Source organism: Kutzneria sp. CA-103260 (assembly GCF_018263855.1).
Lineage (GTDB): Bacteria > Actinomycetota > Actinomycetes > Mycobacteriales > Pseudonocardiaceae > Kutzneria.
This window is the reverse complement of the sequence record NZ_CP073318.1, coordinates 10,702,009-10,929,849: the sequence shown is the minus strand read 5'-3', so window position 1 is coordinate 10,929,849 and position 227,841 is coordinate 10,702,009. Positions and strand designations below refer to the sequence as shown.

Annotated in this window: 208 protein-coding genes and 2 pseudogenes (2 of these 210 cut by a window edge); 100 read left to right on the top strand and 110 right to left on the bottom strand. The window is 70.7% G+C overall.

From position 1 onward, the window contains the following. Together JJ691_RS49115 and JJ691_RS49110 are read right to left on the bottom strand one after the other, a co-directional pair. On the bottom strand, nt 1-840 hold the 5' portion of the coding sequence (locus JJ691_RS49115) for a S9 family peptidase (RefSeq protein WP_211766218.1). It extends 1,083 nt beyond the left edge of the window; only the first 840 of its 1,923 coding nucleotides appear in the window; it begins with the start codon at nt 838-840; the stop codon falls past the left edge of the window. Between the two features lie 46 nt (nt 841-886). After that, nucleotides 887-1,888, bottom strand: coding sequence for a TerC family protein (locus tag JJ691_RS49110; protein WP_211766217.1), 1,002 nt, complete (start codon nt 1,886-1,888; stop codon nt 887-889). 263 nt (nt 1,889-2,151) lie between these two features. Between JJ691_RS49110 and JJ691_RS49105 the strand changes: the two genes are divergently transcribed. The 3 genes from JJ691_RS49105 (at nt 2,152) to JJ691_RS49095 (ending at nt 6,150) form a co-directional block, all read left to right on the top strand. Beyond that, on the top strand, nt 2,152-2,460 hold the full coding sequence (locus JJ691_RS49105) for an antibiotic biosynthesis monooxygenase family protein (RefSeq protein WP_211766216.1): 309 nt from the start codon (nt 2,152-2,154) through the stop codon (nt 2,458-2,460). Nucleotides 2,461-2,522: 62 nt separating this feature from the next. Next, a complete protein-coding gene (locus JJ691_RS49100) occupies nt 2,523-5,213 on the top strand; it encodes an alpha/beta fold hydrolase (RefSeq protein ID WP_211772220.1) in 2,691 nt (896 codons plus the stop codon). A gap of 1 nt (nt 5,214) precedes the next feature. Then, nucleotides 5,215-6,150 carry an ABC transporter permease gene (locus tag JJ691_RS49095; RefSeq protein ID WP_211766215.1) on the top strand — a complete coding sequence of 312 codons (936 nt, stop codon included), beginning with the start codon at nt 5,215-5,217 and terminating at the stop codon, nt 6,148-6,150. Between the two features lie 8 nt (nt 6,151-6,158). Here JJ691_RS49095 and JJ691_RS49090 read toward each other — a convergent pair whose 3' ends face one another. After that, the gene (locus JJ691_RS49090) at nt 6,159-7,067 is read right to left on the bottom strand and encodes an EamA family transporter (RefSeq protein ID WP_211766214.1); all 909 of its coding nucleotides are present in this window, start codon (nt 7,065-7,067) and stop codon (nt 6,159-6,161) included. A 100-nt stretch (nt 7,068-7,167) separates the two neighbouring features. Here JJ691_RS49090 and JJ691_RS49085 point away from each other — a divergent pair, with 100 nt between their 5' ends. Beyond that, nucleotides 7,168-8,712, top strand: coding sequence for an alpha/beta hydrolase (locus JJ691_RS49085; protein WP_249227526.1), 1,545 nt, complete (start codon nt 7,168-7,170; stop codon nt 8,710-8,712). Nucleotides 8,713-9,011: 299 nt separating this feature from the next. Here JJ691_RS49085 and JJ691_RS49080 read toward each other — a convergent pair whose 3' ends face one another. The 4 genes from JJ691_RS49080 to JJ691_RS49065 form a co-directional block, all read right to left on the bottom strand. After that, the gene (locus JJ691_RS49080; RefSeq protein ID WP_211766213.1) at nt 9,012-9,698 is read right to left on the bottom strand and encodes a DUF6319 family protein; all 687 of its coding nucleotides are present in this window, start codon (nt 9,696-9,698) and stop codon (nt 9,012-9,014) included. A gap of 170 nt (nt 9,699-9,868) precedes the next feature. Further along, nucleotides 9,869-10,063, bottom strand: a complete 195-nt coding sequence (locus JJ691_RS49075; protein ID WP_211766212.1) for a hypothetical protein — start codon at nt 10,061-10,063, stop codon at nt 9,869-9,871. A gap of 214 nt (nt 10,064-10,277) precedes the next feature. Beyond that, nucleotides 10,278-11,273: a non-homologous end-joining DNA ligase gene (ligD, locus tag JJ691_RS49070; RefSeq protein WP_211766211.1), complete on the bottom strand. Its 996-nt coding sequence runs from the start codon at nt 11,271-11,273 to the stop codon at nt 10,278-10,280. Nucleotides 11,274-11,285: 12 nt separating this feature from the next. Further along, nucleotides 11,286-11,924: a TetR/AcrR family transcriptional regulator gene (locus JJ691_RS49065; protein WP_211766210.1), complete on the bottom strand. Its 639-nt coding sequence runs from the start codon at nt 11,922-11,924 to the stop codon at nt 11,286-11,288. Between the two features lie 58 nt (nt 11,925-11,982). On the opposite strand from JJ691_RS49065, the gene JJ691_RS49060 reads away from it, so the two are divergent. The 6 genes from JJ691_RS49060 (at nt 11,983) to JJ691_RS49035 (ending at nt 17,333) form a co-directional block, all read left to right on the top strand. Beyond that, the gene (locus JJ691_RS49060) at nt 11,983-13,152 is read left to right on the top strand and encodes an acyl-CoA dehydrogenase family protein (RefSeq protein WP_211766209.1); all 1,170 of its coding nucleotides are present in this window, start codon (nt 11,983-11,985) and stop codon (nt 13,150-13,152) included. After that, nucleotides 13,149-13,979 (top strand): MaoC family dehydratase, encoded by an 831-nt coding sequence (locus JJ691_RS49055; protein ID WP_211766208.1) that lies wholly within the window; start codon nt 13,149-13,151, stop codon nt 13,977-13,979. Before JJ691_RS49060 ends, JJ691_RS49055 begins: the two co-directional genes overlap by 4 nt. A gap of 219 nt (nt 13,980-14,198) precedes the next feature. Beyond that, on the top strand, nt 14,199-14,624 hold the full coding sequence (locus tag JJ691_RS49050; protein ID WP_211766207.1) for a hypothetical protein: 426 nt from the start codon (nt 14,199-14,201) through the stop codon (nt 14,622-14,624). A gap of 10 nt (nt 14,625-14,634) precedes the next feature. Next, nucleotides 14,635-15,273 carry a DUF3558 domain-containing protein gene (locus JJ691_RS49045; protein ID WP_211766206.1) on the top strand — a complete coding sequence of 213 codons (639 nt, stop codon included), beginning with the start codon at nt 14,635-14,637 and terminating at the stop codon, nt 15,271-15,273. A 140-nt stretch (nt 15,274-15,413) separates the two neighbouring features. Beyond that, complete coding sequence (locus JJ691_RS49040; protein WP_211766205.1) at nt 15,414-16,541, top strand: hypothetical protein; 1,128 nt, start codon at nt 15,414-15,416, stop codon at nt 16,539-16,541. 33 nt (nt 16,542-16,574) lie between these two features. After that, entirely contained in the window at nt 16,575-17,333 is a 759-nt protein-coding gene (locus JJ691_RS49035; protein WP_211766204.1) for an ESX secretion-associated protein EspG, read from the top strand. A 47-nt stretch (nt 17,334-17,380) separates the two neighbouring features. Here JJ691_RS49035 and JJ691_RS49030 read toward each other — a convergent pair whose 3' ends face one another. From JJ691_RS49030 to JJ691_RS49005, 6 genes are all read right to left on the bottom strand, one after another. Then, nucleotides 17,381-19,498 carry a hypothetical protein gene (locus JJ691_RS49030; protein WP_211766203.1) on the bottom strand — a complete coding sequence of 706 codons (2,118 nt, stop codon included), beginning with the start codon at nt 19,496-19,498 and terminating at the stop codon, nt 17,381-17,383. Between the two features lie 27 nt (nt 19,499-19,525). Continuing rightward, the gene (locus tag JJ691_RS49025; RefSeq protein ID WP_211766202.1) at nt 19,526-19,909 is read right to left on the bottom strand and encodes a hypothetical protein; all 384 of its coding nucleotides are present in this window, start codon (nt 19,907-19,909) and stop codon (nt 19,526-19,528) included. Then, nucleotides 19,906-20,721, bottom strand: a complete 816-nt coding sequence (locus JJ691_RS49020; protein ID WP_211766201.1) for a DUF692 domain-containing protein — start codon at nt 20,719-20,721, stop codon at nt 19,906-19,908. Before JJ691_RS49020 ends, JJ691_RS49025 begins: the two co-directional genes overlap by 4 nt. Continuing rightward, entirely contained in the window at nt 20,709-21,608 is a 900-nt protein-coding gene (locus tag JJ691_RS49015; protein WP_211766200.1) for a TIGR04222 domain-containing membrane protein, read from the bottom strand. The genes JJ691_RS49020 and JJ691_RS49015 overlap by 13 nt, the downstream gene beginning before the upstream one ends. 254 nt (nt 21,609-21,862) lie before the next feature. After that, the gene (gene msrB / locus JJ691_RS49010; RefSeq protein WP_211766199.1) at nt 21,863-22,294 is read right to left on the bottom strand and encodes a peptide-methionine (R)-S-oxide reductase MsrB; all 432 of its coding nucleotides are present in this window, start codon (nt 22,292-22,294) and stop codon (nt 21,863-21,865) included. 22 nt (nt 22,295-22,316) lie between these two features. Next, nucleotides 22,317-23,270: an asparaginase gene (locus JJ691_RS49005; protein ID WP_211766198.1), complete on the bottom strand. Its 954-nt coding sequence runs from the start codon at nt 23,268-23,270 to the stop codon at nt 22,317-22,319. 86 nt (nt 23,271-23,356) lie between these two features. On the opposite strand from JJ691_RS49005, the gene JJ691_RS49000 reads away from it, so the two are divergent. Then, the gene (locus JJ691_RS49000; RefSeq protein ID WP_211766197.1) at nt 23,357-24,001 is read left to right on the top strand and encodes a GntR family transcriptional regulator; all 645 of its coding nucleotides are present in this window, start codon (nt 23,357-23,359) and stop codon (nt 23,999-24,001) included. On the opposite strand, the gene JJ691_RS48995 is transcribed toward JJ691_RS49000, so the two are convergent. From JJ691_RS48995 to hemE, 6 genes are all read right to left on the bottom strand, one after another. After that, nucleotides 23,988-24,638, bottom strand: a complete 651-nt coding sequence (locus JJ691_RS48995; RefSeq protein WP_211766196.1) for a DUF3159 domain-containing protein — start codon at nt 24,636-24,638, stop codon at nt 23,988-23,990. The genes JJ691_RS49000 and JJ691_RS48995 overlap by 14 nt on opposite strands. Before the next feature lie 112 nt (nt 24,639-24,750). Beyond that, nucleotides 24,751-26,034: a CoA transferase gene (locus JJ691_RS48990; RefSeq protein WP_211766195.1), complete on the bottom strand. Its 1,284-nt coding sequence runs from the start codon at nt 26,032-26,034 to the stop codon at nt 24,751-24,753. After that, a complete protein-coding gene (locus JJ691_RS48985; RefSeq protein ID WP_211766194.1) occupies nt 26,034-27,734 on the bottom strand; it encodes a patatin-like phospholipase family protein in 1,701 nt (566 codons plus the stop codon). The genes JJ691_RS48990 and JJ691_RS48985 overlap by 1 nt, the downstream gene beginning before the upstream one ends. A 112-nt stretch (nt 27,735-27,846) precedes the next feature. Beyond that, nucleotides 27,847-28,542 carry a hydrogen peroxide-dependent heme synthase gene (gene hemQ / locus JJ691_RS48980; RefSeq protein ID WP_211766193.1) on the bottom strand — a complete coding sequence of 232 codons (696 nt, stop codon included), beginning with the start codon at nt 28,540-28,542 and terminating at the stop codon, nt 27,847-27,849. After that, nucleotides 28,530-29,972 (bottom strand): protoporphyrinogen oxidase, encoded by a 1,443-nt coding sequence (hemG, locus tag JJ691_RS48975; RefSeq protein WP_211766192.1) that lies wholly within the window; start codon nt 29,970-29,972, stop codon nt 28,530-28,532. Before hemG ends, hemQ begins: the two co-directional genes overlap by 13 nt. Next, nucleotides 29,969-31,042 carry a uroporphyrinogen decarboxylase gene (hemE, locus tag JJ691_RS48970; protein WP_211766191.1) on the bottom strand — a complete coding sequence of 358 codons (1,074 nt, stop codon included), beginning with the start codon at nt 31,040-31,042 and terminating at the stop codon, nt 29,969-29,971. The genes hemG and hemE overlap by 4 nt, the downstream gene beginning before the upstream one ends. A gap of 136 nt (nt 31,043-31,178) precedes the next feature. On the opposite strand from hemE, the gene JJ691_RS48965 reads away from it, so the two are divergent. Beyond that, nucleotides 31,179-31,736: a DUF3000 domain-containing protein gene (locus tag JJ691_RS48965; protein ID WP_442912576.1), complete on the top strand. Its 558-nt coding sequence runs from the start codon at nt 31,179-31,181 to the stop codon at nt 31,734-31,736. A gap of 141 nt (nt 31,737-31,877) precedes the next feature. Here JJ691_RS48965 and JJ691_RS48960 read toward each other — a convergent pair whose 3' ends face one another. Continuing rightward, entirely contained in the window at nt 31,878-33,062 is a 1,185-nt protein-coding gene (locus JJ691_RS48960; RefSeq protein ID WP_249227524.1) for a dipeptidase, read from the bottom strand. 255 nt (nt 33,063-33,317) lie between these two features. Between JJ691_RS48960 and JJ691_RS48955 the strand changes: the two genes are divergently transcribed. From JJ691_RS48955 to JJ691_RS48925, 6 genes and pseudogenes are all read left to right on the top strand, one after another. Next, complete coding sequence (locus JJ691_RS48955) at nt 33,318-34,034, top strand: response regulator (protein WP_035969312.1); 717 nt, start codon at nt 33,318-33,320, stop codon at nt 34,032-34,034. Between the two features lie 138 nt (nt 34,035-34,172). Beyond that, nucleotides 34,173-35,369: an HRDC domain-containing protein gene (locus JJ691_RS48950; RefSeq protein ID WP_249227523.1), complete on the top strand. Its 1,197-nt coding sequence runs from the start codon at nt 34,173-34,175 to the stop codon at nt 35,367-35,369. A gap of 143 nt (nt 35,370-35,512) precedes the next feature. Next, entirely contained in the window at nt 35,513-36,706 is a 1,194-nt protein-coding gene (locus JJ691_RS48945; protein ID WP_211772217.1) for a thiolase family protein, read from the top strand. Next, complete coding sequence (locus JJ691_RS48940; protein ID WP_211766188.1) at nt 36,703-38,808, top strand: 3-hydroxyacyl-CoA dehydrogenase NAD-binding domain-containing protein; 2,106 nt, start codon at nt 36,703-36,705, stop codon at nt 38,806-38,808. The genes JJ691_RS48945 and JJ691_RS48940 overlap by 4 nt, the downstream gene beginning before the upstream one ends. 144 nt (nt 38,809-38,952) lie before the next feature. Next, nucleotides 38,953-39,753 (top strand): DUF72 domain-containing protein, encoded by an 801-nt coding sequence (locus JJ691_RS48935; RefSeq protein ID WP_211772216.1) that lies wholly within the window; start codon nt 38,953-38,955, stop codon nt 39,751-39,753. Between the two features lie 40 nt (nt 39,754-39,793). Continuing rightward, nucleotides 39,794-40,696 (top strand): annotated as a pseudogene (locus JJ691_RS48925) (serine hydrolase domain-containing protein). Here JJ691_RS48925 and JJ691_RS48920 read toward each other — a convergent pair. Then, a complete protein-coding gene (locus JJ691_RS48920) occupies nt 40,686-41,378 on the bottom strand; it encodes a hypothetical protein (RefSeq protein WP_211766185.1) in 693 nt (230 codons plus the stop codon). The pseudogene JJ691_RS48925 and the gene JJ691_RS48920 overlap by 11 nt on opposite strands. A 170-nt stretch (nt 41,379-41,548) precedes the next feature. On the opposite strand from JJ691_RS48920, the gene JJ691_RS48915 reads away from it, so the two are divergent. The 8 genes and pseudogenes from JJ691_RS48915 to JJ691_RS48880 all read left to right on the top strand — a co-directional run. Next, nucleotides 41,549-42,070, top strand: a complete 522-nt coding sequence (locus JJ691_RS48915; RefSeq protein WP_249227522.1) for a peptidase inhibitor family I36 protein — start codon at nt 41,549-41,551, stop codon at nt 42,068-42,070. A gap of 19 nt (nt 42,071-42,089) precedes the next feature. Further along, entirely contained in the window at nt 42,090-43,031 is a 942-nt protein-coding gene (locus tag JJ691_RS48910) for an NAD(P)/FAD-dependent oxidoreductase (RefSeq protein ID WP_249227521.1), read from the top strand. 406 nt (nt 43,032-43,437) lie between these two features. Then, nucleotides 43,438-44,367 (top strand): hypothetical protein, encoded by a 930-nt coding sequence (locus tag JJ691_RS48905; protein WP_211766183.1) that lies wholly within the window; start codon nt 43,438-43,440, stop codon nt 44,365-44,367. A gap of 59 nt (nt 44,368-44,426) precedes the next feature. Then, entirely contained in the window at nt 44,427-45,074 is a 648-nt protein-coding gene (locus JJ691_RS48900) for an alpha/beta fold hydrolase (protein ID WP_211766182.1), read from the top strand. Further along, nucleotides 45,071-47,209, top strand: coding sequence for an isocitrate/isopropylmalate family dehydrogenase (locus JJ691_RS48895; protein ID WP_211766181.1), 2,139 nt, complete (start codon nt 45,071-45,073; stop codon nt 47,207-47,209). The genes JJ691_RS48900 and JJ691_RS48895 overlap by 4 nt, the downstream gene beginning before the upstream one ends. Beyond that, entirely contained in the window at nt 47,206-47,877 is a 672-nt protein-coding gene (locus JJ691_RS48890; protein WP_211766180.1) for an RraA family protein, read from the top strand. The genes JJ691_RS48895 and JJ691_RS48890 overlap by 4 nt, the downstream gene beginning before the upstream one ends. Further along, nucleotides 47,870-48,706 carry a DUF6282 family protein gene (locus JJ691_RS48885; protein ID WP_211766179.1) on the top strand — a complete coding sequence of 279 codons (837 nt, stop codon included), beginning with the start codon at nt 47,870-47,872 and terminating at the stop codon, nt 48,704-48,706. The genes JJ691_RS48890 and JJ691_RS48885 overlap by 8 nt, the downstream gene beginning before the upstream one ends. A gap of 22 nt (nt 48,707-48,728) precedes the next feature. Then, a pseudogene (locus JJ691_RS48880) lies at nt 48,729-48,929 on the top strand (tautomerase family protein); the annotation flags it as partial. Nucleotides 48,930-49,023: 94 nt separating this feature from the next. Here the strand turns inward: JJ691_RS48880 and JJ691_RS48875 are convergent. Then, nucleotides 49,024-49,914 carry a LysR family transcriptional regulator gene (locus JJ691_RS48875; protein ID WP_211766177.1) on the bottom strand — a complete coding sequence of 297 codons (891 nt, stop codon included), beginning with the start codon at nt 49,912-49,914 and terminating at the stop codon, nt 49,024-49,026. A gap of 141 nt (nt 49,915-50,055) precedes the next feature. Between JJ691_RS48875 and JJ691_RS48870 the strand changes: the two genes are divergently transcribed. The 4 genes from JJ691_RS48870 (at nt 50,056) to JJ691_RS48855 (ending at nt 53,270) form a co-directional block, all read left to right on the top strand. Then, the gene (locus JJ691_RS48870) at nt 50,056-51,288 is read left to right on the top strand and encodes an MFS transporter (protein ID WP_211766176.1); all 1,233 of its coding nucleotides are present in this window, start codon (nt 50,056-50,058) and stop codon (nt 51,286-51,288) included. 57 nt (nt 51,289-51,345) lie between these two features. Beyond that, on the top strand, nt 51,346-52,440 hold the full coding sequence (locus JJ691_RS48865; RefSeq protein ID WP_211766175.1) for a helix-turn-helix domain-containing protein: 1,095 nt from the start codon (nt 51,346-51,348) through the stop codon (nt 52,438-52,440). Between the two features lie 81 nt (nt 52,441-52,521). Next, entirely contained in the window at nt 52,522-52,914 is a 393-nt protein-coding gene (locus JJ691_RS48860) for a hypothetical protein (protein ID WP_211766174.1), read from the top strand. 104 nt (nt 52,915-53,018) lie between these two features. Beyond that, nucleotides 53,019-53,270, top strand: coding sequence for a hypothetical protein (locus JJ691_RS48855; RefSeq protein WP_211766173.1), 252 nt, complete (start codon nt 53,019-53,021; stop codon nt 53,268-53,270). 25 nt (nt 53,271-53,295) lie between these two features. Here JJ691_RS48855 and JJ691_RS48850 read toward each other — a convergent pair whose 3' ends face one another. The 6 genes from JJ691_RS48850 to JJ691_RS48825 all read right to left on the bottom strand — a co-directional run bounded on the left by JJ691_RS48850 (nt 53,296) and on the right by JJ691_RS48825 (nt 59,952). Continuing rightward, on the bottom strand, nt 53,296-54,129 hold the full coding sequence (locus JJ691_RS48850; RefSeq protein WP_211766172.1) for an aldo/keto reductase: 834 nt from the start codon (nt 54,127-54,129) through the stop codon (nt 53,296-53,298). Nucleotides 54,130-54,327: 198 nt separating this feature from the next. Then, nucleotides 54,328-55,491: a sensor histidine kinase gene (locus JJ691_RS48845; protein WP_211766171.1), complete on the bottom strand. Its 1,164-nt coding sequence runs from the start codon at nt 55,489-55,491 to the stop codon at nt 54,328-54,330. A 1-nt stretch (nt 55,492) separates the two neighbouring features. Next, nucleotides 55,493-56,212 carry a response regulator transcription factor gene (locus tag JJ691_RS48840; RefSeq protein ID WP_211766170.1) on the bottom strand — a complete coding sequence of 240 codons (720 nt, stop codon included), beginning with the start codon at nt 56,210-56,212 and terminating at the stop codon, nt 55,493-55,495. A 65-nt stretch (nt 56,213-56,277) separates the two neighbouring features. Continuing rightward, nucleotides 56,278-58,212 (bottom strand): 1-deoxy-D-xylulose-5-phosphate synthase, encoded by a 1,935-nt coding sequence (gene dxs, locus JJ691_RS48835; protein ID WP_211766169.1) that lies wholly within the window; start codon nt 58,210-58,212, stop codon nt 56,278-56,280. Between the two features lie 541 nt (nt 58,213-58,753). Then, nucleotides 58,754-59,557, bottom strand: a complete 804-nt coding sequence (locus tag JJ691_RS48830) for an NAD-dependent epimerase/dehydratase family protein (protein ID WP_211766168.1) — start codon at nt 59,555-59,557, stop codon at nt 58,754-58,756. Further along, the gene (locus JJ691_RS48825) at nt 59,557-59,952 is read right to left on the bottom strand and encodes a nuclear transport factor 2 family protein (RefSeq protein WP_211766167.1); all 396 of its coding nucleotides are present in this window, start codon (nt 59,950-59,952) and stop codon (nt 59,557-59,559) included. The genes JJ691_RS48830 and JJ691_RS48825 overlap by 1 nt, the downstream gene beginning before the upstream one ends. Before the next feature lie 87 nt (nt 59,953-60,039). Between JJ691_RS48825 and JJ691_RS48820 the strand changes: the two genes are divergently transcribed. Beyond that, nucleotides 60,040-60,825 carry a helix-turn-helix transcriptional regulator gene (locus JJ691_RS48820; protein WP_211766166.1) on the top strand — a complete coding sequence of 262 codons (786 nt, stop codon included), beginning with the start codon at nt 60,040-60,042 and terminating at the stop codon, nt 60,823-60,825. Here the strand turns inward: JJ691_RS48820 and JJ691_RS48815 are convergent. Next, nucleotides 60,815-62,002 carry a class I SAM-dependent RNA methyltransferase gene (locus JJ691_RS48815; RefSeq protein ID WP_211766165.1) on the bottom strand — a complete coding sequence of 396 codons (1,188 nt, stop codon included), beginning with the start codon at nt 62,000-62,002 and terminating at the stop codon, nt 60,815-60,817. The genes JJ691_RS48820 and JJ691_RS48815 overlap by 11 nt on opposite strands. Further along, the gene (locus JJ691_RS48810; RefSeq protein ID WP_211766164.1) at nt 61,999-64,014 is read right to left on the bottom strand and encodes an APC family permease; all 2,016 of its coding nucleotides are present in this window, start codon (nt 64,012-64,014) and stop codon (nt 61,999-62,001) included. The genes JJ691_RS48815 and JJ691_RS48810 overlap by 4 nt, the downstream gene beginning before the upstream one ends. A gap of 152 nt (nt 64,015-64,166) precedes the next feature. On the opposite strand from JJ691_RS48810, the gene JJ691_RS48805 reads away from it, so the two are divergent. Both JJ691_RS48805 and JJ691_RS48800 read left to right on the top strand, forming a co-directional pair. After that, the gene (locus JJ691_RS48805; protein WP_211766163.1) at nt 64,167-64,832 is read left to right on the top strand and encodes a potassium channel family protein; all 666 of its coding nucleotides are present in this window, start codon (nt 64,167-64,169) and stop codon (nt 64,830-64,832) included. Continuing rightward, the gene (locus JJ691_RS48800) at nt 64,832-65,494 is read left to right on the top strand and encodes a potassium channel family protein (RefSeq protein WP_211766162.1); all 663 of its coding nucleotides are present in this window, start codon (nt 64,832-64,834) and stop codon (nt 65,492-65,494) included. The genes JJ691_RS48805 and JJ691_RS48800 overlap by 1 nt, the downstream gene beginning before the upstream one ends. Before the next feature lie 79 nt (nt 65,495-65,573). On the opposite strand, the gene JJ691_RS48795 is transcribed toward JJ691_RS48800, so the two are convergent. Together JJ691_RS48795 and JJ691_RS48790 are read right to left on the bottom strand one after the other, a co-directional pair. Further along, entirely contained in the window at nt 65,574-66,293 is a 720-nt protein-coding gene (locus JJ691_RS48795) for a DUF3159 domain-containing protein (protein WP_211766161.1), read from the bottom strand. Next, entirely contained in the window at nt 66,290-66,667 is a 378-nt protein-coding gene (locus JJ691_RS48790) for an OB-fold nucleic acid binding domain-containing protein (protein WP_211766160.1), read from the bottom strand. The genes JJ691_RS48795 and JJ691_RS48790 overlap by 4 nt, the downstream gene beginning before the upstream one ends. 109 nt (nt 66,668-66,776) lie before the next feature. Here JJ691_RS48790 and JJ691_RS48785 point away from each other — a divergent pair, with 109 nt between their 5' ends. After that, complete coding sequence (locus JJ691_RS48785) at nt 66,777-67,481, top strand: alpha/beta hydrolase (RefSeq protein WP_211766159.1); 705 nt, start codon at nt 66,777-66,779, stop codon at nt 67,479-67,481. Here the strand turns inward: JJ691_RS48785 and JJ691_RS48780 are convergent. Genes JJ691_RS48780 through dut form a run of 4 tightly spaced genes read right to left on the bottom strand, consistent with a single transcriptional unit; the run spans nt 67,455 to nt 70,227 of the window. Further along, entirely contained in the window at nt 67,455-68,213 is a 759-nt protein-coding gene (locus JJ691_RS48780) for a hypothetical protein (protein ID WP_211766158.1), read from the bottom strand. The two genes, JJ691_RS48785 and JJ691_RS48780, sit on opposite strands and share 27 nt — an antisense overlap. Nucleotides 68,214-68,262: 49 nt before the next feature. Continuing rightward, entirely contained in the window at nt 68,263-69,105 is an 843-nt protein-coding gene (locus JJ691_RS48775) for an aminoglycoside phosphotransferase family protein (RefSeq protein WP_211766157.1), read from the bottom strand. 3 nt (nt 69,106-69,108) lie between these two features. Next, entirely contained in the window at nt 69,109-69,753 is a 645-nt protein-coding gene (locus JJ691_RS48770; protein ID WP_211766156.1) for a DUF3710 domain-containing protein, read from the bottom strand. Nucleotides 69,754-69,759: 6 nt separating this feature from the next. Continuing rightward, a complete protein-coding gene (gene dut, locus JJ691_RS48765; RefSeq protein WP_211766155.1) occupies nt 69,760-70,227 on the bottom strand; it encodes a dUTP diphosphatase in 468 nt (155 codons plus the stop codon). A gap of 24 nt (nt 70,228-70,251) precedes the next feature. Here dut and JJ691_RS48760 point away from each other — a divergent pair, with 24 nt between their 5' ends. Beyond that, nucleotides 70,252-70,725, top strand: coding sequence for a DUF3093 domain-containing protein (locus tag JJ691_RS48760; RefSeq protein ID WP_249227520.1), 474 nt, complete (start codon nt 70,252-70,254; stop codon nt 70,723-70,725). Nucleotides 70,726-70,794: 69 nt separating this feature from the next. Here JJ691_RS48760 and JJ691_RS48755 read toward each other — a convergent pair whose 3' ends face one another. Beyond that, nucleotides 70,795-71,094 carry a DUF4193 domain-containing protein gene (locus JJ691_RS48755; protein WP_116173883.1) on the bottom strand — a complete coding sequence of 100 codons (300 nt, stop codon included), beginning with the start codon at nt 71,092-71,094 and terminating at the stop codon, nt 70,795-70,797. Nucleotides 71,095-71,608: 514 nt separating this feature from the next. Between JJ691_RS48755 and cei the strand changes: the two genes are divergently transcribed. Further along, on the top strand, nt 71,609-72,319 hold the full coding sequence (cei, locus tag JJ691_RS48750; protein WP_211766154.1) for an envelope integrity protein Cei: 711 nt from the start codon (nt 71,609-71,611) through the stop codon (nt 72,317-72,319). 151 nt (nt 72,320-72,470) lie between these two features. Here the strand turns inward: cei and JJ691_RS48745 are convergent, their stop codons facing one another. After that, nucleotides 72,471-73,277 (bottom strand): inositol monophosphatase family protein, encoded by an 807-nt coding sequence (locus tag JJ691_RS48745; RefSeq protein ID WP_211766153.1) that lies wholly within the window; start codon nt 73,275-73,277, stop codon nt 72,471-72,473. Between the two features lie 104 nt (nt 73,278-73,381). On the opposite strand from JJ691_RS48745, the gene ppgK reads away from it, so the two are divergent. The 3 genes from ppgK to JJ691_RS48730 all read left to right on the top strand — a co-directional run bounded on the left by ppgK (nt 73,382) and on the right by JJ691_RS48730 (nt 76,519). After that, nucleotides 73,382-74,143, top strand: coding sequence for a polyphosphate--glucose phosphotransferase (ppgK, locus tag JJ691_RS48740; RefSeq protein WP_211766152.1), 762 nt, complete (start codon nt 73,382-73,384; stop codon nt 74,141-74,143). A gap of 115 nt (nt 74,144-74,258) precedes the next feature. Then, nucleotides 74,259-75,704, top strand: coding sequence for an RNA polymerase sigma factor (locus JJ691_RS48735; RefSeq protein ID WP_211766151.1), 1,446 nt, complete (start codon nt 74,259-74,261; stop codon nt 75,702-75,704). Between the two features lie 635 nt (nt 75,705-76,339). After that, nucleotides 76,340-76,519, top strand: a complete 180-nt coding sequence (locus tag JJ691_RS48730) for a DUF7455 domain-containing protein (protein WP_211766150.1) — start codon at nt 76,340-76,342, stop codon at nt 76,517-76,519. A 160-nt stretch (nt 76,520-76,679) separates the two neighbouring features. On the opposite strand, the gene JJ691_RS48725 is transcribed toward JJ691_RS48730, so the two are convergent. The 5 genes from JJ691_RS48725 to JJ691_RS48705 all read right to left on the bottom strand — a co-directional run bounded on the left by JJ691_RS48725 (nt 76,680) and on the right by JJ691_RS48705 (nt 83,484). Then, entirely contained in the window at nt 76,680-77,849 is a 1,170-nt protein-coding gene (locus JJ691_RS48725) for an ROK family transcriptional regulator (protein WP_211766149.1), read from the bottom strand. Between the two features lie 30 nt (nt 77,850-77,879). After that, nucleotides 77,880-79,328: a sugar ABC transporter permease gene (locus tag JJ691_RS48720; RefSeq protein WP_211766148.1), complete on the bottom strand. Its 1,449-nt coding sequence runs from the start codon at nt 79,326-79,328 to the stop codon at nt 77,880-77,882. A 21-nt stretch (nt 79,329-79,349) separates the two neighbouring features. Then, entirely contained in the window at nt 79,350-80,123 is a 774-nt protein-coding gene (locus JJ691_RS48715; RefSeq protein ID WP_211766147.1) for an ATP-binding cassette domain-containing protein, read from the bottom strand. 135 nt (nt 80,124-80,258) lie between these two features. Beyond that, entirely contained in the window at nt 80,259-81,383 is a 1,125-nt protein-coding gene (locus tag JJ691_RS48710; protein ID WP_211766146.1) for a sugar ABC transporter substrate-binding protein, read from the bottom strand. Nucleotides 81,384-81,759: 376 nt separating this feature from the next. Then, nucleotides 81,760-83,484 (bottom strand): DEAD/DEAH box helicase, encoded by a 1,725-nt coding sequence (locus tag JJ691_RS48705; protein WP_211766145.1) that lies wholly within the window; start codon nt 83,482-83,484, stop codon nt 81,760-81,762. 184 nt (nt 83,485-83,668) lie between these two features. Between JJ691_RS48705 and JJ691_RS48700 the strand changes: the two genes are divergently transcribed. Further along, nucleotides 83,669-84,817, top strand: coding sequence for a YihY/virulence factor BrkB family protein (locus JJ691_RS48700; protein ID WP_442912575.1), 1,149 nt, complete (start codon nt 83,669-83,671; stop codon nt 84,815-84,817). Between the two features lie 175 nt (nt 84,818-84,992). On the opposite strand, the gene JJ691_RS48695 is transcribed toward JJ691_RS48700, so the two are convergent. Beyond that, nucleotides 84,993-85,226, bottom strand: coding sequence for a DUF3039 domain-containing protein (locus tag JJ691_RS48695; RefSeq protein WP_211772213.1), 234 nt, complete (start codon nt 85,224-85,226; stop codon nt 84,993-84,995). Between the two features lie 54 nt (nt 85,227-85,280). On the opposite strand from JJ691_RS48695, the gene JJ691_RS48690 reads away from it, so the two are divergent. Beyond that, nucleotides 85,281-86,210: a pseudouridine-5'-phosphate glycosidase gene (locus JJ691_RS48690; RefSeq protein WP_211766143.1), complete on the top strand. Its 930-nt coding sequence runs from the start codon at nt 85,281-85,283 to the stop codon at nt 86,208-86,210. After that, nucleotides 86,207-87,085, top strand: a complete 879-nt coding sequence (locus JJ691_RS48685) for a carbohydrate kinase family protein (protein WP_211766142.1) — start codon at nt 86,207-86,209, stop codon at nt 87,083-87,085. Before JJ691_RS48690 ends, JJ691_RS48685 begins: the two co-directional genes overlap by 4 nt. A gap of 248 nt (nt 87,086-87,333) precedes the next feature. On the opposite strand, the gene JJ691_RS48680 is transcribed toward JJ691_RS48685, so the two are convergent. Next, nucleotides 87,334-87,750 carry a DUF3099 domain-containing protein gene (locus JJ691_RS48680; protein ID WP_442912574.1) on the bottom strand — a complete coding sequence of 139 codons (417 nt, stop codon included), beginning with the start codon at nt 87,748-87,750 and terminating at the stop codon, nt 87,334-87,336. A 7-nt stretch (nt 87,751-87,757) separates the two neighbouring features. On the opposite strand from JJ691_RS48680, the gene JJ691_RS48675 reads away from it, so the two are divergent. From JJ691_RS48675 to JJ691_RS48655, 5 genes are all read left to right on the top strand, one after another. After that, entirely contained in the window at nt 87,758-89,317 is a 1,560-nt protein-coding gene (locus tag JJ691_RS48675) for a DUF7782 domain-containing protein (RefSeq protein WP_442912573.1), read from the top strand. After that, nucleotides 89,314-89,739 (top strand): D-aminoacyl-tRNA deacylase, encoded by a 426-nt coding sequence (dtd, locus tag JJ691_RS48670; RefSeq protein WP_211766141.1) that lies wholly within the window; start codon nt 89,314-89,316, stop codon nt 89,737-89,739. Before JJ691_RS48675 ends, dtd begins: the two co-directional genes overlap by 4 nt. Before the next feature lie 345 nt (nt 89,740-90,084). Further along, the gene (locus JJ691_RS48665) at nt 90,085-91,056 is read left to right on the top strand and encodes a sigma-70 family RNA polymerase sigma factor (RefSeq protein WP_211766140.1); all 972 of its coding nucleotides are present in this window, start codon (nt 90,085-90,087) and stop codon (nt 91,054-91,056) included. 431 nt (nt 91,057-91,487) lie between these two features. Next, the gene (locus JJ691_RS48660) at nt 91,488-93,149 is read left to right on the top strand and encodes a fumarate hydratase (protein WP_249227518.1); all 1,662 of its coding nucleotides are present in this window, start codon (nt 91,488-91,490) and stop codon (nt 93,147-93,149) included. Nucleotides 93,150-93,156: 7 nt separating this feature from the next. Continuing rightward, on the top strand, nt 93,157-93,948 hold the full coding sequence (locus tag JJ691_RS48655; protein WP_211766139.1) for a hypothetical protein: 792 nt from the start codon (nt 93,157-93,159) through the stop codon (nt 93,946-93,948). Here JJ691_RS48655 and JJ691_RS48650 read toward each other — a convergent pair. The 3 genes from JJ691_RS48650 to JJ691_RS48640 all read right to left on the bottom strand — a co-directional run bounded on the left by JJ691_RS48650 (nt 93,844) and on the right by JJ691_RS48640 (nt 95,539). Then, nucleotides 93,844-94,416, bottom strand: a complete 573-nt coding sequence (locus JJ691_RS48650; protein ID WP_211766138.1) for a hypothetical protein — start codon at nt 94,414-94,416, stop codon at nt 93,844-93,846. The two genes, JJ691_RS48655 and JJ691_RS48650, sit on opposite strands and share 105 nt — an antisense overlap. Before the next feature lie 92 nt (nt 94,417-94,508). Further along, complete coding sequence (locus JJ691_RS48645; RefSeq protein WP_211766137.1) at nt 94,509-95,105, bottom strand: hypothetical protein; 597 nt, start codon at nt 95,103-95,105, stop codon at nt 94,509-94,511. Further along, nucleotides 95,102-95,539, bottom strand: a complete 438-nt coding sequence (locus JJ691_RS48640) for a hypothetical protein (RefSeq protein ID WP_211766136.1) — start codon at nt 95,537-95,539, stop codon at nt 95,102-95,104. The genes JJ691_RS48645 and JJ691_RS48640 overlap by 4 nt, the downstream gene beginning before the upstream one ends. A gap of 86 nt (nt 95,540-95,625) precedes the next feature. On the opposite strand from JJ691_RS48640, the gene JJ691_RS48635 reads away from it, so the two are divergent. Next, nucleotides 95,626-96,099, top strand: coding sequence for a DUF1453 family protein (locus JJ691_RS48635; RefSeq protein ID WP_211766135.1), 474 nt, complete (start codon nt 95,626-95,628; stop codon nt 96,097-96,099). Here JJ691_RS48635 and JJ691_RS48630 read toward each other — a convergent pair. The 4 genes from JJ691_RS48630 to JJ691_RS48615 all read right to left on the bottom strand — a co-directional run bounded on the left by JJ691_RS48630 (nt 96,096) and on the right by JJ691_RS48615 (nt 100,055). Continuing rightward, nucleotides 96,096-96,683, bottom strand: coding sequence for a Uma2 family endonuclease (locus JJ691_RS48630; RefSeq protein WP_211766134.1), 588 nt, complete (start codon nt 96,681-96,683; stop codon nt 96,096-96,098). The genes JJ691_RS48635 and JJ691_RS48630 overlap by 4 nt on opposite strands. 77 nt (nt 96,684-96,760) lie before the next feature. After that, nucleotides 96,761-97,897: a hypothetical protein gene (locus tag JJ691_RS48625; RefSeq protein ID WP_249227517.1), complete on the bottom strand. Its 1,137-nt coding sequence runs from the start codon at nt 97,895-97,897 to the stop codon at nt 96,761-96,763. Beyond that, nucleotides 97,894-99,153, bottom strand: a complete 1,260-nt coding sequence (locus JJ691_RS48620) for a glucarate dehydratase family protein (protein WP_211766132.1) — start codon at nt 99,151-99,153, stop codon at nt 97,894-97,896. The genes JJ691_RS48625 and JJ691_RS48620 overlap by 4 nt, the downstream gene beginning before the upstream one ends. Then, entirely contained in the window at nt 99,150-100,055 is a 906-nt protein-coding gene (locus JJ691_RS48615; RefSeq protein WP_211766131.1) for a 5-dehydro-4-deoxyglucarate dehydratase, read from the bottom strand. Before JJ691_RS48615 ends, JJ691_RS48620 begins: the two co-directional genes overlap by 4 nt. 401 nt (nt 100,056-100,456) lie before the next feature. Here JJ691_RS48615 and JJ691_RS48610 point away from each other — a divergent pair, with 401 nt between their 5' ends. The 3 genes from JJ691_RS48610 (at nt 100,457) to JJ691_RS48600 (ending at nt 103,598) form a co-directional block, all read left to right on the top strand. Beyond that, nucleotides 100,457-101,248, top strand: a complete 792-nt coding sequence (locus JJ691_RS48610) for an IclR family transcriptional regulator (RefSeq protein ID WP_211766130.1) — start codon at nt 100,457-100,459, stop codon at nt 101,246-101,248. A 101-nt stretch (nt 101,249-101,349) separates the two neighbouring features. Next, nucleotides 101,350-102,123: an NAD-dependent epimerase/dehydratase family protein gene (locus JJ691_RS48605; RefSeq protein ID WP_249228366.1), complete on the top strand. Its 774-nt coding sequence runs from the start codon at nt 101,350-101,352 to the stop codon at nt 102,121-102,123. Next, nucleotides 102,120-103,598 carry an aldehyde dehydrogenase (NADP(+)) gene (locus JJ691_RS48600; protein WP_211766128.1) on the top strand — a complete coding sequence of 493 codons (1,479 nt, stop codon included), beginning with the start codon at nt 102,120-102,122 and terminating at the stop codon, nt 103,596-103,598. The genes JJ691_RS48605 and JJ691_RS48600 overlap by 4 nt, the downstream gene beginning before the upstream one ends. 54 nt (nt 103,599-103,652) lie before the next feature. On the opposite strand, the gene JJ691_RS48595 is transcribed toward JJ691_RS48600, so the two are convergent. Next, the gene (locus tag JJ691_RS48595) at nt 103,653-104,951 is read right to left on the bottom strand and encodes an MFS transporter (RefSeq protein WP_211766127.1); all 1,299 of its coding nucleotides are present in this window, start codon (nt 104,949-104,951) and stop codon (nt 103,653-103,655) included. A 31-nt stretch (nt 104,952-104,982) separates the two neighbouring features. Next, a complete protein-coding gene (locus JJ691_RS48590; protein WP_211766126.1) occupies nt 104,983-105,861 on the bottom strand; it encodes an aminoglycoside phosphotransferase family protein in 879 nt (292 codons plus the stop codon). A gap of 64 nt (nt 105,862-105,925) precedes the next feature. Here JJ691_RS48590 and JJ691_RS48585 point away from each other — a divergent pair, with 64 nt between their 5' ends. Further along, nucleotides 105,926-107,104 (top strand): RtcB family protein, encoded by a 1,179-nt coding sequence (locus tag JJ691_RS48585; RefSeq protein ID WP_211766125.1) that lies wholly within the window; start codon nt 105,926-105,928, stop codon nt 107,102-107,104. On the opposite strand, the gene JJ691_RS48580 is transcribed toward JJ691_RS48585, so the two are convergent. Together JJ691_RS48580 and JJ691_RS48575 are read right to left on the bottom strand one after the other, a co-directional pair. After that, the gene (locus JJ691_RS48580) at nt 107,085-107,630 is read right to left on the bottom strand and encodes a histidine phosphatase family protein (protein ID WP_211766124.1); all 546 of its coding nucleotides are present in this window, start codon (nt 107,628-107,630) and stop codon (nt 107,085-107,087) included. The genes JJ691_RS48585 and JJ691_RS48580 overlap by 20 nt on opposite strands. 1 nt (nt 107,631) lies before the next feature. Continuing rightward, on the bottom strand, nt 107,632-110,058 hold the full coding sequence (locus JJ691_RS48575) for an alkaline phosphatase family protein (protein ID WP_211766123.1): 2,427 nt from the start codon (nt 110,056-110,058) through the stop codon (nt 107,632-107,634). A gap of 211 nt (nt 110,059-110,269) precedes the next feature. On the opposite strand from JJ691_RS48575, the gene JJ691_RS48570 reads away from it, so the two are divergent. Together JJ691_RS48570 and JJ691_RS48565 are read left to right on the top strand one after the other, a co-directional pair. Continuing rightward, a complete protein-coding gene (locus tag JJ691_RS48570; RefSeq protein WP_249227516.1) occupies nt 110,270-111,490 on the top strand; it encodes a glycosyl hydrolase family 8 in 1,221 nt (406 codons plus the stop codon). A gap of 74 nt (nt 111,491-111,564) precedes the next feature. Beyond that, nucleotides 111,565-112,446 carry a phosphotransferase family protein gene (locus JJ691_RS48565; protein ID WP_211766122.1) on the top strand — a complete coding sequence of 294 codons (882 nt, stop codon included), beginning with the start codon at nt 111,565-111,567 and terminating at the stop codon, nt 112,444-112,446. Here JJ691_RS48565 and JJ691_RS48560 read toward each other — a convergent pair. Beyond that, a complete protein-coding gene (locus JJ691_RS48560) occupies nt 112,435-113,223 on the bottom strand; it encodes a class I SAM-dependent methyltransferase (RefSeq protein WP_211766121.1) in 789 nt (262 codons plus the stop codon). The two genes, JJ691_RS48565 and JJ691_RS48560, sit on opposite strands and share 12 nt — an antisense overlap. 236 nt (nt 113,224-113,459) lie before the next feature. Here JJ691_RS48560 and JJ691_RS48555 point away from each other — a divergent pair, with 236 nt between their 5' ends. The 3 genes from JJ691_RS48555 (at nt 113,460) to JJ691_RS48545 (ending at nt 118,453) form a co-directional block, all read left to right on the top strand. Beyond that, complete coding sequence (locus JJ691_RS48555) at nt 113,460-114,794, top strand: glycoside hydrolase family 27 protein (protein WP_211766120.1); 1,335 nt, start codon at nt 113,460-113,462, stop codon at nt 114,792-114,794. A gap of 206 nt (nt 114,795-115,000) precedes the next feature. Beyond that, nucleotides 115,001-116,458, top strand: coding sequence for a chitinase (locus JJ691_RS48550; protein ID WP_211766119.1), 1,458 nt, complete (start codon nt 115,001-115,003; stop codon nt 116,456-116,458). An 84-nt stretch (nt 116,459-116,542) separates the two neighbouring features. Then, nucleotides 116,543-118,453, top strand: a complete 1,911-nt coding sequence (locus tag JJ691_RS48545) for a glycosyl hydrolase family 18 protein (protein WP_211766118.1) — start codon at nt 116,543-116,545, stop codon at nt 118,451-118,453. A 71-nt stretch (nt 118,454-118,524) separates the two neighbouring features. On the opposite strand, the gene JJ691_RS48540 is transcribed toward JJ691_RS48545, so the two are convergent. From JJ691_RS48540 to JJ691_RS48525, 4 genes are all read right to left on the bottom strand, one after another. Then, a complete protein-coding gene (locus JJ691_RS48540; protein ID WP_211766117.1) occupies nt 118,525-122,082 on the bottom strand; it encodes a S8 family serine peptidase in 3,558 nt (1,185 codons plus the stop codon). A gap of 274 nt (nt 122,083-122,356) precedes the next feature. After that, nucleotides 122,357-123,607, bottom strand: coding sequence for an MFS transporter (locus JJ691_RS48535; protein ID WP_249227515.1), 1,251 nt, complete (start codon nt 123,605-123,607; stop codon nt 122,357-122,359). Between the two features lie 117 nt (nt 123,608-123,724). Then, on the bottom strand, nt 123,725-124,480 hold the full coding sequence (locus JJ691_RS48530; protein WP_211766115.1) for an SGNH/GDSL hydrolase family protein: 756 nt from the start codon (nt 124,478-124,480) through the stop codon (nt 123,725-123,727). An 18-nt stretch (nt 124,481-124,498) separates the two neighbouring features. After that, a complete protein-coding gene (locus tag JJ691_RS48525; protein ID WP_211766114.1) occupies nt 124,499-124,975 on the bottom strand; it encodes a MarR family winged helix-turn-helix transcriptional regulator in 477 nt (158 codons plus the stop codon). Between the two features lie 79 nt (nt 124,976-125,054). Between JJ691_RS48525 and JJ691_RS48520 the strand changes: the two genes are divergently transcribed. Continuing rightward, entirely contained in the window at nt 125,055-125,927 is an 873-nt protein-coding gene (locus JJ691_RS48520; protein ID WP_211766113.1) for an NmrA/HSCARG family protein, read from the top strand. Here JJ691_RS48520 and JJ691_RS48515 read toward each other — a convergent pair. Together JJ691_RS48515 and JJ691_RS48510 are read right to left on the bottom strand one after the other, a co-directional pair. Next, nucleotides 125,887-126,897: a cytochrome P450 gene (locus JJ691_RS48515; RefSeq protein WP_211766112.1), complete on the bottom strand. Its 1,011-nt coding sequence runs from the start codon at nt 126,895-126,897 to the stop codon at nt 125,887-125,889. The two genes, JJ691_RS48520 and JJ691_RS48515, sit on opposite strands and share 41 nt — an antisense overlap. 100 nt (nt 126,898-126,997) lie before the next feature. Further along, on the bottom strand, nt 126,998-128,128 hold the full coding sequence (locus JJ691_RS48510; protein ID WP_211766111.1) for a nucleotide disphospho-sugar-binding domain-containing protein: 1,131 nt from the start codon (nt 128,126-128,128) through the stop codon (nt 126,998-127,000). Nucleotides 128,129-128,223: 95 nt separating this feature from the next. Here JJ691_RS48510 and JJ691_RS48505 point away from each other — a divergent pair, with 95 nt between their 5' ends. Beyond that, nucleotides 128,224-128,823, top strand: a complete 600-nt coding sequence (locus JJ691_RS48505) for a TetR/AcrR family transcriptional regulator (RefSeq protein ID WP_249227514.1) — start codon at nt 128,224-128,226, stop codon at nt 128,821-128,823. Between the two features lie 31 nt (nt 128,824-128,854). On the opposite strand, the gene JJ691_RS48500 is transcribed toward JJ691_RS48505, so the two are convergent. From JJ691_RS48500 to JJ691_RS48490, 3 genes are read right to left on the bottom strand one after another with little or no spacing between them, the layout of a single operon-like run. Next, complete coding sequence (locus tag JJ691_RS48500; RefSeq protein ID WP_211766110.1) at nt 128,855-129,565, bottom strand: MerR family transcriptional regulator; 711 nt, start codon at nt 129,563-129,565, stop codon at nt 128,855-128,857. Between the two features lie 21 nt (nt 129,566-129,586). Beyond that, nucleotides 129,587-130,009, bottom strand: a complete 423-nt coding sequence (locus tag JJ691_RS48495; protein ID WP_211766109.1) for an ester cyclase — start codon at nt 130,007-130,009, stop codon at nt 129,587-129,589. 9 nt (nt 130,010-130,018) lie between these two features. Further along, nucleotides 130,019-131,350 carry a carotenoid oxygenase family protein gene (locus JJ691_RS48490; protein WP_211766108.1) on the bottom strand — a complete coding sequence of 444 codons (1,332 nt, stop codon included), beginning with the start codon at nt 131,348-131,350 and terminating at the stop codon, nt 130,019-130,021. Nucleotides 131,351-131,460: 110 nt separating this feature from the next. On the opposite strand from JJ691_RS48490, the gene JJ691_RS48485 reads away from it, so the two are divergent. Then, the gene (locus tag JJ691_RS48485) at nt 131,461-131,802 is read left to right on the top strand and encodes a helix-turn-helix domain-containing protein (RefSeq protein WP_211766107.1); all 342 of its coding nucleotides are present in this window, start codon (nt 131,461-131,463) and stop codon (nt 131,800-131,802) included. A gap of 2 nt (nt 131,803-131,804) precedes the next feature. Here the strand turns inward: JJ691_RS48485 and JJ691_RS48480 are convergent, their stop codons facing one another. Genes JJ691_RS48480 through JJ691_RS48470 form a run of 3 tightly spaced genes read right to left on the bottom strand, consistent with a single transcriptional unit; the run spans nt 131,805 to nt 133,420 of the window. Then, entirely contained in the window at nt 131,805-132,392 is a 588-nt protein-coding gene (locus JJ691_RS48480; RefSeq protein ID WP_211766106.1) for a ClpP family protease, read from the bottom strand. Beyond that, nucleotides 132,389-133,003, bottom strand: a complete 615-nt coding sequence (locus tag JJ691_RS48475; RefSeq protein WP_211766105.1) for a ClpP family protease — start codon at nt 133,001-133,003, stop codon at nt 132,389-132,391. The genes JJ691_RS48480 and JJ691_RS48475 overlap by 4 nt, the downstream gene beginning before the upstream one ends. A gap of 57 nt (nt 133,004-133,060) precedes the next feature. Then, entirely contained in the window at nt 133,061-133,420 is a 360-nt protein-coding gene (locus JJ691_RS48470) for a DUF4406 domain-containing protein (RefSeq protein WP_249227513.1), read from the bottom strand. A 50-nt stretch (nt 133,421-133,470) separates the two neighbouring features. Here JJ691_RS48470 and JJ691_RS48465 point away from each other — a divergent pair, with 50 nt between their 5' ends. Then, on the top strand, nt 133,471-134,223 hold the full coding sequence (locus tag JJ691_RS48465; protein WP_211766104.1) for a DeoR/GlpR family DNA-binding transcription regulator: 753 nt from the start codon (nt 133,471-133,473) through the stop codon (nt 134,221-134,223). Here JJ691_RS48465 and JJ691_RS48460 read toward each other — a convergent pair. After that, nucleotides 134,220-134,666, bottom strand: a complete 447-nt coding sequence (locus tag JJ691_RS48460) for a hypothetical protein (RefSeq protein ID WP_211766103.1) — start codon at nt 134,664-134,666, stop codon at nt 134,220-134,222. The genes JJ691_RS48465 and JJ691_RS48460 overlap by 4 nt on opposite strands. 234 nt (nt 134,667-134,900) lie before the next feature. On the opposite strand from JJ691_RS48460, the gene JJ691_RS48455 reads away from it, so the two are divergent. Continuing rightward, nucleotides 134,901-135,692 carry an ABC transporter ATP-binding protein gene (locus tag JJ691_RS48455; RefSeq protein ID WP_249227512.1) on the top strand — a complete coding sequence of 264 codons (792 nt, stop codon included), beginning with the start codon at nt 134,901-134,903 and terminating at the stop codon, nt 135,690-135,692. Then, nucleotides 135,692-138,214 (top strand): ABC transporter permease, encoded by a 2,523-nt coding sequence (locus JJ691_RS48450; protein ID WP_211766102.1) that lies wholly within the window; start codon nt 135,692-135,694, stop codon nt 138,212-138,214. The genes JJ691_RS48455 and JJ691_RS48450 overlap by 1 nt, the downstream gene beginning before the upstream one ends. A gap of 92 nt (nt 138,215-138,306) precedes the next feature. Here JJ691_RS48450 and JJ691_RS48445 read toward each other — a convergent pair whose 3' ends face one another. Then, nucleotides 138,307-144,270, bottom strand: a complete 5,964-nt coding sequence (locus tag JJ691_RS48445; protein WP_211766101.1) for a LamG-like jellyroll fold domain-containing protein — start codon at nt 144,268-144,270, stop codon at nt 138,307-138,309. Between the two features lie 628 nt (nt 144,271-144,898). Here JJ691_RS48445 and JJ691_RS48440 point away from each other — a divergent pair. The 3 genes from JJ691_RS48440 to JJ691_RS48430 all read left to right on the top strand — a co-directional run bounded on the left by JJ691_RS48440 (nt 144,899) and on the right by JJ691_RS48430 (nt 153,695). Next, on the top strand, nt 144,899-146,095 hold the full coding sequence (locus JJ691_RS48440) for a hypothetical protein (protein ID WP_211766100.1): 1,197 nt from the start codon (nt 144,899-144,901) through the stop codon (nt 146,093-146,095). Between the two features lie 243 nt (nt 146,096-146,338). Continuing rightward, the gene (locus JJ691_RS48435; RefSeq protein ID WP_211766099.1) at nt 146,339-153,208 is read left to right on the top strand and encodes a polymorphic toxin-type HINT domain-containing protein; all 6,870 of its coding nucleotides are present in this window, start codon (nt 146,339-146,341) and stop codon (nt 153,206-153,208) included. A 25-nt stretch (nt 153,209-153,233) separates the two neighbouring features. Continuing rightward, on the top strand, nt 153,234-153,695 hold the full coding sequence (locus JJ691_RS48430) for an SUKH-3 domain-containing protein (protein ID WP_211766098.1): 462 nt from the start codon (nt 153,234-153,236) through the stop codon (nt 153,693-153,695). A gap of 7 nt (nt 153,696-153,702) precedes the next feature. Here JJ691_RS48430 and JJ691_RS48425 read toward each other — a convergent pair whose 3' ends face one another. Next, nucleotides 153,703-154,368: a phosphonatase-like hydrolase gene (locus JJ691_RS48425; RefSeq protein ID WP_256449334.1), complete on the bottom strand. Its 666-nt coding sequence runs from the start codon at nt 154,366-154,368 to the stop codon at nt 153,703-153,705. Next, nucleotides 154,365-155,483 (bottom strand): TIGR03364 family FAD-dependent oxidoreductase, encoded by a 1,119-nt coding sequence (locus tag JJ691_RS48420; protein ID WP_211766097.1) that lies wholly within the window; start codon nt 155,481-155,483, stop codon nt 154,365-154,367. Before JJ691_RS48420 ends, JJ691_RS48425 begins: the two co-directional genes overlap by 4 nt. Before the next feature lie 95 nt (nt 155,484-155,578). On the opposite strand from JJ691_RS48420, the gene JJ691_RS48415 reads away from it, so the two are divergent. Beyond that, complete coding sequence (locus tag JJ691_RS48415; protein ID WP_211772205.1) at nt 155,579-157,939, top strand: Tex family protein; 2,361 nt, start codon at nt 155,579-155,581, stop codon at nt 157,937-157,939. A gap of 24 nt (nt 157,940-157,963) precedes the next feature. Here JJ691_RS48415 and JJ691_RS48410 read toward each other — a convergent pair whose 3' ends face one another. The 8 genes from JJ691_RS48410 to JJ691_RS48375 form a co-directional block, all read right to left on the bottom strand. Next, the gene (locus JJ691_RS48410) at nt 157,964-158,344 is read right to left on the bottom strand and encodes a YybH family protein (RefSeq protein WP_211766096.1); all 381 of its coding nucleotides are present in this window, start codon (nt 158,342-158,344) and stop codon (nt 157,964-157,966) included. Next, nucleotides 158,341-158,760, bottom strand: coding sequence for an SRPBCC family protein (locus JJ691_RS48405; protein ID WP_211766095.1), 420 nt, complete (start codon nt 158,758-158,760; stop codon nt 158,341-158,343). The genes JJ691_RS48410 and JJ691_RS48405 overlap by 4 nt, the downstream gene beginning before the upstream one ends. Continuing rightward, nucleotides 158,757-159,083 (bottom strand): ArsR/SmtB family transcription factor, encoded by a 327-nt coding sequence (locus JJ691_RS48400; protein WP_249227511.1) that lies wholly within the window; start codon nt 159,081-159,083, stop codon nt 158,757-158,759. The genes JJ691_RS48405 and JJ691_RS48400 overlap by 4 nt, the downstream gene beginning before the upstream one ends. Nucleotides 159,084-159,232: 149 nt before the next feature. After that, the gene (locus JJ691_RS48395) at nt 159,233-160,675 is read right to left on the bottom strand and encodes a M4 family metallopeptidase (RefSeq protein WP_211766094.1); all 1,443 of its coding nucleotides are present in this window, start codon (nt 160,673-160,675) and stop codon (nt 159,233-159,235) included. Between the two features lie 135 nt (nt 160,676-160,810). Then, nucleotides 160,811-161,416 carry a DUF4328 domain-containing protein gene (locus JJ691_RS48390; RefSeq protein ID WP_211766093.1) on the bottom strand — a complete coding sequence of 202 codons (606 nt, stop codon included), beginning with the start codon at nt 161,414-161,416 and terminating at the stop codon, nt 160,811-160,813. Nucleotides 161,417-161,474: 58 nt separating this feature from the next. Beyond that, nucleotides 161,475-162,026 (bottom strand): DUF4328 domain-containing protein, encoded by a 552-nt coding sequence (locus JJ691_RS48385; protein WP_211766092.1) that lies wholly within the window; start codon nt 162,024-162,026, stop codon nt 161,475-161,477. A gap of 29 nt (nt 162,027-162,055) precedes the next feature. Beyond that, complete coding sequence (locus JJ691_RS48380; RefSeq protein ID WP_211766091.1) at nt 162,056-162,643, bottom strand: DUF4328 domain-containing protein; 588 nt, start codon at nt 162,641-162,643, stop codon at nt 162,056-162,058. A 43-nt stretch (nt 162,644-162,686) separates the two neighbouring features. After that, complete coding sequence (locus JJ691_RS48375; RefSeq protein WP_211766090.1) at nt 162,687-163,445, bottom strand: GntR family transcriptional regulator; 759 nt, start codon at nt 163,443-163,445, stop codon at nt 162,687-162,689. A 25-nt stretch (nt 163,446-163,470) separates the two neighbouring features. On the opposite strand from JJ691_RS48375, the gene JJ691_RS48370 reads away from it, so the two are divergent. Then, nucleotides 163,471-163,917, top strand: coding sequence for a pyridoxamine 5'-phosphate oxidase family protein (locus JJ691_RS48370; protein ID WP_306291344.1), 447 nt, complete (start codon nt 163,471-163,473; stop codon nt 163,915-163,917). A 97-nt stretch (nt 163,918-164,014) separates the two neighbouring features. Here JJ691_RS48370 and JJ691_RS48365 read toward each other — a convergent pair whose 3' ends face one another. Together JJ691_RS48365 and JJ691_RS48360 are read right to left on the bottom strand one after the other, a co-directional pair. Next, nucleotides 164,015-166,621: a bifunctional acetate--CoA ligase family protein/GNAT family N-acetyltransferase gene (locus JJ691_RS48365; RefSeq protein WP_211766089.1), complete on the bottom strand. Its 2,607-nt coding sequence runs from the start codon at nt 166,619-166,621 to the stop codon at nt 164,015-164,017. A 3-nt stretch (nt 166,622-166,624) separates the two neighbouring features. Continuing rightward, a complete protein-coding gene (locus tag JJ691_RS48360; RefSeq protein WP_211766088.1) occupies nt 166,625-167,773 on the bottom strand; it encodes an acetoin utilization protein AcuC in 1,149 nt (382 codons plus the stop codon). Nucleotides 167,774-167,839: 66 nt separating this feature from the next. Here JJ691_RS48360 and JJ691_RS48355 point away from each other — a divergent pair, with 66 nt between their 5' ends. Next, nucleotides 167,840-168,172, top strand: coding sequence for a hypothetical protein (locus JJ691_RS48355; protein ID WP_211766087.1), 333 nt, complete (start codon nt 167,840-167,842; stop codon nt 168,170-168,172). A 43-nt stretch (nt 168,173-168,215) separates the two neighbouring features. Here JJ691_RS48355 and srmL read toward each other — a convergent pair whose 3' ends face one another. Further along, nucleotides 168,216-169,250 (bottom strand): PheS-related mystery ligase SrmL, encoded by a 1,035-nt coding sequence (srmL, locus tag JJ691_RS48350; protein ID WP_249227510.1) that lies wholly within the window; start codon nt 169,248-169,250, stop codon nt 168,216-168,218. 139 nt (nt 169,251-169,389) lie between these two features. Further along, nucleotides 169,390-170,205, bottom strand: coding sequence for a sulfurtransferase (locus JJ691_RS48345; RefSeq protein WP_249227509.1), 816 nt, complete (start codon nt 170,203-170,205; stop codon nt 169,390-169,392). Nucleotides 170,206-170,612: 407 nt separating this feature from the next. Between JJ691_RS48345 and JJ691_RS48340 the strand changes: the two genes are divergently transcribed. The 6 genes from JJ691_RS48340 (at nt 170,613) to JJ691_RS48315 (ending at nt 177,620) form a co-directional block, all read left to right on the top strand. Next, nucleotides 170,613-171,311 (top strand): metal-dependent transcriptional regulator, encoded by a 699-nt coding sequence (locus JJ691_RS48340; RefSeq protein ID WP_211766085.1) that lies wholly within the window; start codon nt 170,613-170,615, stop codon nt 171,309-171,311. Further along, nucleotides 171,308-172,480, top strand: coding sequence for a galactokinase (gene galK / locus JJ691_RS48335; protein WP_211766084.1), 1,173 nt, complete (start codon nt 171,308-171,310; stop codon nt 172,478-172,480). The genes JJ691_RS48340 and galK overlap by 4 nt, the downstream gene beginning before the upstream one ends. Before the next feature lie 294 nt (nt 172,481-172,774). After that, nucleotides 172,775-173,752, top strand: coding sequence for a UDP-glucose 4-epimerase GalE (galE, locus tag JJ691_RS48330; protein WP_211766083.1), 978 nt, complete (start codon nt 172,775-172,777; stop codon nt 173,750-173,752). A 3-nt stretch (nt 173,753-173,755) separates the two neighbouring features. Next, a complete protein-coding gene (locus tag JJ691_RS53005) occupies nt 173,756-175,783 on the top strand; it encodes a S9 family peptidase (protein ID WP_211766082.1) in 2,028 nt (675 codons plus the stop codon). A gap of 332 nt (nt 175,784-176,115) precedes the next feature. Next, a complete protein-coding gene (locus tag JJ691_RS48320; RefSeq protein WP_249227508.1) occupies nt 176,116-176,601 on the top strand; it encodes a nuclear transport factor 2 family protein in 486 nt (161 codons plus the stop codon). Continuing rightward, nucleotides 176,598-177,620, top strand: coding sequence for an LLM class F420-dependent oxidoreductase (locus JJ691_RS48315; protein ID WP_211766081.1), 1,023 nt, complete (start codon nt 176,598-176,600; stop codon nt 177,618-177,620). Before JJ691_RS48320 ends, JJ691_RS48315 begins: the two co-directional genes overlap by 4 nt. A gap of 1,047 nt (nt 177,621-178,667) precedes the next feature. On the opposite strand, the gene JJ691_RS48310 is transcribed toward JJ691_RS48315, so the two are convergent. Then, on the bottom strand, nt 178,668-179,825 hold the full coding sequence (locus JJ691_RS48310) for a DUF4192 domain-containing protein (RefSeq protein ID WP_211766080.1): 1,158 nt from the start codon (nt 179,823-179,825) through the stop codon (nt 178,668-178,670). A gap of 115 nt (nt 179,826-179,940) precedes the next feature. Continuing rightward, the gene (locus JJ691_RS48305; RefSeq protein WP_211766079.1) at nt 179,941-180,390 is read right to left on the bottom strand and encodes an NUDIX domain-containing protein; all 450 of its coding nucleotides are present in this window, start codon (nt 180,388-180,390) and stop codon (nt 179,941-179,943) included. 139 nt (nt 180,391-180,529) lie between these two features. Between JJ691_RS48305 and JJ691_RS48300 the strand changes: the two genes are divergently transcribed. Genes JJ691_RS48300 through add form a run of 4 tightly spaced genes read left to right on the top strand, consistent with a single transcriptional unit; the run spans nt 180,530 to nt 183,878 of the window. After that, nucleotides 180,530-181,018, top strand: a complete 489-nt coding sequence (locus JJ691_RS48300) for a hypothetical protein (protein ID WP_211766078.1) — start codon at nt 180,530-180,532, stop codon at nt 181,016-181,018. Between the two features lie 11 nt (nt 181,019-181,029). Further along, nucleotides 181,030-182,211, top strand: a complete 1,182-nt coding sequence (locus JJ691_RS48295) for a sensor histidine kinase (protein ID WP_249227507.1) — start codon at nt 181,030-181,032, stop codon at nt 182,209-182,211. After that, nucleotides 182,208-182,861, top strand: a complete 654-nt coding sequence (locus JJ691_RS48290) for a response regulator (RefSeq protein WP_249227506.1) — start codon at nt 182,208-182,210, stop codon at nt 182,859-182,861. Before JJ691_RS48295 ends, JJ691_RS48290 begins: the two co-directional genes overlap by 4 nt. Continuing rightward, nucleotides 182,862-183,878, top strand: coding sequence for an adenosine deaminase (gene add, locus JJ691_RS48285; RefSeq protein ID WP_211766075.1), 1,017 nt, complete (start codon nt 182,862-182,864; stop codon nt 183,876-183,878). Here the strand turns inward: add and JJ691_RS48280 are convergent. Then, the gene (locus JJ691_RS48280) at nt 183,866-184,456 is read right to left on the bottom strand and encodes a DedA family protein (protein ID WP_211766074.1); all 591 of its coding nucleotides are present in this window, start codon (nt 184,454-184,456) and stop codon (nt 183,866-183,868) included. The genes add and JJ691_RS48280 overlap by 13 nt on opposite strands. Then, nucleotides 184,446-185,057, bottom strand: coding sequence for a class I SAM-dependent methyltransferase (locus JJ691_RS48275; protein WP_442912572.1), 612 nt, complete (start codon nt 185,055-185,057; stop codon nt 184,446-184,448). The genes JJ691_RS48280 and JJ691_RS48275 overlap by 11 nt, the downstream gene beginning before the upstream one ends. Nucleotides 185,058-185,192: 135 nt before the next feature. On the opposite strand from JJ691_RS48275, the gene JJ691_RS48270 reads away from it, so the two are divergent. Beyond that, entirely contained in the window at nt 185,193-185,948 is a 756-nt protein-coding gene (locus tag JJ691_RS48270) for an SDR family oxidoreductase (protein WP_211766072.1), read from the top strand. Here JJ691_RS48270 and JJ691_RS48265 read toward each other — a convergent pair. Next, on the bottom strand, nt 185,924-186,712 hold the full coding sequence (locus tag JJ691_RS48265; RefSeq protein ID WP_211766071.1) for an alpha/beta hydrolase family protein: 789 nt from the start codon (nt 186,710-186,712) through the stop codon (nt 185,924-185,926). The genes JJ691_RS48270 and JJ691_RS48265 overlap by 25 nt on opposite strands. Nucleotides 186,713-186,859: 147 nt before the next feature. On the opposite strand from JJ691_RS48265, the gene JJ691_RS48260 reads away from it, so the two are divergent. Continuing rightward, the gene (locus tag JJ691_RS48260; RefSeq protein WP_211766070.1) at nt 186,860-187,780 is read left to right on the top strand and encodes a serine hydrolase; all 921 of its coding nucleotides are present in this window, start codon (nt 186,860-186,862) and stop codon (nt 187,778-187,780) included. Here JJ691_RS48260 and JJ691_RS48255 read toward each other — a convergent pair. Genes JJ691_RS48255 through JJ691_RS48230 form a run of 6 tightly spaced genes read right to left on the bottom strand, consistent with a single transcriptional unit; the run spans nt 187,770 to nt 193,878 of the window. Further along, a complete protein-coding gene (locus JJ691_RS48255) occupies nt 187,770-188,582 on the bottom strand; it encodes an ATP-binding cassette domain-containing protein (RefSeq protein WP_211766069.1) in 813 nt (270 codons plus the stop codon). The two genes, JJ691_RS48260 and JJ691_RS48255, sit on opposite strands and share 11 nt — an antisense overlap. Next, entirely contained in the window at nt 188,579-189,535 is a 957-nt protein-coding gene (locus JJ691_RS48250; RefSeq protein ID WP_211766068.1) for an ABC transporter ATP-binding protein, read from the bottom strand. Before JJ691_RS48250 ends, JJ691_RS48255 begins: the two co-directional genes overlap by 4 nt. Further along, entirely contained in the window at nt 189,522-190,337 is an 816-nt protein-coding gene (locus tag JJ691_RS48245; RefSeq protein WP_211766067.1) for an ABC transporter permease, read from the bottom strand. Before JJ691_RS48245 ends, JJ691_RS48250 begins: the two co-directional genes overlap by 14 nt. Beyond that, on the bottom strand, nt 190,334-191,275 hold the full coding sequence (locus JJ691_RS48240; protein ID WP_211766066.1) for an ABC transporter permease: 942 nt from the start codon (nt 191,273-191,275) through the stop codon (nt 190,334-190,336). Before JJ691_RS48240 ends, JJ691_RS48245 begins: the two co-directional genes overlap by 4 nt. A 55-nt stretch (nt 191,276-191,330) precedes the next feature. Further along, a complete protein-coding gene (locus JJ691_RS48235; protein ID WP_211766065.1) occupies nt 191,331-192,857 on the bottom strand; it encodes an ABC transporter substrate-binding protein in 1,527 nt (508 codons plus the stop codon). A gap of 16 nt (nt 192,858-192,873) precedes the next feature. Beyond that, nucleotides 192,874-193,878 (bottom strand): LacI family DNA-binding transcriptional regulator, encoded by a 1,005-nt coding sequence (locus JJ691_RS48230; RefSeq protein ID WP_211766064.1) that lies wholly within the window; start codon nt 193,876-193,878, stop codon nt 192,874-192,876. A gap of 256 nt (nt 193,879-194,134) precedes the next feature. Between JJ691_RS48230 and JJ691_RS48225 the strand changes: the two genes are divergently transcribed. Genes JJ691_RS48225 through arfA form a run of 4 tightly spaced genes read left to right on the top strand, consistent with a single transcriptional unit; the run spans nt 194,135 to nt 198,480 of the window. Further along, nucleotides 194,135-195,340, top strand: coding sequence for an extracellular solute-binding protein (locus JJ691_RS48225; protein WP_211766063.1), 1,206 nt, complete (start codon nt 194,135-194,137; stop codon nt 195,338-195,340). Beyond that, entirely contained in the window at nt 195,337-196,191 is an 855-nt protein-coding gene (locus tag JJ691_RS48220) for a carbohydrate ABC transporter permease (protein ID WP_211766062.1), read from the top strand. Before JJ691_RS48225 ends, JJ691_RS48220 begins: the two co-directional genes overlap by 4 nt. After that, entirely contained in the window at nt 196,188-196,967 is a 780-nt protein-coding gene (locus JJ691_RS48215; RefSeq protein ID WP_211766061.1) for a carbohydrate ABC transporter permease, read from the top strand. The genes JJ691_RS48220 and JJ691_RS48215 overlap by 4 nt, the downstream gene beginning before the upstream one ends. 7 nt (nt 196,968-196,974) lie before the next feature. Next, the gene (arfA, locus tag JJ691_RS48210) at nt 196,975-198,480 is read left to right on the top strand and encodes an arabinosylfuranosidase ArfA (RefSeq protein WP_211766060.1); all 1,506 of its coding nucleotides are present in this window, start codon (nt 196,975-196,977) and stop codon (nt 198,478-198,480) included. Here arfA and JJ691_RS48205 read toward each other — a convergent pair. Next, nucleotides 198,455-199,291 carry an aminoglycoside phosphotransferase family protein gene (locus tag JJ691_RS48205; protein WP_211766059.1) on the bottom strand — a complete coding sequence of 279 codons (837 nt, stop codon included), beginning with the start codon at nt 199,289-199,291 and terminating at the stop codon, nt 198,455-198,457. The two genes, arfA and JJ691_RS48205, sit on opposite strands and share 26 nt — an antisense overlap. After that, entirely contained in the window at nt 199,288-200,211 is a 924-nt protein-coding gene (locus tag JJ691_RS48200; RefSeq protein ID WP_211766058.1) for an amidohydrolase family protein, read from the bottom strand. The genes JJ691_RS48205 and JJ691_RS48200 overlap by 4 nt, the downstream gene beginning before the upstream one ends. Before the next feature lie 48 nt (nt 200,212-200,259). On the opposite strand from JJ691_RS48200, the gene JJ691_RS48195 reads away from it, so the two are divergent. Genes JJ691_RS48195 through JJ691_RS48185 form a run of 3 tightly spaced genes read left to right on the top strand, consistent with a single transcriptional unit; the run spans nt 200,260 to nt 202,220 of the window. Then, complete coding sequence (locus JJ691_RS48195; RefSeq protein WP_211766057.1) at nt 200,260-200,709, top strand: MarR family winged helix-turn-helix transcriptional regulator; 450 nt, start codon at nt 200,260-200,262, stop codon at nt 200,707-200,709. A gap of 39 nt (nt 200,710-200,748) precedes the next feature. Continuing rightward, nucleotides 200,749-201,672, top strand: coding sequence for a nitrilase-related carbon-nitrogen hydrolase (locus JJ691_RS48190; protein WP_211766056.1), 924 nt, complete (start codon nt 200,749-200,751; stop codon nt 201,670-201,672). Then, nucleotides 201,660-202,220 (top strand): dihydrofolate reductase family protein, encoded by a 561-nt coding sequence (locus JJ691_RS48185; RefSeq protein WP_211766055.1) that lies wholly within the window; start codon nt 201,660-201,662, stop codon nt 202,218-202,220. Before JJ691_RS48190 ends, JJ691_RS48185 begins: the two co-directional genes overlap by 13 nt. A gap of 67 nt (nt 202,221-202,287) precedes the next feature. Here the strand turns inward: JJ691_RS48185 and JJ691_RS48180 are convergent, their stop codons facing one another. Continuing rightward, nucleotides 202,288-203,532, bottom strand: a complete 1,245-nt coding sequence (locus JJ691_RS48180; RefSeq protein WP_211766054.1) for an SAM-dependent methyltransferase — start codon at nt 203,530-203,532, stop codon at nt 202,288-202,290. Nucleotides 203,533-203,566: 34 nt separating this feature from the next. Next, nucleotides 203,567-204,952 (bottom strand): FAD-binding oxidoreductase, encoded by a 1,386-nt coding sequence (locus JJ691_RS48175; protein ID WP_211766053.1) that lies wholly within the window; start codon nt 204,950-204,952, stop codon nt 203,567-203,569. Nucleotides 204,953-205,080: 128 nt separating this feature from the next. Between JJ691_RS48175 and JJ691_RS48170 the strand changes: the two genes are divergently transcribed. The 5 genes from JJ691_RS48170 to JJ691_RS48150 all read left to right on the top strand — a co-directional run bounded on the left by JJ691_RS48170 (nt 205,081) and on the right by JJ691_RS48150 (nt 210,326). Then, on the top strand, nt 205,081-205,563 hold the full coding sequence (locus JJ691_RS48170) for a pyridoxamine 5'-phosphate oxidase family protein (protein ID WP_211766052.1): 483 nt from the start codon (nt 205,081-205,083) through the stop codon (nt 205,561-205,563). Next, nucleotides 205,560-206,024: a DUF3558 family protein gene (locus JJ691_RS48165; RefSeq protein WP_211766051.1), complete on the top strand. Its 465-nt coding sequence runs from the start codon at nt 205,560-205,562 to the stop codon at nt 206,022-206,024. The genes JJ691_RS48170 and JJ691_RS48165 overlap by 4 nt, the downstream gene beginning before the upstream one ends. 27 nt (nt 206,025-206,051) lie before the next feature. Next, nucleotides 206,052-206,765 carry a hypothetical protein gene (locus tag JJ691_RS48160; protein ID WP_211766050.1) on the top strand — a complete coding sequence of 238 codons (714 nt, stop codon included), beginning with the start codon at nt 206,052-206,054 and terminating at the stop codon, nt 206,763-206,765. Nucleotides 206,766-206,932: 167 nt separating this feature from the next. Beyond that, nucleotides 206,933-207,850 carry a thiopeptide-type bacteriocin biosynthesis protein gene (locus tag JJ691_RS48155; protein ID WP_211766049.1) on the top strand — a complete coding sequence of 306 codons (918 nt, stop codon included), beginning with the start codon at nt 206,933-206,935 and terminating at the stop codon, nt 207,848-207,850. Next, complete coding sequence (locus JJ691_RS48150; protein ID WP_211766048.1) at nt 207,840-210,326, top strand: lantibiotic dehydratase; 2,487 nt, start codon at nt 207,840-207,842, stop codon at nt 210,324-210,326. The genes JJ691_RS48155 and JJ691_RS48150 overlap by 11 nt, the downstream gene beginning before the upstream one ends. A 439-nt stretch (nt 210,327-210,765) precedes the next feature. Here the strand turns inward: JJ691_RS48150 and JJ691_RS48145 are convergent, their stop codons facing one another. Then, entirely contained in the window at nt 210,766-212,043 is a 1,278-nt protein-coding gene (locus JJ691_RS48145; protein WP_211766047.1) for a GGDEF domain-containing protein, read from the bottom strand. Between the two features lie 245 nt (nt 212,044-212,288). On the opposite strand from JJ691_RS48145, the gene JJ691_RS48140 reads away from it, so the two are divergent. Together JJ691_RS48140 and JJ691_RS48135 are read left to right on the top strand one after the other, a co-directional pair. Beyond that, entirely contained in the window at nt 212,289-212,726 is a 438-nt protein-coding gene (locus tag JJ691_RS48140) for a winged helix-turn-helix transcriptional regulator (protein ID WP_211766046.1), read from the top strand. 3 nt (nt 212,727-212,729) lie between these two features. Continuing rightward, nucleotides 212,730-213,632, top strand: coding sequence for an LLM class flavin-dependent oxidoreductase (locus tag JJ691_RS48135; RefSeq protein WP_211766045.1), 903 nt, complete (start codon nt 212,730-212,732; stop codon nt 213,630-213,632). Between the two features lie 84 nt (nt 213,633-213,716). On the opposite strand, the gene JJ691_RS48130 is transcribed toward JJ691_RS48135, so the two are convergent. Both JJ691_RS48130 and JJ691_RS48125 read right to left on the bottom strand, forming a co-directional pair. Further along, nucleotides 213,717-214,832 (bottom strand): CaiB/BaiF CoA transferase family protein, encoded by a 1,116-nt coding sequence (locus tag JJ691_RS48130; protein WP_211766044.1) that lies wholly within the window; start codon nt 214,830-214,832, stop codon nt 213,717-213,719. Beyond that, nucleotides 214,829-215,953 (bottom strand): acyl-CoA dehydrogenase family protein, encoded by a 1,125-nt coding sequence (locus JJ691_RS48125; protein ID WP_211772200.1) that lies wholly within the window; start codon nt 215,951-215,953, stop codon nt 214,829-214,831. The genes JJ691_RS48130 and JJ691_RS48125 overlap by 4 nt, the downstream gene beginning before the upstream one ends. Before the next feature lie 104 nt (nt 215,954-216,057). Here JJ691_RS48125 and JJ691_RS48120 point away from each other — a divergent pair, with 104 nt between their 5' ends. Further along, complete coding sequence (locus JJ691_RS48120; RefSeq protein ID WP_442912811.1) at nt 216,058-216,666, top strand: TetR/AcrR family transcriptional regulator; 609 nt, start codon at nt 216,058-216,060, stop codon at nt 216,664-216,666. Nucleotides 216,667-216,795: 129 nt separating this feature from the next. On the opposite strand, the gene JJ691_RS48115 is transcribed toward JJ691_RS48120, so the two are convergent. The 3 genes from JJ691_RS48115 to yczR form a co-directional block, all read right to left on the bottom strand. After that, the gene (locus JJ691_RS48115; RefSeq protein WP_211766042.1) at nt 216,796-218,043 is read right to left on the bottom strand and encodes a lipase/acyltransferase domain-containing protein; all 1,248 of its coding nucleotides are present in this window, start codon (nt 218,041-218,043) and stop codon (nt 216,796-216,798) included. A 39-nt stretch (nt 218,044-218,082) separates the two neighbouring features. Next, entirely contained in the window at nt 218,083-218,784 is a 702-nt protein-coding gene (locus JJ691_RS48110; protein WP_211766041.1) for a hypothetical protein, read from the bottom strand. Nucleotides 218,785-218,913: 129 nt separating this feature from the next. Beyond that, the gene (gene yczR / locus JJ691_RS48105) at nt 218,914-220,338 is read right to left on the bottom strand and encodes an aminotransferase-like domain-containing protein (protein ID WP_211766040.1); all 1,425 of its coding nucleotides are present in this window, start codon (nt 220,336-220,338) and stop codon (nt 218,914-218,916) included. A 128-nt stretch (nt 220,339-220,466) separates the two neighbouring features. On the opposite strand from yczR, the gene JJ691_RS48100 reads away from it, so the two are divergent. The 3 genes from JJ691_RS48100 (at nt 220,467) to JJ691_RS48090 (ending at nt 223,234) form a co-directional block, all read left to right on the top strand. Continuing rightward, complete coding sequence (locus JJ691_RS48100) at nt 220,467-221,048, top strand: bifunctional DNA primase/polymerase (RefSeq protein ID WP_211766039.1); 582 nt, start codon at nt 220,467-220,469, stop codon at nt 221,046-221,048. A gap of 254 nt (nt 221,049-221,302) precedes the next feature. Further along, nucleotides 221,303-222,568 (top strand): nitric oxide synthase oxygenase, encoded by a 1,266-nt coding sequence (locus JJ691_RS48095; protein WP_211766038.1) that lies wholly within the window; start codon nt 221,303-221,305, stop codon nt 222,566-222,568. Nucleotides 222,569-222,787: 219 nt separating this feature from the next. Next, complete coding sequence (locus JJ691_RS48090) at nt 222,788-223,234, top strand: ANTAR domain-containing protein (protein WP_211766037.1); 447 nt, start codon at nt 222,788-222,790, stop codon at nt 223,232-223,234. Nucleotides 223,235-223,300: 66 nt separating this feature from the next. Here the strand turns inward: JJ691_RS48090 and JJ691_RS48085 are convergent, their stop codons facing one another. The 4 genes from JJ691_RS48085 to JJ691_RS48070 all read right to left on the bottom strand — a co-directional run bounded on the left by JJ691_RS48085 (nt 223,301) and on the right by JJ691_RS48070 (nt 227,455). Then, nucleotides 223,301-224,113, bottom strand: a complete 813-nt coding sequence (locus JJ691_RS48085) for a S1 family peptidase (protein WP_211766036.1) — start codon at nt 224,111-224,113, stop codon at nt 223,301-223,303. Between the two features lie 54 nt (nt 224,114-224,167). After that, nucleotides 224,168-224,989 carry a serine hydrolase domain-containing protein gene (locus JJ691_RS48080; RefSeq protein ID WP_211766035.1) on the bottom strand — a complete coding sequence of 274 codons (822 nt, stop codon included), beginning with the start codon at nt 224,987-224,989 and terminating at the stop codon, nt 224,168-224,170. Between the two features lie 232 nt (nt 224,990-225,221). Next, a complete protein-coding gene (locus JJ691_RS48075; RefSeq protein ID WP_211766034.1) occupies nt 225,222-225,881 on the bottom strand; it encodes a response regulator transcription factor in 660 nt (219 codons plus the stop codon). Further along, on the bottom strand, nt 225,878-227,455 hold the full coding sequence (locus JJ691_RS48070; RefSeq protein WP_249227505.1) for a sensor histidine kinase: 1,578 nt from the start codon (nt 227,453-227,455) through the stop codon (nt 225,878-225,880). The genes JJ691_RS48075 and JJ691_RS48070 overlap by 4 nt, the downstream gene beginning before the upstream one ends. A 141-nt stretch (nt 227,456-227,596) precedes the next feature. Here JJ691_RS48070 and JJ691_RS48065 point away from each other — a divergent pair, with 141 nt between their 5' ends. Then, nucleotides 227,597-227,841 carry the beginning of an ABC transporter ATP-binding protein gene (locus tag JJ691_RS48065; protein WP_211766033.1) on the top strand. It continues 598 nt past the right edge of the window, so the window shows 245 of its 843 coding nt (coding positions 1-245); it begins with the start codon at nt 227,597-227,599; its stop codon lies off the right edge, out of view.

The following is a 227,841-nucleotide window of genomic DNA, read 5'->3' as shown; positions in this document are numbered from 1 at the left end:
CGGATCGGTCAGCCGCCGCGGCGGCTGGGGTGCGGTGCCCGGCTCCCAAGGCGCGACCCACACGCCGCTGGGGATCGGCCCCGAGGCCAGGCCGCCGAACTCGGTGCCGACCAGGAAGACCTGGTCACGGTAGGCGGCGACCGTCCAGATGTTGCCCTCGCCGTGGACGGCGACAACGGCGGGGCCGCCGTCGGCCGGCACCGCGTACACCGAGTCGTGCAGCACGCGCTCGCCGGCGTCCTGCCGCGGCGCGATGGCCAGCACGTGCCGGCCGTCGGGGCTCCACACCGGCACCTCGAAGTCGACCGGGTCGTCGGTCAGCTGGCTGGGCTTGCCGTCCTCGACGTCCACCACGAAGACCTGCTGGAACCGGTCGCGGAGGAAACCGACGCCGTCAATCCGGTACCGCAGGTCGGTGATCCGCCGCGGTGCCTCGGCCTCCGGCGCGCCGTCGGCGCCGTAGCGGCCGGGCTCGGGCACCCGGGCCACGAAGGCGACACGGCCGGAGTCCGGGGCCCACACCGGGGTGCTGACCCCGCCGGGGAGGTCGGTCAGCCGACGGGCCTCGCCGCCGTCGGCCGGGATCACGTGCAGCTGGCGGTCCCGCACGAAGACGACCCAGCGGCCGTCCGGCGAGATCCGCGGCGAGGTGTCCCGGTCGCCCCTGGTCCACGGCTTCGGCCCAAGGTCCGTCGACACAGCGTCCGTCGGCACCCGGACCAGGCCACCCCGGTAGCTGTCGGTCTCCAGGTCGGGGTGGGCCACGTCGGTCAGCAGCAGATCGCCGCGCAGGGTGACGGAGCCGGGCACGCGCAGCAGCGCGACGTCTTCAGGGCGCACGCCGCCGAACCTACCCTTCGGGCGCCGCCGCCCGCGTCGACCGCCCTTACGCCGCCTCGGTGTTGGGCTCCGGCTTCCGGCTGAAGTGGGTCTTGATCAGGCTGGCCACCGTGGTCACCGCCAACACGCCGCCGATCACCGCCAGCGAGGTGCCGGTGCCGATCTCCCACACCGGCAGGCCCTCGCCGCCGTTGAGGAACGGCAGCTCGTTGTCGTGCAGGGCCTCCAGGATCAGCTTCAGGCCGATGAAGCCGAGCAGCACCGACAGCCCGATCGGCAGGTACACCAGCCGGTCCAGCAGGCCGCCGATGAGGAAGTACAGCTGGCGCAGGCCCATCAGCGCGAAGGCGTTGGCGGTGAACACCAGGTAGGGCTCCTTGGTGAGCCCGAAGATGGCCGGGATGGAGTCCAGCGCGAACAGCAGGTCGGTGGTGCCGATGGCGATCATCACGATCAGCATCGGGGTGACCATCCGGCGGCCGTTGTGCCGGACGAAGGACTTGGCGCCGTGGTAGCTGTCGGTGACCGGCAGGACCTTGCGGGAGATCCTGATCATCAGGTTCTCCTTGTACTCGTCGTCCTCGTGGGACTGGCCCTGGGAGCGGGCCATCTGCACGGCGGTGTAGATGAGGAACGCGCCGAACAGGTAGAAGACCGCGCTGAACTGGCTGATCACCACCGCGCCGACGCCGATGAACAGGCCGCGCATCACCAGCGCCAGCACCACGCCGACCAGCAGCACCCGGTGCTGGTGGATCTTCGGCACGGCGAACGCGGTCATGATGATCACGAAGACGAACAGGTTGTCCACCGACAGCGAGTACTCGGTGAGATAGCCGGCGATGAACTCGCCGGCCGGGGCCGACCCGGCGAACCACCACAGCCCGGCCGCGAAGGCCAGCGCGCACAGCACGTAGAACACGACCCAGCGGGCCGCCTCGCCGACCTTCACCGCGTGCGGGTGGCTGTCCACGATGATCAGGTCGAGGGCGAGCAGGGCGGCCAGTCCGCCGAGGGTGGCGATCCACAACCACAGTGGGACGATCATCTCTTTACCTCCGGTCCAGGGCATGCGCCACCGACCGGAGGTCTCTTCCGCAGACACCGAGACCGATGTCCACCGGCGGAACCGGGTGCTCCTCGTCGAACACCGTGCTGACGACGCCGCCGCGGGGGAATACTCCCCTCCAACGTCACACATTGTCCCCTATGACCACTGTCCGAGGCCAGCCAGGGCGCGGAACATCACAGCCAGCCACCTGCGACACAACCCGTGACCACATGTCTGCGAGGGCATGACACGATTCCCCCGTGATCCTCACGATCGCGGAGATCCACGTGCGGGCGGGCTGCGGTGCTGCCTTCGTCGCCGCCTCGCGCGGCGCGATCGCGCACATCCTGGCCAGCCCGGGCTGCCGGTCGGCCAAGCTGACCCGCAGCGTCGAGGATCCGTGCCGCTACCTGGTGATCACCGAGTGGGACTCGCTCGAGGCCCACACTCAGCAGTTCTACTACTCCGAGCATCTCGCGAACTGGCGCAGCGCGGTCAGCGAGTACTTCGACGACCCGCCGATGGTGGAGCACGTCAGCGAGGTGCTGGACGCCCGAGGAGACTCTTGACCAGCCGCAAATGGCCCGCGGTGGGGCTGGTGGTCCTGCTGCTGCTCGCCGTCGCCGGCGTGATGTGGGTCAACCGGCCGGCCCCGACCCCGACGGTCACGTCCCGGGACGTGCTGATCGACGTGGTCGACGGCCCGGACGGCGCCAAGCAGCCGATCCAGCTGGACGCCACCTTCTCCGTGCCGGAGACCACGCCCGCCCCGGCGGTGATCGTGTCGCCCGGCTTCGGCCAGACCAAGGCCGACCTGGTCGACGACGCGACCGACCTGGCCCGGCGCGGGTTCGCGGTGCTGGCCTACTCGGCCCGCGGCTTCGGCCGCAGCACCGGCCAGATCGCCCTGAACTCCCCCGACTACGAGGTCGAGGACGCCGACCAGCTGGTGCTGTGGCTGTCCCGGCAGCCCGAGGTGCAGCAGGACAAGCAGGACGACCCGCGGGTCGGCATCACCGGCGGCTCCTACGGCGGCGCGCTGGCCCTGATGGCCGCCGGCCTGGACAAGCAGAAGAAGATCGACGCGATCGCCCCGCTGATCACGTACAACGACCTCTCGACCGCCCTGCTGCCCAACGCGGCCAGCACGGCCTCGATCGGCGCCTCGACGCCGGCCGCGGGCGTCGAGGGCGACGACGGCGTGTTCAAGAAGGTGTGGGCCGGCAACCTGTTCGGCTCGGCACTGTCCGGCGTCCGGCCGGGGCCGGCGACCAGCGCGTGCGGGCGGTTCACCCAGGAGGTGTGCGACGCCTACACCCGGGTCGCCACCACCGGCCGGGCCGACCAGGCGACCGTGGACCTGCTGCGGCGCGACTCGCCGGTCAGCGTGGCCGACCAGATCACCGCGCCGACGCTGCTGGTGCAGGGCGAGCAGGACACCCTGTTCGGGCTGGACCAGGCCGACGCCACCGCCCGGCAGCTGGCCCGCAACGGCGTGCCGGTCAAGGTGTCCTGGTATCCGGGCGGCCACGACGGCGGGCCGCCGACCGACGCCGTGCGGTCCGAGGTGGCCGACTGGTTCACGTACTACCTGATGGGCGGCAAGTCCCCCAACCCCGGCACCGGCTTCTCCTACGACGTGCAGGGCACGATCCGGGCCCGCGGCGCGCCGACGCTGCGCACGGTCGCCGCCCCGGCCTACCCGGGCCTGCACAACGACGCCACCACCCGGCAGAAGGTGGCCCTGGCCGGGCCCCAGCAGCAGGTGGTCACGCCGCCGGGCGGCAGCCCGGCGTCCATCAGCAGCCTGCCGGGGGTGGGCACAGCGCTGCTCGGCGGCTCGTCGACGGCCTCGAGCCTGGCCGGCAACCTGGCCATCGACCTGCCCGGGCAGTCGGCGGTGTTCACCAGCGAGCCGCTGGGATCGTCGCTGACCATCGCCGGCACCACCTTCACCACGCTGCGCATCACCGGCGTCGGCGGGGGCGACACGGTGCTGTTCGCCAAGCTCTACGACGTCGGCCCGGACGGTCGGCGGACGCTGCCAGGGGCGGCGGTCGCTCCGTTCCGCGTGCAGCTGCCGGCCGACGGCTCGTCGGTGGACGTGAACGTCAGCCTGGCCGGGGTGGTGCGGCCGGTGGCCGCCGGGCATCGGCTGCAGCTGGTCGTCACCGCGACCGACCAGGCGTACGCGAACGAGACCACGCCGTCGGTGCGGACGGTCGCGCTCGCCGGCCCGATGGGGCTGGAGGTGCCGGTCGTCACCGGCGCCACCGCTTCGAGCAGCGGCATCCCGGCCGGCCCGGTGATCGGCATCGCGATCATCCTGGGGCTGGCGGTGCTGGCCGCGATCGTCGCCGCGCTGCGCCGGCGCGGCGGTGACGACGCCGACCCGGAGCTGGCCGACGTGCCGCTGGTGATCACCGGCCTGACCAAGTCGTACCCGGGCCGGCTGACCGCCGTGCGGGAGCTGTCGTTCCGGGTGGAGCACGGGCAGGTCCTCGGCCTGCTCGGCCCCAACGGCGCTGGCAAGACCACCACCCTGCGCATGTTGATGGGCCTGGTCCGGCCCACCGACGGCGAGATCCGGGTGTTCGGGCACCGGGTGCGGGCCGGCGCGCCGGTGCTGTCCCGGATCGGGTCGTTCGTGGAGGGCGCGGGCTTCCTGCCGCACCTGTCCGGCGCGGCCAACCTGGAGCTGTACTGGGCGGCGACCGGCCGGCCGCCGGAAGAAGCCCACCTGGAGCAGGCGCTGGAGATCGCCGGCCTCGGCGACGCGGTCCGCCGCCGGGTCCGCACCTACAGCCAGGGCATGCGGCAGCGGCTGGCCATCGCCCAGGCCATGCTCGGCCTGCCGGACCTGCTGGTGCTCGACGAGCCGACCAACGGGCTGGACCCGCCCCAGATCCACCAGATGCGCGACGTGCTGCGGCGGTACGCGGCGACCGGGCGGACCGTGGTGGTGTCCAGCCACCTGCTGTCCGAGGTCGAGCAGTCGTGCAGCCACGTCGTGGTGATGCACAAGGGCCGGCTGGTCGCGGCGGGTGCCGTCAACGACATCGTGGCCGGCGGCGGCGAGGCGACGTTCCGGGTCGACCGGGTCACCGACGCCGCCCGGGTGCTGCGCGACCTGAACGGCACCACCGGGGTCACCTCGGACGGCCAGCTGGTGCACGCCGACCTGGGCTCGACGGCCCGGTCGGCGGCGGTGGACGCGCTGGTCCGGGCGGGCATCGCGGTCGAGCAGGCGGGGCCGCGGCGGCGGCTGGAGGACGTGTTCCTGCGGCTGGTGGAGACCGGCGACAGCAGCGGAGGAAGCTGACATGGCCGACGAGCATGGGGTGCACACCGATCCGGCGGCGATCGCCGACCTGGTCGCCGCGGCCGAGACCGAGCACGCCCAGGTCCGGGCCGACGGCTCGGTCGCCGGCTACCGGGGTTCCCGCACGCTGCGGCTCGGCGTCGAGCTGCGCCGCCAACTGCGGCGGCGGCGCACCCAGTTCGCGCTGGGCTTCCTCGCGGTGCTGCCGTTCCTGCTGCTCATCGCGTTCAAGGCGGCCCCCAGCCAGGGCACCTCGAGGTCGGCGTCGTCGGCGTTCGTGGACCTGGCCACCTCCAGCGGCCTGAACTTCGCCGTCTTCGCGCTGTTCGCGTCGGCCAGCTTCCTGCTGGTGGTGGTGATCGCCCTGTTCTTCGGCGACACCGTGGCCAGCGAGGCGTCCTGGTCGAGCCTGAAGTACCTGCTGGCCGTCCCGGTGCCGAGGGGCCGGCTGCTGCGGCAGAAGGCCGTGGTGTCCGGGATCCTGTCGGTGTCGGGGCTGGTCGTGCTGCCGGCGATGGCGCTGGTGGTCGGCCTGATCTGGTACGGCAGCGGCGACCTGATCAGCACCACCGGCGAGTCCCTGGCCTTCGGCACCGGGATCGCCCGGCTGGCCATCGCCGTCGCCTATCTGGCCGTGTACCTGATCTGGATCGCCGGGCTGGCGCTGCTGCTGTCGGTGTCCACCGACGCCCCGCTGGGAGCGGTCGGCGGGGCGGTGATGGTGTCGATCGTGTCGCAGATCCTCGACTCCATCACCGCCCTCGGCGACCTGCGCGACTACCTGCCCACCCACTACGCGACGGCGTGGTCCGACCTGCTCAGCTCGGACGTCGACTGGGGCGACATGGTCCGCGGCTCGTTCTCGTCGCTGGCCTACGGCGCGGTGTTCGCGGTGCTGGCCGCGCGGCGGTTCGCCCGCAAGGACATCACGTCCTGACGCCGGCGCTAGCGTTTGCGGGCCAGGTAGGTGGCGCCGGCTGAGGCGGTGACCACGCACATGATGGCCAGCCACTGGGCCGGCCGCAGGCTCTCGCCGAGCACGAGCACGCCGGCCAGCGCGGCCACCGCCGGCTCCACGCTCATCAGCACGCCGAACAGGCGCGGCGGGATCTTGCGCAGCGCCTCCAGCTCCAGCGAGTACGGGATCACCGAGGACAGCAGGGCCACTCCGAGGCCGATGAGCAGGATGGTCGGGTTGAGCACCGACGAGCCGGCCTCGGCCACCCCGAACGGGGCGATCACCAGCGCGCCGACGGCCATGCCGATGGCCAGGCCCGAGCCGCCGGCGGTGTGCTCGCCCAGCTTGGCCCCGAGCAGGATGTAGCCGGCCCAGCACAGGGCCGCGGCCAGCGCGAACAGGATGCCCGGCAGCGAGGCGCCGCCGCCGAGGTCGGCCAGCAGGGCCACGCCGGCGGCGGCCAGCAGCGCCCACAGCACGTCCAGCCACCGGCGGGAGCCGGCCAGCGCGATCGACAGCGGCCCCAGGAACTCGATGGTCACCGCGATGCCCAGGGGTAACCGCTGCAGCGCCTCGTAGAAGGCGAGGTTCATCAGCCCCAGCACGGCGCCGTAGCCGAGCACGACCAGCCACTGCCGCCGGGACAGCCGCAGGCTGGGCCGCCACACCGCCAGCAGCACCACGGCGGCGAAGGCCAGCCGCACCCCGGCCGCGCCGGCCGCCCCGACCACCGGGAACAGGCCTTTGGCCAGGGCCGCGCCGAACTGGACGCTGATGATGCCGCCCAGCAGCAGACCGGTGGGCGGCACCGAGCCGAGCAGGCGGCCGGCGATCTCCCCCAGGCCACGCCGTCGGGGCAGCCGACCAGGGGTTCCGTCCACATAGACCATGACCATGCCTACAAAATAGGTGTGGGGACTGACAGTCCCGCTCACCGGAGCCTCACCCGGCCCGTGCGAGGCTGGTTTCGACCGAGATGAGAGCGAGGAGCCGCTGTTGCCGCGCCATCCCCAGTCTGGCCGGTCGCTCGGCGTGCTGGTCCCCGTCCTGCTGTTGACGGTCAGCGCCTGCGCGGTCGGCCCGTCGGTGCGCCCGGTGATCGCGGTCAACGACGGCGGCCAGACCAGCACCGGCAGCGCGCCCGCCCCGGCCGGCCAGCTGCCGCAGCTCGACAAGCCGCAGAACCCGTCGATCGCCTGGTCGGACTGCACGTCGGCGACCAAGCAGCGGATGCCGGAGACGGCCACGCCGCTGTCGTTCCAGTGCGGGCGGATCACCACCCCGCTGGACTCCCCCGACCAGCCCGGCATCGGCGACGTCTCGATCGCCGTGCTCAAGGCCGGCACCGGCCCGATCCCGCTGGCCGTGGTCAACGACGCGACCGGCGTGCCGGGCACGCTGTACGCGGCCCAGCTGGCCGCGAAGCTGCCGGCCGCGCTGCTCCAGACGTTCTCCCTGGTCGGCATGGACCGTCGTGGCACCGGCGCCTCCGACCCGGCCCAGTGCGTGCCGGGCTCGGCGCGGGCCCAGATCGTCGGCTACGACCCGAACGACAGCCAGCTCGACGACCTGCTGGCCGCGGCCAAGCGGGCCAGCCAGGAATGCGTGCTGGAGCTGGACGACCGGCTGCAGGCGCTGGACAGCTGGCGCACCGCCGAGGACCTCGACCAGTTGCGCGGCGCGCTGGGCGTGGACCGGCTCAACGCGATCGGGCACGGCGAGGGGTCGCGGGTGCTGACGCTGTACGCCGACCGGTACGGCAGCCACACCGGCCGGTTCGTGCTGGACGGCTCGCCCGACCCGATCCTGGACGCGCCGAGCGCGGCGCAGGCCGGGGCGATGGGCGCGGAGGCGACGTTCGACGCGTTCGCGACGGCGTGCCGGACCCGCGGCTGCTCACTCGGCGCGGACCCCAAACGGGCGCTGCTCTCGCTGCTGGACAAGCTGCGGCAGCACCCGAAGACCAGCCAGCTGTCGGCCGGCGAGGCCCTGCACGCGGTGCTGATGGGGCTGGCCGACCGGAGCGCCTGGCCGGCGCTGGGCGACGCGATCACCGCGGCCCTGGCCGGCACCATGGACCCGCTGAGCCAGTTCGTGGCGCCGCTGTCGACCGTGGTGGACGGCAACCCGCCACTGCTGGACACGCAGCTGATCACCGGCTGCAACGACGTGCAGACGCGGCTGCCTCCGGAGCAGATCAGCAGCATGGTGTCGGACTGGTCGAAGAAGGCCCCGCTGTTCGGCGGCCTGTTCGCGCAGCAGCTGCTGCTGTGCACCTCGTGGCCGGTGCCGGCGCAGCAGCTGCCGACCCCGAGCGGGCACAACGCGCCGCCGATCCTGGTGCTGAGCACCGCCGACGACCCGGTCACGCCGGAGGACGGCACTCAGCGCACCGCGCGCCAGCTCGCCTCGGGCGTGCTGGTGAGCTGGGAGGGCGGCGGGCACGGCGCTCTGGTGCAGTCGCCGTGCGCCACCGCCGCTGCGCAGCACTTCCTGGTCGACGCCCAGATCCCGACGGACGGCACCGCCTGCCCGCCGTGAGCGCCGATCCCCTGTCAGCTACAGCTGGAGCAGCATCCGCAGCCGGGGCCCGTGCAGCTTCCGCAGCAGCTGCAGCCACCCAGCTCAGGCGTCTTGTCGTCCATGAGGACCTCCCCGTAAATCGAACGGACCAGCAGGGATGACGTTATTTCCGGGCGCGGGCCCGGGAACACCGCTACGCGAGCGACCCATGGCTCACTCGAACGCGTAGCGCGATCGATTCACGGATAGCGATACGTGACCGAAAAAGAGTGGGGACTCCCCGAAAGGAATCCCCACTCTGTGCTATGGCCGTGGAATCAGCCGGCCAGCTCCTCGAGAGCCTTCTGCGCCGCCTCCAGCTCGGCGCGCAGCTGCTCGACCTTGGCGGTCTGCTGCTCGCGGGCCTGTTCGAGGATCGACTCGATGGACTCGGCCACCTCGGGGTGCAGGGCCTTCGCGGCCTGCCCGACGACGGCCGGCGTGACCGGCAGCGCCCGCAGGGCCTTCTTCTTGGCCGCGACCACGTCCACGGTCCAGTCGCCGTCGATGCTGCCGCTGATGGTGATGACCACGTCGGCGACGCGGGTCTTCTTGGCGGTGCTCGCCGCCGGGCGCGGCTTCTTGACCGGCGCCTCCTCCACGGCGGCGGTGTCGCCCGCGGCGACCTCCTCGGGCGTCTCGGTGGTGGTGTTCTCGATCTCCGACATTCTCTGCTCCATGGAGGGACGGGATACCGCTGGTGGGCCTGCTGGCGAACGCTTGCGTCCGGGCCGTTCGAGCGTCAGCTCGCCCGGCGAGAAGGACAGCTCATCGTGCGAGCCGGCCGGTCGGACCTGGATGAAGTCGCCTTCGACCGGGTCGTTGAGCCCGACCACCCTGGCCGAGCGGCCCGCCTCGACCCCGACCGCGTCGGCGGTGAACCACACGGTGGGCTCGCGGCCCCGGACGAGCTCGTCACGAAGGTGCTCGACGTCCTCGTCGGACAGCGAGCCTGGTTGCGCCATCTCAATTCTCCTCGATGCGTGCAGGGCTGGGCACCGGGGTGGCACACACCGTGACGACACGCGGCCGGCATGCTGCCGCCCGGCAACCTAGCAGTAGGGGCGGGCACCCCTGGGTCGGCTCCGTCCGGAAGGCGAGGCCGACGTTAGCACACGTGTTCGAAGACCTGCGATTATGACTCGCGCAGCCGGTACTCCCAGCCGAACTGGTCGGAGTGGTGCAGGTCGTAGTGGTGCTCGATCTTGGGCCCGTCGTGCAGGTGCACGTGGGTGATCGTCGGCCGGGCCTCGTCGATCGGCCGGCTCCAGATCTCCTCGCGGCCGTCGAGCGGGCCGCCGACGAAGCGGGCCACATACGGAATCGTCACGGCCGGCCCTCCTCGCGGCTCGTCGGGTTTGTCCCCCGCTCCATGGTAAACGGCCGACACCGTGTTGGAGAGGGCGATCACACTGACGTCTCAACACAATTTCCCCGCAGGTCATCGCCTGGAACGACGATGTTCCCCACTGTCAAGGGACGAGACGGACATGATACGCCTTCGTCCGCGCTTATTGTCCACAAAGGAATTGCAAGGCGGTGATTCAGTCCGAGCGGGCCTTGCTCGGCTGCACCCGCTTCGGTTCTCCGGCCATCTTCGGGTAATCCGGCGGATAGGGCATCTCGCCCCGGTCGTCGGCCGCGTACCAGTCCAGCAGCGTCTCGAGGCCGTGTGCCGCGTCGTCGATGCCCGCCAGCGCGTCGCCGTGCTCGGCCAGCCAGCCCGGCGCGGTCAGCACGTCGAAGTCGTTCGGGTCGATGCTCGGCAGGTTCTCCCAGGTCAGCGGCATCGACACCGTCGCGCGCGGGGTGCCCCGCACCGACCAGGCCGAGGCGATCGTGCGATCCCGGGCCGCCTGGTTGTAGTCGAGGAACACCCGCTCGCCGCGCTCCTCCTTCCACCAGGCCGTCGTCGCCCGGTCGGGGATCCGCCGCTCCACCTCGCGGCCCAGCGCGATCACCGCGTGCCGGACGTCGATGAAGTCCCACTCCGGGCGGATCCGGGCCAGCACGTGGATGCCGCGCCCGCCCGAGGTCTTCGGAAAGGATCGGATGCCCAGCTCGTCGAGGACCTCCCTGAGGACCAGCGCCACCCGCACCGCGTCCGCGAAGTCCGTGCCCGGCTGCGGATCCAGGTCGATGCGCAACTCGTCCGGGTGGTCGACGTCCGGCCGCCGCACCGGCCACGGGTGGAAGTCGAAGGTGCCCAGATTCGCCGCCCAGGCCAGCACCGCCGGCTCCGTCGGACACACCTCGTCGGCCGTGCGCCCCGAGGGGAAGGTGATCTTCGCCGTCTGCACCCACTCCGGCGCGCCCTTGGGGATTCGCTTGGCGTAGAAGGCTTCCCCGGTCACACCGTCCACATAGCGCTTGAGCGTGGTCGGGCGCTCACCGATGGCCCGCAACAGCGGCTCCGCCACCGCCAGGTAGTACTCCACCACCTGTCGCTTGGTGATGCCGCGCTCCGGGAAGTACACCTTGCTCGGGCTCGACACCCGGACGGTGCGCTCGCCCACCTGCAACTCGATCGCCTCGGCCACCGCAGCACGATCTCACGGCTCAGGCGATTTCACGACCGCTCCGTGCTTCGCGTCCAGCGTCGCCAGCAGCGCCTCCAGGGCCAACTCGAAGCTGTCGTTGTCCACCGCCTCCGCGTGCTGCCGCAACAGGTGCGCCTGGTTCAGATGCGGGTACCGCTCCACGTACAGCTGGGCGTCGTCGGAAAAGCCGGCGGCGAAGGAACTCGTGGCGGCGCCGATGACGACGTACTTCACGGCCGCGCCGATCATCGTCGCCTCCCGGGGCGGCCAGCCGGCGCCGACCAGGCCGCCGTGGACGGCGTCGGCCATGCGCAGGGAGGCGTCACGGCGCTCGGGGCCGCGGGCGACGAACGGAACCATGTTGGGGTGCTCGGCCAGCACCGCCCGGTAGGAGCGGGCCCAGCGGACCAGGCCCTCGCGCCAGCCGTCGGTGAAGCCGCCGACGTCGACCCGGCTGATGATCTCGTTGGCCACGTCGTTGAGCAGGTCCTCCTTGGTGGCCACGTGGCTGTACAGGGACGCGGCCTGCACGCCGAGCCCGGCCGCCAGCTTGCGCATGGACAGCGCGTCCATGCCGTCGCGGTCGACCAGCGCCAGCGCCGCCGCGCGGATGCGCGCCGGGCTGAGGATCGGGGTGTGCGGTCTTGGCATCGGCACCTCCTGGGCGTACATTAAAACTAACAGTGTTCGGTTTAGACAGGGGACTGGCGTGGACTTCTCACTCAGCGACGAGCAGCGGGAGATCAGGGACTGGGTGCGCACCTTCGTGCGCAAGGAGGTCATGCCGCTGGAGCCCGAGGTGCTGCGGCGGGAACGCGCCGGGCAGCCGGGTCTGGACGCCGAGGAGCTCCGCGCACTGCAGCTCAAGGCCAAGGAAGCCGGATTCTGGGGTGTGCTGACGCCCGAGGAGTACGGCGGCATGGGCCTGGACGCCGTCACCGCCGCCCTGATCGAGGCCGAGCTGGGCCGCTCCTTCGTGCCGTTCTCGTTGGGCGGCAAGGCCGACAACATCCTCTTCCACGCCAACGCCGAGCAGCGGGAGCGCTACCTGCTGCCGACCATCGCCGGCGACCGCAAGTCGTGCTTCGCGATCACCGAGCCCGGCGCCGGCTCGGACGCCCGCAACATCCGCACCACGGCCCGCAAGGACGGCGCCGAGTGGGTGATCAACGGCGAGAAGACGTTCATCACCGGCGGCAACGAGGCCGACTTCGTGATGGTCTTCGCCGTCACGGACAAGGACAAAGGAGCCGACGGCGGCGTCACCTGCTTCCTGGCCGACCGGGACATGGGCTGGAAGTCCGAGTACATCGACACCATGGGCGAGTGGGGCCCGGCCGCACTGATCTTCGAAGACGTGCGGGTGCCCGAGGAGAACATCCTGGGCGAGGTCGGGCAGGGCTTCCGGCTGGCCATGCAGTGGATCGGGCAGGGCCGCTACCTGCTGCCGGCGCGGGCCATCGGCGCCACCGAGCGGCTGGTCGAGATGGCCATCGAGCAGGCCAAGACCCGGGTCACCTTCGGGCAGCCCATCGCCGAGCGGCAGGCCATCCAGTGGATGCTGGCCGACTCCGCCGTGGAGATCGAGGCCCTGCGCTGGCTGGTGCTGCACGCCGCGTGGCAGGTCGACCAGGGCGTGGACTCCCGGCAGGCCCAGTCCATGGCCAAGCTGTACGGCGGCGTCAAGGCCAACGAGATCGTCGACCGGGTGCTGCAGATCCACGGCGGCATGGGCTACACCCGTGAGCTGCCCGTCGAGCGGTGGTACCGGGAGCTGCGGCTGCTGCGCATCTACGAGGGCACCGACGAGATCCAGCGCCGGACCATCGCCCGCAACCTGCTCAAGGGGCACGCCAAGGTCGGCGGCTACCTCGGGTGATCGACTTCGGCATCCTGGGCCGCGTCGAAGGTCCGTGGCGCAAGTCGTGGACCTCCGACGACGCCCTGCGTTACGCCGTCGGCGTCGGCGCCTCGGAACTGGCCTTCGCCACCGAGAACTCCACCGGCGTCGCCCAGCAGGCGTTGCCCACGATGGCGTTGGCGCTGACCCATTTCACCGAGCCCGAGCAGGTCTTCGGCGACGTCGACAAGTCACTGATCCTGCACGCCGAACAGTCCCTGACGCTACACCGGCCGCTGCCCGTGGCCGGTTCCGTCGAAGTTCGCCGTCAGGTCACCGACATCTTCGACAAGGGCTCCGGTGCGCTCATCGTCAGCCGGGTCGACGCCATCGACGCCTCGTCCGGCGAGCCCGCCTTTTCCGCCGTGTCATCGGCTTTCCTCCGTGGCGAGGGCGGTTTCGGCGGTTCCCGGGGCCCTTCTTCCCGGGTGTCCACACCGGACCGCTCCCCCGATTCCCGTTCGGAATTCGCCACCGCCGCGAACCAGGCGTTGGTCTATCGCCTCTCCGGCGACCGCAATCCCCTGCACAGCGACCCCGTTTTCGCCGCCCAGGGTGGTTTGAAGCGGCCCATCCTGCACGGGCTGTGCACCTACGGCATCACCTGCCGACTGCTCATCGGCGCCTTCGCCGCCGGCGACGCCCATCGGGTGACCGGCATGTCCGGTCGCTTCACCGCCCCCGTCATTCCCGGTGACATGCTGGTGGTCGAGGCTTGGCGGGACCTGGACGACATCGCCTTCCGCACCAGCACCGCCGGCGGGACCGTCGTCATCGACGGCGGGCTGCTGTCGCTGACCCGGTGAGGTTCGTCTCGTATCCACACGCTCCCTCGGCGCTCCCTGCTGGTGATTACGGCCTGGCTGGGTGATTTCGCACCTCACCCCGTGCGCGGACCGCTACCATCGATCTGCGCTGCGTCACCTCTGGGGAACCGATATTCGGTGACCGGCGTCGGAGTTCCGGTGGCCGGCGAGTCGTCGCCACCGTCACTCCGCTGGGGTGCTGCGGCACGAGGGGAAGAGATGGGCGACCAGGCAAACGGGCAGGCGCAGACGCCGCCACACGCGGTGAAGGGCGTGGGCCGCAGCGAAGCGGTCCAGGCCCTCGCCAACCACGTCTTCGGCGGGCTGCCACCCTCCGGCGGCAAGTTCACCATGGCCCCCGACCAGCTCAACGACACCATCAAGCAGTGGAACGACCTGCTCGATCAACTGCAAACAGATGCCCGTAGAGGCCAAGGCATGGTGGGTCTAAGCGCTGCTGGAAGTCCGCTCGACCAGGTTGGACAGGCTTTTGTCAACGCCGCGAACGCGTCCGGCATCGCTTACCTCAAGGCCAACAAGGCTCAGCAGGACTTCGTCACCGAGTACATCACCAAGTTGACGGCGGTACGAGACGGTCACGTGCAAGCCGACCAAGACGGTGCCGACCACCTCAAGAAGGCGTGAGGAATTGCCAGTGCGTCACCACACCTTGAAGATCGGCCTCGTCGCCACGACGGCGGCGCTCGCGGTGGTCACAGCCGCGTGCTCGACGCCGACTGTCAGTGGCACGCCGACGCCGCAGTCCGGCAGCGCGCCAGCCGACGGCAAGTTGCCTTCTGGCGCACCGCACGTGGCGAACCCGCTCGACACAACGCGAGCCCAGGCCGCACCGTGCAGCGTGTTGACCCAAGCACAGATCTCGTCGCTCGGAATTGTCGCTACCGGCAAACCGGATGATTCCGTGAACGGCCCAGCTTGCGATTGGCACGACACTTCAGCGGTTCCTACACCCATCAGCGTCGGCAGCGGGTTCATTTCCAAGAGCACCGGCGGCCTAAGCTCACTGTACGTCCAGGCCGAATCGCTCAAGAAGAACGGCGGATACTTCGAGCCGATTGACCCGATCCAAGGGTATCCAGTTGTGCTGTACTCCCTGGTCGATGATCGAAAGGCTAAGTTGAATGCCGTATGCAATCTAGGGGTTGGCGTGAGTGACGCGTTGCAGTTCACCGTTACCGTCAGTGTCACAAATCCCTCGCAACAGCATGACCCGTGCACGATCGCCAAGACGGCCGCCGACATGGAGATCACGACCATCAAGGGAGGGGCGTAATGGGTGGACTAGGGCCGGGTGACATCCACAGCGCCCTGACGCAGGGGCCGGGTACCAGCAGTTTTCAAGATGCGCGGGCGGCCTCTACTTCGCTGGCGCAGAGCCATCAGGACCGTGAGAACCAGGCTTTGGCGTTGGTCATGAAGATGGGTGCGGCGTGGACGGGGGATGCGTCGGAGGCGGCGCGGGCCGGAGCTGCCCCGTTGTTGCAGGCGTTTCGGGACGGGCAGCAGGCGTTGAGCACTCATCAGGATCTGATGGGGCGGCAGACGGACTCGTTCGGGGTGGCCAAGACGAGTGTGCACGACGTGCCGAACGAGCCGCCGTCGGCGTCGTTCGGGGACATGGTGAGCGACGTGAGCGGGGTGAGCGTGTTCACCGGGGGCGGCTACCTGAACAAGCTGCAGGACTGGTCGGACAAGGCCAACGCCAACGTCGCGGCGTACGGCAGCTACGCGAACGCCAGCACGTACAACCAGAGCAACATGCCGCACGAGTACGGCGACCCGAGTGGATCGGCCTCGGACGTCGCGGTGGCCCAGCAGCAGCCGGGGCCGGGCGGCCATGGTCCGGGCGGCACGGGCGAGATCAGCGGACCCGGTGGCACAGGAAGCACGACGCACCCGGCCTCGCACTACAGCGGCGGCCCGGGCCCATCGGCGTGGACGCCGTCCGATGTCGGCAACCCGGGACCGGGAACGGGCGGACTGCCGAGCCCGGGCGGTACTCCGGGCTACGGGAGCGGACCGACGAACACCCAGGGCTGGCCGGGCGCACCGTCCGCGCCGGGCACCGGTGCCGGCGGCTGGCCGACGCCCGGTAGCGGTGGCCAGGGCTGGGGCTCTGGAGGCGCCAGCGGCGGCTTCCCGGGAACGGGTGGCGTGCCGTTCGGCATGCCCGGAGGCGGCGGGTTCGACGGCGGAACGGCCGGTGGTGGCACGGGAGGCGGGGGTGCACGAGGCCTCCGAGCCGGCGGCATGGCCGGAACGGGAGCTGGTGGCGCGGCGGCGGCCGAGAGCCAGACGGGCCCCGGGGCCCGCGCCGGCGCGGGCGGTCCCGGCGGGAGCGGTCCGGGCGCGGCGATGGCGGCGGGCAGGCCGGGAGCGCCTGGGGCGCCGGGCGCCGGCGGCATGGCCGGCGGCGGTCGGGGCGGCCGGAAGGAGGAGGACCAGGAGCACACGTCGGCGGCCTACCTGGAGGACGACTACTCCGACGAGCTCATCGGCGAACTCCCCCGCACCGCGCCAACGGTGATCGGCCTGGACTGACGACCACAAGATCGGAACCAACTGGGGGTTGGCGTGCTACGAGAGCGCGTCGAGTTGTCCATGGACGCGCTGAGGGCGTTCTGGCGCTGGGAAGGCCACGACCGCATGCCGGCGGTGCTGGTGTCCACAGTGGAATGGCTGGACGAGGACGGCCGCCGCGAGGCCGACCGGCGGGTGTTGGCCGAGCTGGCCGACCGGGGCCTGCTCGCCGGCGGCACGGTGGCCAAGGAGGTGCGCGCCACCTTCCACACGCTGACCCGGCCCGAGATCGAGGTGTTCGGCTGGATCAGCACTCCACAGAGGACCCTGGGCGTGCTGGCCGCGGGCAGCGGCGGGGAGGCAGTGCTGATGGTGCGCTCGGGTGACACGGCCCAGGTGTCGCCGGTGCGCCCCGACGACGTGGCCGAGGTGGTGGTCGCGCAACTCCCGGCGGTGCAGCCCGCCCACGGCCGATCGGTGAACGTGTCCGAGACGGACTTCACCGGGGCGCAAGCCGACAGCGAAGAGGGATTCGGCGGATTCGGCAACCAGCACGAGTCGCCCGACACGAGGGCGTTGAAAGCCTTGTTCAAGCAGCCGGTGCTGGGCATCAGCCAGTTCTGGACGTCGGCCCGCGGCGCCGACGGGCGGCTCCGGCGAGCGGAAACCCCGATCACCGTGCGGGACACGGCCGAGGGCCGCTGGCTCACGCAGACCACGACGGCGTCCGGTCGGCGCTGGGTGATCGCCGCCCCGGCCGGCCCGCAACTGGTGACGAGCAAGCTGTACGAAGTGTTGCGCGGCCTCGGCTGAGCCCGCAGGCCGCTGACCGGTGTGCCACCACGGCCAGCTGACGCTACTCACCGTCGTTCGGTGGGGGCCGCATCCTCGGGTTCGGCCAAGCGTTCCTGCAGGCGAGCGTGCCGAAACTGATACACGCCACCAGCCTGTCGCAGCACGCCGCGCCGGTGCGCGTCGACGAGGAAACCCGTCAAGCGCCACGGCAGACGATTTCGCAACGCCAGCCATGACCGATGGAGCTGGAAAACGCCCCAGGCCCTTGAGAGCACGGCGAGGTAGCCGACCGTCGACGCGAATGCCACACCGTACGCGAGGCCAAGCGCCACTTTGTTCGTTATGGGCCCGCCGTAGGCGGAGGCGGCGGTAAGCCCCGACACGACGCCGGCGGCGACTCCGTACACGACGCCGGCCATCCTCCCGTACTGCAGGTTGGCCAGGATGCCGATCCCTGTCGCCGTGCCCAGGCCGGCCAGCACCGCCTGGATGGTGTCCAGTTCGAGATCGGGTGTGAACGCGTAGACCAAGCCGGCGAGGAACCCGAAGTCCACCCCCAGCACGACGCCGAACGTGACGGCGGCCCGGCGTTCATGTCTCAGCGTGATGGCCGGGGACGACACCTTCGTGGCATCGGTCGGGACGCTCCACCACGCGTGGGAGGCGAGCGTGCACCCGCCCACCAACCCGGTCACGGAGGCGATCGCGTAATCCAGCCCGAAGGCACACCCCAGCACGAAGTGGACGGCAAAGCCCACCATGAACCGGGCGACGAAACGTTTCGCGGTACCCCGGAACCTCAGTTCGGCGTGCGAGGGTCGAGGCGTGTGACCGAGGACGTGCCCCACGCCGACAGCCACGCCGGCCCCGACGCCGTAGGCTACGGCGCCGATCCACCCATCAGCGACGAATCCCGCGGCAGCGGCGATCAGGCCGGAGGAGAGCCCGGCGAGCAGCCCCTGGGTCCTCGGCCGCACCGCCTTGGCCAGTTCCCACCACGCCAGGTCGCGCGTGTCGAGCCCGTTCAGGTGGCACGCAAGGAATCTCAGCCACTCGCGGGCCTGTTCCAGTCGATACCGCCGCTCGGGTTGCTGCGAATACGCCGCCGTGACAAAGGAATCCAGCAGATGTCGCTCCACCGCGGCCTGGCTGGCGAACCTGGCGGTGTCGAGCAGCTCACGCGGATCGGTGGCGGTGGGCGTGTACACCTTGCGGGCCAACGCGACCATCAGGGGACTGGCCAGCGCCCGCGCCAGCGGCACGTCGGGCTCGGCCCGGATCGCCGCCAGCACCGGCCGCCAGCGGCGTGGCGCCGACGGCCCCGCGGAGCACAGAAACCGCCTGGCCTCAACAAGACCCACCGGCTCGATCTCCAACACCAACGCCCGACTCAAGGCGAGGCCGCCTCGTTCGACCGCCGCGGCGTACTCGTCGGTCCGGCAGGTCAACACCAGGGGATGACCACCGCTGACCACACGGTCGACGGCGTCGATCGCGGCGACGTGCAGCGCCACCGGTATCTCGTCCAGGCCGTCGATGACCGGCACGATCCACCCCTCGGTGACCAGCCTGGTCGCGGCCCCCGGCCCGTAGGTGGACTCGTCCCCCAGCGCCGGGTATTCGTCAAGCAGTCGGCGAACCAGCCAGCTGTGGACGTGCTCATCGGGATTCCAGGACGACGCCGACAACAGCACCGGCACCGGCTCACCCGCCACGGGATTGTCGAGCAACGCCAAAACGAACAGCAACGCCAGCACCGTCTTGCCGGCGCCCGGCTCGCCGAGTATCACCAGCTGACGGGCCGGCAGCGCGCGGAACACCTCGACCAGATCGCGCCAGTCACCCTGTGTCCGCAGCACGGAGTTGTCGCCTTCACCCAGCACCGTCGCGAGATCGGCGGACACTTCCCGATCCGTCACCGACCATCGCACGCGCAACGGCTCCGGCCGCCGCAACGAACGCCAGCCCGCTTCCTCGGTCCATTGGTGACGGACCGCCTCCGCCAGCGCCTTGGCCGCTAGCGCCAGCGGATCGGTGTCGTCCTCCCGTGCACGGCCGTGCACATGCAGGTGCACAGCGCCAATCGTGCCGGCCTGTATCACGTTGTCCGCGGTGCCGGCGAACTCGTTGCGCACTTCGGGCCGGCCACGATCACCGTCGTCGTCAGAAGAGCGTTGCCCCACCGCTCCCCCTCGCACGGATCTATGCCCTCACATTATTCGATCCCGGCGCCCGGTCAATCGCCACCACGGGCGACGCGACGGCGTGAGGTGTCCCTGTGCCACCAACCAAAGCCCGAACTGCTCGGCGTCCTGCCGCGCCCGCAGGCCGACGGTCTTCGGATGGCCGGCGGCGTACTCGGCGAACAGCACACCGAACCGGTCGCCGAGCTCGGCGGCGAGATCCGGCCGCAGATGCCAGGTGACGCGGCTGCGCTTGGACAGCAAGGCATGCGCCTGCGCACGGATCCGGTTGTCGTCGAAGCCGTCGGGCGCGGGCGCGCCGGCCAGCAGGGCCCGCAACAACGAGGCCTGCTGGGCGGCGAGCCGGTCGCGGCTCACTGCGCTGAATGATTCGCTCGCAAGCTTGCTCATGCCAGCACGGCGCGGACGGCCGCGAGCTCGGCGGCGAGCTCCTCGTCGGAGGGGTAGTCGTCGTCCCGTTCGAGCAGCACACCGGGCGGGTCGACGCGGGCGCAGAGGTCTCCGAGCAGGTCGAGCACGGCGTCGGGCATCGCGTGGGCGTGGGTGTCGTGGTAGAGGCCGTCGCGTTCGACGCCGCCGGCGACATGCACGTAAGCCAGGCGCTCCAAGGGAAGCGTGGCCAGGAACGCGGCGGGATCGGTGCCGATGTTCCGCGCGTTGGCGTGGAGATTGGCGACGTCCACGAGCAGCCGGCAGTCGGTGCGCTCGACCAGCTCGGCCAGGAACTGGCCCTCGGTCAGCTCCGCGCCGGGCCAGTCGATCAGCGCCGCCACGTTCTCCAGCGCCAGCGGCACCGGCAGTTCCTGTTGCGCCTCAAGAACATTGGCCACGAGCACGTCGAGGGCCTCCCACGTCCGCGGCAACGGCATCAGGTGCCCGGCATCGAGGCCGCCGGCCCGCACGAAGCAGACGTGATCGCTGACCAGCGGCGCGTCCAACGCCTGCCCGACGGCGGCCAGGTGCGCGACCCGGGCCATGTCCAGCGGCTCGGCCCCACCGAGCGACAGGGACACGGCGTGCGGTAGCACCGGCACGCCGCGTTCCCTGAGCAGCCGCAACGACTCCGGCAGGTCACCGGGGGCGATGTTCTCGGCGACGACCTCGACGAAGTCCACATCGGACAGTCGCTCGACGGTCAGGTCGATCTCCGGCCGCCACCCGATGCCGACCCCGAGTCGCGGGGACGAGGTCACCCGCCGCATCCGCCACCTCCCCCACCGCCGCCACAGCCACCGCCTCCACCGCCACCACAGCCGCCCCCGCCTCCACCGCCGCAGCCGCCTCCTCCGAAGAAGAAGCCGCCAGCAGCCGCCCCGGTCCCGGTGCCGGTACGGCTCGGCCGGCGGCGAGGTGCCGAGGACCGTTGCAGCGCGACGGCGATCCGGGGGTCCGGGTACTTGTGCACGCCGCGGAGGGCGACGGCGGTGGCGGCGTCGATCACCGGCGCGCGCCGGAACTCCCGCAGGGCCCGGTCTCCGGCGAAGGTGCGCAGGTGCCGGCCGCGCCGGAAGTTCAGCATGGCGATAACGAGCACGACCGTCCCCACCAGCGACACGGTCAGCAGGCCGATGGCCCGGCCAAGGAGGAAGCCGTTGCCCCACCGGACGACCCCGATCAGCAGCACGAGCAGCACCGGCAGGGTCGAGCCGAAGCGGAACCGCGCGGCGATGTGCGGCCGCACGATCAGGCCCAGCTCGGCCAGGTCGTGGCCGGCGTTCGCCAGCGCGGGCCGGGTCCGCAGGTAGCCGGTGATGTCGACGAGCGAGTGGCTGGTCGTCACCCGCGCCAGGACCTGGGCGCCGACCGCGCTGGGCCGTGCGGCGGCCCCGGTGGCGCGCAGCAGGCCGCTGCTCTCGATCCGCAGCGCGCCGGCCGCCAGCAGTTCGGCGACGGCGGTCTCGACCGCCCGCTGCGGGCCGGCGGCGAGAAAGCCGATCTCCACCGCTGTCGGCCGGAGGAAATGATGTGCGCCGGCCGACAATTTCGGCAGAAATCGGATCACGACGGCCAGCGCGACCGCGCAGCCGAGACCGATTAAATACCATTCCAGGAACTGCTCACCGGTCAGTCCCCAAGGCTGTTCGCCCATTCCCCACCCCCGTACCCCGACCATGGTCGAGACGCACCGGACATGCGTAGTGCACCGAGGTCACCGGGCGCCGCGGCCGACCCCCAGCCAGCCGCGGAGCCCGGCGACACCCCCGGTCCCGCCGACTCCTCCCCAGGTGTCGGCGGCGTTGACGTCGTCGCCCCTCCGCCTTTTCACGGCATCGGGTGCGCATCATGGTGGGCGCGCGTAAAAGCGCGGACAAGGCCTCTTGAGGAAGGCTTAGGGTCGGTCGGTCAGGCTTCGTCCGTCTGGGGGACGAGGCGAAGAGAAATGCTGTTGATGCAATACCTCTGGTCGGTCGGGGTGGCGTAGCCCTCGCCCTCGAACACGTGCCCGAGGTGGCTGTGGCAGGTGGCGCAGATGACCTCGACGCGCACCATGCCCAGGGTCCGGTCCTCGCGCAGGATAACGCGGTCGCCGGCCAGCGGCGAGAAGAACGACGGCCAGCCGCAGTGCGAGTCGAACTTGGTGTCGCTGCGGAACAGCTCGGTCCCGCAGGCGCGGCACTCGTAGACGCCGGTGGTCTTGGTGTCGGTGTACTCGCCGACCCACGGCCGCTCGGTGCCGGCCTCGCGCAGAACGGCGTACTCCTGCGGGGTCAGCTCGGCCCGCCATTCCTGCTCGGACTTGACGACCTTGGGGGTGGCTCCGACGACTGGTTCCATGCCTAAGAGTTTATGGATCCGGTCAGGCCGAAACCATTACGAAAGCGGGACGTAGCTCACCCACACGCACGCCGTGCCCGAGCACGGGGACATCGGCCACCGCGGCGACCGCGGCGACGTCCACGCCCAGCCGGCGCAGCGCGGCGACCAGCACCACCGGCCGGGCCCGGCTCGACCCGTCGGCGATCTTGACGGCGACCGCCGAGCCGTCCGGCAGGCCGATGCCGTAGACGCCCTCGGCGCCGTCCTTGGCGACCGCGCCGGGCAGGCCGCGCATCAGCTCGGTGACGTCACGGCCGGTGCCGCCGACCCACTCGGGGTGCTGGCTCATCGCGCGGGCGACGCGATGCTCGGGAGTGCCAGCAGGGGCGGCGGCAAGCCGGCCGAACGCGCGGGCCAGGCCGCTCAGCGAGATCGCGAACAGCGGGGCCCCGCAGCCGTCGACGCCGGTGGCGCCCACGGGCTCGCCGGCCAAGTCCTCCAGGGCGGCGCGGGCGGCCAACTGGAGGGGGTGGTCGGCATCCAGGTAGTTCTCCGTCGGCCAGCCGTTGGCGACGCAGGTCGCGAGCATCGCCGCGTGCTTGCCGGAGCAGTTCATGTAGATCGGGGCCTTGCCGCCGCCGGCGGCGAGCACGTCGTGCTGGGCCTGCTCACCCAGCGGCAGGTCGGCGGTGCACTGCAGGTCGTGCTCGGTGAGGCCGGCGCCGGCCAGGATGCGGCGCACGCCGTCGATGTGGAACGGCTCGCCGGAGTGGCTGGCGCAGGCCAGGGCCAGCAGCTCACCGTCGAGGTCGAGACCGGCGCGCACCATGGCCAGCGCCTGGAACGGCTTGTTGGACGAGCGCGGGAAGGTCAGGTCGTCGGGCTGCCCGACGCCGAACACCTGCTTGCCGTCGCTGTTGACCGCGACGACCGAGCCGTGGTGCACCGATTCGAGGAAGTCACCCCGCCACACCTCCGCGACGAGCTCGTGCATACCGGCCTCCTCAACTCGACAGCAACTGACAACTGTCGACAGTTAACAACTTGCTCGTGGGCGTTGTAAAGGCGGATGTTCATCACATGAGCGTCGAGCTGCCCGTGCACACCAGCTTGGCCGGCCAAACCGTGACGCTGCTGCGCGAGCTGGTGCTGACCGGCGAGATCGCCGCCGGGGAGCGGGTCAACGAGGTCGGCCTGGCCCAGCGGCTCGGCATCAGCCGCGGCCCGCTGCGGGAAGCCATCCGGCACCTGGCCAGTGAGGGTCTGCTGGTTCTCACGCCCAACCGCGGCGCGCACGTCCCCGTCACCGACGACACCGGCGTGCACGCCCTGTTCGAGCTCCGCTCCGCCCTGGAGTGCGCCGCCGCCCGGCTGGCCGCCGAGCGTCGCACCGACGCCGACCTGACGCGGATGCGGGAGGTCAGCGCCGCGTCCCGGGCCGCCTTCACCACCGGCGAGTTCCCGTACCGGCTCGATCTCGCCTTCCACAAGGCGCTGCTCGACGCCGCCCGCAGCCCCCTGGTCGCCGAGCAGGTCCGTCTCGCCCAGCAGCGGGTGATCCTGCTGCGCGCGGCCAAGGAGGTCGCCTTCTCCCACGAGCGGGCCTCCATGGACGACCACGACACCCTCATCGAGGCCCTCACCGACCACGACGGCGACCGCGCCGCCCAGGTCATGGCCACCCATCTGGACCGCGTCCGCGACCAGCTGCTCACCGGTCGGTAGCCGCGGTTTCTCCTTGCCCCGAAGGTGTTTCGCACCGGTGCGGGCCGACCGCGCGGCGATAGACGCGCCAGCCGATCAGCATGCCGAGCGCCTGCACGAAAGGTCCGAGCACGTCCACCGTGCCCAGGGCGACGGTCTGGCCGGACAGGAACAGCGAGAGCCGGATCGTCAGCAGCACCAGGCTCAACCCGTATGCGGCCAGGGTGCCCAGGGTGAACGCCCGGCGGCGCACCGCGCACCGGCGCCACCCGGTGCCCTCGCCGGTGACCATCGCCATCACCAGGCCCAGCAGCGGCCAGCCGAGCAGCAACAGCACCGGCGTCACCACGGCCATCAGGCTTTCCACCGTGAGGCCGGGCAGATAGAAGTTGACAGCCTGGTCGGTGCCGGCGGCCAGCGCCCCCGCGACGCCGACCACGCCGATGACCGTCAGGGCCCGCCATACGGATTCGCGGCGCGCCAGCCGATAGGCCGCGACCCCGATGCCTACGGCCAGCGCGATCGGCAGCGCGATGCCGATCCGGTGCGTGAGGGCGAAACTCACGGTGTAGCCGAAGGCCGGCGTCACGTCGATCACCAGGCCGCGCAGCCGATCACGAGCAGCGCTCAGAACAACCTCGGCGTCCTCGGCCGCCATGCCGCTCCCATCAGGTTCGTCAGTCTCGTCCGGTGCCACGGTCCACCGAACCGAACCGCGCTGACCTTCCCTGGACAGGAAGCTGACAATCGCCTGACAAGAGTTGCCGCGGTCACCACCAGGCGGCTGGATCGCCCCCAGGCGTCCGTGGGCCGTGCGACCAGTATGGCGGCGCGGCGCTGAGCGTGCCCGGCACCTTGACGTGGGTGAACTCGCCGGTGGTGGTCAGCAGGTCCGACACCTCGGGCTCGCTGCCCGGAATCGCGGTGCGGCCCAACGAATCCAGCCACAACCCCGTCCGAGCCAACGACACCGAGACCCGCCACGAGCCGCCATCGACCGCCCGCCGCCGCAACGCCGTGATCACGCCCCAGGCCGCCAACCAGCCCGAGCCGTGGTCGAGGGCTTGGGCCGGCAGCGATCGCGGGGTGCCGTTGTCGTCGGCGATGCCGGACACCATCTGCACCAGGCTGTCGAAGCCGCGCCGGCCACCCCACGGACCGGTCGTCCCGTACGCCGACACGTCCACGGCGATGATCCCGGGACGGAGGGCGGCCAGTTCCTCCGGCCCGAAACCGTGACGGGCCAAGGCACCGTGCCGGTAGGACTGCACGAACACATCGGCCTCGGCGACCAACTCCCGCAGCCGCCGGCGGTCCTCGGCAATCCGAAGGTCCAGCCAGCACGAGCGTTTGCCGAACGAAGTGTCCCGCAGCGTCGCCGCCATCACCGGGCGGTGCGCGGCGGCGACGTGCAGGACGTCAGCCCCGTGTGCGGCCAGGGTTCGACCGCACACGGGACCGGCGATGACGTGGGTCAGGTCGAGGACCCGGACGCCCGACAGGGGGCGAGCGGCAGACGGCAGCACAACCGTTGGCGCGTCGGCAAAGCGTTCCAACTGAACGACGGGCAGCCGCTCCAGCAACCGAGCCTGGGGATGAGCGAGCCACTGCTCCCGGGCCCGCAACGCGCCGGCGGCCCCACCGCCTTGCTGCACAAGGCTTTCCACATCGACGGCGGCCAACGAGCGGATCCGTTCGGCCACGGATTCGCGAGAATCCAAGGCCCCCAAGGCATCCACGGCGGCCCGTCGCAGGTGCGGATAGTTGCACTGGAGACGGACCCAGCCGTCGGCGGCCTCGTAGTCGCCGGACAGCGGCGACATGTCGCCGGAAACCAGGCCGTTGACCCGCAGGTGCCGCTCGCTGCGAAAGGCGACGGCCGCCGCCCGGACGTCCACGGCGACGGCACTGTCCACACCGGACCGTTCCCGCAGCAGCCCGGCGGCGGCCAAGGTGGTGGCGCCGACGCAGGTCGCCGCCAACTCCCCCACCTTGAACCGGCCGGGCAGCACGGGATCGGACCCGGTGACGGTCACCCCCGTGAGGTCGAGCATCAGATGTCGGGGGTGATCCGCATGGCCACCGAGGGCTTCGGGTCGGAGCCGTCGACGAAGGTCCCGCCGCTGACCAGCCAGCCCTCGGCGCCGTCGAGCAGCTTGCTGGTGGCCTCGGCGGCCTCGGCGCACCAGGCGGCGCCGTGGCCGTTGGTGGCCTCGGCGCCGGGGGCGCCGGCGGCGAGCCAGTCGCGGTACGCGGGCAGGTACGCCTCACGCATGCTGATGTGGCCGTCGTCGGGGGCCACGAGGTTGCGCTGGAGCATGCGCATGGCGATGGTGTAGCGCTCGACCCAGTGCTTGGGGAAGTCGAACGCCAGCAAGGCCTGCCCGGCGGCCGCGCCCTTGTCGTCGATGCGCTTGATGGTGTCGGGCGGCATGGTCAGGTTGAAGCCGCCCTCGCCGTCGGTCAGCTTGATCTGCTGAATCCGGTCGCTGAACCCGGGCAGTCGAGCCTGCATGGTGTCGTGCCAGTTCAGCCCGGCCGACAGGATCGCCCCGAGATAGCCCAGCAGCCCGGGCCGGTCGTCCTCGCGGGTCGGGTCCACGGGCGGCTGGTCGCCGGCTGAGGACGGCACCTTGGGCCCGAAGTACAGGCCGAACGTGGGCCGGGTGGGCAGCCACGAGTCGAAGAACTGGATCGGGAAGTTGCTGGAGATGCCGCCGTCGGCGAACCAGTGACGGGCCACCGTCGAGCCGTCGACCGTCCACAGTGGAACGGCGGACAGCAGCACCGGGAAGGTCAGGCTGATCCGGGTGGCCACCAACACCGGCAGGTCGTCGCTGGGCAGCGTGCGCAGCTCGCCGGCCCCGGGATAGACCACCGGGCTGATCCGGCCCAGGTGGTCGAGGATCGCGGCCGGGAACAGCCGCCGCCACTCGTCCAGGCTGAACAGGTAGTGCACGTCGGAGTAGGCGGCGTTGGGCAGCCGCACCGGCCGCCCGCCGGTGACGTCGGTGGTCATCAGCTGCAGGTTGATGCCCTTGGCCTTCAGGTCGGCGAAGGTCAGCGGGTCGGCGACGTCCTTGCCGGCGACGATCTGGATCTGCCGATGCAGCCAGTCGGCCAGCGCCTCAGGGTCGCGCGGGCGCTGCTGGTGCCCGACGCACATGCCGTAGTAGTTGTCGGGCAGGCCGCGCACCAGCCGCACCACCGACCACGCCAGCGCCAGGGTCAGCCCCAGCGCGCCGGTGATCAGCATGCCCACCACGAACACGATCCAGCCCTCGACGCCGATGCCGCCCAGGGTGCCGCCGGCGCTGGACACCAGCAGCCAGCCGAGCCCGAACGCCACGGCGATCGACAGCAGCCACGGCAGGAACAGCCACCGCAGCAGACCCCACAGGTAGGTGATGGCCTTCGCGCCGGCAGTGCGCTTGGCCTGGGCCGCGAGCAGGATCCGGAACACCGGCTCGGCCTGCTTGCTCGGCCGGAACTGCTCGACGATCAGGCCGGGCTGCCGCAACTGCTCGCGCAACGACTCCAGCCGCTCGAAGCCGCCGCTGTCGCGGGCGTACTCGGCGGCGGCGGTCACCGCGGCCGCCATCGCGCCGGCCGAGGCCCCGCCGATGGAGCGGAACCGGAACTGCTTGTACAACTCGAGCACCGCCGCCGGATAGGCGACTCCGCTGGTGATTCCACCCTGCATCACCAGGTCGCACTCGGTCGGATGCGCCGGGATCCCCCCGGGATTGGTCATGACCGACACCTCGCTAAGCCGTTCGCACCAAGGCTAGTGATCTTGCGCGTCGGACAGAAGAGGGGCCGGCGAGGTGGCTGGATACCGGAGCCGGCGTCCAGCCACCCATCCGTCACGGAAGACTGGCCACGAGCTCGGCGGCCGGGACCCGGGTGCCGGTGTAGAACGGGATCTCCACGCGCACGTGCCGGCGGGCCTCGGTGTCGCGCAGGTGGCGCATCAGATCGACGATCCGGTGCAGGTCATCGGCCTCGAAGGCGAGGATCCACTCGTAGTCGCCCAGCGCGAACGAGGCGACGGTGTTGGCCCGGACGTCGGTGTAGTCGCGGGCCTGCTTGCCGTGGTCGGCCAGCATGCGGCGACGGTCCTCGTCCGGCAGCAGGTACCACTCGTAGGACCGCACGAAGGGGTACACGCTGAGGTACTTCTTGGGCTCCTCGCCGGCCAGGAACGCCGGGATGTGGCTCTTGTTGAACTCGGCCGGCCGGTGCAGCGCGACCTGGCTCCACACCGGCGTCGACGCCCGGCCGACGGCGGTGGTGCGGCGGAAGTTCGCGTAGGCGGCCTGCACCTGCTCGATCTCCTCGGCGTGCCACCAGATCATGTAGTCGGCGTCGGCGCGCAGGCCGGAGACGTCGTACACGCCCCGCACCACGACGCCCTTGCTCTCCAGCGAGTCCAGGTACTCCTGGGCCTCGGCGCCCGCCGGCCCGCGGTCCTCGGCGAGCCGTCCGGGTTCGGCGCGGAACACCGACCACATGGTGTAGCGGATGGTGTCGTTCAACTCGTTGTAGTTCAAGCGGGCCATGAACCCATAGTCCCACCGGAGCCGCGGTGCCTGCCCAGGAGGTGGGCAGCGACACGGGCGGCGGCGGCCTGCGAGGTGGCGATGCACGCCGGCACGCCCACGCCGTGCAGGGTCGCGCCGGCCACGGCCAGGCCCGGCAGGTCGGCCACGGCGGTCTCGATCGCGTTGACCCGGTCCAGGTGCCCGACCCCGTACTGCGGCAGCCCACCGCCCCAGCGCGTGACCACGGAGTCGATCGGCGCGACGGTGACACCGGTGAGCTCGGCCAGGTCGGCCCGCACGCCGCGGACCAGGTCCTCGTCGTCGGCCTGGAGCGCGGCGGCCTCGCCGGCCTTGCCGACCGAGCCCCGGATGACCAGGGTGTCCTGGCCGTCCAGGTGCGCCCACTTGCGGCTGGAGTACGTGAAGGCCTTGGCGGTGAACTTCGAGCCGTCGGCCCACTGGTCGTCGCCGGCGATGAGCACGCCGGAGTTCTGCGGCAGCGCCACGTCGGCCGGCAGCACGAGCGAGACGACGGCCATCGACGCCAGCTCGACGCCGCCGAACGCGACCGAGGCCACCGGGGCGACGCCGGCCAGCAGCTTGGCGGCGGCCGGTGCGGGCACGGCCAGCACCACGCCGTCGACGTCGAGCGCGTGCTCGCCGAACTCCACGGTCCAGCCGGCCTCGCGGCGGCGCAGCCGGCGGACCGGCCGCCCGAACTCGATGGTGGCGTCGGCGAGCTTGGCCAGCCGGTCGGTCAGCGAGCCGAGGCCGTCCCGCAGGGTGCCGAACACCGGCGGCCGCTTGGCCCCCTGCTGCGGCGGCGCGGTCACCAGCGAGGCCGCGGCGGAGATCAGTGAGCCCGCGCCGCGGTCCAGGGCGCCGGCCAGCGGGGCCATGGTGGCGCGCAGGCTCAGGCCGTCGGCGTGCCCGGCGTAGACGCCGCCGAGCAGCGGATCCACCAGGCGGTTGGTGACCTCGGGGCCGAACCGCTCGCGCAGCAGCTTGCCGACCGAGACGTCCTCGCCGTCCAGGTGGATCGGCGGCAGGGCCGGCTCGTGGGCCACCCGCGCCACCGCGTCGTCGGACAGCACGCCACGCACGGCGTCGGCCGAGGCCGGCACGCCCTGGAAGGTGTGCCCGGGCAGCGGGTTGATCCGCCCGCCGGCCCGCACGGTCGCCCGCGCCTCGGTGGGGTGCACCAGGTCGTCGCCGAGGCCGATCTCGTTGATCAGCTCGGTGGCCTCGCCGCGGCGGGCCAGGAAGGCCTCCGCGCCGACGTCGTAGGACCGGCCGCCCAGCTCCACGGTGCGGAGCTTGCCGCCGACGCGGTCCGTCTGCTCGATGACGGTGATGGTGGCCAGCGGCCCGAGCAGCTTGCGCAGCCGGTAGGCGGCGGCGAGGCCGGACACACCGCCCCCGACGACGGCGACATGGGGCTCGGTCATGACAGCGAATGCACCAGTTCTGTCACTCGGGTGACGACCTCGGGATCGGTCTCCGGCAGCACGCCGTGGCCGAGGTTGAAGATGTGCCCGCCGGCCGCCTTGCCCTCGGCGGCGATCCGGCGCACCTCCTTCTCCAGCACCGGCCAGTCCGCGAACAGCAGCGCCGGGTCCAGGTTGCCCTGCACGACCGGGGCCGGACCGTCGGGCTGGGCGGCGGTCAGCCGTCGCACGGCCTCGTCCAGCGGGATCCGCCAGTCCACGCCGACCACGTCGGCCCCGGCGTCGCGCATGGCCACCAGCAGCTCGCCGGTGCCGACGCCGAAGTGGATCCGCGGCACGCCGGCGTCGCGCAGGCTGTCGAAGACCCGGGTGGAGTGCGGCAGCACGTATTCGCGGTAGTCGCGCTCGGACAGCGCGCCCGCCCACGAGTCGAACAGCTGCACGGCGTCCACGCCGGCCTCGACCTGCACCCGCAGGAACTCCTGGGTGATGCCGGCCAGCTTGCCCAGCAGCGCGTGCCACACGTCCGGCGCGCTGTGCATCAGGGCCTTGGTGCGCTCGTGGTTCTTGCTGGGCCCGCCTTCGATCATGTACGAGGCGAGCGTGAACGGCGCCCCGGCGAAGCCGATCAGCGGCGTCGAGCCGAGCGAGGCGGTCAGCAGCCTGATCGTCTCGGCCACCGGGGCCACCTGCTCGGCGGCCAGCTCGGGCAGCGCGTCCACGTCGGCCTTGGCGCGCACCGGGTTGGCCACCACCGGGCCGACGCCGCCGACGATCTCCACGCCGACGCCGGCCGCGTACAGCGGGACGACGATGTCGCTGAACAGGATGGCCGCGTCCACGCCGTGCCGGCGCACCGGCTGCATGGTGATCTCGCAGGCCAGGTCGGGAGTCAGGCACGACTCGAGCATCGCGATGCCCTCGCGCGCCTTCCGGTACTCCGGCAGGGACCGACCGGCCTGCCGCATGAACCAGACGGGGGTCCGCGACGGCATGCCGCCCCGGGCCGCGACCAGCAGGGGAGCGTCTGAGAGGTCGCGGCGGGCCGAGACCGGAGCAGTGTTCGTCATGGCCGTTCCATCGTGCCACGCGGCCGGATTGCTTTGTCACGGAGTCGTCTCGCGCGTGCGGAACGCGTGCGGAATCCGTCGTGTCGTGCGGGACTTCGGCGCGCGATTGCCCGTAAGGTCACTGGATGTGACCGGGATGTCGGAGGAGCCAGCGCTGTTCCGGCAGGCAGTGGAAGCGCTCAGGTCGGTGCGTCCTCGACCGGAGGTCGAACTGGCCGAGGTCCGTGCGCCACAGCGGCTGGCGCCGTGGTCGTTCGCCTTCAGCGCGGAAGCCAGCGGGCCTGCCGACGAGATAGCCACCGGGAAGTTGGTGCTGCTGCACGACCCGGCGGCCGAGGACGCCTGGGGCGGGGTGCTGCGGGTGGTCGCGTTCATCCGGGCCGAGCTGGACGCCGAGCTGGCGTCGGATCCGCTGCTGCCGGCGGTGGCCTGGTCCTGGCTGACCGACGCGCTGGAGGGCTCGGCGGCCAAGTGGACGGCGCTGGGCGGCACCGTCACCCAGAACTCGTCGGCCCGCTTCGGCGACATCTCCGGCCCGGCCCGCACCGACGACCTGGAGCTGCGCGCCTCGTGGACGGCGACCGACGCGGAGCTGACCGCGCACGGCGAGGCCTTCTGCGAGCTGCTGTCCAGCACGGTCGGCCTGCCGCCGGTCGGGGTCACGCTCTTCAGCCAGCGCCAGTCCAGCCTCTGACCCCCATTTTTCCGCTGGGAAGGGGGCTTTCCTTGCGTTGAACGCAGGGAAAGCCCCCTTCCCAGCATGGGTTGTGGCGTGCACGTGCAGCGCCCATAGGCCGTCAGGGCCCCGTGGCGCGCTGAATTTGCCCGTTTGCCATCACACGATCGGGTGAAGTTTGCGGCTGAACTGTTCAGCCGCCCGGAGCACACGCAGCGTGTTCGCGCCGGCGAGCTTCGTGCACTCCTGCTCGCTCCAGCCACGCTCCAGCAACTCCGTGAACAGGCGCGGATAACAGGAGACGTCCGCCAGGCCTTCGGGCAGCTCGGGCACGCCGTCGTAGTCGCCACACAGCCCGATGTGGTCGATGCCGGCGACCTCGCGGGCGTGCTCCAGATGCGCGACCACGTCGTCCACCGTGACCTTCGGCCGCGGCCCGCCGCCGGTCCAGCCCTCGGCGAACTTGCCGCGTTCGGCCAGGTCGTTGTGGTCGGCGCCGGCCGCCGTCATGGCCTCGCGGAGCTTCGCGTCCCACTCGGCGTAGGGCTGCGACACGAACCTCGGCACGAATGTGACCATGCACACACCACCCTTGGCCGCCATCTCGGCCAGCACGTCGTCGGGAACGTTGCGGGGGTGGTCGGCGACCGCGCGGCAGGAGGAGTGGCTGAAGATGACCGGCGCCTCGCTGACCGCCAGCGCGTCGCGCATGGTCGACGGCGCGACGTGCGACAGGTCGACCAGCATGCCCAGCCGGTTCATCTCGCGCACCACGTCACGGCCGAAGTCGGTGAGCCCGTCGTGGGCGGGTTCGTCGGTCGCCGAATCGGCCCAGTCGGTGTTGTTGTTGTGCGTCAGCGTCATATAGCGGACACCCAGTCGGTGCAGCGCCCGCAGCGCGCCGAGCGAGTTGTTGATGCTGTGGCCGCCCTCGGCGCCGAGCAGCGAGGCGATCCGGCCGGCGGCGAAGGCGGCTTCCGCGTCGTCAACCGTCAGCGCCAGCTGAAGATGCTCCGGATAGCGGTTGACCAGCTCATACACGACTTCGATCTGCTCCAGCGTGGCCGTGACCGCGCTGTGACCGGCGAGCCGACAGGGCACGTACACCGACCAGAACTGCATGGTCAGCGCCCCTTCGCGGAGCCGGACCAGGTCGGTGTGCAGATCCGTGCGCCGAACCGTCAGGTCGGCCTGGGCCCAGTCGGCCGACCAGCCCCTTCCACCGGCCAGTTCGCGCAGCGCCCACGGCAGGTCGTTGTGGCCATCCGCCAGTTGGACCCGCCGCAGTAGGGCGTTTGCACGTGCAGCAGCACGGCCATCTGCGCGTTCCGAGCCGATCGTCACGACCGCAACTCCTTCATGTCGTTATGAAGCGTTCTCGCGTTAGCCATCTCGCCAGGAGTCCCTCGATCGTGCGACAAACCTGGCCGCCAGTCACAACTCGATCGGGACAGATACCCATTTGATCGTCCCGCTGACCCGCTTGGGCGGCTACGCTGCTGCCGTCGACACCACTTTCGGTCGATCAGTGGCGCGGCTGATTGGACGAAAGTCCCGGTGCCGGTCGGGGGGCACGACCGACTCCAGGGAGGTAGTGACGTGGCTGCCGTCGGCTTAGGTCAGGCCGTTCGTACCACGCCAGCCGGCTCGTTGCCGGCGAACATGGTCCCGCACCCGCGGGAAGAGCTGTTTTCAGTGCTGGTGGTTGACGACCACCCACTGTTGAGGGAGGCGATAGCCGCTCGGCTTACCCAGATGGGTGCCGGCACAGTGCACGAGGCCGCATCGGTGGCCGAGGCGAGGGCGCGTGCCCTGGCCACGGGGCCGTGCGACCTGGCGATCCTTGATCTCGGGCTGCCCGACGGAAGCGGCATCGACCTGGTCACGGAACTCCGTGCTCAGGGTTGGCCGCGCATCGTGGTGCTCGCGTCCTCCGACGACCCCTATGCGGTCCGCTCGGCCTTCCAGGCAGGCGCCCAGGCGTACCTGCTGAAGTCCGCGTCGCCGATGGTGGTCACCGACGGAGTGCGCCGAGTTCTCGACGGTGGCGTCTACGCGGACCCGAGTGTGGCCCCGGTCCTCGCTGCGGGAACCCGGGTGCCCGGAACCGACAACACGCCGCGGGAGCTGTCCGCACGTGAGGTCGAGGTGCTCCAGCTGGTCGCCGATGGCCAGTCCAACAAGGAGATCGGCGAGGCTCTGAACCTGTCCGCGCTCACGGTGAAGTCTCACCTGTCGCGGATCGGCCGGAAGCTGGGCACCGGGGATCGCGCTCAGATGGTGGCGTTGGCCATGCGGGCCGGCGTGATCCGCTGAGTACGGAAATACGGATGCAAGACGACGCGAAGACCGAGCAGAACGTGATCCACGCCCGCGCGGGGCGTCGAGGACGTAGGGTCTTCCGCCGTGGATGCACCCTGCTCTGAACCAAAGGACCCGACCGGAGAAACCCCGGTGCTGCTGACCGAACCCGCTGAGGGGGTTCCGCCAGTGGTCTCCGATCCGGCAACGCTGCGGCGCGCGGCCGCAACGCTGGCGGACGGGACGGGTCCGGTGGCGGTGGACACCGAAAGGGCATCGGGCTACCGCTACTCGCAGCGCGCCTACCTGGTGCAGCTGCGTCGAGAGCAGGCAGGCACCGTGCTGGTCGATCCGGTCGCGCTCAGCGGCCGGATCGACCCGCTGGTGGACGCCATCGCCGACACCGAGTGGGTGTTGCACGCGGCGTCCCAGGATCTGCCGTGTCTGGCCGAGCTCGGCCTGCGACCGGCAACCCTGTTCGACACCGAACTGGCCGGCCGGCTGGCCGGCTTCGACCGGGTCGCCCTGGGCTCGATGGTGGAGCGCCTGCTCGGCTACCACCTGGAGAAGGGCCACGGGGCCGCCGACTGGTCGCGCCGCCCGCTGCCGCAGGACTGGTTGACCTACGCGGCTCTCGACGTGGAGCTGCTGGTCCCGCTGCGCAACGTGCTGGAGGACGAGCTGCGTGAGCAGGGCAAGCTGGAGTGGGCCCTGCAGGAGTTCGAGGCGGTGCGCACCGCGCCGCCGGCCAAGCCGCGGGCCGAGCCGTGGCGGCGCACGTCCGGCATCCACCGGCTGCGCAATCCCCGCCAGCTGGCCGCCGTGCGGGCGCTGTGGGAGGCCCGGGACGGGCTGGCCCGCCAGCGGGACATCGCCCCCGGCCGGGTGCTGCCGGACAGCGCGATCATCGACGCCGCCGTGACCGATCCGGCGACCGAGGCCGATCTGCTGGCGCTGCCGGTGTTCCGCGGCCGTTCCCAGCGGCGCACCGTGAAGGTGTGGGCGGACGCCCTGGTCAAGGCCCGGTCGCTGAACCGCAAGGAGCTGCCGGAGGTCTCCCCCGCGCACGACGGCCCGCCGCCGCCCAACCGCTGGGCCGACCGCGACCCGGACGCCGCCGCCCGGCTGGCCGCGGCGCGGGCGGCGCTGACCTCCATCGCCGAGAGCCTGAAGCTGCCGGTGGAGAACCTGCTGCTGCCCGACCTGGTGCGGCGCACCTGCTGGGAGCCGCCGGCCGACCTCGATCCGACCGCGGTGGCCGAGGTGCTGGCCGCCGGACACGCCCGGCCGTGGCAGGTCGAGCTCACCGCCGAGCCGCTCAGCAAGTCGCTGCGGGCTGCGGCAGCATGAGATCGACCACCCTGCTGGTTACCGGCCAGTAACTCCGACTAGAGTTCGGGTTACCGGCCGGTAGTGACCCCGGTCGACCCGTACTCAGAGCTGAGGAGGAGCACGCCGTGGCCGCACCAGTAGCGCCGATGACGGAACGGGCCGTGCGCAACGTGGTCTTCGTCGACGGCGTCCGCACGCCGTTCGGCAAGGCGGGCCCGAAGGGCATCTACGCCGAGACCCGCGCGGACGACCTCGTCGTCAAGGTGATCCGCGAGCTGCTGCGCCGGCACCCGGAGCTCCCCCCGGAGCGGGTGGACGAGGTCGCCATCGCGGCCACCACCCAGATCGGCGACCAGGGCCTGACCATCGGGCGGACCGCCGCGCTGCTGGCCGGCCTGCCCAAGTCGGTGCCCGGCTACGCCATCGACCGGATGTGCGCCGGCGCCATGACCGCCGTGACCACCGCGGCCGGCGGCATCGCCTTCGGCGCCTACGACGTGGTCATCGCCGGCGGTGTCGAGCACATGGGCCGGCACCCGATGGGCGAGGGCGTCGACCCCAACCCGCGCTTCCTGGCCGACCGCCTGGTGGACACCTCCGCGCTGGTCATGGGCCAGACCGCGGAGAACCTGCACGACCGGTTCCCGGGCATCACCAAGGACCGGGCCGACGCGTTCGCCGCCGCCTCCCAGGCCAAGTACGACGCCGCCGTGAAGGCCGGCAAGATCGGCCCCGAGTTCGTCTCGGTCGCCACCCGCTCCGCGGACAAGGGCTGGGGCCTGGCCACCGCCGACGAGCCGCCGCGTCCGGGCACCACCGTCGAGGACCTGGCCACGCTGAAGACGCCGTTCCGCCCGCACGGTCGGGTGACCGCCGGCAACGCCGCCGGTCTCAACGACGGCGCCACCGGCTGCCTGCTGGCCGACGAGGAGACCGCCCGCGAGCTGGGTCTGCCGGTGGCCATGCGGCTGGTCGGCTACGCCTTCGCCGGCGTCGAGCCCGAGGTGATGGGGGTCGGCCCGGTGCCGGCCACCGAGAAGGCGCTGGCCCGCACCGGCCTGAGCATCTCCGACATCGGCCTGTTCGAGGTCAACGAGGCCTTCGCCGTGCAGGTGCTGGCCTTCCTCGACCACTTCGGCATCGCCGACGACGACCCGCGGGTCAACCAGTGGGGCGGCGCCATCGCCACCGGCCACCCGCTGGCGTCCTCCGGCGTGCGGCTGATGACGCAGCTGGCCCACCAGTTCGCCGAGCGGCCCGACGTCCGCTACGGCATCACCACCATGTGCATCGGCATCGGCATGGGCGGCACCGTGATCTGGGAGAACCCGCACTTCGAGGGAGGCGACAAGTGATCACCGCTGAGCAGGCCGCGCAGGCCTTCCCGGACGAGGTCGTCACCAAGGCCGTCACCCGTCTGGTTCCGGTGCCGGGGCTGGCCAAGCCGGTCGCCCTGATCACCATCGACAACGGGCACGACCACACCCGGCCGTCCACCTTCGGACCGCAGAGCCTGGTCAGCCTGAACGCCGCGCTGGACGAGGCGCTGGCCGCCGAGCCGGCCGCCATCGCCGTGACCGGCAAGCCGTTCGTGTTCGCCGTCGGCGCCGACCTGTCCGGGGTCGAGCAGCTGTCCTCGCCGGAGCTGGCCCGCCAGATCGCCCAGACCGGGCACGACGTGTTCCGCCGGTTCACCGAGTCGACGATCCCGACCTTCGCCTTCGTCAACGGCGCGGTCATGGGCGGCGGCCTGGAGCTGGCGCTGTCCTGCCACTACCGGACCCTGGTGTCCAACGCCGCCGCGATCGCCTTCCCCGAGGTGTTCCTGGGCCTGTTCCCGGGCTGGGGCGGCACGCAGCTGCTGCCCAACCTGATCGGCGCGGACGCGGCCGTGACGGTGATCATCGAGAACGCCCTGAACCAGAACAAGATGCTCAAGCCGGCGCAGGCGGCCGGGCTCGGCATCTTCGACGTGGTCTTCGACTCCGCCGACTACCTGGAGCAGTCGCTGGCGTGGCTGGCCAAGGTCGTCAACGGGGACGTCAAGGTGGAGCGCAAGGACGTCGACCGGGGCGAGGCGTGGGACGCCGCCCTGGCCCGTGGCCGGGCGTTCGTCGAGGCCAAGACCCATGGCGCCTCGCCGGGCGCCACGAAGGCCCTTGAGCTGCTGGAACTGGCTCGTGGCAACGACCTCGACGCCGGCTACGCCGCCGAGACCGACGGGCTCGCCGAGCTGCTCATGACCGATGAGCTGCGCACCGGCCTGTACTCGTTCAACCTGGTGCAGAAGCGGGCCCGCAAGCCCGCGGGCGCGCCGGACAAGTCCCTGGCCCGACCGGTCACCAAGGTCGGCATCGTCGGCGCCGGCCTGATGGCCAGCCAGCTGGCGCTGCTGTTCGCGCGGCAGCTCAAGGTGCCCGTCGTGCTCACCGACGTCGACCAGGCGCGGGTGGACAAGGGCGTCGGCTACGTGCACGGCGAGATCGACAAGCTGCTCGGTAAGAAGCGCCTGTCCCCCGACGCCGCCAACCGCCTCAAGGCTCTGGTCAGCGGCTCCCTGGACAAGGCCGCCTTCGCCGACGCCGACTTCGTCATCGAGGCCGTGTTCGAGGAGCTGTCGGTCAAGCAGCAGGTGTTCGCCGAGGTCGAGGAGCACGTCTCGGCCGAGTGCGTGCTGGCCACCAACACCTCGTCGCTGTCCATCACCGAGATGGCCTCGAAGCTCTCGCACCCCGAGCGGGTCGTCGGTTTCCACTTCTTCAACCCCGTCGCCGTGCTGCCGCTGCTGGAGATCGTGCGCGGCGAGCAGACCGACGACGCCACGCTGGCCACCGCGTTCGCGGTCGGCAAGCAGCTCAAGAAGTCCAGCGTGCTGGTCAAGGACGCGCCCGCGTTCGTCGTCAACCGCCTGCTCACCCGCTTCCTGGGCGAGGTCATCCGGGCCGTCGACGAGGGCACCCCGTTCGAGGTCGCCGACAAGGCCCTCGATCCCCTGGGCCTGCCCATGAGCCCGCTGATCCTGCTGCAGCTCGTCGGCCCCGCCGTCGCCCTGCACGTCGCCGAGACGATGCACGCCGCGTTCCCGGACCGCTTCGGCGTCAGCGAGAACATGAAGCGCTTCGTCGCCGCCGGCAAGACCGCGGTCTACACCTGGGACGCCTCCGGCCAGCCCCAGGTCGACCCCGAGGTCGCCGCCCTGTGGCAGCCCGGCAGCACTCCGCTGACCGCCGAGCAGCTCCGCACCCGCGCCGAGGAGGCGCTGGCCCAGGAGATCCGCCTCATGCTCGACGAGGGCGTCGTCGCCGAGGCCCAGGACATCGACCTGTGCCTCATCCTCGGCGCCGGCTGGCCGTTCTGGCTCGGCGGCATCACCCCGTACCTGGACCGCGCCGGCGTCTCCGAACGCGTCACCGGCAAGCGTTTCCTGGCCCAGGGCGTGGCTTCGGTCCCCGCCTGATCCGTCGTCGGCAGGCTCCGGATCCCGAACCCCTGATCCGGGGCCTGCCGCCGAGAGAGCCAGTCGTCCCCCCACAGACGACGGGCTTTTTCCTTGTGGGTGGCGGGACCGCGACGGGCGGCGCAGGATGTCACGGTGATCCGGATCGGGACGTCGGGCTGGGTGTACCCGCCGTGGCGGGGCACGTTCTACCCGAAGGGCGTGGCGCAGAAGCGGGAGCTGGCGTATCTGGCCGGGCGGCTGAACTCGGTGGAGATCAACGGGACGTTCTACGGGCGGCAGCGGCCGGCGAGTTTTGTGGGATGGGCGGAGCAGACGCCGGCGGGGTTCGTGTTCGCGACCAAGGCGCCGAGGTTCATCACGCACATGAAGCGGCTCAAGGACACGGAGACGCCGGTGGCGAACTTCCTGGCGTCGGGGGTGTTGCGGCTGGAGGGAAAGCTGGGCCCGATCCTGTGGCAGCTGCCGGCGACGCTGCGGTTCGACGCGGAGGTGCTGGCGGAGTTCCTGGCTCTGCTGCCGCAAAGCACTGCGGCGGCGGCAAAACTCGGCGCACGGCACGACGACCGGATCGAGGACGACGAGGGGCTGCGGGTCGACGAGGACCGACCGCTGCGGCACGCCCTGGAGCCCCGGCACGTGAGCTTCCAGGACGAGAAGTGCCTACGGCTGCTGCGCGAGCACAACGTGGCCCTGGTGGTGGCCGACACGGCGAAGAAGTGGCCGTACTTCGAGGAGTTGACGGCCGACTTCGCCTATGCGCGCCTACACGGCGACGAGGAGCTGTACGTCAGCGGCTACACCGACGAGGCCCTGGACCGCTGGGCCAGGAAGGTCCGCAAGTGGCACCGCCGCGGCGACGTCCACGTCTACTTCGACAACGACGCCAAGGTGCGAGCCCCGATCGACGCGATGAGCCTGTCGAAGAGGCTCGGCATTGGATGACCTGATCGCGGCGGCTGGCTACAGGGCCGACGGGCCCGGGGTGGCCGTCGTGGTCCGTAACGGCAAGGGCGTCAGGGAGGTCGCGTCAGGGTTGGCGGGGCCGCACACGCCGTTCACCCCGACCACAGTGCCGTACCTCGCCTCGGTGTCCAAGCAGATGGTCGGGGTCTGCACGGCTTTGCTTGTGGTGCAAGGACTTATCGACGTCGAGTCGTGACTGCGCGAGTGGCTGCCGGAGCTGCCCGCATGGGCCGACAAGGTGCGGATCCGACACCTGATCCACCACACCGGCGGCCTGCCCGCTGACCCCGAACTCCAGGACCGCGTCGGCGAATCCCACTGGGACAGCCCGTCCGTGCTGCGGGCACTGGCCGACTGCACCGAACTTCGTTTCACGCCGGGCAGTCGGTACGAGTACTGCAATGCCGGCTATATCTGCCTGGTCGCGGCCATCGACCGCATCACGCCGTTCGCGGACCTGGCCCGGCGCGAGCTGTTCGAGCCGTTCGGCCTTACGCAGACCCGATTCTGCGCCGACACCCCGCCGGCCGACGCTGCGATTGGTTGTCCCACAACCGAAGGCGAATGGCCGCTACCGTTGAGCATCGGCGACGGCGGCGCGTGGTCCACCGCCGATGACCTGGGACGGTGGAACGACGCGCTACTGCCCGGCGGCGCCCTCGCCGACCGAGTGCGGGACCTGATCGGCGAACCCGGCCGGCTCGATGCCGGCGAACCGATCGACTACGCCTGGGGCGTAAGGGTCAGCCGGCTCGACGGCGTCCTCGTGCACAGCCACGGCGGCAGCTGGTCCGGCGGCTGGACCGCCAAGACAATCCGACTGCCCGAGCGCGGTGTCGGTGTCGCCGCCTTGTCCAACGACGGCGACGTGCCGCGGATGATCGACCTGACCGAGCGGGTCCTGCGGGTGGTCAGCCGTTGACGGTGACGCGGCAGACCGGGCGGGTGGTGGGGCGGGCCTCGTAGCGGCCGACGCCGACGAGGGCGGCGTGGCCGTCGATCTCGGCGACGACCTCGTCGGTGATCTCCACCTCGATCATGCGGGACACCGGGCGGGTGACCGAGGTGCCGGCGTACTGGGCGGTGACGACCATGCCGCCGAGGGTGGGCTTGAGCACGAGCTCCTCGGCCGGGCGGGCCGGGGCGGTGCCGTCGGTCCAGTTGACCGGCCCGAGCAGCCGGAGCTGGCGGACAGCGACGTCGCGGCCGGTCTCGCCGTGAGTGACGTAGACGCCGGGCTGGCGGGTCCGCACGAGGCGGCCGTGCTCGCCCTCGCCGTCGCCGGGGACGACGGCCGGCACGTTCCAGTAGGCGGCGCAGCGCTCGGCCGCCGGGGCCAGCGCGCGGTTGGTGGCGACGACCAGGTCGGCGGCGGGCACGGTGCCCAGTTCGCCAAGGCCCGGCACGGGGGTGACGTCGATGACCCGACCGCCGTGTCCCCGAACGACCTCGGCGATCGCGTCGCGGGTGGCCCGGCTTGTCTTGTCGAATCCACGGAGCACGGCGACCGCCTCGAACTCCGTCATACGCCTGATCGCCTCCACCAGAGCGCGCTGGTCACGACGGAGCTGCGGGGCGGGACGGGTCAGAAGAGTGGTTGCCACAACCATGTCTTACCCCCTTTGGCCCGGCCGTGAACACGTTCCCGGCGTGGGGTAGCTCACCGCCGGGTGAACCGCATTCACGGACGGGTGAACGGGACGGGAACCGCGGACGCGGACAGCCGCCGGGACAAGGCTCCTAGCAGGGGAAACGAACTGGGGAGGAGTCGGGCATGACAGTCCGAATGATGATCATCACGGCGGCCGTGGTGATCACCACAGCAACGGCGGGAACAGTGGCGCCGACGGCGGAAGCGACGGCGCGGCAGACGACGGCGGGAACCTCGGCGGACCGGCCGACGGCAGCGGGAACCGTGACGCAGCAACAAGCAGCGGAAGCGGTGACGGGGCGGAGCCTGGCTGGGTTGCTGCCGCCGAGACCGCGAGTCGGGTCGAAGCTCCAGGCCGGGCCGACCGACGCCAAATGCGACGCCGGCTCGTTTTGCGCGTGGAGCGGGGCCAACTTCACCGGCAAGGCGGCGCGACTGAACCTGCAGACGGCCAATCCCAACCAGTGCGTGCCGCTGCCCGAGGAGCTGGTGGCCAAGTCACTGGTCAACGCGATGACCAAGGACGTCTCGGTCTACGAGGGCGTGCGCTGCTCGACCGAGGCGGAGTTCACCACGTATCCCAAGGGCGGCGTGTACGTGCCGAATGCGCCATTTGTGGTACGGGCGATCCAGGTGTGGGAGTGACGCCCTTACTGTGGTGATCGTGAGCGTTGTGGTCGTCGGCGCCGGCATCGCCGGCCTGGCCTGTGCCCGTGTCCTGGTCGACGCCGGCATCGATGTCCGGGTGCTGGAGCGGACCCCGGTGGTCGGTGGCCGCCTGGCGACCCGCCGCTACGACGGCCGCCCGGCCGACATCGGGGCGGCCTACTTCACGGTGAGCGACCCGGATTTCGACGCGATGGTGCAGGGTTGGCGCGACGCCGGCCTGGCTCGCGAGTGGACCGACACGCTGGTCGCCTTCGAGGGCGGCCAGCGGGAGTCACGGCCGGGCCCGATGCGCTGGGCCGCGCCGCGCGGACTGCGCAGCCTGGCCGAGAACCTGGCGGACGGTCTGACGGTCAAGCTCCAGCACGCGGTGACGGCGGTGGAGCCGGGCCCGATGGTCGACGGCGTCCCGGTGGACGCGGTCGTGCTGGCGATGCCGGGCCCGCAGGCGCTGGCGGTGCTGGATCCGTGCCTGCGGGCGGCACGCGCGGCGGCGGACGGCCAGGACTGGCAGCCGTCGTTCGCGGTGACGTTGCGCTATCCCGAACGGACTTGGCCCGATTTCGGTGGCGCGTTCGTGAACGGCCACGAGGTGCTGACGTCCATCTGCGACGACGGCGACCGCCGCGGCGACGGCGAGCCGGTGCTGGTCGCGCACACGACGGCCGCCTACACGGCGGACCGGTTGGGCGCCCACGACCAGGTCATCGCCGAGGTGGAGGACGCTGTGGAGGCGGTGCTCGGACTGCCGGCGCGGCCGGTCACCGGCTACGCCCACCAGTGGCTGCACGCCCGCCCGGAATCGCCGTCCACCCAACCGTTCCACCTGGACGACGACAACATCGGGGTGTGCGGTGACGCGTGGGGGCCGTCTCGACTGCAGACGGCCTGGCTGTCCGGCACGGCATTAGGCCGCGCACTGGCCAGCCGGCTCGGCTAGCCCGGGAAACGATTCATGACCAATTCTCGGAATCCGTGACGCCTGGCCGCCGAACGGCGGTAGGGCGGTCACGGTGTTCTGCCCTGTCGGACGCCTTAACCCGCCATTGATATTACCGACGGGTAGGCACGCTCCAAGTATGTGTGAGTGGGCTCATAACCCACTCCACCACCTCCGTCCAGACTGGCCTGAGTGAGCCTCGACCTGCCGGCTGTCCACTCGGAATCGTTCCCGATAGCCGCTGCCCTATACCGGCTATAGCCGCCCGTCGACTTGACGCGAGGAATCCCCGCCAAATAATTTTCCGGTCGAACGCGGTGGCCCCGCGCGACCGGAGCTGGGGAGCTCCCCGGAAGGCCGCCCGTCCGATTCCGTTAAATTCTGTTAACACTTCGTGGGGGGCATTGTGACGCTCGTCAACATTGATGTCACGTTACGTGATGGCGGTTACCGCAACGGGTTCGGCTTCGACCTGGACTACGCCCGCACGCACGCCCGGCTGAGCGTCGCCGCCGGCTTCGACTGGGTCGAGATCGCCTACCGCAAGGGCTCGTTCAAGCCGACGCCGAACCTGGGCCTGACCGGCCGGGGCGACGACGACTACATCGCGGCGATCGCCGACGAGGTCGGCCCGCAGCACGTGGGCCTGATCCTGCACCCGCGCAACATCGACGACACCGACATCCCGGCCATGTACCACGCCGGCGCCCGCCTGCTGCGCGTCTGCGTCGCGGCCGGCGACCCGCAGCCCGCCTTCGACACGGTCCGCCGGGCCAAGGACACCGGGTTCACCACCTGCGTGAACCTGACCCGCGTCTCGCAGTTGCCGGCCCGCAAGGTCGTCGACCTGGCCGTGGACGCGACCGAGGCCGGTGCGGACGTGGTCTACCTGGCCGACTCCAACGGCAGCATGCTGCCGGCCCAGACCGCGCGGCTGACCACGCTGGTGAAGTCCGTGGCCAGCGCCGAGGTCGGCCTGCACGCGCACAACAACCTCGGGCTGGCGATGTCCAACGCGATGGCCGCCGTCGACGCCGGCGCGAGCTGGATGGACTCCTCGGTGCTGGGCATGGGCAAGGGCCCCGGCAATCTGGTGGCCGAGCAGTGGATCGCCTACCTGGACCGGACTTCCCGGGCCACCGGCTACGACCTGGGCACCGTGCTGCACCTGGCCGACCTGCTGGGCCGCAGCGTGCCCGAGTCGGCGCCGTCGCTGCCGCTGCCCGACCTGGTGCTCGGCCACTTCGACCTGTCGGTGGAGATGCGCGGCAGCATCGAGCACGACGACCACCGGCAGGCCGTGCACGCCGCCAAGTCGCTCGCCGCCGCGGGATGACGGACCCGCGTGCGCTTGGCCCAAATGTCGTTGGCCCAAGAGTCCTGGTTTGTGCCCCGGTGCTGCCGCACTGGGACGGGGGCCGGTTCTTCGGCCCCGTGATCCGCCGGCTCACCGAGCTGGGCTGCCGGATCGAGGTGGTCGACACGCTGTCGCGTTTGGACGATTCGGTGACCAGCGTGGCCGATCTGGCCGCACGCTGGGCAACCGAGGCCCAGGAAGCGGACTTGGTCGCCGGCAACGCACTCGGCGGCGCGGTTGTACAGGCGTTGCTGCCCACGCTCGACGCGGTGCCGGTGCTGCTGGTGTCCGCGCCGACCAAGGCCGACCACACACTGGCCAGCCGGCTGGCGTCCATCGTCGAGGCGGACGACCTCACTGCGTCGCTCCGAAGGCTGGCGGAACTCGTTGCACCGCAAGGCACTTCGGTGCCGACAACGCCGCCGGTCCCCGAGGACGAGACGGCCCGCCGACGGATCGCCGGCGGGATGCGGCTGCTGTACGACCTCGATCTGACAGCAAATGTCCTTTCCTACCAAGGTCCGCTGTCGCAGTTCGTCGGCGAGCGGTCCCAGCTGGTCACCGCCGAGCATGTGGTCGGCGAGGTCGTCGTGGTGCCCGGCGCGGGCATGCGGCCGCAGCACGACCGACCGGAGTTCGTCATCGATCACCTCGACCGGTTCGTAAAGGAGAACCTGAGCCGATGAAGACCATCGCAGTGCTGCCCGGGGACGGCATCGGCCCGGAGGTGGTCGACACGGTGCTGCCGGTCATCGACCGGATGGGGCTGCCGCTGGAGTTCCGGTTCGGCGAGGTCGGCTGGACGTCGTGGTGCGAGCACGGGGACGCGGTTCCGCCGCGGACCTGGAAGCTGCTCGACGAGACCGACACCTGCCTGCTCGGCGCGATCACCAGCAAGCCGGTGCGGGAGGCCGAGGCCGAACTGGCCGAGCACCTGCGCGGCACCGGCCTGTCCTACGTCTCGCCGGTCGTGCAGCTCCGGCAGCGGCTTTCCCTGTACGCCAACGTTCGCCCGGTGGCCGACGTGCGCGCCGACCGGTTCGCGTTCTCGGTGATCCGGGAGAACACCGAGGGCCTGTACGCGGGTCTGGACTTCCACGGCCTGACGCCGGCGCTGTGGGATGTCGTCAAGGAGCACCCGAACGCGGCGGCCTCCGGCCCAGAGGCGACCAGCGCCACCCTGCGCCTGCAGACCCGGTTCGGCGTGGATCGCCTGCTGCGCTTCGGTTTCGAGCACGCGCGGGCCAACGGCTACCGCCGGCTGACGCTGGCCGACAAGCCGAACGTGTTGCGGGCCAGCAGCAACGCGCTGCGCGGCCGGCTGGAGCTCATCGCGGCCGAGTACCCGGACGTCGAGCCGGAGATCCTGAACGTGGACGCGGTGGCGCTGTGGATGGTCCGCCGGCCCGAGCGGTTCGGCGTGGTCATCGCCGAGAACATGTTCGGCGACATCTTGTCCGACCTCGGCGCGGGCGTGATGGGTGGCCTGGGCCTGGCCCCGAGCGGCAACATCGGCGAGCACGGCAGCTACTTCGAGCCGGTGCACGGCAGCGCGCCGGCCATGGCCGGGCAGCACAAGGCCAACCCGATGGCGTTGTTCCTGACGGTGTCGCTGCTGCTGCGCCACCTGGAGTTGCCGCCCCCGGCCGAGCAGATCCGCGCGGCGGTGCGGGCGGTGGCCCGAGCCCGTCGCGCCGTCACCTACGACCTCGGCGGCACTGCCACCACGGAAGTCGCCACCGCAGCAGTGGAATCCGCGCTGGCCGGCGGCTCCGTCACCAAGCAGGCGTCGGTGATCGCGGTCGGCGACGAGCTGCTGAGCGGCAAGGTCAGCGACACCAACAGCACGGCCGTCAGCCGGATACTGGACGCCGCCGGCTACCAGGTGCGCAGTAGGGCGACCGTGGGCGACACGTTGGCCGACATCCAGGACAGCGTGCGGTCCCGCATCGGCGCGGACGACGTGATCGTGGTGCTCGGCGGTCTCGGCCCCACCTCCGACGACGTCACGAGGGACGCCGTGGCGTCGGCCTGCGACCGGCCGCTGGCGCACGACGAGACGGCCTGGCAGGCGGTGTGCCGACGGCTGGAGTCGTTCGGCCTGACCGTGCACGAGGACAACCGGCGGCAGGCGCTGTTCCCGGCCGGAAGTCGGTTGCTGCCCAACGAGAACGGTTCGGCCTGGGGCGCCCGGGTCGACCTGCCGGGCACGACCGTGCTGATGCTGCCCGGCCCGCCGAAGGAGTGCCTGCCGATGGCCGAGGCGGCGGTGGCCGAGCTGCCGGCCGGGCCCCGGCCGGAGGCCACGACCTGGCGGCTGCTGGGCGTGATCGAGGGCGACATCGCGGCCGACGTGGACGCCGCGCTGGCTCCGATCGCCGACCACGTAAGGGTTTCCTACCTGTGGAACTACCCGTACGTAGACGTCACGGTGACCAGGCCGGCCGACGGCCCGGAGCTGCCGGCGGACGTCGAGCACGTGCTCGGCCGGCACACCGTCAGCCGTTCCGGCCGGGACGCCTTGGCCGAGCTGGCCACAAAGTCGTTCAAAATGTCCACAGTGGACATGGAATTCGGCGGGGATCGGTTCCAGGTCAACGGAACCAGCGGCCCGGAGTTGGCGATCAGGGGCCGGTCGGCGTGGTCGGGCGGCCCGACCGAGTACTCCGGCACGCTCACGCTGACCGCCGAAGTGACCGTGCACGGGACCACGAGGACGTTTGAACTGGCCGTGCCCAAGCGCGGGCCGGAGGTGGCCGACTACGCCGCCGCCTTCTACGCGTGGAGTGCGGTCCGCGCGCTGGACGAGGGGGAACAGTGATCGACCAGGAGATCATCGACCGGCTGGCCAGGCTGGACACCGCCGCGGTGTCCGACGCGCTGGACAGCCTGGGCATCGCCGGCGTGCTCGCCGGCGTCGCCGCCCGGGTGCCGGGCAGCAAGACCTGCGGGCCGGCCCACACGGTGACATACCGGCCGGTCAGCGGCGACGGGCCGAAGTTCCGCAACGCCGCCAACTACCTGGACGACGTGCCGGCCGGCTCGGTCGTCGTGGTGGACAACGGCGGCAACACGTCCTGCACCAACTGGGGATCGCTGCTGACCGCGGTGGCCCAGGCCCGTGGCGTGCGCGGGACCGTGCTGCACGGCTCGGCCCGGGACATCGCCGAGGTCCGGGCGGCGGGCTACCCGCTGTTCAGCACCGGCGTGACCATGGTCAGCGGCAAGAACCGGGTGGAGCTCAGCGAAGTCGGGGCGGACGTCGACGTGCACGGCACGGTCGTGCGGCCCGGCGACGTGATCGTGGCCGACGACAGCGGCGCCCTGGTGGTGCCGGCCGAGCGTGCGGTTGAGGTGGTCGAGCGGGCCGAACGGGTCGAGGCCACCGAGCACCGGATCGCGGCCGCCGTCGCCGCCGGCAGCCGGCTGGACGAGGCGCGGGCGGCCCACGGCTACGCCACGCCCTGGCAGGCGCCGGTTCATGCCTGAGCCGCTGGCCCGGTTCGTCGACCTGCACCACCATGCCGGCTCCGACCTCTACCGTCGGCGCCGGTCGGTGCTGGCCACCGGCCGCCGCTACGCCGAACTGGGCGGCTGGGTGGTGGTCAAGAGCCACCTCGGGTCGACGGCCGCGGCCGCGTGGGAGGCCCGGCAGGAAGGCCTGCCGGTCTCCGGATCGGTGACGCTGAACGACATCGGCGGCGGGCTCGAGTCACGGACCGTGGAGCGGGCCGTGTTCGAGCACGGCGACGACGGGCCCCGGCTCATCGTCTACCTGCCCACGCTGGTCGGCGGACACGCGTCACGGCTCAACCGGGTGCCGTTCCACCCGCTGATGGACGTGCCTTCGTTGCATGGCAAGGGGATCCGCGAATCGCTGCCGGCGGTCCGGGAGATCCTTCGGGCCGCCCGGGACCTGCCGGTGGTCGTCGCCACCGGTCACGCCGACCGGGACGAGGTGCTGACGGTCGTGGACGAAGCCGTCGCGCTGGGGCTGGACCGGCTGCTGCTGACCCATCCCACGCATCCGATGTGCGGGCTGACCACCGCCGATCTCGGCGATCTGGCCGCCGTGCCCTCGGTGTACGTCGAACTGACAGCGCTGACCCGGCTGCTCGGCCAGCACGACGCCGAGCGGTTCGGCGAGGTGCTGCGGGCCCATCCCCGGCTGGTGCACAGCTCCGACCTCGGGCAGCCCGACCAGCCCGACGTCGACGACTGGCTGGAGCTGGCCGGGAAGTGGTTCGCCGAGGCCGGGCTGGGCCCCGGCCGGGTGGCCGCCATCACCGCCCACACCCCGTCAGAACTGCTTTCATAGCAAGGAAACCACGAACAGGAGAACCACCGTGCCGCTGATCCAGGTCAACCAGGTGATTGGCAAGACCGTCGGACAGAAGGCGGAGCTGATCCGCGAGCTGACCGAGACCTACGTCCGGGTGACCGGCGCCAAGCCGGAGTCGGTGTGGGTCACCATCGAGGAGACCAGCAAGGACAACTGGGGAGTCGGCGGCGAGACCATCGCCGCCCGCACCGCGAAGTGATCGGGGCGGGGCCGGCGGACTTCGGTCGGCCGGCCCCGCCTTCGGCCCAGCACCAGGGAGATCCGCTGCCCAAGCGCGCGAAGGGCCACGCCCCTCAGGCCGGCGTCGCCGCCGCGATCCGCCGCACGGTCGCGCCGTGGACACCCTCCCGCAGCGCGGCCAGGCCGAACCGCTCCCGGGGCACGTCGTCGCCGGCGATCGGGATCCAGACCAGCTGGGGATCCCCCTCAGCGGTGGACCGGGGTCGCAGGGCGACCAGGTTCGGCGCCGCCCGGAGAGTGTGGGTGAACAGTGCGTGCCGGTCGTTGTCGACGGTGTGCAGGCGGGGCCGCCAGCCGTGGCCGGCGAGCTCGGCCAGCAGGCCCTGGGCATAGCCGGGGGCGCGGCGGGCGTCGAACCAGAGCAGCCGCTGGTCGCGCAGATCGTCCCAGCCCAGCGTGGCCCGGCCGGCCAGTGGATGGTCGGCGTGCACGACCACACCGAGCTCCTGGTCGTCCATCCCGGCCACCTCGAACTCGTCGCCGTCCAGCGGCAGCCGCACGATCGCGAAATCGAGTTCGCCGGTTCTGAGCAGTTCCAGCTGACGACTGGAGCTCACCGCGGAGAACTGCGGAGAAACAGTTCTCCCCGAATTGGCGATGATGGCGTTCTCTATGTCTCCGAGCAATACCGGCGACACGCCCGCGCACACCCCGGCCCGCACCACCAGCGCGGCCGAGCCGGCCTCGGCCAGCACCTCGTCCAGCTCGGCCAGCATGCGCTCCACCCCGCGCCGGAACACCTCGCCGGCCGCGGTCAGCTCCACCCCGCGCGCGGTGCGGTTGAACAGCGTCAATCCCAGCCGGCGCTCCAACCGCTGGATCAGCTGGCTGAGGCTGGGCTGGGCGATGTTCAGCTCCTGCGAGGCGGTCAGGATCTTGCCGGTCCGCGCGACCATCAGGAAATATCTCAGGTGGCGGATTTCCAACCCGTCCAGCTCGTCCAATTCCCGCCCCCATGACCACGCCGAAGATCGGGCTATAGCCTAGCACTTATAGCCGGCATAGCGGCGCACGTCTTCGACGCGGCGGCATTTCGTCACTATCGTTGAGCCGATCCCGGCGCTTCCACAAAAGGAAGAATGCGCATGACCACGCAAGCAGCCCTGCCCGTCGACCGCACACCCGAGACCCGGCCGGCCCGTTCCCCGTTCGCGTTCTGGACCGTGACCGCGGCGATCGCGCTCGCCCTGGCGGCCAGCGGAACTCCCTCGCCGCTGTACGTCGACTACCAGGCGCGCTGGCACTTCTCAGCCGCGACGCTGACCGTCGTCTACGCGCTGTACGCGGGCGGCGTGGTCATCACCCTGCTGTTCGCCGGTGGCCTGTCCGACCGGATCGGCCGGCGGCCGGTGCTGATCGGCAGCGTGCTCGGCCTGCTGGCCAGCCTGGTCGTGTTCCTGCTGGCCGACAACACGGTCTGGCTGTGCGTCGCACGGCTGCTGCAGGGCCTGGCCACCGGCGTGTTCACCGGCGCCGCCAGCGCCGCGCTGACCGACCTGCACCCGCGCCGGGACAGCCGGATCGCCGCGCTGGTCAACAGCACCTCGACCTCGATGGGCATCGCCGTCGGCGCGGTGGCCTCCGGCGCGCTGGCGCAGTGGGCGCCGTGGCCGCTGGCCACGCCGTACGCGCTGCTGCTGGTGCTCGGGGCCGTGCTGCTGGTGGTGCTGGCCGTGAAGATCCCGGAGACCGTCGCCGCCCGGGAGCCGATCCGGGTCAGCACCGTGCTGCGGCCGCAGCGGATCGGCGTGCCGGCGTCGATGCGCAAGACCTTCCTCATCGGCTGCCTCGGCGTGCTGGCCGCGTGGTCGGTCGGCGGCCTGTACCTGGCGCTGGGCGGCAGCCTGGCCAAGGAGCTGCTGCACATCGACAACCACCTCGTCGCCGGCATCGTCATCCTGTCCGTGCAGGGCGTCGGCGGCCTGTCCCAGCTCGCGTTCACCCGGCTGTCCGGCCGTGACGCCGCAACCGTCGGCTGCGTGGCGCTGATCGCTGGCATGGCCCTGGTCGCCGCCTCGGTGTTCCTGACCAGCGCCGTGCTGTTCCTGGCCGGCGACGTGGTCACCGGCGTCGGCTTCGGGCTGGCCTTCATGGGCGGCACCCGCCTGGTCACCCAGGCCGCCCCGGCCGACCAGCGCGGCCAGGTGCTGGCCAGCTTCTTCGTGGTGGCCTACCTGGCGATCTCCGTGCCGGTGATCGCCGCCGGCGTGGTGTCCACCCGGATCGGCCTGTCGGCCACGTTCTACGTGTTCGCCGCCGTGATGGCCGTGGTCGCGCTGGTCACGTTGATCAGCACGCGGCTGTCCGCCCGGGACTGAATCCGCGCGCGCACCAGCCACGTCACTCCGTTCGGGGACGTCTGTTGCGTCGACCGGGTGAGCACCCGGAAGAATGATCTCATCATGCTCACCCCGGCCCGCCTCAAGCTCGCCCGACAGCGGCGTCAGCTGACCGCCGCGGCCCTCGCGCGAGAACTGGGTGTGAGCGCCCGGTCGGTGTCGGACTTCGAGCACGGCCGGCGGGCCCCGACGACCGACGAACTGGCCGCGCTGGCCCGGGTGCTGGGCTTTCCGGTCGAGTTCTTCACCGCCGCCGAGCCGGCCGAGCTGACCGAGGACGTGGTGTCGTTCCGGGCGCGGGCCAAGCTGCCGGCGCGGCGGCGGGCCGGCGCGCTGGCCGCCGGCCGGCTGGCGATCGAGTTCAACGCCTTCCTGGAGCGCCGTTTCCTGTTGCCGTCGGCCGACGTTCCCATGATCGCGGCCGGCGATCCGAGCGCCGCCGCCGACGCCGTGCGCGAGCACTGGGACCTCGGCTCCAAGCCGGCGCCCAATCTCGTGCACCTGCTGGAGGCCCACGGGGTCCGGGTCTTCTCCCTCGGCGTCGACCACACCGAGGTCGACGCCTTCTCGTTCTGGCACGACGCCGTGCCCTACGTCTTCCTCAACACCGCCAAGTCCGCCGAGGACGGCCGCTTCGACGCCGCCCACGAGCTCGGGCACCTGGTCCTGCACGGCGGCGACCGGCCGCTGGCCGGCGTCGACGTCGAGGCGGAGGCCGACGCCTTCGCCAGCGCCATGCTGATGCCCGATGTCGACGTGCTGACCTACGTGCCCGAGGATCCGTCCCGGGACCAGGTGCTGCGGGCCAGCCCGCGCTGGCGGGTGTCGCCGTTGGCCCTGACCCGGCGGCTGCGGGAACTGCGCCAGGTCGGCGACGACGTCTACCGGACCCTGTGCGCCGAGTTGGCCCGGGCGGACGCCGGCGGCGACGCGCGGGAGTCGTCCCAGCTGCTGGCCAAGGTGTTCCGGGCGCTGCGGGAACAGGGCGTCACCCCGCACGAGCTGGCCGCCGAGCTGCTGCTGAGCACCCAGGAGCTGAACAGCATCGTGTTCGGCCTGGTGGTCACCGCGCTGCCCGGCTCCGGCCTGCGGCTGCCCAGCGGGCGAGGTGCACACCTTCGGCTCGTGTGACCACCCTCGAGGGTCTATCCGTGTCCGCGGTGACGCCTTATGGTCGAGTGATCTTGTTCAGCCGGCGGAATGGGTGAAGTCATGGCGACGTGGGGCGACCTGGTCTCCTTTGTGCGCAGCGAATACCAGGTGATCGACCAGACGCCGGACGAGGTGAGCATCTACGTCCAGTTCGAGGACGAGCGCAGCCAGGTGATCTGGCTCAGCCACGAGGTGCTCGACGGCCGCGAGGACTGGGTGCAGATCGCCTCCCCGTGCGGGCTGGCGACCAAGGTCAACCTGCCCGCGCTGCTCAAGGAGGTCGGGCACACCACCGTCGTCGGCGGGGTGGCCATCATGGGCGAGCACGTCGTGCTCCGGCACGCGCTGCCGCTGTCCAACCTCGACATCAACGAGTTCGTCGATCCGCTCACCCTGCTCGCCGGCACCGTGGACACCCTGGAGGAGCAGTTCTCCGGCGGCGACGCGTTCTGATGGCCGGACGCCTGCTCGTCGGCGCGGCCGTCCTTGTGACGGTCGCCGCCTGCGCGGGCAGGCCAACCGCTGGCGCGCCCACCACAACGTCCACAGTGGACCCGGTGAGCGTGTGCGTGAACCAGATCGTGTACTGGGCCAAGGACATCCTCGGCAACGCCAAGGACTACGGCCTCGACTACCAGGAGATGGGCCTCGACGGCGACACGTACGAGGCCCTGAAGGCGCTGGTCGACCGGGCCCGCAAGACGCAGCCGCTGCCGCCGAACTGGTTGCCGGATCAGGCAAAAGCCGCCTGCATGAAGCTGCCCGCGCGGCCGACGAACACGACCACGGCCAAATACGGCTGGCCCTGACGGCCAGCCGTATCCGAAGGATCCGTCAGGCGCCGAGGTTGAAGGTGTCCGGGTCCGGGCCGGTGCGGTGGCCGCGCTCCAGGCCGGTGATCGCGGCCAGGTCGTCGCCGTCCAGCTCGAAGTCGAACACCGCGATGTTCTCGGCGATCCGCTTCGGGGTGACCGACTTCGGGATCACCACGTTGCCCAGCTGCAGGTGCCAGCGCAGGACGACCTGGGCCGGCGTCTTGCCGTGCTTGGCGGCGATGGCGGTGATCTCCGGGGCGTCGAGGACCTCGCCCTGGGCCAGCGGGCTCCAGGCCTCGGTGGCGATGCCGTGCTCGGTGTGGAAGGCCCGCAGCGTGGCCTGCTGCAGCGCGGGGTGCAGCTCAACCTGGTTGATCGACGGCAGGGTCAGGCCCTCGTCGAGCAGCCGGCGCAGGTGGCTGGGCTGGAAGTTGGAGACACCGATGGCGCGGATCCGGCCGTCGGCGTGCAGCTTCTCGAACGCCTTCCAGGTGTCGACGTACTTGTCGGCGGCCGGCACCGGCCAGTGGATCAGGTACAGGTCCAGCTGGTCCAGGCCGAGCTTGCCCATGCTGTCGTCGAAGGCCCGCAGGGTGCTGTCGTAGCCCTGGGCCGAGTTCCACAGCTTGGTGGTGATGAACAGCTCGTCGCGGGCGATGCCGGACGCCTTGATGGCCTCGCCGACGCCCCGCTCGTTGCCGTAGGCGGCCGCGGTGTCGATGCTGCGGTACCCGGCCTCCAGCGCCCGGGTGACGGCCTCGGTGGTCTCCTCGTCAGGCACCTGGAACACGCCGAACCCCAACTGCGGGATCTCGACGCCGTTGTTCAGCTTGATGGTGGGGACAAAAGGCATAGGAGACGCTTCCCTCGCACTTTCTCGATTCACGGTCACTGTGTGCAACACAGCGAGCGACGGCTGTTCTTCCACCATGAGAGCCAGGTCTCACCCCCGCAACTCGAGAAACCCGCGAGTCCCGCTCTCGAGCAAGCATGTGTCGAGTTCCGGAACTCGACATTCGGTTGCCTGAGAGCGGGACTCGCGAGGGGTGGGTCAGGTGTCGCGGCCGCTGGGGAGGCGGACGGTGACGGCGAGGCCGCCGCCGGGGACGGCGTCGGCGTGCACGGCGCCGCCATGGGCGACCACGGCGGCCCGCACGATGGACAGGCCGAGGCCGGTGCCGGTGCGGGCGGTGCGGTCGACGCCGCCGCGGCGGAACGGCTCGAAGAGCTCGGCCACCAGCTCGGGGGCGATGAGCTGGCCGCTGGAGCTGACCCGCAGCCGGGTCCACTCGGGATCGCTCTCGGTGGCGACCTCGATCCAGCCCCCGTCGACGTTGTGCCGGACGGCGTTCTCCAGCAGGTTGCCGGCCACCCGTTCGAGCAGGGCGGGGTCGCCGACGGTGGGGGCGGGCGGAGTGGCGAAGTTGGCCCGGACGCCCCGGGCGGCGGCCTCACGGCCGGCGGAGCGCCAGGCGCTGGCCACGACGGCGGCGACGTCGACGGGCTCGTGCACGGCCAAGCCGATGCCGTCGGTGCGAGCCAACAGCAGCAGGGCCTCCACCAGCTGCTCGGCCCGCAGGGCGGCGGTGCCGACGACGTCGGCCATCCGGCGCAGCTCCTCGACGTCGGCGTGCTGGTCGGAGAGCGTGACGTCGAGCTCAGTCCGGATCACGGCCAGCGGGGTACGCAGCTCGTGGCTGGCATTGGCCACGAAACGGCGCTGCGAGTCGAACGCGCCCTGGAGACGGTCGAGCATGGCGTCGAAGGTGTCGGCCAGCTCGGCGACTTCGTCGTCGGGCCCGTTGAGGGCGATGCGCTCGCCCAACGACTCGGCCGAGAGCCGCTGGGCGGTGCTGGTGACCTCGTGCAGCGGGCGCAGGGCCCGGCCGGTGAAGGTCCAGGCGAGCACGGCGGCGGCGATCAGCAGCAGCACGAAGGCGACGACGCCGGCGCTGAGCACCTGGGCCCGGGCGTGCTGCTCCAGCACCTCGCCGAGTTGGGCGGCGTCCACGGCGACGCCGTCGACGACGATCTTGCTGCTGGCCGGCAGCTGCGGCACGGCCCCGCGCACGACGAGGCCGACCAGCAGCCAGCCCAGCCACAGCAGCAGCGCGCTGACCGCGGCGACGATGACAACCGCGACGGTGGTGATGCGCAGCCTCAGCCCCGGGCCCCGCCGCCGGGGCGGGAGTCTGCCGGCGTCGGCCGCGCGCACGTCAACTTTCAGCAGGTCGGGCTCCCGAAGCCGAGTCCAGTGCCGTGCCGGCGACCCGGCCGGCGGCAGGCACACGGTAACCGGAGCCGACGACGGTCTCGATGATGCCCGGCTCCCCGAGCTTCTTGCGCAACGTCATGACGGTGACCCGCACGGTGGTGGTGAACGGGTCGGCGTTCTCGTCCCACACCCGTTCCAGCAGCTCCTCGCTGCTCACCACGGTGCCGCCGGCGGCCATCAGCACCTCCAGCACGCCGAACTCCTTGCGGGTCAGGTCGACCAGCTGCCCGGAGCGGGTGACGGTGCGCTTGGCCGGGTCCAGCTCGACGTCGGCGGCGACCAGCACCGGCGGCGTGGCCGGCGTGGCCCGCCGGGCCAGCGCCCGCACCCGGGCCACCAGCTCGGCGAACGCGAACGGCTTGGCCAGGTAGTCGTCCGCGCCCAGCGACAGGCCCTCGACCCGGTCCTCGATGGCCGAGCTGGCCGTGAGCATGATCACCCGGGTCAGCGCGCCCGACCGCACGATCTCCTGGCACAGCTCGTCACCCGACATCTTCGGCAGGTCGCGGTCGAGCACGACCACGTCGTACCGGGTGACGGTGACCTTCTCGTGGCCGGACTCGCCGTCGAAGGCGACGTCCACGGCCATACCCTCACGCCGCAGGCCCCGGGCGATCGCCTCGGCCAGCGGCTGTTCATCCTCGACTACCAGGATCCGCACCTCTCCACCGTGCCACAGCCCGGCAGGAGGTGCGGATTCGGTGTCAGTCAACCGCCGCGGCGGACCTAGCCGTGCTTGCGCTCCTCGGCGGGCACGTCGGCCGAGGCGGGCGCCGGCTCGCCGATCCGGCCGGCGACCCACTCGGTGACCCGCCGGGCCACGTCCTGGGCGGTCAGCCCGACCTGGGCCAGCACCTCGGACCGGGAGCCGTGCTCCAGGAACTGCTGCGGCACGGCCAGGTCCCGCATCGGCACGTCCACGCCGGCGTCGCGCAGCGCGGCGGCCAGCGCCCAGCCGAAGCCGCCGTGCCGGCCGTTGTCCTCGACGGTGACCACCAGGCGGTGCTCGGCGGCCATCTCGGCCAGCTCCTGGGGCACCGGCAGCAGCCACCGCGGGTCCACCACGGTGACGCCGATGCCCTGGTCGGCCAACCGCTGCGCGGCGGCCACGCCCAGCTCGCCAAAGGCGCCGACGGCCACGAGCAGCACGTCCGAGCCCGTGGAGCCGGCCGGCTTGCTGAGCACGTCCACGGCACCGACGCGCTCCAGGGCCGGCACGTGCTCGACCACCGCGCCCTTGGAGAAGCGCAGCGCGGACGGCCCGTCCTCGATCGCCAGCGACTCCCGGAACTCCTCACGCAGCGTGACGGCGTCCCGCGGCGCGGCGACCCGGATGCCGGGGATGATGCCGAGGATGGACAGGTCCCACATGCCGTTGTGGCTGGGGCCGTCGGAGCCGGTGATGCCGGCCCGGTCCAGCACCAGGGTGACGGCCTGGCGGTGCAGCGCCACGTCCATCAGCAGCTGATCGAAGGCCCGGTTGAGGAACGTCGAGTACAGCGCCACCACCGGGTGCAGCCCCGCCATGGCCATGCCGGCGGCCGAGGTCAGCGCGTGCTGCTCGGCGATGCCCACGTCGAAGCAGCGGTCCGGGTAGGCCTTGGCGAACTTCTCCAGGCCGGTCGGGCCGAGCATGGCCGCGGTGATGGCGACCACGTCCTTGCGCTCGGCGCCGGCCCGGACCAGCTCCTCGGCGAAGATCGAGGTCCACGAGGTGGTCTTCGGGCCGAGCGGCTTGCCGGTGACCGGGTCGATGGCGCCGGTCTGGTGCATCTGGTCGGCCGGGTCGTTCTCGGCCGGCGCGTAGCCGTTGCCCTTGCGGGTGACGGCGTGCACGATGACCGGCCCGTTGAACGCCTTGGCCCGGCGCAGCGCGGCCTCCAGGGCGACCAGGTCGTGGCCGTCGACCGGGCCGAGGTACTTCAGGCCCAGGTCCTCGAACATGGCCTGCGGGGCCAGCGCGTCCTTGATGCCGCGCTTGGCCGCGTGCAGCGCGGCGTAGACCGCCTGGCCGACCACGGGGGTGCGCTGCAGGGTGCGCTTGCCGCTCTCCAGGGCCCGCTCGTAGCCGGGCTGCAGGCGCAGCGCCGCCAGATGGTCGGCGAAGCCGCCGATGGTCGGCGAGTAGGACCGACCGTTGTCGTTGACCACGATGACCACCGGCCGGGTCGGGTCGGCGGCGATGTTGTTCAGCGCCTCCCAGCACATGCCGCCGGTGAGCGCGCCGTCGCCGACCACGGCGACCACGTGCCGCCGGCTGCCGGCCAGCTGGAACGCCTTGGCCATGCCGTCGGCGTAGGACAGCGCGGTGGAGGCGTGGCTGTTCTCGACGAAGTCGTGCGGGCTCTCGGCCCGGTTCGGGTAGCCGGACACGCCGCCGGTCTGCTTGAGCAGGTCGAAGCCGTCGGCCCGACCCGTGATGATCTTGTGCACGTAGCACTGGTGCCCGACGTCGTAGAGCAGCGCGTCGCTGGGCGAGTCGAACACCCGGTGCAGCGCGAGCGTCAGCTCCACGATGCCCAGGTTGGGTCCCAGGTGGCCGCCCGAGCGGGCCACCTTCTCGACCAAGAAGGACCGGATCTCAGTCGCGAGCTGCTCCAGCTCTCCCTGCTCCATCCGCTTCACATCAGTGGGTCCGTGCACGGATTCCAGCAGCGTCACCGCTTCACCTCGCCTTTTGGCGCCGGGGTCAATTCCTCGCCGTTTCCTGCGGAACGTGCCGCCGAAGCGGCGCGTGTCAGTCTACGGAGATCGTGGGATTCCACCTGTCGAGGTGGTGACGGAACGTACCGTCACCACCGGTGGCCCCTCGCCCGTCCAGCAGAGCCGGCGCCTCCACCGGCGGGTCGAGCCCCCGGTCGGGAAGACGTTCGGTGCGCGGAGCGGTTGGCAGTCTCCACACGATCACCACATAGGTGAGTCATTGCTCACTGTGTCTATGGCCCTGCCTCCGGCAGGGCGGCTCGGCCCCTTCGGGGCCACTGCCTCGCCCTTGCTGGATTTTTCGAGCGCCGCGTTGGCTTCGTGGTGGGGCAGGTCGGGTGGCGGCCCTCAAAAAATCCAGCAACCGTGCGAAGCAGCGGCGGGGCCGAGCACTCTGCTGAGTTGGCGGCCGGGGGCGGCTGTCCCCCGGCCGCGATGTCGAACTCGTCGAGAACTGCCATGCCGCCATCGTGGCACCGGAGCCTGACAGCCCCGATGCTCAATCCTGGCGGCAGGCCAGGAATTCCCGGTACGAGCGCGGCGGACGGCCGGTGACCCGCTCGACGGTGTCGGTCACACGATCCTCGAAACCGCCCCTGACCTGGAGTTCCACCTCCCCGAGGCCGGTCGCGAACTCGGGCGGTACACCCTGGGCGGTCAAGTGCGCAACGTACTGATCAACAGTGACCGGCACGTGCCGGGCGGGCCGGCCGGACTCGGTCAGCAGGGCGGCCAGGTCGGCGTAGCTCAGCGCCTCGGGACCGGTCAGCACGTAGTCGTCCGCGACGGGCTCGTCGGTGAGCAGCAGCTCCACGGCCACCGCGGCGATGTCGTCGGCGTCGACGAAGCCCAGCCGGGCGTCGCCGGTGGCGGTGATCATCTCCTGCCGCTCCCGGATGCCCACGGCCAGCCAGTGCTCGTTGACGACGTTCTGCATGAACCAGGACGGTCGCAGCACGGCCCACTCGGGCATCCGCCGCACGGCGTGCCGGATAAGGTCCAGGCCGGGGGTGCTCTCCGGGGTGACGTCGGAGCTGAGCAGCACGACCCGCCGCACGCCGGCGGCGACGGCGTCGGCAAGGAACCGGTCGAACTGCGGGCTCGGGTCGGCGACCCCGACCGGCGCGACCAGGTACACCCGGTCGACGCCGGCGACGACCGGCCCGTACGTGCCGGCGTCGTGCCAGTCGAAGGGAACGGCGGTGCTGCGGCTGACGGCCCGCACATCGGCGCCGCGGGCCCGGAGCTTGGCGGCGACGCGGCTGCCGGTGGTGCCGGTCGCGCCGGTGACGAGGATGGTCATCAGCCGTTCACCGCCCGCGCGGCGGCCACCGGGCTCCAGTAGTCGCGGTAGGACACGACAAGGTCGTCCCGAACAGTGATGACGGCCACATAGGACAGCTCGTACGGCTCCCCCGTGCTCACGGTGATGCCCTTGGCCGTGAACTCGGCCACGGCGATGGCCGGATCGGTGGTCTGGTGCAGCACGACGACCGGGAACTCGCGGATGTCGAGCCGCTCGGGGTAGCCGTCGAGGTAGGCGGTCAGGGCCGCCTTCCCGGCCACGCGGGACGGCTGCGGCGGCTCGGCGAACGGGAACTCGAGCACGGCGTCGTCGGCGAACAGGTCGAGGAAGCCAGCCATGTCCTTGGCCAGCAGCCGATCCAGTGCCCGGCGGATCAACTCGGTGGGTGACATGTCCACCACGGTCGGGCCGAGCGACGCTGGTAACCACGGACTGCTGGTCCGTGGCAGCGTCCCCCGAAAGGATGTCACCCTGAAGCCGTGGACAAGCAGCAGCTCGCCGGTTTCCTGCGCTCCCGCCGCGCCGCGATCCGGCCGGCGGACGTCGGCCTGCCCGACGGTCGGCGGCGCACCCCGGGCCTGCGCCGCGAGGAGGTCGCGGAGCGGGCGCACATGTCCGCCAACTACTACGAGCGGCTGGAGCAGGGCCGCGCCCCGCGACCATCGTCAGAGGTGCTGGCGGCGCTGGGCCGGGCGCTGGCGCTGACCGACGACGAGGGCGCGCACCTGGCGCGGATCGCCGGCCAGATGCCGCCGTCGCCGGGCACGCCGTCGACCACCGTGTCGGCCGGCGTCCAGCAGCTGCTGGACCGCGTCGGCCACCTGCCGGCGTATGTGCTGAGCGCCAAGTACGACGTGCTGGCCTGGAACCGGGCTGCCGCGCTGGCAATCACGGACTTCGCTGCACTACAGCCGCGAATGTGCAACGCGTTGCGGCTGGCCTTCAGCACCGACCTCTGCGTCGGCGACACCGAGCGGTTCGTCGGCCAGGCCGTGATCGACCTGCGCAAGGCGGCCGCCCGCTACCCGGCCGACCCGACGATCCCGGCGCTGATCGACGAGCTGGGGACCCGACACGGCGCGTTCGGCGCGTCCTGGGCTCGGGCCGACCACACCCTCCGCAAACGCTTTCGCCTGCCCAACGGCGTCGCTGTGGACCTGGACGCGCAGACCCTGCACGTGCCCGAGGACGACCAGCGCCTGGTGATCTACTCCGCCGAGCCCGGCACCCCGTCGGACGACGCCCTGCGCAGGCTCACTTCGTGAGCAGGGCTATGCACTCGACGTGGTGGGTCATGGGGAACGCGTCGAAGGCCCGCAGCCGCTCCAGCCGGTAGCCGTGCTCGGCGAAGCCGGCGACGTCACGGGCCAGCGCCGCCGGGTCGCACGCCACGTAGATCACCCGATCCGGCTCGCCGGCGGCGATGGCGTCCACCACGGCCTTGCCCGCGCCCTTGCGGGGCGGGTCCAGCACGACGACGGCCGGCCGGCCGGTCAGGGTCGTCTCCTCCACCAGCCCGGCCTTGAACCGCACCTGCGGCAGGTCGGCGAGGTTGCGACGGCCGTCGGCCACCGCCCCGCGGGCGGATTCCACCACCAGCACCGATCCGTCCGGCCCGACCTGCTCGGCCAGCACCGCCGCGAACAGGCCGGCCCCGCCGTAGAGGTCCCAGGCCGTGCCGCCGACCGGCGCCTGCGCCCACTCGCCGACGATCTCGGCGTACAGGTCGGCGGCCTCGGGGTGCACCTGCCAGAAGCCGTGCGCGTCGACCTGCCACTCCCGGCCGCCGGCCCGTTCCACGGCGACGCCGTCACCGGAGACCACCCGCGGCCGTCCCCGCTGCGGGCGCTCCACGATGTGCATCTGGCCCAGGGAGTCGGCGGTCAGCTCCAGCTCCGCGCCCCGGGTCCAGTGCCCACGAACCACGTCGTCGATGAGATCCGGGTCCGAGATGGTGCACCGCCGCACCGGCACGACCTTGTGGCTGCGGTGCGCCCGGAACCCGGCCCGGCCCTTGCCGTCGACGACCATGCGCAGCCGGGTCCGCCACTCGCCCAGGCCGCCGGGCAGCGCCTCGACCTCGACGTCCAGTTCCAGGCCAGCCAGCCGGCGCAGCTGCTCGGCGACGACCGCCGCCTTCAGCGACCGCTGGGCGTCGGCGGAGGCGTGCTGCCAGTCGCAGCCACCGCACCCGCCGGGATGGGCCAGCGCGCACGGCGGCTCCACCCGGTCGAGTGACGGAGCCAGCACCTCGACGGCATCCGCACGGCAGAACGAGCCGCCCTTGTCCTCGGTCACCTCGACGACGACCCGCTCCCCCGGCAGCGCGTGCCGGACGAACACCACGCGGCCCTCGGCCCGGGCCACGCAGTGGCCGCCGTGGGCCACCGGCCCGACCTCGACCTCAAGCCGACGCCCGGTCCAGGGCTGAGTCTGCGTCACGTCCTCGTCTTCCGCTTCTCGATCGGGGTGTCCAGGCCGCGGCGGATCTGGCCGGGCGAGACCACCCGGTTCGGCTCCCCCCGGTCCTTGGCCGAGGCCAGCTGCCACGGCACGCTGGTCACCATCACGCCCGGCTGGAACAGCAGCCGGCCCTTGAGCCGCAGCGCGCTCTGGTTGTGCAGCAGCTGCTCCCACCAGTGGCCGACCACGTACTCGGGCAGGAACACCGTCACCACGTCGCGGGGGTTGTCGGTGCGGACCCGCTTCACGTAGTCCAGCACCGGCTTGGTGATCTCCCGGTAGGGCGACTCGATCACCTTCAGCGGCGTCCTGAACGCCTGCCGGTCCCACTCGGCGACCAGGTCCCGGGTGTCGGCGTCGTCCACGTTGACGGTGACCGCCTCCAGCACGTCCGGCCGGGTGGCCTTGGCGTAGGACAGCGCCCGCAGCGTGGGCAGGTGCAGCTTGGACACCAGCACGATGGCGTGGTTGCGGGACGGCATGACCGCGTTGTCCCGCTCGGCCTCGGCCATCCGCAGCTCGGCCGCCACCGTGTCGTAGTGCTTGCGGATGGCGGTCATCAGGGCGAAGATCGCCGCCATCGCGGCGATGGCGATCCAGGCGCCGGCGGCGAACTTGGTGATCAGCACCACGATCAGCACCGCGCCGGTGCAGACCAGGCCGATCGTGTTGATCACCTGCGAGCGCCGCATCCGGGCCCGCACCGACTTGTCCTCCTCGGTGGCCAGCAGCCGGTTCCAGTGCCGGATCATGCCAGCCTGGCTGCACGTGAACGACACGAACACGCCCACGATGTACAGCTGGATCAGCCGGGTCACCTCGGCGTCGAACGCGACGATCAGCACCACCGCCAGCGCGGCCAGGAACAGGATGCCGTTGCTGAAGGCCAGCCGGTCGCCGCGGGTGTGCAGCTGGCGGGGCAGGTAGCGGTCCTGGGCCAGGATCGAGCCGAGCACCGGGAAGCCGTTGAACGCGGTGTTGGCCGCCAGCACCAGGATGATGCCGGTGACGAACGAGATGTAGTAGAAGGCCGGCGGGAAGTTGCTGAACACCGCGGCCGCGATCTGGGCCAGGATCGTCTTCTGCTGGTAGCCGGCGGGCGCCCCGATCAGCTGGGTCGCCGGGTCGTCGGCGAAGTTGACCTTGGTGAGGATGGCCAGGCTGATGATGCCGATCAGCATCACCACCGCGACCAGGCCCATCATCAGCAGCGTGGTCGCCGCGTTGCGGGACTTCGGCTTGCGGAAGGCCGGCACGCCGTTGCTGATCGCCTCCACGCCGGTCAGCGCGGCGCAGCCGGAGGAGAAGGACCGCAGGATCAGGAAGGCGAACGCGATGCCGGTCATGGACGTCTCGGCGTGCAGCTGGAAGCCGGCGCTCTCGGCCCGCAGGTCGGCGCCGGACAGGGCCCGCACCACGCCCCAGATCACCATGCCGATGACGCCGACCATGAAGCCGTAGGTCGGGATGGCGAAGGCCGCCCCCGACTCGCGGATGCCGCGCAGGTTCATGGCGGTCAGCAGGCCGATCACCAGCAGGCAGAACAGCACCTTGTGCTCGCCGATGAACGGCAGCGCCGAGCCGATGTTGGCGATGCCGGACGCGGTGGACACCGCCACCGTCAGGATGTAGTCGACCAGCAGCGCGCTGGCCACCGTCAGCCCGAAGTAGCGGCCGAGGTTGGTGGTGGCCACCTCGTAGTCGCCGCCGCCGCTGGGGTAGGCGTGCACGTTCTGCCGGTACGAGGCGACCACGACCAGCATGACCAGCGCCACCACGACGCCGATCCACGGCGCGAAGCTGTAGGCCGACAGGCCGGCCACGCTCAGCGTCAGGAAGATCTCCTCCGGGGCGTACGCCACCGAGGACAGCGCGTCGGACGCGAACACCGGCAGGGCGATCCGCTTGGGCAGCAGCGTGTGCGCCAGTCGGTCACTGCGGAAGGGTCGGCCGAGGACGAGCCGTTTGGCCGCGGTCGCAAGCTTGGACACAACGGCACAGCCTAGGCGAGGTCGTCACCGCATCGGAGCAGTCGTCGGTAGGTTGGGGAACAAACCGGTCCATTGGTGCATTGGGGGGTTGCGGGGGACCCTCGATTCCGCCGCCAGGTACCGTGCAGCCGCATCGCGGAGGAGGACGATTCGTGCACGTGGTGGTCATGGGCTGCGGCCGGGTGGGGGCTTCGCTGGCCAGGTCGCTGGAGCGCCTGGGCAACCAGGTCGCCGTCATCGACAAGAACGGCCAGGCCTTCCGACGGCTGGGCAGCGACTTCCACGGCCAGCAGGTCGTGGGCAACGGGTTCGACCGGCAGGTGCTGGTCGCCGCCGGCATCGAGCGGGCCGGCGCGTTGGCCGCCGTGTCCAGCGGGGACAACTCCAACATCATCGCCGCCCGGGTGGCCCGCGAGACGTTCGGCGTGCAGCACGTCGTCGCGCGGATCTACGACCCCAAGCGGGCGGCCGTCTACGAGCGGCTGGGCATCCCGACGGTGGCCACCGTGCCCTGGGCCACCGACCGCTTCCTGCGGATGCTGGTGCCCGAGGGCCAGGCCGCGGCCTGGCGGGACCCGTCAGGCTCGGTGGCGGTCCTGCCCCTGCCCGTGCACGAGGGCTGGGTCGGCCGCAAGATCGCCGAGCTGCAGGAGACCGTCGGCTGCCGGGTGGCGTTCATCATGCGCTTCGGCACCGGCGTGCTGCCCGAGCCCAGCACCGTCGTGCAGGCCGACGACGAGATCTACGTCGCCGCCCTGTCCGGCACCATCACCGAGATCACCGCGGCGGCGGGCCAGGCACCCGAGGAGAGCCACTGATGCGGATCGCGATCGCAGGCGCCGGCGCGGTCGGCCGGTCCATCGCCCAGGAGCTGCTCGGCAGCAACCACCAGGTGATGTTGATCGAGCGCGACCAGGCGCACTTCGAGCCGCCCACCGTCGAGCAGGCCGAGTGGGTGCACGCCGACGCGTGCGAGCTGTCCTCGCTGGAGGACGCCGGCCTGCAGATGTGCGACGTGGTCATCGCCGCCACCGGCGACGACAAGGTCAACCTGGTGGTGTCGCTGCTGGCCAAGACCGAGTTCGCGGTGCGCCGCGTGGTGGCCCGGGTCAACGACCCGGCCAACGAGTGGCTGTTCACCGAGGCCTGGGGCGTCGACGTGGCCGTGTCCACGCCGCGCATGCTGGCCGCCATGGTCGAGGAGGCCGTCAACATCGGCGACCTGGTGCGGCTGATGACGCTGCGGCAGGGCCAGGCCAACCTGGTGGAGATCACCCTGCCGCACGACACCACCCTGGCCGGGCAGGCCGTCGGCCAGCTCAACCTGCCCCGGGACGCGGCCCTGGTGACCATCCTGCGCGGCGGGCGGGTCATCGTGCCGCAGTCCGACGACCCGTTCGAGCAGGGCGACGAGCTGCTGTTCGTGGCGGCCGCCGACGTCGAGCACGAGATCAGGATCGCCCTGGGCCTGGACCAGTAGTCCGCAGAGTCATGAAGGGCCCCTTCCTGACGTTCAACGTCAGGAAGGGGCCCTTCATGACTGAAAAGGCGGGTCTTGCCTACGCTGGTTCCTCGGCGGGCTTGGGCTGCTCCTGCTCCACCGGGTCGGGCTGCTCCTCGGCCGCCAGCTGGGCCAGGCGCTTGTCGGCCTTGCGGACCGCCCAGACGGTGACGCCGATGGCGATGGCGGTCAGCGGGTAGCCCATGGCGATCCGGGCCACGCCCAGCAGGCCCACGTCGTTCTGGTCGTACAGCCACTGCTGGACCACGAACTTGGACCCGAACACCAGGATCCAGACCAGGGTCGCCACGTCGTAGTAGAGGCGGGCGGTGCGATCGGCGCGCCACTTGAAGCCCGAGTTGTTCAGCGTCGACCAGATCACGCCGGCCAGCGGCCAGCGCACCAGTGCCGAGATCAGGAACGCCGCGCAGTAGGCCAGGCTGCTCCAGATGCCGAAGGCGAAGAAGCCCTTGGCCGAGCCGGTGCGGATGGTGATGAAGGCGCACACGGCGATGCCCAGCAGGCCGGAGATGGCCGGCTGCAGCGGCTCGCGGCGGATCAGCCGCAGCAGCGCGATGGCCACCGCCACGCCGACCGCCGCCCACAGCGCGGCCTGCCAGTCGAACAGGTAGTTGGCCAGCACGAAGACCACGACCGGCACCGAGGAGTAGATCAGGCCGCTGATGCCGCCCATCTGCTCCAGCAGTGTCGGCATCGGCTTGTCGGACTTGTCCGGCTCATCCTCGGACTCGGCCCGCGGGGCCGGCTGTTCGCTCATGAAGTCGTCTGCAACTCGTAGTAGGGGTTGTAGAGAACCTTGCGGCCGTCGCGGACCGCGAGCCGACCCCGGGCCTTGAGGGTGCGCCCCGGTTCGATGCCCGCGATGCGGCGGCGACCGAGCCAGACTAGCGTCACACCCTCGGTGCCGTCGTACAGCTCGGCCTCCAGGGTCGCCGCCGCGTCGCGCGGGCACAGCTCCACGCTGCGCAGCCGGCCGAGCACGGTGACCTCCTCGCCGGACTGGCAGTCGCACGCCCGCTGCGCCCCGACGGCGTCGACCTCGCGCGACAGGTCGTCGGCGTCCAACTCGGTGACGTCGCTGGTCAGTCGGCGTACGAGACGGTTCCAGTAGCCGCCCCTTGAGCTCGCCATTTCTCCGCGCTCCTATGCGCCTTGTGGCCCCCACGCCGGGCCGTTCAACAGCCAGGGTAACCGCGCGGAGGCCCCCTCAACCGCCGCCGAAGCGGCAAGATCTGGCGTTGTGACCGACACGGCCGTCCTACTGCCCGGAACCGGATCGGATGACGTTTTCATCCGTTCGGTCTTCGCCGCCCCCCTGGCCGCCGCCGGGGTGACCCTGGTCGCCCCGGAACCGGTTCCAGGCCCGGATCTGGGCCGCCGGCACCTGCTGTCCCTCGACGCCGCCGTCACCTCCGCCGGACCCGTGCTGGCCGGCGGCATCTCCTTCGGGGCCCACCTGGCCGCCGAGTGGGCTTGCGCACACCCCTCCCGCTGCGCCGGACTGCTGCTGGCCCTGCCGGCCTGGCACGGCTCTCCCGCCGACTGCCCCGCCTCCGTCGCCGCCCGCTACTCCGCGTCCCTCGTCCAGCGCGACGGCCTCGAACCCACCCTGGCCGCCACCGACGTCTCCCCCTGGCTGGCCGCCGAACTCTCCCGCGCCTGGCGCCGCCACGGCCCCGGCCTGGTCGACTCGCTCCTCGCCGCCGCCGACCGCCCCGCTCCGACCCTGGCCCAGCTCGCGTCCCTCGACATCCCCGTCGGCATCGCCGCCGTCCGCGACGACCCCCTGCACCCCGCCACCGTCGCCGCCCAGTGGGCCGCCGCCATCCCCGGCGCCGAACTCCGCTCCCTGTCCTTCGCCGACTTCGGCGCCGACCGCTCCGCCCTGGGCCGAGCTGCCGTCGAGGCCTGGCAGGCGTCAGTCGCCGGGCGAGCTGCCGCGTGACGGCAGATCCTCCAGGCCATCCACTGCGCCGTGCAGCAGTTCGAGTGCTCGCGTGCCCGTGATCAGCGAATTCCCGTAGGCGGCGAGCACGGCACGCTTCCAGGCCGCGCCGGTGGTGCCGACGGTCAGGTCCTCCACGGGGACGGTGCCTAGCTGGGCAAGGAAGTCGCCCACTACCGGTGGAGTGGCAGCCAGCGACTGCTGCTCGACGGCGTCGATCAGCCCGAGGTCACCGGCTCGCTGCACGGCCAGATTCCAGGAGACGCGGTAGGTGCCGGCGACCCGAACCAGGGCCGGCCGGCGCCGGCTCGGGTCGCCGGGCCATTCCTGCCGCAGCGCCGACGCCGGCAGCAGCAGCGCCGCCGCGAACGCGTCGACGTTGTGGGCATCGCCGAAGAGGTGACGGCCGAGTTCACGCGCGGCCGCCGAGCGGCGATGTCCCGGATCGGCCTGACCACCGATGACGGCCGCGCCGACGCCGTCCAGCGTCATCGAGGCGCCGTCGGCCGCATGGTCGACGACAAGCAGATAGAGCCCGAACCGTTCGCAGACGTCCGCGAGCGCCGGCAACGGGCCGTCGATTTCGAGCTGGGCCCGTGCCTCCCGGGCCAGTGCCTCGGCCTCGGCCACACCGGTCGGGGGTGCGGCGGCCATGTGGATCTCTGGGGCACCGATCAGTCCGTGTTCGACCAGCCAGTGGACCGATGACGCGTGGTCCTTCAGGTCTGCCATAGGACGATCTTCTTGCATCCGGGGCGGCGAGAGCCAGCAGCCTGTCCCTTCAGGCGAGGCTGTCGGCCAGCTGCCGGAGCATGGGGGTGCTGGCGTCCTCCGCGCCCCGGCGGACCTGGGACATCAGCAGGAGCACGGCCATGGCCCGGGACCATTCGAAGGCCCGGTGCTCGTCGAGGACGTCCAGGGCGGCGATGCGGGCGCGGAGGGCGTCGACGGTGGCGACGTCGAGGAAGGCCCAGTCGACGACGTCGAGGTCGGGGTCGCCGAGGCAGGGCCGGGGGTCGATGGCGACGTGGCGGGAGCCAGCGGCCAGGACGTTGGCGGGGTGCAGGTCGCCGTGCACGAGGCGGACGACGGTGCCGGTGTCGGCGAGGCGGCGGGCGGCGGCGTGGGAGGCGGTCACCAGGGCCGGCGGCAGGCCGGGGTTGCGGCGCAGGGCCAGGTCGTACATGAAGTCGACGCGCTCGGCGACGGTGAGGAAGCCCGAGGTGGGCGCGGGGACGGAGCGGAGCTCGGCGAGCAGGCGGGCGGCGGGGCGCCAGTCGGCGAGCGGGGTGCCGGGCTCCAGGGCCTCGATGAGCAGGGCGCTGTCCTCGGCCGCGGAGTCGAGCACGGAGACGACGGCGGGACAGTCGGCCCAGGCCTGGAGGGCGGCCAGCTCGGTGGCGAAGACCTCGTGGTCGGGGGTGACCTTGAGGTAGGCGAAAGAGCCGTCGGACCGACGGCAGCGGAACGTGCACGAGGTGCTGCCGGTGCTCATCCTGGCCACCACCGACAGCCCCCACCGCGCGGCCAGCCGCTCGACCAGGGCCGCAACCCCGTCGAGCCACGGCTGGACGTCCGGACCGAAGCGCTGGCGGAGGCGCTCGGTCGTGTGGTCGGACAGCAAGGGTCAGCCCTGCTGCTGGGCCTGGATGTGCTGGGCGATGGCCGGCGGCAGCTCGACCGGCAGCGGCGTGCGCACCGGCTGCGGGGCGACGCCGCGGACCACGACGGTGCCCCGGACGACGTTGCGCAGCAGTTCGGAGGCCATCACGTTGTGCTCACCGGGCCCGGCGACCACGCCCCGCAGCATCCACCGCGGACCGTCGACGCCGATGAAGCGGAGCACCACGTTGTTGGCGGTGGCGGCCAGCTCGGTCCCCCACTCGCCGGCCTCCTTGATCACCCGTGCCCCGTCGCCGCGCAGCTGGGTGACCAGCTCCTCGGAGATCTCCGGCCACAGGCCGCCGGTCCGCGGCGCGGCGTAGGCGCTGACGGTGATCTGGCCGATGGGCGTCACCAGGTGCACGGCGCGGACCGGACCCGACGGGTCGACCTCGACCTGCAACTGCGCCCCTTCGGGCACCGGAACCCGCACCGAGCCCAGGTCGAGCCGGGACAGCCCGTCGGCGGGCTCGTCGGCCTCGTCGAACGGGCCGCTGGTCGCGGCCTCGACCTCGACGGGCTCCTCGGCCTCGTCGTAGTTCGGCACCCCCAGGCGGCCGGAGTCCTTGTTGACATGGTGCCGCCCGCGCTTGCCGCGCTTGCCGAACATTCCTCGTTACTCCTTCGTGCCTGTGAGCACCGCGTGCCCGCCGGTCGATCCGTAGCCGCCGACGCCGCGCTCGGACTCGGGCAGCTCGGCGACCTCCGTGAAGGCCACGTGCTCGACGCGCTGCACGACCAGCTGCGCGATCCGGTCGCCCCGGCGCAGCTGGATCGGCTCGCGGAGATCGTGGTTGATCAGGCACACCCGGATCTCGCCGCGGTAGCCCGCGTCGATGGTGCCGGGCGTGTTCACCACGCTCAGGCCCACCCGGGCGGCCAGCCCGGAGCGGGGGTGCACGAATCCGGCGTAACCCACCGGCAGCGCGATCGCCACACCGGTGCCGACCACGGCGCGCTCGCCGGGCTCGATGACCACGTCGGCGGTCGTCACAAGATCCACGCCGGCGTCGCCGGCGGTGGCATAGGACGGCACCGGAACGCCGGGATCGATTCGGGAGAGGAGGACCTGCACGCTGGACACGGCGCGTGACACTACCCTGGTGCCGTGACCGAGAGCGTGAGTGCGGTGGCAAAGACCAAGCCGGTGTTCGCGGAGCGGCTGTACGTGCCGTGGTGGGGCTGGCCGCTGCCGGTCGTCGCGGCCGTGCTGATGGCCGCCGAGGTGCACATGGGCTACCCCGGCGTGCGGGCATGGCTGCCCTACGTCATCACGATCCCGCTGGTGGTGGGCGTGATGCTGTGGCTGGGCCGGGCCACCGTGAAGGTCGTCGACGACGAGCTGTGGGTGGGCGACGCCCACGTGCCACTGCGCTTCATCGACGAGGTCGAGGTCATCCCGGCCAAGGCCAAGCGCAAGGCGCTCGGCCCGGACCTGGACCCCACCGCGTTCGTCTCGCACCGCGGCTGGGTCGGGCCGGTCCTCCGGGTCTACCTCAACGACCCGGCGGATCCGACCCCGTACTGGCTGTTCAGCGTCCGCAACGCGGACAAGCTGGCCGCCGTACTGCAGCACAACTGACCCCCAGAACGCCTGAGCCTCGCGCCGACGGCGCCGGGCGCCTCCCGCGCGCCGGCCGGTCGCGTTCGCTCAGGCGCAGTCCCGGCAGATCAACTGCCCGTTGTGCTCCTCGGCCAGTCGACTCCGGTGGTGCACCAGGAAACAGCTGGAACAGGTGAACTCGTCAGCCTGCTTCGGCAGCACCTTGACGGTAAGTTCCTCGTTCGACAGGTCGGCGCCTGGCAACTCGAAGTTCTCATCCGGTGCATCCACATCGACGTCGACCACGCCGGACTGCGTCTCGTTGCGCCGCGCCTTCAACTCCTCGAGGGAGTCCTCGGCCAGGTCGTCGTCCTGGCTCCGGCGCGGAGCGTCGTAGTCGGTCGCCATACTTCTTTCACCCCTGCAGTCAACATTCAGACTGTGTTCGTGCCGCTGGTCAACGTTCCAGGGCCCCTGTTTGTGCCCGCCGTCGGAAGTGACGGTGGTCTCGCTCCGTGCCGGCTGCCACCCAGTGATCGTTCATCGATTTTCAGCCGCACCCACAGTGGCCCGGAGCGGAGGGATGATAGCCCACTGCGCAAGGGTTCATGCACACACTCACCCATCCGTGGTCCTACCAGGCGGGATCGGCCCCGTTCACGGGGGAATTCCACCGGGAAACCCCTTGCCCGCGCGGCCCAGGCGTGATGCGATCGCCCCTGAGCTGTGCTGACGGTACGCGCACGGCCGATCGCGGGGCGCGATCGGGGGCGGCACCGCGACACGGACCGGACACGGACGACGGAGTCGACCGACGCCGGTCGGCCGTAACGCCTAGGCTGATCACAGGCGACGGTCCAGGTACAGGGGTGTGCACCACTTGCGACGCGTCGCGTCGGTCGGGGTCAAGGAGGGCGGGGACGTGACTGCGCCAGTCGGGGTCAGAGGGAAGGGGAAGCCGCTTTATCGCAAGCGGCGGCCGTGGCCCGCCCTCGTCCTGTTCATCATCCTGGTGGTCGTCGCGGGCTTCGTCTGGGTGAAGGTCATCAACACCGACGACGACGTGGACGCGGCCGTGCGCTGCAACGCCCCCGGGCCGCTGCCGGTCGGATCGGCCCCGCCGGCCACGCCCGCCCCCAAGCTGGGCGACGTGCTGTCCCACGACGCGCTGGACAAGACCGCGCCCGCCCCGGCCGCCCAGGTCCAGGTGCGGGTCTACAACGGCGGCGAGACCCGCAACCAGGCGGCGATCGTGAACTCCGCGGTGCTGCAGGCCGGCTTCGCCAGCGCCGGCGCCCCGGCGAGCGACCCGGTGTACCCGGCCAGCGACCTGAACTGCCGGGGCCAGATCCGGTTCGGCCCCAACGGCGCCGCCGGCGCCCGAACACTCAGCATTCTGGAGCCGTGCGCGGAGCTGGTCCGCGACGAGCGCCAGGACGGCACCGTCGACCTGGTCGTGGGCAAGAAGTACGACGAGTTCCGGGTCAACTCCAGCGCCAAGCAGGTGCTCCAGGAGCTGGCCACGTGGGCCCAGAAGCAGCCGCCGGCCCAGGGCGGGCAGCTGTCCCAGCCGACCGGCCAGGCCCCGGTGAGCATCGACCTCATCAACGCTGCCCGCGCTGTGCACTGTTAATCGGCGCCGCCTTCGGCGTCGCGGCTCGGCCCCCGGGTAGCCGATGCCTCGCCCTTGCTGGATTTCACCCGCCGCGTCGGCTTGGTGGTGGGTGAAATCCAGCAACCGTGCGAAGCATCGGCGGGGCCTCGCGATCCGTTGCCAAGGCAGGTCAGACCTTGCCGAAGCCGCTCTCCGCGAGGGCGGCCCTGAGCTGGTCGGCGATGCCGGGCGCGGCCGCGAACGTCGCCTCCGCGCCCAGGCCGTCATGGTCCTCGCCGGGGAACCGCACGACGGCGCCCGCCTCCTCGGCGATGAGCCCGCCGGCGGCCCAGTCCCAGCGGTGCAGGCCGTGCTCGACGTAGGCGTCCTCCCAGCCGGCCGCGACCGCGCACAGGTCCAGCGAGGCCGCCCCGCAGCGGCGGATGTCCCGCACCCGGCCCAGCATCCGGCCGATCGCCTCCGCCTGCCGCAGCCGCCGGGCGTGGTCGTAGGAGAAACCGGTCCCCAGCAGCGACAGCTCCAGCCGGGTGGTCGCGGCGGCGCGCAGCGGTTTGCCGTCCAGGAAGGCGCCGCCGCCCCGGGCGGCCGTCCAGACCCGGCCGGAGACCGGCTCGATCACCGCGCCGGCCACCGACACCCCGTCCAGCTGGGCCGCGATCGACACCGCGTACCAGGGGTGGCCGTAGAGGTAGTTGACGGTGCCGTCGATCGGGTCGACCACCCACACCAGGCCGTCCGTCGACGAGGTCCCGCCCTCCTCCTCGCCCAGCACGGGCTCGCCGGGGCGCAGTTGGGCCAAACGGTCGCGGACCAATTGTTCGGACGCGCGGTCCGCGGCGGTCACCACGTCGGTTTCACTGGACTTGGTGTCCACCTGGGTGACAGCGTGATCGCGGGCGTCGCGGACCAACTCGGCGGCCTCGGCCCCGACGGTGACGGCGATCCTGACGAGTTCCTCGGATTCAGCGGCTAGCACGCCGCCAACCGAACCACACACGTTAGGGTCTGCGCACACTCCCGAAGACCCGCTCTGGGTCGAGGACTGGCAGCGGACTGAATCGAGTAGGAAGGGTCCGACGGATGGGCACAACCCGCGGGTTCGGGATCGACATCGGTGGATCCGGCATCAAGGGCGGACTGGTCGACCTGGAGACCGGCGAGCTGGACGGCGAGCGACTGCGCATCGTCACGCCGCAGCCGTCCACCCCGGACGCGGTGGCCGACGTGGTCGCCGAGATCGTGGAGAAGTTCGGGTGGACCGGCCCCGTCGGGGTCACGCTGCCCTGCGTCGTCAAGCGCGGCGTCGCGCTGACCGCCGCCAACGTGGACAAGGGCTGGGTCGACACCGACGCGGCGGCCCTGTTCGCGCAGCGGCTCGGGCGGGCCGCCGACGACGTGGTCGTGCTCAACGACGCCGACGCCGCCGGCCTGGCCGAGGTCCGCTACGGCGCCGGCAAGGACCAGTCCGGCGTGGTGGTGCTGCTGACCTTCGGCACCGGCATCGGCAGCGCCGTGTTCCTCAACGGGCGGCTGCTGCCCAACACCGAGTTCGGCCACCTGGAGGTGGACGGGCACGACGCGGAGAAGCGGGCCGCGGCGTCGGTGAAGGAGGACAAGGACCTGTCGTGGGAGGAGTGGACCCACCGGGTCAGCCGCTACCTGCGCACGCTGGAGGACCTGATCTGGCCGGACCTGGTGATCGCCGGCGGCGGCGTCAGCAAGAAGGCCGACAAGTGGCTGCCGCTGCTCAAGGTGCGCACCAAGGTGGTCGCCGCCGCGCTGAAGAACGAGGCCGGCATCGTCGGCGCGGCCGCCGCGGCCACCCACGGGATCGGCCACTAGTGGTACCTCGAAAAAACTGACCGAATCGTGTTCCGGCGATCTACCTGCGGGAACACGGAAAAAGGGCCCGTCGGAGGCCGTGTGGCGGCAACGCGGCACGGCCTTCGTCGTTACAATGGAACAGCGCCCACGGTCAGCAACCGCCCGGGTGCTCCCCCGAAACCCCCTGGCGGCCGAGGTTCGCGCCCTTCGGCCTGCCGTGAAGGACCGTCGCGAAAGGGCGTACGTGGCAGCCGCAGAAACCGCAACCCGACGCTCCGCCACCCCCGCGAGCGCCGCCGCGAAGGCAAAGAAGCCGGTCGACGCCGAGGAGGCCGTGAAGGCCACCCCGGCGCGTGGTGCGGCCAAGACCGGCGCCGCGAAGACAGCGGCCAAGAAGCCGGCCGGCCCCCGGGCCGCCGCCGCCAAGAAGACAGCGACCGGCAAGGCCGCGCCGGCCAAGGCCAAGAAGGACGGCGACGGCGAGGAGCCGGATCTCGAGGGCGAGGTCGAGCTGGACGCGGCCGAACTCGAGGACGTCGTCGTCGAGGACGTCGTCGAGGAGCCGGACGAGGAGGAGACCAAGGACAGCTCCGACTTCGTCTGGGACGAGGAGGAGTCCGAGGCGCTCCGGCAGGCCCGCAAGGACGCCGAGCTCACCGCCTCCGCCGACTCCGTCCGCGCCTATCTCAAGCAGATCGGCAAGGTCGCCCTGCTCAACGCCGAGGAGGAGGTGGAGCTGGCCAAGCGGATCGAGGCCGGGCTCTACGCCGCCGAGCGGGTGCGCAAGGCCGAGGACGAGACCGAGAAGCTGCCCCCGCAGATGCGGCGGGACCTGCGCTGGATCGTGCGGGACGGCGAGCGGGCCAAGAACCACCTGCTGGAGGCCAACCTCCGACTCGTGGTGTCGCTGGCCAAGCGCTACACCGGCCGTGGCATGGCGTTCCTGGACCTGATCCAGGAGGGCAACCTGGGCCTGATCCGCGCGGTCGAGAAGTTCGACTACACCAAGGGCTACAAGTTCTCCACGTACGCCACGTGGTGGATCCGGCAGGCGATCACCCGGGCCATGGCCGACCAGGCCCGCACCATCCGCATCCCGGTGCACATGGTGGAAGTGATCAACAAGCTCGGCCGCATACAGCGCGAGCTGCTCCAGGACCTCGGCCGCGAGCCGACGCCGGAGGAGCTGGCCAAGGAGATGGACATCACACCGGAGAAGGTGCTGGAGATCCAGCAGTACGCCCGGGAGCCCATCTCGCTGGACCAGACCATCGGCGACGAGGGCGACAGCCAGCTCGGCGACTTCATCGAGGACTCCGAGGCCGTGGTGGCCGTGGACGCGGTGTCGTTCACGCTGCTGCAGGACCAGCTCCAGTCGGTGCTGGCGACGCTGTCCGAGCGGGAGGCGGGCGTGGTGCGGCTGCGCTTCGGCCTCACCGACGGCCAGCCCCGCACCCTGGACGAGATCGGCCAGGTCTACGGCGTGACCCGGGAGCGGATCCGCCAGATCGAGTCGAAGACGATGTCCAAGCTGCGTCACCCGTCCCGGTCCCAGGTGCTGCGGGACTACCTGGACTGAGCGGTCCCGGTTCGACTCGAACGCCCCGTTCGGCCCTTCGGCCGGACGGGGCGTTCGCCGTCCGGCCACTCCCCTAGATCCACTTGAGGTGGGGCGTTCACCTCGGCGATGGTCGTTCGTGGCCCCCAGTTGGCCCGTGGGACGCCGTCACGCCGTCTCGAGGGGCGCAAAACCGGGGGCGGGGGCTGGAGGGCTCACGGGGGCTGAAAACGGGGTGCGGGCGGTTGTTCGCCAGAAGCGAATCTTACGCTCTGTAGTGTGACTCATCCCACAACAGGGGTGGCGATACGAACCCGGTCGTGGTTCGCTGACGTAGCTTGAGTACCTGAGTTCGTTGCGGTGAGTCATGTTGGACCCGATCCGACGACAAAACGTAACCTCCTCGGGACCTGGCGAGGGCTCCGGCAACGGACCATCGACAGGGTGGGATGTCACGGAGTGTGGCTTGCTACATCCGGGTGCATCTCACGTGACGGGCGTCGCCACGACGGTCGGGAACACCGACGAGGCGCCGAACGTCTGCAAGAGTGATGGCAGCGAGCACCAGGAGACCGACGGGCGGCGACCCGGAGGCCGGTGGTCGCAGCTGTAGTAGGCACCGGAAGCACCCGGTGCCGGGACGGAGGGAGATTTCCATGACGACCTTGCTCACCCGCCCCGAGCTGACCGCTGTCGACCGCTGCGACCGGTGCGGCGCAGCCGCTCAGGTACGCGCCATTCTCCCGTCCGGAGGCGAGCTCCTGTTCTGCGGCCACCACGCCCGCGAGCACAACGCCAAGCTGCGTGAGCTCTCGGCCGAGATCCAGCAGGGCTGAGCCCACAGGGTCCGAACGGGGCAGACGAACCCAAATCCATAGGCGAACGAGAGGCGCGGGCCGGTGTGGGCCCGCGCCTCTTCGCTACCCCGACCAACCGTCATGAAGGGCCCCATCCTCACGTTCAACATGAGGATGGGGCCCTTCATGACACAAGTCGCTAGCCGGATAGGGCCTGTTGGAAGGCCAGCTCGGCGGCGCCGATGATCTTGGCTTCCTTGCCCAGTGGGGAGGCCACGATCTGGATGCCGCCGACGGCCCGGCTGACCAGGCTGCGCTCCCGCACGGTCTCGGCGGCCTCGTTGACGACGGCGTCGGGCAGGGCGGCCAGCAGGTCGCCCAGCACCACCAGCTGCGGCCCCAGCAGGTTGACGATGTTGATCAGGCCGATGCCCAGCCAGTCGGTGAACTCCCGAAGACGGCTCAGCGCCGCCTGGGGCTCGTCGGCCAGGGCACGCAGCTCGCCGACGACGGCCTCCCGCGGCGAGCTCTCGGGGATGCCCAGCGCCCGGCACAGGGCGTCCTCGCCGACCTCGGTCTCCCAGCAGCCCTGGCAGCCGCAGTAGCAGGGCCGCCCGTCGGGCCGCACGACCATGTGCCCGAGCTCGCCGACGTAACCCCCGCTGCCGCGCAGGGCGGCCCGCTCGGAGATGACCCCGCCGCCGACCCCGACGTCCACCGACACGAACACCATGTCGGCGGCCTCGGTGGCCACGCCGCGGGTGTGCTCGGCCAGCGCCCCGAGCTCGGCGTCGTTGCCGACCAGCACCGGCCGGTGCAGGGCGGCGGACAGCCGCTCCCCCACCGGCACGCCGGCCCAGTGCAGGTTGGGCGCCTCGTGCACGAAACCGTCCCGCCGGACGACGCCGGGCACCGACACGCCAACCCCGACCGGCTCGGACCCGATCCGCTCGGCCAGCCGACGGCCGGCGGTGCCGACCTTGGCCAGCAGGTCGTCGGGCGACCCGGCGCCCCGGGGCAGCGTCCAGCCCCGGGTGCCGAGCACCTCGCCGCCGAAGCCGACGGCGGCCACCGTGGTCTGCTCCACGCCGACGTCGACGGCCAGCACCCACAGCGACCGCGGCTGCGGCAGCACCAGCAGCGACGGCCGGCCGGCGCCGGTGCGCTTGGCCGAGACCTGCTCGACCACCACGCCGGCGTCGGCCAGGCCGTCCACCAGAGCCTTGATCGTGCTCCGGTTGAGCCCCAGCTCAGCGGCCAGTTCCGCCCTGGTGCACGGCCCGCCGACGTGCAGGCGGCGCAGCAGGGCGGTCCGGTTGTGCCTGCGGACCTCGTCGGGACGTGTACCCGCGGTTGGCGGACCGCTCACCGCACACCCCTTCGTGCCCCGTCGGAGCTGCTAGTGACCGGTCGCCTTGGCCCGCCGGCGCGACACCGCGTCGACGGTGGCGGCCAGCAGCAGCACCACGCCGGTGACGATGCTGACCACGGCGGCGGGCTGGCCGAGCAGGCCCAGGCCGTTGCTGACGATCGCGATCACGAAACCACCGATGATGGCGTTGGAGATCCGGCCCTTGCCGCCGAACAGCGACGTGCCGCCGATGACCGCGGCGCCGACGGCGAACAGCAGCACGTTGCCGCCACCGGCGTTCGGGTCGACCGAGCCGACCTTGGACGAGTAGACGATGGCGCCGACCGCGGACACGGTGGAGGCGATCACGAACACGCTCATCCGGATCTTGGGCACGTTGATGCCGGCGCGGCGGGCCGCCTCGGCGTTGCCGCCGACGGCGTAGATGTGCCGGCCGTACTTGGTCCGGTCCAGCACGAAGGTGCCGGCCACCAGCAGCACCAGGATGATCGGCACCACGTAGGGCACACCGGAGATGGTGACCCGGTCCGGGTTGGGCGAGCGGTTGAGCGTGAGCAGGTAGGTGGCCACCGCGCCGAGCACGACCACCGCGCCGACCTTGATCATCATCAGCGTGGTCGGCTGGGCCACCAGGCCGCGGCGGACCCGCCCGAAGTGCCGGAACAGCACCACGGCCGCGTAGCCGCCGGCGAAGATCACGAACAGGATCCAGCTGCCCAGGGTGTCCAGGTTGTTGTTGGCCACGCCGAACAGCACCGGGTCGTTGCTGATGGACAGCGTGCCGCCGTCGCCGATCAGCTTCAGGATCACGCCGCCCCAGGCCAGGAACAGCGCCAGGGTCACGACGAACGACGGGATGCCGATCTTGGAGATCATCACGCCGGTGAGGCAGCCGATGACCGTGCCGACACAGACCGCCAGCAGCATCTCGATCCACGGGTTGGCCGGCACCCCGAGCACCATCAGCAGCAGCGCGACCAGGGACAGCACGGCGCCGGGCCAGATGCGCTGCCAGACGGAGACCACGATGGCGATCACGCAGCCGACCGCGAACGCGTCGAAGACGGTGTCGCCCATGCCGGCCAGCAGGTTGCCGCCCTTGACGTAGTGCAGTGCCAGCACGGCGGCGGCGACGCCGGACCCGGTGCCGGCGGACAGGTCGATCTCGCCGAGCAGCAGCACGAACACCAGGCCCATCGAGATGATGGTGACGCCGGCGCTCTGCGCGAGCAGGTTGGCGATGTTGTTCAGGGTGAGGAACGAGCTGGACGCGGCGGCGAACACGATCACCAGCACGACCAGGCCGAACAGGGCCGGCAGCGAGCCGAGCTCGCCGCCGCGGACGCGGTCGACGTAGTCGCGCAGCGCCTGGGCGGTGGAACGCCGGGTGGTGTCGATGCCGAAGTCGGCGACGGCCTGCTCCTGCGCGGCCGGCTTCTGGTCCGACGGCGGGGCGGCGGCGGGTGTGTCAGTCATTTCGAAGCGATCCCTTGCAGTTCAGACCGTGGCGACTTCGGGCTTGGCCAGGCCGATGTCGCCGGACCGGCCGGCGGTGATCAGCTCGACGACCTGCGTGTTGGTCAGGCTCTTGGTCGGCAGCTGGGCGACCATGCGGCCGAGGTAGAGCGTCGCGACGTTGTCCGCGACCTCGAAGACGTCGTTCATGTTGTGGCTGATCAGCACCACACCCAGGCCCTGGTCGGCCAGCCGGCGCACCAGGTCGAGCACCTGGCGGGTCTGGGCCACGCCCAGCGCGGCGGTCGGCTCGTCCAGCAGCACGACCTTGCTGTCCCACAGCACGGCCTTGGCGATGGCGACGGTCTGCCGCTGGCCGCCGGACAGCGACGCGACCAGCGTGCGCACCGACTTGACCGTGCGCACCGACAGCGAGGCCAGCGTCTCGCGGGCGGCCTGCTCCATGTCGGACTCGTCGAGCATGCCGTACTTGCCGCGCTCGCGGCCGAGGAACATGTTCTGGACGATGTCGAGGTTGTCGCACAGCGCGAGGTCCTGGTAGACGACCTCGATGCCGTACGCGGCGGCCTCGCGCGGGCCGTTGATGTGCACCGGCTCGCCGTTGAACAGCACCTCACCGGAGTCGATGCCGTGGATGCCGGCGATGCACTTGACCACCGTGGACTTGCCGGCGCCGTTGTCGCCGACGAGCGCGGTCACCTCGCCGGGGCGGATCGCCAGGTTCACGTCGTGCAGCACGTGGACGGGCCCGAAGCTCTTGTTGATCCCGCGCAGTTCGAGGATCGGCTCGGTCATGGGGATGTACTCCAGACTGTCACTGCCCGCTCCCGTCGGCGGCGGGGGTGTCGGGCATGGGAAGCCGCCGCGGCCGGCCCGGGTCGGGGGTCCGGGGCGGCCGCGGCGGCGGCCTTGGGATGCGCCGTCAGCGGGTCAGTTGATGCCCGCGGCCGCGCAGAGCGGGGCCACGTCGCCGGTGCACACGTCTTCCTTCTTGACGGCGCCGGCCGCGATGACGTCCTTGACCTTGTCCTTGGTGATCGACTGCGGCGTCAGCAGCAGGGACTTGACCTGGCGCTTGGTCGTCGGGTCGGTCACCGTCTGGGTGGCGATCTTGTCGGCGTCCGCGGCGCTGTTCTTCAGCAGCGCGGTGGCCAGCTTGGCGGCCGCGTCGGCCTCCTGGTCGATCGGCTTGTACACGGTCATGTACTGGTCGCCGCGCAGGATGGCCTTGAGGCCGTCGGCGGTGGCGTCCTGGCCGGTGACCGGGACCTTGCCGTTGAGGCTGTTCTTCTTGAGGATGTTGATGACCGCGCCGGCCAGGCCGTCGTTGGCCGCGAGCACGCCGTCGACCTTGCCGCCGGCCGAGGTCAGGAACTGCTCGAAGACCTGGCCACCGGTCTGGTTGTCCCACTTGTCGATGAACTGGCTGTTGAGCAGCTTCAGCGTGCTGTTGTCGTACAGCGGCTTGAGGACCTGCTCCTGGCCGTCGTGGAACAGCGTGGCGTTGTTGTCGGTCGCCGCGCCCTCGATCTCGATGACGCTCGCGCCCTTCTTGTCCTTCAGCGAGTCGGCCAGGGCCTGGCCCTGGAGCTTGCCCACCTGGACGTTGTCGAAGGACACGTAGTAGTCGGCGCTGCCGCCGGCGTTGAGGCGGTCGTAGTCGATGACCGGCACGCCCTGGGCCTTGGCCTTCTGCTCCACCGCGGCGCCGACGGCGCCGGTGGTCGAGGCCAGGATCAGCACCTTGACGCCCTGGCTGAGCATCTGGTCGGCCAGCTGCGAGACCTTCTGGTCGTCACCCTGCGCGTTCTGGATGATCGGGTCGAAGCCCTGGGCCTTCAGCTTCTGCTCCAGCAGCGGGTGGTCGAAACCCTCCCAGCGGGCGGAGGTGGTGGTCTCCGGCAGGATCACGCCGACCTTGGCGCCGTTGCTGCTCGAGCTGCCAGCCGAGGTGCTGGCGCCGCCGCTCCCGGTGCTGCTGTTGGCTCCACACGCGGTGACCGCCAGCGCGAGCCCGGTGCTCGCGGCGAGCACGGCGAGAGTTCTGCTCCGCATCCGGCTGTTCCCTTCATCGTGGCGCGGGTCACTCCAGGAGCCCGCGAAAATGTTGTGGCGCAGAACATATGCCCCCGGAGCACCCGCCGAAAGTGGGGTGAAGCGGTTAAGTTCAGTTCTGCCGACACGATGCGGCAACGGCCCGGTAACCGGAAGGCCGCCGCTACACCGAAAGGCCGCCTGTCAACTACGCATTGTGACTAAATTGGGGTGAACGCACGGCGACGGCTTGCACGGTTGGCCGCCGGGCCTGCGTCAAAAGGATCACCGGTCCAACTACGGACAGGTATGAGAGCGCTACCAACTGCCCTGCCCCCATCCGGTCGTGCGGTCTAGACCACACGCCGGTGTGAGCCCGGAGTCACCGGGCGCGGGGTCACCAGGAGCGCAGCGTCGCGATGCGTTCCTCGAGCTGCTCGACCGACGCCATCGCGGTCGGCGGACCGCCGCAGTAGGCGCGCAGCTCGCTGTGGATCTTGCCGTGCGGCTTCTTGGTCCGGTGGTGGTGCATCGACACCAGGGTGTTCAGCTCGCGCCGCAGCTCGGCCAGCCGCTCCTGGGTGGTGCGGGCGCGGGCCGGCTGCTGGGCCACGGGCTCCGGCTCGGTCGCCTTGCGCGCGGACACGTCGGCCAGCTGCTTGGCCTGCCGCTGGCGCAGCAGCGTGCGCACCTGGTCGGGCTCCAGCAGGCCGGGCAGGCCCAGGTAGTCCTGCTCCTCCTCGGTGCCGACCATGGCCGCGGTGCCGAACGAGTTGCCGTCGAAGATCAACTGGTCCAGCTCGGCCGAGGCGCCCAGCGAGGTGTAGCCCTTCTCCTCCTCGCCGTCCTCGTCCTTGGTGCGGTTGGCGTCGGAGAGCAGCTCGTCGTCCCAGCCGTCCTTCTCCCGGTGGGGCTTGCCCAGCACGTGGTCGCGCTCGGCCTCCAGCTCGCTGGCCAGCTGGAGCAGCACCGGCACGCTGGGCAGGAACACGCTGGCCGTCTCGCCGGGCCGCCGGGACCGCACGAAGCGGCCGATCGCCTGGGCGAAGAACAGCGGCGTGGACGAGCTGGTGGCGTACACGCCGACGGCCAGCCGGGGCACGTCGACGCCCTCACTCACCATCCGGACCGCGACCAGCCAGCGGGCCGTGGTGGCCGAGTACTCGGCGATCCGGCCGGTGGCCTTGGGGTCGTCGGAGAGCACGACCGTCGGCGGCTCGCCGGTCAGCCGCGTGATGATCTCGGCGTAGGCCTTGGCCGACTCCTGGTCGGAGGCCAGCACCATGGCCCCGGCGTCCGGAATCGACTGGCGCACCTGGTTGAGCCGCTGGTCGGCGGCGCTGATCACGGCCGGCATCCACTCGCCGGTCGGGTCCAGCGCGGTCCGCCAGGCCCGGGCGGTCTGCTCCTGGGTCAGCGGTTCACCCAGTCGGGCGGTGAATTCCTCACCCGCACCGGTGCGCCAGCTGGCTTCACCCGAGTAGGCGAGGAACAGCACCGGCCGCACCACGCCGTCCCGCAGCGCGTCGGAGTACCCGTACGAGTGATCCGCGCGGCTGCGCATCTGGCCCGCGCCGTCGGGCTCGTAGTTGACGAACGGGATCGGGCTGTCGTCGCTGCGGAACGGGGTGCCGGTCAGGGCCAGCCGGCGCACCGCCGGCGTGAACGCCTCGCGGATCGCGTCGCCCCAGGACTTCGCGTCGCCGCCGTGGTGCACCTCGTCCAGGATCACCAGTGTCTTGCGGTTCTCGGTGCGTACCCGGTGCAGCGTCGGATGGGCCGCGACCTGGGCGTAGGTGACCGCGACGCCGTTGTAGTCGTTGGAGGTCTGCCCGGCCCCGTTGCGGAAGTTGGAGTCGATGGCGATGCCGGCCTCGGCCGCCGCCTTGGCCCACTGGTGCTTGAGGTGCTCGGTCGGCGTGACGATGGTGACCCGCTCCACCGTGCGGTCGGCCAGCAGCTCGGCGGCGACCCGCAGACCGAAGGTGGTCTTGCCGGCGCCGGGCGTGGCCACCGCGAGGAAGTCCTGCGGCTTGGTGGTCAGGTACCGGGTCAGCGCCCGGCGCTGCCAGGCCCGCAGCGGCCGGGCCGCGGTTGTCGTCGGGTTGAGGGTGTCCGTCAACGCCGTTCACCCTCCCTAGCTGCGACAACCTGCCGATGACGTGCGAATGCCCTCACGGTGGGGTTCCCTGAGGGCTGAGGGCAGCTTACCGAATCGGCCCCGGACGCACCGCTCGATGGGTTGTGCGGATGGCCACGAGATGACGTTTCGGGGGCCAGTCCGGCCAAAGATCCGGTGATGCCGCATGCTTTGGGGTGCCATGGGTCAGCAGCCTGAGCAGGACAGCGGCGCGGTCGCACCGGTCAAACGGGGGCCGTGGCGACTCGTGGTGCGCACGGTCACCAAGGCCTGGTTCGGCGACATCTTCTCCGAGGCCGCCGAGGCCGCGTTCTGGCAGACGCTGTCGCTGCCGCCGCTGCTGCTGGGTCTGCTCGGACTGCTCAGCTTCGTCGGCGACTGGTTCGGGCCGCAGCTCGTCACCGCCGTCGAGACCAAGATCCTTTCGTTCTGCCACAGCATATTCAGTCAGAACGTGGTGGACCAAATCATCGCCCCGACGCTGGTCGGCATCCTCACCGGCGCGCACACCGAGGTGGCCTCCATCGGCTTCCTGATCTCGCTGTGGGCCGGTTCGTCGGCGATGGCCTCGTTCGTGGACGCCATCACCGCGGCGTACGGGCAGCACGACGTGCGGCACCCGGTGTGGCAGCGGATCTTCGCGCTGTTCATGTACGTCGTCGGGCTGCTGCTGGCGGTGATCGGCCTGCCGGTGCTGGCGCTGGGGCCGGACCTGCTGGCCACCGTGGTGCCCGGGCAGTGGCGGCCGCTGGTGCAGCAGCTGCTGAGCACGTTCTACTACCCGGTGATGGCCGTGCTGCTGGTGCTGGCCCTGACCACGCTGTACAAGGTGGCGCTGCCGCGCAAGCTGCCGTGGCATCGGGGGCTGCCCGGAGCCGGGCTGGCGATGGTGATGTTCCTGCTGTCCAGCATCGGGCTGCGGCTCTACATCGGGTGGATCACCACCACCGGCTACACCTACGGCGCGCTGGCCACGCCCATCGCCTTCCTGCTGTTCACTTTCTTCCTCGGCATGGCCATCGTCGTCGGCGCGCACTTCAACAGCGCCATCGAGGAGCTGTGGCCAGCCAAGATGACCCGGCGGCAGCGGCGGCGCTGGCGCCGGCTGGAGCTGGAGCGGGCCGCGGTGCAGATCCGCGCCGGCGAGCAGGCCAAGCAGTGGCTCGACAGCCAGCCGGAGCAGGAGACCGCCGAGCTGAACAACGGGTCATCGGTGCTCAAGAACGTCACCGAGAAGTGGCAGGCCCCGTCGCCCGCCGACGTCAACGACACCGAGCAGTTGAAGCGTCCGTCGGCAGGGCGTCAGAGCAAGTAGCTACCTGCACGCCAACACACCGCGAGGCCCCGCCGATGCTTCGCCTGGTTGGCGGATTTCGGCCGCCGCCACCCTACGCACGCCCCGCCCGAGCCGGATGCGGCGGGCGAAATCCGGCAAGGGCGAGGCGTCGGCTACCCGGGGGCCGAGCCGCGACGCCGGAGGCGGCGCCATGTCACTGCTTCATGGCCTCGTAGATGCGCTTGCACTCGGGGCAGACCGGGGAGCCGGGCTTGGGCGACTTGGTGACCGGGAACACCTCGCCGCACAGGGCCACCACGTGCGTGCCCATCACGGCGCTCTCCGCGATCTTCTCCTTGCGCACGTAGTGGAACATCTTCGGCGTGTCGTCGCCGGTGGTGTCGGTGCCTTCCGGCCGGGTGTCGGTGTCGGGCAGCGTCTGGGTCATCGGGCTCACTCATTCATGATGCCTGATACACGCTGGACACTGGAACGGGAGACGATGGGTACACAACCGCAGGTCAGCCCAGAGGTAGCGGCCGCACTGAACGAGGGCCGGGCCGTCGTCGCGCTGGAGAGCACGATCCTGGCGCACGGGCTGCCGCCGGGCCGCAACCGGGAGGTCGCGGCCCGGGTGGAGCGGGTCGTGCGGGACGCGGGGGCGGTGCCGGCGACGATCGCGGTGCTGGACGGTCGCCCGGTCGTGGGCCTGGACGACAAGCAGCTGGACCGGGTGTGCGACCCGGCGGCGGGGCTGGTGAAGCTGTCCCGGCGGGACCTGGGCCCGGCGATCGGGCTGGGCCGGGACGGGGCGACGACGGTGGCCGGCACGGCGGCGCTGGCCGCGGCGGCGGGCATCGGGGTGTTCGCCACCGGCGGCCTCGGCGGGGTGCACCGGGGCGCCTCGGAGAGCTGGGACGTGTCGGCCGACCTGGGGGTGCTGGCCGAGACGCCGGTGCTGGTGGTCTGCTCGGGCGTGAAGTCGGTGCTGGACATCGGGGCGACGCTGGAGCTGCTGGAGACCAACTCGGTGCCGGTGCTGGGCTACCGCACGGACCGCTTCCCGGCGTTCTACCTGCGTGAATCGGACTTCGACGTGCCGTGGCGGGTGGACGACCCCAAGCAGGCGGCCGCGGCGGTGCGGGCGCACCGGGAGTACGCGCCGGGCCAGTCGGGCGTGTTGCTGGCCAACCCGGTGCCGGTGGAGCACGAGATGGACCGTGAGCTGCACGACCGGCTGCTGGCCGAGGGCCTGGAGCTGCTGGTCACGCGCAAGGTCCGCGGCAAGGACGTGACGCCGGTGCTGCTGGAGCACTTCCACACGGCCAGCGACGGCGTGAGCCTGGACACCAACGAGCAGCTGGTGCTGTCCAACGCCCGGGTGGCCGCCGAGGTGTCTGTTGAGCTGGGGCAGGCGGAGCTGGCCCGATGACGGTCATCGTGGTCGGCGACGCGGCGCTGGACGTCGTCGCCAAGCACCACAGCCCGATCGTGTGCGCCGGTGACTCGCGGGCGGACATCACCCTGGCGGTCGGCGGGGCCGGCGCGAACACGGCGGCCTGGCTGGCCTCGTTCGGCGTGGACACGGTGCTGGTCGGCCGGGTCGGCGACGACATGGGCGGCCGGCAGGTGCGGTCCGAACTGGAGACCGTCGGCGTGCGGTGCGCGCTGGCCGTCGACCCGTCCGCGCCGACCTGCTGCGTCGTCGTGCTCGTGGACGACGACGGGCAGCGCAGCATGCTGGCCGACCGGGGTGCGAACGCCCGGCTGGCCGGCTCGGACCTGACCGTCAACCTGTTGGAGACGGCCAGCCACCTGCACCTTTCGGGTTACGTGCTGCTAGACCCGAGGTCGCGGGAGGCCGGGCTGGAGATGTTGGCGGCGGCGCGCGGGGCGGGGCTCACCACCTCGGTGGATCCGCAGGCGGCGTTGCACATCACCCAGCAGGGGCCGATGTCGTTCCTGACCGCCGTCACCGGCGTCGACCTGCTGCTGCCCAACGCCGACGAGTTGGAGGCCCTGACCGGGTCCCGGGACCCGTCAGCGGCGGCGGGGCTGCTCGACCACGTCGGCGCGGTGGCTGTGACGACCGGACCCGACGGGGCCAGCTGGGTCGACCGGATCGGCCGCTGGGACGTGCCGGCGGTCCGGGCCACGTGCGTCGACTCCACCGGCGCCGGCGACGCCTTCGACGCCGGCCTGCTGGCGGCCTGGCTCAGCGGTCAGCCGCCGCTGGACGTGCTGCGGGCCGGGGTCGCGGCCGGCTCGGCGGCCGTGTCCCGGGTCGGGGCCCAGCCACAGCCCTGATGCTTCGACGGCCCGGCCCCACGGTGTACGCGGGTCGGGCCCGCCGATGTTTCGTCCGCTTGCCGGAGTTCGACCGCCGACTCCAGAGTGTGCGAGGCCCCGCCGGTGTTTCGCACGGTTGGCGGATTTCGGCCGCCGCCACCCGACGCACGCCCCACCCGAGCCGGATGCGGCGGCCGAAATCCGGCAAGGGCGAGACACCGGCTACCCGGGGGCCGAGCCGCGACGCCGAAGGCGGCGCCATATATTCAGCCCTCGATGGCGCGGGGCTGGGTCGGCGGCTTCGCGCCGTTCGGGGCGCTGTCGGTCGAGACCTCGCGCTCCAGGGCCCGGCGGGCCGCCTTCTCCGCGTTGTACCGGTTGATCTCTTCCTGCTTGCGCGGCGGCCGGTCGTTGGCGATCAGCACGGCCACCCACGGCAGCGGGATCGACAACACCAGGAACAGCAGGGCCAGCCACCACACGTGGATGAACACACAGGCCAGGATCAGGCAGGGCACGCGCAGCGACATCATGATCATGTATTTGCGCTTGCGAGCCTTGGCCTGCTCCTGGTACGACGGCGCGGCCTCGGTGATCAGAACCGGCGTGTCGTCCCGGTCAGAGCCCTTCACGACACCACCTCCTCCGGTAGATGCTAGACGCCCCCAAGGCCGTGCAAACATTTCGGTCGTGTTTTCCGACAAGTTCTGTGACCAGCTGCGGGACGCCTTCCGCGAGGCCCGCTACGAGCCGGACGCGGTCGTCGACCTGCTGGGCGCGCCAGCCCACGCGGCACTGGGCCGTGGCGAGCCGGAGCCGGCCCGGCGGGCCAGCGCCGACGGCGGTCCGCTCGGCACCCTGATCCGCGTGTTCCTGCTCGGCGACAGCGCGTCGCGGGCCGAGACCCAGGCGGCGCTCGGCGCGCTGTCGGTGGCCGACGCGGTGGCCGAGGGCCTGCTGCGCGAGGACAGCGGGAACCTCCGCGCCGACTTGGACGTTCGACCGTACGGAGACGATCAGGGTTCCTGGTGGGTGGTGTCCGACCAGGACTCCGATCTGCGCGGCGCACCCGTGAGCCCGGACCACGTGCTGGGCGTCGGACACGCGTCTCTGAGCCTTGCTCGCGCAACGGCCCGGCGGCCCGTGGAGACGTTGCTGGACCTGGGCACCGGCTGCGGTGTGCAGGCGCTGCACGCTGCCCGGCACGCCAACCGGATCACCGCCACCGACCTGTCCGAACGGGCGATTTCCCTTGCCTCCGCGACATTCCGGCTCAACGAGCTGGACGTGGAACTGGCCCGCGGCGAGTGGTTCCAGCCGGTCGCCGGCCGCCGCTTCGACCAGGTCGTGTGCAATCCCCCGTTCGTCGTCGGACCCGCGAGGGTCGACTACACCTACCGCGACTCCGGCCTGGCCGGCGACGACGCGAGTGCCTTGGTGGTGCGGCAGTTGCCGGCGTTCCTCAACGAGGGCGGCGTCGGCCAGCTGCTGGCGTCCTGGGTGCACCGCAAGGGTGAGGACTGGACCGACCGGGTCGCGTCCTGGCTGCCGCGCGGCGGCGTCGACGCCTGGTTCGTGCAGCGCGATGTGGCCGAACCCTCGCTGTACGTGGGCACTTGGCTGCGCGACGCCGGCATCGACCCGCGGTCGGCGGAGGGCCGAGCCAAGGCCACCGCGTGGCTGGACTGGTTCGAGGGCAACGATGTTCTCGGTGTCGGCTTCGGTTTCGTCACCCTGCGTCGAACCTCGGCGTCACACCCCGAGATCGTCTGCGAGGACCTGCGGCACGCCTTCGACGATCCGCTGGGGCCGGAGGCCGCGGCCTGGCTGGACCGGGTGAGTTGGTTGCGGCAGCACGGATCCGCCGAGGAACTGCTGGCCACGCGGTTCCTCGTGCCGCCGACCGTGATGCTGGAAGAGGTGTCGCAGCCGGGCGACGAGGGCTGGGAGTCGGTGGTGCGACGGCTGCACCGCACCGACGGACCCGGTTGGCAGCACGAGGTCGACGAGTTGGCGGCCGCGCTGCTCGCCGGCTGTCGCGGCGCGCTGCCGCTGGGTGACCTCCTGCACCTGCTGGCGTACGGGCACGGCCAGTCGGTCGACGACCTCGAACGCGCCGCGTTGCCGATCATGCGCGATCTGGTGCGGCACGGCATGGTTGTGCCGGGCACGAGCGAGCTTGCGAGCTCGTCATTCAACGCAGGGGCTGACCTTGCGCGTCCGGCGAGCGCCAGCGAGGCGGACGCGTGAGGTCAGTTGTCATGCGGGTGACAAAGGCGAGTGTCACCGTCGCCGGTGAGGTGGTCGGCGAGATCAAGGAGCCGGGTCTGTTGGTGTTACTGGGTATCACCCACTCGGATGGCGCCGACCAGGTCGACACCATGGCCCGCAAGCTGCACGAGCTGCGGATACTCGACGAGGAGCAATCCTGTGCCAGCACAGGGGCTCCGCTGCTCGTGGTGAGCCAGTTCACGCTGTACGGCGACACCAGGAAGGGCCGCCGTCCAACGTGGACGAAGGCCGCCCCCGGCTCGGTCGCCGAGCCGCTGGTGGACGCGGTCGTCGACGCGCTGCGTGCGCGGGGCGCCACCGTGGCCACCGGTCGGTTCGGCGCCGACATGGCGGTGGAAAGCGTGAACGACGGTCCGTTCACGGTGCTCGTCGAAGTGTGATGATTCCGGGTTTCCTGGCTTGGGAAACGTGTGCGCGGCCGATTCGGTTCAGTCGTCCAACATGGACTTCACGTTTCACCGGGACGGTTGCCCGCTGAACGGGTGGAGGTGGCTCTCTCTCAGGGAAACCTCAGGTTCTCAGGGCAACCGCTCGGGCCGTGGACACGTCATGAAGGGTGTGAGAACACGGGAACGATTTCGCGATCGCTCGCGTTTTCACCAGTGTCCAGCCAGCAAGCGCAAGGCATTCCCGACCCGGGTGCCTCGCCCGAAAGGCTCGCCGCGCAACGCAGCGCCGGTGTGTGACGCGACAACACACCAGCCCGCGACCGGGGAGGGAGCACCGTGACCATCCCACAGACCATCGACTCGCAGATCGGCCCCGAGGCCGATCTGGACGCCCAGGGGCCTGCCGCCGACCTCGTGCGCGTCTACCTGAACGGCATCGGCAAGACCAAGCTGCTGACCGCCGAGCAGGAGGTGGGGCTGGCTAAGAGGATCGAGGCCGGCGTGTTCGCCCGGCACATGCTCGAGACCGCCCGGGTGCTGGACGCCACCAGGAAGACCGAGCTCACCCAGCTCGTGCGGGACGGCGAGCGGGCCAAGAACCACCTGCTGGAGGCCAACCTCCGGCTCGTGGTGTCGCTGGCCAAGCGCTACACCGGGCGCGGCATGCCGCTGCTCGACCTGATCCAGGAGGGCAACCTCGGTCTGATCAGGGCCGTCGAGAAGTTCGACTACACCAAGGGCTTCAAGTTCTCCACGTACGCCACCTGGTGGATCCGGCAGGCCATCACGCGGGGCATGGCCGACCAGGGCCGCACTATCCGGCTGCCCGTCCACCTGGTGGAGCAGGTGAACAAGCTGGCCCGGATCAAGCGGGACCTGCACCAGCAGCTCGGCCGCGAGGCCACCCACGAGGAGCTCGCCAAGGAGTCGGGCATCGCCGAGGCGAAGATCGCCGACCTGCTCGACCACTCGCGTGACCCGGTGAGCCTGGACATGCCGGTCGGCACCGACGAGGACGCCCCGCTCGGCGACTTCATCGAGGACTCCGAGGCCACCGACGCCGAGAGCGCCGTCATCTCCAGCCTGCTGTCCGACGACCTGCGCCGCGTGCTGGCCACGCTGGACGAGCGCGAGCAGTCCGTCATCCGGCTGCGCTACGGCCTGGAGGACGGTCAGCCCCGCACCCTCGACCAGATCGGCAAGCGCTTCGGCCTGTCCCGCGAGCGGGTCCGCCAGATCGAGCGCGAGGTCATGTCCAAGCTCCGCCAGGGCGACCGCGCCGAGCGCCTGCGCGCCTACGCGAGTTAATGGCGCCGCCTTCGGCGTCGCGGCTCGGCCCCCAGGTAGCCGACGCCTCGCCCTTGCCGGATTTCGCCCGCCGCATCCAGCTCAGTGGTGGGGCGCGTCGGGTGGCGGCGGCCGAAATCCGCCAACCGTGCGAAGCACCGGCGGGGCCTCGCACTCCGGGTCACGGGTGCACGCCGGCTAACCCGAACAGCCGTCTTGACTTGTGATCTGTGTCACGGCACAGTTCACAGCGCACAACAGAAGCTTCGCGGTGCGAACCATCACCTGAGGTTCGTCACCGCATCCGACAGGAGGTCGGGGTGGCCGGGGGCCACCCCGGCCTTCTGATTTTTGTGATGTCGGCCGTCACACCGGGGATGGCGCTGGGCGTCTGTGCGGCGGCGGTAGCGTTGGGCGGGTTACCCGAGTTGCGTGCAAGGGAGCCCGCCGACGTGACCACCACCTCGTCGTTCCAGTACGTCGATCCGCTGCCCTTGGGCAAGGACACCGAAACCGAGTACCGACTGGTCAGCCCGGACGGGGTCCGGGTGCACGAGGTGGCGGGGCGTCGCTTCCTCGAAGTGGAGCCGGCGGCGCTGCGGCTGCTGGCCCGGGAGGCGATCCGGGACATCCAGCACCTGCTGCGGACCAGCCACCTGCGGCAGCTGCGGTCGATCATCGACGACCCGGAGGCCAGCGGGAACGACCGGTTCGTGGCCACCGACCTGCTGCGCAACGCCTGCGTGTCGGCCGGCGGGGTGCTGCCGATGTGCCAGGACACGGGCACGGCGATCGTGGTCGGCAAGCGCACGGAGACGGTGCTCACCGGCGGTGACGACGAGGCGGCGCTGTCGGAGGGCATCCACGACGCCTACCAGCAGCTCAACCTGCGCTACTCGCAGATGTCGCCGACGACGTTCTGGGACGAGAAGAACACCGGCACCAACCTGCCGGCCCAGATCGAGCTCTACCACAAGGCGGGCCAGGAGCCGGTCTACGAGTTCCTGTTCATGGCCAAGGGCGGCGGCAGCGCCAACAAGACGTTCCTGTACCAGGAGACCAAGGCGCTGCTGAACCCGACGCGGCTGGCCCGGTTCCTGGACGAGAAGCTGCGCTCCCTGGGCACGGCGGCCTGCCCGCCGTACCACCTGGCCATCGTGGTGGGCGGCACGTCGGCCGAGTACAACCTGAAGGTGGCCAAGCTGGCCTCGGCCCGCTACCTGGACAACCTGCCGACCGAGGGCTCGGCCGAGGGCCGCGCGTTCCGGGACACCGACCTGGAGCAGCAGGTCCTGGCCATGACCCGCGAGTTCGGCATCGGCGCGCAGTTCGGCGGCAAGTACTTCTGCCACGACGTGCGGGTCATCCGGCTCCCCCGGCACGGCGCGTCCTGCCCGGTCGGCATCGCCGTCTCCTGCTCGGCCGACCGCCAGGCCAAGGCCAAGATCACCGCGGACGGCGTGTTCCTGGAGCAGCTGGAGCACGACCCGGCCCAGTTCCTGCCCGAGGTGCACGACGAGCAGCTGTCCGACGACGTGGTCCGGATCGACCTCAACCAGCCGATGGACGAGATCCGCCGCACCCTGGCGGCGCTGCCGGTGAAGACCCGGCTGTCGCTGAGCGGTCCGTTGGTGGTGGCCCGCGACATCGCCCACGCCAAGATCAAGGAGCGGCTGGACGCCGGCGAGCCGATGCCGCAGTACCTGAAGGACCACCCGGTCTACTACGCCGGCCCGGCCAAGACGCCGGAGGGCTACGCCTCCGGCTCGTTCGGCCCGACCACGGCCGGCCGGATGGACTCCTACGTCGAGCAGTTCCAGGCGGCCGGCGGCTCGCTGGTGATGCTGGCCAAGGGCAACCGGTCCCGGCAGGTCACCGACGCCTGCCAGGCCCACGGCGGCTTCTACCTGGGCTCCATCGGCGGCCCGGCGGCCCGCCTGGCCAAGGACTGCATCCGCAAGGTCGAGGTCCTGGAGTACCCGGAGCTGGGCATGGAAGCGGTGTGGAAGATCGAGGTGGAGGACTTCCCGGCGTTCATCGTGGTGGACGACAAGGGCAACGACTTCTTCTCCGAGACGTCCGCGCCGACGCTGCAGATCTCCTTCCGCCGCTAGGGAAACCATGCCGAACCAGCCGGACCTGATCGCCCGCGCGCGGGCCAAGTGCGTGGGCGATCAGGGACTCGACGCGGCCCTGATGTACGGCTCGTTCGCCGCCGGTGAGGCCGATGAGCACAGCGACATCGAGTTCTGGCTGTTCTTCACGCCGCAGCGGCGGGCGGCGATCGATCCGGCGTCGTGGTGCGCGGACATCGCGCCGATCAGCCACGGACTGGTCAACGAGTTCGGCACCTACGTGGCGTTCTTCCCGGGGCTGGTGCGCGGCGAGTTCCACTTCGTGACGATCGCCGAAATCGCCACGGTGGCCGACTGGCCGGCCCGTGGGGCGGCGGTGGACCGGATGGTCGTGGTGGACCGCCGCGGGGCGCTCACGCCCGTGCTGGAGGCCCTGCCGCAGCGGTATACGCCGTCGGAGGCCATCACCCGGTATTGCGACCCGTTCGTGAACTGGCTGGTGCTGGCCCATCACCTGACGGCACGGGGTGAATTCCTGCGGGCCTGGGACGCGCTGGGGCATCTCCAGCGGCACCTGGTGTGGATGGCCCGCCTGGCCGAGAACGCCACCGAGCATTGGCTCACGCCGTCACGACGGGCCGAGGCGGAGTTGTCGGCCGAGGCCGTGGCGGGGCTGCGGGCGGCGACCACCGAGGCGACGCCGGAAGGATTGACTCGGGCGCTGCGGGCCGCGTCAGAACTGGGCCGGCGCTACTGGACGGTTCTCGCCGACCGACACGGCACCGCGCTGCCGACGGCGCTGTTCGACGAGCTGGATGCCGCACTGGGCAAGGGATAGCACCGCGCCGATGAGCAGCAACCAGTAGTAGCCGTCGGGGGTCTCGATCCGGCTCTGTGCCAACGGATTCGGCCCGGCGATGGCCGGCACGAAGCGAGCGGGGCCGTGGGTCAGCAGCAGCCACGCGAAGGCGGAGATGCACAGCGCGGCGGTGGCGGCGGTGTGCAGGCTCAGGAGCGGCCGCCGCGTGATCCACAACGTGCCAAGAGCACCGGCAGCGGCGAAAACCACGGCCAGGCCAATGGATGACGGCACTGGCGGCAGCACCACGACCAGGTCGAGCCACAGCAGCGAAGCGGCGAATCCCATTGCCAGCGCGGAGATGTGCGGCTTCCCAAACAGGAAAGCCGCCAGGTGGCAGGCAATCAGCGCGCCGAGCACCACAGCCTCGGCGGCGGAGGAGACGGGCCGGAGGACGGCGACCACCGCCATGCCGCACAGCAGCAGACATCCGAGCAAGCGCGCCATCGCCTGGCCTCCGAGTTGGGGTCCTCGTGCGGTCCCTGTCCGACCCCTGCCGCCGGGCAGGGACCGCACGAGGATATTCGGCGGCGGTGTGGCTAGTGTTGCGTCCCCGTCTGAGTGGTCAGCACGACCAACCTTCCGCCGAGTGGCGCATCGAGATGGGCCGCGATGGGGATGTTCCTGACGTAGAGCGGACAAACCCGGTGCATCTCGGCGACGCTGAGCACGGTGATGTCGACCTCGTCGGCGGTCTGCTTGGTGACCTGGGCGTTCACCTTCACGCAGCCGCCCTGCTCGGCCATCACCACCAGCGTCTTGCCGCCGTCCTGCTGCCACACGGTCTGCGGCACGTTCTCGGGGGCGGCGGAGTAGTTGACCTGGCTCGGCGGCACGGTCGGTCCGGTGGCCTGCACGGGCGGCGAGTCAGGCGGCGGGGGCGTCGAGGTCGGTGCCGACGGCGGGATCGCGCCGGAGGTGGTCGTGGGCGACGGTGTCGTCGTCGTGGTGGCGGTCGGTGAAGAGGAGCCGGCCGGCGCGGAGGCAGCGGTGTTGGTGGTGGCGACGGACCCGCACGCGGCGAACGCCACCAGCCCGGCGCCCGCGAGGCCGACGCCGAGCAGTCTTCTGAGGTAGGGGCGGCGCCCGGCCGGCTGGGGCGAGCCGGCCAGGCGCCCGGAGGTTGGCTCTGTCATGACCGCACCGTCCTCTGTTCCAGCACAACCTTGCGGTCGGCGAGTGGCTTGTCCAGCTGCACGGTCAGCTGCGTCAGCCGCAGCTCCTTGGTGCAGACCCGATTGGTGTCGGCGAGGTTGCGTGTCAGCAGCACGTGCACGGACGTGGCGTCCTGGGCGCTCAGCTCGGCCGACGAGTGCTCGCACCCGCCCTCCTCGCCCTGGACGGTCAGCACGGCGCCGTTGTCGTCCAGCTGGACGCGGGCGGGATAGCCGGCGGGCAGGTGGGAGGAGTCGATCTGGGCGGCGGGCACGTCACGCAGGCTGCCGCCCTGGCCGGCCGGGGCGATGCCGTTCCCGGTACTGCCGGGCTGGGTCGTCGTCTGGGTCTGGCCGCAGGCGCTTATCGCCAACACCAGCGCGCCCGCGCCAACCACCGTGGTCAGTACCTTCATGCCGGTTGGACGGAGTGACCACCTCGTTGGGTTGCATCCCCCAAATCGGATGGCGTCGAGGCTGTCGGGCGGCGATGATCCCGGGCGTGACCGTCGGTGTGAACGTGGTGATCGGCCTCGCGGTCCTGGCCCTGCTGCTCTACCGCCAGCTCCAGCCCCGCCGGGTGCGCGAGGACGGCGCACTGCGGCTGACGGTGATCCTGCTGGTGGTGGGAGTCATCCAGGCCTATCCGGTGGTGTCCAACCACCCGCCGACGACCATCGTGGTGCTGTTGCTGCTCGCCGGCCTGGTGTCGGGTGCGGTGTTCGGCACGCTCCGGGCGTACACCACGAAGCTCTGGATCAAGGACGAGGACGTCTGGCGGCAGGGGACCTGGCTGACGCTGGTGCTCTGGCTGGTCGCCGTCGGCCTGCACTTCGGCATCGACTACCTGTCCGAGCGGCAGGGCGCGCCGGCCGGCCTCGGCTCGTCGACGATCGTGCTCTACCTGGCGGTGACCCTGGGCATCCAGCGCTTCATCACCCAGCAGCGGGCCGTGAAGCTGCGGGCGACTGTTTAGAGATCCAGCAGCTGGATCGGGTCGAAGGCGACCGGGAACGGCTCGGCGATCTCGAAGGTGCCGCCGGTGTGGGCCACGGCGACCTCCTGGTACTCGCCGTCGGCCAGCCGGTAGAACCACAGGGTGGCGGTCTCGGTGCGCAGGTCGACCTCGCCCCGCAGGTAGTACGGGATGCCCTCGCGGGCGCACATGGCCGGCTTGTCCAGCCGGTCGCGCTGCCGGGACGAGGGCGACACGAACTCCCCCACCACGACGGCGTCGGCGGCCTGGGCCCAGGTGCTCATCACCGGCGAGCGCATCACCGTGATGTCGGGCTGGATCCACCGCTGCGCGGTCATCTGAAGGTTGACGGTCGTGTAGACGCGCAGGCCGACCTGCCGGGCCGGCGTCTTGAACAGGCCGCGTAGCTCGTCGGCGGCGTACACGTTCGGCCCCGCCTCGTACGGGCTCAAGATCAGGTTCCCGTCGACGCACTCGTACTTGCTCGGCAACAGCCCGGGGTCGGGGAGGTAGCGCTCGGCCAGCTCCGTCGTCCACATGCCGGCGAGCTCGACGAGCGGGTCGAACGAGACCGAAGCGGACATGTGGTCACCTCCCAGACAGCTCATGATACTGCCGCCCGGTGGCCGCCGAGCAATATCGGCGACCACCGGGGAGCTTGTCACAGCCGGCCGAGCGCGTCCTTGATCGCGTCCAGCCGGCCCTGGGAGGCCAGCCCGGGGTGGTACACGTGCAGTTCGGACGCGCCGGCGTCGATGTACTGCTGCCATTCGGCGGCCAGCGCCGCGCCGTCCACGGGGCGGGGCGGCAGCGCCAGCACGTACGCGGCGAGCGCCTTGTCGGTGATGCCCTGTAGCGCCTTCAGCACCGGCAGGGCGGCGTCGGGCCCCGGCCAGGCGGTGAAGGTCAGGGTGTCCACGTCGGCGTCGACCCCGCCGGCCACGGTGGCGAACGGGCCGGTGGCCCACTCGTCGGCCGCGGCGTGCGCGACGATCTTCGCGTCCGGCAGCGCCTCGCGCACGCGACCCACCAGAAGCTGCCGCAGGCCACGGGAAAGCCCGGTCCGCACACCGGAGACGGCGTCGGCCAGCTGCTCCCCCAGCGCCGCGCGGACGCTCTCGGCCCGGCCGTCGACCCCGGCCTTCACGGCCTGCCGGAGCTGCACCACGTCGATGCCGGCGTCGCCGTAAAGACCGACGCAGGCAACGCAGAAGCACAGGGACAACAGCTGCTGCTGCGCCGGCGACCAGTCGGTGCCGTCGGTCTTCTCGTGGTGCCCGCCGTGCATGAAGCCCAGTGGCCCGCAGGCCTCCAGCACCACACCGTCCAACGGTCCACTGTGGACAATCTCGTCAACCAGGGTTTCGCAGTACTCCACGACATCCGCCTGCGCCGGACACAGGGCGTACGGGTAGCGGTCGCCGAAGGCGTTCTGCACAGTCAGATCCGGGTTCGCATCCCCGAGCCGGCTGGAGTGCGTGAGCACGGTCCAGGCGTGCACCGGCAGGCCCACCGCGCGCAGCTTCTCCGCCGCCGCGCCGAACGAGTCACCGTCCACCCAGGACGGTGCGGCCGGCACAAGTCGCTTGCCCTGCCACGCTTCCGGCCGCACCGGCACGTACAAAGCCGCGTGCCGGGCGTCGATCATCCGGTGCCGCGGGTGCAGCGGGGTGGCAGCCCGCGTGGTGTGGTACGACGCCGCCAGGGCGACCGCGCCGACACCGAGGCCGGCGATCCGCTCGGCCGCGGCCTCGTCACCGACCAGGTCCCACGGGTAGGCGTGGGCGAGCGTGGTCACCACCGGGGGTTCTTCCTCTCGTACGACGGATCGACCCGCCGCATGTAACCCGTGTCGTCACGGGAGCGGATGTCGGTGTCCAGGAAACGTTGGTGCGCCACGGCCAGCGCGTCCCGATCGAGCTCGACCCCCAGGCCGGGCCCGCTCGGCACGGGCACCGCACCGTCCACGAAGGACAGTGCGCCCGGCTTCACGACGTCGTCGACGGCGTTCCACGGGTAGTGCGTGTCACAGGCGTAGCGCAGGTTCGGGGTGGCGGCGGCCAGGTGGGTCATCGCGGCCAGGCTGATGCCCAGGTGCGAGTTGGAGTGCATGGACAGCCCGATGCCGAAGGTCTCGCACAGCAGCGCCAGGCTGCGGGACCGGGTGAGCCCGCCCCAGTAGTGGTGGTCGGACAGCAGCACCTGGATGGCGTTCTGCCGGACCGCGGGAGCCAGGTGGTCGAAGGACACCACACACATGTTGGTGGCCAACGGGATCTCCACCCGGGCGGCCACCTCGGCCATGCCCTCGATGTCCGCCGTCGGGTCTTCGAGGTACTCCAGCACGCCGTCGAGCTGCTCGGCCACCTTGACCGAGGTGTCCGGCGTCCACACCGCGTTCGGGTCCAGCCGCAGCGGGTGGTCCGGGAACGCCTCGCGCAGCGCGCGGATGGCCTCGATCTCCTGCTCCGGCGGGAAGACTCCGCCCTTGAGCTTGATCGAGCCGAAGCCGTACTCGTCGATCAGCTTGCGGGCCTGGGCCACCACGCCGGCCGGGTCCAGGGCCTCGCCCCACTCGTCGGGCTCCTGACCGGGGTGGCCGGCCCACTTGTAGAACAGGTAGGCGCTGTACGGCACGGCGTCACGGACCTTGCCGCCCAGCAGGTCCACGACCGGCCGGTCCTGGTGCTTGCCCTGGATGTCCAGGCAGGCCACCTCGAACGGGGAGAAGACCCGGTCCACGGTGCCGATGCTGGACATCTGGCCGGTCAGGCCGTGCTGGTCGGAGCCGATCACGCCGCCCAGCGCCGCGGCGATCGCCGCGTGCATGCCGTTGAGGTCGTAGACGTCCAGTCCGATCAGGGACGGCACGACCTTGCGGGTGCGCTCCAGGTGCCCGGCGTCGCCGTAGGTCTCGCCGAGACCGCTGACACCCTCGTCGGTGTGGATCTCGACGATCGTGCGCAGGGCCAGCGGCTCGTGCACGCCGACGGAGTTCAGCAGCGGCGGATCGCGGAAGGCGATCGGGGTCAGGACGATCTCGGTGATCCTCATGAGGCGATCAGCTTCCGTCCGGCGTCGATGATCCGGTCCAGCTCGGCCAGGTGCTCCTCGGTCGGGTCCAGCAGCGGGGCCCGCACGCCGCCCACGTCCAGCCCACCGCGCACGACGGCCGCCTTGACCAGGGACACCGCGTAGCCCGGCACCTTGTCGCGTAGCTCGACCAGCGGCTTGTAGAAGCCGTGCAGCAGGGCGTTGACCCGCTCGGTGTCGCCGGCCGTGACGGCGTGGTAGAACGCCAGCGAGATCTCCGGCGCGAAGCAGAACACCGCGGAGCTGTAGAGCTCGACGCCGATGCCCCGGTAGGCCGGCACGGTCATCTCGGCCGTGGGCAGGCCGTTGAAGAACTGGAACGGCTTGTCCACGCTCTCCCGCACCGACAGCACGATGCGCTGCATCAGGTCCAGGTCGCCGAGGCCGTCCTTGAAGCCGATCACGTTGGGCAGTTTGGCCACCTCGACCGCGGCCTCCGGCGTGAACACGGCGTTGTTGCGCTGGTAGACGATCACCGGCAGGTCGGTGGAGTTGACCACCTCGGCGACGTAGCGGGCGACCCCGCCGGCCGGGCAGCCGACCAGGTACGGGGGCAGCAGCAGGAGGCCGTCGGCGCCGGCGCGCTTGGCGGCGGCGGCGAACTTGCGGGCCAGCGGGGCGGAGCCGCCGGCGCCGGCGAACACCGGCACCCGGCCGGCGGTGGCCTCGACGGCGACGCGCACCGCGCGCTCGAACTCGTCGGGCTCCAGGGCGTGGAACTCACCGGTGCCGCAGGCCACGAACACGCCGCCGGGTCCGGCGGCGACGCCGTGCTTGACGTGCTCGGCCAGCACGTCCTCCGCGACCTCCCCGTCCGGGGTGAACGGGGTCACCGGGAAGAACAGCACTCCATCCAGTTGCATTCCAGACCTCTCTGCGCCCTGTGCCGGCATCCGTGACGATCGTTGCTCGCGAAAACGTTTACACGCCAGGACGCGGTCTGCCCCTGACCCCAAGGGTGGGTACCCGCGAGGCGGTGCGTCGGGCACCGCCTCGCGGGTTGTGGGACTCAACGACACCGCCGCCGTTAGCCGTCGAGCCCACGCCTGTCGGGACCGCCATCAGGTGATCCATCACGGGGATGGGGCCCTGGCCGCGTCCGCGACCCCTGGCGCGGCCCGGCGGGCCGTCGACCTGGAGATCGGGGCTGCCATTGACCCTCTCCTCGTGGTTCACGTATCTGAATGCCGGTCGTACTTGTGAACGTTGGCACGGACTGTAAGAATCAGAACCACCGTGTGTCAAGGTCCTGGAGGCCGATCAGATGTCAGAGGCAGTCGACAACGCGGCCCCCACCAGGCCGGCAGCGGTGAAATCCGCGGATCGAACCGTGGAGCTGCTGGAGGTCATGTCCCGCTCGGAGCGCCAGCTCACGCTCACCGAGCTGCACAAGGAGCTCAGCTACCCCAAGTCCAGCCTGTACATGCTGCTCCAGACGCTGGTCAGCCGGGGCTGGGTGGAGGTGGACCCGCAGCGCGGCAGCTACGGCATCGGTGTGCGGGCGCTGCTGGTCGGCACGTCGTACCTGGACCACGACCCGGTCGTGCGCACCGCCATCCGGGTGATGGAGCAGGTGCGCCAGCAGATCAACGAGACCGTGCACCTGGCCCGCCTGGACGGCGCCGACGTGGTCTACCTGGCCAGCCGCGAGTCGGAGCACCACCTGCGCGTGGTGTCCCGCGTCGGCCGCCGGCTGCCGGCCCACGCCACCTCGCTGGGCAAGGCGATCCTGGCCGAGCGCAGCCGGGCCGAGGTGGACGGGCTGCTGCCGGAGCGGCTGGAGGCGCTGACCCCGAACACCGTGACCGACCGGGCCGAACTGCACGCCCAGCTGGCCCGCTTCCACGCCGAGGGGTACGCCCACGAGCGCGAGGAGAACACTCCCGGCCTCGGCTGCTTCGCCGTCGCGCTGCCCTACCGCAACCCGGTGATCGACGCGATGAGCTGCTCGGTGCCGCTGGGCCGACTGGACGCCGACCACGAGCGGCAGGTGGTGTCGGCGCTGCTGGCCGCCGCCCGGACCATCACCGAGGTCTTGCGTCAGTTCGGTCGCTGAGTACCGTTCTGAAGCAACTGTAAACGTTTGCAACATGGAGGCCACAACCCGTGACCGAACGCATCCTGATCACTGGCGCGGCCGGCGGCGTCGGCACCCTGATGCGGCCGAGACTCGCCGCACCCGGCCGGGTCCTGCGGCTGCTCGACATCGGCTCGCTGCCCGCCGCCGGCGACGGTGAGCACGTCGAGCTGCTCACCGCGTCCGTGACCGACCAGGCCGCGATGGACGCCGCCTGCGCCGGCGTCGACGCCGTCATCCACCTCGGCGGCCACAGCCTCGAACAGCCGTGGAAGGACATCCTCACGGTCAACATCGACGGCACCCACACCGTGCTGGAGGCCGCGCGGCGCAACGGCGTCAAGCGGGTCATCCTGGCCAGCTCCAACCACGCCGCCGGCTTCCAGCGCCGCGGCGCCGAGGACACGCCCGACTACGCGTTCCCGCGGCCCGACACCTACTACGGCGTCAGCAAGGTCGCCGTGGAGGCGTTAGGGGCGCTCTACGCCGACCGCTACGGCCTGGACGTGATCGCCATCCGGATCGGGTCCTGCTTCGAGAAGCCGCGGGATGTTCGCATGCTGTCCACCTGGCTGTCGCCGGACGACTGCGCCCGCATGCTGGAGGCCTGCCTGGCCACGCCCTCGCCCGGGTTCCGGGTGATCTGGGGCGTGTCCGACAACACCCGCCGGTGGGTGTCCCTGGACGAGGCGAAAGCGTTGGGATACCAGTCGGAAGACGACTCGGAGCGGTACGCCGAGGAGGTCATCGCCGAGCACGGCATGCCCGCGGCGGACGGCCCCGAGCTGAACTACGTTGGCGGCGTCTGGGTGACTTCCGCCTGGGACACCGCCGTCAAGGAGGCCGCTCAATGACCGCTGTGCAGGGCTACAACCCGCGCACCGGAGAAGCTTTCGGCGCACCGGTTCCGTCCACTTCGGACGCCGAGCTGGACGCCATCCTCGCCAAGGCCGTCGCTTCCGGTTGGTCGGCGACGACTTCCGAGGTTCGCGCCGAGGCCCTGGAGCGGGTCGCCGACGCGCTGGACGCCGAGTCCGAATTGCTGGTGTCCACCGCGGACAGTGAGACCGCGCTGGGCGTGCCGCGGCTATCCGGCGAGCTGAAGCGCACCACCAACCAGTTGCGGCTGTTCGCTTCCGTGCTGCGCGAGGGCAGCTACCTCGAAGCCACCATCGACACCGCGGACGCCAACACCGTGCCGCCGCGTCCCGAGCTGCGCCGCATCCTGCGGCCGATCGGGCCGGTCGCGGTGTTCGCCGCGAGCAACTTCCCGTTCGCCTTCTCGGTCGCCGGCGGCGACACCGCGTCCGCGCTGGCCGCCGGCTCGCCGGTGGTCGTCAAGGCGCACCCGTCGCACCCGACCACCTCGGTCGAGACCGCCCGGATCGTCGCCGCCGCGCTGCCCGAGGGCGTTTTCGGCATCGTGCACGGCATTCCGGTCGGCACCCGGCTGGTGCAGCACCCGGCGGTCAAGGCCGTCGGCTTCACCGGGTCCACCGGCGGCGGGCGGGCCCTGTTCGACCTGGCCAGCGGCCGGCCCGACCCGATCCCGTTCTACGGCGAGCTGGGCAGCGTCAACCCGACCGTGATCCTGCCGGGCGCGGCCACCGAGGAGACGGCTGCCGGATTCGCCGGCTCGCTCACCCTTGGCGTCGGCCAGTTCTGCACCAACCCGGGCCTGGTCTTCGCGCCGGCGGCCATGGTCGAGGCGCTGACCGCGGCCGTCGCCGGGACCACCGGCGGGCCGATGCTCAACGAGCGCATGCAGCACGGCTACCAGTCCGGTGTGGACACCCTGGCCGCCAGCGACCTGGTCGAGCTGGCCGCCACCGGCACCGATCCGGCGCAGGGCTTCAGCGTCGCGCCGAAGCTGTTCACCACCGAGCTGAAGACCTTCGCCGCCAACCAGGGCACGCTGAGCGAGGAGCACTTCGGGCCGGCCGGTGTGGTCGTCACCTACACCGATCCCGAGGAGCTGCTGGACGTTCTCCCGCAGCTGCCGGGCTCGTTGACCGCCACCGTGCACGCCTCCGGCGAGGAGCACGCGCTCGCCGGTCGCATCGGCGCGGCGTTGCAGTCGGTCGCCGGGCGGTTGATCTTCAACGCCTGGCCCACCGGCGTCGCCGTGGCGTGGGGCATGCAGCACGGCGGCCCGTGGCCGGCCACCACCAACGCGCTGTACACCTCGGTCGGCTCCACGGCCATCCGGCGGTGGCTGGTGCCGGTGACCTACCAGAGCTGGCCCGAGGAACTGCTGCCGCCGGAGCTCCAGGCCGGCAACCCGCTCAACATCCCCCGCCGCTTCGACGGCGTCCTGGGCTCGAAGTAGCCGCTTGTGTCGTGAAGGGCCCCATCCTGACGTTCAACGTCAGGATGGGGCCCTTCACGCGGGAAGGGGGTGCTCGGCATGCACCCGCTGGGGTAGCGCCAGGAGCGCAAGGAACGCCACCACCGCGCAGCCGACGATGTACCAGCTGATCCACGTGCTGGAGCCGGTGCTGGCCAGGACCGCGGTGGCGATCAGCGGGGCCGGGCCGCCGGCGATCACCGAGGCCAGCTGGTAGCCCAGGCCCGCGCCGGAGTAGCGCACGTTGGTGCCGAAGCTCTCGGCGATCAGCGCCGCCTGCGGGCCGTACTGCATGGCGTGCAGCACAAGGGAAATCACGATCCCCAGCAGGACGAGGCCGCCGACTTTGGTGTTGAGCAGCCCGAAGTACGGGAACGCGTACAGGCCGACGCAGACGATTCCGATGCCGTACATGAGCTTGCGGCCGATCCGGTCGGACAGCCAGCCGAACAGCGGCACGCAGACCACCCCGGCCGCCGCCGCGATCATCGTGTAGCCCAGCAGGTCGTCCTGGTTCAGCTGCAACTGCTTGGTGCCGTAGGTCAGCACGAACGTGATGAACAGGTAGAACGGCGCCTGCTCCGACATCCGCAGGAACGCCGAGCTCAGGATCTCCCTGGGGTGCTCGACGATCGCCCGCCAGACCGGCTGGCGCACCACCGCCTCCCGCTTCACCACCGTCTCGAACTGCGGCGACTCCAATACGCGGATTCGGACGTAGAGGCCGATGCCGATCAGGACGATCGACAGCAGGAACGGGATCCGCCAGGCCCACACCAGGAAGCCGGCACCCGACAGGCTCGACACCAGGCGGACCACACCGGTCGACAGCAGCAGGCCGATCGGCACGCCCAACTGGGGCAGGCTGGCCATCAGGCCGCGCTTGTTCTGGTCGCCCCATTCCATGGCCAGCAGGACCGAGCCGCCCCACTCCCCGCCCACCCCGATGCCCTGGGCGATGCGCAGGATGGTCAGCAGCACCGCCGCCGCCACGCCGATCGACTCCGCCGTCGGCAGGCAGCCGATCAGCAGCGTGCCGATGCCCATCGTCAGCAGAGTCCCGATCAGCGTGCCCTTGCGGCCGATCCGATCCCCGAAGTGGCCGAACAGCGCTGCGCCGATCGGCCGCGCCGCGAAGCCCACGAACTGCGTCCCGAACGCCGCCAGCACCCCCGCGAACGCGCTGCTGCCGGGGAAGAACAGCTTCGGGAAGATCAGCGCCGCCGCCGTGCCGTAGAGGAAGAAGTCGTACCACTCGATGGATGTGCCGACCGTGCTCGCGACCGCGGCGCGGAGCCGCTGGGTGCGGATGAGAGCCACGCCACTGTCACTCATGCGGACACCTTGGTCGCACCCTGTTGCCGTGTCAAGAACGTGTTAAACGGTCCAGGGTGGCGTAGCCGGCGGGTTCCCAGGTCGGCTTGCCGCCGGGCAGACCGAGGCGGCCGTTGCGGCCGATGGAGATCAGGACCAGGGCCCGCAAAACGGCCCAGCCGCGGGCCCGGGCGATGGTGGCCTCGTCGGCCCGCCCGTAGACGTCGAAGAACCGGTCGGCCGCACCGGCCGGCAGCAGGACCCAGGCGGCGGCCAGATCAGTGGCCGGATCACCGCCGCACATCTCGCCGAAGTCGATCACCCCGGCGAGCGTGCCGTCCCGGACGACCACGTTGGCCGGATGCAGATCAGCATGTAGCCAGACCGGCGCGCCGCTCCAGGCCGGTGCGGCCACGGCCTTCTCCCAGACTTCCCGGGCGCTGTCGGCGTACGGGTGGCCATCGATGAACTCGAACCAGCCGGCGGCCCCCGACTCGGTCAGCGGGCCACCGTGGGTGGGATTGACCGGGGCGTCGGCGGGCGCCGGTTCGTGCAGTGCGACAAGGAACTCCGCGAGAACCTCGGCCGAGTCGAGGCTGGTGATCGGCTCGTGGTCGGCCGGCACACCGTGCACCCATCGGGTGATCGTCCAGGCGTGGTCGAACAGGCTCGACGGTTCGCCGATCCGCACCGGAACCGGCGTCGGCAGTGGCAGGCGCTTTGCCAACTGCGGCAACCACTTCTGCTCAGCACGCAGCTGCTCGGGCGCACTTCCGGTGCGCGGCATGCGCACGCCCAGGTCCTCGCCGAGACGCCATTGCTGGTTGCCCCAACCCCCATCGACGTCTCGGAGTTCGAGGTCCGCGAGATCCGGATGCTGCTCCCGCAGCAAGGCCCGCACCAGGTCCTGGTCGTACCGGAAGTCACCCATGGGCGGGCACGCTAGCAAAGAACTCGATCGCGCCAGGACCCTTGTCCCCCTTAGCCTTGCCGGCATGGCGATGACGACCGTGCCCGGGAAGCACGTGGATATCAAGATGTGGACGCGGGCCGACGAGGTCGAACCCGCGGCGATGCAGCAGCTGCGCAACATCGCGTCGCTGCCCTGGGTGGTCAAGCACGTCGCCGTGATGCCCGACGTCCACCTGGGCAAGGGGGCGACGGTCGGCTCGGTGATCGCGATGAAGGACGCGGTCTCGCCGGCGGCGGTCGGCGTGGACATCGGCTGTGGCATGACTGCCGTGCGGACCTCGTTGACCGCCAACGACCTGCCGGGCGACCTGGCCGGCATCCGCTCGGAGATCGAGAAGGCGGTGCCGGTGGGCTTCGGGGCGCACCGGGACGCGGCGTTCGACGAGCGGGACGCGGGCGACTGGAAGCAGTTCTGGTCGCGGTTCGACGACCTGACGCCGGCGGTGAAGGCTCGCGCGGACCGGGCCGTCAACCAGTTGGGCACGCTCGGCGGCGGCAACCACTTCATCGAGGTCTGCCTGGACACGTCCAAGCGGGTCTGGGTGATGCTGCACTCCGGCTCGCGCAACATCGGCAACGAGCTGGCCCAGCACCACATCGGGGTGGCCCGCGGCCTGGCGCACAACGAGGAGCTGCCGGACCGGGAGCTCGCCGTGTTCCTGGCCGGCACGCCCGAGATGGCCGCCTACCGGCACGACCTGTACTGGGCCCAGGAGTACGCGCGCCGCAACCGCTCGGTGATGCTGCGCCTGATCAGCGACGTGCTGCGCAAGCGGTACAAGCACATCCGCTTCGACGAGCCGATCAGCTGCCACCACAACTACGTGGCCGAGGAGAAGCACTTCGGCGAGGACGTCCTGGTCACCCGCAAGGGCGCGATCCGCGCCGGCAACGGGGATCTGGGCATCATCCCGGGTTCCATGGGCACCGGCTCGTACATCGTGCGCGGCCTGGGCAACCCGGACTCCTTCGAGTCGGCCTCGCACGGCGCCGGCCGCCGGATGTCGCGCACCAAGGCCCGCAAGATGTTCAAGCGCACGGACCTGATCGAGCAGACCAAGGGCGTCGAGTGCCGCAAGGACACCGGCGTCATCGACGAGATTCCGTCGGCTTACAAGGACATCAACGAAGTGATCGCGAACCAGACGGACCTGGTCGAGATCGTGGCCAAGCTCAAGCAGGTCATCTGCGTGAAGGGTTGACACCCGGTCCGGTGATGCCGGTGTCGGCGATGCGGTAGACCGCCGGCATCGGCATCGCCTGGCTGAACGGCCAGTCGACCGGGACGCCGAGGTCGGCCAGGGCCCGAGCGACGAAGGTGCCGTGGCTGCCGATCACCACCGTGCCGGTGAACGAGCGGAGGATCGACACCGCCCGCTCGGTGAGCTGGTTGAGGCTTTCCCCACCGGGGCGGGCGAAATCCGGGTCGGCCCAGCTGGCCGCGTAGTGCCGGGCGTAGTCGGGAGTGGGCTCCAACCCGGAGTCCCATTCCCGAAGCGCGTGGTCGGTGCGCACCGGCAGCCCCAGCACGCGGGCCAACGGCTCGACCGTCTGCACGGCTCGCAGATACGGACTGGCGGCGATCAGGCTGGGCCCGATCGCCGCCAGCTCCGCAACCAGTCCTTCGGCCTGTGCACGGCCGTTCCCGGTCAGCGGCCGGTGATACTCATCGGGGCCGCCGACGGTCGGGATGACCGATTCGGCATGGCGGACCAGGACGATTTCCACCTCAAACCAGTACCACGCCCGCCGGCTCGGTGCTCAGACCCAGGGCGGTGGTGGCGACTACCTTCAACGACGCCGCGTCGATCTTGCTGACGGTGCTGGAGGCGTTGTTGGTGACCCAGACCTGGTCCTGGGTGGCGGTGATGCCGGTGGGGATGTGTCCCACCTGGACGGTCGCAACGACGGCCCGCTTGGCGGTGTCGATGACCGACACGGTGTCGGAGTTGGCGTTGGTGACGTAGGCGAACAGGCCGTCGGGCCGGCAGGCGACGTTCCACGGGGACTTGCCGACCTTCAGGGTGGCGGTCACCCGATGGGAACGTACGTCCATAATGGACACGCTGTCCTGCCAGGTGTTGGCCACGTAGACGTTGCGGCCGCCGGGGCAGGCGGTGACGCCGTGGGCCTTGGCGAGGCCGGGCAGCGAGGCCTTGACCTTGCGACTGTCGGCGTCGACGATCCACAGCCCGTCCTGGCACGACACGTACACCGTCGAGCTGTCGGCGCTGACGGTGACCTCCTGCGGCGCGAGGCCGACGGTGACGTCGCCGATCAGGGAGTTGGTCTTGGCGTTGATCACCGACAGGGACCTGGAGCCGCCGGGACCGGTGTCCGGACCGGTGTTGCACACGTAGAGCAGCCGGCCGTCGGGAGACATGGCGATGCCGTGCGGGAACAGGCCGACGGTGATGGAGCCGACGAAGCCGCCGGTGTAGGTGCTGAGCACGGACACCTTGTCGGCCCCGGACTCGGTGACGTACAGGCTCTGGCCGTCGGGGCTGGCGGCGATGCCGTACGGGTTGGTCGGACCCTCCACAGTGGACAGGAGCTTGCCGGTGCCGGAGTCCAGCACGGACACGCTGTAGGCGACGATCCCGGTGACGTAGGCCTTCTTGCGGGTGGGGGCGGCCTCGCCGGCGGCCTTGTTGCGGGCCAGCAGCTGCGTGCCGGGGAAGCTGGTGCCGGCCACGCCGGCCGGGAAGTCGGAGGCGTGCGTGGTGAGGGTCTCGTCGATCCGGCTGCGGGTGCCCTGGTGCGGCGGGGTCTGGTCGGCGCCGGGGATCTTGGCCGGCGGCAGGTGCTTGACGTTGTACTCGGCCTGCCACAGCGGGGCCTTGGTCGGCGGCAGCGGCGGCAGCGGCTTGGCCGAACTGCCGAAGCCCAGCGCGGAGGTGAGGTCGCCGAAGGTCTGGCGCCGCCAGTCGCTGATGTTGGTCTCGCGCACGCCGGTGATGGCCTCGATCAGGCGCAGCACCGAGGTGTGGTCGAACGGCTCGGTGGCCACGTAGCCGCCGCGCGTCCACGGCGAGACGATCGTGCACGGCACGCGGATGCCGGCCCCGATGGGCATGCCGTTGACGAACTCGTCCTTGGTGCCGGCCGGCGGCATCGGCGGGACCACGTGGTCGAACAGGCCGTCGTTCTCGTCGTAGTTCAGGATCACGACGGTCTTGGCCCACACGTCCGGATTCGCGGCGATGGCGTCCAGTTTGCTGGCCACGAAGTCGGCGCCGGCGGCCGGGATGTAGTCCGGGTGCTCGCACTGGGGCGAGGTCGGGATGATCCACGAGACGGTGGGCAGCCGGTCGTGCAGCGCGTCGTACTCGAACTGGTCGGCCGGCCCGATGGCCAGACCGTGTTGGTGCAGCGGGGAGTTCGGCCCGGCGTCCTGGTAGGTCTTGAAGAACTCCAGCGGGTTGCAGCCGTAGTCGTCCTCCTGCTGGTACACGTGCCAGCTGACACCGGCGGCGGTGAGCCGCTCGGGGTAGGTGGTCCACGTGTACGGGGACGGCACCACATTGCTGATGATCGGCCCGCCGTACTGGCCGGACGGGTCGATGGTGCCGCTCCAGTGATACAGCCGGTTGGGCCAGGTCGGCCCGAGCACGGAGCAGAAGTAGGCGTCGCAGACGGTGAAGTTCCGGGCCAGCGCCCACTGGAACGGGATGTCGTCCTCGGTGTAGTAGCCCATCGTGTAAGGGCCGTTGTTGTCGCCGTCGGCGGCCCGGTGCGCGGGTAACCAGTTGTCCATCTTGCCGCCGTTGACCGCCGAGTGCTGCACGGCGAAGGCGTGGCTGGTGGACGGGATGGCCTGCGCGCTGGTGCGCTGGGTGTCCAGGTGGAACGGCAGCAGGTAGCCGTCCGGGTTCTTGGGATCGGGCTGGTAGAACACGGACCGGCCGTTGGGCAGCGTGACCGCGTGCGGGTCGTCGAAGCCGCGGACGCCGGGCATGGTGCCGAAGTAGTGGTCGAAGGACCGGTTCTCCTGCATGAGCACGACGATGTGCTTGATGTCGCGCAGTGTTCCGGGATTGGTCGAGGTGGCGGCGAGCGCCTTCTGCAGGTTCGGCGGCAACACCGTCGCGAGCGCGGACGCGCCGGCGACGCCGGCCGCCGATCCGAGCAGGCGGCGGCGCGAGATCCCAGCCATCTGGTTCAGTCCTCCCGAATCTCACGGTCAGGCGCGCTCAGCAGACACCACGCGTCCACCGGCCGCAACGGTTCAGGGGGCGTTCGGGCGAATCATCCCCGGGAAGCCGGTCACCCCAAGAGGTCTAGACCTCCCTTGACATCAGGCGAATCGGACGTCACTCTGATCGAGCCGCCGATTAGTTAAGAAACTTTCCTAACAGGAGCGAGCGATGCGCGATCGATCCGGTCGGCTGGCGGCGGTGGCCGCTGCTGCCGCGACGATTTCCCTGTCCGTGCTGGTCTCCACGGCAGCTCCCGCCGCAGCCGCCGGCGAGAGCCACCCCTTCCCCACCCACGTCACGTACAAGACGGGCGTCATGCCGTCGGCCAGCCAGGCCGACCGGGACGCGGCCGTCAAGAAGCAGTACGACTCGTGGAAGAAGGCCTACCTGCGCTCGGCCTGCGGCGGCTACCTGATCTACGCCACCGGCGACGCGCCCAACAAGGGCACGGTGTCCGAGGCCCAGGGCTACGGCATGAACATCGTGCCGCTGATGGCCGGCTACGACACGAACGCCAAGGCGGAGTTCGACGGCCTGTGGAAGGTCGTCCAGGACCACCGCGACAGCCAGGGCATGATGGAGTGGAAGATCGACGGCAGCAGCTGCAAGTACGCCGACTCCGGCACGCCCGACGCGGCCACCGACGGCGACCTCGACGTCGGCTACGGCCTGATCCTGGCGGACAAGCAGTGGGGCGGCTACACCGCCGCGGCCCAGGACTGGCTGGCCAAGTTCTACAAGGCCAACGTCGCCTCCGACGGCCACCTCAAGTGCGAGGACGACGGCCCGACCACCGACACCCGGCCGTCCGACTTCATGCTCGACCACCTGCGGGCGTTCGCGGCCTACGACACCGCGCACGACTGGAACAAGGTCGTCACCCGCACCGAGGCCGTGATCCAGGAGTTCACCGCCAAGTACTCGCCGAGCGCCAACCTGCTGTCGGACTTCGTGGTGAGCGCGAACACCACCAGCCCGAAGCCGGCCCCGGCCAACTACCAGGAGAACCAGCCGGACAACATCGTCGGCTACAACTCGGTGCGCGTGCCGTGGCACATGGGCACCGACGCGCTGGTCTACGGCAGCTCGGTGGCCAAGACCGTGGCGACCAACGAGTCCAACAGCTACAAGGCCAAGGCCGGCGGCAACCCGGCCAAGATCTACCCGCACACCAAGCTGGACGGCACCCCGACCAACACCGGCGACCAGTGCGAGTGCGCCAACGACCCGGTGGGCGTGGCCGCGATGGCCGCCGGCGACCAGGCCTGGACCGACGCGCTGTGGAACTACCTGGCCACCAACCCCTACGGCGACACCTACTACGGCGAGACCATCAAGATGCTGGTCTACCTGGTGATGGCCGGCGACTACTGGACCCCGGCGTCCTGATTTCCCCCTCGGTCCACCTCCCCGACCCCTAGGGAGGTGGACCGATTCAGGCTTTTCGGCGACACTGTGCGCCCATGATGGGCGGCACGAACGCCGACCACGCGCTGCCGGTGATAGCCGAGGCGTGTGGTCTCGGCTTCAGCAGAGTCAAACCCCTCTCCGGCGAGCACGGGGCGGTGGAGGCGACGGTCGCCGGCCGCGGCCGGTACGTCGTGAAGTGGACGTGGCACCCGGACCTGTGGCCGTGCGAGGTGGCCGAGGTGACCGCCCGACTGCGCTCGCGGCGCTACCCGGCGCCGCGGGTGATCGCGGCCGACCGGCTCGACGGCATCGCCTTCTACGTTCAGGAGAAACTGCCCGGCGCGCCGTCGGACGAGCTGGACGTGGACCAGTTGGAACAGCTCATCGAACTGGTGGAGCTGCACGCCGGCGCCGCCCGCGGGCTGTCCTCCCACCGGGCCCTGCCGTGGGGCGAGCAGATCCACCGCGACCTGGCCGACCCCGCCCACTGGACGCCACGAAAACGCGCCCTGGCAGCACATTCGCCACGAGCCGCCGACCTCGTGCGCGACATCGAGCATCGGGCCGCGCGCCTGGACCTGTCCTGCCTGCCGGCCGACGACGTCGTGCACGGCGACTACGGGCTCGGCAACATGCTGTTCCGCGCCGGCGAGCTCTCCGGCGTCATCGACTGGGACGGCTGGCGCCCCGGCGACCGCCGCGCCGACCTCGTCACCCTGTGGTTCGCCCTGCGCATCGGCACCGACCAGACCCGCTCCTCCACCGAGCTGCGCCGCCACCTGCGCCGGGTCATGCCCCCGGAGCTGATGTGGGCCTACGCCGCGCACAACGTGCTGCGCACCCTGGGCTGGTTCGCCTTCCGCCACGGCGGCTGGCCCACCCCGACCTGGCTGGGGGCCAGCGAGCTGCTGCTCAAGACCGCCCTAGCGGCCTGACCGGATCCGGCCGGTCAGGACCGTCACCCGCACCTGCTCGACGTACGGCCCGTGCGGCTGGAGCACTTCGCCCAGCCGCATGGCGAAACCCGGGCGCTGCTCCGGGGCCGGCACGCGGTCGACGGGCAGTGCCGAGTAGACCCCGCCGACGATCTGCTCGACGCTGAGCTCGTCGGCGTAGTCGACGCTGACGACCGCCGGTTCGAGGCCGGCGGCGGTCAGGCTGTCGCGGTACCGCCGCTGGCTGGCGTCGTCGGTGCCGCAGGTGTTGGTCACCTTGCTGCCCAGCCAGTCCTCCAGATAGCCGCGCAGGGCCCGGGACCACGCCGTGTCCTGTTGCCACAACGGGGTTCCGTTGGTCACCACGGCCACACCACCACCGGGCCGCGCCAGGGAAGCCACCGCGTGGAACAGCTCCTCGTGGCGCATCCAGTGCAGCGCCTGTCCGACGGTCACCGCCCCCAGGCGTCCGCCGATCAGCCGGCCCAGCGCGGGAAGATCGGCATCGGATCCGATCATCCAGCTCACGTTGGCCACGCCGTTCGCCGCACTCCGGCCCCGCAGCAGCATGTCCGGCTCCGGATCCATGCCGACCACGGACCGCACGCGCTCGGCGATCGGCAAGGTCAGCTGGCCGGTTCCGCACCCCAGATCGACCACGACGTCATCGCTGGTCAGCTCGAACGCCGCCACCAGCGAGTCGATCACCGCTGGCGGGTAACCACGCCGGAACCGGTGGTAGAAGTCGGCCACCTCGCCACGAAATCCCAGGTCCATGCGGCCAGTCTGGGCGCTGCGAGCCGGGCCGTGCCGCCGGTTCTGCCCACAGCAGCGGCGGGCCGCCGCCAACCCCACAAGATCAAAGCGCGTTTCCTGACGTTCAACGTCAGGAATGCCCCTTTCCTGGCAAACACATCGGATGTAACCGTGTACATCTTGCCGAAACAAGCATCAGGGGTGAGGATTCACCCGATGTCCCGTCCGCCGCCGGGCCCTCCAACGAAGGAGCACGCATGACCAGGTGGCGGATCGGCGCTGCGCTGCTCACCGCGGCGGCAGCTCTGCTGGCGACCGGAAGCCAGGCGATCGCCGACGTCGATACCCATGGGGCCGCCTGGCCCCACCCCGTGACCATCGCGAAGACCCCGCCGATGGGCTGGAGCAGCTGGAGCTCGTTGCACGGCAACATCTCCGAGTCGATCATCGAGGCGCAGGCCAAGGTCCTGCACGACCAGCTCAAGGACCACGGCTACCAGTACGTCAACATCGACGCGGGCTGGACCGCCGGCGTCGACCAGTACGGCCGCAGCACGTGGGACACCACGAAGTTCCCCAACGGGATCGCGGCGGTGGCCAAGTACGTGCACGGGCTGGGCCTGAAGTTCGGCATCTACATGGTGCCGGGCATCCCGAAGGCGGCGGTGGACGCGAACTCGCCGATCAAGGGCACGCCCTACCACGTCAAGGACGTCATCGACCCGACGCAGCCGGGCAACACGGCGGCGGACAGCTCCGGCAAGCTGGACTTCACCAAGCCGGGGGCCGCGGCCTATGTGCAGTCGCAGGCGGATCTGCTGGCGTCGTGGGGAGTCGACTACATCAAGATGGACTTCGTCGGCCCGGGCGGCGGCCGGGTGGCCACCGACAACCGGACCGACATGCAGGTGTGGCGGAAGTCCTTGGACAACACCCGCCGCCCGATCCACCTGGAGCTGTCCAACTCGCTCAGCTTCGACAACGCCGCGGTGTGGCAGAAGTACAGCAACGGCTGGCGGATCGAGGGCGACATCGAGTGCTACTCGCACTGCGTCGGCCTGACCAACTGGGCGGTGCGCGCGTCGCTGCGCTGGGACGACGCGCCGAAGTGGGTGCCGTTCGCCGGCCCGGGCCACTGGAACGACCTGGACTCGCTGGAGATCGGCAACGGCGCGACCGACGGCCTGAGCGCCGACGAGAAGCAGTCGGTGATGACGCTGTGGGCGATCGAGTCCTCACCGCTGCTGCTGGGCACCGACCTGACCAAGCTGGTGCCCGAGGACGTCAAGATGATCACCAATGACGAGGTGATCGCGGTCGACCAGGCCGGCCACCCGGCGCACCCGGTGTCGCAGGCGAGCAAGCAGCAGGTGTGGGTGAGCGACAACCACAACGGCAGCTACACCGTGGCCCTGTTCAACCTCGGCGACGCGCCCGCGACGGTCACCGCGAACTGGACCGATCTAGCACCCCATCGCAGCATCGGGTTCATCCGGGATCTCTGGGCGCACAAGAATCTTGGCCTGGCGCGCGACCACCTCTCGGCGACCCTGGCGCCGCACGCGTCACGCCTGCTGACCGTGTGGCTCTGAGATACAAAGGCAATACCACGGGGCCCGCGTTCAGCGGGCCCCGTGGCGTTTCACGACCAACGTCGGGGGCCGAACGGAGTAGCCGGGCAACAGTCCAAGCATTGGTCTAGGCCAAAGCCTTGACACTTCCAGTGGTCTAGTCCACATTTCTGAACACCGGGCCCGGCGGAAAGAACACCATGCAGTGCCTTCGACGAGGAGGACATATGCAGCGAGCCAGACTCGCCGCGACTGCGTTGGCAGCGGTTGCCGTGGCGGGCGTCGCCGCGGCAGTGGCCGCCAACGCCAGCACGGCGCAGGTTCAGCCGGCCGCTTCCGCCGCCGCACTGAGCCCCAACGCGCAGAATCCCAACGCTCTGTCCAACAACTGGTACGCCTCGGCGCCGTACCTGATGCCGCAGAGCAACAACCCGCCGGACCCGACCGTCGTGATGGCGGCGACCGGGCAGAAGGCCTTCCAACTGGCCTTCATCCTCGCCCCCGACGGCGGCGGCTGCTCCCCCACCTGGGACGGCAAGAGCGCGGTCTCCTCCGACACCGCGGTCGCCGGCGTGATCAGCAAGATCCGCGGGGCCGGCGGCGACGTGTCGGTGTCGGTCGGCGGCTACGGCGGCACCAAGCTGGGCCAGACCTGCGGCACCGTGGCGGCCACCGCCGCGGCCTACCAGCAGGTGATCGACAAGTACTCGCTCAAGGCGATCGACTTCGACCTGGAAGAGCCGGAGTACGAGAACGACGCCGCGATGAACAACGAGCTGGGCGCGGCCAAGACCCTGCAGTCCAACAACCCCGGTCTGTTCGTCTCGGTGACCATGCCCGGCACCGCGGCCGGCACCGGCTGGTTCGGCACGCAGCTGCTGGACAAGTCCAAGTCCATCGGCTTCACCCCGAACAACTTCTCCATCATGCCGTTCGACGGCGGCTTCGCCGGCGGCTCGGCGCAGACCTCCGCGCTGGAGGCGCTGCACGGCCTGCTGGAGAGCCACATGGGCTGGGACAGCACCACGGCCTACGCGCACGAGGGCTTCTCGGGCATGAACGGCCACTCCGACAACGGCGAGGTCTTCACCCAGGCCGACTTCCAGACCGTGCTGGACTACGCGACCAGCCACGGCCTCGGCCGGTTCACCTTCTGGTCGGTCAACCGGGACCGGCAGTGCGGCGCCAGCACCGACAACGGGATCTGCAGCAACGTCACGCAGAACGACTGGGACTTCACGAAGTTCACCACGAAGTTCGCCGGCGCGACCCCGCCGCAGTCCCCGCCGCCCACCACGACCACGACGACCACGCCCGGCGGCGGCGGTAGCTGCACGGCGGCGGCGTGGAACGCGGCCACGGCCTACAGCGGCGGCGCTGTCGTGTCGTACAACGGTCACCAGTGGACCGCGAAGTGGTGGACCCAGGGCGAGGCGCCGAGCACCGGCGGCTCCGGCGTGTGGACCGACAACGGCGCGTGCACGGGTGGTGGCGGCGGAACCACCACCACGAACCCGCCGAGTGGCGGCAACTGCACAGCCGCGGCCTGGAACTCCGCCACGGCCTACAACGGCGGCGCGGTCGTGTCCTACAACGGCCACAGCTGGACCGCCAAGTGGTGGACCCAGGGCGACACCCCCGGCGCCAACAGCCAGAACGTGTGGACCGACAACGGCTCCTGCTGACCAGGCTTTCGCCGGCGGGTCGGTGAACCCCGAACCCGGCCCGCCGGCGAGTCTCAACCTCCCTTCGCAAGGAAGGCCCTGCAGATGAAGTTATCCGCGAGATCGGCCCTGATCGTCGCCGCGGCCGCGACCGTCGTGGTCGGCAGCATCACCGCTGTCGGCGCGAACGCGGCCCAGCAGCAGCCCCAGTCGGTGGCCGTCACCCCTGCGGCGGCGACCGCCGCGGCGTCCACCGGCGGCCTGCGCATCGCCTACTACGACCAGTGGTCGATCTACCAGAACGCGTACTACCCGAAGAACGTCGACGCGATCGCCAACAACCTCGACTACCTGATCTACGACTTCGAGAACATCGACCCGACCAACGGGACGTGTTTCGAGGCGACCAAGGCCAGCGACCCGGACCCGGGCGGCGAGAACGACCCGAACGCCGGTGACGGCGCCGGCGACTCGTTCGCCGACTACCAGAAGTCGTTCGGCTCGGACATCAGCGTGGACGGCACCGCGGACGCCTTCGGCATGCCGATCGTGGGCAACTTCCACCAGCTCCAGGAGCTGAAGAAGAAGCACCCGAACCTGAAGGTCGTGCTGTCGCTGGGCGGCTGGACGTACTCGAAGTACTTCTCCGACGTGGCGGCCAGCGACGCCTCCCGCAAGAAGTTCGTCAGCTCCTGCGTCGACATGTTCATCAAGGGCAACCTGCCCTCGCAGGGCGGCTACGGCGGCGCCGGCACCGCGGCCGGCATCTTCGACGGCTTCGACATCGACTGGGAGTACCCGGCCTCGACCGGCGGCCACCTGGGCAACCACACCAGCCCGAACGACACCGCCAACTACACCGCGCTGCTGGCCGAGTTCCGGTCCGAGCTGGACGCGTTGGGCGGCAAGCACTACTCGCTGTCCGCGGCCCTGCCCGGCGGCCAGGACAAGATCGCGAAGATCCAGACCGACAAGATCGGTCAGTACATGGACTTCGCCGACGCGATGACCTACGACATGCACGGCGCGTGGGACGCCACCGGTCCGACGAACTTCCAGGACCCGCTGTACTCCTCGCCGAGCGACCCGTCCGGCACGATCCCGCCGGGCACCGAGAAGTACACGATCGACAACGTGATCAAGGCGTACACCAAGGGCGACAGCGCCTACGGCATCCCCGGCGGCTTCCCGGCCAACAAGCTGACCCTGGGCATTCCGTTCTACTACCGGGGATGGACGGGCGTGCCGGCCGGCTCGAACCACGGCCTGTACCAGACGGCGACCGGCCCGTCGGCCGGCAAGACGTTGTCCGGCAACGTGCCCGGCGTGGCGATGTACAAGGAACTGTCCGGCGTCGTGGACAACCCGTCGGACACCTTCTACGACCCGACCACGCAGTCGGCCTGGTTCTACGACGGCACCAACTTCTACGGCGGCTCCTCGGCGCAGTCGATCAAGGCGCGGACCGACTACATCCACTGCAACGGCCTGGCCGGCGCGATGATGTTCTCGCTCTACGACCTCGACCCGGCCTCGACGCTGTTCAACGCGGTGGTCAACGGCCTCGGCGCCAGCACGCCGGGCTGCTCGACCCCGCCGACGTCGACCACGACGACCACCACCACGACGACGACCACGACCACCACCACGACCACCCCGCCCGGTAGCTGCACGGCGGCGGCGTGGAACGCGGCCACCGCGTACAGCGGCGGCGCTGTCGTGTCGTACAACGGTCACCAGTGGACCGCGAAGTGGTGGACCCAGGGCGAGGCGCCGAGCACCGGCGGCTCCGGCGTGTGGACCGACAACGGCCCCTGCGGCGGTGGCGGCACGACGACCACCAACCCGCCAGGCGGCGGCAACTGCACGGCCGCGGCCTGGAACTCCGCCACGGCCTACAACGGCGGCGCGGTGGTCTCGTACAACGGCCACAGCTGGACCGCCAAGTGGTGGACCCAGGGCGACGTGCCCGGGGCCAACAGCCAGAACGTGTGGACCGACAACGGAGCCTGCTGAGGTAATGGGGTAAGGGAAAGGGCCGGGGCGGCTGCCCCGGCCCTTTCTGCTTGCTCAGCCCTGTTTTTTGCTCAGTACGAGAACTGCTGCACCTGGTGGGCGTCGCCGGCGAACGTCCAGCCGGTCCGGGTGGCCGGATCGATCTGCACGCCGCGGCCGGGGCCCGCCCCGACCAGCCCGGTGGAGAAGTCCATGCCCCGCACCGTGCCGACCGCCTTGCCGGTGGCCAGGTCGACCACCACGACCTGGCTGGTCGCGTTGTTGTCGAAGATCAGACCGCCGACCGCGCCGAACTGCGGCACCGCGGGCGGCGTCTCGAACGCCACCAGAGCCAGGTGGTGCGCGCCGTCCACGGCCACGGTCAGCGACGGCTGCTGGCGAACCGCGACGCCGGCGCCGGGCTGGAGAGTGTCACCGGCGACCGGGATCAGGTTGGTGGTGCCGTTGATGTTGACGCTGAACGACCGGTAGGACAGCTGATACACGGTGTTCGTGCCCTCGTCGACGGCCATCGCCCCGGCGCAGCCGTCGGCCCGGTCGGCCGCGGTGACGGCGGCCGTGTCCAGGTCGACCCGGGCGACCAGGCCCGCGCCGCCGGCGAAGCAGATCAGGCCGCCGCCGGCCTTGGCCACGAACACCTGGCCCGTCCGCTGGTTCAGGTCGATCAGGAAGTACGTGCCGGCGGCCACGTTCTTGTCCGCGGCGATGGGCTGTCCGGCGGTGCCGGTGCCGAGGTCAACCGCCACCACGGCGTCGGCGTTGTCCCCGTTGTGGTGCAACAGGATCGCCGCCCGGTGCCGCGTGGTGTCGACCCGGCCGCCGATCGGCGTGTAGCCGGTGAGCGGGGCCGTGGCGGCGAGTTTGCCCGCCGGCACGTCGTAGACCTCCACAGCCGCGCCGTGCAGGACGGCCACCCGGTGCGTGGACGGGTCGACGCCGACAATCCGGAAACCGTTGCCAGTGGCCAAGTTCACGCCGTATTTGCCGGTGCTCGGGTCGTACCGGCGGACCGCCTGGTGGCCCTTGCCGTCATCGGTGACGACCACCGAGTCAGGGCCGTTGGCCGCGAAGTCCACCACCGCGGTGTTGTCCGGAGTGAGGCCGTCGTCCAGTTCCAGGAACGAGGTCGGGCTGGCCTGCCCCACCGGCCGGCCGTCCCGGTTGAGCGCGATGACCCGCACGTCGTACGAGTCCGAGAAGCCCAGGCCGAGCTTGGTCGCGTCGAGCTGCACGGATCCGTTGCGGCCCGGGAGTTTCCTGGTGCCGGCCGACGACCCGTCGACGCCGTCGTTGTCCGGCTGGGTGCCGTTGGCGTTGGTGACGGTGTTGAGGGCGTTGAACAACGTCGGGGCCGGCGAGGAGAACTCCAGCTCCGCCCCGGTGGCGCCAGGGATGTTGCGCACGTCGTAGTTCAGCGTGAACGTCGGCGCGGCCCGGTTCACGGCCAGCTGGTGCAAGCCGGTGTTGAAGGTGGGCGTGCTGGCCCGGTGGTCAGCGGTCCCGCCGTCGACCCGGATCGGGGCGAACTCGCCGTACACCGGCTTGAACGCGGTGGAATCCTGCACGAAGCCAATGCCGTAGAGGCCGCCGCCGTCGTCGAAGGCGCTGGCCGGAATCGTGACGTCGCCGGAGGTTCCGGTCAGCGCGACCGTGTACGCCGCCGAGAAGATGGGAGCGCTCAACGGGTTCCAGTGGCCGACCGTGGACACCACCAGCTGCGGCGACTTCACCGTGCGGACGCCGGTCAGGTCGTAGTGCACGGTGACCGGCGCGCCCAGCTTGACCGTGGCCGGGACGATCGGCGCAGTCGCCTCGGCGAAGGTGCCGTCGGTCGGGCCGACGGTCAGCGTCTTCTTGGCCGACGCCAACACCTTGTGGCCGTCGCGGACCTCGAAGGTCAGGTCCACGGTCCGGTCGGCCGTCGCCACCACCGGCAGACCGGCGGCCTGGAGCAACTGGGTCGGCGTGATCCGGACGGCCGGCCGGTCGGCGTGGAACTGCTTGCCGTTGACCGAAAGCACGTAGTCCAGCTTGCGGTTCGGCGCGCCGGTGACGTCCGCGCCGATGGTGATCGGCCCGACCAGGCCCTCGCCGGTGCCGTCGGTCTGGAGGTCGATCCGGTCCGGGTCGGTCGCCTCGGTGAAGTCGCCACCGAGGTTGCCGGTGGTCACCCGGTGCGCCACCGAGATCCGCTGGATCGTGGTCTTCCCTTGCGGCAGCAGGGAGTTCACCGCTGCCGTGATGTCGATCTGGTTTCCTACGTCGATCGGCCGGTCGGCCTGCGGCGGCGTAGCCACCGGGCGGCCGGTCTTCTGCAGCAGCCGCCGCACGTCGGCCGGGTCGAGGTGCTTGCCGGCGAGCTTGGCCGCCTGCAACACCACGGCCGAGGCCGCCGCCACCATCGGCGCGGAGGCCGAGGTGCCGCCGTTGAGGACCGTCGTCACCGACTGCGGGCCGCCGTTGTTCGGGTGCTCGAACGCCGGAATCCCGTCCCCGGGCGCGGAAACGTCGACGCGCTCGCCGAAGCCGGAGGAGTACAGTGTGCCGCCGTTGAAGCGGGTGGTGGCGAAGGTGCCGTTGGCCGACCCCGGCTGCGCCAGCGTGTCGTCCAGCGTGGTGGACCCGACCGCGATCGCGCCGCTGTCCAGCACCTTGGACGGGGTCGTGGAGTAGGCGTCGTCGTCGAGGTCAGTGGACTCGGATGCCTTGCGCGCCAAGTCGGTCGGCACGCTGCCGCCGTCCGGGCCGACCGCCGCCGGGGTGTAGAGCCGCGTGCCGTCGTTGGACGAGATCGTGACGACGATGTGGTAGTCGCGCACGATGGTCGACACCACCGACTGGAGGATCGGGTTGTCCTCCAGGTACCGCCCGGCGAAGCCGACCGTGTCCACGCCGAAGCCGAGGCTGGCGGTGATCACGTTGGGGCGCGGGTTCTGCCGGGCCGCGGCCAGCAGCGCCTCGGCGATGCCGTCGGAGCTGGCCTGCTGCGGCACCACCAGCCGGTACTGCGCGCCGGGCGCGATGCCGAGCAGGTCGGTCGCGCCGCTGCCGGTCGCCTCCGGGCGCTGCTTGTCGTGCGGCAGCGGGGCCATCACGGCGAAGTCCAGCAGCACCTCGCCCAGGCTCGGGTCCTCGCCGGTGGTGGTGCCCAGCGGGTCGACGCTGCTGCCGGTCGACACGTAGGTCGGGATCAGCGGCATGGACGGGATGTCCAGGTAGCGCTGGCCGTCCTTGACCACGGTGGTCTTGTCGGTCAGGTCGCCCACGCTGACGTTGGTGATGATCTGCCCGGCCCCGGGTAACTGGCCGGACCGGGCGCCGATCGTGTCGTACGCGCCGAGGGCGTCAACCCCGTTGGCGTTCAGGAAACTCTGCAGCGAGGACGTGACGCCGTAGTTGTCGGGGCCCTTGACCGGCAGGTGGCCGGCCCAGTTCGGCAGCGGGGCCGAGCCGGCCGTCATGCCGCTCACAGCCCGGTTCGGCTCGGCGAACCGCACGCCCGGCTGCTTGCGCAACTGCTGGGCCGCCTGCTCGGCGTCGCCGTCGACGTGGACCAGATACGTGTCCTGGCCGGTCGTCCGCGTCACCTGCGCGCCGAACTTCGGCGCGGCGGCACCGTCGGTGACCACGAGGACCGAGTCAGCCTTCGGTTCCGGCGGTGCCGCCGGTCTGCCGACGAGGTCGCCCAGGGGCGATGTTCCGGATTGGGTTGGTGGCGCCGCGGTCGCGGCGGCAGATGGACCGGCTGCGGTCAGGGCGAGGGCCGAAGCCGCCGCCGTGACCAGGACCAGACCGCGCAGCATGGTGCTCCCTTCGCGGGGGTGAGCCTGAGTGCCCGATGACCGTGGCGGCGGTCACGGGCAACATCGCAGGCTCATCCGTGAGGAAGCAACGTGAGTGCACTCACGATTGGTTGGAGGTCTCCCCATTTGTGCCGGGCTGACTCACGGCCGGCGCGGGTAACCGGCTGGCCGCGTTCAACGCCGCGACACCAGCCGCCGCCAGGGCCGCGACCACTGCGAACGCGTAAAAGCCCCACGGGTACACGATTCCGGCGGTGAGCAGCAGACCGCCCAGCAGCGGTCCGCAAATGGCCCCGATACGTCCGATGCCTGCCGTCCAGCCCAGTCCAGTAGCCCGGGCGTCGGCCGGATAGGCGCGAGTGGTGTAGGCGTACACCAGCACCTGGGCGCTGAACACGAACGCGCCGGACAGGAACACCGCCACGTAGAGCGCGACGCTGGGCAGCTTGATGCTCAGCAGCGCCAGCATCACCGTGGCCACCGCGAACCAGCCCAGTGTGGCCGGCTTGATGCCGATCCGGTCCGCGACCACGCCGGCCACCAGCAGGCCCGCGACGCCGCCGAAGTTCAGCGTCAGCAACAGGCCCAGTGACGCGCCGAGCGGGTAGCCCGCCTGCCGCATGATCTCCGGCAGCCAGGTGTTGAGGCCGTAGACCAGGATCAGCCCCATGAAGGAGGTCACCCAGAACGCGATCGTCACGCCGATCATGCGGCCCCGGAACAGCACCGCCAGCGCCGCCTTGACCGACGACTGGCGCCGCCGCGTCGGCGCGACCGAGTCCGGCAGGTGGCGGATCATCAGCGGCACCAGCACCAACGCCGGCAGCGCGCCCACCACGAACATGGCCTGCCAGCCCAGCGGGCCGATCAGCGCGATGCCCAGCAGGGCGGTGGCCATCGCGCCCACGTGGTAGCCGGTCATCACGGTGGTCGTCGCCGTGCTCGGCCGGCCGGTGCGCTCGTAGTGCTCGCTGACCAGGGTGATCGCCGTCGGCAGGCAGCCGCCGAGGCCGAGTCCGGCGACGAAGCGCAGCAGGCCGAACACCCACACCGACGGGGCCACCGCGCACAGCAGGGTGCAGACCGAGAACACCGTCACCGACACGATCATCGCCCGCCGTCGGCCCAGCACCTCGGTCACCGTGCCCAGCGCCAGCGCCCCGATCGTCATGCCGACCAGCCCGATCGTCGAGGCGAACGTCGCGTCCGCCGCCGACAGGTTCCACACGTGGCCGGCCAGCAGCACCGGCAGCACGGTGCCCAGCACGACCAGGTCGAAGCCGTCCAGCAGGACGGCCGACCAGCACAGCGGCAGCACCCAGCCGCGACTGGGTGCCTCGGTGGAAGTCACAGTGTCCTCCCGGTAGTCGCCGTTGACTCTGTTCGCATAGCGCACACCCATGCGTTTTGCGAACAGACTAGCGGGCATGCGTCAACCCGGACAGAAACTCACAGACTTCTCTGGGGATCAGGCCCGCAGCAACTGGTAGGCGGGCAGCTTGGCCGTGACGCCGTCACCGGCGGTGCGGAAGGTCAGCCGCCGCCACAGCCACGGGCCGACCTGGCTGGCGACCCAGCGGACCTGCTCGGCCGGGCCGACCACCGCCGGCACATGGGCCGGGATGCGGATCGCCGAGGGCGTGCCGGTCAGCAGGAAGGCCAGGAACTCGTCGGCGATCAGCTGGTGGCCGTAGGCGCTGGGGTGCAGGCGGTCCGTGCTCCAGATCGCCGGATCGGTCGGCGTGGAGCGGGCGAGGTCGAGGCACTGGACCCGGTGTTCCGCGGCGGCGTGCCGGATGGCGTCGTTGAGACGGCGGCCGCGGCGCACGAAGCTGGCCCGCATCTGGGCCGGCAGCGGCACGCCGATGCCCGGCTCGGGCAGCGTCGCGGTCAGCACGGTGGCGCCGGTGGCGGCCAGCTCACCGTAGATGGTGCTCAGGTCGCGGCGGAGGCGGCCGGCGTCGAACCGGGGCCGCAGCAGGTCGTTCATGCCGACGATGACGCTGGCCAGGTCGGGCGCGAGCGCCACGGCCGGCTGCAGCTGGGTGGCGAGCACCTGCGCGGTGGTCAGCCCGCGGATGGCGAGGTTGGCGTACTCCAGCTCGCCGCGCCGGCTGGCCAGGCCCTGCGCGAACCGGTCGGCCCAGCCACGCGGGCGACCGTCGTCGGCGAAGTCGCCGATGCCCTCGGTCAGGCTGTCGCCCAGCGCGACATAACGTCTCATGCGGCGACGGTACCCGGCTCAGGGTGAGCCAGGAGCAAACCTTTTGGCGTCCCAGCGGCCGTGCGCCTCCAGCATCTTGCGGCCGATGCGGGCCACCGCCGCGATGTCCTCGGCGTCCAATGTGGACTCAAAGTGGGAGTGCACCGCCTGCCAGTAGACCACCATGGTCGTGCCCTGGAGCACCCGCAGGCCCTCCTCGGTGAGCGTCGCGCACACCGTCCGCCGATTCCCCGGCAGCTGCACCCTAGCCACCCAGCCCCGCCGGACCAGCCGGTCCACCAGCCGGGTCACCCCGCTCGGGCTGATCCCCAGCAACTCCGCCAGCTCCGCCATGCTCAGCCGCTGCTCCTCGGCCGTCTTCAGCCGGTACAGCGCCGCGTGCTCGCTGAGCGTGCACCCGCAGTGCTCCTCCATGGTGGCGCTCAGCGCCTCCTCCACGGCCTGCACGCCCTGTTGCAGGTACAGCCACGCCAGCAGCGGGTCGGGATCGGCCATGACAACAGTTGAGGGGAGAACACTTCCGCTGTCAAATAAAGACTTGACCGAAGAATCTTTTCACGGTCAAGCTTTGCGCATGGAACCTTACCGACTGACAGTCGCCGTCACCGGAGCGTCGGGCACGCAGGGCGGGGCGACGGCCCGCGCGCTGCTCGAAGCCGGGCATCGAGTGCGGGCCCTGACCAGACGACCCGAGGCGGTCGACCTGCCGGGGGCGGAGGTGGTCGCCGCCGACTTCGACCAGCCGGAGTCGCTGGACCGGGCGTTCGACGGCGCGGACGCGGTCTTCCTGGTCACGACGCCGTTCGGCACGGATCTGGACACCGAGATCCGGCACGGCGTGGACGCGGTCGACGCGGCGGTGCGCGCCGGCGTGGGGCACATCGTGTACACCTCGGCGACGAACGCCGACCGCGGCACGGGAATCCCGCACTTCGACAGCAAATGGGTGGTGGAGCGGCATCTGGCCGACGTGTCCGAGGACTGGACGGTCATCGCCCCGGCGGCGTTCATGGACAACATCGCCGGCGGCTGGGCGATCCGGTCGCTCAAGCAGGGCCGGTTCTCGCTGCCGCTGTCGCCGGGCACGCCGCTCAAGCTGATCGCGGCGGCGGACATCGGCGCGTTCGCGGCGCTGGTGATCGGCCGCCGGGACGAGTTCCGCGGCCGCCGGGTCGACATCGCGTCCGACGAGCGCACGGGCCGGGAGATGGCCCGAGCCCTCGGCGCGGTCGTCGGGCGCGACATCCAGTACGACGCCGCGAACGTCGAGGACGTCGCCCGCTACTCCACCGATCTGGCCGCCATGTTCGACTATTTCGACCGGGTCGGCATGGACGTCGACATCACCCGGTTGCGCGCCGACCACCCCGAGATCGGGTGGCACAGCTTCGCCGACTGGGCCCGGCTCAACGCACCTCGACTGGCAGGCTCTCCACTGCCCGGCTGAGCCGGGTGAACTGCCAGGGAATCTGCCCCGCCGGCACCGCCAGCCGCAGCCGCGGGAACTCCCCGATCAGTCGCTCCAGCACGGTTTCGGCCAACACCCGGCCGAGCAGCGCGCCGATCCGGTACTGCATGCCGTGCCCGACGGTGCCGATGTCACGTCGATCCGACGGGCACTCGGCGCCGGCGAGCATCACGACCTCGCCGGCCGGAATCACCGTGTCGCCCAACCGAATCGGCGCGGTGGTGCAGCGGAAAGCGCCGACGTGCAAGGGATCGCTGCTCCCGACCAGATCCGCGACCAGATCCGGCAGCATGGTCGGCGCGTTGCGGGCCAGCGCCACCCGGTGCGGGCTGTCCAGCAGCGCCGACATGGCGTTGGCGACGAATCCGCCGGCGACCTCCGCGCCGCCGACCACCAACATCGCCACCAGGTTCAGCAACTCGTCGGCGGTGGTCTCGGCGGCGGCCAGCGCCGCCACGAGATCGCTGTCGGCGACGGCCCTGAGGTGGCGCGACAGCGACGAGCCGGCCTGTTCGTGGACGGCGAGCAGAATCTCCGTCCACGAACAGACCTTGTCCTCCACCGGCAGTCCGAGCAGGCCGCACGTGAGCAGGGTCGGCAGCGGCCGGGCGACCTCGGCGACGAGGTCCACCGACCGCTGGTGACGCAGCGGCGCGAGCAGTCGCCCGGCCAGTTCGGTGATCCGCGGCCGCAGGCGCTCGACCCGTTCCGGGGTGAACACCGCGGCCGCGAGGCGGCGCAGTCGGTTGGCGGATTCGGTGCGCAGCAACGGATCCGCCAACTCCAGGGGCAGCGCCCGCAGCGCCTGGCCGTCGATGCCGCCGCCGTCGATCACGTACGCGGCGGCCCGGGTGTCCCGACTCAGCCGCGGGTCGGACAGTCCGGCCCGCACGTCCCGATATCCGGTCACCAGCCACACTTTCGCGCCGCTGTGCGTCATCGTCGGCACGACCCGTGGTCCCCCGACTGTCGGCCGCTCACACATTCCCCGCGCACCCCCGTGCCGTTCGCGTCAAGTGTCGATGACACGAACACCACGGCCGATCGGTTCACTCCCGAACGAACTCGGCCATCCGGGTGGCGATGTCGGCCGGCGACGGCATGGTCGCGATCTCGGCGGCGACCTCGGCCGCGTTGACGCGGAACTTCTCCTCGTCGAGCAGCTGGCCGATCACCCGCGCGTCCAGCTCCGACTCCTCGACCTGGAGCCCGACACCGTGGTCGTGCACCGCGGTCGCGTTGATGTAGCGGTCCGCGCCGCTGGGCGCGACCAGCTGCGGCACGCCCATCGCCAGCGGCGTCATCGCGGTGCCGGCGCCGCCGTGGTGGATGAGCAGGGAACTGGTGGCCAGCAAGGAGTTCAGCGGCACCCAGCCGGCCGCGCGGACGTTCGGCGGCAGGGTGCCGAGGCCATCCAGGTCCACCTTGTCGCCCAGGGCCAGCACGAAGTCCGCGTCCACCTCCGGCGCGGCCGCGATGACCCGCTCGACCGGACCGAGTCCGTTCATCTGCGGCGCGACCGTGCCCAGCGTGACCGCGACCCGCGGCCGGTCGCCGACCTGGCCCAGCCACGACGGCTCGACCCCACCGCCGTTGTACGGCACGTACCGCATCGACCAGCCCTCCGGCTGGCCCGCGAGCATGCTCGGCGGCGCCACATCGACGTACGCACGGCGTTCCGGCAGCTCGACGCCGTGCTGCTCGAACTCGGCGGCCATGTGCTCACGGAACAGCTCCGGCACGCCGTCGGCGCGCACGAAGCCGAAGCCGTGGCCCACCCACGGCACGCCCAGCTTGGCCGCGGCGATCAGGCCGACGCCGCCCAGCGCGCCCTGGAGGATCACGTCCGGCCGGAACCGCTCGGCCGCCGCCAGCACACCGGGCAGCAGCGGCCGGCTCAGCACCGGCAGGAACTCGCCCATCTCACGGATGTCGGTCAGGCGGCGGTTGGCCATCGCCGCGAACCGCTCCGGGTGCTCCTCCCGGATCTTGGCGAACTGCTCCCGGATGTCCACGCCGGGCAGCACGTCGACCACCGGCAGGCCGGCGTCGGCCACCGCCAGCGCGTCACTCGACGTGGCGACCAGGACCTCGTGTCCGGCCGCGCGCAACGCCCAGGTCAACGGCACCATCGGGAAGACATGCCCCACACCGGGGGCCGAAACTACGAGAACACGCACGATGACTCCCCCATAGAGAACGAATCGTTTTCTATCCACAGGGTAGGCACGTACGTTAGAGAACGCAACGGACTCTAAGCGAACGGATTGGTGGCGTGGATCACCGCAAGGGGCCGCGACGGCGCGGCGACGAGCTCAACCAGGCGATCTTCACGGCGGCGCTGGCGGAGATGACCGAGGTCGGCTACCAGCGGCTGACCATGGAGCGCATCGCCGAGCGGGCCCGCACCAGCAAGGCGTCGCTGTACCGGCGCTGGCCCGGCCGGGCCGAGCTGATGATGGACGCCGTGCTGCACGCCTTCCCCACCGTCGACGACCTGCCCGACACCGGCGTCCTGCGCGACGACCTGCTCGCCGCCCTGCGGGCCATGGCCGCCGCCCTGCGCAGCCCGCTCGGCGTCGCCCTGCGTTCGGTCATCGCCGAGATCAACGCCGACGGCGAAGCCGTGCGGCGCCACCATGAGCGCTTCATCGAGCGCCGCAACAAGCTGATGCTCGACCTGCTCCGCCGCGCCGCCGCCCGCGGCGAAGTCCGCCCCGGCGCCCTCACCCCCCGCGTCGCCTCGGTCGGCCCCGCTCTCATGCGCGACCACTTCCTCGGCCAGCTCCCGCACCTCGAAGACGAGGCCGCCATCGACAAGACCATCATCGAGATCGTCGACGAGGTCGTGGTCCCCCTGGTCCGCGCGACGTGATCACGACCAGCTCGAACCGCGTGCCCGGTCGCTAGTTGCCGCAGCGGCGGATCACGTCGATCTGGGCCGGGTTGTAGAGATCGAGGGTGGCGTGGTCCACGGCCCGCTGCATGAAGCGGGGCCCGTGCGGGGCATCGGCCCAGGTCTCGGCGTCCATCGGCATGTCGGCGAAGAGCTTGGCGACAAAGGCCTTCATCCGCTCGGCCACGTCGATCCGGGTCTGCTCGTCGGCGTCGGGGGGCAGGTTGTCGAAGTCGGCGGTCACCGGATCGCCGGCGCCGGCGCGCATCCGCTCGGCGATGGCCTCGGCCACCTTGGGCGGGAAGACCTGGGCCATCACGACGACCATGGAGCGGTCGGCGGCGGTCAGGTCGGTGCCGCCGATCAGGTCGGCCAGCCGGGGCGGCAGGTCGGTGGGGACGGCCTGGCTCAGGATGACGGCGAGTTCGGCTCGGATGCGCCGCAGCCGCTCGATGGTGGCGGCCAGCTCGCCGTCGAGCACCCGCAGCGCCTCCTTGGGGTGCTCGTCGGCGTCCCCGAGGTCGGCGATCTGCGCGAGCGAGAGCCCGAGCCCGATCAGCCGCTTGATCCGCAGCACCCGCACCAGGTGCGCGACGCCGTAGCTCTTGTAGCCGTTGGCGCGGCGCTCGGGCTCGGCCAGCAGGCCGACGTCGTGGTAGTGCCGAACCGCCCGCACGGTGGTGCCGGCGAGTTCGGCGAGCTGGCTGGTGCTCCACCCCACGACTGACTGCTCCTCACCAAGTCACGACTGTGCCGTCGGGACTGAGTCAACCACGACGCCGAGCTGGCCCAGCAGCACGTGGACGTCGGAGTTGATCCAGTACTCGGCGATCAGGCCGTCGTGCACGCGCAGGATGTCGGTGCCGGTGAAGCTGATCGGGGCGCCGGCGGGGGCGGTCGCGCCGGGGAAGCCGCCGCCGTAGACGCCGGTGGCCAGCCAGCGGACCACTATGTACTGGCCGTCCTCGATCGGCCCGACCTCGACGGCGAACTCCAGTTCGCTGAACGGCGCGCGGGTCTGCTTGATCCATTCGACGAGGCCGTCCGGTCCGTCCACGGAGCCGCCGTCCATCAGGGCGGCGTGCACGGTGAAGTCGGGGGCGATGGCCCGGGAAACCGAGGTGTAGTCGCCGTTCCAGATGGCGATCCAGTCGTCGAGCAGCATGGCAATCTCCTAGTCGTGGTCGGGAATCCAGTGCCCGTGAATGCCGGCCGGGACCCGCTGGGGCAGGTCGACGGCGGCCACGGTGGTGAGGTCGGCGGCGTCCAGCACGAGCAGCTGGGACGTGTCGGTCAGGACGTCGCTGACGATGGTCAGCAGGTAGCCGTCGTCCTCGCGGGTCGCGCCGGTGGCTGAGGCGAACACGGCCTCGCCGGGCATGCGCCCGGGGCCGTGGGCGTGCAGCCGGCGCTCGCCGGTGGTGCTGTCGAACTTGACGGTGTGATAGCCGCTCAGCCCGGAGCCGGGGAAGCCGACGGCGTAGCTGTAGCGGTTGGGCGAGCCGGTGTGGTCGTCGTTGATCGCCGGGAATTCGGTGACCAGGTCGTCCAGCGGCTCCTCGACGACCTTGCCGCTCAACGGATCGAGGATCCAGCGGTGGAAGGTGCTGCCCACGCCGGGGGTGTCGCCGTAGCCGGGCGCGCCGACCCACCACTTCCACGACGTCTCCCAGGCGGCCCGGTCGAAGCGCGGGCTCTCCAGCACGACGCGGCCCAGCGAGTCCAGGTAGGAGTTGGCGACGTGCAGGATGGTCGCCGGGTCGTCGATGTCGAACCAGGTGACGGTCGCGTCCGGCCGGTGCCGGGGCAGCACGCCGATGCGGAACGGGGCGTCGTCGTGCCAGCGGTACGGGATGCCGGACCGCTCGGCCTCGTCGAAGACGACCGGCGGGCAGATGAACACGGCGTGCTCGCGGGTGATCGCGAAGTCGTGCATCAAAGAAGGGCCCGCGCCGTCGATCACCGTGCTGCGGGTGAGCTCACCCGAGGCGTCGGCCACGTGGTAGACGAGGTAGGGCGCGATCAGGCCGTACGAGAAGAAGTGCAGCTCGCCGGTGTGCGGATCGACCTTCGGGTGGGCGGTCATCGCGCTGGTCAGTTTGCCGCCGAAGTCGAACGGCCCGACGGTGTCGAGCTCCCCCGTCACCTCCCACGGCAGGTTGGCCTCCTGCAGCGCCAGGTAGCGGCCGCCGTGGAAGATGATGCTGGTGGCGGCCGCGCTGACCTCGAGTTCGGTGCCGGTGAACGGAACCCCGTCCAGGAACGGCGTTTTCACCCACCGGTTGCGGTACCACTCGGCTTTCCCGTTGGCCAGGCGGATGCCGTGCAGCATGCCCGCGCCCCGGAACCAGTGTGTGGGCGTCACGCCGGGCTTGGGGTTGTGGCCGTTGCGGAAGTAGCGGCCGTTCAGGTCGGACGGCAGCGTGCCGTGCACGGTCAACTCGAACGCGGTGTGTTCCTCGGGGGTCGGCGCGAAGTGGCCGGTGAGGTAGGGCGGTTCTGCCATGGCCCCAGCGTCACGGTTGGGAGCCCCGGCCCGCGTCGGTAGTTCTTGCCTATGTCCGCCATCAGCTGAACCGCTGCCGGCGTCGCCGGGACCGGTGCGACCATGGCCGCATGGCGGACATCCTTCAGTTCCACCGGACTCACGGCCCCGAGCCGGAGCCGCTGTGGCGCGAGCTGCTGGGCCGCAGCCTGCGCACCGCCCGTGAGGAACAGGGGGAACGGCTCGTCGACATCGCCGAGCGGGCCGGCATCTCGCCGCAGTACCTGTCGGAGATCGAGCGCGGCCGCAAGGAGCCGTCCAGCGAGATGATCGCCGCCGTCACCGGCGCGCTCGGCGTCGACCTGGCCCACCTGCTGGTCGAGATCGCCGGCGACGTCCGGCGGCTACGCGGCCTGGGCCGGGGTCCCGCCGTCCGTCGCCGTCCCACCGGCCCGGTGCTGCTGGCCGCCTGAGGTCACCGCTTCTCGATCACGCGGTCGGCCAGGCCGTAGGCCACCGCCCCGGCCGCGTCGAACACGCGGTCCCGGTCCGTGTCGTGGCGCAGCTGCTCGATCTCGTGGCCGGTGTGCTTGGACAGGATGCGCTCCAGCTGCGTGCGCACCCGGATCACCTCGTCCGCCTGGAGGATCAGGTCCGGGATCGTGCCGCGGCCCTGCGCCGCCGGCTGGTGCAGCACCACCCGGGTGTGCGGCAGCACGTAGCGACGGCCGGGGGCGCCGGCGGCCAGCAGCACCGCGCCGGTCGCCACCGCCTGGCCCACGCACAGCGTCGACACCGGGGCCTGCACGAAGCACATCGTGTCGTAGACCGCGAGCATCGCCGACGGGTCGCCGCCCTCGGAGTTGATGTAGAGGCTGATCTCCTGCTCCGGGTTCTCCGCGTCCAGGAACAGCAGCTGGGCGATCAGCGCGTTGGCCACCCCGGCGTCGATGCCCGTGCCCAGGTAGACGATGCGCTCGGAGAGCAGGTGCGAGTAGACGTCCATGATCCGCTCGCCGCCGGCGACCCGCGTGATCACGTTGGGAATGGTGTAGGTGCTCATGCGCTCGCCCCCAGTCCCAGCGCGTGCGAGCGCACCGGCACGATCTGTCCCAGGTCGTCGACGATGTGGTCGATGAAGCCGTACTCGCGGGCCTCGTCGGCGGTGAACCAGTGGTCGTGGCGGGAGTCCTCGAAGATCCGGTCCATCGGCTGACCCGTGTCCTCGGCGACGATGCCCAGCACCGTGTCCCGGGTGTAGCGCAGGTCGTCGGCCTGCACCTCCACCTCCACCGCCGAGCCCCCGATGCCCGCCGAACCCTGGTGCATCAGGATCCTGGCGTGCGGCAGCGCGAACCGCTTGCCCCGCGTGCCCGCCGACAGCAGGAACTGGCCCGCGCTGCACGCCAGCCCCAACGCCAGCGTCGCCACGTCGCACGGCACCAGCCGCATCACGTCCCGGATCGCCAGCATCGACGGCACCGACCCGCCCGGGGAGTGGATCCACAACGCGATGTCCTTGCGCGGATCCTCGCTCGCCAGCGCGAGCAGCTGGGTGGCCAGCACCGTGCCGTTGTCGTCGTCGAGGACGCCGTCCAGCACCAGCACCCGTTGGCTGTAGAACCGTTCTCGGAGCCGGTGATCGAACATCGGCTGCTTCTCGTCGTTCGCCATGCGGTCGACGATGCCGCCTCCGGGGCGGTTTCCGGCCGCCACGCTGCTGTCAGCAGATCAGCTCACGGCAGGAAGCTCCGCGACGTCGTGGTACACCGGGATGCCCCGTTCCCGCGCGATCCTCACGTCCTGGTCCGCGCCGTTGGAGTCGCCCGGCAGCCGCAACACCGCGTCGCAGTGTTGGAGCAGCCGTTCCGCGGTCGGGTACAGCACCTGGTCGGCGTGCACGCCCTCGGCCTCGGAGCCGCGCAGCACCGGCAGCGCCACCCACTCCCCGATCATCGGCACGTGGCCGGCGCGGAAGACCGGCCACGCGGCTTCCTCCAGCCGGGCCAGGTTGCGGGCCATCAACTCGGGGTCGTCGCCGGTGCCCGAACGGTAGGGGCCGGCGATCAGGATCATCATCGGTCTCGCCATACCGGGAGCGTACCGTGCATAATCACGGAAGAACAGGAAGGAGTGTGCAGATGCTGGTTGCGGAACGTCATGAGCTTCTGCTGGCGCAGCTCGCCGCCCAGGGCAAGGTGGTCGCCAAGGACATCGCCGCCGAACTCGCCATATCCGAGGACACCATCCGCCGTGACCTGCGCGAACTCGCATCAGTTGGCCTGTGCCAACGGGTGTACGGCGGCGCCCTGCCCGTCTCGCCGGCCGTCGCCGACTACGCCACCCGACAGACCGTGGCCCTGGACAGCAAGCAGCTCGTGGCGAAACGTGCACGATCGTTGATCGAACCCGGCATGACCGTGCTGATCGACGGCGGCACCACCGCGCTGGCGGTAGTGCAGGCCCTGGACCAGGAGTGCATGGTCATCACCCACAGCCCCACCATCGCCTGCGCCCTGCTCGACCGCCCCGCCGTCGACGTCTTCCTGCTCGGCGGCCGCCTGTTCCGGCACTCCGCTGTCACCTGCGGCGCCGCCACCGTCGAGGCCGCCCAGTCCGTGTCCGCCGACCTCTTCCTGCTCGGCGTCACCGGCGTGCACCCCGACGAGGGGCTCACCACCGGCGACGCCGAGGAGGCCGCCATGAAACGGGCCCTCGCCGCCCGCGCCGCCGACACCTACGTGCTGGCCAGCGCCGAGAAGATCGGCACCGCCTCCCGCTATCGCGTGCTCGCCGCGCGGGAGGTCGCCGGCATCATCACCGACGTCCCCGCCGATCACCCCGTGGTGCGCCGGCTACAGAACGACGATGTCACGGTGCTTCACGCCAGTTAGCCCTTGCAGGCGTCCACCTTCTGCTTGGCGTCGGCCACCGCCTTGGCCGCGTCGTCCGCCTTGGCCTTGACCTTGGCCTGGTCCTCCTGGGCCGCCTTCACCACCGAGATCGCGTCCGCCGACTTGGCGATCGCCTGCGCCGCGTCGGCCATCGCCTGCGCAGCCTTCGCCGCCGACGCCGCGTCACCCCCGGCCGCCGCCTGCGCCGCATCCGCGTCCGCGTTGGCCTTGGTCATCGCCGCGTCCGCCGTCGCCTGGTCGGCCTGCGCCTTGGCCACCTTGTCGTCCGCCGCCTTGAGATCGGCGTCCGCCGTCGTCTTCGCCGCCTCCGCCGCCGTCACCGCCCCCTGCTCGGGCGTGCACGACTTCGCCTCCGGCGACCCCCCACACGCCGCCGTCGCCAGCACTCCACCGAGCACGACCGCGAGCACCACCGAACGCATCAGGTCTTCCCCCCTGAACCAGTCAAAACCGTATCGACCGCCCACTCTACGGATACCGGACAACGGTATTTCCACCGGCACTTCCGTCGAAGATCCCCGTGGGCAGGTCACGGGTAGGGCTAAACCCACTCCGAAGGCACTGTTCAACACCATTGGGCCGACCAGGTCGGCTTCATAGCCTCATACCGAGGTTCGCGCCAGGCGGGCTGAGCGGCGGCCCATCTGGGGGACGAAGTGAGCAATCCTGACAGTCGCGGCTGTGCCGTCGCGTTGGACTCGGTGCGCAAGGTCTACGGCAAGGGCGGCAACGCCGTCGTCGCGCTCGCGGGCGTCACGGTCGCCTTCCAGCAAGGCACCTTCACGGCCGTGATGGGCCCGTCGGGCTCCGGCAAGAGCACCTTCCTGCACTGCGCCGCCGGCCTGGACGTGCCGACCTCGGGCTCGGTGGTGCTCGACGGCCAGGAGCTCAGCGGCATGAGCGAGACCAGGCTGACCACGTTGCGCCGGGACCGGATCGGCTTCATCTTCCAGCAGTTCAACCTGCTGCCCGCGCTGACGGTGTGGCAGAACGTGACGCTACCGCTGAAGCTGGCCGGTCGCCAGCCCGATCAACGCCTGGTGGACCACGTGATCGCCCGCGTCGGCCTCAGTGAACGCAAGGACCATCGGCCCGGTGAGCTCTCCGGCGGCCAGCAGCAGCGGGTGGCGATCGCGCGGGCCCTGGTGACCCGACCGGCGGTGATCTTCGGTGACGAGCCGACCGGCGCGCTGGACACCACCACGGCCCGCGAAGTGCTCGGGCTGCTGCGTGAATCGGTGCGCGCCGACGGGCAGACCGTGGTGATGGTGACCCATGATCCGGTCGCGGCCTCCTTCGCCGACCGGGTCGCCTTCCTCGCGGACGGCCAGTTCGTCGACGAGTTGGTCGGGCCGACCGCCGACGCCGTCGCCGAACGGATGACCAGGCTCGGCGCCTGGGCCGAGGCGGCCCGGCAGGCCAAGCTCGCGGGCGGGAGCGTCCGCTGATGTTCGACTTGGCTTTGCAGACCCTGCGCTTCCGCATCGGCGGCTTCGTGGCGACCTTCGTCGCGGTGTTCTTCGGCGCGGCCATCGTGATCGCCTGTGGCGGCCTGCTGGAGACCGGCATCCGCACCGATGTGCCGCCGCAGCGGCTGGCCGCGGCCGAGGTGGTGGTGGCGGGCAACCAGACCTACTCCGTCGGTGACAGTTCGACCAACTTCCCGGAGCGGGTCCGGGTGGACTCGGCGCTGCAGAGCAAGCTCAAGTCCGTGCTCGGGGTCGCCGGGGTGGTGGCCGACGTGTCGTTCCCGGCCGCGGTGCTGCGTGACAACCAGCCGGTCACCGGCACGGCCGTTTCACAGGGCCACAGCTGGGATTCCGCGCAGCTGCGGCCCTACAAGCTGAACGCGGGCTCGGCGCCGTCCGGTGCCGACCAGATCGTGCTGGACTCGACCGTCGCGAAGCTGGCGGGGGCCACGGTCGGCAGCCAGGTCCAGGTCGCCGTGAACGGCGCCGCCCGCGGCTATCAGGTGTCCGGCATCGTCGACGCCGGCAGCAGGCCGGCGTTGTTCTTCGCCGACGCCCAGGCCCAGCGGCTCTACGGCCACCCGGGCAAGGTGGACGAGTTCGGCGTGCTGGCCGCGCCCGGCACCGACGCCGACGATCTCGGCGAGCGAATCAGCGCGGTGCTGCCCGTGAAGTCGGCCGTCGCGCTGACCGGTGGCGACCGCGGGGTCGCCGAGTTCCCGGAGGCGGCGGCCAGCAGCGAGAACCTGATCGTCACGGCCGGGGTCTTCGGCGGCATGGCGATCGTGATCGCGCTGTTCGTGGTGGCCTCGACCCTGGGGCTCACCGTGCAACAGCGGTTGCGGGAGATGGCGTTGCTGCGCGCGATCGGCACCACCCCACGGCAGGTCCGCCAGATGGTCATCGGTGAGTCGATGGTGGTCGCCACGCTGGCCACCGCACTGGGCGTCGCCCCCGGGCTGTTCCTCGGTCAATGGCTGTTCGACCAGTTCGTGGCGCACGGCGTCGCCCCCGACGTCGTGCAGTTCCACCAGGGCTGGATTCCCGACGTGGCCGGGGTCGGGACCGCCCTGCTCACCGCGTTCAGCGCCGCGATGGTGGTCGCCTGGAAGGCCGCGAGCACGCGGCCGACCGAGGCGCTGGCCGAGGCGGCGCTGCCCACCCGATGGCTCAGCCCGCTGCGGCTGGCGCTGGCCCTGGTGTTCATCGCGATGGGCATCGCGTTGCCGATCATCACCGTCACCGTGATGGTCGGCCCGGTCGCCTCCGCGACCGCCGGCCCGACCTCACTGGTGTGGGCCATCGGGCTGGCGCTGCTGGCCCCCGGCATCACCAGGTTCCTCGTCTCGGTGTTGCAGGGCCCGCTGCGGCTGGTCACCGGGGTGGCCGGCTACCTGGCCACGCTCAACGCCAGGGCCAGGGTGATCAGGCTGGCCGCCGCGATCACCCCGATCATGCTGGCCACCGGCATCGCGCTGGCCAACCTGTACCAGCAGACCACGCAGGGCGCCGCCATCCAACAGGTCTACACCGCGAACCTGCGTGCCGACGTCGTGCTGGACTCCTCCATCGGCCTGCCGCCCGGCCTGGCCGACAAGGTCCGTGCGGTGCCCGGGGTGGCGGCCGCCTCGGCGCTGGTCGACAGCGGCGGCTGGGTGACCAAACCGAAGGACCACTCCGATCAGGAGACGCCGTGGGCACTGCGCGGCATCGACGCCAGTGGCGCCGCGCAGACCTTGGACGTGCCGGTGACCCAGGGCGCGCTGGCCGACCTGAGCGGCAACACCGTCGCGGTGCCCGACGGCCCCGCCGCCGACATGCACATCCAGCTCGGCGACACGATCACCATGCGGCTGGGCGACAATTCGCTGGCCGACCTGCGGGTGGTGGCTCTCGTGACCGGCAAGCGCGGCTTCGAGACCTTCTACCTGCCCGCCAGCCTGCTCGCCACGCACACCGCGCTCGGCCTGCCGACCCAGATCCTGGTCAAGGCCGCCCCCGGTGCGGACCCGACCGCCGCGCTGACCGCCTTGGCCGCGCAGAACCCCGGTGTGCGGGCCACCAGCGCCGCCGCTCTGCTCAGGGGCGCGTCCTCGGACGACTCCACCCAGTCCTGGACCAGCTACCTGCTGATCGCCGTGATCGTCGCCTACACCGCGATCTCGGTGGCCAACACCCTGGTGATGGCCACCGCGCGGCGGCGCAAGGAGTTCGGCCTGCAACGGCTCACTGGCTCGACCAAGTGGCAGGTGATGCGGATGATGGGCGTGGAGAGCGTCTTCGTCGCCGTCATCGGCATCGTGCTCGGCGCGCTGGTGTCGCTGACCACGCTGATCCCGTTCAGCATCACGATCGCCGGTTCGCTGCTGCCGTCGGGCCCGGTGCAGATCCTGCTCTGGGTGGTCGTCGCGGCCGTCGTGCTGACCTTCGTCGCCACCCTGGCCCCCGCCTGGGTCGCCCTTCGCCCCCGCCCCGCCGAGGCCGCAGCCTCGGTCGAGTGACGCGCGTCAGGTGAGCAGCCCGGGATTTCCGTGGGTGCCTCAACAGCAGAGGGCCCCGATCCGCAGCAACGGATCGGGGCCCTCAGCGTTCATCAACTCAGCTGTTTGCCCAGGGCCAGGACCTGTGCCGGGGTCAGCACATAGCTCCAGGTCTGGACGTTGCTGAGCTGGCCCGGGAAGAACGCCGTGTTCGTACCGCCGGCGAGCCCACGACCGATCGCGAGCACCCCGTTGGCCGCGAACGGCGTGGTGTCCTGGGCCGTGCCGGCGAGAGAGCCGTTGACGTAAAGCGCCAGCGCTCCGGTCGACGCGTTGTACGTGCCGGTCAGCTGGGTCCAGGTCCCGGGGGTCACAAAGACCGACGACTTGGCCTTCACCTGGGTGGACCCGGCGGCGTCACTGGTGTTCATCGTGAACGCCCACCGATCGTCGTCGGCGTCGTACTGCAACGCGAACGCGGAGTTCTGGCTGCCGTCCTGGCTGACGATGTCGGCGTCATGGTCGCCGCCATTGAACTTGACCCACGCGGAGACGCTGAAGCTGCCGGCGGTGTTCAGGACCGGCTCCGCCGTCGCCACCTGGGTCGTGGAACCGTCCAGTTGGAGGACCGTGCCGCGGTCGGCGTCGTTGGCCCAGGTGGTCGCGCCGGTAAGCGTCCCGTTGTGGACAGGAGGTGGGTCGCCGGCGTCGTCCTGCGGATACCAGGGCCCGGTGTGGTCGGCGCCATCGCTGATCAACGGGTTGCCGGGATCGGCCGTGCCGTCGTCGAGCTTCCAGGTGTCTGCGGGGCCGGTGTAGGCCATCGTGAGGGCCGCATAGCCGACATCGCTGAGATTCGCGTTGTCCCCGATGCTCACCCCGGGCTTCAGCGCCACCTTCCCGTCGCTGTCGGGCACGCCGATCCGGCTGTCGGGGTCGATGTAGTAGTAGCGGGCCAGCTGCACGCCGCTGAGATGGTCGTTGACGCCGTGGGAGTCGTTCGTGTCCGGTGCGCCGGCCCGCCTGGCCTCGACGTCACTGGTGCACGGATCGTTGACGGCCCCACCGCCACCGGCATAGCCGACACACGGGGTCAGACCGAACTGGATGACCGTGATCCCCGACTTGGTCAGCACCTTCAGCAGGGCGTCGAAGGCGTCGTTCAGCGGTCCCTGCTGCTGCCCGTGGAGCAGGTCCTCCAGACCCTCGTCGACGACGATGGTCGTCAGCCCCGGTTCGGACAGGAGATCGCGGTCCAGTCGGGACAGCACCGAAGGACCGCCGACCGCGCCGCCGTTGAAGGTCTGCGGGTTGTCGGTGAGGATCTCGTTCGACTCGATCCCGGCGCTGACCGTGCCGTAGGGCGTGGGCGCGGTCGGTTCGGCGGCGGTGAGGTTGGCCGCGACGTCGTTCTGCGAACCGGCGCTGGCGTTGGGCTGCCAGGCGTCGATCAGGCCATCGCCGAGCACAGCCGTCGTGCCGATCCCGTTGGTCGTCACGTCCAGACCGGTGAGCACGTTCGTGAACGCGCCGTTCGTACTGGTGAACGCCCCGCCAGGGTTGGTGGTCTGGTCCCCCGCCGCCAGGTACTCCCACGCCGTGTTCGCCCAGGTGTGTTCGACCAGCGCCGGCACCGAGTTCGACAGATGGAAAGTGACCAGCAAGTTCTGGTTCGCAGTCACAGTGAACGGCAGCGGATCGCTGTACGTCATGCCGCCGGCAGGCACCAGGAGTGGATTGCTCGCACTCACAGGTTTGCCACCGAATTTCGGCGCCTGCGGGCTGCCCGCCACCGCGTTCGGCGAATAGGTGACAGTCGACGCCGCGTGAGCGACCGCGACATTGTCGATGACGAGCTGGTTGGCGCCGAGCGCGTTGTCGAGTTTGATGCGCATCGTGTTGCCCGACAGCGACGGCTTCACCACGACACGGAAGGTCTCGTTCGAGTAGCCGTGTCCCTGGAGATTGAACTGTCCTTCGCTCGGGCTGGCCCACGAGCCGGTCCACGTCTGACCGCCGCCGGCGTCAGTCGTGTTGCGGAGCGTCATACCGAAGATGTGCAGCGTCTGACCCGAGCCGTCGGGGCTGACGCCGATGTCGGGCAGCGTGACCGACGTGATCTTGGCGCCGGCCGGGACCTTGACCGCCAGGGTGTAGATCTTCGGATTGGCAGTGGTGACCACGCCACCCGGTGTGCTCTGGTGGGGCAATGTGAGCGCCGCCATCGAGGTCGGCCCGGTGACCCAGTCCGGCACCTCCAGTGTGAAAGCCTGTGGATTCGCGCCGTCGAACCCGATGCTCCCAGTGCCGGCACACGGCGCCGCGATCTGCACACCGGAGAAGCAGTACGTACCGGCGACCGTGGCGCCCATCGGGGCAATCGGCGCCGCCGCCACCTGTGGCGCCGATGGCGAGACAGCCGGGACACCGAACTGGGCCTTGGTCGCGGTCGCAAGGAACATCAGGTAGCTGGTGCCCGTGCCGGGGGCGGTCGCCTGGTAGTCGACGGTCTGGTTGGCGGCCAGGATGTTGTCCGGCGCACCGCTGCCGAACTGGGGCAAGGTGAACGTGCCGCCGTTGACGCTCACCGTCTGTCCCGGCTTCCAGCCGGCGTCGGTCAGGTCGCTGGCCAGAAAACCGTTGGCGCCGTCGGCGTCGCCGACCTTGCCGCCACCACTGATCGCGGTGTTGCCGAACTTGGTGTTGGTCAGGCAGGCGGCGAAGTCACCACAGTGGACATTGGCGTCGCCACGGGCCTGGAACTGGAATGCCTGCTGCTCGGACAGGTCACCGGCGGGATCGATGGCGTAGGCGTACAGCGTGTGCGGCCCCGGGGTCTTCGGCTGGATCGGGATCGAAACGGTGGCGTAGATGGAGGCCGCTTCGGTCGGGCTGAGCGCGCGGGCGTACACCTGTGCGTCACTGATCTGGCCGGTGAAGAAGTTGCTCGCCGATCCGCCGCTGAGCTTGCTCGCGCCGATCGTCAACGGGCCCGGTGCGTTCCACGGCGTCGGGTTCGGGGCGGTGCCAGCGAGCTTCCCGTTGACGTAGAGGCTCATGGTGGACGTGATCACGTCGTAAACGCCAACCAGGTTCGTCCACGTGTTGAGCGTTGGCGGCGACGAGTCGCGCGCTGCCGGGTACGAGGCCGCGTTGGCGGAGTCGCTGCTGGGGCTCACGAACGCCCACGCGTTGAACGCCTTCGAGTACTGCAGGTAGAAACCGGACGCATTCGTCCCACCCTGACTCACCGCCGTGTAGAAGCCGTCGGTACTGGCGAGGTTCACCCAGGCCGAGACCGAATACGAGCCGGATGTGGTCAGCACGGGACCGTTGGTGGCGGCGTAGCCGGGACTCCCGTCAAGCCCCATGACCTTGCCGTGCGCCCCGCCGTCGGCCCACGAGGCACCACCGGTCAGCGTCGCGGTCTGGTTGCTACCACTGGCATCGGCGGCCGCGGTTCCGCTCCCATCGCTGAGCTTCCATTGGCCGGCCGGCGTAGCGGCGGCGCCACCGGTGAACGTCGTGATCTGCGCCGAGGCGGGAATGCCACCCGTTGCCAGGGGCTGGTCAAGGCTGTAGGCGATCGTGCTGCTGTTGGCTGACTGCCCTGAGACGGTGAATTTGCCGGTGTCGGCCGCGGTTCCGGTGCCGGTGTAGGTGGACTGCACCGTCGAGGTGGCCTTGATCTCGTCCGGGGTGAGCGCCCGGTTGTAGACCTGGACGTCGGACACGGATCCATTGACGAAGTTGGTCACACCGCCACCGGTCAGCTTGCTGGCACCGATCGACAGCGGACCGCCGGCCTGCCACGGAGTCGGATTCTTGGCGGTGGTCTTCGCGGCGACGCCGTTGATGTACAGCGTCATGGTGTTGGCGCCGCCGGTCGTGTCGAAGACGCCGATGAGGTTCGTCCACGTGTTCAGCACCGGCGGCTTGTCCCCGTAGGACGCAGGGTACGAGGCCGCGTTGGCGGAGTCGCTGCTGGGGCTCACGAACGCCCACGCGTTGAACGCCTTCGAGTACTGCAGGTAGAAACCGGACGCATTCGTCCCACCCTGACTCACCGCCGTGTAGAAGCCGTCGGTGCCGTTCAGCTTCACCCAGGCCGACACCGAGTAGGACGTCCTGGTGTCGGCCAGCACCGGGCCGCTGGTGGCCGCGTAGCCGTTGACGTTGTTGAAGGCGAGGGTGTTACCACGGGCCGGATCCTTCACCCAGACCGAGCCGCCGTTCAGCGTCATCGGGTGGCTGCCCGCCGAGTCTGCCGCGGTGGCGCCGGTGCCGTCGGCGAATGTCCAGCGCCCGGTCGGGTTCTTGGCGACGCCACCGACATTGCTGGTGCGGAAGGTGTCGTCCACCGACACGACGGGCTGTGGCGGCGCGGTCGGTTCGGCGATGTAGCTGCACACCGGGGACCAGCCGCTCGTCGCCTCGCCGTCGGTCACCTGCGCCTTCCAGTCCACCTGTTGGTCGTTGGACAGGCCGGCGACGAAGTCCGGCGGGAGAGCGAACGTGGCGTTGCTGCTGCTCGGTATCCCGTCCGCGCTGTATCCCGTGTGGACGTCACTGGTGCCGTCGACCCAGTACTGGTAGGTGACCTGGAGCGGATCGCCGTCGCGGTCGGAGGCATTGGCGTAGAGGATCGGCGGATTCTGGTCGATCGTCTTGCCGACGTAGGGGTACGGCTTGACCGTCGCGCACGCGGCGACGGCGTTCCCGTTGCGGACCGACATCTGCGACGGATCCGGTGTGTTGGGCGGGAAGTTGTACTCGATCTCCAGCGGCGGGTTGTCCGAGAACCGGCTGAAACCGGGTTGCGGGCCGCGGTTCGCCTCGTCGTCGTCATCCGAGAGCCGCACGGTGAAGGTGCCGTCGTGCTCGCCAGTGTTCTGCCGGATCGGGCCGGTGACGTCCAGACCGACCGAGCTCGACGTCGCCTTCGAGCAGAAGTCCGGGTTGTACGCCGCGCCGACGGGCTTGGTGTCCAGCAACGCGATGTCGTCCGGGCGGTGGTTCCACCGGGTGTAGTTGTGGATCCCGCCGGTCCAGCGGAGGTTGACGCTGGTGGCGACACAGGCCGCGGAGTACACCTTCGTCGCCTCGACCGTGGCGGAGTTGATGATCGCTCCCCACAGATTCTCCGAGATTTTCCACTGGTAGTAGGCGCGTTCGATGCCCGGACAGCCCTCGTCCGGCCAGCGGTTCACGCCCACACCGAGCTCGCCGAAGTCACCGGCCGCGCCGGCGTTGCCGAACAACGAGACGTCATTGCAGGGCGGCCCCTGCTTGACCTCGTCGTAGTCGGGTGTGCCGGGGTACACGCCGGGGTTGCTGGCATCGGCGTAGTGCCAGTTGAAGCTCGGGTCGATGTACACCGGGAACACCGTCGAGGACGCGGTGAGGAGCTGGTGATCCGGCGTCAGATCCAATGAGGACGACGACGCGTTCGTGTGCACCTTGGCGATGTGCGAGAGCACGCCGGCGTGGTTCGAATCGGCCGGGTCGGGCAGTGGAGCCTGTTTTCCCCTTGGGACCGTGGTGTTGGAGTCCCACATCATCGGCGCGGCCGCGGTGAGCGTGGCGTTCTCGTCGGCGCCGGTGACCGTGACGGTGTCGGCCGTGCCGGCGGCGAGCTTCCCACCGGACAACGACGTCGCCAGGTGCAGCTTGGCCAGCGCCGGATTCTTCGCCGCGGCGGCGTTCTTGACGATCAGAACCTCGGAGAAGCCACCGGTCGTGGTCGCGGCGACCTGGAGGTCCACACCGGGGAAGACCTCGCCGTAGGTCGCCACCGACCCGGAAACCTTGGGCTTGGGCAGCGGCGTCGGCCACGACACGGTGTAGGTCGTGCCGTGCGATGTCGTGGAGACGAGCGGACCGTTGCCACCGTTGGAGATCGTGGCGCTGCCGTATGCGGTTGCCGACGGAGCGAGGGCACCCTGCGCGTTCAGGTGGAGGCCGGTGCTGACCGGAACCCACTTGCCGTTCTGCTTGGTGCGCACCGGTTCCGGGTTTACGGTCAGCTGAAAGGAGCCTTTCGGCTCGGCCACCACCTGCTGGGTCTCGGTCGTCATCGCGTCGACCGTGACCGGTTTCCCGGTGGCGTGGGCCTGAGCCACCTCGGGCTGTGCCGCCTGCGGTTTCGTGGCGGCCGGTTTGGCCGCGGGATGCTGTGCGGTCTGGGACTTGGTAACCGGATCTCCGGACGCCTTCAGGGGTTTCGACGTACTGCTCGCATTGGTCGCCGGGGCGCCCGCGGCGGTGGGAACAACCGCCAGTCCGACAGTGAGGCTGATCGCGCTCGCCGTTGCGAGCAAACCGATTCTGGACACACGTCTGCCACCAACCATGGCAACGAACCCTTCCCCCTTCGGCGACACGGATGTCGCCGCCGAACTGCCCGCGCCGGCTGCCCCGGAGCGTCAGATCGAACCGTAGGTCGGGACAGGACCGCACGCAGCGACTGTTCGGGCGCAACCCACGCCCCCTCGATAGGCCGAACGGCCTCACAGATACGGATTTTTGACACCAAGCGACATCAACAGGACTTTTCCGAACACTTGCGTTCGCCCACCCCCCACCTGGTTGACTGCGTCCCGTCGGCCCGACCGGCGGGGGCGAAGTGGCCGATCCTTCACCTTCCAGCAGGTCTTCCTCCACAAAGGACGGTTACCAGTGACACGACCCAAAAGACGGAGACCCTTGCTCCTGGCCACACTCGTGGCGCTCGGCCTGGCCACCGTTGCCGCGCCGGCACAGGCCCACGTCGTGTCGTGGGGTCCAGGCACCTACATCGCCGCGCCGACTCCGACCCGGGTGCTCGACACGCGCGACGGCACCGGCGGGGTGTCATCCCCGTTGGGCAGCGGTGGTGAGCTGACCTTCCACATCGCGAACCTGCCGGCCAACACGGTTGCCGTGGTGCTCAACGTGACCGCGGTCGGGCCGTCCGCGGACGGATTCCTCACTGTCTACCAGGACGACTTCAGCCGCCCCGCGGCGTCCAGTGTGGACTTCTCCGCCGGGCAGACCACGGCAAATCTGGTCACTGTCGGCCTCACAAACGACGACGTCGAAATCTTCAACCACTTCGGCACCACTGACGTCCTCGCCGATCTGGAGGGCTATTACGTGTCGAGCGACGACGGAGCGGGCTTCACGACCACCGCTCCGACCCGGGTGCTCGACACGCGCGACGGCACGGGCCGGGGCGGACTGGCGGGGCCGGTCGGCTCCAACTCCACCATCTCGGTATCGGTGCCGGCGGTCCCGGTGGACGCGACCTCGATCGTGCTGAACCTGACTGCCACCGACGCCACCGCGGCCAGCACACTGACCGCCTACGCCACCGGCTCGCCGAGGCCGGCCACGTCGAACCTGAACTTCGCCGCCGGACAGACCATAGCCAATCTGACCGTGGTTCCGGTCAACAGCAGGAAGTTCTCCATCTGGAACACCGCCGGCACCGTCGACCTGGTCGCAGACCTGGTCGGCTACTACACATCCGCCGGGGCCGGACTCTTCACCGCTATCCCTCCGAGCCCGCTGTACGACACTCGTGACGGCACGGGCGCGCAGGGCAAGGTGGCGCCGCTGGGCCCGAACCAGACCGTGGCCGTGCCGCTCGACATGGCTTTCCTTCCGCCCGACGTGTCCGCTGTCGCGCTCCACCTCACGGTCACCAACGCCACCGCCACGAGTTTCCTCACGGTGTACCCGGACGACCCGAACAACCCGGACCGCCCCAACGCTTCGAACATCAACTTCACGCCGGGACAGCTCGTCTCCAACACGGTGATCGTGCCCGTGGTCAACGGCGCGGTCGACCTGTGGAACCAGACCGGGAACGTCGACGTCGTCGCCGATATGACCGGGTTCTACGAGTCGTTCACCCCCTAGACGATTTGATCCCTTTCGGGATCGTATGTCCGTCTTGCTTGGACTGTTGGGACGAACAGCTCCTGGCGTTTGCGTCCGAACAGCCGCTGTGTGGTGACTGTGAAATCCGATTAGCGTTCGACTGCCGCCCCCGTGAGTCACGGGGCGTGTGACGCAGAGGCAAGCCGAGCTTGCCTGACCTAGGGGGGTCGTGCTGTGGTGCGCGGTTGTGCTCTGCCCAGACGTAGATCGCCATGGTTCCTGGTGGTCGCGGTCGTGTCGGTCCTCGGTCTCGTCGCCGGAATCACCGATTCGGTGCCGCTACCGGTGTCGGCCGCGCCGATCGCCGACAGCGCCAAGCTGAAGCTGCCGCCGGAGAAGTCGGTTCCGGTCACACCGGTGGCCAGCCACTACAGCAAGCCGGCGCCGCCGACCAACTGGAAGCCGACGAAGACGACCATGCCCTCGGGCAGCGGCGACGTCACGATCGCCGCCTCGGTCAGCGCCAAGGCAGCGGCCCCGCAGACGGCTTCCGTGCCGGTGCGGCTGGGAAAGCCGGCGGCGAAGACGGCAGCCACGACCGCCACGACGGGTGGCACGGCACACGTCGCCGTGAAGCCCATGCCGGGTGGGCTGGACGGTGAGCTGATCACCGTTCAGCGCACCGACCAGACGCCAGGCCCGATCGACGCGAGTCTCACTCTCGACTACTCCTCGTTCCGTGACGCTGTCGGCGGCGACTGGGCGTCCCGCCTACGGCTGGTCCGACTGCCGGACTGCGTGGCAACGACACCGGACAAGCCCCAGTGCCTGACCGCGACGCCGCTCACCTCCACCAACGACGCGAAGGCTTTGACGGTGTCGGCTGATGTGACGCTGCCGGCCTCGAAAACGCCGATGGTGTTGGCTGCCACGGGATCGAGCACCGGCAACGGCAGCGGCGACTACAGCGCGACCTCGTTGAAGCCCTCCGGATCGTGGTCGGCCGGCGGCTCCTCGGACGCGTTCACGTGGAATTACACGATGGACACCCCGCCGGTGCCCGGTGGCCTGGAGCCGAATCTGGGACTGAGCTACGACTCCCAGTCAGCCGACGGCCTGACCTCCTCCACCAACAACCAGGCGTCCTGGGTCGGCGACGGCTGGTCCTACGAACCCGGGTTCATCGAGCGCTCCTACCAGTCCTGCCACCAGAACACCGACACCGCCACGCAGAACTGGGACTCCTGCTGGACCAACCTGAACACGCTGACCCTGTCGCTGGGCGGGCACACCTCGACGCTGGTGCCCGATGACGCTCACCCGGGCACCTATCGCCCCCAGGGCGACGACAACGAGAAGGTCACCTACTTGACCGGCGGGGCCAACACCGCCAACAACGGCGAGTACTGGGTGATCACGACCAGCGACGGCACCAAGTACTACTTCGGCCTCAACCACCTGCCCGGCTGGAAGGACAGCACCACCCCGGCCACGAACTCGGTGCAGACCGAGCCGGTGTTCGCGACCTCGGCGGTGAAGGACGACCCGCAGTCCTGCTACAAAGCGAACTTCGCCGACTCGTGGTGCCAGCAGGCCTACCGTTGGGACCTGGACTACGTCGTAGATCCGCACGGTGACACAGCGTCTTACTTCTACACCCCCGAGGTGGGCTACTACGCCCGCAACAAGGGCACGACCGCGGACACGCCCTACACTCGCGGCCAGTACCTCACCAAGATCCAGTACGGGCAGCGTGACGGCGCGGTGTACTCCACGCAGCCCGGCGGCCAGGTGGTGTTCACCTCGACGCCACGATGCGTGGAAGTCAACGCCGACCCCAGCGCGGCCAACGCCTGCAAACTGGACAACCTCAAGCCCGCCAACGCCGCCGACTGGCCCGACGTGCCGCAGGACCTGGTGTGCGCCAGCGGCGCGACCTGCCAGATCCAGTCGCCGACGTTCTTCTCCGAGTACCTGCTGACCAACGTCGAGACCGACGCCCTGGTCGGAGCGGCGGAGAAGCCGGTCGACTCGTGGAAGCTGGCCTACAGCTTCCCGCCGACCGGGTCCAATGTGAGCTCCTCACCTTGGCTGTACACGATCACCCGGCAGGGGCTGGACACCTCCAACAGCGGCGCGACCTCCAGCAGCGCGCTGCCGGTCATCCAGTTCGACGGAACGGGTATGGCCAACCGGGTCACGACCAACGGCGGCACCGGGCCGATCACCCGGCAGCGGCTCTCGAAGATCACCACCGAGACCGGCGAGATCATCAAGGTCGACTACCTCAACCCGGGATGCGACCCCAACGCGCTGCCCGTCCCCGAGCACAACCAGTCGCTGTGCTATCCCGTGTACTGGTCGCCGAACAACCAGCCGACGCCGATCGTGGACTGGTTCAACAAGTACGTCGTCAACACCGTCACCGTCACCGATCCCACCGGCGGCAACACCAACGACACGATCGAGACCCACTACACGCCGACCGGTCCCGCCTGGCACTACGACGACAGCCCGCTCACGCCCGCCACCCCGACCAACCAGCACACATGGAACGACTGGCGTGGCTTCTCAGGCATGACCACCAGCGTGGTCGGCCGAAGCCCCGATCCGACGACCAAGACGCAGTCCACCTACTTCCAGGGCATGAACGGCGACACCCTGCCGGGTAACGGATCTCGGCCCGCCACCGTGCAGGACTCCCGCGGGGACCCCGCGATCACCGACTCCGACCAGTTCGCCGGCATGACCTACGAGGTCCGAACCTTCAACGGCGACGCACTGGTCAGCGACACGGTCACTGACCCGTGGACGTCCGATCCGACGGCCACCCACACGCTGCCGGACTCACTGCACCTGCCGGCGCTGCAGGCCTTCCACACCGGCACCGCGGACACCAAGGTCTACACCCCGCTCGGGGACGGCAGCACCCGCAAGACCGAGACGGACAACAGCTTCGACCAGTACGGCCGGATCCACAAGGTCAATGACCTCGGCGACACGGCCACCGCCGACGACGACCTCTGCACCACCACCACCTACGCCGACAACGCCGACCACTCGAAGCTGGACTCGCCGTCCGAGGTGCTCGAGGTGTCGGCCAGCTGCGACAAGACCCCGGTCTTCCCCGACAACGCCGTCTCGGACAAGCGGATCTATTACGACAAGTCCACCACGCTGGGCGAACTGCCCGGCGCGGGTGACGCGACGAAGACCGAACAGGCCGGCTCGTACGACGCCCAGGGCAATCCGGTCTGGGTGGCCCAGTCCACGAACACCTTCGACCAGTACGGCCGGCCACTCACGGCGACCGACGCCGACAACCGAACCACCAAGACCGCCTACACCCCGACCGACGGAGCCGAGCCGACCGCGATGTCGGTCACGGATCCGAAGGGGCTCACGGCCGGCACCACCTTCGATCCGCTGCGCGACCTGCCACTGTCCACAACGGACGCGGCGAGCTACAAGACCACGGCCACCTACGACGCGCTGGGTCGCATCGTCACTGTCCGCAAGCCGGGCATCAACGGGATCGCCGTCAAGTACGCGTACACGGTCTCCAACCAGGGCCCGTCCACTGTCAGCACGCAGACCCTGAATGACGACGGCTCGTACCGGACAGCCGAGACCCTCTACGACTCGCTACTGCGCCAACGCGAAACCCAGACGCAGACGCCGGACAACTGGCGGGTCATCACCGACACGGTCTACAACAGCGACGGTTGGGTCTCCTACACCGCCAACCCCTATCTCAATTCCAGCCCCGTCGACGGCACGCTGGTGCAGGCCCAGGTCGCCGATGTTCCCTCGTCCACTGGAATCAGCTATGACGGCACCGGCCGCAAGACCCTGGCGGTCGCGTACGCGCAGGGCATCGAGACCTGGCGCACCACGTACTCCTACGGCGGCAACACCGTCACGACCACGCCGCCCGCCGGCACCGCGCCCAGCACCACGGTCGCCGATGCTCGCGGCCGGACCACCGACATCCTGCGCTACCACGCGGGTGTGACACCGGACCCGGTCAAGGCCGCCGCCTCGGACTATGACCGCACGCACTACACGTACTACCCGTCGGGCAAGCAGGCCAGCATCGTCGACCCGGCCGGCAACACCTGGTCGTACACCTACGACCTGATGGGCAACCAGCTCACCGTCAAGGACCCGGACTCAGGGACGACGACGAGCACCTACGACAACGCCGGGCTACTCGCCACAACCACGGACTCCCGTGGCAAGCAGGTCACCACGACCTACGACGAGGACGGCCGCAGGACCCACCTGTACGACACCACATCCACGTCAGTGCAGAGCCAAGCCAACATGCTCGCGGAGTGGACCTACGACTCGGTCAAACCCGGCTACCCCACCGGTTCGACGTCCTACTCCAACGGCGACGTCTACGCCAACCAGATCACCCTGTACAACGCGCTCGGCAAGCCGGCCAAGAGCAAGGTCACGCTGACCGGCGAGGGCACCACGCTGGCGCCGGCCGGCGGCTTCGTCACCACGTACAACTACACCGCGACCGGCAATCCCAGCTTCGACGACCTGCCCACCACCCCAGGTATGCCGGGCGGGATCGAGACCGTCACCTATGGCTATGACAACTTCGGCGAGCCGACATCGCTCAAGGGCGACAGCGACACCTTCTCCACCATCTACGTCAGCGCGCTCGGCTACAGCCGGCTCGGCCAGCCCGTCGCTTACCAGATGCCGATTCCCGGTGACACCGCACGGGTGCAGCTGACCTACGACAACCAGACCCAGGCGCTCACCGACATCAAGACCCAGACGGTCAACGGCCAGGCCGATCTCGACGAGCTCAGCTACTCGTTCTCCAACTCGTCCGTGTCGAAGGGAGCCGGCCTGCTCCTGTCCACACAGGACAAACAGGGCGGCGGGGTCACCGTCGACCAGCAGTGTTTCTCCTACGACTACGCGTCGCGGCTGGCCGGCGCCTGGAGCGCCCTCGACGACTGCTCGGCCACGCCCAAACCGAGCGCTTCCCCTACCGTCGGCGGCCCCAACCCCTACTGGCAGACCTGGACCTACAACGCCGCGGGCGACCGCGCGACGCAGACCGACCACGACGTCACCGGCAACACCGCCAACGACAACACGACCACCTACCACTACCCCACCGCCCAGCCCAACACTCTGGCCGACACCACCACCACCGGTCCCAACAGCGCGGCGCAGACCGCCTCCTACACCTACGACGCCGCCGGCAACACCAAGACCATCACCGGCGGCGCCACCGGCGACCAAGCCCTGGTCTGGGACACGCTCGGCCACTTGTCCACCGACACCACCGCCACCGGCGGCAGCTCGTACGTCTACGGCGCCGACGGCAACCTCGTCGTCCGCCGCGATCCGGGCCGGACCACCCTGTTCCTCGGCGACCAGCAGTTGGTGCTGGACACCAAGGCCAATGCCGTCACCACCACCCGCTACTACACCCTCGGCGGGCTGACCGTCGCCTCCCGCACCGGCAGCGGTCCCGTCCAGTACCTGATTCCCGACCGCCAGGGCACCGACCAACTGGCCATGGACGCCAACACCGGGGCCCTGACCAGCCGGCAGTTCCTGCCCTTCGGCCAGGCCCGCGGCGCCGCGGGCCTGTGGCCCGGCGGAGACAAGGGCTATGTCGGTGGCACCCCCGACGACGCCACCCAGCTCGAGAACCTCGGCGCCCGCGAGTACGACCCCGCCGACGGCCGCTTCCTGTCCCTCGACCCGATGCTGGAAGCCACTGATCCCAACCAGCTCAACGGCTACGACTACGCCGGCAACAACCCGGTCACCGGCAGCGATCCCAATGGTCTGCTGACCCACTGCCCCGACGACGACTGCTCGCACGGTCTCAACGGCGACCCGAGCCAGAAGGACGTCGACCCCATCGCGCCGGTGTGGGGCACCACGGGGTCGGACAACTGGTGCAACCCCTTCTGTGGCAACAAGACCATGAGCACGGACCCGATCAGGAAGGTCCCGCTCTGGCGCAAGATCAACCAGGCCATCCTGAACGAGGCGTGGAACGGCCGGCCGAAGCCCGTTTACACCTACTTCCCCGGCAAGACGCACGGGGAGTTCCCCGAGCCCGGGGGCGCTCCGGCCGACGTCGACCCGGCGGCGATGCTGGGTGGGATCGCCGGAATCGTCGCCGGAATCGCGGAGGCCACCGGCTGTGCGGCCGCCACCGAGGGATTCGGCCTGCTTGTCTGCGGTGGGAACGCCGTCAACACCGGGCTCAATGTCGCCACTTCTGTGTCCAACGGGCTCGCCCCCGTCCTACGTGGCTGCAACAGCTTCGCCGCGGACACACCGGTACTGATGGCCGACGGGTCCACAAAGCCGATCCAGGATGTGAAGGTCGGCGACGAGGTCACGGACAAGGCTCCTGGAAGTGCCGATACCGCGCATCACCGGGTCACCGCGATCCACGTCACCGACACCGACACCGACTTCGTGAGTCTTTCCGTTGGCACCGCCAACGGGGCGAAGACGATCACCGTCACCGCGCACCACCTGTTCTGGGACGCCACCACCCACCGCTGGACCGCCGCCGCCGACCTCAACCCCGGCGACCAGCTCGACACCGGCGACGCCGCGACCGCGACCGTCCGGTTCAGCTGGCGGTTCACCTCCAGTGTCCGGACCTACAACCTCACCGTCGCCGATCTGCACACGTACTATGTGACAGCTGGGACCACGCCACTCCTCGTCCACAACGACGAATGCAAGGTCAACCCCAAGCCCGGGCCGGCACCCGACGGCTCCACGCTCGAGCAGTACGCGGACGCGAATCGAGGCGCCAACCAAACCTCAACCCCCGACTTCGTCACGGAATACACGTCGCCATCCGGCCAGAGGTACTACGGTCGCACCTATCGCGTGGGAGACCCTGACACCAACGAAGAACTCAAGGAACTTCTCGACGACTGGGGCTGTCGCAGCACCTGCTCCGAGGTGAGCGCCGTCAATCAGGCCGAAAACGCCGAAGGAATCTACGCCATGCGCGGCGGAACGTTCAGGACCTTGAGAGTCAGACCATTGGGGTCACAGTTCCCGAGCGGAACCCCGGCCGATCCGTGTGAAAAATCATGCCAATCAATGATCAGGAGACTCGGTGGCAGGTTCAAATAGCCCCATCCTTGGCGATGACCCGAGTGTGGAGCGGGCGCTGCGCCAGGCCGGATGGACTCCCGGTCGGCGGATCGACGTCACCACGTGGATCAGCATGCTCGAGCAGGCCGGGTACGAAATGCACGACACGGCTCTGCGAGTGTGGGCCGAGTTCGGAAATCTCAGGATACGCAGTTCCGAAGGCTGCGACCCGCCCTCCAACCTGATGATCGACCCGGCGGACGGATGTATCGATTCGGTCGAGGAGTGCCGCACGCTCAGTGACAACCTGAGCATGCGGTACTTCCCTCTCGGCATGTGGTCGAATCAGTTCCGGTGCTACATCGGGGCCGACTCCAGTGTCGTCGCGGCCAGTGTGGACACGATCTGGCGACTCGGCCCGACTTTCGCCGACGCCCTGCACTACGTCGTCGAGGGAGACGAGACCAGCAGCCACGAGGAAATCGTGACATGGCTCCAGCCCGGTCCTCCCCGGCGCAAGAAGTAGCAGCGCGTCAGGACAGCAGGTCCGGGAGGTCGCGGACGGAGTCCAGGATATGGGTCGCGCCGGCCTCCTCGAACTCCGCACGGGTGGTGGCGCCGGTGAGGACGCCGGCGGAGACCGAAGCGCCGGAGCGGAGGCCGCTGAGGATGTCGGAGGGGGTGTCGCCGACGGCGGCGATGGAGCGCACGTCGGAGATGCCCAGGCGGAGGGCGGCGGTGAGGATCATGTCGGGGTAGGGGCGGCCCCGGCCCGCATCAGAAGGCGTGAGGGCGATGTCGGGGAGGGACTGCCAGCCCAGGGCGGCCAGGATGGCGTCCTGGGTGGGGCGGGAGAAGCCGGTGGTGAGGGCCACCTGGATGCCAGCGGCCTGGAGGGACTTGATGGCCTGCTCGGCACCGGGGATGGGCTCGCAGAGGCCCGCACCCACCAGACGGGAGTAGGCGGCCTCGAAGGCGGAATTGGCTTGCCGGGCTTCGGCTTCGGAAAGAATCGCCCGGAAGACGACGATCTTGGACTGGCCCATGGTGCGGCGGACGTGGTCCAGCATCACCGGGAATCGATCGTCCGAAGTGGACACTCCGACGGCGGCGATGGCCTCGGTGAAGGCCCGTTCGACCAGGCCGTCGTCGGCGACGGTGGTGCCGGCCATGTCCAGTGTTGCCAACGAGATCTTCACAGTCCGGCCTCCACGGCGGTGCGCTCGGCGATCGCCGGCGAGCAGGTCATGCCCCGGCCACCGGGTCCGGTGACCAGCCAGGCGTTGTCGGAAATCCGGGCCCGGTGCACGACGGCGGCAGGATCGGTGTGTTGGGCGTAGACACCGGCCCAGCGGCGTCGGATGGGCGACAAAGGCCGTCCCAGCAAGGATTCGGCGACGGAGACGAGGTGCTCATAGGGCGCGGAGTCGACGTCGAAGGTGAAGGGCTCCGCGTACTCGTGGGTGTCGCCGATGGTGAGGGAGCCGTCGAGCCGTTGCACGAGCAGCAGCTGCATCTTGTGCTCGGCGGGAACCGATGACTGCGGCTGATCAGCATTCAGAGCGTCCAGAGCCGAACCGCGATAGGCCGGGTAGTAGCGGAAGCTGTCGCCATCGGCGACGGAGGTGGTGAGCACGGTGTCCAGCGGATCGGTCTGCATCATCTGGAGCCGAACCCGCCGCACGGGCACCTCGCCGGCGATCTCCCGCACCAGGCCACCCAGGGCGGCTCCGGTGCACAAAAGAACGAGATCAGCCTCATGAGCGTCGCCGTGGTCGTCCCGCACGCCGTGAGGCAGCAGAGCCCGAACCTCCCGGCCGGGCAGCCAGGTGTAACGACCGGTGGCCAGTAGGTGTTGCCGCAGCGCGGGTTGCGCGACACGAGGCTCGACGGCGGCGTCCATTGAGCAGTGCAGGCCACCGAGGAACTCGCCGCCCAGCCCCGGATTCAAGGCACGAACCTCGTCGGGCGCCAACAGCTTCAGCCCCCGGTCGGCGGCATCGGGCCGCGAGACGACGTCAGACGCGACGGCCATCTCCAACGGGGTGCGCACAAGCGTGAGGGAGCCGTTGGCCCGGAAGCCGACTCCCGGGACCTGACGCCCGATCTCCGCCCAGAGCTCACGGGCCCGTCGAGCGGTGGCCAGTTCCTCGCCGGGAGCCCTACCGCCGACCCACACCAGCCCGAAGTTGCGCACGGAAGCGCCCCGGGCCTGCTGTTCCCGTTCGATCTGCACGACGTCGTGACCGCGGGAAACGGCCTGCCACGCGTGCATCGTCCCCAGCACGCCTCCACCGACCACCAGCACTCTCACGGCCACGACCGTAGCATGGACTAGAGCAGTTACCAATCCGTTACCTGTGGGCCAATCGAGGCCGGCCGACGCAAGACGGCAGAATCGTCGCCGTGATGTCCACCATTGAGCAGAGGATCGCCGACGAGCTCGGCGTGCGGGACGGGCAGGTGACCGCGGCCGTCGGCCTGCTCGACGGCGGTGCGACGGTGCCGTTCGTCGCCCGCTACCGCAAGGAAGCAACCGGCGGCCTGGACGACGCCCAGCTGCGCACCCTGGAAGAGCGCCTGCGCTACTTGCGCGAGCTGGAGGAGCGGCGCACCGCGATCCTGGAGTCGATCGCCGAGCAGGGCAAGCTGGACGACGCGCTGCGCGAGCAGATCATGTCCGCCGACTCCAAGGCGCGGCTGGAGGACATCTACCTGCCGTACAAGCCGAAGCGGCGGACCAAGGCGCAGATCGCCCGCGAGGCCGGCCTGGAGCCGCTGGCCGGCGGCCTGATCACCGACCCGACGCTGGACCCGCAGAGCACCGCCGCCGGCTACGTGGACGCCGAGAAGGGCGTCGCCGACGCGGCCGCCGCGCTGGAGGGCGCGCGGGCCATCCTGGTCGAGCGCTTCGGCGAGGACGCGGACCTGATCGGCGCGCTGCGCGAGCAGATGTGGACCCGGGGCAGCCTGGTGGCCAAGGTCCGTGAGGGCCAGCAGGAGGCCGGGGCCAAGTTCAGCGACTACTTCGACTTCGCCGAGCCGTTCACCAAGCTGCCCTCGCACCGCATCCTGGCCATGTTCCGCGGCGAGAAGGAGGAGGTCCTCGACCTCACCCTGGAGCCGGAGGAGCAGGTCGAGGGCCAGCCGTCCGACTACGAGGTGCGCATCGCCTCCCGGTTCGGCGTCGACAACCAGGGCCGCCCGGCCGACAAGTGGCTGTCCGACACCGTGCGCTGGGCCTGGCGCACCCGCATCCTGGTGCACCTGGGCGTGGACCTGCGGGCCCGGCTGCGGGCCGACGCCGAGGACGAGGCCGTGCGCGTGTTCGCGGCCAACCTGCGCGACCTGCTGCTGGCCGCGCCGGCCGGCACCCGCGCCACCATGGGCCTGGACCCGGGCTTCCGCACCGGCGTGAAGGTCGCGGTCGTGGACAGCACCGGCAAGGTGGTGGCCACCACCGCCATCCACCCGCACCAGCCGGCCAACCGCTGGGACGAGTCGCTGGCCACCCTGGCCAAGCTGTGCGAGCAGCACCAGGTCGAACTGATCTCGATCGGCAACGGCACCGCGTCCAGGGAGACCGACAAGCTGGCCGCCGACCTGATCAAGCTGCGGCCCGAGCTGAAGCTGACCAAGATCGTCGTCTCCGAGGCCGGCGCGTCGGTGTACTCCGCCTCTGCGTTCGCCTCCGCGGAACTGCCGGACATGGACGTGTCGCTGCGCGGCGCGGTGTCCATCGCCCGCCGGCTGCAGGACCCGCTGGCCGAGCTGGTCAAGATCGACCCGAAGTCCATCGGCGTCGGCCAGTACCAGCACGACCTGGCCGAGACCAAGCTGTCCCGGTCGTTGGACGCCGTGGTCGAGGACTGTGTGAACGCGGTCGGCGTGGACCTGAACACGGCCTCGGCCCCGCTGCTGACCCGGGTGTCGGGCATCGGCGCCGGGCTGGCCGAGAACATCGTGCAGCACCGCGAGGCCAACGGCCCGTTCCGGTCCCGCGAGGCCCTCAAGGGCGTGGCCCGGCTGGGCCCGAAGGCGTTCGAGCAGTGCGCGGGCTTCCTGCGCATCCCCGGCGGCGACGACCCGCTGGACTCCTCCAGCGTGCACCCCGAGGCCTACCCGGTGGTGCGCCGCATCCTGACCGCCAACAACCTGGCGCTGACCGAGCTGATCGGCAACGGCGCCAAGCTGAAGGCGATCAAGCCGGCGGAGTTCGTGGACGACACGTTCGGCCTGCCGACCGTCACCGACATCCTCCGGGAGCTGGAGAAGCCGGGCCGGGACCCGCGGCCGGCGTTCAAGACGGCGACCTTCGCCGACGGCGTGGAGAAGCTCGGCGACCTGAAGCAGGGCATGGTGCTGGAGGGCGTGGTCACCAACGTGGCGGCGTTCGGCGCGTTCATCGACATCGGCGTGCACCAGGACGGCCTCGTGCACGTGTCGGCGATGTCGCGCACCTTCGTCAAGGACCCGCGCGACGTCGTGAAGTCCGGTGACGTGGTGCGGGTGAAGGTGCTGGACGTGGACATCCCGCGCAAGCGGATCTCGCTGACGCTGCGCCTGGAGGACGAGCCGGAGCGCGGCGGCCCCCAGGGTAGGGACGGCCAGCAGGCCAGGGGTGGCGGTCAGCAGGGCGGCCAGCGCCGCCAGGACCAGAACCGCGGCGGTGGCGGCAACAAGCGCGGCGGCGGGGGTCAGCGACGCGAGGAGCGTCCGGCCAACGGCTCCATGGCGGATGCCTTGCGGCGCGCGGGTTTCGGCAAGTAGCGAGCAGGCGACGAGGCCCCGCTGTCACATCGGCAGCGGGGCCGAGTTGTGTTCGTGGGTGATCTCCCATCGGCCTTCGCGCCGCTGGAAGCCGACTGTGGCCCGAGTCCACATGTCGACAACTCCGCCGCTGCGCAGCGTGCCTGCGAGGTGCGCGAGGTAGTGCGCGAAGGCGATGTCCTCGCCGGTGACCACGGTCAGCTCGGCGATCTTGTAGTCGATCGGGCCGTCGTAGCCGTCCAGCCAGGAACGGACCCGCTCCTTCTCGGCATCGCGCCCCTCGGCGTGCAACGGCCCCAGCACGTCGTACAGGACGACGTCCGCGCTGTGCGGGGCGGCCAGCGCGGCGGCGTCCTTCTCGGCGACGGCCCGCACCCGGTCCCGGATGATCTCCTCCGGGCTCACGACAGCACCTCGGCCAGCGTGTCGAGCTGGGAGTTGGTGCCCTGCTCCCGCCACTCCGGCTGCTCCATGTCGTCCAGGTACGCACCCTGCTCGACCAGCACCAGCCGGGTGCCCGCGCCGTCGGCGATGAACTCGACGGTGGTCTGCGAGACCGTGGACAGCTTGTCGCCGTCGTGCAGCGTGGCGGAGTAGGCGATCCGCTCACCGTCGACGATGTCCCGGTAGGTGGCCTCGTACCGCAACTGCCCGCCGCTGGCGACCTCCGTGCCACCGATCCGGAAGTCGAGCGAGTGGTGGTGGCCGGGAGCAGTGAGCCAGCGACCCTTGAGCGCCGGGTCGGCCCAGGCCGCGAAGACCTTGGCCGGGGAGTGCGGATAGGTGCGGTCGATGGTGAACGTCGAGTGCTTGACGGTCATGTCGTTGTCTCCTCGTCGAGTACGTCGGCGAGCCGGTCCAGCTTCCGTTCCCAGGCGGTCCGGCGCTCGTGCAGCCAGTCCTCGGCGGCCCGCAGCCCGGCCGGGTCGATCCGGCAGGTGCGGACCCGGCCGACCTTCTCGGTGCGGACCAGCCCGCAGGCCTCCAGGGCCTGCAGGTGCTGCACGACGGCGGCGAGCGTGATCGGCAGCGGCGCCGCCAGCTCGCTCACCGAGGCCGGCCCTCGGGTCAGCCGCTCGACCAGACCCCGACGGGTCGGGTCGGCCAGCGCCTGGAACACCCGGTCCAGCTCATGGTTAAGCACACACTTGAGTATCACCGCCTCGAATACTCAAGTCAAGGCTTAACTATCAGCCCAAGATCAAGGCTCCGATCCTGACGTTGAACGTGAGGAAAGCCCCCTTCCTCACGATGAACGCGAGGAAGGGGGCTTTCCTGACAAGAAGGTGAGGCTTAGTTGGCGTCCTGGTCCAGCTGGGTCGCCGTCACGGCGTTGCCGACCTGGGTGCAGTCGTCGGCGGTGATGCCGGCGGTGCCCGCCTGGGCCAGCGCCTGGCAGGAGGAGTTCAGCGCGTCGCCCACGTCGTGGAAGGTGGCGCTGGGGGTGAGGGTGTTCTCCACGCCCCACCAGATCTGGATGGCCTTGGCCATGCCCAGGCCGCGCACGGTCTGGCCGTTGAAGGTGTCGCCGTCGGTGATCAGGTAGTCAGCCTTGTTGATCACGCCGTCGTTGATGTGCACGTCCGGGTTGTTGGTGTCCCAGCCGGGGCCGTTCACGCGGTCGGGCTGCGACTTCTTCGAGGCCGTCGGGTCCTGCATGTTGCGCACGGCGCCGATGGCGGAGCCGGCGCCCAGCTGCCAGCGGTTGGCTCCCTGCACGTTCGGGTCGTTCGCGGTGATGGCGATGAACTGGCCGAACACGTCGGACAGGCCCTCGTTGATGGAGTCGGCCTGGCCGCCCTGCAACCCGGAGGTGTGCTGGGTGACGCCGTGGGTCAGCTCGTGGCCGGTGATGTCGTCGGTGGTGACGCCCTCGCCGAAGGCCATCTGCTCGCCGTCCCAGAAGGCGTTGAGGAACGGGCAGTCCTCGCCCTGCACGCAGATCCGCACGGTGCCGCGCAGCGCCTTGCCGGTGCCGTCGTTGTAGTCCGCGCCGATCAGCGAGGTCAGGTCGACGCCGACCGCGCTCTGGTAGAAGTCCTGGGCGTTGCCGAAGAAGTTGTAGACGTTGTTGACGTCCTGGATCGACGAGGAGGCCCCGCCCTCCTTGCGGCTGAGCTTGAACGAGGTGCCGCAGCGAACCGAGTCGTTCGTGCCGGACACCACCTTGCGGTTGGCGTCGCAGACATCGCGGTTGACCGCCTCGCGGACCTCCGACCACGAGGTCAGCACCTGCTGCGAGCCGGCCTTCACAACCTCGGTCCACTTGTCCTCAATGGACGGACCATGCACGACGACCTGGTAGGTGGGCACGGCGACCGACTCACCGCGGGCGCCGCCCAGGGTGGCGTCGTACCAGTACGCCTTGGGGGCGTCGGCGGTCAGCTTGGTGGCCGGCAGGCCGCTGCGCTTGACGACGTCGGCGATGGCGGTGGCGGCAGCCCCCGCGTCGGTGGCCGGGAACTGGCCGGCGGTGCGCTTGGTGGTCTTGCCGTGCTTGGCGACGACGTTGCCGTGCTGGTCGAGCAGGTCGACCTGCTGGCCGCCGAACACCGGGACGCCGGCGATCGTCTGCTGGTAGCGGACCACGCTGCCGAACGGCATGGACTGCGCGGCCACCTGCTGCATGGCGGGCGCCGCCACGGCCGGGCCGGCCGTCACGGCCGCGCTGGCTGCCAGGGCCGCGACGGTCGCACCCGCGACCGCCGCGCCCGTGATAACTCGATTGCGTGACACTCACACACCTCCGCAGGGATCCAGTCACCGGAAGTGACTGAATGCGCAGTGTGCGTAATCCTCACGTGTGAGCGCCCCCTCCGAAAGTAGGAAGATCGCCCAACCACCGGGGGGAGCATTTTTGGCCTCTTGCCGCTATGGCCGGCCCGTCTGCCAGGCGGTGATCCGGCGGATGACCAGGATCGCCAGCACGGCGGCGGCGAGCTGGAGCGCGTCGCCGACCAGGCCCAGCCACGGCGTCCGGGTGCTGGCCAGCCGCAGCAGCAGGCTCAGCTGGTTGCTCAGCAAGAACGTCAGCCACCAGAACAGGACCAGGCCGTTGCCGGCGGCGGCGCGGTCGGGCGAGCTGGCCCGCCAGACGTCGATCACGTACTGGTACGGGAACCAGTACGAGACGATCGGGCAGATCCAGGCGCCGATCGCCCAGCCCTTGCCCAGCCGCTGGGTCTGCGGCCCGACCACCGCGTCCACATTGGACCGCACTCGCCACAGCCATGTGATGAACAGCACGGCGGCGACGATCGTCGCCAGGAAGCCGATGCTGACCATCCGCAGCTCCTGGCCGAACTGGCCGGTCAGGTTGGCGGCCGCCGACAGCACGTCGGTCACCGCCACCAGACCGATCAGCAGCGCGGCCGCGATGGCCAGGCCGCCGGGCGGCTTCGGCTGCGTGTAGCCGTAGTACCGGTACTCGGCCGGCATCGGCACGCCGAGCTGCGGCATGGCGCCATTCGGTTCCATCGGTGTTTCCCCCTTCGGGCCACGAGCCCCCCGACCCAAGTGGGAACAATACAGACAATCAGTCACATTTTCGCGCGACTGTGACGGACTGCCACGCACTGATCCTGCGGATCACCAGCACCAGGCCCACCGCGGCGACGACGTCGAGGGCGCAGGACAGCAGGGCCACGGAGTGGTCGGTGTCGTAGCGCTCGAACCGGGACACGATCCACGTCCCCAGCAGCGCCAGCCACCAGGTCAGCACCACCGCCTCGGTGGTGCTCTCCCGGTTCGGCGCGCTGGCCCGCCACACGTCCACGACGTACTGGTACGGGAACCAGAGGTTGACGATCGGCACCAACCAGCCGCCGATGCCCCAGCCCCGGCCCAGCCGCTGCGAGGCTCGCCCGGCGATCAGCTCCGCGTTGGCCCGCGCCCGCCACAGCCACACGATGAACACCGGCGCGGCCGTGACCAGGGCGAACGCGAAGACCACCGCCAGCAGCGCCGCCTTCGTGTCCTGCCCGGTCAGCTCGGCGGCGGTCTCCAGAATGTCGGCCAACCCCACCAGGCCGACCAGCAGCGCCGCTGCGATGCCCAGCCCGCCGACCGGCCGCCACTGCCGTTCCATGCTCGTCCCCCCAACGTCCGGACGGGAGTCTAGGCGGCGAGCGCCTGCCAGTCGCTGATTCGGCGCACGACCAGCAGCGCCAGCACGCCGGAGGCAAGGTCCAGCACGCAGGCGGCGACCAGCGGCGCGACGTCGACGAGGCCGGCCAGGCTGATGAACCGGGTGAACACCAACGACCCCAGGAAGGTCATCCACCACCACACGACCAGGCCGTCGTGGTGGTCGCCGAGTTTCGGCGCGCTGGCCCGCCACACGTCGACCACGACCTGGTACGGGAACCACAGGTTGACCACCGGGCAGAACCACGCGCCGATGACCCACTCCCGGGTCAGCCGCTGCCCGTGCGGGCCGACCAGCAGCTCCGCGTTGGCCCGGGCCCGCCACAGCCACATGATGAACGCGACGGCGGCGACCACCAGCGCGCCGGCGTTCACCCACAGCAGCACGTTGTCCAGCGCGGCCGCGCCGTTCACGTCGGCGACCGTCTCGGCCACGTCGGTGACGAGCACCAGCCCGATCAGCGCGGAGGCGGCGACGGCCCGGCCGCCGACCGGCTTCCAGTTCTTGGGCACACGCCGGCCGTGGACGGTCGGCACGGAGGTCTTGGTTCTGCTCACGGCTCTCCCTAAAAGTCCTGCCATCGACTTTAGGGAAAGGACGTCACAAATTCAGCTGCGTTATGAAGCTGAAACGGTCGCCGCGATAGAGAGAACGGACACGCTCCACCGGCACGCCGGCGTCGTCCCTGGTCACCCGGTGCAGCAACAGCATCGGCACCGCCGGATTGGTGCCGATGAGCAGCGCTTCCCGCGGGGTGGCGAGCACCGTCTCCACCCGTTCCTCGGCGTGTGCCAGCACGATACCGACCACCCCTGTCAAATAGGCGTACAAGGACGTGGCCGGATCGAACACGGACAACAGATCGGGAAAACGGCGAGCGGACAGATAGGTCGATTCCAGGCCGATCCGCTCCGAATCGGCCAGCAGCACCCGCTCGATGTGCAGGGCCGGGTCGCCGGGCGCGATGCCCAGGTCGGCGGCCAGCCGGTCGTCGGCGGCCACGTGCTCGCCGGTGACCAGGTAGCGGCTGGGCTCCACGCCCTGGCTGCGCATGCCCTCGGTGTAGCTGACCAGGGCCAGCGGCTGCACCAGCTTCGGCGGCGCGACGAACGTGCCGGCCCCCTGCCGGCGCACCAGCCGCCCCTCCAGCACGAGCTCGCTCACGGCCTGCCGGAACGTCACCCGCGAGACCTCGAACCGCTCGGCCAGCTCCCGCTCCGACGGCAGCGTCGCGCCCTCGCCCAACTCCTCGATCAGCCCCAGCAACCGCGACTTGACCGCGTAGTACCGCGGCACGCGGCCGTGCTCGGGAATGCCGGCGCGAACGGGCTCTCCTGCGCGGTGCGACGGCGTTGGCATGGTTCGCCAGCTTAGAGTGAGTCAGGTGGAGATCACCGAGGGGTTGCGGCGGGTCACCGAACTCGCCAGTCGCGAGAACTGGCTGGCTGTGCTGGTCACCTTGCGCGCCAACGGGAAACCGAGCGTTTCCGTGCTCAACGCGGCGGTAGTGCCGCATCCGGTCACCGGCGAGTCGGTGGTGGCCTTCGTGTCCCGCGGCAACACCGCGAAGCTGGCCAACCTGCGGACCAACGGCGAGGCCACGCTGGTGTTCCGGGCCGGCTGGGAATGGATCTCGGTGTCCGGGCCGACCGAGATCGCCGGCCCTGACGACGAGTTGCCCGGCGTCACCGACCTGCGGCAGCTGCTGCGGGACGTCTACCACGCGGCCGGCGGCCGACACGACGACCTGGACGAGTACGACCGGGTCATGGCCGAGGACCGGCGCGCGGCGGTGTTCGTGACGCCACAGCGGTTCGCCACCAATCCGTAACAGGTTTGCCGCAGTCAAAGACCCCGAGTTCCCAGGTTTGTGGGTCTCCAAGACCCACAAACCTGGGAACCGAGAGTCGGTAACCGACACAAACCCACTACTCCGTAGCCAACGGCCGCAGGCGGCGGGGGCCGGTGTCGGGCTGGGACGGCGGTTCGCCCACGGTGATCCGCGCCGAGCTCACGAACGCCCCCGCCGCCGAGGCCAACACCGGCTCCAGCACCAGTCGCCGCACCTCCGGCAGGTCCTCGGCCAGCGCGGACAGCCGCAGCGCCAGGTCCTCCAGCGCGGCCAGGTCGGCCGGCTCGCCGCCGCGGTAGCCGATCAGCAGCGGGGCCGCCTTCGGCGCGCGGACCAGCGCAGCCGCGTCCGTGTCGGTCATCGGCACGGCCCGGTAGGCGCGGTCGCCGAGCAGGTCGCTGACCACGCCGCCGAGCCCGAAGCTGACCAGCGTGCCGAACGACGGGTCGTCCTGTAGCCCCAATTGACAGGAGACCCCCTTCGGGGCCATTCGCTGCACGTACATCTCGGCCGAGCCGGACACTTCCAGCAGGTCTTGGTAGGCCACCCGGACCGCCTCGGCGCTGGCCAGATCCAGCCGCAGGCCAAGGAAATCGGTGCGGTGCCGCAGCTGCTCGCTGGTGGACTTGAGCACCACCGGGTAGCCCAGCTCGTCACACGCCCTGACGGCGTCGTCCACAGTGGACACTGTGCGGAACGGCACCACCTCGATGCCGTAACAAGCCAGCAGGGCAACGACTTCCTCGTCGGTCGAGGTCTTCAGGACAAGTTCCCGAGCCCGCTCGGTGTCGATGCCCTCGGGGCGGGTGAACTCGCCGCGCGGGCGGGACCGCCACTGCGCGTACCGAGTCGCCCGGGCCAACGCCGACACCGCCCGCTCCGGGCTCGGATACGACGGCACCGACCCCCGCGACGGCGACCCGTCCGGGCCGGGCACCGCCAGCTCGTCCGGCACGCCCTCGACGGCCAGGAACGTTGTCACCACAGGCTTTCCGGTGCCGGCCTCACGCAGCGACTTGGCGTAGTCGGCGGCCGGCATGGCGATCGGCGGCACGAACACCACCACCAGCGCGTCCACGTCCTCGCATCGAGCCGTCGACCGGACAGCCTCGGCGAACGCCTCGGGGCTGGCGTGCGCGCCGACGTCCACCGGCTCGCGGGCCAGCTCCAAACCCTGAGCCAGCAACGCATCCGCGGCCAGCAGCCCGATCGCCGTGGAGTTGCCGACGACCGCCACCCGCGGCCCCGCCGGCAGCGGCTGGTGGGCCAGCAGCAGCGCCGTGTCGAACAACTGCCCCAGCGACTCGACGCGGATCACGCCTGTCTGCTCGAACAGTGACTGAAGGCTGAGCTCGTCGAGCGCCACCGTGCCGGCCAGGCCTGGGTTCACCGCGTGCCGCCCCGTCTTCACGGCCACGATCGGCTTGCGCCGCCCCAGCCGCCGGGCCAGCCGGGCGAACTTGCGCGGATTGCCGAAGGACTCCAGGTACAGCAACACGACATCGGTCGCCGGATCGTCGGCCCAGTACTGCAACAGGTCGTTGCCGGAGACGTCCGCGCGGTTGCCGGCCGACACGAACGTGGACAGCCCCAGGCCACGCTCGGCGGCCGTGGCCAGAATCGCGATGCCCAACGCGCCGGACTGACAGAAGAAGCCGGTGCGGCCACGACCCGGCAGCTTCGGTGCCAGCGTCGCGTTCAACCGCACCTCGGGATCGGTGTTGACGACGCCGAGCGCGCTTGGCCCCACCACCCGCATCCCGTGCGCACGGGCCTGCGACACCAGCCGCCGCTCCGCCTCCGGATCCGGCACCGTCGACACCACCAGCAGCGCCTTCACGCCCTTGGCCAGGCAGGCGTCCAGCACGTCCTCGACGCCGGCGGCGGGAATCGCCACCACCGCCAGATCCACGTCGTCGGGGATGTCCAGCACCGAACTGTAGGCGCGGACCCCGCGCACCGACCGGTGCTCCGGGTTGACCGGGTACACCGGCCCGGCGAAATCGGCGACCAGCAGGTTGGTCAGCACCGCGTGCCCGATCTTGGCGTGATCCGTGGACGCCCCGATCAGCGCCACCGACCGCGGCGTGAGCAGGTTGCGCACGCTGCGCGCCTCCGCCGCCTGCTCACGGGCCCGCGCCACCGCCACGGACTGCTCGGTGGGGTCCAGCGCGAACTCCAGGTGCAGCGTGCCCTCCTCGAACGAGCGCGCGATCTGGTAGCCGGCGTCCCGGAACACTCGCACCATCTGGCTGTTCTCGGCCAGCACCTCGGCCACGAACCGGGTCAGGCCGCTCTCCCGCGCCGCCGCGGCCAGGTGCTCCAGCAGGATCGAGCCCAGCCCGCGACCCTGGTGCGCGTCCGCCACCACGAACGCCACCTCGGCCGAGTCGGTGCCGGCCAGCCGGTCGTAGCGGCCCACCGCGACGATGTCGTCGCCGAGCATCGCCACGAACGCCACCCGGTCACCGTGGTCGACCGTGCTGAACCGCTCCACATCGCGCTGGGGCATCCGCGGATACGGCCCGAAATAGCGGAAGTAGCGGGTGCGCTCGGACAGCCGGCCGTGGAAGGCCACCAGCCGGTCCGCGTCGTCCGGGGTGATCGGTCTCAGGTGGACGGTGCCGCCGTCGGACAGCACGACGTCGGCTTCCCAGTGCTTCGGGTAGTCGTACGGGTCCATCACTCAGTCTCTCGGGTCATCGGGATCGAGCCCGTGCAACGGGAACACCGCGCGGCGGGTGCCCAGCACCGCCATGTCCACCGGGTCGCCGCCACCCCCCGACCACGGCAGGAACGACGTGCCGCCGCCGTCGGTCATGTCCGGCACGCCCAGCCGCTGCCCCCAGTCGCCGGGCAGCTCGGTCTTCACCGGGATGTCGCGGTCCAGGGCCGTGGCCAGCAGGTGCGTCCACGACCGCGGCACCACGCGGCGTAGTTGGTAGCCGCCACCGCCCAGCGCCAGCCAGCGGCCGCCGTGCTCGATCGACAGCTCACGCAGGGCCATGTAGATCGCGCGGTGGCCGTCCACCGTCAACCCGAGGTGCGCCAGCGGGTCGTCCCGGTGCGTGTCCACACCGCACTGCGTCACCAGCACCTGCGGCCGGAACGCCCGCAGCATCGACGGCACCACCGCGTGGAAGGCGCGCAGCCAGTGCTCGTCGGTGGTCCCCGGGGGCAGCGGGAGGTTCACGGAAGTGCCGTATCCGTCGCCGGCGCCCAACTCGCGCGCGTAACCGGTGCCGGGCCACAGCGTCGCCGGATGCTGGTGCAGGGAGATCGTCAGCACCCGGGGGTCGTCGTAGAAGGCGACCTGCACGCCGTCGCCGTGGTGCACGTCCGTGTCGACGTAGGCCACCCGCTCCACGCCGCGGTCCAGCAGCCGATCGATCGCCGCCACGCAGTCGTTGTACACGCAGAAGCCGGCCGCCTCGTCCCGCATCGCGTGGTGCAGCCCGCCGCCGATGTTGACCACCCGGTCCGTCTCACCTGACAGCAGCAGCTCGGCGGCCGCCAGCGAGGAGCCCAACACCAGGCTGGCGGCCTCGTGCATGCCCGTGAACACGGGATTGTCGGCGGTGCCCAGGCCGTGCCCGACGCCGATCGCCGACTCCGGCGCCGCCTTCACCGCGGCGATGTACTCGGGCGAGTGAACCCGCAGCACCTCCTGCTCGGTTGCCGGCGCCGGGTGGAGCGGCTCCACCCCGTCCAACACGCCCAGCGCCCGCGCCAACCCCATGGTCAGGTCCAGGCGGACCGGGTTGAGCGGGTGGTCGGCCCCCATGTCGTAGCCCAGCAGAGTGTCGTCCCACACGACTCCGGCACGCTTGCCCATGACGACCAAGGTAGGCGCTCGACGCCGGGGTTGCCCGGGTGCGCCTGCCTGGTGGACTCTTGAGGGGTGAGTGAGGAACTGATCCGCCTGGATCTCGATGATTCCGGTGTCGGTGTCGACCTGCCCCGCCCGAATAATCAGAAGGACCAGGTGCAAGGGGTCCCCTACCGTCCCGTCGAGTTCCGGGACGACGATCTGCCTGCGGCGATGGAACGGGCCGCGGCCTGGCTGCGACAGGCGCAGGAATGGCTCGGCGAGCCGATCGACGTGATCGCCATCCATCTGGACTACGACGACACGCCCAGTGCGCCGTACTACGACGTGAAGCTGCTCTGCAACGAGGAGGACCTGGCCGGCGCGCCACTGGCCCTCCGCGAACGGGAGCAGACGCCCAAGTAGTCCGCCGAGCGCCCGTGGGCCGCCGCGGCCCACGGGCGTCACCTCAGCGGTCGCCGTGCACCGCGCGGTACACGGTGTCGCGCAGCGCGTTGGCGCGAGCGTCGGTCAGGGTTCGCTCCAGGTCCCGCAGCACCACCCGGAGCAGCACGTTCTTCTCGCCCGCGCGCAGCCCCAGCCGGTCCCGGGCGACCGGCGGCAGCAGCTCGCCCGCGGTCTCGGCGAGCACCCGCACCTCCTCGACGACGTGCGCGTCCGGGCCCAGCGCCTCCCGGACCGCCTCGCCCAACTGCTCGGCGTCCATGTCCTCGGCGACCGCCACCGACAGGTCGCGGCGGATCGGCGGCTGCGTGGAGACCGGTTGGTAGGGCCGCAGATCCAGCAGCTGGTTCGCGATCCGCGGCTCGGTGGAACGCAGCAGCCGGATGTCGTCGATTCCCTTGCGCAGCATGAGAAGACGGTCCAGGCCGAGGCCCATCGCCAGGCCCTGGCACAGCTCCGGGCGGGCCAGGCCGCACTCGCCGACCTCCACCCCGTTCACCCGGATCTCCTTGCCCCGCACGGTGTACGGATGATCGGACGGCTCCAGCGCGACCTTCGCACCGGGCACGGCGGCCTGCACCACGCTCTGCGCCATGTCACGCAAGTCGTTGTCCGACAAGCCTTTCCTGATCAGCCAGAGATCCAGTTGGTGCGGCTGGCCGACATGCTGGCGGTCGATGGCGTCACGGCGGTAACAGATGCCCGGGACGCTCAGCAGCGCTTCGTCGGCGATGCCTTGCAGCAACGGCGGAATCATCGCCGTGGTGTGCGCCCGCAGCATCAGGTCCGGCCTGAGGTAACGGGAATAGCGGGTGTCGCGGGCCACCGCGTCGGCCGGGTAGCCGAGCCGGTCGTAGTTGTCCGCCGTCGGCACCACGGGATTGCCGCGCCGCCGTTGCGCCGGCAGCCCGGCCCACTCCGACACGGCTTGCTCGATCTCGGCCAGCAGCAGCTGCATCGCGTGCGAGCCCTGGTTGGGATCGGTGAGGTCGCGCACGGACAGCGCCGCGCGCACCTGGTCGGCGGTCATCAGCTTCATGGCTTTGGTCCTGACGTGAGCTGGGAAGGTGGCCGCTAGCCCCCTCGGCTCCTCGGTCAGGACGCGCGACTCAACGCCCCCGGGTCACCGAGGGGCGTTGAAATCGCTGGCCGCTCACATCTCCATGGTCCTTCTACGGTCAACCAATTTCCACCGGGCGCTCCGGGTCGACGCACCAGTGCGACCACGACCCGGCGTACAGCGGCGCCGTCCCGAGGCCCGCCACCTCCAGCGCCAGCACCACCGAGGACGCCGTCACGCCCGACCCGCAGTACGCGCCGACCTGGCCCGGCTCGACCTTGAGCTCCGCGAACCGCTCGGCCAGCTCCGCCGGCGCACGCCAGCGGCCATCCGGTCCGATGTGACCGGAAAACGGGGCGTTCACCGCGCCCGGGATGTGCCCGGCCCGTGGGTCGATCGGCTCCACATCGCCGCGGTACCGCTCCGGCGCGCGGGCGTCCAGCAGCACGCCGGTGCGCGCCAGCTCCGCCGCCTCCTCGGCGCTGAGCACCGGCATGTGGCCCGGCGACACCTCGACGTCCCCCGGCTCCGGGGTCGGGACCTCGGTGCTGACCGGGCGGCCCTCCGCCGTCCAGGCCGCGTAACCGCCGTCCAGCACCGCCACCTGCTCGTGGCCGGCCCAGCGCAGCAGCCACCAGGCCCGGGCCGCGGTCGAGCCGTCGCCGGCGTCGTACGCCACGACCGGGTGATTTCGCCGCACGCCCGCGGCCCGCAGCGCCGCCCGCAGCCGCTGCGGCGCCGGCAGCGGATGCCGGCCGCCCTCGCCCGGCTCGTCGGCCAGGTCCCGGTCCAGGTCCACGAACACCGCGCCCGGCAGGTGGCCGGCCCGGTAGTCCTCGACGGCCGGCGGCCCGGCCAGCCGCCAGCGCACGTCCAGCAGCACCGGCGCCTCGGCGAGGCCGGCCAGCTCGGTGGGGGTGATCAAGGCACGCACCCCGCCATCCTGCCCGGTGGCGCTGGGCCACGACCAGGTAACCCGCCGCATACGGCACGGACTCTGTCGGTGCCACCCATTAATATTGACGCCACACGTGCGGGAACGGCTGTGGCGACCTCGCGACCCCTGAACCGGGGGGCGCGCCCACGCCGTCAACGAAGCGGAAGGAGGCGGCCCATGCCCACCCTGCGTCCGATCATCCTGCGCCCGATCACTCTGCGCCCGACATCCGTGCCGGGACTGTTCGTGCAGGGCCGCCGCCCGGCCGCCGGCCCCGCGCGCCCAGACCACCACAAACACCTGTTCCACAGCCTCCGACAGTCCTGGCCGCGCGTGCGGCCCGTTACCATCGGATCGGCTCCTGCCCGGCCTGAAGGCCGCAGCCTCCGCCGATTGGAGTCTTGGTGAACGACCTCATCGACACCACCGAGATGTACCTGCGCACCATCTACGAGCTCGAAGAAGAGGGTGTCGTCCCGCTGCGCGCCCGCATCGCCGAGCGACTGGCCCAGAGCGGGCCCACGGTCAGCCAGACGGTGGCCCGGATGGAACGCGACGGCCTGCTCGTCGTCGCCGGCGACCGCCACCTCGAGCTCACCGACGCCGGCCGCGAGCTGGCCATCGCCGTCATGCGCAAGCACCGGCTGGCCGAGCGGCTGCTGGTCGACGTCATCGGCCTGGAGTGGGAGCAGGTGCACGCCGAGGCCTGCCGCTGGGAGCACGTGATGAGCGAGGCCGTCGAGCGCAAGCTGGTGGCGCTGCTCGGGCACCCCACCACCTCGCCGTACGGAAACCCCATTCCCGGGCTGGACAAACTGGGCGAAGGCGGCAAGCCCGCCCCGTCCCCCGAGCCCGGCCTGGTCCGGGTCGACGAGGTCGCCCGCCGCGGCGGCGGCCAGGTCGAGGTCCGGCGCATCGCCGAACACGTGCAGATCGACGAGGAGCTGATGGCGGAGTTGAAGACGGTCGGCCTCATCCCCGGCAACACCGTGCAGGTGCAGGGCGGCCCCGCCGCCGCGGCGGTGGTCGAGGTGCACGGCCTCGGCGCCGTGGCCAAGATCGACGCCGCCGTCGCCCACGCCGTCCTGGTCACCGCACGGTGAGCCCGGTCTCCAAGGCTGAGAAGGCGTTCACCGAGCTGCACGGCCACGCCCCCGCGGGGGTGTGGTCCGCGCCGGGCCGGGTCAACCTCATCGGCGAGCACACCGACTACAACAACGGCTTCGTGGCCCCCTTCGCGCTGCCGCACCGGGCCGCCGTCGCCGCGTCGCCGCGGACCGACGGCGTGCTGACGGTGGCCACCCTCGGGGACGACGGCCAGCTCCAGGCCGCCGACCCCGTGGCCATCGCCGACCTCGCGCCCCGCACCATGTCCGGCTGGGCCGCCTACCCGGCCGGCGTGGCCTGGGTGCTGCGGGAGAACGGCTTCGAGCTGGCCGGGGCCGACCTCGTCGTCTCCGGCAACGTGCCCACCGGCGCCGGCCTGTCGTCCTCGCACGCCCTGGAGTGCGCCACCGCGCTGGCCCTGCTCGGCCTGTCCGGCCGCGAGGTCGACCAGCCCGGCTCGCCCACCCGGCCCGAGATCGCCCGGTTCGTGCAGCGCACCGAGAACGAGTTCGTCGGCGCCATGACCGGCCTGCTCGACCAGACCGCCTCCCTGTGCTGCGTCGCCGGGCACGTGCTGTTCCTCGACGTCCGCTCCGGCGAGTCCGAGCAGGTGCCGTTCGACGCCGAGGCCGCCGGGCTCGAGGTGCTCGTCATCGACACCCGGGCCAAGCACGCCCTCGTCGACTCCGGCTACGGCGACCGCCGCAGCGGCTGCGAACGCGCCGCCTCGCTGCTCGGCCTCCCGTCGCTGCGTGAGATCACCGATCTCGACGCCGCCCTCGCCCAGCTCCCCGCGGACCTCCAGCCGCTGGTCCGGCACGTCGTCACCGAGAACGCCCGGGTCCTGTCCGTCGTGGCCAAGCTCAAGTCCGGCCGCCTCGACGCCATCGGCCCCGAGCTCACCGCCTCCCACGTCAGCCTCCGCGACGACTACCGCGTCTCCTGCCTGGAGCTCGACGTCGCCGTCGACGCCGCCCTCTCCGCCGGCGCCCTCGGCTCCCGCATGATCGGCGGCGGCTTCGGCGGCTCCGCCATCGCCCTCATCCGCGCCGCCGACCGCCCCGCCGTCGAACAGGCCGTGCTCGACGCCTACGCTGCCCACTCCCTCAACCCGCCCCGCCTCTTCGCCGGCGTCCCCTCCCCCGGCGCCGGCCGGGACGAGTAGCCAGCGCTCCACCGCCCCTTCGACGCCTCTCCCCGCTCACAGCTTCGCCCGATACCGTCGGCACAGTCCCCACCCCGCCGCTATCGACCGCCGCCCACCTTCGACCCGGCTCCCGCGATCCGCGTCCGCACTCCGGCACGGCTCCCGCGTTCGTCGTACCGCCTTCGACCACCTGCCCCTCCCTGCGCCGTTCCCCACTTTTGACGGCTTCCACCCTCCTCCCTGCCTTCGATACGTTCCCCATCTGCCCTGTTCCTTCCCATCTGACACACCTGAATCGAGAGGCTGAGACGCGTGAAGCTGGTCGTCACCGGCGGAGCTGGCTATGTCGGAAGTGTGAGCGCCGCGCGGCTGGTGGAGGCCGGCCACGAGGTTGTGGTGGTGGACGACCTGTCCACCGGGCACGCCGACGCCGTCCCGGACGGGGTGCGCTTCGTCGAGGGCGACATCGCCGAGGTGGCCGGGCCGCTGCTGGCCGAGGGCTTCGACGGTGTGCTGCACTGCGCGGCCAAGTCCCTGGTCGGCGAGTCCATGCAGGACCCGGCCAAGTACTGGAACGGCAACGTGGTCACCTCGCTGCGGCTGCTGGAGGCGATGCGGGACAACGGCACCCAGCGGCTGGTGTTCTCCTCGACCGCCGCCACCTACGGCGAGCCCGAGCAGGTGCCGATCGTGGAGACCACGCCGACCCGGCCGACCAACACCTACGGCGCCACCAAGCTGGCCATCGACTACGCCATCACGTCGTTCGCCACCGCGCACGGCCTGGCCGGCATGAGCCTGCGCTACTTCAACGTGGCCGGCGCGTACGTGGCCCCGGAGGTCAAGCAGCTCGGCGAGCGGCACGCCGTGGAGACGCACCTGATCCCGATCGTGCTCCAGGTGGCGCTCGGCCAGCGCGAGAAGGTGCAGATGTACGGCGACGACTGGCCGACCGAGGACGGCACCTGCGTCCGCGACTACATCCACGTGCTCGACCTGGCCGAGGCGCACCTGCTGGCGATGGAGCACGCCAAGCCCGGCCGGCACGGCATCTACAACCTGGGCAGCGGCTTCGGCTTCTCGGTCAAGCAGGTGATCGACACCTGCCGGCAGGTCACCGGGCACGAGATCCCGGCCGAGGTGGCGCCGCGGCGGGCGGGGGACCCGGCCGTGCTCGTCGCCTCCAGCGAGCGGGCCCGGCAGGAACTGGGCTGGCAGCCCAAGCACGAGGACCTGGCGTCGATCGTCGGCGACGCGTGGGCGTTCGCCCGCGCCAGGCGGGGGGACTGAGGAATGACCGATTTCACCGATCTGGACGCCGTGGCCAAGCTGCCGCGGATCGGCTCGCTCGCGCTGTCTCCGGACGGCACGCGGCTGGTCGCCACCACCGCCGAGCTCGCGCCGGACGGCAAGAGCTGGCAGTCCGCACTGTGGGAGGTCGACCCGGCCGGCGCCCGGCCGGCGCGCCGGCTCACCCGGGCCGCCAAGGGCGAGTCGTCGCCCGTGTTCACGCCCGACGGCTCCGTGCTGTTCGTGAGCTCCCGAGCCAACGCCGAGGCCAAGCCCGGCGACGACAAGGAGACCTCGGCGCTGTGGCTGCTGCCGCCCGCCGGTGAGGCCCGGCAGGTGTACGCCCCTGCCGGCGGCGTCGCCGGCGTGTCCGTCGCCCGCGACGCGGGCACCCTCCTCGTCACCACCGCCGCGCTGCACGGCGCCGCCGTCGGCGACGAGGACAAGGAACGCCGCAAGGCCCGTGAGGACGCCGGCGTGACCGCGATCCTGCACGAGTCCTACCCCGTCCGGTACTGGGACCACGACCTCGGGCCAGACCGGCCGCGCATCGTCGTCGCCCCCGCCATCACCGGCGAGGAGCGGGTCACCGACGTCGTCGAGCTCACCCGCGACATCCCGCACCCCGTGTCCGGCGGTGTCGTCAGCCCCGACGGTCACTGGGTCGTCTACGAGGTGAGCGAGGAGATCTCCGCCGCGTACGGGCGTCGTGACCTGCTCCGGGTCGTGCGCGCCGACGGCACCGGCGACCGTGAGCTCGCCGGCGACCGCAGCCTCGGTGACGGGCCCGTGTACAGCTACTCGAACGCTGTCTTCCTGCCCGACTCCTCCGGCGTCATCGCCATCCGCGGCCTCGAGTCCACCGAGCAGGACTGCCCGCGCTACGACCTCGTGCTGATCACCCTGGCCGACGGCGCCGTGCGGCCGCTGACGGCCGACTTCCCCGACTGGGCCGAGGACCCCGCCGTCTCCCCCGACGGCCGGGTCGTCTACTTCCTCGCCAACCGCGACGGCCGTCGCCCCGTGTGGCGGCTCGACCTGGCGTCCGGCGAGATCACCCGGCTCACCGGCGAGGGGCACTACGGCGGGCTCCGCGTCGCCGCCGACGGCTCCGCCCTCTACGCGCTGCGGGACTCCATCGCGCACCCGCCGCAGCCCGTTCGGCTCGACCCCGTCGCCACCGAGCAGGATCCCGCCTTCCTGCCCGCCCCCGGCGTTGTCGAGTCGCTGCCCGGCACCCTCACCGAGGTCTCCACCACCGTCGCCGACGGTCGCACCGTCCGGGCCTGGCTCGCCGTGCCCGCCGGCGCCTCCGACTCGTCGCCCGCGCCCCTGGTCCTGTGGGTGCACGGCGGTCCCATGATGAGCTGGAACGGCTGGTCGTGGCGGTGGAACCCGTGGCTGCTGGTCGCTCGGGGCTACGCCATCCTGATGCCCGACCCCGCCCTGTCCACCGGCTACGGCCGCGACATGGTCCAGGCCGGCTGGGGCTCCTGGGGCGGCGCTCCCTACACCGACCTCATGGCCATCACCGACGTCACCGTGGAACGCCCCGACATCGACGAGGGCCGCACCGCTGCCATGGGTGGTTCCTTCGGCGGCTACATGGCCAACTGGATCGCCACCCAGACCGACCGCTTCGACGCCATCGTCACCCACGCGTCCCTGTGGAACCTGGACGCGTTCACCGGCACCACCGACTCGTCGTACTACTGGATGCGGGAGATGACCGATCCGCTCCGGTCCACCGAGCGCATCCTCGCCAACTCTCCCCACCTGCGGGTCGGCGACATCACCACCCCGATGCTCGTCATCCACGGCGACAAGGACTACCGCGTCCCCGTCGGCGAGGGCATCCGCCTCTACTTCGACCTCGTCCGTCACGGCGTGCCCGCGAAGTTCCTCTACTACCCCACCGAGAACCACTGGATCCTCACCCCGGGCAACTCCAAGGTCTGGTACGAGACCGTCCTCGCCTTCCTCGCCGAACACGTCCTCGGCGAGAAGTGGGACCGCCCCGCCCTGATCTGAGTCCCCCCGTCACAGGAAACGGCCCGCCGGCACCCCGGCGGGCCGTTTGCTTTGCGCCCCAACAACATCCCGCCGCCAGCCACCCCATCCCCACGGCACCACCCCGCCAGCGCAGCCCGATCCCGACAGCGCGGCCCCACCCCCCGACAGCGCAGCCCGATCCCAGTGGCGCTGTCCCCAACGGCGCGGCCCCACCCCCGACAGCGCAGCCCGCCGCCCGCCGGCTGTCCGGCCCCTCGGCCGCGCCGTCCGCGGTCGTCCCGATCCTTGACCGACACAGGCACCCTAGGCAAGAATGCGACTAGTCAATTTTATGACTAGGGAGGCCTACCGTGTCCACCAACCCAGCGACCGAGACCCGGGCCGCGGATTCCCCGAGCGCGGACACGCCGGCGGCCAGGGCGATCGCCCAGCTGCGCGCGGCGGTCGAGCAGGGCGACCACGCGGGAATCGTGGGCCTGTTCCGCGAGGACATCGTGTTCCACAGCCCGGTGAAGTTCCGGCCGTTCGAGGGCCTGCCGACCGTGGGCGCGCTGTTCGCGGTGCTGCTGCGCACGTTCGAGGACTTCCGCTACGTCGGCGAGCTGTCCGGCGACGTGGAGGGCGACGCGGAGTCGCGGGTGCTGGTGTTCCGTGCGAGGGTCGGCGACAAGCAGATCCACGGCATCGACATGATCCAGTTCGACGACCAGGGCAAGATCGCCACGTTCACGGTGATGGTGCGACCCCAGTCCGCGGCCATGGCGCTCAGCGAGGCAGTGTTCGCCGGTCTGGTCGCGGACGGCGTCGTGCCCGCCCCGCAAGGAGGTCAGCAGTGAAGCTCGGCTATCACACCGGGTACTGGTCGTCCGGGCCGCCGGCCGGCGTCGCCGAGGCCGTGATCGAGGCCGACCGCCTCGGTTTCGACTCGGTCTGGACCGCCGAGGCCTATGGCTCCGACGCGCTCACCCCGCTGGCCTGGTGGGGCGCGGCGACCAAGAACATCAAGCTGGCCACCAACATCATGCAGATGTCGGCCCGCACCCCGGCCGCCGCCGGCATGGCCGCGATCACCCTGGACCACCTGTCCGGCGGCCGCTTCGTGCTCGGCCTCGGCGCGTCCGGCCCGCAGGTCGTGGAGGGCTGGTACGGCCAGCCCTACCCCCGGCCGCTGGCCCGCACCCGCGAGTACATCGAGATCGTGCGCAAGGTCGCGGCCCGCGAGACCGTCGAGTACCAGGGCGAGTTCTTCCAGCTGCCGTATCCGGGCGGCACCGGCCTCGGCAAGCCGCTCAAGTCCACCGTGCACCCGCTGCGCGCCGAAATCCCGATCTTCCTCGCCGCCGAGGGCCCGAAGAACGTGGCCCTGGCCGCCGAGATCGCCGACGGCTGGCTGCCGCTGTTCTACTCGCCCAAGGTCGACGGCTTCTTCCGGACCGCCCTGGCCGAGGGCTTCGCCCGCCCCGGCGCCCGGCACACTCTCGACGACTTCGAGGTCGCCGCGAGCGTGCCGGTGCTGGTGCACGACGACGTGGAGCAGGCCGCGGACTTCATCCGTCCCATGCTCGCCCTCTACATCGGCGGCATGGGCGCGAAGGGCGCCAACTTCCACCGCGACGCCATCGCCCGTCTCGGCTACGAGGCCGAGTGCGACCGGATCCAGGACCTGTACCTGGCCGGCGACAAGAAGGCGGCGATCGCCGCCGTGCCCACCAGGATGGTCGAGGACCTGGCGCTGATCGGCCCCGCCGCCAAGATCCGCGACGAGTTGCCGGCCTGGGAGGAGACCGTGATCACCACCCTGCTGGTGCAGGGCGACGTGAACGCCGTGCGCAAGATCGCCGAACTGTTCTCCTGATCCACCACCGCCTTTCTCTCCAGTAACGGTCATCCCGGGGCCCGTCCACCGCTGGACGGGCCCCGGCCCGTCGCCGCCCACCGAGGAAGAGGCAACGGCGAGTGGTCGGCCGAGCCCGCGGCCGATGGACGGGCCCGCCTCCGAACCGAGCCACCACCACCAGGGCGGCGACCGCGATCCCGAGCAGTGACGGCGAAATCCCCCGCCGACCGATTCGACAGATCCCGCCGCCTCGAACCGAGCGCCCGCGGTTCGGTCGCCTTCGGATACACCGCCTCTCGAACAGACGTGACAAGGGAGGACCTGGGCGAGTCCCGGGCCCGACCAGAGACGGGTAGGCGACCGGGAGCCGGAATTCCTCTGCCGGTGGATCCGACCGGCAGAAGGCATCCCAGGGCAAACAACAGGCGATCCGAGGAACAATCACCTTGGGGTAGAGCATGTTGCGGACGGAACCAGCCGCGTGGCCAGCTCGTCTCGACAGCGGGGTGGGCTGGGACCCGCCTGACCAGGACGGGCCCCAGCTCTGGCCCGGCCCCCACGTGTCGGCTAGGGGGTGCCGACGCGGAGGACAGGACCACCTCTGCCGGTATGCACGACGACCGACAGAAGGCATTGCGACCGGACGGCCCAAGCGATGCGAGGAATGCTCACCGATTGCCGCCAGTGGTTTGGGGGCCGGGACCCGAGCTGGCGGGGGCGGGTCCCGGCCGGCCCCGTGCCGTTCGCGCGACCGGACGCGGTGTCGCAGCGTGCGCGGCTCGGGGCGGCACCTGCCGGGGGCCGGCCGGCAGGAGGTCGAAGGCTCAGGTGGACATGTCGGGCTCCTTGGTTACGTGGCCTGACCCGTCGATCGGGCAGGCGGATTCCTCCGTGATGCCAACGAGTTCGCCCGTTGGGGCAGCGAGTCCGCCTGCGAAGGGGTCAGGCTGTGCCGTCAGTCCGTTCGGCGGGTGGACAGGTCGGGCCTTGTCGGCGGGTCCTTCCGAGGGCCGAGTCGTCCCGCGTGGTCGGCGGGCTTCTGTGCTGTACCGCTGAGTCCATCGACTACCCGCCAGACCCCTTCGTCGTGCCGCTGGATTCCTCTGCTGTCCCAACGGGTTGCTCGGCAGGGTCGCCGGGCCCATCCATCTGGCCGGCGGGCTGCGTAGCCGGGTCGGCGGGGCCATCCGCTGGAGCGTCGGGCTCGTCCGCCACTTCGGCGGGCTCGGTGGTGATGTCGATGTGCGCGTCGATGGCGGCGTCGGTGAAGGACTGATGGAGCTGCGCGAGGGGCATGCCGTAGTCGATGGCGCCCTGGAGCAGGCCGGCGAGGTTGTGGTCGGGCTGCGAGTTGCGGGCCTGTTCAAGGGCGACATTGGCCAGGGCGCCGTCGCCCCGCAGGTAGGCGGAAGCGGCGAGCAGGGATGCGGCCTCGGCGCGTTCGGGCGGCGGAAGACAGCGAGCGAGCTCCAGCCAGAGTTTCTCGGCGGCGGCGTTGGTGGCGGCGTCGAGAATGAAGCCGAGACACGCGTCGCGGACCCGATGGTCGGACACAGCCAGGGCGAGCCGGACGAACTCCTCGTCGGTGGCCGGCAGGACTCCGGACTCGACGGCGGCGCGAACGACGGAGAGGTGTTCGGCGCTGGGTGTGCGGTCGGACCTGCTGGTGACGTCGAGCAGGCCGCTGAGCCGGATCATGCGGTCGGCATCGGGCGGTTCGAGGATCCGGGCGAGTTCGTCGCGGCTCTCGAAGGTGACGAGACCGGCGAGGGTCATCGCGGCCGCGCATTCTGTCTCGGCCGGATCTGGCACCTCGCCCTCGCAGTGATCGTGCAGGTAGCAACGCCAGGGCGCGCCGCCGACGGCGGCGGGCGTCCACAGGGCGTGCAGCACGGACATGCCGGCGGTGGTCATGGCGGCGACCGCCCGGCGCACGAGATCCCGGTGCCCCGGATCGCGGTCGGCGCACACCACCAGAACCACGGCGTGCTCGGCGTGGACCTGCCGTACAGGTCTCATCACACGTCCCACTACGGCGGCGTGGAGTTCCGGCGGCGGCAGGTCAACTCGCACGGTGTGGCTGATGATGCCGCCTTTGAGCGACACGACGAGGAACGAGTTGGCGGGGTGGAATCCCAACAGTGACGGGATCGCGGCGATCAGCGCGCCGGCGTCGGCGAGCTTGACGATCCGGTCCGGGTTGGGACGTGCGGCGGTGTCCATGAGGCCACCTTGCTCGCACGCGGGGAGGCGGCCGGGGCCGTGAAGATCGAGATGTGGACAAGTCGTGCCCTGTGGACAACTCGGGCGTTTTCGGGCGGATACGCCGGAGTATGTGCTACCGGCCGAGGTGACCGGTGGACGGACGGGATCTGTGCAGCTCAAGGCCAGTGTCGACGAGGTCGACGCGGGCCAGCGCGGCCACCTCCGAGAGCGGGATCCAGGCCGCCTTGTCGGTCGACCCGTCGATCTCGTCACGGAGTTCGCCGCCGACGATCCGCGCCTCGTAGACGACGCGCAGCGCGTGGAAATCCGTCTCGCCACCGAACCTCCGGGCGTACCGACGGCGCATGGTGTGCACGCCCAGCAGGCTCTGCACCTCGGCCTGGTAGCCGGTCTCCTCCTCGACCTCACGGCGCACCGCGTCGAACGGGTCCTCGCCGTGATCGATGCCGCCGCCGGGCAGCGTCCACAGTCGACCGTCCGGCCCCACCCACCGCGCCAGCAGCACCGCGCCGTCCCGCACGCAGACCGCGTACGCGGCGACCCTCAACCGCTCGTGTGCCATCCCGCCCTCCCGTTCTCCACCCACAGGTTGATATCGCATCAACCCGGCTCCCACCTGGGGACCGACGAAATCCACGTCGCTGAGGACGAATCTTTGACCAGTGCCGGAGCGGCACTGAGGAGATCAAGGAGAGGGCAAAATGTCCACGCTGGTGTTCATCCTGATCGGCGCGCTGGTGGTGCTGCGGGTCCTCGGCAAGCAGCTGGTGGGGTCGGTCGTCACGGCACGGTCGCTCGTGCTGATGCCGGCGATCCTGATCGTGATCGGGCTGGGCTCCGCGGCTTCGGCGATCAGCCTCGCCAAGCCCGGTGAGATCCTGTTCTTCCTGCTCGACGCGGTGATCGTGGTGGGGCTCGGCCTGGCCCGGGGCGCCAGCACCCGGCTCAGCGTCCGTGACGGCGGGCTGTTCCAGAAGGGCACCGCGCTGACGCTGGTGCTGTGGCTGGCCACGATCGCGATCCGCGTCGGCGCCGTCTTCCTCGGCCAGTCGCTGGGCGTGGCCGGCACGCTGACCACGGCGTCGGTCCTGCTGCTGTTCGGCGCCACCATCGCCGCCCAGAACGCGGTGATCTACTTCCGGGCGCAGCAGCAGCGGCTGCCGCTCACGGCGGCCGCGCCGCGCCGCTAGAACCTGCGATGATGACGACCATGTTCGACGATCAGGGCTTCGTACTCCCGGACCGGAGGTACGGGGCCCTGTCGCTGGTCCGGCTGATGCCGTCGGTGTTGGCGCTGACGCTGTTCCTGCCCCAGCGGTGGGTGCTGGCGGGCACCCCGGTCGCGGCGCAGGAGCTGCCGTGGCTGATCGCGCTGGTCCTGGTCGTCATCGCCGGCAACGTGATGCTGCTGCCGTTCTCGTGGGCGGCGCTGCGGTCGCCGTGGGTGTCGCAGCTCGGCCTGCTGGCCATCACGCTGGCCGCGGGCGGAATCCTGCTGCTGCACCCGAACGGCGTGGTGTACGCGCTGCCGTTCTGGACGGCGCGGCTGGCGGTCCGCTATCGCAGTCCCGGGCCGCTGAGCTACGTCGTGATCGGTCTGTCCATGGTCGGTGGGGCGATTCCGCAGCTCAAAGACTTCCAATGGCTGGCCGCGCTGGGCATCGCGCTCGGTGTGTTGGCGCTGGTGCTGCTCACGGCCAACCGGCAGGGCCGTGAAGAGCGCCTGGAACAGGCGGAGCTGCTGCTGGCCCGGCGACAGCAGGTGATCGAAGAGCACGCTCGCGCGGCGGCGCTGGCGGAGCGGGCGCGGATTGCCCGCGAGGTGCACGACGTGCTGGCGCACTCGCTGGCCGGCCTGTCCCTGACATTGCAGGGCACGCGGCTGATGCTGCAGCGGGACAACGCGTCGCAGGAGGTCATCGACCAGGTGACCAAGGCGCAGAAGCTGGCCGCGGACGGTCTCACCGAGGCGCGGCGGGCGGTCGCGGCGCTGCGTGACGACAAGGTGCCGGACGCGCGGGCGATCGCCGACCTGGTCACGGCGTTCCGGCTGGAGACGGGAGCGCCCGCGGAGCTGACCATCAGCGGAGAGCCGCGCGACCTGCCGGCGGACGCGGCGTCGGCGCTGTACCGCACGGCGCAGGAGGCGCTGACCAACGCGCGCAAGCACGCTCCGGGAGCGAGGGTGGACGCGGTGCTGGACTTCGAGAACGGCCGCACGGTGCTGACCGTCACCGATCATCCGGGGCGGCCGCCCGCGCACGCCACCAGCGGCGGCTACGGTCTGCTGGGGATGCGGGAACGCGCCGAGCTGATCGGCGGAGAACTGGAGACGGGACCGATGGAGGACGGGTGGCGGGTGCGCCTGGTGGTGCCGGCGTGAGCGATTTGCGAGTGGTGCTCGCGGACGACCAGACCGTGGTGCGCGAAGGCCTTGTGACGCTGCTGAAGCTGCTGCCAGGCGTGGAGGTCGTGGGCGCGGCAGCGGACGGTGAGCAGGCCGTGGCGCTGGTGGCGGAGCGGCGGCCCGACGTGTTGCTGGTGGACCTGCGCATGCCGCGGTGTGACGGCGTGGAGGCGACCCGGCGGGTGCGGTCGGAGTACCCAGAAACCGAGGTCGTCGTGCTCACGACGTACACCGACGACGACAGTGTGCTGTCGGCGTTGCAGGCGGGGGCGCGGGGGTTCCTGACCAAGGACGCGGACGCGGAGGCGATCGCGAGGGCGCTGCACGCCGCGGCGGCGGGGCAGTCGACGATAGACGGCGAGGTCCAGCGGCGGCTGGTGGCCGCGGCGATGAGCGGCGGCCAGCAGCCGAAGGCGGCGGAGCCGGTGGACGGGTTGACGCCGCGTGAGATCGACGTGCTGCGGCTGATCGCGGCGGGCCTGTCGAACACGGAGATCGCCCGCAGGCTGGTGGTGAGCGAGGCGACGGTGAAGACACACGTGAACCACCTGTTCGCCAAGGCCAACCTGCGGGACCGGGCACAAGCGGTTGCGTACGCGTACAAGACGGGCCTGGTGACGGACTGAGTGGACATCGAGGAGTTCGTCGCCGCCCTGCCGAAGGCTGAGCTGCACGTCCATCTCGTCGGGGCGGCGTCGCTGGACACGGTGCTGGAGCTGTCCCGCCGCCACCCGGAACGGCAGGTGCCGACGGAGCGGGCCGAGCTGGAGCGGTACTACGAGTTCCGGGACTTCCCGCACTTCATCACCGTCTACAGCGCGGTCAACAAGCTGGTCACCACGCCCGAGGACGTGCAGACGCTGCTGCTGGGCCTCGCCCGGGACCTCGCCGCCAACAACGTGCGGTACGCCGAGGTGACGGTGTCGGCGATCGCGCACTTCCCGTACGGCGTCTCCCCGGAGATGCTGTCCGAGGCGCTGGTCGCGGGTCGGAACAAGGCCCTCGCGGAGCACGGCGTCGAGCTGGCGTGGATCTTCGACGTGCCGATGCCGTCGGACCACCGCGACGGCTACAGCACCCTCGATTACGCGCTCGACCAGCGGCCGGAGGGCACGGTGGCCCTGGGGCTGGCGGGCTTGGAGGCACCGTTCCCGCGGGCCGGTTTCCGGGCGGCGTTCCAGGACGCGATCGCCGCCGGGCTGCACAGTGTGCCGCACGCCGGCGAGACGACCGGCCCGGAGGAGATCTGGGCGGCGCTGCGTGACCTGGGCGCGGAGCGACTCGGACACGCCGTCAGCGCGGTCAGCGACGAGAAGTTGCTCAAGCACCTCGCGGAGACAGGGATCCCGGTGGAGGTGTCGCTGACGTCGAACATCCGCACCCGGGCCGTGCCGTCGCTGGCCGAGCACCCGCTGCCGCGGCTGCTGGACGCGGGCGTGACGGTCACGCTGAACACCGACGACCCAGGCATGTTCGGCACCGACCTCAACCGCGAATACCGGCTGTGCCACGAGGTGTTCGGGCTCGGCCGGGCCGAACTGGCGGAGTTGGCGCGCAACGCGGCGCGGGCGGCGTTCTGCTCGGAGCAGACCCGGTCACGCCTGCTCAAGGACATCGACGCAGTCGCCGCTCAGGCCTCCTGAACGGCGTCGACACGGTCCAGCGCACGGCGGCCAACGACCAGCAGGGCAGCCAGCAGCACGACGGCGGCCACGACGGCCAGCCACGACCACTGCTGGTACGCCTCGCTCGCGCCGTAGCCGACGGCCACCCACACCAGGCCCCATGCCACTGCGGACGGCACATTCCATGGCAGGAACCGCCGGTAGGAGAGGCCGGCCGCGGCGGCGAACCGGGGCGTCAGGGTCCGTGCCCCGACGACCCACTGCCCGATGAGCACGGCGGAGCCGCCGGATCGGCACAGCACGGCCCGAGCCCGCCGGCCCTTGGACCCGGCGAGCCACCGGCTGCTGAGCGCCCCGGGCCGGTAGCGGCCGGCGGCGAACGACAGGTGGCTGCCGGCCACCGCGGCGACGGTGCCGACGGCGAGCGCCACCGGTAGCGGCACCACGCCGTTGTCGGAGAAGACTCCGAGAGTCAGCAGGGCGCTCGAGCCGGGCAGCACGACACCTATGACCAGGGCGGCCTCGGCGACCACCAGGACGGCGATGGCCAGCACGAACAGCGGCCCGGGCAGGCCGCTGAGCAGGTCAGCCAGCATCATCGCCCATGGTGGGCCGCCGGCAGACGTAGCTGATCGCGGGCGGCACGTTGGCCCACACCACCCGGGACACGATGACCTCGTCGAAGCTGCGGTCCAGCAGCGCGCGGAACTGCCGCGCCTGCTTCATGCCCAACGCGTGCACATACGCGAACGTGGTGAACGCGCCGGCGGGCGTCAGCACCGCGCCGACCTGGCGCAGGATGGCGCGTTGCAGGTCCTGCGGGAACAGCGCCCACGGCAGGCCGCTGATCACCGCGTCGACCTCCTCGACGCCACGGTCGGCAAGCAGCTTGCCCAGCTCGGCGGCGTCGCCGTGGATCACGTCCAGCCGCGGGTAGCTGGACCGCAGGTGCCCGACCAGGGTGCTGTCGAGTTCCACGGCCAGGTGCCGGCCGGCGGCCGGGATCCGGCGCTGAACGGCCCTCGTCGCCGACCCAGTGCCCGGCCCCAGTTCGACCACAGTCGGCGCGCCGGTGCTGGGCACGACGGTCGCCAGCAGGCCGGCGAGGGCTGGTCCGCTGGGCGCGATCGCGCCGACGGCGGCCGGCTGGCGGCGGACGGCCCCGAGGAAGACCCGAAGGTCGTGGAACGTGGTCATGCCGCCCATGGTGCCCGGTCCGGTGCTGGGCTCGCGTCAAACCCCGGTCGCTCGTCCGGTCGGCTGAGATCATCCTCAGGTTGGACCCCGGGAAAACCGGTCGCCAGAACCCGCTCGGTGATCCAGATTGGCCGCATGAGCGAACGGGGAACAGCGCTGGTGACGGGGGTCGGCCGCACGGTGGGCATCGGCGCGACAGTGGCCGTCGACCTGGCCCGGGCCGGCTGGGACGTCGCGATCAGCCACTGGCGGCCCTACGACGAGAAGATGCCGTGGGACGCCGAGCCCGACGCGCAGCGAGAACTGACCGATCGGATGACGGAGCTCGGCGCGCGGTCGGTGGCGATCGAGGCCGACCTGAGCGATCCGGCCGTGCCGGCCCGCCTGTTCGACGACGCCGAGCGGGCGCTGGGACCGGTCACAGCTCTCGTGATGTGTCACTGCGAGTCCGTCGACTCGGGGCTGCTCGACACTTCAGTTGTGAGTTTCGACCTCCATTTCGCGGTCAACGCCAGGGCGACCTGGCTGCTGGTCAAGGAGTTCGGGCAGCGGTTCCGCGGCGATCACGGCAGCGGCCGGATCCTGGCGTTCACCAGTGACCACACCGTCGACAACATGCCCTATGGGTCCAGCAAGGGCGCGCTGGACCGGATCACGTTGGCGGCGGCCAGGGAGCTGGCGCACCTGGGCGTGACGGCGAACGTGATCAACCCAGGGCCGATCGACACCGGTTGGATGACGCCGCAGCAGTTGTCCGAGGTCAAACGGGACACGCCGCTCGGCCGGGTCGGCACGCCTCAGGACTGCGCGAACCTGGTGACGTTCCTGTGCTCGCCGAAGGGTGGCTGGATCAACGGCCAGTTGCTCTACAGCAACGGCGGGATCAAATGACGACCGAACCAGTCGCTGAACGCGGCGTCCACGCGCCTGGCGTCGACCTCGGCGGCCAACGAGTGCTCCATGCCGGGAACGTCGATCAACTCAGCGTCCAGCGCCCGGGCGAGCTCACCCAGCGGCTCACGGAACTCAGGCTCGTCCAGGTCACCGCGGACGAGCAGCAAGGCGAGGTCGGGACGCCGCTTGGCGAGCTCGCCGACGCGGGCCACGAAGTCCAGCCGGGCCGCGGCGGCACGGGACTGGTCGGTCCAGGGATACGGTGTGCCGAACCACGTCGCCGCGCCGTCGGCGACGCGTTCCAGCTGGGCCACCGGATTCACCAGGGCTGCCGCGGTCACTTCGACGTCCTGCTCGGTGAGCACCTGCAACGCCACCGCACCGCCGGCGGAGCCGCCGAACAGACCGAGCGGCCCGGTGGTCGCCAGCCGAGAGCGCAAGGCGTGCAGCGCGGCCGGGAACTCGCCGGACGCGGCGCTGACGATCGGATCGATCAGCTTGAGCACATAGTCCTCGGCGGCCCGCCGGGTGATCTCCTGCTGCCCGCCGGCCGGCGCGCGTTCGCCGTGCTCGGGCAGTCCCAAGTAGACACGCCAGGCCGGCACGGAAGCCATCGGCACCGCGGCCGCCATCGCCGCCTCGCTGCGTGGCGGATCCATCAGGTGCCAGCCGACCACCAGCGGTGTGGTGTCGGTCGGTCGTTCGGGTGGACGGGCCAGGAACGGCACTCCGGCGGCCGTTCCGCGAATCATCTCGTTCATGCCCCCACCCTCGCAGAGGGGTCTGACATTTCCGCCGCGGTAGCCGTCCGGTCACCGCCCGGCGCGGTTCCTAAGAGCACCGTGAAATGACTCTGTCGGTTCCCGGTCGGCGGGGATTCGCGGCGGTCACACCCCGTTTGACCAGGCATGAAGCGTCTTCCGGCCACGTTGGCCCTGCTGTCGGCGACCGTCGCGGTCGTCATCGTGCTGCTGGCGTCGACACCGGTCACCGCGACGCTGGCCGCCGAACGTGAGCCGATCCCGACGCCCACGACGAACAGCACGACAACCACCACGACAACACCGCCGACCACGACGACGACACCGCCGCCGACAGTGCCGCCGGAGGACATCGGCCAGCTCGTGCTCAAGGCGATCGACAGCGTCTCGCCGGGCACCGAGGTCGGCGTGCTGGCCGTCGACACGCAGACCGGCCAGGCCGTGGCCAGCTACAACGCGAACGAGCCGATGTACACGGCGTCCGTGGTGAAGCTGCTCATCGCCATCGACCTGTTGCACAGCCAGAACTGGGCCCCGGACGCCGCCACGGCCGCCGAGCTGGAGCGGATGATCTCCTACAGCGACGACGACATCGCCGACTCGCTGTGGGACCAGGACGGCGGCAACTCGATCGTCACACGCATGGTGTCGCTGATCGGGCTGACCGGCACGCAGCCGCCGGACGACCCGTCGCAGTGGGGCGAGACGCTGATGTCCGCGCAGGACGTCGTCACGACCTACCAGTACATCCAGGACGACATCCCGACGCAGGCGCAGGACGTGCTGCTGACCGGCATGAGCAACGCCGCCGGCACCGCCGCCGACGGCTTCCAGCAGTACTTCGGCATCCCCGACGGCCTGCCCGGGACCACCTGGGCGATCAAGCAGGGCTGGATGCTGCTCATGTCGACGACAGTGCTCGACACCACCGGCATGGTCGGGCTGGGCCCGACGATGCCCTACGCGGTGGCGATCATGACCGAGTTGCCGGCCGGCACCTCGTGGGCGACCGGGAGCAATGCGGTCACCGCTGGCGCTGCCGCACTCAAGGCCGCCTTCACTGCGTGATCAGGTCCGCCGCCGTGACGCCGGACAGGGCACCGCGCAGCGTCGGGGCCGCTCGCACGAGCTGACGCGTGTACGGGTGCTCCGGTGTGCGGTAAACCCGTTCCACATCACCGATTTCGACCAGCTCGCCGGACTTCAGCACGGCCACCGTGTCGCAGACGTGCCGGATCACCGACAGGTCATGGGACACGAACACCAGGGTCAGCGCGAACTGGTCGACCAGGTCCGCCAACAGGTTCAGGATCTGCGCCCGCACGGACACGTCCAGCGCGCTGACCGGTTCGTCGGCCACCAGGACCTTCGGCCGGGGTGCCAGGGCCCGGGCCAGGGAGATGCGCTGCCGCTGCCCGCCGGAGAACTGGTGCGGGAAGCGACGACCGGCGTCCGCCGGCAGCCCGACCGCGGCGAGAACCTCGGCGACCCGCTCGCCCTGGCCGGGAATTCGTTGCGCCACAAGTGGTTCGGCGATGATGTCGCGAACCCGCATGCGGGGGTCGAGCGAGCCCATCGGGTCCTGGAACACGACCTGGAGATCACGTCGCAGGAAGGACAGCTGCCGCTCGGGGCGGCCGTCCACGCGTTGGCCGTCGAAGGTGACCGTCCCGGCGGTCGGCTGGTCGAGGCCGGCGATCAGCCGCACCAGCGTCGACTTTCCGGAGCCGGACTCGCCGACGACGCCGAACCGCCGGCCGGCCTCGACCTCGAACGACACGTCCCGCAGCGCGTGCACCTCGGCTCGCGGGCCGAACGGCGACGTCCGCGACCGGTGGTAGACGCGGCTCAGGTTCTCAATCCTGATCATTCCTCACCTCCGGCCGGGTGCCAGCACGCGTGCCCGTGGGCGGGTTCGCCGGACCAGGGCGGTTGCTCGCCGCACCGGTCGTCGGCACGAGGGCAGCGGGTGCGGAACACGCAGCCGCTGGGGAACTGCCCCGCGGCCGGGACGGCGCCGGCGATGGCGTGCAGGCGGCCACGCCCGTCGACCGCCTCCAGGTCGGAGGCGTCCAGCAAACCCTTGGTGTAGCGGTGTTTCGGCGTTGTCAGAACCTCGGCGACCGGGCCGGACTCCACGATCCGGCCGCCGTACATCACCAGCACGCGCTCGCAAACCGTTGCCACCACGGCGAGATCGTGCGTGATGAACAGCAGCGCGGCGCTCCTTTCCTTTACTCCCTTGATAATCAGGTCCAGCAGCTGAGCCTGGACCGTGACGTCGAGAGCAGTGGTAGGCTCGTCGCAGATGAGCACATCCGGGTCATTGGCGAGAGCGATGGCCAACAGCACGCGTTGCCGTTGCCCGCCGGAAAGTTGGTGTGGATAGGCCTTTCCCAGTTCAGCGACATCCCGCAGGCGCACCTGTTCCAGCAGCCGCAGGGCATCCCGGCGCGCGGCGGCCCGATCCCCGACCGCGCGGTGGATCAGCCGGGCTTCCGCCACCTGGTCGATGACCCGCATCGAGGGGTTCAGCGCGGTCATCGGCTCCTGGAACACCATCGCCAGTCGCGAGCCACGCAGCCGCGACAGCACGCTTTCCGGGGCCCCGACCAGGTCCTCCCGCACACCGTCGAGCCGAACCGAGCCGGCCGCGGTGACGTCGTCGGGCAGCAGCCCGAACACCGCCGACGCGGTCAGCGACTTGCCGGAGCCCGATTCTCCGATCAGGCCGACGCGCTCGCCGCCGCCCACCGTGAAGGAGACATCACTGACCAGTGGCAGTTCACCCGCCGCGACGCGCAGACCGTCAACCTTGAGCACGGCGGCCCTCCAACCGGGGGTCGAGGCGATCGCGTAGACCGTCGCCCAGCAACGTGAAGCCGAGCACCGCGACCGCGATCGCCACGCCCGGCACGATCAGCAGTCTCGGCTGGACGGCCAGGAGTTCCTGGGACTCCTGCAGCATGCGCCCCCAGGACGGCGTGGGCGGCTGGGTGCCGAGGCCCAGATAGGACAACGCGGCCTCGGCCAGCACGGCGATGCCGAACGACACCGAGCACTGCACGATGACCAGCCCGGCGATGTTGGGCAGCACGTGCCGCACCGAGATGGCCAGGCCGGTGCGGCCGGCCGAGCGGGCCGCCAGCACGTACTCCGTGTTCAGCACCTGCAACGCGGTGGCCCGGGCGAGCCGGGCGAACGACGGCACGGTGGCGATGCCGATGGCGATCATGGCCGTGAGCGTGCTCGCGCCGAACGCGGCGCCAAACATGATCGCCAGTAGCAGCGCCGGGAAGGCCAGCACGATGTCGTTGGCCCGCAACACGATCTCGCCGAGCCAGCGCGGGCCGGCGGCCGCGAACACGCCGAGCGGCGTGCCGACGAGCGCGGCCACGCCGACCGCGACGATGCCGACGTAGAGCGTGGTCCGCGCGCCGACCATGAGTTGGCTGACCAGGTCGCGGCCGAACCGGTCCGTGCCCAGCCAGTGGGCCCCGCTCGGGCCCTGCAGCCGCAGCGCCGCGTCGACAAGCGTCGGGTCGAACGGCGTCCACAGAAAGGAGACCAGCGCCGCCAGCACAATCAGGCCGACCAGCACGGCCCCGATCACGAGGTTCCTCACCGCGCCCTCCGCAGCCTCGGGTCGATGACCGTGTACAGCACATCGACGAGGAGGTTGACCACCAGCACCGCCGCCACCAGGACCATCACCACGTCCTGCACGACGATCAGGTCTCGGCTGCCGACGGCGTCCAGCAGCATGCTGCCCAGGCCGGGGACGACAAAAACCCGCTCCACCACGACCGCGCCGATCAGCAGGGTCGCCAACTGCAGGCCGAGCACCGTCACCACGGGCACCGCGGCGTTGCGAAGTCCGTGCCGTATCAGGGCTTGGGTGGGCTTGAGGCCCTTCGCCCGGGCGGTGCGCAGGTAGTCCTCGCGCAGGACGTCCAGCACGGCCGAGCGGACATAGCGGGTCAGCACCGCGGCCTGCACGAGCCCGAGCGACAGGGCCGGCAGCACCAGGCCTTTCAGGAACGCCACCGGATCAGCGTCCGGGGGTGTCCATCCGCCGGAAGGGAGGATGCGTAGCGACACGGCGAATATCTCCACCAGCACGATGCCGGCCAGGAAGGCGGGAATCGCCGCGCCCAGCTGGCTGAGGCCGGACACGACCGTGCCGGACGCCTTGCGGTGCTTGGCGGCGGCGAGCGTGCCCAGCGGGACGGCGACGAGCACCGCCACCACGGTGGCCGCGCCGACCAGCCACAGCGTGACCTCGAACCGGTCGAGCAGCTGCGGGCCGATCGCGTCGCCGGTCACGTAGGAGCGGCCGAAGTCCCCGGTGAACAGACCGCCGATCCAGTCGAAGTACTGGACCGGGAGCGGCCGGTCGATGCCGAACGCGTGCCGGGTCTGGGCGAGCAGCTCAGGCGTGGCGTTGACGCCCAGGGCGACCTGGGCCGGATCTCCGGGCAGCACAGCCATGAACGCGAACACCACGAAGGAGGCGACCGCCAATGTGAGCAGGAAGACGCCGGCCTTGCGGAGCAGTGCCATCACGACCTCCCCGGCACCGACGACGCGAGGACATCGGCCTTACCCAGCAGCCCCATCAGGACCTCCCCAGGACCGACAGGTCGAACGACTCGCCGACCTGGTTCGGAGGGATGCCGGTGATGCCCTTCTTGGCGACGATCAGGTTGGGTAGCAGGAAAAGCCAGTCGGCGGCGGCGTCGGCGTTGATCGTGCGGGCGACCTGCCTCATGTCGGCGATCTGCTGCTCGGGGGTGCCGGTGTCGGCGTCGGCCAGCAGCTGGGCGACGGCCGGGTTGTCGTAGCCCCAGTAGTACTTGGGGTTTCCGAACGTCACGATGTCGCGGGCCTCGACGTGGGCGACGATCGACATGTCGAAGTCGTGGCCGGTGAACACCTGCTTCAGCCAGACCGCGGGGAAGTCCAGCTCCTCGATGCTGACCGTGACGCCGATGGCGGCCAGCTGGGAGCGGATCACCTGGGCGGAGTCGACGGCGTACGGAAGATTGGGAATCCGGAGGCGGAGAGTGAGGTGTTGCTGGCCGGCGGCGGCGAGGAGCTGTCTCGCCTGGGCCGGGTCGTAGGGATAGACCGCGGACAGGTCCTCGTACCAGGGATCCGACGGCGGCACCATGCTGCCGATCAGCAGGCCCTTGCCGGCCCAGGCCGTGTCCAGCAGCGCCTTGCGGTCGATGCCGTAGGTCAGCGCCTGGCGGACCCGTTTGTCGTTGAGCGGGGCCTTGGCGTTGTTGAAGGACAGCACGACTTCGGCGGTGGTGGTGCCCTGGATGGTGGTGAACCGCTCGTCGCTGGCGAACTGGGCCAGCGAGTCCGGCGCCTGCACGGAGCTGATCACGTCGATGCCGTTGCTCAGCAGGGCGTTGTTCAGCGCGGTGGGATCCTGGAAGTACTTCAGGACCACCCGGCCGTATGCCGGTTTCGGGCCCCAGTAGCCGGGATTGGCCTTCAACACGATGGAGTCGCCGCGGTTGAAGCGGTCGAGCTGGTACGGGCCGGTGCCGATCGCAGTGGTGGCCAGGTTGCCGACGCCGTTCGGGGCGAACATCGCGCCGACGCGGCTGGCCATGGTGAAAAGCCAGCCGTTGCTGGGCTGCTTCAGCACCACGCGGGCATGCGTCGGTGAGACGGCCTCGACATGGTCGACCACGTCCATCTCGGATTTCAGCGAGATGGTCCAGTCGGTGTGGACCCGGTCGATGCTGAACTTGACCGTGTCGGCGGTGAACGGCTCGCCGTCGGTGAACGTCACGCCCGGGCGGAGCTGGAAGTCGTAGGTGCGGCGGTCCGGGCTGACCATCCAGGAGGTGGCCAGCTGGGGCACGATCGCGCCGTTGGCGTCGAGGCGGACCAGGCCCTGGTAGACGTTGTCCAGCAGGGCCTGCGGGATCGCCGCGCCGTCGGTGCGGGTGAAGTCGAGGTTGGCCGGCGGGGCCGTGAAGCCGATGGTGACCGAGTCGGCGCTCGGCGACGAGTACGCCGTCGAGCCCGCCGAGCAGCCGGCGAGGGCGGCGACCAGCACCAGGGCGAGCAGCGCGCGAAGCACGGTGATCACCCTAGCCAGGGGTGCGCCGCGATGTCCCGCCATGTGGGCGGGCGGGGCGTCAGATGGCGGTGCTCTCGCGGACCAGCAGGGTGTGGCGGGCTGTGACTTCGCGGGGCGGGCAGTCCAGGCCGTTGATCCGCTCCAGCAGCATGGTCACCGCGACCTCGGCGATCTGGGCCTTGTCGGGGGCGACGGTGGTCAGGGTGGGGGTGCTGAACCGGCCGTCCTCGATGTCGTCGACGCCGACGATGGCGACGTCGTTGGGCACCCGGAGCCCGGCGGTGAGCAGGGTGCGCAGGGCGCCGAGGGCGAGCAGGTCGTTGAAGCAGAAGACGGCGTCCGGCGGCTCGTCCAGCGACAGCAGCAGGCGCATGGCGGCGGCGCCGTCGGGGCGGTGATAGGACTCGGCCGGCACCACCAGCTCGGGGTCGTACTCGATGCCGGCGGCGGCGAGGGCGTCGCAGTAGCCGCGCAGGCGCACGCTGGCGGTGCCGGCGGCGGAGACGCGCTGGTCGCCGATGGCGGCGATGCGCCGCCGGCCGAGGGCGAGCAGGTGCTCGGTGGCCTCGCGGGCGGCGGCGACGTTGTCGATGGCGACGAGGTCGGCGGCGCCCGGCTGGACCTGCTCCCCCAGCAGCACCAGGGGCAGATCGGCGCGCAGCCCGACGAGGTATTCGGTGTCCAGGGCGAGGGGACTGATGATCAGGCCGTCGATGGTCCGGGACCGGGCCCCGGACGAGGTGAGCCGTTCCCGGTCGCCGCGGCCGTCGGTCTGGTCGATCAGCACCGACCAGGACTCCCGCTCGGCGGCCGCGATGACCTGCTCGGCCAGCTCGGCGAAGTACGGGATGCCCAGCTCGGGCAGGGCCAGCCCGACAATGCCGGACCGGCCGTAGCGCAGGTGGCGGGCGGTCAGGTTGGGCCGGTAGCCGAGCTGGTCGATGGCCTCGCGGACGCGGCTGCGGGTGGCCTCGCTGACGTGCCGATAGTCGTTGACCACGTTGGAGACGGTCTTGACCGAGACTCCAGCCAGTCTGGCCACGTCCTTCAGACTGGCGCCCACCCGCACCTCCTCCTGCCGAAACGCCATCTTCCCTGGTGCCCGACTGTACGGCTACTCTCGCGACAGGCCCGTTTACAACGTTGAAAACCGGGGGTCGAAAACCGAGGGACGGACGACCCAGGACGCAGGGGAACCAAGGGCTCAGGGAACGACGCAGGGAACCAGCGCAGAACAGCCGAGGCGCGGAGAACCAAGGAGCAGCAGACCTGGCGAGGGGCAACAGACCGAGCCAGGACAGCAGACCGAGGAGGCCGTCGTGGACCGTCGCACGTTCATCCTGGCCGGTGCGGCGCTGGCGACGGCGACCTGTTCGGGGGCCGTCGCCTGCTCGGGGCCGGCGGGCCTGGCGTACTGGAACCTGTTCAGCGGCGGCGACGGGGCCCGGATGACGGAGATGGTCGGTGCGATCGGCACCCGGCTGGACGCGGTCACCCTGGCCTGGGGCACTCCCTACTACACCAAGCTGGCGATGGCGGCGGCCGGCGGTCGTGCGCCGGATCTGGCGGTCCTGCACCTGTCCCGGCTGCCGGGGTTCGCGCCGCTGGGTCTGCTCGACCCGTTCGACGACGATCTGTTGGCCACGCACGGCCTGACCTCGGACCGGTTCCCGCCGGCGGTCTGGGACCGGGCCCGCCACAACGGCCGCGCCTACGCCGTGCCGCTGGACACCCATCCCCTGGTTCTCTTCTACAACACGGAACTGTGCGGCAAGGCGGGTCTGCTGCAAGACGGCAAGCTGAAGCCGATTCGGGGCGAGCGGCAACTGCTGGAGGCGTTCGGCAAGGCCGGGCTCGCGCTCGCGGCGGCACGGGACGTGAATCCGTGGCGGCTGTTCTGGACGCTGTACCGCCAGCAGAACGGTCAGGGCCTGCTCGACGAGGCCAAGGCGCTGACTGCCTTGCGGTTGCTCCAGAAGATCGGCGCCACCACCAGGTTCACGGACAACAACGCGGCGGTCGCGTTGTTCGGCAGTGGCCAGGCCGGCTTCTTCTGGAACGGCGAGTGGGAGCTGCCGACGTTCCAGGAGCAGCGCACGCCGTTCGACGTGGCGCCGTTCCCGCAGGTCTACGACCGGCCCGCGGTGCACGCCGACTCGCACTCGTTTGTCCTGCCGCACCAACGAGATCGGGATCCGGAACGGACCGGGCAATCCATCAGGGCCATCGCGGAGCTGGTCGGTCAGAGCCTCACCTGGGCCCGCGGCGGGCACATTCCCGCCTATCAGCCGGTCGCGGCCTCAGCTGCGTACCTGAACCTGTTGCCACAGGCCAGTTACCGGTCCGCGGCGGCCGAGGCCGAGCTGGATCCGCCGGTGTGGTTCGCCGGGGCGGCCTCGGACCTGCAGAGCTCGGCGGGCGCGACGATCGGGGCCGTGTTGGGCGGCACGATGTCGCCCGAAGCGGCGCTGGGTGACCTCAAGGCGACCTTGACCCGTCTGCAGAACACACCGAGGCCGTCATGAGGCGGTCGGGATTCTGGTTCGTGGCGCCGTTCCTCGTGCTCTACGCCGCCTTCCTGATCGTGCCGATGGTGATCGGGCTGGGCGCGAGCGTCACCGACGAGGGCATCACCGGCCATGCCGGCTTCGTCGGCGCGGCCAACTACGTGGAACTGTTCCAGGACCCGGCGGTCTGGAGCTCCCTCGGCCACACGCTGATCTTCACGGTGGTCAGCACGCCGGCGATCGTCCTGGTCGGCCTGGCCATGGCGCTGCTGGCCAACCGCGCGACGCCGGAGCGCTGGCTGTACCGGCTGGCGTTCTTCGCGCCGTACCTGCTGCCGGTGTCGGTGGTGGTGCTGATCTGGAGCTGGCTCTACCAGCCGGGATTCGGCCTGATCAACGACCTGCTGACCCGGCTGGGGCTCAAGGAGATCGGCTGGCTGTCCACCGACGGCATGGCGATGACGTCCATCGTCATCACGACCGTGTGGTGGACCGCCGGCTTCGGCTTCCTGCTCTATCTGGCGGCGTTGCAGGAGATCCCGAAACAGCTCTACGAAGCGTCGGCGCTGGACGGGGCGACGCCGTTCCAGCAGCTGCGCCGGATCACGCTGCCGCTGCTGTCCCGCACCCACCAGCTGGTGATCGTGTTGCAGATCCTGGCCTCGCTGAAGGTGTTCGACCAGATCTACCTGCTCAGCGGGCAGGGCGGCATCCCGGGGGTGCGCAGCATCGTGCAGTACATCTACGAGAGCGGCTTCACCCGGTTCCGCATCGGCTACGCCTCGGCCATCTCCTACGTCTTCTTCGCGCTGATCGCGGTGGTGGCGCTGCTGCATTTCCGGCTCACGGCATCGAAGGCCGAGCGATGAGGGCGGTGGCCGCCCTGCTGGCGGTGATCTGGCTGGTGCCGCTGGCGTGGGCGTTGGACACCGCGCTGAAACCCGAGTCGGAGACCACCCGGATCCCGGTGAGCTGGATCGTCGACGGCATGAGCCTGGACGCCTTCGGTCGGGCGTTGGGCGATGGCGCGCTGTTGGCCTGGCTGGGCAACAGCCTGCTGGTGGGGGTGGCCGTCACGGTGTTGACGGTGGTGGTGACGAGCCTGGCCGCCTATGGCCTGTCCCGGACGCGGTTCCGGGGTCGGGGCGTGGTGATGGCGCTGCTGGTGGCCGGGATCGTGATCCCGCCGCAGGTGCTGATCGTGCCGCTGTTCGCGGAGATCGTGGGGCTGGGCCTGGCCGACACGTACTGGGCGCTGATCCTCCCGCAGGTGGTGTTGCCGGCGATGGTGTACGTGTTGAAGAGGTTCTTCGACGGCGTGCCCAGGGAGCTGGAGGAGGCGGCGGTGATGGACGGCGCGGGGCGGCTGCGGGTGTACTGGAGCCTGATGCTGCCGCTGGCCCGGCCGGCGCTGGCCGCGGTGGCGATCTTCACCTTCGTCACGACGTGGAACAACTTCCTGTGGCCGTTCGTGGCCGTCAGCGACCCGCACCTGATGACCTTCCCGGTGGGGCTGGCGACCGTGCAGAGTTCCTACGGAGTCCGGTACGCCCAGGTGCTGGCGGCCGCGTTGCTGGGCGGGCTGCCGCTGGTGGCCCTGTTCCTGGCGTTCCAGCGGCAGCTGGTGACCGCGATCAAAGGATGACAACACGGTGCGACAGGCACGACTGACGCTCGACCCCGGCTTCGCCGTCGGCGAGGTGGACCCGCGGCTGTTCGGCTCGTTCGTGGAGCACATGGGCCGCTGCGTCTACACCGGCGTGTACGAGCCGGGGCACCCGGCCGCCGACGAGGACGGCTTCCGCGCCGACGTGCTGGAGCTGGTGCGCGAGCTGGGTGTGACGGTGGTCCGCTATCCCGGCGGCAACTTCGTCTCGGGCTACCGCTGGGAGGACGGGGTCGGGCCGCGCGGCGAGCGGCCGAGCCGGTTCGACCTGGCGTGGCGGCAGATCGAGACCAACGAGTTCGGGCTCAACGAGTTCATGCAGTGGTCGCGCAAGGCCGGCGTGGCACCGATGATGGCCGTCAACCTGGGCACGCGCGGCGTGCGGGAGGCCGCCGACCTGGTGGAGTACTGCAACTTCCCGGGCGGCACCATGCTCTCCGACCTGCGGGCCAAGCACGGTCACCCGGAGCCGCACGGAATTTCCCTGTGGTGCCTGGGAAACGAGCTGGACGGCCCGTGGCAGACCGGGCACAAGACCGCGCACGAGTACGGCCGGCTGGCCAACGAGACCGCGACCGCGATGCGCCGGGTCGACTCGAGCATCGAGCTGGTGGCGTGCGGGAGTTCGAACAGCGGGATGCCGACGTTCGGGTCGTGGGAGGCGACCGTTCTCGAGCACACCTACGACAACGTCGACTACATCTCACTGCACGCCTACTACGAGGAGCGCGACGGCGACCTCGGTAGTTTCCTGGCCAGCGCGGTGGACATGGACCGGTTCATCGACGCCGTGGTGGCCACGAGTGACCACGTCGGCGCGAAGCTGCGCAACCGCAAGCGGATCCGGCTGTCGTTCGATGAGTGGAACGTCTGGTACATGAGCCGGTTTCCCGGCGAGTTGAACCTGGCCGCCGAGCGGGTGCCGCGGCTGATCGAGGACAACTACCACGTCGCCGACGCCGTGGTGGTCGGCTCGCTGCTGATCACCCTGCTGCGGCACGCCGACCGGGTCGGCGTGGCGTGCCAGGCCCAGCTGGCCAACGTGATCGCGCCGATCCTCACCGAGCCCGGCGGCGGCTCGTGCCGGCAGACCATCTTCTATCCCTTCGCCCACGCCGCCCAGCACGCGCGGGGACGGGTGCTGCGGGTGGAGCCCGATTCGCCGCGCTACGACACGGCCCGGTTCGGCGACGTGCCGCTGCTGGAGGCCGTCGCCACTCAGGACGGCGACGAGGTGACTCTGTTCGCGGTGAACCGCTCGGTCGAGGAGTCGTTGGGCCTGACCGCGAATCTCCGTGCCCTGCCCGGACTTGAGGTGATCGAGCACGTGGTGTTGGCCGAGGACGACCGGTCGCTGACCAACACCGTCGCCGCACCGGACCGGGTGCGACCGCGCCGGGTCGACGGGGCGTCCATTGTGGACGGTGAATTGACCGCCGAGCTGCCGGCCCTGTCCTGGAACATGATCAGGCTGCGTCGAGCTCCGCGATGATTTGGTCAGTCGCCTGAAGAAGCCAGTCGGGGTCGCCGCCACGGCGGCCCCACTGCGCGGACTGGACGGCGCGGAGCAGGGACCAGCGGCGGGCTCGTTCGCGGTCGATGCCGGCGGCCTCGCAGTAGAGGTGGAGCCAGCGGAGGTGATCAGGGGCGAACAGCAGACGGGGGCTGTGGATCACGGTGAAGGCGTCGTAGGCGGGATCGCCGGCGCAGCCCTTGGGGTCGATGGCGAGCCAGGGTTCGCGCTCGCCGGACAACACGTTGGCGTCCCACAGGTCGCCGTGCACGAGGGTGTCGGGATGGTCGAGTTCCCGCACGGCGTCGAGGGCTCGTCGGGGAAGCGACCCGACGAACTCGGCCTCCCAGGCGGGAAACTGGTCACGCAGGCGGGGCAGCCCGGCCGGCGCGGGGATGGTCAGCCGGCGGGACAGCTGACCGAGGATGCCGACGGCTTGCTCGTCGTCGGCGACGGAGGCGAGGGTGTCGGGTCCGGCCTGTTCCAGCAGCATCGCGAAGCGGGCGTCGTCGCGGTCGAGGATGCGCACGGCGCCACGGCCCTGCCAGGCGGCGAAAGCGTCGGGCTGGTCGACGTTGCCGGGGTGCGGGAACGACACCTTGATGACCGCCGCAGGCCGCACCGGCACCACGATCCCGACGCTGCCGTGGGTGACCGGCCCGTCCGGCACGCGGGACCACCGTTGCAGCAGCTCGTCGACAATGGCCGGCAGCGAGGCGATCCACAACCGGCCGGCTTCGCCCTCACGGCGGACAGTCGATCGGGCGAAGCCGTCCGGAACTTCGATCATGCCTCGACGGTAGCGAACCGGGGGAAGAGAACTTCGGCGTTGCGGTGGTCGATGGCGTCGCGGTCGGCCGGGGTGAGGTCGGCGGTGTCCAGCAACTGGTTGAAGTACTCGCAGCCGACCCCGTTGGAATAGGGCCAGTCGCTGCCGTAGAGCACGTGGCCGGGGGCGGCGAATCCGGTGAGCAGCTTCAGCGTGTCGTGGCCGGTCGACAGGGCCGTGTCGAAGTAGAAGCGCTTGAGGTCGGCCATGATGGTCTCGGCGCTGAGCGGCGAGCCGAGCATGGGAACGGCCGTGACGAAGCGCTGCGCGGCGTAGGGCACGAACCCGCCGGCGTGGGACAGGATGATCCGGACCTGCTGGTGCCGTGCGAGCACTCCGGAGACGACCAGGTCGACGGCGGTGCGCGTGGTGTCGGCGGGGAAATCCACCACGGCGACGTTGATGCCGTCCAGCGGCGACAGCGCGGTGATCGTGGGGTGGATGAACACCACGGCCCGACGGCGGTCGAGTTCCGCCCAGACCGGCTCCCACCGGGAGTCGCCGAGGTAGACGCCGCCGCTGTTGGACATCATCACGACCCCGTCAGCGCCCAGGGTGTCGAAGGCGTACGCGATCTCGTCGAGCACGGCGGCGGGATCGCGGTCGGCCATCGGCAGGCTGGCGAACTGCCCGAACCGGCCCGGGTGGTCCTTGACCAGCTCGGCGGTGAACTCGTTGAGCTCGCGGGCCAGCCGGGGACCGCCGCCGTCGGCGATGGCGGGGACGCCCGGCGCGGACACCGACAGCACCGCCCCGGCGACCTGGTGGTCGTCCATCCAGGACAGTGCCGCCGACGCCGACCAGGCCGGCCTCGGCGTGGCCGCGAAGGGTTCGAAGGCCGGCGGGATCAGGTGATGGTGCACGTCAAGCCGTGTGGACATCGGTCCAACTCCTTAGCTTGCTAACCATTGCCGTGCTAATGTACTCCCATGAGCAAGACCGCAACCGTCGAGGAGCTGGCCGCGGCCGCGGACGCCCTCTACGCGGCCATGCGCCGCGGCCGCACCGCCGCCGTCGGGGAGGGCGCGCTGACGCTGGCCCAGGCCGACCTGCTCGATCCGCTGCTGGACCAGCAGTCCCTGCCGGTCAGCCAGCTCGCCCGGCTGGCCGGCGTCAGCCACCCGACGGCGACCCGGATGATCAAACAGCTGGAGACCAGGGACCTGGTCGAACGCCGGCGCGGCACCGAGGACGAACGGCTGGTCCTGGTCGCCCTCACCGACACCGGCCGGTCCCAGCTCCGCGCCGCCCGCGACCGCCTGCGCGAGGTGCAGAGCCGCACCCTCGGGCAGCTCTCCGCCGACGACCGCGGCCGCATCGCCGCCGACATCCACCGCCTCACCCGGCTGATCCGCGGCGAGGCACTGGGTCCCCTGTGACAGTCCCAAAAGTTGCGTGATCGTACTAGCGTCGCGGGCATGCCTACCGTGAAAGCGGCCGTCGTCCAGGCCTCGGCCCCGCTGTTCGACACGCCGGCGGCGTTATCCCGGGCCAAGGACCTGATCCGCCAGGCCAACGCGAACGTGGTGGTGCTGCCGGAGGCGTTCCTCGGCGGCTACCCGAAGGCCCTGGACTTCGACATCACGGTCGGCCGCCGCACCAACGCCGGCCGCGAGCTGTTCCGCCGTTACCACGCGGCGGCGATCGACGTGCCGGGGCCGGAGGTGGAATCCCTCGCCTCCCTCACCCGGGAACTGGGCTGTCACGCCGTGGTCGGCGCGGTCGAGCGCCAGGGCGGAACCCTGTACTGCGTGGCGCTGTTCTTCGGTCCCACCGGCTATCTCGGCCTGCACCGCAAGCTGATGCCGACGGCCGCGGAACGCTATCTGTGGGGCCAGGGCGACGGCTCCACGCTGCCGGTGATCGACACCGGCACGGCCCGGATCGGCGCGGCGATCTGCTGGGAGAACTACATGCCGCTGTTCCGGACCACCATGTACGCCAAGGGCGTCGACCTGTGGTGCGCGCCCACCGTGGACGATCGCGACCAGTGGCAGGCCAGCATGCGGCACATCGCGCTGGAGGGGCGGTGTTTCGTGTTGAGCGCCAACCAGTTCCTGCGCCGCGACGACCTGCCGCCGGACCTGCGCTTCGACACCATGGACCCGGTGCTGATCGGCGGCGGCTCGGTGATCGTGTCCCCGCTGGGCGAGGTGCTGGCCGGCCCGCTGCGCGACAGCGAGGGCATCCTCGCCGCCCAGCTGGACCTGGACGACCTGGCCCGCGCCCGCTTCGACTTCGACGTGGTCGGCCACTACGCCCGCGCGGACGTCTTCACCCTGCAAGTGGACGAGTCGTCCCGGAACGCGGTGAGCGCGGTGCGGTCGTCATGGCAAAGCTGATCTACTCGATGCTGATGTCGCTCGACGGCTACGTCGAGGACGCGGACGGCCGGTTCGGCTGGAGCGCGCCGTCCGAGGAGGTGCACTCGTTCGTCAACGAGCTGGCCACGCCGATCGGCACGTACCTCTACGGGCGGCGCATGTACGAGACGATGGTCTTCTGGGAGACCGTGCCCATGGAGCCCGACCAGCCGCGCTTCGCGCTCGACTGGGCCCGGCACTGGCAGGGCGCTGACAAGATCGTGTACTCCACGACGCTGTCCGAGCCGAGCAGTGCCCGGACCCGGATCGAGCGGGAGTTCCACCCCGACGCCGTCCGACGGCTCAAGGCCGAGTCGGACCGTGACATCGCCGTCGCCGGCCCGGCGCTCGCCGCGCGGGCGCTCAGCGCCGGCCTCGTGGACGAGTGCCACCTGCTCGTCTCGCCGGTCGTGGTCGGCGGCGGCAAGCGGTTCTTCCCCGACGGCGTCCGGCTGGACCTCGAACTGGTCGACGAGCGCCGGTTCACCGATGGCGTCGTCTTCCTCCGGTACGCCACCACCCGCTGAAAACGCCACATGTGCTCCACATTCGACTTCAGAACGCGACTGTGGAGCACATGTGGCGAAAAGGGGGCTAGGCCTGCGGCGGCTCGAAGGAGGGGCGCAGGGGCATGTGCGAGGTGGTGCCGTCCAGCTTCACACCGAGGATCTGGTGCAGCTGGATGTTGTTGACGTCGAAGCCCCACTGGCAGGCGGCCAGGTAGAGGCGCCAGATGCGGGCCTTGGGCAGACCCACCTCCTCGACGGCCTCGTCCCAGTGCTCGTCCAGGTTGGCGCACCAGCCGCCGAGGGTCTTGGCGTAGTGCTCCCGGATGTTCTCGGAGTGCCGGATCTCGAAGCCGGCGTCGTTCATCCGGGACATCAGGTAGCCCGGCCCCTCCAGCTCCCCGTCGGGGAAGATGTAGCGGGTGATGAAACCGCCGGCCTTGAACGGGAACTTGTCGCTGGGCCGGGTGATGCAGTGGTTGAGCAGCCGGCCGCCGTCGCGCAGCTTCGAGTACAGCGACGAGAAGTACGACGGCAGGTTGGCCCCGCCGATGTGCTCGGTCAGGCCGATGGAGCTGACCGCGTCGAACCCGCTCTCGGGCACGTCGCGGTAGTCCATGAACCGGACCTCGGCCAGGTCCTGCAGGCCCCGCTCGACGATGGCCTTCTGCGCCCACTCGGCCTGCGAGCGGGACAGGGTGACGCCCAGCGCCTTGACGCCGTAGTGCTCGGCGGCGTGCATGACCATGCCGCCCCAGCCGCAGCCGACGTCGAGCAGCCGCATGCCCTCGGTCAGCCCGAGCTTGCGGGCGACCAGGTCGTGCTTGGTGAACTGGGCGGTCTCCAGCGACGCGTCGGCGGTCGGGTACACCGCGCAGGTGTAGGCCATGGACGGCCCGAGCACCCACTCGTAGAACCGGTTGGACACGTCGTAGTGGTGCGAGATGGCCTGCGCGTCCCGGCTCTTGGAGTGCCGCCAGCCCTTGGGCCGGGCCTCCTGCGGCGGCGGGCTGACCGGCCACCAGAACCGGTGCTTGGCCAGCAGCCCGAGCAGCTCCAGCTTGGTCGGGTTGTCCAAGTGGCCCAACTCGATGTCGCCGAGCAGGTGGAAGGTGCGGTGCAGGTCGCCGACCACCTCCAGGTGCCCGGTCACATAGGCCCGGGCCAGCCCGAGCTCACCGGGCGCCGACGCCAGGTAGGACAGCGCGAACGGGGATCGGATCTCGATGCGGACCTCGGCGTCGGCCGGACCGCTCCGGCTGCCGTCGTAGGCGACGAACTCGATTCGGTCGTCCGCCTTGAGCGTCCGGCTGAACAGCTCCGCTAGCCGCATTCGCGGCCCCCTCTCTTCGTTACCCCCGCGGGTGCTAGCGCCCTCGGACACACTTGTCGTACAGGTCGGGCAGGCGGCCGGCGGGGTCGTAGTCCCGCTTGAGCCGCTGGTACGAGTCCCCGTTGTAGAACCGCCAGAACTCCTCCGGCGAGTAGAACGAGGTGGAGTACAGCGACTTGTGCCCGCCCAGCTCGGCGACCACCCGCTCGATGCGGCGGTTGTAGACGCCCTCCTCCTCGCCGAACCCGAGCCGCACGCCCGCCCAGAAGCCGACGTTGACGTAGAGCGTCTTGGGGTCCAGCGGGTACAGCGGCCACGGCCGGTCGTCGGTGACCTGGAGCGGGCACAGCCACACCGGGCTGATGCCGATCTCCTTGTCGAAGAAGTCCAGGAACTCGGGCAGCCGGTCCACCGGCACCTCGATGTCCTGGATCACCGGCTCGCTCGGATAACCGGTCAGCAGCGTCTCGACCCGGCGGCTCAGGCCGTAGCGGCGGTCGAGTGCGACGATCTTGCGGTAGACGTCGGAGCGCAGGTACTTGCGCGGCACCAGCCGGCGCACCCACGGGTCCTGCACGCCCAGCGCCGCCGAGCACCAGAACCAGTCGGTGTCCCAGCGCCACAGGTAGTCCCGCACGGTCAGGTAGTCGACCTGCTTGAACGGGATGGACTTGTAGTAGATCTGCTGGCCGGTGTAGTCGCTGGTGTGCGGGGCCGAGTCGACGAACTGGCCCAGGGTCAGGAACATCGCGCCGCGACTGAACACCGTGCCGTCGATGAAGTCGACAGGCTCGTCCCGGTACGACCGGTCGGTGCAGATCTGGGCGATGGCGGCGGCGCAGTCGTGGGAGGTCCCGAAGCGCACGTGCCGCAGCTTCACGAACGGCTTGACCGGCTGCAGGTCGATCTCCAGGCGCAGCGAGTAGCCGAGCGTGCCGTAGGAGTTGGGGAAGCCGGCGAACAGGGCCGCGTGCTCGTTGTCGGCCCGGGCGGTGACCACCTGGCCGTCGCCGGTGAGGATCTCCATCTCGCGCACCGACTCGTGCGGCAGGCCGTTGCGGAACGAGGAGGACTCGATGCCGAGGCCGGACACCGCGCCGCCGAGCGTGATGGTCTTGAGCTGGGGCACCACGTGCGGCATCAGGCCGTGCCGCAGGGTCGCGTCGGCCAGGTCCTCGTAGGTGGTCATGCCGCCGACCTGCGCGGTGCGGGTGGCCGGGTCCACGCTGAGCACCCGGTTGAACCGGCTCACGTCCAGGCCGGGATGCGCGTTGGCGTCGCGGAACCGGAACAGGTTGGAGGTCGGCTTGGCCAGCCGGACCGGGGTGCCGGGGGGTAGGGCGGCGTACTGCGCCCTCAGCGCCGCCACCTCGGCGTCGTGCTCACTGGAAACGGCCGTCCCACCTGCTTGGTTGCCCACGGCAACCGACTCTATTGGGCCGGGTGCTTCACGTCACGTCGGAATAACCCGATCCGTTGTCATCCTCGACACACGGGCGGCCGATCGGCTGGGCACGGACCGCGAAGTGAGCTGCGATACTCGACCGCATGATCGCGCTCAGTGAGATCGCCCCGACATTCGTGGATATGGCTCACCGGATCGTGTGGTGCACCGTGTCTACGGTGGACGGCGACAACCGGCCCCGCTCACGGGTGCTGCACCCGTTCTGGGAGTGGGACGGCACCCGCCTGACCGGCTGGATCGCCACCATGCGAACCGGCCCGAAGAAGGCTCACCTGGAGCACAGCGCGTTCACGGCCTGCAACTACTGGGCGCAGTCCCACGACACCTGTCTGGCCGAATGCCGGGCGAGCTGGGAGCAGGACCCGGCGGTCAAGGAGCGGGTGTGGCGGCTGTTCGCCGACGCTCCCGAGCCGCTCGGCTACGACCCGGCCGGCATCGGCGTTCCGGGCTGGGATGGCCCTTCGTCGCCGGCCTTCTCCGTGCTACGTCTGGATCCGTGGCGAGTGCGCGTGCTGACCGGCGAGCAACTGGCGACCGGCAAGAAGGCGGCGGTGTGGCGGGAGTGAGCAGGCTGCTGGTGTTCGGGCTGGCCGCCCTCGCGCTGGCCGGCTGTTCGTCCACGCCGGACCCGAACCCGGCGCCGGTCCGGCTGGACGACCTGAATCTGACGCCCTACCTGGACAAAGCCTGCTCGCTGTTCGACGCCGACCAGCTGGCCGACCTCGGCGTCGCCCAGGCGACCAGCGACCAGTCGACCAACGCCGGCTGCGTGCTGACACCGAAGGACCGGTCCGTGCCGGACATCGTCTTCGCGTTGCAGACCGGTCAGGCCGCGCCCAAGAGCACCGGGATGAAGATCGCCGGCTATCCGGCGCAGGAGCAACACACCGGGGTCTACTGCACCGTTCGGGTGGTTGTCGCGCCGAGTCAGCAGATCATGGCCAACGCACGCGGTGAGAACGACTGCCATTTGGCTGAAAGTGTTGCGACAACGGCCATCGCCTCGATCAAACGGCTGAGCCCGTGACCGCGTGTGGGGGATGATGGGACCGCTGTGGAGCCTCGACCGGAAGACCTCAACGCCTGGGTGAACGCGGGATTCGCCCGGGGGGAGGCGGCCGTCTGGCGCCGCTGGGGGTTCACGGTCGCGACCGCGCGGGCCTGGATCTCGGCCGGGGTGACCACGGGTTTGACCGCGGCGCAGTGGGCCATCGCCGGCGTCACGCCGGGCACGGTCGCGGGCTGGCGGGACGTCGGCATCAGCCCGGCCGACGCGGTGCGCTGGCACGAGTTCGGGGTTGGCCTGCGGGCCGCCGCCGAGTTCAGGGCCCGCGGCGTCAGCCCGGAGCAGGCGTGGTCGCAGCGCACCCACGGCACCGACAACCCGGCCGACCTCGAGGTGGTGCGGCGGTTCCGCGAGGCCGGCGTGGCCGGGCCGGTGCTCAGTTCGTACCTGCTGCGGCAGTGGCTGGACGAGCAGGCGCTGGAATGGGCCCGGCAGGGGGTGGACGCGGCCGACGCGATGGGCTGGCGGGAGCTGGGGCTGAGCGCGGCCGAGGGCGGCGAGCTGGCCCGGGCCGGCCGCCGGCCGGTGACCGAGCTGCGGGAGTGGTGGCGGGTCGGCATCCCGTTCGAGGAGGTCGCCGACTGGCTGGGCGCGGGGCTGGGGCCGGACGAGGCCGCCGGGCACCGGGCCAACGGGGTGACCGTCGAGCAGGCCGCGAGGCTGCGGGACCAGCGGCGGCGTCGACGGGAGCCGGAGCAGTAGCCCGGAGCGGCAACCCGGGAGCAAACAGCACTGCGAGAACCGAAGCACGACCGATCACGGGTCACCCTGCGAGTGGGTCCCCGGCAACTCTTTCGACTGACGGAACGACCCCTTCCAGCGCACATCACTTACCGTCATCACGGGGTGACGAGAAAGGTGATGTGCGGGTGGGGTCGATCGAACCCATGGTATCGGTGGCCGGCCGGCGCGTGCCGCTGGCCGAGTTCGTCGCCGACTGCCTCGATCCCGCCGGGGACGAGGAGCTGGTCGCGGCCCGGCTGACCTTCCTGGCCGGCGGGCTGGACGCGCTGCGCACCGCCGGCGCGCCGCGCTGGACCCAGGTGGGCCTGGCCGGCATCGCCGCCGGCCTGTATCCCGCGCTGCGGGACGCCGTGGAGCAGCTGCTCGCCGACGGCGAGATCACCGACTTCCTGTTCACGCACGGGACGCCGGGCATGCGGGTGCGGTTCGCCGCCGCGCCGGGCCGGGCCACCCAGGTGCGGGCCGAGGTGCGCCGGCTGGCCGCGCGCTGGCGGCGGCGCGGGCTGGTGGCCGAGGCGGTGCCCGGCGTGTACGAGCCGGAGGCGCACCTGTTCGGCGGCCCGGACTCGATGCGCCACGCCTACGAGCTGTTCACCGTCGACTCGGTGATCTGGCTGCGCCACCACAGCGATATCCGTGATCAGACGCCGGCCTGGATCGTCTCGCTGCGCATGCTGCGCGATGTCTTCGACGGGCTCCAGGTCTCGGACTGGGAGGACCGCGACGTGTGGGCCCGGGTGCGGGACATCGCCGGCGGCGAGCCGGGACCGGCCTCGGACGAGCTGGCCGGCTGGTGGGCCGGCGACGAGGAGCTGCTGGCCCGGCTGCCGGAGCCGACGCGGGAGCTGCTGGCGCTGCACCGGGCGCGGGTCACGCCAGTGCTGGAGCGGTGGCGCGCCGAGTACTTCACCACCGACCAGGCCCGGGTCGGGCCCCGCGAGGCGGCCGCGTACCACGTGGTCCAGCACTGGAACCGAGCGCTGCTCGGGTCGGCGCAGCAGGCGCGGATCCTGGACACCCTGGTCGGTCGCCGTGCCGGATGAGGCCTTGACGATCGGCGCCGGCGGCCTGCTGCGGGTCGCCGGCCTGCCGGCCCGGCTGTGGACCGCGGCCGGCAACCCCGAGCTGTTCACCCTGCTGCGGGAACGCACGTGTGAGCAGTCCTCGTACGCCCGTTTCGCCGACACGCTGGCCGGCCGGCTGGGCGCGGAGCTGGTGCCGCACCCGTACCTCGAACCCGAGGAGCGCGCGGAGCTGCTGGCCCTGCGCCGACTGCTGCACCGCGGCGAGCCGGTGCCGGAGCAGGACTGCTACCGGGTGGCCGGGGCGGTCGCCGGCCTGAACGCGGAGCTGGCCGACGACCTCACGCACGCCGGCGACTGGTCGACGGCCATGGTGGCCCGCCAGGTGGAGGCGGAGCAGGCGCTGGCGGCCGAACGTGAGCGTCTGTCCGATCTGCCGTGGCGGCTGGTGAACTCCTCGGACTTCGCGATGCGGGCCGTCACCGAGGCCGCGCCGGGCATGGTGGACGACATCAAGCGCCGCCTGTCGTTCGGCGAGACGTGGGACAGCAAACGCTTGCGGCACCGGTCCGACTACCTGCTGCGGGTGCTGGCCCGCGGCGCGGCCAAGCCGACGCCCCGGGACTGGCTCGGGCACGTGGCGCTGCTCGGCGTCGGCCGGCGGGCCGGTGCCTGGACGGCGGTGGGCGAGTCCGCGGCCAACCGGGTCACGGCCGTGCGCGGCGATCGCGCGCTGCCCGACCTGATCGGCTCGACCGTGACCCTGACCGGGCTGAACTGGGTCGAGGGCGACCACCTGTGCTGCTGGGTGGTGGATGCCGTGGACGCCGGGGCCATGCGGCGGGTGAAGGTCCGCCGCACGCCGGCGTTGGACGCCATCCGGCGCACGTTGTCGGTCGGCGCGTTGGAGGCCGACGAACTGGTGATGCGGCTGGCCCCGGACGCACCGGACGTGTTGCGCGGCTACCTGCGGCACCTGGCCGGACTCGGCGTGCTGGTCGTGTCCGCGCCGCCGAGCAGTGAGCTGACCGGTTGGGGGCCGACCGCGGCCGCGCCACCCAAGCCCGGCTTCGTCGACGTGTACCGCAAAGCCGGTGGCACGATGCCGACCGAAGCCGCCACCCGGCTGGAAAACCTGCTGGCCCAGGCCGGTCGGGTCGGCGCGGTGCTGGCCGGCGCGGCCGGACCCGCGCCCGAGCACCCGATTCTGGCGCTGGTCGGCCCGCAGCCGCGGCCGGTCACCGACGTGCTGGCCGAGTTCCTGGGCAAGCGCGAGGACTCCTTCGACCCGGCGCTGCACGTGTGGGACAGCGGCGTGCCGACACAGCGACCGGGCTGGCCGACGCCACCGTCCGATGTGGACACTCCGTACGGCCGGCTGCTCGCGCTGCTGGACACCGACGCGGACCAGGTCACGTTGACGCCGCAACTGCTTGACGCGATCGGCGCGCCGCCGGTGGCCAATTCGGCCTGGCCGGTGGACTGTCTGGTGCGGCCGATCGGCGTCGGCGGCGGTCACGGTGCGGTGCTGGAGGGCGCCGCGCCGGCCGGCGTGGTGGACGCCCGGTTCGTCGAAGCGCTTCGACATCTCCATGGCGAACTCCCCCATGTGACCGCCTATCGGACGTTTCTGGACGAGCTCGGCCGGCGCTGCGGGGCCGAGACGGTGGAGATCCTGGTGCCGCCGCAGGACCCGCAGGCGGCGGGCGCGGTGCGCCGGCCCCGCTACTGTCCGATGTGGACCGGCGACGCCGACTCGTCCGGCTACCAGCCGGCCGGCGGCCGTCACCTGCCGCTGGACCGGATCACCGTGCGCCGCGTCGGCGACCGGATCGTCGCCGAGGACACCGACGGGCCGGACGGCCTTGCCCTGTGGCCGATGTACCACTCGGCCCGAGCACCGCTCGCCCCGTGGGGCTTACTCGTGACCCTGCTGACCGCCGCCTCCCCGGTGCGCCGCCTGGCCGGGCCGGTGGCGCTGGGCAACCCGCTGGCCGCGCTGCCCGATCGCAATCGATTGCCACGCCTGGTTCTCGCCGGTGGGCTGGTGCTGTCCGGCGCCCAGTGGCGCATCGCCCGTGACCAGCTGCCGGCGACGGACTTGCCCTCGGGCGAACGGATCCGGGCCGTCGCCGCGCTGCGCATCGGCACCGGCATCCCGCGCTGGGTGTTCGCCCGCTCGCAGGGCGGCCACCAGCCGCGACCGGTGGACCTGGACTGCCTGTCGGCCGTGCGGGCACTGGACAAACTTCTGGCTGACGACCCGGAATCCGGGCTGGTGTTCGAGGAAATGCTGCCGGACCCGCACCATCTGCCGCTCCGCGACGCCGACGGGCACCCCGTCGCCGGTCAGCTGCTGGCCCGGCTGCCGGTGGAGGCCACGCCCGCGCGGCTCGCGGCACGCGCCATGCTGGCGTGGAACGGGGTCGTGACCGCCGAGCAAGAACGGGCACTCCCCCGACAGCGTGACAACGTGGACAGCGCGGTGCCGGTGTGACAGCGCCGACGGTCGTTCACTTTCAACAGCCATCCGAGCGAAACCTGACTCACCTCCGAACGGAATCGCCTGGTCAGAACGTAGAGACGGGCAACAACTCACAACACTTTCGGCGGTTGGGGTTTCAGCCGGCGACAAAGTAACGTAGAGTCGTAAACGGTGCGGTTCTAGTAACAACGATCATGCCCTAACCTTGGAGCCGGAACATCGCACCGCACAACCCAAGAACCCCCCGCTACTCCTCCCCCCGGTAGCGGGTTTCGCGAGACCCCCGTCCACCTCCCCCCTCTGGGACGGGGGTCTCGCCCTGTCCGGGGTAGGACAGCGGACGGTACGGACCCCGGGGCGGTGTCCACTCCCGGTGAGCTTGTTTCGGTGCGGTACGGACTTCCGCCGAATTCGCGGCGGCACGCGACCGCGCTGGTACGGACTTTCGGCGTCAGGCCGGCCGGGCCCCGAGTTGCCCGGCGGCCAGGCAGGTCCGGTTCCGCCCGCCGCGTTTGGCCGCGTACAGGGCGGTGTCGGCGATGCGTAACAGATCGTCCAGGTTGTGGCCGTGATCGGGGAACAGCGCCGCCCCGACCGACGCGGTCACGCGCACCACCGCCGTGTCGCCCTCGTCGCCGGTCACGGGCACGGACAGCCGCTCGACCGTGCGGCGGATGCGATCACCGGTGTGCAGCAACGAGGTCTGGCTGTGCACGCCCGGCACCAGGATGCTGAACTCCTCGCCGCCGAACCGGGCCACGAAGTCGAAGTCCGGCACCTCGGCCCGCAGCGCGTCGGCGACGGCCCGCAGCACGTCGTCGCCGGCGAGATGGCCGTAGCGGTCGTTGAGGTTCTTGAAGTGGTCCAGGTCGATGATCAGCAGCCCGACGCCCTCCTCGCGGCGGCCGGCCACCGCCAGCTCCTTGCGGGCCGCCTGGCGCCAGTGCACGGTGTTGGCCAGGCCCGTCTTCGCGTCCTGGCGGGCGTCGTTCTCGAACTGGCGGACCAGGATCGCCCGGTGCAGCACCACCGCCACCGGCACGCCGAACAGGATCACCAGCGGCGCGTGCGTGAGGGCGATGGAGACCAGCACGCCCAGGCACACCGTGGCCACGTCGATGGCGTTCAGCTCAAGATCGCCGACCAGGTCCACCAACCGGGGCCGGGAGGTGGTCAGCCCGATCGCGCCGCCGATCAGCACCACCTGCGACACCCAGTAGACGATGCTCGCCGCCGCCAGCACCGCCAACTCGGTCAGCGAGCCCGGCACGTCCGTCAACGGCGGCGGCCGGTGCCCCAACACCAGCAGCACCCCGCTCGCCGCGCACGCCGCCAGCGTGATCGACGCCGCCGAGAACCAGTTGCGGTGCGCCGCCCGGTCGAAGGCCAGCCAGCGCTGGCCCCGGGTCAGCACCACCATGCCCAGCACCAACAACGGCGGCAGGCAGCACACCGCCGCCACCAACCAGATCGACGTCAGGTCAACCTGTGGGCCGCCCGTTGTCACCCGGCGGACGCGCTCGATCCTTCGCGACGCCTGGAGATGCACCACCGCGCACGCCGCCAACACCCCGAACGCCAGCAGGTCCGCCTTGGTCACCCGGGCCGCCGACATCACCGCCAGCGCCGCCGCGACCGCCGCCGCCTCCACCGTCAGCACGTAGGCCACCGCCGGCGCCGGCAGCTGCCACAGCGGCCAGGAACGCACCCGCCACCAGCCGTCGCCCATCCCGCACACCGCCCCCAGTCGTGGTCCGGCCCGCACCCCCGACGCTAGCGGCGCAAGGCTGGCGGGACCCCAGATATCGACAACGGTGACCGGACGCCCGGTGAACCAGGGCACCTTCGCGCAGCCGCTTCACCCATCTGCATTACAAGATCAAAGCGCGTTTCCTGACGTTCAACGTCAGGAAGGGGGCTTTCCTGACACCAGACCGTGAGTTGGAAAACTCGACTCAGGGGTATTCTCGGGGCATGGCCCGTACCTGCTCGATCGCCAACGCCCTTGAGGTGATCGGCGAGCGCTGGACGCTGCTGGCACTGCGGGAGGTGCTGCTGGGGAACCGGCGGTTCGACCAGATCGTGCAGCAGACCGGGGCGAGCCGGGACATCCTGGCCACCCGGCTGCGCAAGCTCGTGGAGGTCGGGCTGCTGGAGCGCCGGCAGTACGAGCTGCACCCGCCGCGCTACGAGTACCACCTGACGGAGACGGGCCAGAGCCTGCACACGGTGCTGCTGACGCTGATGGACTGGGGCGACCGGCACGTCACGCAGGGCCCGCCGCCCACGGTCCTGGAGCACAGCTGCGGCGAGGTGCTGCGCCCCAAGGTCGTGTGCGAGCACTGCAACGAGCCGGTAGAACTGGGGGACAGCCGGGCGGTGCGGCTCGGCGGCCAGCCCGTCGAGAGGTGATCCATGCGCTTCGCCATCGCCACCCCGCAGTTCGCCGTCGACCCCCGCGAGGTGCGCCGGTTCCTGGTCCGGGCCGAGGAGCTGGGGTTCATCGGGGCGTGGACGCAGGAGCAGATCCTCGGCACCAAGCCGGTGATCAGCCCGCTCGAGCTGATGGCCTACGCGGCGGCCTGCACGGAGCGGATCCGGCTGGGCTGCGCGGTCTTCGTGACGCCGCTGCGCAACCCGGTGCACCTGGCCAAGAGCATCACCTCGCTGGACCAGCTCAGCGGTGGGCGGATCGACGTGGGCGTGGGCACCGGCGGCAAGTTCCGGCCGTTCGCCGCGTTCGACTCCGGCCCGGAGCACCTGGTCACCCGGTTCACCGAGGGCCTCGACCTGATGAAGCGGCTGTGGACCGAGCCCGCGGTCACCTTCGACGGCCAGTTCTGGCAGCTCGAAAACGCTGGCATGGAGCCGAAGCCGGTACAGCGGCCGCACCCGCCGGTGTGGTTCGGGGCCAACCACCCCAAGGCGGTGCGCCGGGCCGTGCGGCTCGGTGACGGCTTCATCGGGGCCGGCTCGTCGACCACCGCCCGGTTCGTCGACCAGGTGGCGATCGCCCGAGCGGCGATGGCCGAGCTCGGCCGCCCCGACTTCAAGATCGCCAAGCGGGTCTACCTGGCCGTCGACGACAACGCCGACCGGGCCAAGGCCCGCATCGGCGAAGCGCTCGGCCAGCTGTACGCCCACTTCGACCTCGGCGATCTGACCGAGGTCGCGGTCTACGGCACGCCCGACGACGTGGTCCGCGGCCTGCGCGAGGTCCGGGACGCCGGCGCGGAGTGGATCCTGCTCAACCCGATGTTCGACGAGCACGAGCAGATGGAGCGCCTGGCCGCCGAGGTCATCCCGCAACTCAGCTGAGCCAAGCCGCCACCTTTCGCCACATGTGGCCCACATTCGACTTCAGGAGTCGAATGTGGGCCACATGTGGCAGGAGAGGGGGCGTCAGCCGAGCTCCTTTATCTCCACGGCCGTCAAGCCCAGTTCTGCCAGGACTTCTGCGGTGTGCTCCCCCGAAAACGCTGGTGGGCCAGGGACATCCGACGGGGTGCGGTCGAAGCGTGGCGCGGGGGCGGGTTGCACGACGCCGGCCAGTTCGACGAAGTTCTCGCGGGCCTTGTTGTGCGGGTGGTGGGCGGCCTCGTCAGGGGCGAGCACCGGAGCCAGGCAGGCGTCGCTGCCGATGGCCAGGGCGGCCCATTCGTCCCGGGTGCGGCGGCGGACGGCGGCGGCGATCTGCTCCCGGAGAGCGGGCCAGTGGGCGGGATCGTGACGGTTGGCCGGCAACTGAGCCGGATCGAGCTCCAACAACACCACCAGTTCGGCGTAGAACTTCTCCTCCAGCGCGCCGACGGCCACGAACTTGTCGTCGGCGGTGACGTAGGTGTCGTAGTACGGCGCGCCGCCGTCGAGGAGATTTCCGCCGCGTGGCGCGGAAAGCGCGCCGGCGGCCTTGAGGCCGTAGAGGAAGGTGGAGACGAGGGCGGCCCCGTCGACCATGGCGGCGTCGATCACCTGGCCGAGGCCGGAGCGCTCGCGTTCGTACAGGGCGGCCAGGATTCCGGTGGCCATCAGAAGCCCGCCGCCGGCGAAGTCGCCGACCAGGTTGAGCGGCGGCACCGGCCGCCCCCCTTGCTGGCCAATGGGTTCCAGCGCACCGGCGAGGGCGATGTAGTCGATGTCGTGCCCGGCGGCCTCGGCCAGCGGACCGTGCTGGCCCCACCCGGTCATCCGGGCGTAGACCAGCCGCGGGTTGCGGGCCTGGCACTCGGCCGGCCCGATGCCGAGCCGTTCCGTGACACCGGGCCGAAATCCCTCGACCAGCACGTCGCTGCGCTCGACCAGCCGCAGCACGACGTCGATCGCGGCCGGCTTCTTCAGGTCCAGCGACACGGAGCGACGGCCGCGGGTCAACGGATCGTTGGGCATGGTCGGCGGCGCGCCGGGACGGTCGATGCGGATCACCTCCGCGCCCATGTCGGCCAGCACCATGCAACCGAACGGCCCCGGCGCCAGGCCGGCGAGCTCGATGACCCGGAGACCAGACAGCGGACCGCTCACAGCGACCGCCCGATGATTTCCTTCATGATCTCGTTGGTGCCGCCGTAGATCTTCTGCACCCGGGCGTCGGCCCAGATCCGGGCGATCGGGTACTCCTTCATGTAGCCGTAGCCGCCGAACAGCTGCAGGCAGCGGTCGGCGACCCGGCACAGCCGCTCGGTGGCCCACATCTTGGCCATGGCGGCGGTCGGCACGTCCAACTGGCCGACGAGGTGCCGCTGCACGCACTGGTCGATGAAGGCCCGGGTGACCGCGACCTCGGTGGCGCACTCGGCCAGCTCGAACTTCGTGTTCTGGAACTTGATCAGCTCCCGGCCGAAGGCCTGCCGCTGCTTGACGTAGTCCAGGGTCAGCTGCAGCGCCGTCTCCATGCCGGCGATGGCGGCCACGGCGATGATCAGGCGTTCCTGAGGCAGCTGCTGCATGAGCTGGACGAAGCCCTGGCCCTCCTGCTCGCCGAGCAGGTTGCCGACGGGCACCCGCACGTCGTCGAAGAACAGCTCGGAGGTGTCCTGCCCCTCCAGGCCCAGCTTGTCCAGCACCCGGCCGCGGCGGAAGCCCTCGACCTGCTGGGTCTCGACCACGATCAGGGAGATGCCGTGCGCGCCCTGGTCGGCGTCGGTCTTGGCGACCACGATGATCAGCTCGGCCTGGGCGCCGTTGGTGATGAACGTCTTGGCCCCGTTGATCACGTACTCGTCGCCGCTGCGCACCGCCCGGGTCCGCACCGACTGGAGGTCGGAGCCGGCGCCGGGCTCGCTCATCGCGACCGCCCCGACCAGCTCGCCGCTGGCCAGCTTGGGCAGCCAGCGGCGCTTCTGCTCCTCGCTGCCGTAGTTCAGCAGATAGTGGGCCACGATGCCGCTGTGCACGGTGTTGCCCCACGAGCTGTCCAGGGCCCGGGCCTGCTCCTCGATCAGCACGGCCTCGTGCGCGAAGGTGCCGCCTCCGCCGCCGTACTCCTCGGGGATGCTGATGCACACCAGGCCGAGCTCGCCGAACCGCCGCCACAGGTCGCGGTCCACCGAGTGCTGCTCGGCGAAGCGCTCCTGGTGCGGGGTCAACTCCTTGGCGAACACGTCCCTGGCCAGCCGGCGCAGCTGGTCGAGGTCTTCGGTCATCCAGGACGAGCGGTGCTGGGCCACGGGTTGACCTCCCAAAGAAACAATCAGGTCTGCCGGTAAACTTACCGGCAGCCTGGATTGTTTGTGAAGACCTCGCTAGCATCGGTCCGGTGACCAGGCCGAGACTGACCCAGCAGGAGCGCACCGAACGCACCCGTGAGCTGCTGCTGGACGCGACCGTCGACTGCCTGGTCGAGCTCGGCTACGCGCGCACCTCGACCAACGAGATCTGCCGCCGGGCCGGCGTGTCCCGGGGCGCCCAGCAGCACCACTTCGCCACCAAGGCGGACCTGATGGCGCACGCCATCGACCACCTGGTGACCAAGCTGGTGGCCAGCATGAGCGAGTACCCGGCGGCCTCGCTGCCCGGCCCGGACCGGGTCGCGATGGGCATCGACCTACTGTGGCAGGGCTACTCGGGCTCGCTGTCCACGGCCGTGATGGAGCTGTGGGTGGCCGCCCGCACCGATCCGGAGCTGCGGGCGGCGATGCACCCGATCGACAAGGCGCTGGCCCGCCGCACCGGGGAGCTGTTCCACGAGATGCTGGGCGACCAGGTGCCCCCGGACCAGCCCGACCTGCCACTGTGGCTGACCGTGAACCTGATCCGGGGCCTGGCCCTGGACGCCATGTTGGGCGGCGACCCGGCCCGCCGCGACCAGCTGCTCCAGGAGTGGAAGACGATCGCAGTGAAAACCTACGGCGCCTAACAGTCTGGGTGTCTCCAAGACCTACAAACAACCCGTCCGGTGGTCTTCAACCGCCACAAACCCCGGCCTGGTTTGTGGCGGTCGGCGACCCTCTGCGGCGGGGTTTGTAGGTCTTGGAGACCCACATACCTAGCAGTGGTGTCGCGGCGCGGTCAGCGTCGCGAGCAGGCGGGTGAGGACGTTGTTGTTGCTGGGCAGGGAGAAGTGGTCCACGCCGGGATTGTCGTTGAGCACGTAGCTGTGGCACTTCATTGCCGACCACACCCGGTTGGCGTTGTTGGTGATGTCCTCCTGGTTGCTGTCTCCGCTGGCCAGGATGAACTGACTCTGCTCGACCAACTGCCCAATCGTGAGGTTGGGCAGGGTCGCGCCGACAATGGTCGGCAGTCCGGAGCCCTTTTCCGCGGTCACGTCGACGTTCGGGAAATACTCGGGCGTGCGGAACTTGACGAATCCGATGTAGTACCGGGCGATCTGCTGCTCGGCGGTCAGCCCCGCGTCCTTCAGCAGCCGCGGCCAGTCCCGAGGGGTGTAGGCGCGGCCGGTCGAGGTGTCCTTGATGACGGTCTCCCGGTCGCCGAACACCGCCGGGTCGGACGCGCTCATGTAGGTCGACGGCGCGGTGAGGTACATCCGAGCGCTGCTCACGGCGTTGTCGACGGTCTTGGGATAGCCGAAGTCCGGCACGTTCAGTCCGGTGAACAGCACCGAGTACAGCAGCCCCTGGCCGGGGAAGTTGCCGGCCAACGGGGTGAAGCCGTGAATGTAGGTGTCGCGCCAGGCCGGACTCGTGTGTGTGAGCAGGTACTGCGCGTACAGGGGGCCGTTGGAGTGCCCGATCAGCTGCACCGGCGTGTTGCCGTTGTCGTGGTACGTCTGCTCGACCAACCGCTTGGCCCGGGCCAGGAAACCGCCCTGGTCGGGCGTGAGCCGCGCGTCGTAGCCGGCCACCCGGATGTCCTTGTCACGCTGGTAGCCCGCGGATTCCAGCGTCTTGTACAGCGTCTCGTAGAACGGGGCGCTGTCGGTCTTGCCGTAGTCGATGACGTTGACCGTGACGCCGGGCTGCTCCGAGAACCGCAGCGGCATCGGCTTGGCCGGATTCGGGTCGTAGCGCAGGGTTTCCAGCTCGTCCTGGCACACCTGGCTGAACGCGCTGGCCTGGGTGTTCTGGTACCAGTCCTGGAAAGTGCCCGAGCGCGGGCAGTACGGGTCGGTCGTCTGGCCGCGCACCGTCACCTGGAGCTTGGTGAGGTGGAACGCCGGGAACAGCACCACCGGCGTCCGACTCGGCGAGGAAGCCCCGGCCGTGCCGGGCAGCACGGCGAGCGCGACGGCGGCGGCCACCGCCGCGCGGATCAGGAACCTGGCGTTCATGCCGGCCAACATAGCGTCGGCCGGCCGGATCGACGGGGCTCAGTGGTTGACGGTGTAGGAAATGGTGGTCTGACCCAGCACGTGCGGACCGTCCGGCGTCACGACCGCACCGATCACGCCACCGTTGCCACTGGTCATCGACTGGTCGTAGGTGAACCGGAACCGCTCGGTCACGACCTTGCCCTTGGGCAGCGGCTGCTGGCCGGTGTACACGTGCAGGTAGTCCATGCCGCCGCCGACCAGCGCGTTGGGCACGTCGACCCACTGGCCGTGGACGGAGGTCTGCACGGTGCCCTTGGCCATCTTCAGCGGATTCGGCGCGCAGGAGCAGTGGTCCAGCGCGAACACGAAGCCGATGTTCGGGTAGGCGACCGGCGAGTTGTTGCACACGGTCACGTCCACCTCGACCGGCGCGCCGCCGACCCGCACCGAGCCGGGCGCGGGGCTCATGCTCACCTGCACCTGGTCGGCCTTCGGCACCCACTCGTACGGGTCGGCGGTCGGCACCGCGGCGTTGGCCGGGTTGACCTTGCAGCCACCGCTGGTGTCGGCGGCCGGGGTGGCCTTGGGGGCCGGCGTGCCGCTGGTCGTGGTCGGCGCGGGCGCGCTGGAGGCGGTGGTGGACAGCACCGGCGCGGACGTGTTCGTGGCCGCGACCGGCGTGGTGGCGGGCGAGCATGCCGCCAGCGCGGCGACACCCATTCCGATAATGGGAGCGGCGATGAGAGCGCGCTTGAACATGACCATTCCCCCTGCTGTGCGGTTAATTCCCCGTGGTGTCGCGTACACCGAGAAGACGCCCCCGCCGGGCGGCGGTTGCATCCGGTTCCCAAGATTTTTTTTGGGGGTAATTCCCTGAACGAACCGGAATTAGCGGAGCCGTCTTCTCCCCCGCCACACCGAGGCCAGCCGCTGCACGCCCTCCAGCACGGTGTCCGGGCCGGCGGCGAAGGACACCCGGACCCGGTCCAGCTGCCCGTCGGTGGCCGAGAACACCGAGCCCGGCGTGATCAGCACGCCGCCGCGGCGGGCGGCCTCGGCCATGGCCAGCGCGTTGCCCTCGGGCAGCCGCACCCACAGCGACGGGCCGCCGTCCGGCTCCACCCACGTCCAGTCGGGCAGGTGCCGGGCCAGCAGTTCCGACGTCCACTCATAGCCGGCGCGCAGCTGGCTGGCCCGGGCCCGACGGGCTCGGGGCACGTAGTCCAGCAGCCGCAGGGCGGCCAGCTGGCTCGGCACGGAGCTGCCCATGTCGGCCGACGAGCGGTAGGTGGCCAGCTGCTTCACGAAGTCCACAGTGGACCGGATCCAGCCGACCCGGATGCCGCCCCAGAAGAGCTTGGACAGCGAGCCGATGGTCAGCACCGGGGCGTCCGGCGCGAGCGCGGCGATCGAGGCCGGCGGCGGGCCGGCGAACATCGTGTCCACAGAGGACAGATCCTCGACCAGGGCGACACCGGTCTCGGCCACCGCGGCGGCGATCAGCTTGGCCGCCGCCGGGCGAACGGTCACCCCCACGGGATTGTGGACGGTCGGAACCAAGTAGAGCAGGCGCGGCCGGCGACTACGCAGCAGCCGCACCAGCACGTCGACGTCCACGCCGTCCTCGCGCAGCGGGATCGTGCGCAACCGGGCGCCCCGGTCCCGAAACGCGTCGAGCGCGCCCCAGTTGGTGGGATCCTCCACCAGCACCTCGTCGCCGGGCGCGAGCATCGCCGTGGCGATCAGTTGCAGCGCCTGCTGCGAGCCACTGGTCACCAGCACCTGATCCGGCGCGGAAATCAGGCCGTCCTCGGTGCAGTGCCGGGCCAGCGCGGCGCGCAGCGCGGGCAGGCCGGCGGGATGGTAGCCGTGACCCCGAACCCAGAGCCGCAGATCGGCCGGGCTGACCGAGCCGACCACTTCGGCGACCCAGTCCTGGCCGGGCAGGGCCGCGCTGGACAGATCGACGACGGAGCTGTCCGCCGTGCCGCTCAACGGATTGAGCCGGGTGGCGGAACCGGGCAGCCGGGGCTGGGACACACCGCGCACGCGGGTTCCGCTGCCCTGCCGTGAATCCAGTAAACCGAGCGAGCGCAGCGTCGTGTACGCCGTGACCAGAGTGCCGCGGCTGACCGCGAGTGTGCTTGCCAGCGCCCGTTCGGACGGCAGCAGCGTGCCCGGCGGCAGTTCGCCGGAGGAGATCAGCGCGGTCAGCGCGGTGGCGAGCTGCCGGTGCAGCGACTCGCGGGCGTCGGTGCACCAGCCGTCAAGCAGCCGGGCCAACGCGGCCTCGCCGATTCTGGGGTTGTCCACGAACGTCGTCCACTTTCACCGAATTGGACTCACCCAGGCGGCGACAATCGGGCGAGTCTTGACCATGACCGTATCGCTGCGCCGGAGGAGATGATCATGGAGTACACCGGTCCCGCCGAGACCGGGTCGTGAGCGGGTCCCGGCTGCGGCCGGCCGATCCCGGACTGCAACGGACCCTCAGGCAGGCCGCGTTGGGCTACGCGGCACATGGATGGCCGGTTGTGCCGGCCGCTTTTTTCGATGGCAAACGATACGCCTGTGTGCAAGCGGACTGCGTCGAGGACGGTCCGCATCCGGTGTGGCGGCTCTGGCAGGGCCGCGCCAGCACCGACCCCGACGTCGTGGCCAGCTGGTATCGGCTGTTCTCCTTCGCCGTCGCGCTGCCCACGGGCACGGTCTTCGACGTGGTTGAGATTCCCGAGCCAACCGCGATTCGCGTGCAGGGCGCACTGGTCGAGCACGGCACCCCGACACCGGTCGCGGTGTGGCGCGAACGCGGCGTGCGGCTGTTCTGGGTCGGTCCCGGACTTCCGGTCGACGACCGGCTGGCCGCGGTGAACGCGCGCATCCGCGGCGAGGGCGGCTGGGTCCCCGCGCCGCCGACGCCGACCAGACGCGGGCCGATGGTCTGGGCGCTGCCGCCGGAACAAGCGGAGTGGGCCGTACTCGCGCACGAGGACATGCTGAAGGCGTTGGACGCGGTGTCTTAGCCGCGCGTTCCGCGCGGGGCTCAGCCGCTCGTGACCGGCGCGGCCTCGCAACTCCAGAGCGAGAGAATCCTTACGCATTCAGTGAGCGACACCATCTGTCAACTACACGATTCGGTGCTCAAGTTCCCCAATCGTGACGCCGACGCCGCGCACTTGCCGTGACTGAACCCCCGATCGAATGATGTGGTGGCATCGAATTGGTAACCGTTCTGGCGGTGCTTTTCGACCGTGACCGGGACGTAGGTTCACTCGCCATGACCGCCCCCACCGGATGCCCCGTCACCCACGGCCACGCCCCCGAGCCGGCGCCGGCGGGCGACGTCAGGGCGCAGGCCGAGGAGTTCCTCCGCCTGTTCCACGGCGAGCACCCCAAGACCGGTCCGGTCGAGCCACGGCTGGCCCAGGTGCTGGCCGAGATCGACGAGACGGGCACCTACCGGCACACCGAGGGCGAACTGGCGTTCGGCGCGCGGGTGGCCTGGCGCAACAGCGCCCGCTGCATCGGCCGGCTGTACTGGCAGAGCCTGCGGGTGCGGGACATGCGCAAGGTCCGCGACGCGCGCACCGTGGCCGCGCAGTGCGTCGAGCACCTGCGTTCGGCCACCAACGGCGGCCGGATCCGGCCCACCGTCACGATTTTCGCGCCGGAGACGCCGACCAAGCCGGCGCCGCGGATCTGGAACGAGCAGCTGATCCGGTACGCCGGCTACTGGGACGCCGAGACCGGGGCCGTCATCGGCGACCCGCGGTACCAGGAGTTCACCGAGGAGGTGATCCGGCTCGGCTGGCAGCCGCCGGCCGCGAAGGGCCGGTTCGACGTGCTGCCGCTGGTGGTGGAGACCGCGGAGGATGGCGTCACGCTGCACGAGCTGCCGCAGGCGGTGATCCACGAGGTGGAGCTCAGCCACCCCGAGCACAACTGGTTCGCCGGCCTGGGCCTGCGCTGGCACGCGGTGCCGGCGATCAGCAACATGCGGCTGTCCATCGGCGGCGTCTCCTATCCGGCCGCGCCGTTCAACGGCTGGTACATGGGCACCGAGATCGGCGCCCGCAACCTGGCCGACGAGGACCGCTACGACCTGATCGGCCCGGTCGCCGAGCGGCTCGGGCTGGACACCTCGCACGACCAGACGCTGTGGCGGGACCGGGCGCTGGTCGAGCTGAACCGGGCGGTGCTGCACTCGTTCACCCGGGCCGAGGTGACGATCACCGACCACCACACCGAGTCCGCCCGCTTCCTCACCCACCTGCGCAAGGAGGAGGACGCCGGCCGCAGGTGCCCGGCCGACTGGAGCTGGATCGTGCCGCCGATGTCCGGCGCGCTCACCCCGGTGTTCCACCGCTACTACGACACCGACCAGTTGCGCCCCGAGTTCGTGCTCGACGACGACGCCAGCCGGCGCGGCACCACCGGCGCGCCCCGGGCCTTCCCCGAGCCGGTGGCCGCCGAGCCGAAGAAGCTGCCCCGGATCCGCCGGCTGAACTGGTTCACCCGCCGCACCCCGGTCCCCGTGCCCTGAGTTGTGTTCCGGCCGTCGAAGTCACTACCGTGATCGTCATCGCGGTTGAGAAACCAGCCGCAAGCTCCACGCGAGGCGCGGAAACGCGTCCGGGCTTGCTCGCTGGCGGCCGTTTGGTGTCCTCGCGCTGTGCAGACGACGGCGAGAGGTGCTGACAGTGTCAATTCCTGCTGGGGCGTCAATTCCTGCTGGGGCGAACAGACCGACAGCGGGGCGGGCGTGACCGTCGCGCCGCCATCCGAATCCGACCGACTGCGGGCCCGCATCACCGAGCTGGAGAACGAGCTCGGCGGGCTGCGCCGGGCGCTGCGCACCAGGACCGTGATCGCGCAGGCGACCGGGCTGCTCGCGGCCGTCGGGGAACACGCGCCGCAGCGGGGTTTCCGGCTGCTGGTGGACCTTTCCCAGCAGTACAACGTCAAACTGCACACGCTGGCCCGGCAGGTGGTGGACCTGGCCGCGGACCTGGGGCCCCGCCGGGCGGCCGCGCTGGTCGGGGCCGGACAGGGCCAGGAGCTGCTGGACGCCACCGGGTTACTCGTGCAGGCCCACCGCGACCTGGTGGCCGCCGAGGGCACGCCGGAGTGGGAACGTCGCCGGGACGACATGGTGACGGCCAGCAGACGCCTGTGCGAGCGCCTGCTGGCCGTGAAAACCGATAACTGATCCGGGCCTTCAACGCCAGAGACCGGCTCTAGAGCGAACTCGCCCCGCGCGGCACGCGCGGCAGAATTACGGCTTGGGGAGTGCGCAGCCCGCCTTGTTCAGGTTGATCGTGTTGCCGGTGTCGACGCAGGTGTTGATCAGGTACGTCTCCTCGGCGTAGCCGACGTTCTGGTGCACGGTGACGTTGCCGTTGGCGTCGACCTCACACGGGTTGTCCAGGGTGCAGCGCTCGCCGCTCTCGTTGATGGTGTTGTTCACCGCGACCACCGCGCCGGTGGACGCGTCGATCACCGGCGAGCCGGAGGTGCCGCCGATGACCTGGCAGCCGGGCTCGGTGTAGCGCACCGAGTCCTGCCACACCCAGTCGCTCTCGTGCAGCTCGTGCACGAAGCCGTCGATGTTGCAGGAGTAGATCTTCTTCCAGTAGCCGGAGACCACCCGGATCGACGCGCCCTGCGTGGGGTGGGTGTCGGACAGCGTCAGCGCCTTGATCCCGTACTGGGACTGGATCTGGGCGTACGTGCTGGTCAGCTGGTACAGCGTGATGTCGGTGTCGGTCATGGTGGCGTAGGCCAGCTTGCTGGCCCGCAGCGTGGCCACGGTGCTCTGGCCGTTGGCCGACAGCAGGCTGAAGGTGCGCGTGGACGACTGGTTGACCAGGACCTCGCCCGGGTCGAGGAAGCCGCCCTCGTAGCAGTGGCCGTTGGACAGCACCAGCGCCTTGTCGTTGACGCTGGCCGACGGCGGCTTCACCACCGAGCCGGAGCAGTTGCTGAGTTTCACCGTGCCCGTGAAGTCGACCGCGTTCGGCGCTGCCTGCGCGGTGGTCGGCAGCAGGGTCGTCGCCACTATCGCGACGGCGGCGAGGTACTTGAGCATGGGAGTTCCTCTCTCGCAGGGAACTCCACTTCAGCGTGCGCTGAGCGAACCTCGCTACCGTCGATCGGAGGTTTCCGCCAGGATCGCGTCGTTGAACGGCGGCCACACCTCGGTGGCCCACTGGTCGAACGGGCGGTCGGTGAGCGCGACCGCGGCCAACCGGTGGTCCGGATCCACCCAGAGGAAGGTGCCGGCCGCGCCGAAATGGCCGTAGGTGGCCGGGGAGTTGCCGTCCCCGGTCCAGTGCGGGCACTTGCGCGAGCGGATCTCGAACCCGAGGCCCCAGTCGTTGGGCCGCTGGTTGCCGAATCCGGGGAGCACGCCGTCGAGCCCGGGGAAGGCGACGCTGGTCGCCTCGGCCAACGTCTCGCGGGCGACCAGCGTCGGGTTCTGCAGTTCGGTCGCGAACCGGACCAGGTCCGCGCAGCTGGCCCGCGCGCCGGCGCCGGCCGAGCCGGTCAGCGCCGCCGTGCCCATGCCCAACGGCTCGAAGACGGCTTCCTTGAGGTACTGGGGAAACGGGATGCCGCTGGCCGCCTGGACGGTGTCGGCGAGCACTTCGAAGCCGGCGCTGGAGTAGACCCGGCGGGTGCCCGGGGCGGCGACCGTCTGGTGGTCGTCGAAGGCCAGGCCCGAGGTGTGGGCCAGCAGGTGGCGGATGGTCGCGCCGGGCGGGCCGGCCGGCTGGTCCAGCTCGACCGCCCCCTCCTCCACGGCGATCAGCGCCGCGTACGCGACCAGCGGCTTGGTCACCGAGGCCAGTGGGAAGACGTGGTCCGTCGGCCCGTACGTGCCCAGCACCGTGCCGCCGGCGTCGACAACGGCGACCGCCGCGTGCTCGGCCGACCAGGTGTCGATCATCGACAGCGACTTCACGACCCGGAGACTACTGGCCGAAGACGGAGTGCTTCGCCCACACGCCGGATTTCGAGCACCGCCAACACAGGAGAGTGCGAGGCCCCGCCGGTGTTTCGCCTGGTTGGCGGATTTCGCCCGCCGCACCCGACGCGCCCCACCGGGTAGCCGGATGCGGCGGGCGAAATCCGGCAAGGGCGAGGCATCGGCTACCCGGGGGCCGAGCCGCGACGCCGAAGGCGGCGCCAAAGACTCAGCACCGCCACTCGTACTGGTGCTCGGGACGGCCGGTCAGGCCGTAGCGCAGGCTCATGACCGCGGCGCCCTCCTGGGCCAGGGCGGCCAGATAGCGCTGGGCGGTGGCGCGGGCGATGCCCAGGCCGGCGGCGATCTCGGCGGCCGAGCAAGGGCCGTCGGCGGTGCGCAGGGCGTCGGACACGAGCTTGGCGGTCACCGGCGACTGGCCCTTCGGGGCGTGCGGGTGGTCGCCGTCGTGCAGGGTCCGCGCCGCGCGGTCGATGTCTTCCTGGGTGAGGGCGCGGCCGGCCGGCGACAACTGGTTGTGGAAGCGGGAGTACGCGGTCAGGCGCTCCCCTAGCTGCTCGGCGGTGAACGGCTTGACCAGATAGTTCAGGGCCCCGGCGGCAAAAGCGGCGCGGACCGAGGCCGCGTCGGAGACGGCGGTCAGCATGATCGTGTCGACCGAGATCTCGGCCAGCAGCTCCAGACCCGAGCGGTCCGGAAGGTAGGTGTCCAGCAGCACCAGATCCGGTCTCAGGTCGGCGATCAGGCTCAACGCCTCGGCGGCGGTGCGGGCCGAGCCGACGACCGTGAAGCCGGTGACCCGCTCGGTGAACGCGGCATGCACCTGGGCGACCCGGAAATCGTCCTCCACAACCAGAACACGGATCACGCCAGCACCTCCGGCAGGGTCGCGGCGAACACAGCGCCGTGGTCGGGGCCGCCCGGGTTGGTCAGCCGCACATCGCCGCCCAGCGCGCGGGCGGCCTGTCGGGTCAGGGCCAGGCCAAGACCATGGCCCGGGTCATCCTTTGTGGATACTCCTTCGAGAAACACCATGTCACGCAGGCGTTCCGGCACGCCGTCGCCGCTGTCGGCCACCGAGACGTGCAGGGTCGTCCCGTCGGCGACGAGGTCGATCTCGACCCGGGCGGGCCGGCGCGCACCCAGCCGGGCCGCCTCCACGGCGTTGTCCACCAGGTTGCCCAGCACGGTCGTGACCTCCAGCGGGGCGATCACCTTGGTCGGCACCCAGCTGGCCTCCCCGACCTCCAGCGTCACCCCCTTCTCCGCCGCCGCAACACTCTTCGCCGACACGAAGGCCTGCAAGTACGGATCGGGCACGCCACTCGGGCCCAGCGGCACCACCGGCGTGTCCGACAGTGCCTGGAGATAGTCGACTGCCTCGTTGTGGTGGCCGGTCTGCAACAGCCCGGACAGGGTGTGCAGCCGGTTGGCGAACTCGTGTTGCTGCGCCCGCAGGGCATCCGTGAGCCGGTGCACGGAATCCAGCTCCCGGGTCAGGGTCTCCAGGTCGGTCCGGTCCCTGATGGTCAGCACCGTGCCCAGGTCGATGTCGTCCCGCCGCACCGGGCGACACGTCGCCACCAACACCCGATCACCGGCCACGGCGATGAGGTTGTCCACCGCCGCGCCGTCCGAAACCGCCTCGCCGATACGGGCCGGCAGCTCCAAAGTGGACATCGGCGTGCCCGGAGACGGCGCGCTGCCAAGGAGACGGGCCGCCTCGTCGTTGCAGACCGACACCCGGCCGGCCGGATCCACGGCCAGCACGCCCTCGCCGATGCCGTGCAGCACGGCTTCCCGCTGCTGCACCAACTCCGACAGCTCATGCGGTTCCAGACCCAGGGTTCGCCGCTTCAGCAACCGATTCAACAGCGCCGAACCCGCCACGCCCAACGCCAACGCGCCGATCAGCCCGAGCACACACCACCCCAGCGCTCTCAGCAAAGCGTCCCAGATGGTGCTGGCGTCGAAGCCGACGCTCACCTCGCCGACGATGGCCCCGGTGTGGTCGCGCAGCGGGACCTTGCCCCGGGCCGAGTAGCCCAGCGTGCCCTCGTCCATGTTGGCGACCTCAGCGCCGGCCACGACTTGAGTGAAGTCGGTGCTGACCAACTCCCCCACCTCGTCCGGGTTGGGGTGCGCGTAGCGAATGCCCTTACGGTCGGTGACCACGACGAACAGCGCCCCGGTGCGGATCCGCACCGCCTCGGCGCGAATCTCCACCAGGCCGCTGGAATCGGCCGCGGCGACCGCGTCGCCGATGTCCGGGTTGGCCGCGACCGACTGGGCCACGGACAGCGCCCGCTGCTCGTACAGCTTGGTCAAGTTGTTGTACAGCAGCCACCCGACCAGGGCGAACCCCACTCCGACGACCAGCACGACCACGCCGATCTGAAGCAGCAGCACCTGCCGGGCGAACCGCATCCGGGGCGGCGCCATGCGCGGACCCTACGCCGCGAACCCCCGTGAGCAGAACGTGCGAAACACGGGAAACGCGCGATGGGCGAACAAGCGCGACAAGGGTTCGCACGGTGACGGCGGCCACTTACCGTCCTGCCGCAACAGAGAAGGAGCTGGCCAATGACGACCGGACCCGTCATCGAGTTACGCGCGGCGACCAAACGGTTTCGCGGCGCGACCGGCGGTGTGCACACCGCCGTCCGGGAACTGACCCTGTCCGTGCAGCCCGGTGAGTTCGTGGCCGTGGTCGGCCCCACCGGCTGCGGCAAGTCCACCACGCTGTCCCTGGTCTCCGGCCTCGAACCGCCCTCCAGCGGCGTCGCGCTGGTCCGCGGCGAGCCGGTGCTGGGCATTCCCGAGGGCAT

What these genes read in the sequence shown, in the direction of transcription:
- JJ691_RS48480 (WP_211766106.1), bottom strand. Translation starts at nt 132,392, where the DNA reads ATGAGCACCTACACCATTCCCAACGTGATCACGCGGGTCGCCGGCGGC.
- JJ691_RS48125 (WP_211772200.1), bottom strand. Translation starts at nt 215,953, where the DNA reads ATGACCGAAGACCTCGACCAGCTGCGCCGGCTGGCCAGGGACGTGTTC.
- JJ691_RS49025 (WP_211766202.1), bottom strand. Translation starts at nt 19,909, where the DNA reads ATGAGCAAGCTTGCGAGCGAATCATTCAGCGCAGTGAGCCGCGACCGG.
- JJ691_RS48360 (WP_211766088.1), bottom strand. Translation starts at nt 167,773, where the DNA reads ATGGGCAAGCGTGCCGGAGTCGTGTGGGACGACACTCTGCTGGGCTAC.
- JJ691_RS48730 (WP_211766150.1), top strand. Translation starts at nt 76,340, where the DNA reads ATGACGACCTTGCTCACCCGCCCCGAGCTGACCGCTGTCGACCGCTGC.
- JJ691_RS48700 (WP_442912575.1), top strand. Translation starts at nt 83,669, where the DNA reads ATGCTTTGGGGTGCCATGGGTCAGCAGCCTGAGCAGGACAGCGGCGCG.
- JJ691_RS48965 (WP_442912576.1), top strand. Translation starts at nt 31,179, where the DNA reads ATGTCGGAGGAGCCAGCGCTGTTCCGGCAGGCAGTGGAAGCGCTCAGG.
- JJ691_RS48215 (WP_211766061.1), top strand. Translation starts at nt 196,188, where the DNA reads ATGAGGGCGGTGGCCGCCCTGCTGGCGGTGATCTGGCTGGTGCCGCTG.
- hemE (WP_211766191.1), bottom strand. Translation starts at nt 31,042, where the DNA reads ATGACGAACACTGCTCCGGTCTCGGCCCGCCGCGACCTCTCAGACGCT.
- JJ691_RS48495 (WP_211766109.1), bottom strand. Translation starts at nt 130,009, where the DNA reads ATGCTGCTCGACGACTGGATCGCCATCTGGAACGGCGACTACACCTCG.
- JJ691_RS48695 (WP_211772213.1), bottom strand. Translation starts at nt 85,226, where the DNA reads ATGACCCAGACGCTGCCCGACACCGACACCCGGCCGGAAGGCACCGAC.
- JJ691_RS48680 (WP_442912574.1), bottom strand. Translation starts at nt 87,750, where the DNA reads ATGTTTGCACGGCCTTGGGGGCGTCTAGCATCTACCGGAGGAGGTGGT.
- JJ691_RS48545 (WP_211766118.1), top strand. Translation starts at nt 116,543, where the DNA reads ATGAAGTTATCCGCGAGATCGGCCCTGATCGTCGCCGCGGCCGCGACC.
- JJ691_RS48295 (WP_249227507.1), top strand. Translation starts at nt 181,030, where the DNA reads ATGACGACCATGTTCGACGATCAGGGCTTCGTACTCCCGGACCGGAGG.
- JJ691_RS48445 (WP_211766101.1), bottom strand. Translation starts at nt 144,270, where the DNA reads ATGACGACCGAGACCCAGCAGGTGGTGGCCGAGCCGAAAGGCTCCTTT.
- JJ691_RS49005 (WP_211766198.1), bottom strand. Translation starts at nt 23,270, where the DNA reads ATGCACGAGCTCGTCGCGGAGGTGTGGCGGGGTGACTTCCTCGAATCG.
- JJ691_RS49000 (WP_211766197.1), top strand. Translation starts at nt 23,357, where the DNA reads ATGAGCGTCGAGCTGCCCGTGCACACCAGCTTGGCCGGCCAAACCGTG.
- JJ691_RS48575 (WP_211766123.1), bottom strand. Translation starts at nt 110,058, where the DNA reads ATGGCTGGGATCTCGCGCCGCCGCCTGCTCGGATCGGCGGCCGGCGTC.
- JJ691_RS48895 (WP_211766181.1), top strand. Translation starts at nt 45,071, where the DNA reads ATGAAGACCATCGCAGTGCTGCCCGGGGACGGCATCGGCCCGGAGGTG.
- JJ691_RS49110 (WP_211766217.1), bottom strand. Translation starts at nt 1,888, where the DNA reads ATGATCGTCCCACTGTGGTTGTGGATCGCCACCCTCGGCGGACTGGCC.
- JJ691_RS48990 (WP_211766195.1), bottom strand. Translation starts at nt 26,034, where the DNA reads ATGCTCGACCTCACGGGGGTGACCGTCACCGGGTCCGATCCCGTGCTG.
- JJ691_RS48265 (WP_211766071.1), bottom strand. Translation starts at nt 186,712, where the DNA reads ATGAACGAGATGATTCGCGGAACGGCCGCCGGAGTGCCGTTCCTGGCC.
- JJ691_RS48220 (WP_211766062.1), top strand. Translation starts at nt 195,337, where the DNA reads ATGAGGCGGTCGGGATTCTGGTTCGTGGCGCCGTTCCTCGTGCTCTAC.
- JJ691_RS48650 (WP_211766138.1), bottom strand. Translation starts at nt 94,416, where the DNA reads ATGGCGCGCTTGCTCGGATGTCTGCTGCTGTGCGGCATGGCGGTGGTC.
- JJ691_RS48520 (WP_211766113.1), top strand. Translation starts at nt 125,055, where the DNA reads ATGGAACCTTACCGACTGACAGTCGCCGTCACCGGAGCGTCGGGCACG.
- JJ691_RS48070 (WP_249227505.1), bottom strand. Translation starts at nt 227,455, where the DNA reads ATGGCGCCGCCCCGGATGCGGTTCGCCCGGCAGGTGCTGCTGCTTCAG.
- JJ691_RS48585 (WP_211766125.1), top strand. Translation starts at nt 105,926, where the DNA reads ATGGCGATGACGACCGTGCCCGGGAAGCACGTGGATATCAAGATGTGG.
- JJ691_RS48995 (WP_211766196.1), bottom strand. Translation starts at nt 24,638, where the DNA reads ATGGCGGCCGAGGACGCCGAGGTTGTTCTGAGCGCTGCTCGTGATCGG.
- JJ691_RS49050 (WP_211766207.1), top strand. Translation starts at nt 14,199, where the DNA reads ATGGGCGACCAGGCAAACGGGCAGGCGCAGACGCCGCCACACGCGGTG.
- JJ691_RS48465 (WP_211766104.1), top strand. Translation starts at nt 133,471, where the DNA reads ATGCTGGTTGCGGAACGTCATGAGCTTCTGCTGGCGCAGCTCGCCGCC.
- ppgK (WP_211766152.1), top strand. Translation starts at nt 73,382, where the DNA reads ATGGGCACAACCCGCGGGTTCGGGATCGACATCGGTGGATCCGGCATC.
- JJ691_RS48525 (WP_211766114.1), bottom strand. Translation starts at nt 124,975, where the DNA reads ATGGCCGATCCCGACCCGCTGCTGGCGTGGCTGTACCTGCAACAGGGC.
- JJ691_RS48415 (WP_211772205.1), top strand. Translation starts at nt 155,579, where the DNA reads ATGTCCACCATTGAGCAGAGGATCGCCGACGAGCTCGGCGTGCGGGAC.
- JJ691_RS48595 (WP_211766127.1), bottom strand. Translation starts at nt 104,951, where the DNA reads ATGAGTGACAGTGGCGTGGCTCTCATCCGCACCCAGCGGCTCCGCGCC.
- JJ691_RS48825 (WP_211766167.1), bottom strand. Translation starts at nt 59,952, where the DNA reads ATGTCACCCACCGAGTTGATCCGCCGGGCACTGGATCGGCTGCTGGCC.
- JJ691_RS48110 (WP_211766041.1), bottom strand. Translation starts at nt 218,784, where the DNA reads ATGTTCAAGCGCGCTCTCATCGCCGCTCCCATTATCGGAATGGGTGTC.
- JJ691_RS49100 (WP_211772220.1), top strand. Translation starts at nt 2,523, where the DNA reads ATGTGGGTCAACCGGCCGGCCCCGACCCCGACGGTCACGTCCCGGGAC.
- JJ691_RS48570 (WP_249227516.1), top strand. Translation starts at nt 110,270, where the DNA reads ATGCGCGATCGATCCGGTCGGCTGGCGGCGGTGGCCGCTGCTGCCGCG.
- JJ691_RS48490 (WP_211766108.1), bottom strand. Translation starts at nt 131,350, where the DNA reads ATGGCAGAACCGCCCTACCTCACCGGCCACTTCGCGCCGACCCCCGAG.
- JJ691_RS48460 (WP_211766103.1), bottom strand. Translation starts at nt 134,666, where the DNA reads ATGCGTTCGGTGGTGCTCGCGGTCGTGCTCGGTGGAGTGCTGGCGACG.
- JJ691_RS48485 (WP_211766107.1), top strand. Translation starts at nt 131,461, where the DNA reads ATGGCGGACATCCTTCAGTTCCACCGGACTCACGGCCCCGAGCCGGAG.
- JJ691_RS48615 (WP_211766131.1), bottom strand. Translation starts at nt 100,055, where the DNA reads ATGCAACTGGATGGAGTGCTGTTCTTCCCGGTGACCCCGTTCACCCCG.
- JJ691_RS48755 (WP_116173883.1), bottom strand. Translation starts at nt 71,094, where the DNA reads ATGGCGACCGACTACGACGCTCCGCGCCGGAGCCAGGACGACGACCTG.
- JJ691_RS48550 (WP_211766119.1), top strand. Translation starts at nt 115,001, where the DNA reads ATGCAGCGAGCCAGACTCGCCGCGACTGCGTTGGCAGCGGTTGCCGTG.
- JJ691_RS48470 (WP_249227513.1), bottom strand. Translation starts at nt 133,420, where the DNA reads ATGGCGAGACCGATGATGATCCTGATCGCCGGCCCCTACCGTTCGGGC.
- JJ691_RS48300 (WP_211766078.1), top strand. Translation starts at nt 180,530, where the DNA reads ATGTCCACGCTGGTGTTCATCCTGATCGGCGCGCTGGTGGTGCTGCGG.
- JJ691_RS48985 (WP_211766194.1), bottom strand. Translation starts at nt 27,734, where the DNA reads ATGACCAATCCCGGGGGGATCCCGGCGCATCCGACCGAGTGCGACCTG.
- JJ691_RS48720 (WP_211766148.1), bottom strand. Translation starts at nt 79,328, where the DNA reads ATGACTGACACACCCGCCGCCGCCCCGCCGTCGGACCAGAAGCCGGCC.
- hemQ (WP_211766193.1), bottom strand. Translation starts at nt 28,542, where the DNA reads ATGGCCCGCTTGAACTACAACGAGTTGAACGACACCATCCGCTACACC.
- JJ691_RS48385 (WP_211766092.1), bottom strand. Translation starts at nt 162,026, where the DNA reads ATGGAACGGCAGTGGCGGCCGGTCGGCGGGCTGGGCATCGCAGCGGCG.
- JJ691_RS48275 (WP_442912572.1), bottom strand. Translation starts at nt 185,057, where the DNA reads ATGACCACGTTCCACGACCTTCGGGTCTTCCTCGGGGCCGTCCGCCGC.
- JJ691_RS49020 (WP_211766201.1), bottom strand. Translation starts at nt 20,721, where the DNA reads ATGCGGCGGGTGACCTCGTCCCCGCGACTCGGGGTCGGCATCGGGTGG.
- JJ691_RS49090 (WP_211766214.1), bottom strand. Translation starts at nt 7,067, where the DNA reads ATGGTCATGGTCTATGTGGACGGAACCCCTGGTCGGCTGCCCCGACGG.
- JJ691_RS48135 (WP_211766045.1), top strand. Translation starts at nt 212,730, where the DNA reads ATGCGCTTCGCCATCGCCACCCCGCAGTTCGCCGTCGACCCCCGCGAG.
- JJ691_RS48610 (WP_211766130.1), top strand. Translation starts at nt 100,457, where the DNA reads ATGTCAGAGGCAGTCGACAACGCGGCCCCCACCAGGCCGGCAGCGGTG.
- JJ691_RS48205 (WP_211766059.1), bottom strand. Translation starts at nt 199,291, where the DNA reads ATGATCGAAGTTCCGGACGGCTTCGCCCGATCGACTGTCCGCCGTGAG.
- JJ691_RS49015 (WP_211766200.1), bottom strand. Translation starts at nt 21,608, where the DNA reads ATGGGCGAACAGCCTTGGGGACTGACCGGTGAGCAGTTCCTGGAATGG.
- JJ691_RS48780 (WP_211766158.1), bottom strand. Translation starts at nt 68,213, where the DNA reads ATGGCAGACCTGAAGGACCACGCGTCATCGGTCCACTGGCTGGTCGAA.
- JJ691_RS48795 (WP_211766161.1), bottom strand. Translation starts at nt 66,293, where the DNA reads ATGAGCGAACAGCCGGCCCCGCGGGCCGAGTCCGAGGATGAGCCGGAC.
- JJ691_RS49040 (WP_211766205.1), top strand. Translation starts at nt 15,414, where the DNA reads ATGAAGATGGGTGCGGCGTGGACGGGGGATGCGTCGGAGGCGGCGCGG.
- JJ691_RS48140 (WP_211766046.1), top strand. Translation starts at nt 212,289, where the DNA reads ATGGCCCGTACCTGCTCGATCGCCAACGCCCTTGAGGTGATCGGCGAG.
- JJ691_RS48800 (WP_211766162.1), top strand. Translation starts at nt 64,832, where the DNA reads ATGCGGATCGCGATCGCAGGCGCCGGCGCGGTCGGCCGGTCCATCGCC.
- JJ691_RS48235 (WP_211766065.1), bottom strand. Translation starts at nt 192,857, where the DNA reads ATGGCGGGACATCGCGGCGCACCCCTGGCTAGGGTGATCACCGTGCTT.
- JJ691_RS48390 (WP_211766093.1), bottom strand. Translation starts at nt 161,416, where the DNA reads ATGGAACCGAATGGCGCCATGCCGCAGCTCGGCGTGCCGATGCCGGCC.
- JJ691_RS48620 (WP_211766132.1), bottom strand. Translation starts at nt 99,153, where the DNA reads ATGAGGATCACCGAGATCGTCCTGACCCCGATCGCCTTCCGCGATCCG.
- JJ691_RS48190 (WP_211766056.1), top strand. Translation starts at nt 200,749, where the DNA reads ATGCCTACCGTGAAAGCGGCCGTCGTCCAGGCCTCGGCCCCGCTGTTC.
- JJ691_RS48630 (WP_211766134.1), bottom strand. Translation starts at nt 96,683, where the DNA reads ATGTCCGCTTCGGTCTCGTTCGACCCGCTCGTCGAGCTCGCCGGCATG.
- JJ691_RS48145 (WP_211766047.1), bottom strand. Translation starts at nt 212,043, where the DNA reads ATGGGCGACGGCTGGTGGCGGGTGCGTTCCTGGCCGCTGTGGCAGCTG.
- JJ691_RS48365 (WP_211766089.1), bottom strand. Translation starts at nt 166,621, where the DNA reads ATGGACCCGTACGACTACCCGAAGCACTGGGAAGCCGACGTCGTGCTG.
- JJ691_RS48200 (WP_211766058.1), bottom strand. Translation starts at nt 200,211, where the DNA reads ATGTCCACACGGCTTGACGTGCACCATCACCTGATCCCGCCGGCCTTC.
- JJ691_RS48095 (WP_211766038.1), top strand. Translation starts at nt 221,303, where the DNA reads ATGACCGCCCCCACCGGATGCCCCGTCACCCACGGCCACGCCCCCGAG.
- JJ691_RS48645 (WP_211766137.1), bottom strand. Translation starts at nt 95,105, where the DNA reads ATGACAGAGCCAACCTCCGGGCGCCTGGCCGGCTCGCCCCAGCCGGCC.
- JJ691_RS48860 (WP_211766174.1), top strand. Translation starts at nt 52,522, where the DNA reads ATGGCGACGTGGGGCGACCTGGTCTCCTTTGTGCGCAGCGAATACCAG.
- JJ691_RS48305 (WP_211766079.1), bottom strand. Translation starts at nt 180,390, where the DNA reads ATGGCACACGAGCGGTTGAGGGTCGCCGCGTACGCGGTCTGCGTGCGG.
- JJ691_RS48710 (WP_211766146.1), bottom strand. Translation starts at nt 81,383, where the DNA reads ATGCGGAGCAGAACTCTCGCCGTGCTCGCCGCGAGCACCGGGCTCGCG.
- JJ691_RS48600 (WP_211766128.1), top strand. Translation starts at nt 102,120, where the DNA reads ATGACCGCTGTGCAGGGCTACAACCCGCGCACCGGAGAAGCTTTCGGC.
- JJ691_RS49065 (WP_211766210.1), bottom strand. Translation starts at nt 11,924, where the DNA reads ATGCCAAGACCGCACACCCCGATCCTCAGCCCGGCGCGCATCCGCGCG.
- JJ691_RS48180 (WP_211766054.1), bottom strand. Translation starts at nt 203,532, where the DNA reads ATGCGGCTAGCGGAGCTGTTCAGCCGGACGCTCAAGGCGGACGACCGA.
- JJ691_RS53005 (WP_211766082.1), top strand. Translation starts at nt 173,756, where the DNA reads ATGACCGATTTCACCGATCTGGACGCCGTGGCCAAGCTGCCGCGGATC.
- JJ691_RS48685 (WP_211766142.1), top strand. Translation starts at nt 86,207, where the DNA reads ATGACGGTCATCGTGGTCGGCGACGCGGCGCTGGACGTCGTCGCCAAG.
- JJ691_RS48240 (WP_211766066.1), bottom strand. Translation starts at nt 191,275, where the DNA reads ATGGCACTGCTCCGCAAGGCCGGCGTCTTCCTGCTCACATTGGCGGTC.
- JJ691_RS48405 (WP_211766095.1), bottom strand. Translation starts at nt 158,760, where the DNA reads ATGACCGTCAAGCACTCGACGTTCACCATCGACCGCACCTATCCGCAC.
- JJ691_RS48450 (WP_211766102.1), top strand. Translation starts at nt 135,692, where the DNA reads ATGTTCGACTTGGCTTTGCAGACCCTGCGCTTCCGCATCGGCGGCTTC.
- JJ691_RS48870 (WP_211766176.1), top strand. Translation starts at nt 50,056, where the DNA reads ATGACCACGCAAGCAGCCCTGCCCGTCGACCGCACACCCGAGACCCGG.
- JJ691_RS48560 (WP_211766121.1), bottom strand. Translation starts at nt 113,223, where the DNA reads ATGGACCTGGGATTTCGTGGCGAGGTGGCCGACTTCTACCACCGGTTC.
- JJ691_RS48185 (WP_211766055.1), top strand. Translation starts at nt 201,660, where the DNA reads ATGGCAAAGCTGATCTACTCGATGCTGATGTCGCTCGACGGCTACGTC.
- JJ691_RS49095 (WP_211766215.1), top strand. Translation starts at nt 5,215, where the DNA reads ATGGCCGACGAGCATGGGGTGCACACCGATCCGGCGGCGATCGCCGAC.
- JJ691_RS48280 (WP_211766074.1), bottom strand. Translation starts at nt 184,456, where the DNA reads ATGCTGGCTGACCTGCTCAGCGGCCTGCCCGGGCCGCTGTTCGTGCTG.
- JJ691_RS48270 (WP_211766072.1), top strand. Translation starts at nt 185,193, where the DNA reads ATGAGCGAACGGGGAACAGCGCTGGTGACGGGGGTCGGCCGCACGGTG.
- JJ691_RS48885 (WP_211766179.1), top strand. Translation starts at nt 47,870, where the DNA reads ATGCCTGAGCCGCTGGCCCGGTTCGTCGACCTGCACCACCATGCCGGC.
- JJ691_RS48590 (WP_211766126.1), bottom strand. Translation starts at nt 105,861, where the DNA reads ATGGGTGACTTCCGGTACGACCAGGACCTGGTGCGGGCCTTGCTGCGG.
- JJ691_RS48690 (WP_211766143.1), top strand. Translation starts at nt 85,281, where the DNA reads ATGGGTACACAACCGCAGGTCAGCCCAGAGGTAGCGGCCGCACTGAAC.
- JJ691_RS48475 (WP_211766105.1), bottom strand. Translation starts at nt 133,003, where the DNA reads ATGGCGAACGACGAGAAGCAGCCGATGTTCGATCACCGGCTCCGAGAA.
- hemG (WP_211766192.1), bottom strand. Translation starts at nt 29,972, where the DNA reads ATGACCGAGCCCCATGTCGCCGTCGTCGGGGGCGGTGTGTCCGGCCTC.
- JJ691_RS48115 (WP_211766042.1), bottom strand. Translation starts at nt 218,043, where the DNA reads ATGAACGCCAGGTTCCTGATCCGCGCGGCGGTGGCCGCCGCCGTCGCG.
- JJ691_RS48195 (WP_211766057.1), top strand. Translation starts at nt 200,260, where the DNA reads ATGAGCAAGACCGCAACCGTCGAGGAGCTGGCCGCGGCCGCGGACGCC.
- JJ691_RS48565 (WP_211766122.1), top strand. Translation starts at nt 111,565, where the DNA reads ATGATGGGCGGCACGAACGCCGACCACGCGCTGCCGGTGATAGCCGAG.
- JJ691_RS48555 (WP_211766120.1), top strand. Translation starts at nt 113,460, where the DNA reads ATGACCAGGTGGCGGATCGGCGCTGCGCTGCTCACCGCGGCGGCAGCT.
- JJ691_RS48170 (WP_211766052.1), top strand. Translation starts at nt 205,081, where the DNA reads ATGATCGCGCTCAGTGAGATCGCCCCGACATTCGTGGATATGGCTCAC.
- JJ691_RS48605 (WP_249228366.1), top strand. Translation starts at nt 101,350, where the DNA reads ATGCGGCCGAGACTCGCCGCACCCGGCCGGGTCCTGCGGCTGCTCGAC.
- JJ691_RS49080 (WP_211766213.1), bottom strand. Translation starts at nt 9,698, where the DNA reads ATGGCGCAACCAGGCTCGCTGTCCGACGAGGACGTCGAGCACCTTCGT.
- JJ691_RS48735 (WP_211766151.1), top strand. Translation starts at nt 74,259, where the DNA reads ATGGAACAGCGCCCACGGTCAGCAACCGCCCGGGTGCTCCCCCGAAAC.
- JJ691_RS48260 (WP_211766070.1), top strand. Translation starts at nt 186,860, where the DNA reads ATGAAGCGTCTTCCGGCCACGTTGGCCCTGCTGTCGGCGACCGTCGCG.
- JJ691_RS48255 (WP_211766069.1), bottom strand. Translation starts at nt 188,582, where the DNA reads ATGATCAGGATTGAGAACCTGAGCCGCGTCTACCACCGGTCGCGGACG.
- msrB (WP_211766199.1), bottom strand. Translation starts at nt 22,294, where the DNA reads ATGGAACCAGTCGTCGGAGCCACCCCCAAGGTCGTCAAGTCCGAGCAG.
- JJ691_RS48915 (WP_249227522.1), top strand. Translation starts at nt 41,549, where the DNA reads ATGACAGTCCGAATGATGATCATCACGGCGGCCGTGGTGATCACCACA.
- JJ691_RS48655 (WP_211766139.1), top strand. Translation starts at nt 93,157, where the DNA reads ATGCCGAACCAGCCGGACCTGATCGCCCGCGCGCGGGCCAAGTGCGTG.
- JJ691_RS48310 (WP_211766080.1), bottom strand. Translation starts at nt 179,825, where the DNA reads ATGGACACCGCCGCACGTCCCAACCCGGACCGGATCGTCAAGCTCGCC.
- JJ691_RS48770 (WP_211766156.1), bottom strand. Translation starts at nt 69,753, where the DNA reads ATGTTCGGCAAGCGCGGCAAGCGCGGGCGGCACCATGTCAACAAGGAC.
- JJ691_RS48640 (WP_211766136.1), bottom strand. Translation starts at nt 95,539, where the DNA reads ATGAAGGTACTGACCACGGTGGTTGGCGCGGGCGCGCTGGTGTTGGCG.
- JJ691_RS48715 (WP_211766147.1), bottom strand. Translation starts at nt 80,123, where the DNA reads ATGACCGAGCCGATCCTCGAACTGCGCGGGATCAACAAGAGCTTCGGG.
- srmL (WP_249227510.1), bottom strand. Translation starts at nt 169,250, where the DNA reads ATGAAGCTGATGACCGCCGACCAGGTGCGCGCGGCGCTGTCCGTGCGC.
- JJ691_RS48830 (WP_211766168.1), bottom strand. Translation starts at nt 59,557, where the DNA reads ATGACCATCCTCGTCACCGGCGCGACCGGCACCACCGGCAGCCGCGTC.
- JJ691_RS48790 (WP_211766160.1), bottom strand. Translation starts at nt 66,667, where the DNA reads ATGGCGAGCTCAAGGGGCGGCTACTGGAACCGTCTCGTACGCCGACTG.
- JJ691_RS48085 (WP_211766036.1), bottom strand. Translation starts at nt 224,113, where the DNA reads ATGCTCAAGTACCTCGCCGCCGTCGCGATAGTGGCGACGACCCTGCTG.
- JJ691_RS48530 (WP_211766115.1), bottom strand. Translation starts at nt 124,480, where the DNA reads ATGAGACGTTATGTCGCGCTGGGCGACAGCCTGACCGAGGGCATCGGC.
- JJ691_RS48850 (WP_211766172.1), bottom strand. Translation starts at nt 54,129, where the DNA reads ATGCCTTTTGTCCCCACCATCAAGCTGAACAACGGCGTCGAGATCCCG.
- JJ691_RS48375 (WP_211766090.1), bottom strand. Translation starts at nt 163,445, where the DNA reads ATGCCAACGCCGTCGCACCGCGCAGGAGAGCCCGTTCGCGCCGGCATT.